The organism is Ruegeria sp. CI8 (genome assembly GCF_056536865.1).
Map to the genome: position 1 here is coordinate 1846697 of NZ_JBQFQL010000001.1, position 227199 is coordinate 2073895.

Consider the following 227199-nt stretch of genomic DNA (forward strand, 5'->3'; position numbering starts at 1 on the left):
CCACAGTCTCATACCCCTGTGGCAAGGTGGCGATCATGTTGTGCACGTCGGCCAGAACTGCAGCATCATGAATTTGCTCATCGGTGGCATCGGCGCGCATTCGGCCGATATTGTCCTTGATCGTGCCCGGAAACAGCTGAACGTCCTGCGGCAGGTACCCGATGCTTTCGCCAAACTGGCGAGGATCCCAGTTTCGAATATCCATCAGATCGAGCCGCACACTGCCCGAGGTCGGCAGAATCGATCCTACAAGCGTTTTGCCCAGCGTGGTCTTGCCCGCGCCCGAGTTGCCGATGATCGCCAGCGTCTCGCCCGGGTTGAGCGAAAAACTGATGCCGTTGAGAACCACGCGTTTGGTACCCCCGGGTACAAACAGAAGGCGTTCAACATCCACTCGTCCCTCGGGGCGGGGCAAGCGCAGCTTCTCATACTGAAGCGCCGAATTGGACAGCAATGCCTTGATGCGGCTGTAGGCACCGCGGGTCAGCAGGAATGTATTCCAGCCCTCGATTGACCCTTCGATTGGCGCAAAAGCCCGCCCAGCGATGATCGAGGCCGCGATCACCATGCCGCCCGTGATTTCGCCTTGCAGGGCCAGATAGGCCCCCCATCCCAGAATGCCGACCTGCGTCAGCAGGCGTACGGTGCGCGAGATCGCCGCGAACACCACGTTTCGGTCCTGCGCCCGGACCTGCCAGGTCAGGGAGTTGGCGGTGTCGCGTCCCCAGATCCGAACCGCCTCGGGGATCATTGCAAGTGCGTTGATGATCTGGCTGTTCCGCGACATCGAATCCAGATGCTGGTTGGCCAGAGATTGGGCCATGTTGGCCTCGGCAAACGGTTTGGCCGTCATCCGCTGGTTGATCAGCGCGATAACCATCAGGATCACGGCCGTCACCACCACGATCATGCCCAACTCTGGGTGAACCAGAAAAATCATAAGGATGAACAACGGCGCAAAAGGAACATCCAAAAAGGAGAGAAGGGTGCTTGAAACGAGAAAGCCGCGGATTTGCTGCAGATCACCCAGCGTCTGATACTCGCGTCCCGTCCCGTGCAACGAGGCATGCGCTGCGGCACTGAGGGTCGGAGCACCCAGTCGCGCCGCCACTTCGACCCCGGTGCGCATCAACATGAAGCGCCGCACCGCATCGAAAGCCGATTGAAAGATGATTGCCCCGGCCACGATCGCGGTCAGCATGATCAGCGTGTCCAGCGAGCGGCTGGTCAGCACCCGGTCACTGATCTGGAACAGGTAGATCGGGATCGCCAGGATCAGCAGATTGGTCGCGCAGGTCAGAACCAGAACAAACGCAAGGTTCCGCCATATCGCTCGCATCGAGGTTCGAAGGGTGCGTTGAAAGTCTTCGGGCGGCGTGCGCTTGTGAAAAGATTGGGGTGGCCCTTTGCCGCCGCCATCGCCTGAACCAGTGCGCAGCAGCGGCTTGTTCGCTTCGGCCTCGATAGTGGTGCCCATGCGATCCGTCCCACCCGACCGGGACGAGGGGGTCATGCGCGCGGTCGGGCTTTCGACGGTTTGCGGTTCCGAGTCCTCGGCATTGGCCACCCCTTCGCCGTCACCCGCACGCCCTTCCACGGCGACGGTCTCCGGCGTTTCGCGCCGTCGGGGAGAAGCGGCGCTGAATGTTGTTTCCAGTGTGTTGTCGTCTGTTGTTTTCTGATCGGTTTCGTCCTGGATCTTCGCTGCCGGAGCCGCAGCATTGCGAGCAACCTCATGCTCTGTCTGCGCCGTCACCTGGCCCTCCTGCGCTGCCTTGTTCTGGCTCTGCTCGGTCGCGGGCACGCGCATCTCCTTGGTCAACCTTAGCCGTGCGGTCAGCCGTTCCGTTGCAAGTGACGAGCCAGACACCATGTCGCTGGGTCGCAAAGTCAGAGGCTGTCCGCTTCCCGACCGGTCCAGCGGGCTGGCATATCGGGTGCGGCGCGACGAAAAAACGATCGACATAAACAAACCTTCCGGTCACTCGTAAAAAAGGGAAAATCAGGTCAGGATGGATTGCATTCCTACATTGGCGTCCAAGTCTTCGGGGGTTAGTGCAGGAGCGGTCGGGCCGCTGGCTGCTTGCCCGACGGTCATTGCCTCCTCCATCAGGATTGCGATGGCTTCGTTGGCAAATTCCGGGCTGATCTCATTCTCGGGCAAATCGATGAGACTGGCCTGGTGCAGCAAAAGCTCGGAATACGCGCCCTGCCCGGCCATGACTACGGAGTCCACGCCCAGCTTGTTGATGTTGGCCGCATTCAGCATCGCGTTGCTGCCGGCCACGACTTCGGTACTGGCCCCATGCGGACCGGACAGGAAAATGTCATCTTGATCGGCAAGCATCGTGACCTGCTCAAGAATATTCACCTGCAGCAGGTTTCCGTCGATCTTCAGAACGCGCATCTGCTCCATGCCCGCGAACATCGGATCGTTCAGCAATGCGTCCTCGAGCGCAGCCATGTTCATTTCATTCAGAGCCATGGCCTCGGCCATGTTCTCCTCAAGCGCCTCCTGCAGGTCCAGGCCGTTGGTCATCACCGAGGCCTGGTTCATCAGCAGGTTTTCGTTCGCACCTCCGGCAGGTCCGGCTAGGCCGCCTGACACCAGGTCGTCATCCATCAGGACAAGCGTCTGGAACAACATGTCGACCGAGATCATGTCGCCGCCGATCATGATCAGGTCATAATAGTTGCCGAGTTGAACAATATCGGCCACGTTGACCATCTGGTTGCCACCCATCGCATACATGGTCGAAGACGCGGAAATCTCGGTCTGGATATGGTCGATATCGGTGGCGTTGATGACCTGCTTGAGGAAGTTGGCAACCACCAGATCGCCATGGATCCAATCGACGGTCAAAAAGGACGGCTGCCCGGCCCCACCAGCGACGGCCGAGGTTCCGGCAAGCCACGGCGCAGGATTCGCCTCTGTTTCAATCTGGGCGGATTGGACGACGTTGGTGCCCGCGCCGCTGCCGGTGTTTCCGACATCAACATCTGATACCAGCGCGACCTGGCTGATCATCGTCAGGCTGATCGCTTGTCCACCCACGGCGATGAAGGGGGCATCCACCCAACCGACGTTCAGCGCGACTTCGTTGATCGCAAGATTGCCGCCGGTGACAACGGTATGACCCTCGTGTGACTCCGGCCCCTCGGACTGGTTCCACTCGGCCGGATAGGACTGTGACACCAGATTTTCCTCAGCCTCCTCGGGCTGGTGGTAGGCCGGCAGAAGATCGCTCCAGACCGGAGCCTCCGACACGTGTTGACCGTTGACGATGATGCCTTCCGCGTCTTCACCTTGGAATTGGTGAACCGTGACACCTTGGACCGATCCGTTCATCGGTGACGTTATCTGTTCGACCAGCGTATCCAGGTATTCTGGCGTCATGTAGTCCGGTACCGCCAGTGAAGGCACCGCCATCGCATGAAGCGACTGCGCCACGTCCAACGCGGCCTCGGCCTGCGCTGTCAGCATCGCCGCATCGCGGAAGTCGCCCGCGCCGACGGTATCATTGTCGCGCAGGACCAATGTCTGGAATGTGTAAGTGACGGCAGACCCTATCAGGTCGCTGACGACCTGCGGCTGCAACATCAAGAATTGCGGCCCGACCGAGATAGGCAATTCGGACTGCGGAACAAATCCGCCCGGCGCCAACGGGTCACCGATCTGGATGCTCGACTCGAGCATCGGGCCGGCTGGTGGCAGCGGCAACTGCGGGTCCGCGGGCGGTTCGGGGAATCGGTAGGGAAGCGGGTCGTAGTCCTTGGGCTTCAGATCCAGATCGGCCTTGACGACAATCCTGATCGGATCCTCCAGGCCTTCAACTTCGGCCAGCCGTCGGAGCGCCGTAAACTCCTCGTATTGCTGCCGCAGGATGGCCTGTTCCATCGTGAGCTGAAAAGTACCGATAAAATGGGCGATCGTTTCCGTAATGCTGTCAAGTGACATCTGGACTATCCCTGTCACCCTTTCCGGCAGAAAATTTCCGGGTCTGGGTTAAGTTGGACCGAGGCCATGAAGCACGGCCCCGGTGTTTTCATCAAAGACCGGAGGCCGAAATCGCGGCCTCCGGGGTCAGGCATTATGCCTCGGTGTCGTCGCTCGCGTAGGTCGAACTCATCGAACCGCCAACCATCGTGGTATCGACCGAGTTGCCAAGCACGTTGGCGCCCATGACGATTGTCTGGTTGAAGGCCGAGGTATCGACCACTGCTGCTGCCGACGCGTAGGATTCACCAGTGACGATACCGTCGCCACCATTGTTGGAACCCCAGGTGCCGCCATTGCCGCCGGCTCCGCCGTCACCCGAATAGGCACCGGCCGCGCTGCCACCGGTGACTGCGCCACCCGTGGTATCGCCGGACATGGCGCTACCCATGGCGTAGCCGCTGGTACCGCCATTGGCCGCAGACGCACCGCCTGCACCACCGGCTCCCGAGCTGGCCGCGCCAGTTGCGCTGCCGGATCCGGTCGAGGTTGCATCGTTGTCGGTGTACGACGCGCCGCCGTATCCCGCGATGGCTTCGGCCAGGCTGTCGGCGGAACCGTTGGTGTCGGCGTCAGCAAAGACTTCTGCCGCACCACCGGTACCTGCCGTGTTGACCGCATCCACAGAACCCGCACCGTTACCGGACGAGGTGGACGTTGGCGTCGTGGTCCCACCGGCTCCGCCAGCGCCTTCTGCACTGGACGAACCCGAACCGGTTCCGTTTGCCGCGCCATTGGCCGCGTTCGAACCGCCGGCTCCGCCGGTTCCGGTCGACGTCTGCGGGTTGCTGGCCGCACCGTTCACGTCACCGGGCGACTGACTGATATTCGGACCGCTTGCTGCCAGATCGCCGACGCCCTGTGCGCCAGAGTTGGCTGCCGAGCTGCCGCCCGTGCCGGCTCCGCCGGACCCTGCGCCACCGGTTCCGGCACCGCCGGTTCCTGCGCCGCCGGTTCCAGCACCACCGGTGCCCGCTCCGCCGGTACCCGGGTTGTTGCCCGTGGTTCCGCCGCCGCCGGTCGCGGCGTCGGTATCAGCCGCATTCAAGGCCGGACCACCATCCGCGATTTCCTGGTTCAGCGCTGCAATGGCTGCTTCGACCATGGCCGAGAATCCGCCGGATCCCTCGCCACCAGAGCCTTCGCCGCCAGCACCTTCACCACCCGAGCCCGAGCCGCCGGAACCCGTGCCACCGGAACCAGGCCCGCCGGTGCCATTCGCGCCACTTTGCGCGCCGCTGCCGGCCATGCCCGCACCCGTGTTGCTTCCGGCCGTCGCTTCATTCGCTTCGGTCGTACCGGTGCTGTTGTTCGATGCAGAACCCGAGTTCGATGACTCGCCGTTGCCGCCATTGGCGCCGTTCGCACCCGACTCGTTTCCGGCCAGTCCAAGGCCCGCGCCGATCGAACCGGTCGCGTTTTCACCACCGTTGGCATTGCCTTCCGAGTTGGCGCCGGACAGTCCCAGACCAAGGCCAAGACCGATCGAGCCGGCATTACCGCCTTCACCGCCAGTTCCCTGACCGTTGGCATTCGAACTGCCGGTGTTGTTGGCGCTGGAGGTGCTGTTGGCGTTGCCGCCATTGCCAGCCGTGCTTTCGCCACTGGCTTCGGCGCCCGACAGACCAAGACCCAGGCTCGTGTTGTTGGCGCCGCCCGAGGCCGCACCGTTACCGCCTTGCGAAGCCGCGCCGGCATTGCCGGTGTGGCCGCCCAGCGCGAATGCGTGGCTGCCATTGGTCTCGCCGCTTGCGGCACCGCCGTAGCTGGTTCCGCCGGAACCCGAGTTACCGCCGCCGGAGGATGAACCGATACCTTCTTCGGCATAGGCCGAACCGCCCGTCGCGCTGCCGTTCTGATAGAACGAGCCGTCATTCGACAGGCTGGGCGAATCCAGCGTGTCATCGTCACTCAGGCTGGCCAACTGGTTGTTGATCGACGACATGTCGTTGCCGTCACCATTCATCGAGATGGACAGGTTCAGATCATCGCCGGGATCATAATTCACGTCGTTTCCGGCCGTGATGACATCACCGATAGATGCCGAGTCACCGATATCCAGATCGACCTGGTCATCGTCGCGCGGGATCCACTCACCTTCACCGAAATCGATGTTGATCGAGTTTGCGATACTGTTGCTGTCATCGCCGCCATTCACGTTCGATTGCTGCTGACCTTGCTGTTGGCCCTGCTGCTGTGCCTGGCCCTGATCCTGACCCTGGGCCTGTTCGTTTGCGACCTCGGTCGCCTGAGCCTGAGCCTGGTTCTGTTCGTCTTCGTTATTTGCAGCGTTTTGAACTTCCTGACCCTGCTGCTGTTGCTGCGCGGTCAGTTCGGCCTCGATATTTGCTTCTTCGACGGGAATTTCCACCGAGATCGGAGCTTCGAGATTTTCAACATTAACTTCGTCAACGGTCGTGACATTGGTATTGTTCACATTGCGTCGCATAACAATCTTCCATTTTTGAAGCGCCAGACCGCCATTCATCTACAAAGCGATATTCGGCGCGGTTGAAAAATATTATTGAGCATCCATTCGCGAAACTGCGCATGTCTGCGGCCTTGTCTTTCGAATGATGTGTTGTCACCCCCCTTTCTCGGCCAAGCCGATTCCGTGACTGCTCAAAATCACGCGAAAATACGCGGGCCGCAGACACGCCAGGTACAAGTACACTTCGCAAATTGAAGCACGACACAGGGTACAGATGCAGTTCCGTCTGCCTAGCTGGCAGAAAGTATTAACATCACTAAAACGCTGATTTGCTTAATGTATTACTTGAACACGCGTTTCAGGGTCGTGTTCGAAGCCAAATTGGCCTGCGACAAAAGCCGGCAAAATTTAGTTATTTGAATCTCGATATTTAAGAGGTCCGACCGTCAAACGACCTTAATCGAAAGTTCTAAAACCCGGCGATTCCCAAAGCCGTGCAGTTGTAGAAAACTGAACTTTCTGGTATGCTCAACACAGATTTTAGATTGCTTTTATTCAGTTTCACCTCGGCCAATAACGGCCAATTCAGGACGTAATCCGGGGTATTTAGGGGGGCACAAGAATGAGCATTTCCGAATTAAGTAACAGTTCGTGCACGATCGACGAAAACGAAGATTTCATGATTGTTTTTATTGGGAAAGAGCTCTTCTACTCCAACCAAACCCTGCGAAGCGTGCAGCACGAATTCGGCGTTGCAGCCCACAGGTTTGAATCCCTCGCGGCATTCTTGTCCGAGGCAAGCAATGCCGTGGGTTCCGGCAAGATTGTTGTCGTGGATCAGATCATGATGGAGGACCTGCTGGCCCGCCCCTCCGATTATGTCCGATCGTCCATGCCGGGATGCCTTGCCTTCGCATACCGCAAAGAGGACGCAGCCCGGTTCGTTTTCGAGCGATGGGACCGATCCCGGTACGGATCAATCGGGTTTCTTCCGATGAACGTCGCTCCGGACGCATGGCGCGCGATCCTGCGGCTGCTGATGCATGAAGAGTTGTACCTGCCGGGATTTGTGGCCAATTGCGTTGCATCGAAGCCGTGCGCGACAGGTGCGACTGCGGCCCGAGAAACTCCGAAATCCCCTGCGGCTGGCCCTCTGTTGTCAAAACTGACCCGGCGCGAGAAGCAGGTTCTGCAACTTGTCTCCGAAGGCAAGAGCAACAAGGCGATCGCTGCCCAGTTGGGTATCACCGAACACACGGTCAAGCTGCACATGCACAACGTGTCGGGCAAGATCGGTGTCAGCAACAGAACGGCAGCGGCGCATTTCTTCTTTGAGGCGGCGGCGCAGGACGCGCACCGAACCTCGATTGACTGACGACTTCGAAGCCAGGTTCGATCGGTTGATCCTTTTGGTCGGCCGCCTGAACTATGTCTGGACGAACACCGAAAGCCTGCTGATTCATCTGATTGCCGGCCTCTCGGGGACCAGCAAAGACGTAGCCGTCATCATTTTCCTGACCCTGAACACAACCCGCGCCCGAATTGATCTGGTCGAGCGTCTGGCAAAGATGGACGGAAGGCCGGCCTCGGTTCGTGATCCGATCCTAGAGCACACGCAGCGGCTCAGCCGTCTGTCTGGCATCCGCAACAAGTTCAACCACTGCATCTATTCCTTCGACCAGGAAACCGGGAACCCCAAAACGATCCTGATGCGCATTGCCGATCGAAAAACGGACATCAAGCTGGGACGCGAAGATACGGTCGACGAACAGGCGATGCAGGACATCGAGGATGTCGTAGCGCAGCTGTCGGCGGCGAACCAAGACATCTGGCGGCTGATCTCCAAGCTGGGTTATCCGGTCTGACGATCGCCCTCGGCCAGGTCGACCATTGTGTTTGGTGCGGGCGGTGGGACTCGAACCCACACGGCGCTAGGGCCTTCGGATTTTAAGTCCGATATGTCTACCATTCCATCACGCCCGCATCCGGCCGGTCTGATGCACCGGCGCCGGATCACGTGCCGAACACTTACACGCACCCATACCGATTGCAAAGACCGCAAGCGGTCAATTCGCCAGCCAGATCAACGCCGTTTGGTTCAGGGCAGGTAGCCACTTTTCCCAGGGAACAGGAAGTGTGCATTTCTCGCATTTCACCCCTATGCCTTGACAGATTGACTGCATTTCTATGACGTCTGCCGGATCGTTGAGGGAGGCCGCGATGAAGTCCGTCACCAACCCGTATCGAGGCGAAGGCAAACTGTTTTCACAGGCCCCCTTCCCTTCAACCAATTCCAGCCGGTTGGCGCAGCTTTTGTCGCTGTGCCCTGCCTCCGGCGTGACACCACTGGCCGAAGCGCAGGGTTTGGCGCCCGTTTCCCGCCTTTGGATCAAAGATGAACGGACGCGGATGAATCTCGGGTCGTTCAAGGCATTGGGCGCGGCCTATGTCATCGCCTACCAAGCGAGCGAAGCCACCGAGACACCCGACAACACATCCCTTGCTGGCCGTACTTATGTAACGGCCAGCGCCGGGAACCACGGCCTAAGCATGGCTGCGGGTGCGCGCGTTTTTGGTGCGAATGCCGTAGTGTTCATTTCTGAAACCGTGCCCGAGAGCTTTGCTCAGCGCCTTTCGGCGCAAGGTGCGCGAGTGGTGCGCGAAGGCGTCGATTACGCCGCAAGCATGAGCGCCGCAAGCCGCGCGGCGAACGACAACGACTGGACGCTTCTGTCAGACAGCTCTTGGGAAGGGTATTATGACCTGCCCCATCTCTTGATGGAGGGGTACGTTCAAATGGCTGTCGAGGCGGTTGATCAGTGTCCCGAACCTCCGACATTGATCCTGCTGCAGGCCGGAGTGGGAGGCATGGCGGGCGCCGTTGCCGCATGTTTCCGAAAGGCTTGGGGAGACGACCCCAGGATCATCGTGGTCGAACCGGCCGCAGCCCCGGCGCTGATGGCCAGCATCCAAGCCGGCGCGCCGGTATTTGCAGACGGTCCGGACAGCATCATGGGACGGCTGGATTGCAAGGAGCCATCGCTGATTGCACTGAATGGGCTGGCGCGGGATGCCGATCAGTTTCTGACGCTGGAGGATGACACCGTGGCCGCTCAGCTTCCAGTCATGGCAGGGGCCGGGTTCGAAACGACTGCGTCAGGCGGCGCCGGACTGGCCGCCGTTCTGGATGCCGATAGCCGCAACTTGCTCAATATCGGACCACAGGACCGCGTTTTGTGCATCGTGACCGAGCAAGCCTCGTGAGAGGGTTCGAACAAGCCGAGTTCGCGGACAGAACTGCGCGTGCACAGGATCTCATGCGAGAGCATGGGCTGGACGCCCTGCTGCTGACGACCGAGCCCGACATCCGGTATTTCAGCGGCTTTCTGACCCGGTTCTGGGAAAGCCCGACGCGCCCCTGGTTCCTTGTCGTTCCCGCGACCGGCAAACCTGTCGCGGTGATCCCGTCGATTGGCGCGGCTTTGATGGCGCAGACCTGGATCGAAGACATCCGCACTTGGACCGCCCCGGATCTGGCAGACGACGGAGTATCGTTGCTGGCCGAAACCCTGCGCGAACTTGTTCCGGACGGCGGTTTGATCGGATGCCCCGACGGGCATGAAACGCACCTGCGGATGCCGCTTGCGGATTTCGGGCGTCTGAAATCCGAAATCGACCGCCGCAGGATCACCGGCGACCTTGGCATTCTGCGCGACCTGCGCATGGTCAAATCTCAAGCCGAAATCAAAAAGATCGAAACCGCCTGCCTGATCGCGGGACAGGCTTTTGAGCGGGTTCCTGAGATTGCATCGGCCGGTGTTCCTCTGGATCAGGTCTTTCGACGGTTCCAGATGTTGTGTCTCGACGCAGGCGCCGATTGGGTACCTTATCTTGCCGGCGCGGCCGACCAAGGCGGATATGGCGACGTGATCTCACCGGCAACCCAACGACCGTTGAAGCCGGGCGACGTGCTTATGTTGGATACCGGGCTGGTCTGGGATGGGTATTTTTGCGATTTCGACCGCAACTGGTCCGTCGGCCCGGCGAGTCCCGCCGTGCGCGCGGCGCACCACGCGCTGATCGATGCGACCGAGGCGGCGTTCGAGCAGGCCAGACCGGGCGCGACGGCCTCGGACCTGTATCACACGATGAGCTCGGTCCTGTCCCGTGGCGGCGGCGGGACCGAAGCCGGGCGCCTGGGCCACGGATTGGGCATGTCATTGACCGAGTGGCCTTCGCTCATCCCAACGGATCACACGGTTCTGAAACCCGGAATGGTGTTGACGCTGGAGCCAGGTATTGAGGTCGGTGGCAAAATACTTGTCCACGAGGAAAATGTGCTGGTCACCGAAAGCGCACCGCGGTTCCTGAGCCCCAAGGCACGACGGGAGATTCCCGAGCTATGACAACACTGCCATTTTCTCTGGACACGGATGACCCGGGTATATCTCCGCTTGGCCTGATCGTTCTGCAGACAGACGAGACGATCGAAGGCGATTTCCGCAGGCTTTTTGCCGGCGACCCTTCACCCATTTATGTCTCGCGCATAACCAGCGACCCGCAGGTCACGACCAAGACGTTGACCCGCATGAAGCATGCGCTTCCAGCGGCGGCAGATTTACTGCCCAAGGCGCGCCCCTTCCGGGCTGTGGGTTACGCCTGCACCTCGGCAAGCTCGGTCATCGGGTCGGAAAAGGTCGAAGAACTGGTAAAGCAGACTTGTGATGTGCAAACGGTGACCAACCCGCTGCGCGCCGCGGTTGCGCAGGCGCGCGAATTGGGTGTGTCACGCTTTGCACTGCTGTCCCCTTATGTGGAGCAGGTCAACACGGCGCTTCGCGCGGCCTTCGCCGATCAAGGGGTCCTGATGGATGTGTTAGGCACCTTTGGGATTTCCGAAGAATCAAAAGTCGTCCGGATTTCAACGCAATCCATCGTTGACGCCGCGGTGAGGCTGGGTTCGGACAGAGCGGTCGAAGCCGTTTTTCTCAGCTGCACCAACCTTCGCACATTGGATGCCATCCCGCAGATCCATGAACAGATCGGCAAACCGGTCCTGTCCAGCAATCAGGCCCTTGCGTGGCACATGCGGCGCCTCAACACTGCGCAAAATCCTTGAATCCCACCCAATGAGGATTGGTTTTTGTCATTGAGTCTTGCCAGCCGGACATTGCTGCGTCTTTAATGTGCTCAGGGATCAATGAAATCCGGACCAACCGGATCAAGAATTGACGCAACAGGGGGTCTTGTGACCGGCACTTCTAGCGACGCCGCGTTTGTCGAATTTCAACGCGTTCAAAAATCGTATGACGGCGAAAGTCTTGTCGTCAAAGACCTTAACCTCGCGATGCCAAAGGGCGAGTTTCTGACAATGTTGGGCCCATCGGGATCTGGCAAGACCACTTGCCTGATGATGCTGGCCGGGTTCGAAACTGCGACGCATGGCGAAATTCTGTTGGATGGGCGACCGATCAACAACATCCCGCCGCACAAGCGTGGCATCGGGATGGTGTTTCAGAACTATGCCCTGTTCCCGCACATGACGGTGGCCGAGAACCTCGCCTTTCCGCTGGAAGTCCGAAAAATCGGCAAATCCGAGCGCGAAGAAAAAGTCCAGCGCGCCCTCGACATGGTGCAGATGGGTGCCTTCGGCAGCCGCCGACCCGCGCAGCTGTCGGGCGGACAACAACAGCGTATCGCCTTGGCCCGCGCGCTGGTCTTCGAACCCGAATTGGTTCTGATGGACGAACCGCTGGGCGCATTGGACAAACAGCTGCGCGAGCACATGCAGTTTGAAATCACGCGTCTGGCCCATGAATTGGGGATCACGACCGTCTATGTGACCCACGACCAGACAGAAGCGCTGACCATGTCGGATCGCGTAGCGGTCTTTGACGATGGCCGGATCCAGCAGCTTGCACCGCCGGACCAGCTTTATGAGGAACCGGAGAACAGTTTCGTTGCGCAGTTCATCGGTGAGAACAACACGCTGGAAGGCGTTCTTAAATCCGTAGATGGCGGGAAATGCGTCGTCACGCTGGACGATGGCTCCGAGATCGACGCGGTTCCGATCAACGTGAGCCAACCGGGGGAACGGACCAAGGTCTCGATCCGACCCGAGCGCGTGGAATTCAACAAGGATCGCCTCAGCCCCGAAGCGCATACGCTCAAGGCTGTGGTCAAGGAATTCATCTACATGGGCGATGTATTCAGGTTCCGCATGTCGGTGGCCGGCAATGATGAATTCATCGTCAAGACCCGGAATGCCCCTGACGCCGTCAGGCTGACACCGGGTCAGGAGATCGAGATCGGATGGCTGGCGCAGGATTGCCGCGCTCTGGACGCCTAGGCGCGCCCAGCTTCGCAATCCGCCCCCAAGCCGAAAGAACCGACCGACGAAAACCCGTGCGTTGGTCGACAAATCATAAAACGGGAAAAACTGGGAGCTACATATGAAACGTACCACCACAATGCTGACAGCTGTTGCTCTGGCAACTGCAGCAGGCGGAGTTTCCGCCGAAGAAATGACGATCGTGTCCTGGGGCGGCGCCTATTCCAAGTCGCAGCTCAAGGCCTATCACGAGCCCTATTCGGAAAAGACCGGCGTCACCATCCTGAACGATGACAGCTCGGCCGAGGCCGTGGCCAAATTGCGCGCCATGAACGAGGCGGGCAACATCACATGGGATGTGGTCGACGTGGTTGCCGCGGACGCGATCCGTCTGTGTGACGAAGGTCTGGCAATGGAAATCGACCCGGACACCCAGCTGGCGCCTGCGCCGGACGGCACCCCGGCTTCGGAAGACTTCGGCGATCTGCTGGTCAGCGAATGCTTCATCCCTCAGATCGTGTATTCGACCACCTTTGGGTATCGGACCGACATGGTCGGGGACAACCCGCCGACCGACATCTGCGCGGTCTTCGACCTGGAGACCTATCCCGGCAAGCGGTCGCTGGAAAAGCGTCCGATCAACAACATGGAATGGGCCCTGCTGTGCGACGGCGTCCCGAAGGACGAAGTGTATGACGTTCTGGCAACCGACGAAGGCCAGGACCGTGCTCTGAAGAAGCTGGACACCATCAAGGACAGCGTCGTCTGGTGGTCCGCCGGCGCCGATACGCCCCAGCTGCTGGCTGACGGCGAAGTCGTCATGGGCTCGACCTACAATGGCCGCCTGTTCAGCGTCATCGAAGAGCAGAAGCAGCCCGTCGCCATGCTGTGGGACGCGCAGGTCTTCGATCTGGACGGCTGGATCATTCCCGCCGGTCTGAGCGAAGAGCGCAAGCAACGCGCGCTGGACTACATCATGTTCGCGACCGACACCCAGCGCCTGGCGGATCAGGCCAAGTACATCTCGTACGGCCCGGCTCGCGCTTCGTCGGCTCCGCTGGTCGGCAAACATGCCGAACTGGGAATCGACATGGCTCCGCACATGCCGACCGATCCGGAAAACGCCAAGAACACGTTCCTCTACAACTACGAGTTCTGGGCTGACTACCGCGATGACATCGACGCCAAATTCCAGGCGTGGTTGGCGCAATAAGCGCTTGAATCTCTGAAGAAACGTCAGGTGGCGGTGCGCCGCCATCTGACCCGGGCACAACCAAGAGGCACTGATGACTGACGCAAGCCAAACCGCAGGACCCATGCTGGCAGCGGACGGAACGCCGCTCAAGCAATCGCTGGCGCGTTCATTGCGACGTCAGAAACTGCGCGCGCTTATGCTGATCGCGCCTTTGCTTCTGTTCGTTCTGTTTTCCTTCCTCGTACCGATTGCATCGATGCTGTTTCGGTCAGTCGAAAACGGAATTGTCTCGGAAACCCTGCCCCTGACGGTCGAAGCGCTGGACAACTGGGATGAAACCAGCGGCGAATTGCCGGGCGAGGACGTCTATGATGCCTTCGTTCGTGACATGGTGGTCGCGATCGAAAACAAGGAACACACCCGGCTTGGCACGCGTCTGAACTACGAAGAAACCGGCATGTCTTCGCTGTTCCGCCAGTCAGGCCGCAAGATCAAACGGTTGGATCCTGAAACCGACGGTCCGTTCAAGGAAAAGCTGATCGAGATCCATGACGGCTGGGGGGATCCGCAGACGTGGCGCGTGATCAAGACCCATGCGGTTCCGATCACCAACGGTTACTTCCTGAACGCAATCGACATGCGGCGCACCCCGGAAGGTGCTCAGGCACAGCCGGAAGACAAACAGATTCTCATCAAACTGTTCGGGCGCACGTTGTTCATGTCGCTGGTAATCACCGGGGCCTGCATCCTGCTGGCCTATCCGGTCAGCTACCTGCTGGCGACCCTGCCAATGCGCGTGTCGAACCTGCTGATGATTCTGGTTCTGCTGCCCTTCTGGACGTCGCTTCTGGTGCGGACATCCGCATGGAAGGTCATGCTGCAGCAGCAGGGCGTTATAAACGACACCCTCGTCTGGCTCGGGCTGGTCGCAGATGACGCCCGGCTGATCATCATCAACAACCAGATCGGCACGATCATTGCCATGACGCATATCCTGCTGCCGTTCATGATCCTGCCGATGTATTCGGTGATGCAGACGATTCCGCCATCCTACACCCGCGCGGCCAAATCCATGGGCGCGACGAACTGGACCACGTTCTGGCGGATCTACTTCCCGCAATCCATCCCGGGCATCGGAGCGGGATCGATCCTCGTGTTCATTCTGGCAATCGGCTACTACATCACGCCCGAAATCGTGGGCGGCACCAAGGGTGTCTTCATCTCGAACCGGATTGCCTATCACATATCGTCGTCGTTGAACTGGGGCCTGGCTGCAGCATTGGGGACGATCCTGCTGGCAGTGGTTCTGATCCTCTACTGGGTCTACGACAAGATCGTGGGCATCGATAACGTGAAGCTGGGGTAACCGACATGGCCGCACTGACACCAATTTCGCGCAAGCCCCTATCCATGGTCCTTCCCAGCGTCGCACTGGCCGGCGCGTTTGCCGGCATGTTTGTCGGCGCCGGAAACGGCTCGGTCCCCCTGGGAATGATCGGCGGCGCGGCGCTGACGGCCCTTTTGGCCTGGATCTACATCTCGGTCCTCAAGAACGAGAGGCTTGCCTACTGGATCAACATCATCGGTTTCGCGTCCGTCGGCTTCGCGGTTTCCGGGCCGATGGGCGGTGTGCTCGGCTTCTTGGGCGGCTGGTTTTTCGCATGGTTCACATTCTGGCTGTACGAGGGCCGATACCGCCGCAAACTGCTGCCTTATCTGACGGCGCAGCAGGTGTTCTATCACTACCTGTTCCGGGTGATCTGCGGCGCGATCTTCGTTTTCCTGATCACGCCAATTCTGGTGGTTCTTCCGCTGTCTTTCAACGCGCAGGACTTCTTTACTTTTACGCCCGAGATGCTGCGGCTGGACCCCGAAGGGTATTCGCTGAAGCATTACCAGGATTTCTTCACCAACAACGAATGGCAGCGCAGCTTCAAGAACTCGCTGATCATCGCGCCCATCGCCACGATCATATCGGTAACGCTGGGAACTCTGGCGGCCATCGGTCTCAGCCAATCGCATGTGCCGGGGCGGCGCGCCATCATGGGGATCCTGATTTCTCCGATGATCGTGCCACTGATCATCTCGGCGACGGGCATGTTCTTTTTCTACAGCGACATCGGCCGCTTCCTTGAAGGCACTTTGGGCATGAACAAGACCTTTGTGGGCTACCTCAAGGTAATCCTGGCCCACGCCGTTCTGGGCATTCCCTTCGTCATCATCACCGTGACCGCCACGCTGGTCGGCTTTGACCGCTCGCTGACGCGGGCTGCTGCGAATATGGGCGCGGGCCCGGTACGGACCTTCTTCAAGATCCAGATGCCCCTGATTCTGCCGGGCGTGATCTCGGGCGGGCTGTTCGCCTTCATCACCTCGTTCGATGAGGTGGTCGTGGTGCTGTTCGTCGGATCGGCCAGCCAGAAGACGCTGCCGTGGCAGATGTTCACCGGCCTGCGCGAGCAGATCAGCCCGACCATCCTGGCCGTGGCCACGATCCTCGTCGTGATCTCGATCGCCCTGCTGACCACGGTCGAGCTGCTGCGCCGGCGGTCGGAACGTCTGCGCGGGCTGACACCGGCTTGACCGGCGGCGTGGCCTGATCTAACGATTTCCTTGTTCGCCCCCTGCTGCGATGGCGTCGCAGCACCTAAGGGGGTGATCGGCTCTCGGACCCCGAGACCGCCTGTCCTGTACGCCGGGACATGTGGCCGGGCTTTGCACGTCCGGCAAAGAAACGAGAGAGCACATGACAGACCTTTCAAATCGCCCCGAATTCTTCACCTGCCACAACGGTGACAAGGCGCCCCTGCCCTTCAGCCGGGCCGAGTACGACCGGCGGCTGGCCAAACTGCGCGCCATCATGGCGCAACGGGACATACCCGTCGTTCTGCTGACCTCAATGCAGAACATCGCCTACTACTCGGGCTTTCTGTACTGCGCCTTCGGACGGCCCTATGGCTGCGTGGTGACTCAGGACAATTGCACCACCGTGTCGGCCAATATCGACGCGGGCCAGCCCTGGCGCCGGTCGGTCGAGGACAACGTGATCTACACCGACTGGAAGCGCGACAACTACTGGCGCGCCGTAGCCAGCCTGATCGGGAATGCCCGCCGGATCGGCATCGAAAGCGACCACATGACGCTGGCCGCGCGCGACACGGCCCTGTCCATGCTGAACCAGCCCGAGCTTGTGGACATCGCCCCCGACACGATGGCCGCGCGGATGGTGAAATCGGCCGAAGAGATCGAGTTGATCAAAGGCGGCGCACGTACGGCGGACGTGGGCGGCGCGGCCATCCATGCCGCGATCCGTGAAGGTGCCACCGAGATCGAGATCGCCATGGCCGGCCGCGATGCGATGGAGATCGAGATCGCCCGCGCCTATCCCGACGCCGAGTACCGCGACACCTGGGTCTGGTTCCAGTCGGGCCTGAACACCGACGGCGCACACAACCCGGTCACCAAGCGGGCCTTGCAGAATGGCAATATCCTGTCACTCAACACATTCCCGATGATCTCGGGCTATTACACCGCGCTGGAACGCACCCTGTTCTTGGGCGAGCCCGACGCCGACAGCCTGCGCCTGTGGCAGGCCAATGTAGCCGCGCACGAGCTGGGGTTGAGCCTGATCAAACCCGGCGCGACCTGTTCCGGCATCACAGCCGAGATCAACCGGTTCTTCGCCGATCAGGGCCTGCTGCAATACCGCTCGTTCGGGTATGGGCACTCCTTCGGCATCCTCAGCCACTACTACGGTCGCGAGGCGGGCCTGGAACTGCGTGAGGACATCGACACGGTGCTCGAACCGGGCATGGTCGTGTCCATCGAGCCGATGCTGTGGATACCCGAAGGTCAACCCGGCGCAGGCGGCTATCGCGAGCACGACATTCTGGTCGTAGGCGAGGATGGGGCCGAGAATATCACCGGCTTTCCGTACGGACCGGAACACAACATCATCAATGCGTGATGCAGAGGGGGCGAGGCATCGGCCTTGCCCCTGTTTCCGCCTGAAACGGGTGTCAGGCCAGGATGGCGTGGATTTTGTCCAGCGTCGCGGCGCTGACACCAACCCCGTCTTGGTTGGCCTGCAGGCGTTTGGTGCGCCGACCATCGCCGGGCAGACGCGCTCCTTCCTGATACCGGATCGCCTCGACAAGTTCCGCGATATTGGCAGCAAACCCCAACCCGGTCGTAGCGCCGGGGTCGATGGCAATGAAGAACTGGCCGGTTTTTGGCGGGCCGCCTACGGTTCCTGAAAAGGGTGAAGCATGGATACCCAAGGTGGCTCCGGTCAATGCGGCGGCCATTACCTCGGTCAGAAGTGCGACGCCCACGCCCTTGTAGCCGCCCGAAGGCGCCATAGAGCCCTTGAGGCCCACGGCGGGGTCAGTTGTCGGGTTGCCATCAGGGTCCAGCGCCCAACCGACCGGAATCGGCTTTGCCTCGCGGGCGTGCTTCATGACCTCGCTTTTTGCGATCGTGCTGGCGCTTTGGTCGATCAAGACGGCAGGTTGCCCATCAGAACCCGGAACGGCCAGCGAAAACGGGTTTGTGCCCACGACGGGCCGTGAACCACCCGACGGTGCAATGGATGCAGGTGCATTGGTGAACCCCAGACCAACAAGGCCCGCCTGAGCCAAGCGATAGGTGTGATACCCCAGCACACCACAATTGTAACTGTTGCGGATGGCCAGCGCGGCTATCCCCTGCTCGCGTGCTGCCGGGATCAACGCATCGAACCCCAAGTCGATCGCCGGGTGAGCGAAACCGGTGGCCGCATCAACCACCACCACGCCCGGTTTTGGGGCGGACATCACCGGCTTTGCTCGCCCGTCCACCTTGCCGCATTGTACATGCTCGCAATAGATCGGGATGTAGGCCAGTCCGTGACTGGCCACCCCATCCGCCTCGGTCGCGGCGGTCGCAACCGCCAATGGCCGGGCATTGTCCTCGGACGTGCCGGCCGCCATCAGAGCGCGCAGCGACAGATCCTCGATTTCGGCAAGGGACAGCGTTCGGGTTTCTGGCATCTCGGCCTCCTCAGTCATTATCGGACAAACCAGCACCGGCACCCAACCGGCGAGACTCCTCGGTTGCGGGGGCATAGGTGCGTTGAGCCAGAGTGTTCAAAAAAGCCAGAGCCGCGGGCGCCGGCAGGGCGCGCGTTTGCTTGGCGCGCAGTTTTTCAGGTGTACCGCCGATCCTTACGATGACCTTTGTGGCGCTTTCCGGCCAAAGATCCGGAGCGTCCACGACCTCCCCATCCGTCGTGGCGCTGAGTTCATCGCAGACGACGGCCACATTGGTCTGCAATCGGTGTGCGGCGTTGCCAGCGAACGGCAAGAGCAACAGTGGAACCGCCACGTCATGCAGAACGATCGGCCCGCAGCCCAAATGTTCCGAACAATCTGACAGCAGCATCCCCGCCCCCAACGGGCACATCTGCCCATGCGCCCGCCAATTCGCCCCGAGGGCCCGTGGCGTGTGCGCATCAAACAGAAGCGCAAAGTCCTGGCGCAGGACCGCCGACAGGGCGGCTGCACCGTCAAAACCATGACGACACAGCCAGCGGGTCGCCTTGGCGGCGTCCTCGGCCGGCCCCCAGTGATGACCCGCCCCACGTGCCGCGCGTTTTGCCAGTCCTTCGACCTCGTTCAGCGACAGGTTCATTCCCGCACCTCCGGATAAATCCAGAAATCGGCATTTTCGGGCGAAAGATCCTCGGGGTACGGCGCGCCTGAATACATGCAGATACGGACCCAACGGTCCGAGCGGGGATCGAAATGTGTCGCGCCGAAAAAGGACAGTTTGGCGCGGAGCATGTCGATCGGCAGAACCGATGCACCAATCGTGTTGTCTCGGATCTCGCTGTAGGGGGCCTTGCGGCTGATCTGCGCCCGGCGGATCGTGTGGCGATGTTCAGGGTGGCGCAGAAGAAATTCCGCGGTGGTCACGGCGGTGTCCCAATCGGCCATTGCCGAATATGCCGCTGCCGCATCCCGCGCCGGGGCAAGCGGTTGTTCGTACTCGGCTACCGGCTCGTCAAAGCGCTCACCCAGTCTGGGTTCCAGCTTTTCTTCCGACACATACCAGACCCGTGCGCAGGCTTCCCGGGCGCCCCAGTCCAGATCCAGGGCCCAACCGAAACCGTCGCGGATCGCCTGCCGCACATCGGCCAGCGGCATGGCACCGTCAATCTCGTACAGATGCGGGCTTGAATCCGCCATGCATCCTGACAAACCGTCCACCAAGTCTGAATAGGGTTCGAGGATCAGGGAAAGAAGCAACTCCTGCCCCTCCTCGCTCAGCACAGTTTCCGACCACTCCGCCAGACGGTTCCACGGTCTTCGGCCCGTAAGATCGTCATGGCGGAGAAAGTCCGCGATCACCCCGAGGTCTGCTTTCAGAGCAGACAGTTTCCGCTCTTGTATCGGATGTTCCGAATGCCATTGGCCAATCGACACTTGGCTGCGAGCAAACACCGACCGGAACACACTGATTTCTTCTTGGGTCGCGGTGTCCAAGGATCGAACCCGGGCGATTGCCTCCTCGCGCGCCATGATCCAGTTGTTCAATAGGACCGGATGATTGATCAGGAACGGCGCCATGCCCAGCCCCGTGGAGTTCCCGATGCCAAGGCGGCGCGCGATATCAGGGGCCATCTTGACGGCCTTGCTTCCCCCTTTGGCGCGCGCCATGTGTTCGACCAGGTCCCGCACGAAGGCGCGGGTGAGGAAGACTGACAGCATCTCGGCCTGAAACGGCCCCTCGGTTTCCGGACGGTTTGCTATGTTTTCCCGGTCCGCGGCCCCGAATTTTCCGGATCCGTACACGGCCGTGGTTCGCATCAGGTAGCCAACCTTTTGGATCTGCTCCAGATCCGGCTGTAGACCGTCGGCCAGGGCTTCGACTACATGCGTCCACAATCGGACCGAGCGATTGGCCCGGGACAGCGACAGTTCGGTTTCGCTGATCCGGCCGGCCTCCTGCAGCGGAACATTGCGGGAAAGCCGGTCAAGGTCGGCTTCGGAAGGGATTCCGTCAAATAGGGTGAAGGTCGCGTCCCAGGCATCCGCGATCACCCGGTCCGACCGTTTTTCTGGTGGAAGATCATGGGCAAAGGCCACCAGAGAATACGCGCGCTCTGGTCCCTGGGCGACATACACGGCCCGTCCGACGCCTGCCTCGTCAATATCGAACACCGGCGTGGAAAACCGCCAGTTGTCGCGTGCCAGGCGGCGAGTCAGAACGCGCATGAAGCTGAGCCTGCACTGGTGCAAAGACCCGAGCCGGCTGAGCCGCATTACGGTTGCCGGATCCCGGCGCGCGATATGCGGCCCCGGTCCGGTCAATTCTGGACCGGTCCGAAGTTGTCCGCAAAGAAGCGGTACCAGTTCTGCCCCATGATCCCGGCGACTTCGTTCGGAGTCATCCCAACTGCGAGGAGGCCGGTCTCGATCTTGTCAAAGTCACGATTGTCCCGGAACCACTTTGGCATCGGCGGAAAACCCGGGTTCGCAGACGATCCTTCGCCGTAATCGATTTCCTTGGTCCAGCGACCCACACGCATCCACTCGACAACGCTGTCGGGTTGGTCCTGGCACAGGTCGGTTCCGATCCCGAGATGCTGTGTTCCGTATTTTTCGGCCGTTCGGGCAATCATGGTGCAAAAGCTTTCCAGCGAGCAGTCGGACTTGTCCTTCAGGTGATGAGGGTAGACCGAAAACCCGAGCATCCCACCTCTTTCCGTCACGGCGCGGATGACGGGGTCACGCTTGTTGCGCAGGGCGGGCGCCCAGTCATGCGGATTGGCGTGGGTGATGGCGATCGGACGCGCGGAAAGGTCGGCTGCCTCGATCGTCGAGCGGTCGGCCGAATGGCTCATGTCGATGACCAATCCCACGCGGTTCATCTCCTTGATCACCTGCCGCCCCATCCGGGTGATACCGGTGTCTTCAGCCTCGTAGCAGCCGGTCGCTAGCAGGGATTGGTTGTTGTAGGTCAACTGCATGAACCGGGCACCAAGGTCGTACAGTATTTCAATCAGCCCAATGTCATCTTCCATGGGTGATGGGTTCTGGAAACCAAAGAAAACGGCCGTACGCCCGGTGTCACGCGCGGTATCGATGTCGTTGGCCGATCGTCCCTTCATGATCAGGTCCGGGAACAACTCGAACCAGCGGTTCCATTTCTCGAGGTTCTGAACCGTTTCACGAAAATTCTCGTGGTAGGCGACGGTGACGTGAATGGCATCCACGCCCCCTTCCCGCAATTGCCGGAAGATCTTCTCCGACCAATTGGCATATTGCAGGCCGTCAATCCGCATCAGATCGGGGTCCCGGCGCTGATATAGGCGGTTTTGACAGTGGTGTAGAACTCGGCGGCCGCTTTGCCCTGTTCGCGCGGTCCATAAGAGCTGTCGCCCCGGCCGCCGAAAGGAACGTGATAATCAGTGCCTGCCGTGGGCAAATTGACGGTCACGACACCGGTTCTTGCATGACGCCGGAAATGCGTCGCGCGCGCAAGATTCTGGGTCACGATGCCCGATGTCAGGCCGAAATTCGTGTCATTCACGATCGCCAAAGCCTCATCATAGCTGTCGACCTTGAGCACGCTGGTCAGCGGGGCAAACATCTCTTCCCTATTGATCCGCATAGTGTTGTTCGTGTTCACGAACACGCCGGGCGACATGTAATACCCGTCATGCTGCAGCTCCAGCCGTTGCCCGCCGCACGCCAGCTCGGCGCCTTCGGATTGGCCAAGTTCGACATAGGCCAGGTTCTCTTGCAGTTGCTGTTCGCTGACAACGGGGCCCATCTGCGTGCCTTCCTCCAAGGCATGCCCGACCTTCAGTACCTTTGAGCCGGCGACAAGCTTCTCGACAAAGGCGTCGTGGATCGCGGCATGGACCACCAACCGCGAAGAGGCGGTGCATTTCTGCCCGGTGCCGCCAAAAGCTCCGCCCAGCGCAAGTGACACCGCCAGATCCAGATCCGCGTCATCCATCACGGCCAACGCGTTTTTGGAACCCATCTCCATCTGCACCTTGGTCAGGTTCTGGATGGCTGCTGCGGCAATGCCCTTGCCGACGGGCACCGACCCGGTGAAAGAGATCGCATCCACCTGAGGGCTCTCAACCAGTCTTTGTCCGATTGCGCCGCCTGACCCCATGACCAAACTGAAAAGACCCTTGGGAATGTCCTGACGCTCAATGATCTCAGTCAACGCCACGGCTGAGGCGGGGGTCAGGTTGGCTGGCTTCCACACTACGGCATTCCCATAACACAAGGCCGGTGCGATCTTCCACGCGGCCGTAGCTGTCGGGAAATTCCAAGGAGAGATTACCGCGACAACCCCGACCGGTTCGCGGCGCACGTCGATTTCGACGCCCTCACGTACGCTGTCCGCGTTTTCGCCGATCTGGCGCAGGCATTCCGCCGCATAATACGTAAAGAACTGCCCCGCGCGGTAAACCTCGCCCTTGCCCTCGGCAAACGGCTTCCCCTCTTCTCGCGACAACAACCGCCCCAACTCTTCGGCGCGGGACATCAACTCGGTCCCGATACTCATCAGAACCGCCTGCTTGCGTTCCAACCCATAAGCCGCCCATTCCAACTGCGCGATACGTGCCCGGTCGAGGGTCGCGGACAGCTGATCGGCGCTTGCCTGGGCGAACAGGCCAATCACATCCGTCAGATCAGAGGGGTTGCGGTTCTCGATCGCGGTGTCGCCGGCCATCCACTCGCCGGCAATCAGGTTCAATTTTGTCACAAGGGGCCTCGGGTCCGGTACGTTTCACGAACAGAATAGACCTCTGCCCGGACATCAGGCAAACTCAAACAAATTTAATGAACTTCAGGAAATCTGAAATTTGTCTTTGAAACTGGAAATGCTCCGCTGCTTTTGCACAGTCGCCCAATCCGGAAATCTGGCCGAAGCCGCAAGCCGTCTGGGTCGCACTCAGTCTGCAGTCTCGATGACCCTGAAACAGTTTGAAGAACATCTCGGCAAACGCTTGTTCCTGGGTGAGCGAAAGAACCAGCTGTCGCCTTTGGGGGCGGAAGTCTTTGCCCTCGCCCAAAATCAGGTCCGCCAATTTGACGACACGGTCCAAAGCATTGAAGCCCTGGCCAAGGCGTCCCAAGGGCTGATCCGGATCGTGTCCGTCCCGTCGGTGGCAGCACTGCTGTTTCCATCGCTGCTTGACCACCTGTCCAGCACCTTTCCCGGCCTGAAGATCGAGCTGAGGGACACCGACACCCGGCAGGTTTTGGACAGCCTCGCCGAGGGGCGGGCGGATGTGGGGATTGCCTCGGGTCATCACCCGTTGAACGGAATACGGGCCGAGCCGCTGTTTCAGGACAGATTCGGGCTTGTGGCCGCCGCCGATCACGCCCTGATCACCGCGCACGAGCCACCAACGCTGAACCAGGTCGCGGCCAAGGAATTCGTGCACAACTCGCTGTGCCAACTCATTGAAAATCCCGGTTTCGAAGACGTAATCGCAGAGTCTGCGATCACGGTGCACAACACTCACTCGTTGATCGCCATGGTCGCAACCGGGCGGTGGGTGACCATACTGCCCGAAACGGTCGCACGGTTTTTGCCGGAAAACACTGCCTTCCGTCCGATCAAGGATTTGTCGGACGTTCGTGATGTCTATCTGTACACCCGCGAGCGAACACAGTTCCCAGAAGTGGCAGAAGAGTGTCGCAGCCATATCCTGAATTGGCCTCGCAATTGAGACCCCAGAGAACAACCCTGCCAAGCGCACCCAAGCGAGCGGGGTAGGTATAATAAATACGATGGATAGAAAACAACGTACCGCACCGCCGGAAAGCCGCTCAGACAAGGACAAGCTTTTTTGCGTTTTCGGAGAAGATGGTGCCCCCACACGGACTCGAACGCGCCCCTACTGTGAAAAACTATCAGTGAAACCAACTATTTACCCTATAATTTTCCGTGCAGGTGGGGGCGAAAGTGTGTCGTGAAGGCCACGTTTTGTGTGTCGTGAAAAGTCGGGTGTGCACTTCGCAATTGGAGGCTGCCCCTAACTTCCAATGCACGTTACTAGCGTCTCATCGTTTGTCTGCCACAGACGCCTTCGAGGTGGCAATTCAAACCATCAAGCGGAGACAGCGACGTCAACACTCCTAGGCGCTTTCACATTTCACCAGTGAATGATAGCGCTCGTTGCCAGTGTCGTGTTCTGTTGGATACAAGGGTTATGTTTCAAGAAGTGAACTTTCGCCGAGTGTGCTTGGCTGTTCTGATCGCATTCAGCGTCTCGGCTTGCACCGACCCATACTACAGCCAGGAATTAGAAGAAATCGGAGCGAAAGCAGATTTGTCTAACGTCTCTTCGGTCGACTTATGTGATGCGGCTTCATACTTCACATACGATGCGCCGTCAGGTGAACGCGAGAAAGCTAAACGTCTTCTGGCAGAGGTTCTAAACAGAGGCGATATCTCACGTAAAGACTACAATAGCGCTTTAACTGGTGACGTTGAACTCGGGATGACCGACTTAGCGGCGACGTGCGCGTGGGGCCTGCCAGATGAGGAAGAAGAATACTACATATCAGGCGGACGGAAATATACCCGTTGGACTTACAGATATGGCGAGTATGGCCTCGATAAAGACACTCTGGAATTCGTCAATGATCGCGTGGTGGCACTAAGCACAGGCGGCTGATTATGGAGGGTCTATTCTCGATAATCTTCGGCCTGATTGCTCTGTTCGTAGTAGTTTGGCTGTATATCCTGCTTCCTGCTGGCATGGCAGAACGAAGGAACCGTAGCCAATTGATCTGGGTGCTAATCAGTCTGGTTAGTTCGCCTGTTCTGGCCTGTTTGCTCTTGTTGGCTCTAGGAGACGCCGAATAACTAAGTCACCGCGGTAAGCCCCACCCAGAAGAACCGAATGGGGCCGGAAGTCTTGCCTGCTATTGATCTTGTTTGAAGGCCGCTTGTTTTGCCAGAGCATCTGCTTCCTCGTTACGAGGGTCTCCAGCGTGACCACGAACCCATTCCCATTGCACCCTCAACCCTTCCGAGACAGCCAGAAGCTTCTCCCAGAGTTCTCGGTTCTTGACTGACTTTCCGCCCGCTGCACGCCATCCTTTGCTCCGCCATTTGGGGAGCCAGTTAGTCATCCCGAGGATGACATATTGGCTGTCCGAAAAGACGGTGATCTTTGCTGGCTCGTTTCTTCTAATTTGGCGCAGCCCCTCAATGGCTGCCATCAACTCCATCTTGTTGTTAGTGGTTTCAGGTGCGTTGTTGCTGACGACCCGTTTCTTTATCTCGGCACCATTCTCGTATCGGCGGACAACTGCGGCGAAGCCTCCTTTGCCGGGATTTCCAAGGCAGCAGCCATCAGTGTGAATAGTTTTTTTGTTGTGGTCATTGTTGAGTTTCCTTGCGAGTTTCTTGGGGGTGTCGGTTTGGCCGAACGGTGAGTATTGGGCGGCCTCGCCGGACAAAACGTCCTCCAGCGCCTGCTTCAGTTTTTCAGGCATAAAAGAAGTGTTCGGTTTGGAGGCGGAGATGGGTTAGGCGGCTGTCTTGAGCCACGCTGTCAGAGTCGAAAAGTCATCTTCATCGTCGATGATCAAGTCGTCGTCGAAATCGACAGGGCACATTTGCTGGGATACTTCACAGCCATCTATGGCAAATTCGATTTCGTCACGACGAAGAGGACCAAAGTGACCTAGACCGTGATAGGGCCCAGTTGGACGAAGTGGGTCAAGAAGCTCACCATATTGGTTTTCGTCTTTGACCCTGATCACCTTCCGAAACACTGGCTCTATGGCCGAAGGAATTGGTCGCTTGGGTGACCATGTTTCATCGTTACCTTCGGTCCAGAGGGTCTCGTCCATCCATTGCAAAAAGGCGTAAGCCTTGATCGCGTTGAACCCTTTCACCTTTCCCTCGGCGAAGCGGTGAACCGCCCGAGGGCTTATGAGGCTGCCCCTATTGCGGCGACCATCGGTGAACCTGAAGGGCGTGTCGGTGATCTTAATGATGTCTGGATGGTCAATGCGAGAGAGGCGACGACTATACCCACCCCCAGCGCCGTCTGGTTGAAAGCCCATAGCCTCCATGACTGATGGACCAGAGAGCCAAAGATTTCCGCTGGTCTCGATTACGTCGATGGATGCTCCGGCAACCTCATAGACTGAATGAGTGAAATCATCGGCAAAAAGGGGTTTGCCGTCGTGATCGACAATGTCGGTCATCGTGCTCTCCTTATCTAACTTAAGGGCATTGCGGGGTAGTTTTTGCGGGGTATTTCTGTCGAGGCAGGCCAACGGTCGCATTTGGTCGGTCGGCAAGGCGATTGTCGCTGCCCGTCCCAATACTCTGTGGCAAGTTCCCCAAGTATTGATCGCACCCCCGCGCTCATTGCCGTCTGAAGAACTCTGGCTGCGGTTCTCCGTGTCTGCGGCATATATCTTGAGGTCTCAGTTGCGAGTTTTTGGTCTGACCAAAGTCGCTAGTGCTATAGTCGGGGTAAATCGGTTCGCAACGTCAGTTTCGGTCTTTACTGCTAAGGGTGCAAAGCGAGTTACCTGCACGATGTTGGGGCTGGTATGAGGGTTATTTGAGACAGCTTCCAAGGTGGCAGCCCGGTTCCCCCTTACTGCTATGCTGTGGGTTTCCTGGGGCATGCGACAAGGACCCCGCGACCGGCGCTTTTTGTCGGTGCCAGAGGGGCTATAGGTCGGGACAATGGGCGTAGCGTTTTACTACTGGACAGCCAGATGATTGCCCAATGCCTTCAACGCGTTCCCGCTAGTCCCAGTATTTGGGTTGGCGTTACATCCCCCATTTCGCCAAAGCAGCCTCTGCCCTTGCAGGGTCTTGGGCAATCCTAATCACAGCGTTCCGGTTGATCCCTGTCGCTTTTGCGATGGCCGAATGCCCCTGACCAGCATTCAGCATCGACTTAACCTGCTCGAAGCTGGCCCTGTCAAAAGTCGGCTTGCGCCCCTTAAACTTCTCCGGGGAGACAGCCTTGTGGTGCTCGATACCGGCCCTCTGGGCTTCCTTGGTGGCTTCTGCCTGTGCCTCTGCCATCGCAGCCATGAAGCCTATCAGCGCGTCTCTGATGGCCTTCTGAGTGGGGTCCTTGGTCGTCCCATCAAAGACCATGCCGTTGATCACGGTCTTGATCGTCACGCCCCTATTGATGAACTCCCTAATGGTGTCCGTCACGTCCTGATAGTTGCGCCCCAAACGGTCTACCCAGCGGACCACCAGCGTGTCACCTTCACGCAGGAGATCGAACAGCCGCTTGCCACCTTCCCGGTCTGCCAGCTTGGTAGTCACCCCAGAGGTGCCGTGATCGGTGACCACTTGGTCAACCTCAAAGCCAGCCTTGCGGGCTTGTTCAAGTTGGTGGTCGCTGGTCTGTTCGGTCATGGAGACGCGGACATAGAGGATGGTCTTGGGCATATGGCAACCTGTTCTCAGAACTTCTGTTCACACACCTGTTGTGTTCACAAATGAAAGTCAACCCTAGTGAACATACTTTCCATGTCCGTTGGCATTGTTCTTTGAGGTATACCCCAGAGAACAGTTCTAGAGAGTGGTTCGCCATAGCCGGCAAGCTCTTGCAGTAGTTTTACCTTCTGTCAGTGTTGATAGGGGCCCAACGAAGAGAGGCGTTTCAAAAACAGTCGCGTGAAGCGTCAAAGGATTGGGCATGGCCACCCACGGGGGGTGACCACGCGCAGCTCTTAATGATTCCACTCAGGCACATTTTTTCAGCAAATAGAAGTGGTTTAGTCTCAATCGTTTATTGTCAGCTTGCATTACGCAACTGTAGCAGTCGCATCATTCCAACGCGGAAAGTGGCGTCGCCGCTTTGGGCCACTTGCAAAGAAGGCAAAAATCAGATCTTGATATGCCCCCCAGCTTCGCTATGCTGAAAAGAAAAGTGGTGAGAAGAATGCGAGCAATCGACTTTTATGCCGGTATTGGGGGTTGGAGCCTTGGATTGCGGCTTGCCGGTATCGAGGTCGTAAATTCGTATGAGTGGTGGCAACCGGCCATTGACACTCATAACGGCAACCATGGCACCGAACTAACGCCCGTAAATATTCGCGACCTTACATTGGACGAACTTCCGCAGGACATCGATGTCGTTGTAGGGAGTCCGCCATGCACGCAATTTTCATACTCCAATCGCGGCGGAAGCGGCGATATTGATGATGGTCTGATAGACCTCCTAAAGTTCTTCGAAGCTGTTCAGTTTTTGAAGCCTCGTTTTTGGGCAATGGAGAACGTCCCCAGAGTAGCCAAGGTTATCGAAGAAGGCTTCTCGAACCCCGAACATCCGCTCTACAGGTTTCATGATCTCAGGCCCAACATAGCTATCATGGACTTCTCGAAGTTTGGCTGTGCTCAAGCCAGGCGACGTTGCATTGCTACGAACTTAGACTTGACCGAGATCAACGCATTTTCAACGAAGTCAGCATCGTCAACCCTCGGCGATGTAGTCAACGCGCTGAACAATCCCTCGAGAATAATAGACCCGGTTTGGGGTATCGAGTTGGCAAAAGAACAACTCACTGAAATGGAGAAAGAAGAGTTTTTCAGCGAAGAAGAACAGCGGATGAACCAAGAGGCAAAGACCTTTCACCCTGTTTACAATAATATGTCCTTCCCAGACAAACTCGATGCACCATCTCGAACAGTCACTGCGACTTGCACGAGGGTCTCGCGTGAGAGCATCGTGGTGCCAGACAATTCAAAGCCGAACAAGTTTCGACGCCTCACTGTTCGAGAACGGGCGACACTCCAGGGTTTCCCAATTACATACCAGTTCTTTGGAAAGTCTTTTTCGGAGAAAATCAAAATGGTAGGGAATGCCATCCCGCCTTCATTCACATACATATTGGGCTTGGTGATGCGCGGGGAGAAGTCAACACACTTCGATGGCCACTCAGGAATTGACAAGTCAAAGCCAGAGTTGACCCTCCCGGAAAAGAACGCGCCCATAACTGCTCCTGACACGGTCGGCCGAACCTACCCCGCCAAGAGGCGGTTTAAGGCGGCAATTCCTAACTTGCGTTTTAAGAGTGGCATGCGGTTTGAGTTTTCCAACCACTTTGAGAATGACTTACCTTTTTGGGACGTCCGCTTCTACTCGGGAAATTCGAAGCAGATTTTTACACATATGCTCGATGACGATTGGTATGCGCGGTTGTCTCGCATACCGATCTTGAGTGATTGCTTCGACGAGATCGAAAGTAGGTTCTCGACACTGGTTGTGGACTTCCAGAATTTTGATCCCGTAGAGCTTCAACGGGTATGGACGCGAAGAACTGAGGGAAAGGGTCCCTATTCATGGGTTGATGATTTGGGTGAATGCGCCGAGCAGGTTTACCGGGAGATAACACAAGACATAGAACAGAAAGAGATTGAAAGACTTACTTTGGAGTTTTTTGACATAGGAAGCGGCAGAGGCCGCGCGATGAACGAGGTAAAGATCACCATTCACGCCGCGCGAATTCTTTCAGGTTTAATTGTTGGTTCATGGGCGAACAAGAGACTTAGCTCAAAGAAAGTGGCAGTAGCGGCTTAAGGACCAACTCCAATCAATATTAGCGGAACTGAAGGCACACCCCGGCCTTGACGAATTAGGTTGTTTAAATCCTTCTCAAAAAATGTAGGTCCGGAAGACATTTCACGCTCCAAAACCTTCGAAGGGAGTATCTCCACCCCAACGTCAATTCGGTCGGTCGCATAAAACGCCAAGTGCTTTACGTATAGATCATGTGCTACAAAGCTATATTTTCCGAATTGCACTTCGACTGCTACGCGATCCTTTACAAAATCCGTTTCATTGCTTGTTGGCAGTGGCTCTAGTCCCGCTTCGAGGATACGCTGCTTTTGGTCGTTTCGATTTAGGTTTTGTATACTTCGGTTCACTCTCTCATCCGAGCAAACGAAGTAGGAGAACTCATCTTTCTTCCAGGGCGGATTGCATGCTGCGAACTCTGCCCTGAAGGCCTTGTTGAGTTCAACTGGAGCATAAAAGGTGTGGCCAGCGGTGCGTTGTTCCCGTGACCTTTTCGTCTTGCACTTTGCCGCGTCAACTCTCCGGATAACGCGTTGAATCTCAATCCAAATATTGGGCTTTCGCGCGAGCAAAAATTCCTCGCCGTTCAAGTGCGAGTATATGTTGCAAATTTTCATATGGCTTCCCACGCTTCATCGCTCGTCCAGGAGTATTGCCTCGTGACATTCTGAGGGTGGACTCGACTCCCAAGATATTTTGCCCCAAAAAAAACCAAACAGTCTATATGGGGAAAACCGTTTGTTCTCTGCTCTGTTAGAAAAAGGGTTCCAGATCAAGTTCTGCTCACATGCAGAGGCTATACTGCAGGTAGACTTCCCTCAGGTGGAGGCGGAACTAACTGAAGTCCTCGCAGCCTTTGAAATCCCAGCTTCGGAGATTGTCTCAGGTGGTGGTGGAGAGGCTAAAGGAACCCAACGATTACGAAACTCTTTGAACGGTCTCAATTGGCCGAAGTATCACTTTATCGTTGAAAGAACGATCAACGGGGTCACGCTTGAAAGCCAATCACACGAAGTAGATCATGTTCGTGAATTTGACGACGGTTCTCGCGTTGCGCTTGAGATTGAGTGGAACAATAAGGACCCTTTTTACGATCGGGACCTTGAAAACTTCAAGAGGTTGCATGCAGACGGAGCTATTTCCGTGGGCGTCATAATCACGCGGGGGACCACCTTACATGAGGGCCTAACGGAGATAGTAGAGAGTTTCCTAGTGAGGCACAACGTATCGAGTTTTGAGGACCTCGAGCCGTGGGGCTACTCACCCACAGCGAGACAACGAAAGGCGATACTAGACCTACAGAAGCGTCTTGGCGGGCCCAATCATTTCTGCGAAGCATTCTCAAAGAAGTTCGTTTCTGACAAATTTGGCGAAGCTACAACGCATTGGCGGAAGTTGGATGACCGCGTTAAAAGAGGCGTCGGAAACCCTTGTCCGTTGCTCTTAATAGGCCTTCCTAGCAGCATCATTATGGAGGACTAAGTGTAATCACGGCGACAGTTTTTTTGTTTTTTACCGGTATTTCGGTCACTCCTTCTCGTCGCCTCTAGGGAGCGTGGCTTACTTCGTTTGTTTAGCCAGGGTCCGGTGATTGGTAATTGTCTCGTAAATGGACGGCAGTCTGGTCGATACTTGGGTAAACGGTTGTGGCGTTTATGTTGATTTGATCAAGCTGCCTTAGGATACGTTCCTTTTCTCTGACTGCGATGCGCGTAACAATGAAGTCATTTAAACCGGCATCAGGTAGCACAGCTTCGTGGCCGAACAACAAAAAGGCACCAGATTGAGACTTGATACGTGAATTAGTGCGCTTTGCCTTCACACAAACGATGGAACCAAGATCGTCAGGGACAATCCGTCCCTCGAAAAAGCCTTTTTCTGATTTAATGTGATGAAGCAACTTGCCAACGACTTCGGTATCATTAAAGGCAGACTGATCAAGGCTAAGGTCGATTTTATCCTTCTGTTCATAGGTCAAATTTGAGAGGTTTGAAAGGCAACTCACCGTATCGGAGTCATAATATTTTACTCGCTCTGACGCGACATGGAAAATGATAACCTCGCCATCCACTTCAGAACTACTTGAACAGGCAAAATACAAAGCCATCAACGGATTACTGGTAATATCAAGGAGTCGTGTAGGCAAACCGTAGTGCTGCATGCGAACAAGCCGATCAAAGCAATATTGATCGGTTTGGAAGTCTTCATAATGCGAAATCAGCAACTCCTTGCACAGGCGGTCTTCACTCGGCATGAACTTCCAATCACCATTTCCCCATTTGCGAAGCAGAGACGGTGTTAGTTCATAGCTGGCATCTTCATGGCCTCGAAAGAAGGTTTCGAAAGGCGCTTCGGCCGGATTGTTATAAAGCAACTGGAGAAATGTCTCGACACTATCAGCTGTCCCTATGACCTTTTTGTCTCGCGGCGGCGGCTGAACTGCCGCGCCCTTTTCAATTGCATGTTCCTTTGGGGTAATGCGGTCGGCAAATTCGGGCTTAGCGGCAACCAGCCGAGCTAATACATCTCGCGCGGTATTCACGCGAACCGCCCAATGCGTCCGATAAAGTTGAAACTTTTCAAGATCGAATATCGCTCTGGCGATCTCGATATCGTCGAAAAACACCTCCCCGAAGTCAATTTCGGTTTTGAACGTGAATAAGACCTGATTACGAGTTGGTTTAATACCACTGACGCTACCATACTTAATTAGCATGGAAACTCCGCGCTCTTCCGCTATTTTCGCTTCGCTACAAAGGAATGTGGGTAACGACTCGAGGAAGGCCAACGATGAAGGGTCTAGACTCTCTAGTCGCTTGGCGATGTCGAGTTTTGTGTATTCGAACATGCGCCCGCGGAGCAGAGTTACATCGCTAACCTCACCTTGGACTTTCTCCCAGTTGCCCATGGCAATGTAATTTAAGCACTCCGCCAATTTTCGCTTTCCTATTAGCCGACGCTTGGTCCAGTTCTGGGCTGCAACTTTAGTCTTTCGGCAAAGTTGACCCGGGTCCAACTACGTATTTCAAATATTAAACTCTTTTTGAACCCTACAAAATTCAACCCTTCTTACATCCGGCGGAACGCGACTATGCCGCAAGGGCTTATAGCTCAGCTTTCTCAGCCCACTTTGCGAACTCGATCAATCGCGCCCTAGGAGAGCCATAAGTGCTCTCAGCGATCGCTGACGACGAGTGCCCCAGGAAGCCATGACGGACCTCTATTGGTGCGCCTGCATCTCTTAGTTTGTCCGACACTCGATGTCTCAGACCGTGCACAGTATGCCGCTTATCTTTGGTCTCTGCACGCACCACCTTCATCAAAGCAGCTGAGGCTGCGTCGGCGCCCCTAGCACGTGCATATCGAATAAAGACAGGTTTCCCTGACGCGACGCCTTCAAAGACTTCCTCAGCAGCCCTGAGGGCATCTCCTAAGAGCGGAACTGAGCGGTTGCTTGACGTGGTTTTGAGGTCACGTATTGCATTTGGGCGAACAAGAATGTGAGGAGTTACTGCGTTAAGGACCATGTCTTCTTGTGAAAGACCCGCGACTTCTCCGAGACGCATTCCCGTGCCTTTCAGCAATCGCCACATCACTGTTAGCTCCCTTGTTCGCCCGTCATTGAGCCGCTTCTCTATGCTCTCGATCAAATCATCTGGCAGGGGTAGCTTCTTGCCCACCTTTAGGCCGGTATCTCTTGGCCATGGGAGACCGATGAAGGGGTTCTTCGCATCGATATCACCTTCGCGGATCGCATGGTTCACCATCGCGGCAATGATCTTGCTCTCCCTGGCGCACGTAGCGATAGACAATGGCTGACCGTTTGACTTGGCAGTCTTGAGCATTACGTCCATATAACGCCTGCCGTGATCTCTACGCAGACCTTCTAGGTTCACCTTTTCGAGCGACCCTACGGCTTCCTCAAGGCGGCGTGTAATCCGGTCAAGGCGGACAATCTCATTGTCAGGTAGTCGCTTGTCCCGAGCATACATCATCTTGGCGTCCCGCAGTGACAGCTTAGGAGCATCAGCTTCCGGGTTCAGCAAGGCCTTCAACAACAGAGGGTCGGCATTGGGCTGCTCAGAGAGGCCTTTGGCAATCTCTCTAGCGGCAAACTCTGGGTCTTCTTCAAGGCCTATGGTCTCAGACACCAACTCTTCGCGCTTGAGGAGTGCTTCATGCCATCTTTCGACTGGTGATCTGGTGTCATTGCCGTTGATACGGCTGCGCACCTCGGAGACCATCCGGTCGAACTCTTGCATGATGGCCTGATATTCTCGGTGAAAGGCTAGGCCTTCGCGATTTTTGATGTGAACCTGCAGGGCTGGCTCGCCAAGCACCTCAACAACATCTTTCGGAAATCGTCTTCTAAACCTCAGAACCCCGTTAGGCCGTTTGTCTACATGTTTGATTTTGGTGCTCAGGGCCATCTTTGTGTCCTCGATGTGTGTCGCCATGTGTGTCGTGATAGACAGACGAGCGCAATATTATCAAGGAAACAAAGGGTTTCTTAGAGTGATATGGTGCCCCCACACGGACTCGAACCGCGGACCTACTGATTACAAATCAGTTGCTCTACCAGCTGAGCTATAGGGGCAAGCATTACGCTTTCAGATACCTTTGCAGGCAAAGGCAAGAACGGGCAACCACTCCCACCTTTTCAACCCTCTGTGATTACATGCCTATCCAAACACATGTAATTTCATTGAGCCGATGGCGCTGTGATTAGGTGAAAGCCTCAATAAAGGCAAGCGGGTTTGCGACGGAATTGTGCAACAACATGCGGAAAATCGGCGCCACATAAAATCGCCTCGATTATCTGCAACACAGACGCCACAGATGGTTACGCGGCAACGACGGTTGCGAAGCAATTCGACCCAGTCGTTTCTGGCGCTGTCCTGTTGACCACAATCAAGTTTCGACATTCTCAGGCAATCTTTATCATGGCGAAAGAATGGCAGGTTTGACTGTCTATCGTTCAACCTGTAACCCCGAAACGTATTCAATCGAAGGGCAAGGACAGCGGTCGGCATGCATGTGGCCATTCACTCCGGTGTGGTTTTTTCAGACGGGGGGCTCCTGCTCAAATCGCTTCAGGCGAATGCCAGTGTATTGCAGGAAAACGGCATTGTGCTGTTTGGTCCGCGTCGGTTCCGGAAGGCATTCAAGACGCCGCTGAATGCGCTGGACGAAGGCAAGCTGACCCCAGATGCCTTCGAGCGTTTGAGAGCCCAAATTCCTGATGATCCGGAAACCGGCCGAGTGGTCATGAGCACTGTGGACTTCATCGGCGAACTGAACAGCGCCATTAAGGACGGCCAATTCTATCCCCATGCAGGTCGTCGGCTGGCCTTGCTGGATCAGGCTTTCGAAGGACACGAGGTCGAATTGTTTATCGGGCTGCAAAATCCGGGCAGCTTCATACCCAAGGTATTGATGGCATTGCCGGACGAAACCCGCGAGAGCATTCTGGCGTCAACGGACCTGAGCTGCCTGAGTTGGCTGACCCTTATCGAGGATATTCACGATCTTGCCCCCGCCGTTTCCATTACGGTCTGGGCCAATGAGGAGTGCCCGCTGATCTGGGGGGACATTATCCGCAGCCTGTGCGGTCTGAGCGCCGACATACCGCTGACCGAGGAGTTCTCGCTGCTATCCTCGCTGGTTGACGCAGACGGCAAGCGGGAGATTGAAGCGATCCAACAGCAAGTCGGGCACACGGACCCGGCCCTCCTGCACGACCGCCTCGCTGCCGTTTTTTCGCAGCACGCCTTGCCGGACAGAATCGAGGAGGAACTGGACTTCCCCGGGTGGAGCGCCGAAATCCACGCGGCGTTTTCCGAGCTTTACACACAGGATCTGGAACGACTCAAGAAGTTGCCGGGAGTGCGGTTTCTGGGTCGCTGACCGAAGCCTCCGAAGGCCCGAGGCTTACATGCCCAGGGCTTCCTTGTACATTTCCAACACCGCTTCTTCTTCGGCGATATCGTCTTTGTCACGCTTGCGCAGCGCGATAACCTTGCGCATCACCTTGGTGTCGTAGCCACGTGCCTTGGCCTCAGCCATCACTTCCTTCTGCTGGTCAGCGATGTCTTTCTTTTCGGCCTCCAGACGTTCGAACCGTTCGATGAACTGGCGCAGCTCGCCTGCGGTCACGCGGTAGTTCGCAGCAGCCTGGTCTTCGGTCATGTCTTCCATATGCGTCTCTCCCAAGTGGAAATCTCTTTAGTCGGGGTCACGGGCAAAATGTCGGATACCGTGCCGGCGGGTCCGCCGCAAGCGAACAATGGGGCTGCTTGCCTTGTGCCGCCGGCAACGATCCGCTAAGCGCATCGGCAGCGAAACAGAACGATGCGGGGCGCAATGTTCGACGTGTTCATCTGGGGAGGCGCCAGCCTGTCATTGGCCGGGCTGGCAGGATTGGTCTGGTGCATTCTGCGCGTGATGAAGGCTCGTCGGTCAGGCTTGACTGACGACGAATTGCGGGCTGCCGTTCAGCGGGTGCTGCCTTGGAACATGGGTGCGCTGTTTCTGTCCGTCATAGGACTGATGCTGGTTATCCTTGGCATATCGTTCGGCTGACCGCCGGTGTCAGATCGGCATATTGTCGAACTGGGCTTCAACCGCATCTTCGATCAAGGCAGCGTCCAGCCGTCGAAAGCGCGATGGTACGCTCATGCCTTGAGCGCGCATGCGTTCAATTACCTTGGTGACGCTGGGCTGCAGTGCCAGCCGGGTCTCGAGATTTGCCCCGTGCAGTTTCCGCTCCAGCCGCTCGGCTTCGAAATAAAGCTCGTTCGTGGTCATGGCCATCCTCCCAAATGCTGCCATCCTGCCTGATATAGGTAACAGGATTGAGACCAACACAGGACCCGCCCAAACCCAGCAAAAAATCGCCCGCGCACTATCCGGCGGCCGGCGCTGGGCCGCGAGTCGATCGAATATTAACCTGATTTCGACCAAACTGCCTTGACAGACATCAATCCGCAAAAGCCGCAGCGGAAGAAACCGCATTGCGCAAGTACGGCCACGCCGTGGAACTGGACAGGGCTGACTCCGCGACCTAAGAAATCGGCATGGAGATTCGACAGATCACGCCCCGCTATTTCGTCTCGCCGCAGATCACGGTCGAGGATGTGCCCGCCATCGTTGCCGCCGGCTTCGTCAAGGTCATCTGCAACCGGCCGAATGTCGAAGTGCCTGCCGCCATGCAATCCGAGGTAATCGGCCAGGCCGTGCGGGATGCGGGTCTCGAGTTTGAGGTGCTTGAACTGACGCACCAAACCATGACGCCCGAGAACGTGGCACGGCAGCGCGACCTTGCCGAGTCCTGCGAAGGCCCGGTTCTTGCCTACTGTGCCTCGGGCACCCGCTGTTCTGTCGTTTGGGCCCTTGGGCAGTGCGACACAATGAGCCCCGATGAAATACTCGAAGCCACGGCAAAGGCGGGCTACGCGCTGGACGGTCTGCGGCCGGCATTGGTGCAGATGCGGGCTGCGAACACCTGATTTCATACGTCAGTCGTTGGGTCGTTCCGCAGGAGCAGGAAGACCCGCCAATTCGGATATTTCGGACGCGAGGCGGTCGGTGCTTGCTTGCGCGAAGTCTTTATCCACTGCGGATTGCGCATGCGATCGGTCTTGGGCAACGGCGTCCTGACGCGACAAATCAACATCTGCTATTTCAGCCGGCGCGTCCCTTCGCCTGTGCTCGACAAAGCTCTGCGCTTCGGGTCGTGTTGGGGCGGGTGGCTGCAGAAACTCGTTGATCCGCACTGCCCGTTGACCGCCACATTGGCCCAGACGTCCCGTAGTGGCCTGGGTCCGATCAATCGCGGCAATGTCGATCCGATCAAGTCGCGCTCCCGCAAGTGGCAGCAGATCCCCGATGCCCAGCTCCGACAGCGTTGTCAGCGGGAGATGCATCCGACAAATCACCGCGTTGAGTTCGGCCCGAACCACGCCTGCGGCTTGCGACAGCGTCTTCAGCGGTTCCAAATCTGCGTGCCCGTCCTGCCCCTCGGCCACCGAAATCTCCGGCAGCAGGATGAGGACCGTTCCCTGCCGTACACCGCCCTCGAGTTCAACCGTGAACTCGAACGCATCATACCCGTCCTCGACCAGTGCCAAAGACAGCGTGCGCCGATCGACCGCCCGTGAGGCGAACTCATATCCGTTCAGGCGGGCCGCATCGCTTTGATCATCGACCAGTTTCCGGGCCCGTTCCAGCATGTCCTCGACCAACGGGACCACCATTGCCGCATCGGTGTCGGTGAGGGCGCGAGGCTGGGGCAGGTCCGGGAATACTTCGCCCATTGTCTGCTTCTGGATGACTGCCGAGACCAAACCGACGTCCAAGACAACACTGGCTACCCTGCCCTCTTTGGTCGCGAACAGCAGAAACAACTGACCGTCTTCCAGCCCGCTCGTGGCGACTTCCTGGCATCTTCTGGCCTGTTTCGCGCCAATGACGGATGCTGATAGCTTGAAACGTTCGACTGCGGCGCGGGCAATCGCAAGGCGCAATGCCCGCAGCAGCGCCCGGGATTTGCTACCCGCCCCCTCTTGTCCTGCCGACAATTTGCGCGCCAAGGCCGCGCTGACAGTCTTTGACATCGCAACGGTCCGCCAGTTTCGATTCTGCTCGCTACTGGTCTAGCCCATTGTTCGTTACGAATACCTTTACTTGCCCGCTACTGAGCGGCCTGCCGGTGAGGCAATGGCAGGCTCACGCGGAACGCTGCGCCGCCCTGCCCGGGCAGATAGGTGATTTCTCCCCCAAGCCGGTGCATGATCTCACGGCAAATAGCCAGTCCAAGGCCCGCACCACCCGCCTTGTCGAATCCGACTCGCGCGAATTTCTCAAAGATCATCGACTGGGCGTCCGGCGGGATGCCGCTGCCATTGTCGACAAAGTCGATCACCGCCTGGCCACCGACATCATGGGCTGAAATCGTCAGGACCGGCTCGGGCGCGTCACAGTATTTCTGTGCGTTCGAAATCAAATTGATGAAGACCTGCCCCAGGCGATCCAGATCGGAATGCAACGCGATGCGCTCGGCAGACAGATTGCGGCGAATGGTCAAAGGGCTGTCTGCTCCGGCCATAGTCGTTGAAACGGCCCGATCCAGAACCGTCCGCAAGCTGGCATCACCCATATTCAAGCTGACCTGACCGTTTTCCAGAACGCTCAGGTCCAGCAGGTCATCCAGCAGCCGCGTCAGTCGCAGCGCTTCGTCATGGATGATCGTCGCATAACGCCGGGAATCCTCAGCGCTCAGCCCGTCAGTGTCCCGCATGATCTCCGAAAAGGCACGAATGGACGTCATCGGAGTGCGCAACTCGTGGCTGACCTGCCCCAGAAAGGCATCTTTCTGACGCGAGATCTGGGTCAGTTTTTCGTTGGCCTCGCGCAGCTTGCGGGCCGTTCGGCTCAGTTCGGCCGACTTCGCCTCAAGCTGGCTGGAGTATTCGAGCAACTGCGCGGATTCATCGGCCACCGCCAACAGATCCTCGACCGAAACGGACGAACCTCCGACGATCTGCCCGATCATGGCATGAGCTGTGGCCGCACCGACCGAGCCGCTCAATTCGCGCTCCAGCCGCTCCAGAAAACCCGGCGTAGGTTCTGGCCAGCGCCCGCGCACGCCCTGCTTTTCCGCCTCGGCCTGAAAGAAATCCTGAGCGGGACCGGCCCCGAGGATCCGTTGGGTCATGATCATCAGGTCTTCACTCTGGGCAACGGACCCCGTCCACCCCCCGGGCGCGACAGAATGATCAAAGACATTGACGAACTGCGCCCCCTGCAACCGTTCAAGCGGGCTGGGAAAGCTCAGAAGTGACGCTAGGCAAAAGGCCAACGTGTTCAGTGACAGCGACCACAGCACCGTGTGGGTCATCGGGTCCAAACCATCAAGACCGAACAACGCTTGCGGACGCAGCCACCCCAGACCGAAAGGACCGTTTTCGATGACCGAGGCGGACATGACACTGCCGCCCATCCCCGGCAGCAACAGCGTGTAGATCCAAAGGAAGAACCCCACGCTCAGCCCAACAAGGGCACCTGTCCGTGTCGCCCCGCGCCAGAACAGGCCGCCGACCAGAGCCGGCAGAATCTGCGACACACCCGCAAATGCCACCAAGCCGATCGAGGCCAGCGCGGCGCCGCCACCGGACATACGATAGTAGAAGAACCCCAAGGCCATGATGGCGGCAATCGAAACCCGGCGCGCCATCAGCACCACGTTTCGCACATCGCCTGACATGGAACTGGCGTTCTCGCGTGTATTCAGCCAGATCGGCATCACGACGTGGTTCGAGACCATGGTCGACAAGGCCATCGCCGTCACGATGACCATCGACGTGGCAGACGAAAAACCGCCGATGAAAGACAGCATCGCCAGCCAGTCATTTCCCTGTGACAGAGGAACCGTCAGCACAAATAGGTCCGGATTTGACCCGGCCGGCAGCAGATCCAGCCCGACGACCGCAATGGGAACCACGAAAAGGCTCATCAAAAGAAGGTAGAGCGGGAACGCCCAGGCCGCCGTTCTCAGGTGACTTTCGTCATCGTTCTCGACGACCATGACCTGAAACATCCGCGGCAAGCAGACAAAAGCAGCCGCCGACAGGAAGGTAATGGCCATCCAACGTCCGGTATCCACGTTCCAACGCCCGATTTCCGACGCGTCGATCCGCTCCATCATAGGCGTGACGCCTCCGGCCACCCCCCAGACGACAAAGATACCCACCGCCAACAGAGCAAACAGTTTGACGACGGATTCCAACGCGATGGCGGTCACCACACCATGGTGCCGTTCATTGGCATCCAGATTCCGGGTGCCGAACAGAATGGCAAACACGGCCAGACCCGCGGCCACCCAGAATACGCTGGCGCCCTCGCGGTAAAGGCCCGAAGGATCGGCCTCGGCGAAAATCGAGAAAGACAGCGTTATCGATTGAAGTTGCAGCGCGATATAGGGTGTGCCCCCCAGCACGGCGAGGATAGTCACACAAATGGCCAAGGTGTTCGACTTGCCATAACGCGATGAGATCAAGTCGGCGACTGATGTCACCCTCTGGCTGCGACCCACACGCACCAGCTTGCGCAGCCCCCACCACCAGCTGATCATCACCAAGGTCGGCCCGAGGTAGATCGTCACGAATTCCAGACCGGACCGGGCCGCATTGCCAACCGCGCCATAGAAGGTCCAGGCGGTGCAGTAGATCGACAAAGACAGCGTGTAGATCAACGGTGACCGCAGCCATTTGCCTCGCCCCGCGGCGGCCATGCGATCGGCTGCGAACGCAACGCCGAACAAAAGCACGACGTAGCCCAGGCAAACAAGGATCAGGACATTCAGCGTGGCCATTGCTCACTCTCTGCCGCGGACCCTTCCGAGGACGACATCCGCCGGGCAGCAAAACCGAACAGAAGGCTGACCACGATCAGGGCGGCCCAGCATGAAAAGATATAAAGAATGGCTGACGACAATGGGATGCCAGAGTTTTCCGGCCCCGGATCCGGCCACAGCAGCGGGATGCAGATCAGGCCCGCGCCGACAAAGGGCAGCATTCGGGCCGCATCGGCCAGCCTTCGGCGGCGGTAACTCTGCCGTTCCAAAAACACCGACGGACGCGGGCCTGTCGGGCGGGCTGGCTCGTTTTCCGGTGTGTTCATGACTGTGACGCCTGCGCGTGCAAATCACGCACAGCCGTCAGCACTTCGGTATTCGAGAACGGTTTCGTCATAAACCGGCTGACGCCTGCTTTTTCCGCCATCTCGCGGTCCCGCGACTGACCGCGAGCGGTCAGCATCAGAACAGGCAGGGCGCGCATCTCCTCGTGCTCGCGCAATTCGCGCAGAACATCCATACCGCTCTTGCCGGGCAGCATCACATCCAGAATGACCAGATCAGGCTGCGCAGACAGTATCGTTTGAACCGCGTTTTCACCTTCGGCATGGGTTTCGACCTGCCACCCTTCGCGGGTCAGCAGAAACCTGATTGCCTCCGTGATGTTCGGTTCATCCTCGATCAACAGAACCTTGCGGCTCATATGTTCACTTCCTCCCCAAGACCGGTCGCACCTCCAGCCACCTGCCAAGTGCAGATTAATCGCTGTGTCAGGAAACTGTCAAAAACCTTCACTCAAAATCGACGGCTCCCGCCGGGAGTCGCACGGCTTTCGGGGGCAGATCCTGCAGCTTGTGCCGACCTGTACCGGCAAGTCGGTGGCCACGCCGGGCTCTTCTACCGGCAGCACCAGCATCGCCGATCTGTACACAGGTTCCTGACCGAAGGCGCTGACGGGCTGAGGCCAGGCGATTGCAAAGCAGTCGAAATCCGCCGGCGTCCGGCCCAACAGGGTCACACGTTTTCGGATCGGTACAAGGGGCCGGTTCAGCGCGCTGAAGACCGGCCACAAAGGACAGGCTTCACCGTGGCGTGGCATCGCGAAACCGGGGACCGGCTTGAACAGCAAAATGCTTCCTGATGAATCGCATATGACCAACCCGGCCGGTCGCGGCATGACATCCTCGGGCAGAAACGCAAGCCGTCGCAGGACCGTCGGCACTTCAACCGAAAACCGCGCGGCAAGACGCAGAGGATCAACACCTTCGACCTCCAGTGACTGCGAAACCGCTTCCAGCGGCATGGCCCGGGCATCCGCCGCATAGGCATCGAGCACCTGACGGGCGACAGATCTTGAGGCAGAAGAGGCCATCTCGGCCTGCGCGAGGGATACCGGGTCCTGTCCAGTCTCAAGTTCCGGCAAATGAAACCCGCGCTTCTCCAGAAATGCCTCGACCTCCTCCATCGGCAACCCGCGCCGTTCGCCGGTGTCTTCGCTTTCGTCCAAAAAGGCAACCAGAGCTTTTGAGCTTTCGGCAAGACGTTCGGCATCCTGGTGCAGGTTTCGGTGGAATCTGTCGCGCCACTCGGCCTCGATCTCGCCCGGTTCGGCCAGGATGGCGGCTGTCGACCGAATCGCTGCTGCGGCGGACAGGACTTCGTGCATGGATGCCGCAAGGTGCGGGTCATGGGTCAGCCGGTCTGACAGGGTTTCCACGGTGCGCTCCAGCGAAACCACCCGACGATGCATCTGTGCCAGTACGGCGGCCCAGCCGGGAAAGCGGCCGGCGAATTCATCCAGCGCCTCAACCTCGGCCTTTTGGCCGACCGCATCCGCCGCCGCCTCACGAAGGGCAGCGATCAGCGTCGCTTCGACCCCCTGTGTCAAAACCGAAGGCTCAACGGACAAAGCCGAAGCGATATCGACCAGCAGTTTGCCCCCGATGCGCCGCCGGTTGTGCTCGATCAAGTTCAGATATGACGCTGAAATGCCGACCTGACGCGCCAACTGGGCCTGACGCAAGCCCGAGATTTGCCGCCTTTCGCGGATACGGCTGCCCGTCAATGAATCACGCATGATGCCCCCGCCGAAACGTGTTCGAGTTGCCCTCGAAACAACCCCGTATTTTCTGAATACTTCATGTATTTATATGATTTACGCCACCCTTTTCAAAGCAGTTTTACAACATTGACAATGTCGTGACTTTCGCCGGGCTCTGATCGCTTTCGGACGCCAAAGCAATCCTGTGCTGCAATGCCCTCTTCAATTCCGGCCGAATTGGCGGCACGATAGGCAAATGAGTGATCCGGCCTTCGAATACGCACCTATCGGGCTTGTCGAGCTTGAAAACCGCATCATCCGGCGGTGCAATTTGCAGTTTGCCCGGACATTCGGGGGCAACGAATCCGACTACCGCAACCTGCCTTTGCTGCACCTGTACCCATCCGTTGCCGATTGGGAGAGAATTGGCGCACGCAGTCTTCAGGTCATGCGGGACACCGGCTACTACACGGACGAGCGGGTCATGCGCCGCCGCAACGGCGACTTGTTCTGGTGTCGCGCGCGCGGCCGGTCGCTGACACCCGATGACCCATTCCGCCATGGAATCTGGAGCTTCTCCGACATTTCCGAGGAACGCCCACTGGTCGAATTGACCAAACGCGAACGTGAAGTCGCGATCCTGTCCTGTCGCGGCCTGTCGGCCAAGGAAATAGGCGTCGAACTGGGGCTCAGCTACCGGACCATCGAAGCCTACCGCGCCCGGCTGCTCGAGAAATTCGGCGCGCGCAAGCTGCCGGAACTGGTCGCCAAACTGTCCGGCACGCCGCTCTGACCGTCGTAGACCCTGCCGATAACGCAGAAACCGGGGCAGGACGGCCCCAGTCGGCGCTTTTCATGGCCGCGCGGTTGCCTTATAACGCAGCGTAATTGACCAGAGCCCGCGCAGACAGACGGGCCAAAGGGGAACCTTCGAGGACACTCATGACAGACAACAGACACGAAGCGGATGTGACGTTCATCAAGGCACTGGCCGAACTCTTGCGCGAAAACGACCTGACTGAGTTGCAGGTGAAACGGGAATATGGCGAAGAAGACAGCCTGAACGTCCGGGTCAGCCGAGTAAGCCCGACCGCCGCGCCTGTGCAAGTTGCCGTCCCGGCACCCGCTGCCGCGCCGGCACCTGTCGCAGCCCCCGCTGCTGCCCCCGCCGAAGCACCCGCCGCCGTCGAGGACCCGGCGAGCCACCCTGGCGCGGTGACCTCGCCCATGGTTGGTACCGTCTATATGCAGCCAGAACCCGGCGCGTCCCCGTTCATTGCCGTCGGCGCATCTGTTTCCGAAGGCGATACGCTGCTGATCGTCGAAGCGATGAAGACCATGAACCACATTCACGCCCCCAAATCCGGGACCGTCAAGCGGATCCTGGTCGGGGATGGCGACGCTGTCGAATTCGGCACTCCTCTGGTCATCATCGAGTAAGGCGGGCCCATGTTCGACAAGATCCTGATTGCCAACCGAGGCGAGATCGCCCTGCGTGTGATCCGCGCCGCGCGCGAGATGGGGATTGCGACGGTTGCCGTGCACTCGACCGCTGACAGTGACGCCATGCACGTGCGCATGGCTGACGAGTCCGTGTGTATCGGACCGGCACCCGGCCCCCAGAGCTATCTCTCGATGCCCGCGATCATCTCGGCCTGTGAAATCACCGGCGCCCAGGCGATCCACCCTGGCTATGGCTTTCTGTCCGAAAATGCCGAGTTCGTTCAGATCGTCGAAGACCACGGCATCACGTTCATCGGCCCCACCGCCGAACACATCCGCATCATGGGCGACAAGATCACCGCCAAAGACACCATGAAAGAGCTGGGCGTTCCCTGCGTACCAGGCTCGGACGGCGGCGTTCCGGATCTTGAGTCGGCCAAGCGCATCGGTGAAGAGATCGGCTACCCGGTTATCATCAAGGCCACCGCCGGTGGCGGTGGACGCGGCATGAAAGTCGCGCAGACCGCCGCCGAAATGGAAAGCGCCTTCATGACCGCGCGGGCCGAGGGCAAAGCCGCGTTCGGCAATGACGAAGTCTATATCGAGAAATACCTGACCACGCCCCGCCACATCGAGATTCAGGTCTTCGGCGACGGCAAGGGCAATGCGGTCCATCTGGGCGAGCGCGACTGTTCGCTGCAGCGCCGTCATCAGAAAGTATTCGAAGAGGCCCCGGGCCCCTGCATCACTCCTGAGGAGCGCGCCCAAATCGGCAAGGTCTGCGCGGATGCGGTCGCCAAGATCAACTATATTGGCGCGGGTACGATCGAGTTCCTGTATGAAAATGGCGAGTTCTATTTCATTGAGATGAACACCCGCCTGCAGGTCGAACATCCTGTAACCGAAGGCATTTTCGGCGTCGACCTTGTTCGCGAGCAGATCCTTGTTGCGGCCGGAGAACCGATGTCGTTCGGCCAGGATGATCTGGAGATCAACGGCCACGCGATCGAAGTTCGGATCAACGCCGAAAAGCTGCCGAACTTCGCGCCCTGCCCCGGCAAGATCACGGCGTATCACGCACCGGGCGGCCTAGGTGTCCGGATGGATTCGGCGCTGTACAACGGGTATTCGATCCCACCCTACTACGACTCGTTGATCGGCAAGCTGATCGTGCACGGGCGCGACCGCCCCGAAGCGCTGGCGCGGTTGAATCGGGCCTTGGGTGAATTGATCGTGGACGGTGTGGACACGACGGTTCCCCTGTTTCATGCACTTCTGCAGGAACCCGACATCCACAGCGGCGATTACAACATCCACTGGCTGGAGCACTGGCTTGCGGAGAACATGGCCTAGTATCGACCAAGCCGCGAGAGCACGCGCTCTCGGGCTTGTCGCCGCGGTGTGAGCCATGGGCCTGACGCCTGATCTGCTGTTGCACGGCTATTCCATCGGAATCTTCCCGATGGCCGAACACAGGAACGACCCGGATCTTTTCTGGGTCGATCCAAAGCTGCGGGGTGTATTCCCGTTGGACGGGTTTCACATCTCCCGCAGCCTTGCGCGACGCATCCGGAACTGCGGGTTCTCCGTGACCATAAACCGGGATTTTGCAGCCGTCGTGGACGGATGCGCGGACCGGGCGGACACCTGGATCAATGACGAACTGCGCAGACTATATGCCCAACTGCACCACTCGGGCCGCGCCCATTCACTTGAGGTTTGGGAGGGCGAGGAGCTTGTCGGTGGCGTCTATGGAGTTGCCTTGGGTGCGGCATTTTTCGGGGAAAGCATGTTTTCGCGCCGTACCGATGCGTCAAAAATTGCGCTCGCCTATCTGGTCGACCGATTGCGCCAGACAGGTTTTCAACTGTTCGACACACAATTTCTGACGGCACATTTGGCTTCGTTGGGGGCGATCGAAATCCCCAGACAGCAATACCGCCAACTTCTGGATCAGGCCACTGCTGCCAGCGCAGATTTCACCGCCGAGGTGTGTCAGACCCCTCAGGGGGTGATACAACGGATTACCCAGACATCGTAGCGCGAGTGATCCAGGGCGTTGAGCGCCGGGGACGTGGCGATCATCCAGCCGTCGAACAGCTGGTCGGCCTTTCCCTTTTCCCAAATCGTAAGATAGGCAAACGCGTCACCGGTCGGGTTTTCAGACGGATACCGGCAATCACCCAAGGCGACATCCAAGCCGAAAACTTCGACCGTATCACCGGTCGGCACCTGCACGTCCACCGTCTGACCGCTGACCTTGTCCAGCCCGCGCAGCATGGCCCCCGGTCCCGAGGAAACCTTCTGCTGCGCGCCGGCCGTCGTCGCGGCCAACAGCAGCGCCATCAGGGCGGCACGCATCATTCGCTGCCATCCCCGGCCACAAACTTGACCAGCAACGAGATCAGGCTGACGGCTCCTTGCGTGTCTTCAATCTGATCGCCCGGCTCAAAATAGAACGGAGAGCCGCCGGGCATGACCTCGACGAAGTTGCCCCCCAGAAGGCCTTCGGACGAGATCACGATCGCGCTGTCATCCGGAATCTGGATGTTTTCGGCAACCGAAATCGTCGTATCGGCACGGTAGGTTTCAGGGTTCAACTCGACATCGGTCACGGTGCCGATCTTTACACCCGCGAGGCGCACATCCGTGCCCACCGCCACACCCTCAAGCGACCGAAAGGACGCCTCAAGGTGATAGCCCCCGTTTTCGCGCGACCAGCCCGTGGACTGGCTGGCATACACGCCAAACGCCAATGCACTGGCCAGCACGACACCGCCGACAAGAACTTCGGTCATGTTGTGGGTCGACATGTGGATCTCGCTTATTCCGGGCTCCAGGCTTCGTAGTCCTTGCGCTCGATCGGATCGGGACGGCGCAGGGACCCCGCTGGCACATAGGCCATCGCGGTGCCCGTCAGATTTTCCTGATGCGGCTTTTCCCACGCCTTGTGTGGCAGTGGCTTGTCGGTCGGAGGCTCATCCCAGGTGCGGTGCAACCAGCCGTGCCATTCCGGGTCGATCCGGCTAGCCTCGGCCTCTCCATTGAAAATTACCCACCGTTTGCTGTCATCGGCGTTGCGATAAAACACGTTGCCCTGATCGTCCTCACCCACCTTGATACCTTTGCGCGCAGTGTAGATCTGCGTGTTCAGAGTGGCCCCGTTCCACCAGGTCACGGCCCGCAAAAGAGTGTTCAGGATTCCCATCGGCTGCCTCCGGCATTTCTGTCCATGCAGATATGGACCAAAGCCGAGCAGAGGTCCAGAGCCACAAAGAGCGCACCCATTACTTGGGCAAGAATGCGGTGACCTCGATTTCGATTCGGTATTTTGGATCAATCAAGCCGCATTCGATCATCGTCGCAACAGGCGGGTTGGCACCGAACGTCTCGGCCAGGACCGGCCAGCACGCTTCAAATTCGCGGCGATCGGGCAGCATATAAGTCACGCGCACCACGTCGGCAAAAGAGGCGCCCGCCTCTGCCAAGGCGTTGCCTATGATCGTCAGCGCCGAGCGGCATTGGTCGACGACGCCTTCGCCCTGCCCGACCGTTCCGGCAACATGGACCCAGCCACCCGCGACAACGGCCCGGCAGTAGCCGACCTTGGCTTCGAACTCACCGCCCGAGGAAATACGTTGGATCGTCATGACACCCTCACATGAAAACGGCGCGGACTTTGCCGCGCCGTATCTGCATTAAATTTCAAACAGTTCAGCCGGCAGATGCCGATTCCGGCGCGGCATCCGCATAGATGATCAGCGGCTGCGCGTCCGACGTTACGGCCTCTTCGTTCACGACCACTTTGGTCACGTTCTTCATGCCCGGCAGCTCGAACATCGTGTCCAATAGAATGTCTTCAAGGATGGAACGCAGGCCACGGGCACCGGTCTTGCGTTCGATCGCCTTTTTGGCAATCGCCGCAAGCGCGTCGTCGGTAAAGTCCAGTTCGACGTTCTCCAACTCGAACAAACGCTGGTATTGCTTGACCAGCGCGTTCTTGGGCTTGGTCAGGATGGTGACAAGCGCGTCCTCATCCAGGTCCTCAAGCGTTGCCAGCACGGGCAGACGTCCAACGAATTCCGGGATCAGACCGAATTTCAGCAGATCCTCGGGCTCGAGATCCTGGAAGATCTCGCCCACACCGCGTTCGTCATTGTCGCGCACATCGGCGCCAAATCCCATAGCCGAGCCCTTGCCGCGCTGCGCGATGATCTTGTCCAGACCTGCAAAAGCGCCGCCACAGATGAACAGGATGTTGGTGGTGTCCACCTGCAGGAATTCCTGCTGCGGGTGCTTGCGCCCGCCCTGCGGCGGAACGCTGGCCACGGTGCCTTCCATCAGCTTCAGCAGGGCCTGCTGCACACCCTCGCCCGACACGTCGCGGGTGATCGAGGGGTTTTCCGACTTGCGGGTGATCTTGTCGACCTCGTCGATATAGACGATGCCGCGCTGGGCGCGCTCGACATTGTATTCGCTGGCCTGCAACAGCTTGAGGATGATGTTCTCGACATCCTCGCCCACGTAACCGGCCTCGGTCAGCGTGGTCGCGTCAGCCATCGTGAACGGCACGTCCAGAATCCGCGCCAGCGTCTGCGCCAGCAGAGTCTTGCCGCACCCGGTGGGACCAATCAACAGAATGTTCGACTTGGCCAACTCGATGTCACCACCGGCCTTCTGCGCGTGGTTCAGACGTTTGTAGTGGTTGTGCACGGCAACCGACAGGACACGCTTGGCCCGAGCCTGGCCGATGACATAGTCGTCCAGCACCTCGCAGATATCTTTGGGGGTGGGCACACCGTCGGAGGACTTCAGCCCGCTGGCTTTGGTTTCCTCGCGGATGATGTCCATGCACAGTTCGACGCATTCATCACAGATGAACACGGTCGGTCCAGCAATAAGCTTGCGCACCTCATGCTGGCTTTTTCCACAGAAGCTGCAGTAGAGCGTGTTCTTGCTGTCGCCGCCTGAATTCGTCGCCATGTTCTACCTTTCGGGCTCCATCCCTGCGGCCCGGATCCGGACCGCGCTTGCCGCCTGTCCGTGCAGCTTAGGCCAGCACCGGGGCAGCTACAATGTCAAAATCGCACCCCGCACCCGTGGGTGCGGGGTTTCCGCATCACGCTTCGGTCGGTTCGGATTTGGAGCGGCTTTCGACAATCTCGTCGATATGGCCCCACTCTTTTGCTTCTTCCGGGCTCATGAAATTGTCACGGTCCAAAGCCTTTTCAATGGCCTTTTTCGACTGTCCGGTATGCTTGGCATAGATATCGTACAAACGATCCTTCAGCTTCTGCGTTTCGGCCGCGTGAATCATGATGTCGCTGGCTTGACCCTGGTAACCGCCGCTGGGCTGGTGCACCATGATGCGGCTGTTCGGCAGCGAGAAGCGCATCCCCTTCTCTCCGCCCGCCAGCAGGACCGACCCCATCGAGGCCGCCTGGCCGATCACCAATGTCGAACATTTTGGCTTGATGTACTGCATTGTGTCGTAGATCGACAGACCGCTGGTCACGACACCGCCGGGCGAGTTGATGTAGATCGAGATTTCCTTGTTGGGATTCTCGGCTTCCAGATGCAGAAGCTGCGCTACGATCAGGTGGCTCATCCCGTCATGGATCGGGCCATTGATGAAGATGATCCGCTCCTTCAGCAGGCGAGAGAAGATGTCATAGGCCCTTTCGCCGCGGCTGGTCTGCTCAACGACCATCGGGACGAGCGTATTCATGTAGGTGTCAACTGGATCGAACATTCGGAACCTGCCTGCTTTGGTGTGAACCGGGACCATACCCGATGAGAAGTTACATGAGTCTTAGTGTTGCCTTCGGGGGCCTGCAAGGGGCAGCGGACACGCGACGCCGATTGGGAAATACGGATCAGTCCGCATCGTCGGGATGCCGTAAAACAGAGCGAACGAACGCGCAGAACGCAAATACCCGGCTGTTTTTTCGCCTCGCCGCCATTCACAGCGCTTTCATCACGCCATTTTGATCCATGCATATGGAAATATCTGATCATTCTATATAGAGACCCAATTCGCTCAGGCGAAACTAACAAAGGGAACACCTGCCCCACACTCACCAAGGGGCCAACAAGGACAAGAAGATGGCACTTCCCCAACTTTCCGAAGACATCTCGCGCGACGACATGGACCGGATGGCCGCTAACGCAACCCGCGCTTCGAATTTTCTGAAAGCGATCAGCCACGAGGGCCGGTTGATGATCCTCTGTCATTTGGTATCCGGCGAAAAATCGGTGACCGAACTCGAGTCACTGCTGTCCGCCCGACAGGCCGCCGTTTCACAGCAACTGTCGCGGCTGCGCCTTGAGGGGCTGGTCACGCCCCGGCGCGAAGGCAAGGCGATCTACTATCGCCTTGCAGACGACCGACCTCGCAAAATGCTGGAAACGGTGTACGAGTTGTTCTGCGACGAGGAATAAGTCAGAACACCCATTGAATGGCGAAGGGCGCAACAGATCGTTGCGCCCTTCTTTGTTCACGAATTGCCGCTGCAGGCCTGGAAACTTGCGGCCATTGCGCGCAACAGGTCCGGATACAGGGTCGGACCCGGCTCGAGCGCAACCCCGATCGGGTCAAGCACGATGATTTGTGCATCCACCCCCTCGGTCGCGGCAGAGATCAGGCGAGTGTCAAATTGCGGCTCGGAAAAAGCGCAATCAATGCCCTCTTCTTCAATCCGGGCCTTGAGCTCGGCCAGACGAGCCGGTCCGGGTGCGGCCGCGTCGCCCAGGCTCACGGTGCCCGACGATGCCAGATCGAACCGGTGTTCGAAATACTGGTAGGCGTCGTGAAAGGTGACAAACCGCGGTTCTGACTGCGCCAGATCCGCCCGGATCTCGGCCTCCAAAGCACTCAGGCCTTCAACTGCCTTGTCCGCATTGGCTTGGTACCGCGCAGCGTTATCCGGGTCCTTCTCTGACAGAGTTTCGGCAATTGCCTGCACCCAGACGCGCGCGTTTTCCGGGTCCAGCCAGGCATGCGGGTCTACACCGTCGTGGTCATGCCCGTGGTCATGGTCATGTGCATCGTGATCGGCGTGCTCTTCATGTTTCTCATGTTCATCGTGATCCGCATGGTCGTCGTGACCTGCATGATCCTCGTGGTCATCGTGGTCCGCATGGTCATCATGGTCCGAATGATCATCGTGATCGTCGTGGTCTGCATGCTCCTCTTCGCCCTCATGATGATTGGCCAAGTCGCGGAAGTCGTGCCGCACGGTCCCCGCTACCTCCAGCAACTCAACCTGCGTCGCTCCCTCGGAAAGGGCGCCGAGTGGTCCCGTCATCCACGGGGTCAGTTCCGGGCCTACCCAAAAAACCACGTCCGCAGATTGCAACGCGCGCGCCTCGGACGGGCGCATGGCGTGGTCATGAGGTGAGGCTCCGGGCGGGATGATCAGGGAAGGCTCGGCAACACCGTCCATGACTTGGGCAACCAACGCGTGAACCGGTGCGATATCGACGGCAACATTGGGCGCATCGGCCGCCGCCTTTCCGGCCAGCACGACGCCGGCCAGCAACAAGAATTTTCGGGACATGTCACCTCCTCGAATGATATGTTATTACATTGCTGGTCGGCTTGATATTGCCCACGTTATAACATATCAAGCCAAAAATTTCGGAGCGCACATGAGCACAGTAGGCTTCAGGCACCACAATCATAACCACTGCATGAAAACCGCGCTGAGCAAGGCCGAGGAAAAATGCGCCAACCAGAAGCTTCAGTTCACGCCGGTGCGCCGCCGCGTGTTGGAGATCTTGTTGGAGCAGCACAAGGCAATGGGAGCTTATGACATTCTGGCTGTTCTATCCGCCGAAGGCATGGGGTCGCAGCCCCCGGTGGCTTATCGTGCGCTGGACTTTCTGGTGCAGCATGGGTTCGTGCACCGTATCGAGCAGATGAACGCCTATGCGGCCTGCGCCCACCCCACGCACGACCACGTGCCTGCGTTTCTGATTTGCCGGGCGTGCAAGGCCGTGGCCGAAACCGAAACCGAGCTGACCCAGGGCCGGCTTGGTGCTGCCGCCGACACATCAGGTTTCACCATTGAAAGGATCGTGGTCGAGGCCGAAGGTCTTTGCCCGGACTGCATTGGAACGCAGCCATGACAACCCCTCTCATTTCCCTAAACAACCTATCCGTTCGCTTGGATGGAAGGCTCATTCTGGACAACGTATCCGCCCAGATCGCCGCTGGTGAAATCGTCACCATTGTCGGCCCGAACGGTTCGGGAAAATCGACGCTGCTGCGCGCCATGATCGGAGCTGTTCCCGCGGCTCAGGGCACTGTTCGGCGCGCTCCGGGTTTGCGGATCGGCTACGTCCCCCAGAAACTCGCGCTGGACGCCGCCCTGCCGATGACCGTGCAACGATTCCTTGGGCTGCCGAAACGGGTTTCGGCCAGCAAGGCCAAAACCGCGCTTGAACTGGCCGGCGTGCCGGACTTGCGTGACAGACAGATGACCCGACTATCCGGCGGTCAGTTTCAACGGGTCCTTCTGGCCCGCGCATTGCTGGAAGAGCCTCAGGTGCTGCTGCTGGACGAAGCAACCCAGGGGCTTGATCAGCCCGGCGCAGCTGCCTTCTATGAACGCATTGAACAGGTTCGCACGGACCTCGGCTGCGCCATAGTCATGGTCAGCCATGACTTGCACGTCGTCATGGCCGCGTCGGATCGGGTTCTGTGCCTGAACGGGCATGTCTGCTGTGAAGGGGCACCCCACATGGTCGCAGACGCGCCGGAATATCGGGCGTTATTCGGCAGTGGAACACGGGGCACGATGGCCTTGTACCAACACAAGCACAGTCATACCCACGATCACAATCACGCGCAGGATACGTCACACTGATGCTGGACGATTTCATGGTTCGCGCCGCCCTGGCAGGTCTCGGTGTTTCGATCGCCGCGGCACCGCTGGGATGTTTTGTCGTCTGGCGGCGCATGGCCTATCTCGGAGAGGCCACCGCACATGCGGCCGTATTGGGTGTAGCGCTGGCGCTCAGCTTTTCTCTGCCGCTGCTGCCCGCAATCATTGCCGCTGCGCTTGCCATGGGCTTGTCGGTCAGCCTGCTGCGCGGTCGCGGTTACGCCATGGACACGCTTCTGGGTGTGATTGCACACACCGCACTGGCCGCCGGCTTGGTAACCGTGGCGTTGCTGTCCGATGTCCGACTGGACCTGAATGCCTTTTTGTTCGGCGATATCCTTGCCGTCACAAAGTCCGATCTGGCCACGATCTGGATCGGTGGCGCCACGATTTTGGCGCTGATGGTCTGGCGCTGGTCAGCCCTTCTGGTTTCGACACTCAACCCGGACTTGGCTCAGGCATCCGGGATCGATCCTAAACGAGAAGAACTATGGCTGACTCTGGCGATGGCACTGGCCGTTGCGGTCGCCATCAAAGTTGTCGGAATTCTTCTGATCGCGGCCCTGCTGGTCATTCCAGCGGCCGGAGCCCGCCCTTTGGCCCGCACCCCAGAAAGTATGGCTTTCACCGCTGCGATCATAGGCTCGACGGCGGCGTTGGGCGGGCTGGGCGGTGCATATTGGGCGGATACACCCGCTGGACCAAGCATCGTTTGCGCGGCCGCGTTGATCTTTGTCGCGACGGCCATCCTTGGTCCCATCTTCCGCAAAGGCTGATCACCCAAAAAGGTTTGTCTGCATTGCCTGAATGGTGCTACCGATTGGTAGTCGACCAACCAAGGAGATATCGATGATCCGCACTATTCTGATCGGGCTGAGCCTTTTGGCCCTGACGGCCTGTGAAACCGCAAAAGGCGCGGGCAAAGACATCGAAAAAGCCGGCGACGCCATCCAGGGCGCGGCGACGGACGTTCAGGAAAGCCTCTGATACCCGTCAGCATCTAGCGGACAGCGGCGCAGCACTACCAACATATGGTTGAAAGTTCCGGGCGACCGGATTATTGTCCCTGCCACAGGTGCATAGACGCGGTAATGCATTACTGACACGACTGCGGGGTTCTTGTGCAATTGCGCAAGAACCCCGTTCCCGTTCTGACGGGCGGTGAGTGGAAGCCTGTACGAAACCGAAATCGGCAAAAGGAAAAGGCGCCAGGTGCGCAGACGCGGTCTTTGCATGTGCCCTTGCGGACACCCCTGACGCCTTGCCGGGTCGACACGCCCGAGGGACGCCCCGATCCAGTTGCTTCAGCCCCCGAGGGGACCTCGCTGCCGCAAAGCACCTGATGGCGCTCTGCCGCCCGCTCTGGCCTTCTGAGAAGCTGACCGCTCAAGCCGGGCTTGCGCCTCTCCTGACTGGTCACCTACCGGTAAGCCCTTGCAACCCGACGAAAATCCTAAGATCTGCCTGCGGTGCCAGGACCCCCTGACCTTTGCGTCCCGCCTTGGATCGTGACGAACCTTGGCGATGTCTGAACGATGGCACTCGCCCTCACATCCGGCAAGAAAATAGCACTGCAGCATGAAAATTAGCCGGGGATAAGATGTTGATATCCGACTGGAAGACGATGTGGATAAGTCGGGAAATGATGAAATCCGGCTGGGTTGCGCTGGGAAAAGCCGAAGGCCGATTTCTCTCCGTTCAATTGGGCGATTTCTGCGGGTGCAAAGGGAAAATCTCGGCCCTCATGGCGGACCTGACCTGACGCATACGGGCATATCGCTCGAATCGACATCGATGAGTCGCCACACGCAACGGTGAACGAACGTGCAGCCCACGAATTGAGAAGCGTTCCGACCCGGACGAGGCAACCTACTACTCTCCGTCTCCCGCAAAATCGGGCAACGGCAACTACCCCCTACAACCGCCTGGGCCGGAAACGCTTCAGTTCACCTGTCGTTCCAGAACCGTGCTGTAGGTGGTTCCAGTCCGCAGGCTACGGAAATCCGCATAGATCTTGCCGTCCTCGTACCGCGCATCGATCAGCGCGTTGACGCCCGAGGTCGGATCAGCAGCGGTTTCGACAATGCCGATCTTGCCCGAGCCATCCTGGCTGATCGAGCCGGTGGCCTCGTACATCGTCCAGTCATCCATGGCATTGCGCCGCCACATGCTGGGCCCCCAGAACACGTTTTCGTGCTGCGCCTGGATCTCGAGCACCCATTCCGAGGTGTTGAACCGCGGCGCGGTGGCGGTGTTGGCGTTCGAAGGCGACACCGTTGTCTGGCTGGCCGTCCACGTGCCGCGCAGGTCGGGCATCGCATCGGCGAGGGCGGCAGAGCCCATGGTCAATGTCGCGGCCACGGCGGCGGCGCTGGCGGTCATGTATCTGGTCATGGGCTCTCTCCCTGTGATCGGCGGGCCTTGCTGGCCTGCTGAACAGATTGGGAGGGCGCGCGACCGTTACAACTTACCTAAGGGAAACTTCATGAAGGGTTCATGCGGCGCTCACCGACGGGCTCAGGCCCAGGCCAGCGCGGTTCCAGCGATGACGAGGGCGATGCCCAGCCCCTCGCGGTAGGAAAAGGACTCGCCGAACAGGAAGAACGAGGCGATGGCGATCAGCACGACCTCGGCCCCCAGAATGCCGGTGTAGATGATGCCCAGCCGTTCGTCGCGCAGCGCGGCGAGTTCCAGCGTGGCGGCGGCCAGCAAGGTGGCGACGATCAGCAGCCCCAGCCCGAGGCCAGGAAGTTTCCACCAAAACTTCATCGAGATCATGGCCACGGAATAGAGACCCGCCGATCCAAGCGCGATGATGGGGATCATGGACATGGGGCCTCCGCCGCTGGTTTCCGTTGGGTCAACCTTAGCAGGTGCGGGTTGGTGGGGCTGTGAAGTGGGTTACTTTACGAGGCGACGCACGTTTTGGAACGGTCCGGTGGACCGTTTCAAGGCCGAACGGGCGGAGTCCCGGGGCGCAAACGCGGGTGCGAATGTTGGTCAACAGAGATGAGGGGCCCGACCGACCCGAGGGGAGGCGCAAACGCGCCGCCCCATGCGGGCGGTTCGGCGCAGCCCGGCTGTGCCGCCGGGCGAGAGGGTCGATCGGGACAAAACCTAGTGATCGTCAAACAAGTCGCTGGGGCTTCCAGCGTCCTCAATCACTTCAAAGACTTTTACTATTTCCTCTGACGAACTAGTCAAATTCCCTTTCGCATCATAGTGATGCTCGACTCTCAGCCGCACCTTAAGAGCGTCCCCTGGCTTAATCGGGAAACTACCTTTCTTGAAATCTGAAAGCCATTCTTCATCTAAAATATTTAATGACAGAGTCTTCTTGCCGTGTTTGAAAGTCCACTTGGCGTTTCCGATGAAATCAGGTTTTCCAATGACAAGGAACAAATCCTGTTCATTAACCAACTCCTTTTCATCACGGGTGTCTTCACTCGTCTCGGACGGCAACCAATCGCTTTCGAGGTTGACCTCGTAGTCCTCTTTTCCAAGGGTAATCGTTAACCCTTCCCCAGATGAAAACTTACGCTTTGTTTCCTGAAACCTATCGAGAGGTTGAGACAACCTTGTTGGATTGGGAGGAGGATAGTCTGGCAGTTGGCGAACCTCAGTCGCTCTTGCTAATTCGGCAATTTTCTCCGTCAAATCTGTGAGCTTTCTGTTCTCGTTTGCCGGTTCATCCAACCACTCAATCGCGGCATATTTAGCCTTAACCAAATAGTTGCCTATCAACTTTTTTATGTCCGCGTCCTTCAAAGCCTCATCAGGGAGGCTTTTGAGCACATTCCGCAGAAATATCTTTAGGCTCGACTTTTGGAGGTCCTCCACAATCAACGCGGTCTCAAGTTCAGCGTCGATCGTCTGAGTAAAAACTCGGTCCATATCCTCTAGCGAATGGATCAAGTCTGCTGCAATTTCAAATGCACGAGCCGCCGAACCAATGTTTGGGTCGTAGTTGATCTTCAGAACAAGATCTGCGTCGGCATTCGGTTCTTCGTCTAAAATTTGTATTCTTCTAACCATGCGTGCACTCTAGCCACAGCCACTCAAAAGTGAATCCCTTAAACAGAAATCAATCAGAGAGCAGTGTTTCGCAGGTGTGGATTGTCTATTCAACTATTCCACCGTGTGGGCACGCAGTTAGCTGCGCCAACCGCTTTCGCCCACCGTCACTTAAAATGGACAGCCTTAGCTGTCCATTTTAAGTGCTGAAATAAACGCCTCCTGCGGGATGTCGACCTTGCCGAACTGGCGCATCTTCTTCTTGCCGGCCTTCTGCTTTTCCAGCAGCTTCCGCTTCCGCGTGGCATCCCCACCATAGCATTTCGCGGTCACGTCCTTGCGTAAGGCGCTCAGGGTCTCGCGGGCGATGACCTTGCCGCCGATAGCCGCCTGGATCGGGATCTTGAACATGTGGCGCGGGATCAGCTCTTTCAGCTTTTCGCACATGGCGCGGCCGCGGGTCTCGGCGCGGTCGCGGTGGACCATGACCGACAGCGCGTCCACCGGCTCGTCATTCACGAGGATCGACATCTTGACCAGGCTGTCCTCGCGGTAGCCGGTCATCTGGTAGTCGAAGCTGGCATAGCCCTTGGTTACCGATTTCAGGCGGTCGTAGAAGTCGAAGACGACCTCGTTCAGCGGCAGGTCATAGACGACCATCGCGCGCTGCCCCGCATAGGTCAGGTCCAGCTGGATGCCGCGGCGGTCCTGACAGAGTTTCAGCACGTCGCCCAGGTATTCATCCGGCACCAGGATGGTGGCCTTGATGCGCGGCTCTTCCAGGTGGTCGACCTTGGACATGTCGGGCATGTCGGCGGGGTTGTGCAGCTCGATCATCTCGCCGTCTTTCATGTAGACGTGATAGATCACCGACGGCGCGGTGGTGATGAGCTCGATATCGTACTCGCGTTCGATGCGGTCGCGGATGACCTCGAGGTGCAGCAGGCCGAGGAAGCCGCAGCGGAAGCCAAAGCCCAGCGCGGCCGAGGTTTCCATCTCGTACGAGAAGCTGGCGTCGTTCAGGGCCAGTTTCTCGATCGCGTCGCGCAGGTCTTCGAACTCGGCGCTGTCCACCGGGAAGAGGCCGCAGAACACCACCGGCTGCGCGGGTTTGAAGCCCGGCAGAGCGGTTTCGGCACCGTTGCGGTCATTGGTGATGGTGTCGCCCACACGGGTGTCGCGCACCTGCTTGATCGAGGCGGTGAGGAAGCCGATCTCACCCGGACCCAGCTGGTCGACCATCTGCATCTCGGGGCGGAACACGCCCACGCGGTCGACATGGTGCAGGGTGCCGTTCGACATGAACTTGACCCGCATGCCCTTTTTCAGAACGCCGTCCATGATACGGACCAGAACGATCACGCCCAGATAGGCGTCGTACCAGCTGTCGACCAGCATCGCTTTGAGCGGCGCGTCGCGCTCGCCCTTGGGCGCGGGCAGATGGTTCACGATCGCCTCGAGCGTTTCGTGGATCCCCTCTCCCGTCTTGGCCGAGACGCGGATAGCGTCGGTGGCGTCGATGCCGATCACGTCCTCGATCTGTTCGGCCACGCGGTCACAGTCGGAGGCCGGCAGGTCGATCTTGTTCAGAACCGGCACGATCTCGTGGTCGGCGTCGATGGCCTGATAGACGTTGGCCAGGGTCTGCGCCTCGACCCCTTGCGTCGAGTCCACTACCAGCAGCGAGCCTTCGACCGCGCGCATGGAGCGCGAGACTTCATAGGCAAAGTCCACGTGGCCGGGAGTGTCGATCAGGTTCAGCACGTACTGTTCGCCATTGTCGGCGGTATAGTCGATGCGGACCGTGTTGGCCTTGATGGTGATGCCGCGTTCGCGCTCGATATCCATGCTGTCGAGCAGCTGTTCCTTCATGTCGCGATCCTGCACCGTTCCGGTCTCTTGGATGAGCCGGTCGGCAAGGGTGGATTTGCCATGGTCGATATGCGCGACGATGGAGAAATTGCGGATATGAGCGAGGTCTGTCATAGCGTCGGGATATGGTTCGAAATCGGGCGCTGGTCAAGGTGAGACAGCACGGCGGACGCCCCATATTTCAGCGCGATGAGGCCATGACGCTGCGGTTGGCGTCGTTCCAAGCCCTCAGCTGCATTCAGGCGACCGTACGTAGACAGAACTCGGCCGTGTTGCACCGTCCAAAACGGGGTTCGCAGGGCATGCCACGGCCGACCTTAGTGCCAACCGCGGCACTTTCGACTCAGGTACGGAGTTTCTGAAAGCAAATTGTTGAACGGCAGGAAAACTTGGACGATACTGCGCCGCAAGCCGAGAGGGACACAAGACTCCTCCGGGCAGGCAAAACGAGGCATGAGCATGAAACAGTTCCTCATTATCGCGCTATGCGCCACGTCGCTGACCACTTTGGCCCCGGCCATGACCGAAGCGGCGCAGATCAAACGTGCATGTTTGGCGTCCGACCGTTCGGCTGCGACACGCGACAGGTGCAAGTGCATCCAGCGGGTGGCAGATCAGGCTTTGACCAACAAAGACCAGAAAACTGTGGCCAAGTGGTTCACCGACCCGCATCAGGCCCAAGAGCTGAAGATGTCGAAATCCGCTCGCGATGACGCGCTGTGGGAGCGGTATCAGAACTTTGGCCGCATGGCTCAGGCGATCTGCAGCTGACGCTGACCGCGATCCTTGACCTGACCCGCCCTGCGCCTCAGTAATGGCGCAGTGAAAGGGAAATCTTATGGTGACGAAAGGGTTGACCCTGCGCGGTCTCGAGGTGTTCGAGGCCTTGGCGCGGACCGGTTCGGTGGCGCAGGCTGCCGAGATTACCGGACTCAGCCAGCCATCGGTCAGCCAGCAGTTGCGCAATCTCGAGAATGCTCTGGGCACGGACCTGGTGGATCACGGGCGCAGACCCATGCGCCTGACCCAAGCCGGGCGCAGCTTTCTGGCGCGGGCCGAATCCGTACTGGCCGAGTTGCAGATGGCCCAAAGCGAGCTGTCTGTCATGGACCTGGGTCATCTGAGCACGCTTTCGATCGGCCTGATCGACGATTTCGACAATGACCTGACCCCGCGCCTTGCCACGTTGCTGGCCGACAGCCTGACACGCTCCAAGTTCAAACTCATAACCCTCCCCAGCCTTGAGATTTTCGAGGCGCTGGCTTCGCAACGTCTGCATCTGGCGGTTTCGGCCCATAGCGGCGAGGTGCTGGAAGGCGTGGTGGAGTACCCTTTGGTACAAGATCCTTTCATTCTGGTCGCGCCGAAGGGCGGTGTGGCCAATGGGGGCGTAGAGGCCGCTTTGCAGACCCTGCCCTTTCTGCGCTATGCGAGGGAACAGTTGATCAGCAGGCAAATCGAAAGCCACCTGGCGCGGCAACAGCTGCAGTTCGAAGAGCGGTTCGAGATCGGGTCGCACTTGGCCCTGATGGCCATGGTGGCGCGCGGCCTTGGCTGGGCAATCACCACGCCGTTGGGATACATGCGGGCAGCCCGCTTCCACGAAGGCATGGATGTCTACCCGGCTCCGTTCGGAGAGTTCTCGCGCACTATTTCCCTGTTCACGCGGTCTGACTGGTCAGATCAGGTTCCGCGCGAAGTCGCGGGCATGACGCGCCGTTTGATGCAAAGCCAGATGATCGAACCAGCCCTTTCCCGCCTGCCCTGGTTGTCCGGTCAGTTGAAGGTGATCGGCGGCTAGCCGTCCAGATATGCCACCAACCCATCCACGGCGGCTTCGATGAGGTCCAGCGCCCCGTCGAAATCACGGGTACAGTAGGGGTCGGGCACATGATCGGCGCCGGTGTGGGGCGCAAAATCGGTCAACAAGCGTACGGGTGTAGGATTGTCGGCCGGGCGCAAAGCCTCGATCTTGGCGATGTTTTCGCTGTCCATACCGATGATCAGGTCAAACCTGTCGAAATCAGACACCGCAAACTGGCGCGCGCGCAGATCGCTCAGCTCCACCCCTCGGTTGCGAGCCGCGTGTTGCATCGGCGCATAGGGTGGATCCCCGACATGCCAGTCGGACGTTCCGGCACTGTCACAGGCATGATGAGGCGCCCTGACACGGAAAACACCTTCGGCAGCAGGGGAACGGCAGATGTTGCCGAGGCAGACAAACAGGATACGCTGTGACATGGCTCGGGTTTAGCGTGTGGAGGGCGAATGGAAAAGATCGTGATTTTGACCGGAGCCGGGATTTCGGCGGAAAGCGGATTGGGCACCTTTCGCGATGAAGGCGGATTGTGGGCACAGCACCGGATCGAAGACGTGGCGACACCCGAAGGTTTTGCCCGAAACCCTGCCCTTGTTCATGACTTCTACAACGCGCGCCGGACGCAGGCGGGTGGTGCCGACCCAAATGCAGCCCACACAGCACTGGCCCGGCTACAGCGCGACTGGCCAGGAGAAGTGGTGATCGTAACGCAGAACGTGGACAGCCTGCACGAAGCCGGAGGTGCGACCGGGGTTATCCACATGCACGGCACCCTGTCAGGCGCGCTGTGCGCCTCTTGCGGGCATCGCTGGATTGCGCCAGCGGAAATGTCCGTGGGCGAACCGTGCCCCGCCTGCCGCGCGGCAACCGCCCGACCCGACATCGTGTGGTTCGGCGAAATGCCTTACCACATGGATCAGATTTACGACCATCTGGCACAGGCCGGGATATTCGCCGCCATCGGAACCTCTGGCCAAGTCTACCCGGCTGCGGCCTTCGTGCACGAAGCCATAGCTGCGGGCGCACGGACGGTCGAATTGAACCTCGAGCCCTCGGTTGGTGCATCCAGCTTCGACCAGACGCTGCTTGGCCCCGCCACCCAGATCGTGCCACGCTGGGTCGATGACTTGCTGGGCCGCAGGTGACACGGATCATTCTGCTGGGCTAAGCTGAAGGAATCTGAACCAGGAGAAACAGATGACCGAGCCTGAAGCCCCCCGCGGCGAAATCGTTGACGACGAAGGCATCGACAGCCGCGAAGCGCTGGGCGACACCCTTGCGGATCTGTGGTGGACGTTCCTGCTGCGCGGATTGCTTGCGGGGGCCGTTGGTATTGCCGCGCTGTTCTGGCCGACCGGCAGCATCGCACTGCTGCTGCAGCTGGTAGGGGTGCTGCTGATCCTCGATGGCGGTCTGACCTTGCTTGGCTTCGGTCGGCGCGGACTGATCGGAGGCGCGGGTATCGGGGCGGTCTTGATTGGGCTGGTCCTTTTGATCTGGCCGGAAGGCACAGCTCGTCTGACGTTCTTCCTGCTGGGCGCTTGGGCGCTGATCATCGGGATCGGCTCGCTGATTTCGCTGGGCCAGATGCATCAGCTGGACCCCGAACGCGCGACCGTTCGGAACTCGGGCATCGTGGCCCTTATCATCGGGCTGGTGCTGATCTTCTGGCCCGGAAGCGGCGTCGTCGCACTGGGCTGGGCAATCGCGGTCTCCGCCTTGGCCTTTGCCGGCGTCATGCTGTTCATGGCCGCACGTTTCAAACGGGCCGGAGAACGGGTTTCGATGCGCGTGGTCAACAAGTGAAGAACAACGCTGATCGGCAGTTGAAACGCGAACAGGCCGGGGCTTGACCCGGCCTGGCGCATGGATGACGGCCGCATCGCGGCCCGAAGACAGGCGTGCTGTCAGTTCGAGTGCTTCATATGCCCGTGGCCGTCTTTCCGTTCCAGGTCCACGGGAATCTCGACAACGACCTCACCGGCCTGCTCAAAAACCAAAGTGACGGGTATGGTTGCGCCCTGCTCAAACGGCTGCTTGAGCCCCATGAACATCACATGGTCCCCGCCCCGCTGCAGCATATGCGCCTCGCCGGCGGGGATCGCAAAACCCTCCTCGACTTCCATCATCTTGGCCACGCCGTTGTCGTCAATCTTGTGCGTATGCAGCTCGACCCGTGCAGCGATATCTGATTTGACAGCGACGAGTTGATCATCGGTGTCGCCTGAATTGCGGATCATCATGAAGGCCGCACCAGCCTTGGCATTGACCCCCGAGGATCGGGCGTAGGCATCCTCAACCGAGATCACACTTTCCGCATGGGCGGCGGTGGACATGATTGCAGCGACGAAAATAGCGGGCAGGAATGATTTGAAGGGCATCTCGCCTCTCCTTTTTAACTGTCTGATTGTGTTGCGAAGGGTCTCAGACAGGGGCCGGCGGCGCGCGCGCCGGTCGCTGCGGGATCGGAGCCGCAACAAGGTTGTCGGAATGCAGCGGAATGTCAGACTGTGCCCGCTCGGGCCCTTTCGGTGCAGGCGACGGGGCATCCAGAACCGCACCCAGCAAGTTGAGCGCATAGTCGGGACAGAAATGAGGTGGTTTGGTGGGCTGGCCGTGCTCGTCCATATAGACAACCACAGGACCGTTCCCGGTGCAAAGCACCATTTGACCGACCGCCGCATTCAATCCCCGTGACGCCGCAAAACTCTGGCCTGTCAGAACCAGCATCAGCGACAGTAGCAACGGCAACACGAGGCGATAGGATCGGGTCATCTTGGCAGACGTTTAGGCCCGATCGGAAACGGACTTCAAGTGCCTTCGTGAACGCTGAGACAGTTTGGCGCGAACCAAGAAAAAGGGCCGGCCTGACTGGCCGGCCCCTGAATTTGTCTTGATCGAGACCTTCAAAGAATTCCGCGATCATCCGGACCGGTGTTGAGACCGGTATGCAGCCGGTTCACCCGCCGCTGCATCCGCGCACAGCTGGAAAATGAGCCAACCAGAAGAGTCGAAAGGAAGGAAATAATAATTGAAGTATTCGCAGACATTACCACACTCCGCCGTAGAATAACCGCATACATAAAACAGATTCAAAACCCTGTATGTGAACAATGTCACGTAGTCGCGTCCTTCTGCCTTCCGCACCGACACTACGTGCGACACCAGTCCAACGGCAAAGTGATCGGGACGGTCTGGTTTGGGCGGAAATTCAGGCGTAGATCGAGGTCATGCCACGCAAAGCGCACACAGAAATCCAGTTCCTCAGGCTGCCGCAGATTGAGCCGGCTGAAATCGCACGGCACATGTCTGATCCCCGCGTCGCTCGGCATCTGCCTTTACTGACGGGGCCCTGGGACATCGCGATGGCGCGGGCCTTCATTGACGCAAAAGAGGCCTGCTGGGAACGCGACGGGCTTGGGCACTGGGCGATAACGTCCGGCGGTTGCTATGTCGGCTGGGGCGGCTTCCAGCGTGAAGGCAGGGAATGGGATTTCGGCCTGGTCCTGACGGCGGATGCCTTCGGTCTGGGCACGCGCATCACCCGCAAGGCCATCGCATTCGCCCGAGCCGATGAACGCATTCCCTATGTCACTTTTCTGCTTCCACCGTCCCGCCGCAATCTCTCTGCGCTACGGCGTATCGGCGCGCATTATGTCGGTCCGGAAACCTATTCCGGCGCGCAGTTCCTGAAATACAGGCTTGAGACTGGTTGAGGATCCAAAGACAAACGAAAAGCCCCTGCACCAACGGGTACAGGGGCCACGAAACAGTCTTTGGGAAAATCAGGCCGAGGCTTGCGCCTTGGCGATTTCCTTTTTCACTTTCAGCGCGTTGGCGGACAGCTCTTCGTCCTTGGCTTTTGCCAGGAACGCGTCCAGACCACCACGGTGATCGACCGAGCGCAGCGCGGCAGCCGAGATGCGCAGCTTGACGCCACGACCCAGGGTTTCCGACTGCAGGGTCACGTCGTTCAGGTTGGGCAGAAAACGACGACGAGTTCTGTTTTTGGCGTGGCTGACATTGTTGCCAGTCATCGGGCCTTTTCCGGTCAGTTCGCAACGGCGCGACATGGTTTCTTCCTTTGTTTCTGGAGGCCGGGCATCAATCCGCAGCCAAATCACAAGGGGCACAACCCGAAGTCGCGCCCGAAAACTGGTTGGATGCGTTTAGTGGGAATCGCCGGAAGGGTCAAGACAGCAGCTGCGAAATCTTTCCTTGCCAATAAATGGCCCTGAAACGGCTCAGGCATCAACAAGCAAAGGCCTGTGATTTTTGAGGTGACGAGCAATCAGACGGGTCTGTTGTTGGCTTATCGGGATCAACCTAGCGGGTTCGGATTCGTGGTTCTCATCAGCCAGTTCCGGAAAAATCGCAAGGATTTCAGTCCTTGCCGCGGGTCCCAGAGATTTCAGCGCCTCAGGGCCGGTATACAGGCTTTCGGTCGGCGCGGATTCGGCAAACAGGATCTCGTGCCGGTCGAACAGCAGATGGAAGTACTCGATGCTGTCGACCGTAGAATCTACGAAGATCCCCGGCAGCGCCGTCAGCTTGATTGCGGGAATCAGAACTTGATACTGACCGAACATGCGTTGCGCGATGCGAGAACCGACCATCATGCGGTGCTGGCGGGAAACCATCAGGTCCCGCGTGGGCAGCCCTGCCCCCAAAGCCCCGGCGCAAATACGAACGGGGCGCAGTTTCGGATTGGCCCTCAGATCAATCGCATCAAACCTGCGCCGACCGATCCAGCGGATGGATTGGTTGCCGCTCTCGGCCGTACAGATCAGGTCACCGGTGCGCAGGTCTTGCACCTGTACCGGGCCGCGGTCAGTCAGAATGCTCGTGCCAGCGGTAAAGCAGGGAACGCCGGATCCGTTTTCAAATGCGGAATAGGTGACTGTGATGCCCGACGGCAGAGTGAAACTGCCGCTGGTCAACGAATAGCTGGTGCCAGCAGACACGGTAAATGTCCCGAACGAGCTGTCATTAACCACAGTTCCTGCGGGCAGGTTCAGCGTGTCGGTACCACTGCCACCGCGCACGTCGCCGGACACGCTGGTGCTGCGGAAGTTCAGAACATCATTCCCACCGCCCAAACGGATATTGCCAATGACCGAGCCTTGCAGCGTGACCGTGTCGTCGTCTGATCCGGCCCTTACCTGACCGCTGATCGTGCTGCCGATCACCGTGATCGTATCGATCCCGGCATTTCCACGGACACTGCCAGAGATGGTACTGTTGGTGACAGTGATGATGTCATTGCCGCCGCGCGCGCGGATATCATCAATCGGCGTACCCCGAGGGGTGCCGTTCAGCGTACCGTTGTCATTGGTGACTTCGATATCGTCGTCGCCGTTTGTCCCAAAGATATCGGGCATGAGAGGCGGGTCCTGTTTCTCCGCTTGGTCACGGCCAGCCAGCTGCGCCCCGGTTTTTCTATGTGCTGGGCGCCACAACCAAGGATTTCACCTGCACTCAGGCTACAGAACTCTTGGGCGTTGCGCCAAGTTTTCCTGTCCGCGCGGGCAATGGTGTTACCCGGATGCAAGAGTCGCCAGAATCCGCTCGGCCGCCACCGATGGGCTGAGTCGCCCAGAACCGACCTCGGCGCCCAGCCGGTCCATCTCGGACCGGGCCAGCGGGGTCTCCAGCTTGGCGAGCAGCGCGTGACGCACTTCCTGGTCGAACCAGTAGCGGGCCTGTTCGGCGCGGTTGGCGTCCCAATGGCCGTTCTGTTTGCGCCAATCGGCTAGGGCCTGCATCTCGGCCCAGACCTGGTCCAGGCCGTGCTCCTCGACCGCTGAAACGGTCATCGCCTTGGGAAAGCCCTCGGGGTCCTGCGGGCGTTTGCGCAGCAGGCGCAGCGCCCCGGCATAGTCGGCGCAGGTGCGGGTGGCCGTCGCTTTCAGGTCGCCGTCGGCCTTGTTCACAAGGATCATGTCGGCCATCTCCATGATGCCGCGCTTGACGCCCTGCAATTCATCCCCGCCGGCCGGGGCCAGCAGCAGCAGGAAAAGGTCGGACATTTCCGACACCACGGTCTCCGACTGGCCCACGCCCACCGTTTCGATCAGCACCACGTCGAACCCGGCCGCCTCGCACAGGGCGATGGCCTCGCGCGTGCGGCGGGCGACGCCGCCCAGATGGCTCTGGCTGGGTGAGGGGCGGATGAAGGCGTTCGGCTCGCGGCTGAGGCGTTCCATCCGGGTCTTGTCGCCCAGGATCGAGCCGCCCGACCGGGCCGAGCTGGGATCGACCGCCAGAACCGCCACCCGCAGCCCCTGCCCGATCAGCATCATGCCGAAGCTTTCAATGAAGGTGGATTTGCCCACCCCCGGCGTTCCCGACAACCCGATGCGCAGCGCCTGCCGCCCGGCACCCGACAGCGCCTCGAGCAGCTGCGCCGTCTGGGCGCGGTGATCGGCGCGGGTGCTTTCGACAAGGGTGATCGCGCGGGCCAGCGCCCGGCGGTCGCCCTTGAGGATCCTGTCGGCAAGCTCGGCTGTAGTCATGGGCGCGGTCCTTCGTCGAAATCTGCCCTAGATGACGGGGATGGGCCGGGTTTGTCCAGTACCGCCGGGCACGGGATTTGACGCAGGCGTTCTGGACCTTGGCCGGGGCTTTGGCGATAAGGCGGCATGACCCGTCTACCGATCGACGATGCCCTGCCCGACCTGATCGCCGCGCTGCGCACACGCGGCCGCGCGGTGCTGCAGGCCCCGCCCGGCGCCGGCAAGACCACGCGCGTGCCTCTGGCGATGCGCGACGCCGGCCTGTGCGACGGGCGGATCGTGATGCTGGAACCGCGGCGGCTGGCCGCCCGCGCCGCTGCCGAACGCATGGCCGAGACACTGGGCGAACGCGCGGGCCAGACCGTCGGCTATCGCGTGCGGGGCGAGACGAAAGTGTCGAATGCCACCCGGATCGAGGTGGTGACCGAAGGCATCCTGACCCGGATGCTGCAGTCCGAGCCCGATCTGCCCGGTGTTGGGGCGGTGATCTTCGACGAATTCCACGAACGATCTTTGAACGCCGATCTGGGGCTGGCCCTGTGCCTCGAGGTCGCCGGTGCGCTGCGCGACGACCTGATCCTGCTGGCGATGTCGGCCACGCTGGATGCCGATCCGGTGGCGCGGTTGATGGACGCGCCGCTGGTGACATCCGAGGGGCGCAGTTTTCCGGTTCAGACCCGCTGGCTGGACCGCCCGCTTGGCCTCCAGACGCGGCGGCTGGATGCGTTGGTCGATCTGGTGGTGCAGGCCGAGCGCGAGACCCGCGCCACCGGCGGCGGTATTCTGGTGTTTCTGCCGGGCGAGGGCGAAATCCGCCGGGCCGAGGCCGCGCTGGCCGGGCGGCTGCCCGGCGATTGTACGATCCGGCCGTTGTTCGGCGCCCTGCCCTTTGCCGCCCAGCGCGCCGCCCTTGCGCCGGTCGAGACCGGACGCAAGGTGGTGCTAGCCACCTCGATCGCCGAGACCTCGCTGACCATTCCGGACATCCGGGTGGTGGTGGACATGGGTCAGGCCCGCCGCGCGCGGTTCGATCCGGGCTCGGGCATGTCGCGCCTAGTGACCGAGCGCGTCACCCGCGCCGAGGCGACCCAACGCGCGGGCCGCGCGGGCCGCGTGGCCGAAGGGCTGTGCTATCGCCTGTGGTCGAAGGGTGAGGAAGGCGCCCTGCCCGCCTTTCCACCCGCCGAGATCGAAGCCGCCGACCTGACAGGCCTTGCGCTGGAACTGGCCCTGTGGGGGGCCGAGCCGCAGGATCTGGCCTTTCTGACACCCCCGCCCGAGGGGGCGCTGGCCGAGGCGCGCGCGCTGCTGCGGATGCTGGGCGCGCTGGACGGCAAGGGCCGGATCACCGAACATGGCCGCGCACTGGCTGGTCTGCCGCTGCATCCGCGGCTGGGGCACATGCTGGTCACGGCCGGCGCGCAGGCCGCTCCGCTTGCCGCCCTGATGGCCGAGCGCGACCCGTTGAAGGGCGCACCGGTGGACCTGTCGCTGCGGCTCGAGGCGCTGCGCGATCCGCGCACTTATCAGCGCAACCGGGTCTGGCCCGCCAATCCCGGCGTTCTGGACCGGATCCGGTCCGAGGCGAAACGGCTGCGCGGCCAGATCAAGACCGAAGGCGACCCGCTGAGCCCGGCGGCGATGGCCGCGCTGGCCTATCCCGACCGGGTCGGCCAGCGGCGCAAGGGCGACGCGCCGCGCTATGTGCTGTCGGGCGGCAAGGGTGTGGTGATGGACCCCGGCGACCCGCTGGCCGCGGCCCCGTGTCTGGTGGCCATCGACACGGACGGCAACCCGCGCGAGGCCCGGCTGCGCCTAGCCGCGCAGATCACCGAGGCCGAGATCCGCGCACTGTTCGCCGACCAGATCGAATGGGTCGAGACCTGCGCCTGGTCGAAACGGGACCGTCGAGTGGTGGCCCGGCGGCAGGAACGGTTCGGGGCGCTGGTGCTGGATGACCGCATCTGGAAGGACGTGCCCGACGAGTCCGTGGCCCGCGCGATGCTGGACGGCGTGCGCGATCTGGGCCTGCGGCTGGAGGGCAAGGCCGCGCGATTGGCCGCGCGGGTCGAGCTGGTGCGGGCGGCGGGCGTCGACCTGCCGGACTTTTCGGAAAACGGGCTGATGGACACGCTTAAGGACTGGCTGCTGTCGATGCTGACCGGCGTGCGCAGTGCCGAGGATTGGAAGCGGTTCGACCTGCTGCCCGCTCTTCAGGCGCGGCTGAGTTGGGACCAGACGCAGGAACTGGACCGCCGCGCGCCCCCGGCCTTCGTCACGCCGCTGGGGCGCAAGGTTCCGATCGACTATGGCAAGGCGGTGCCCGAGATCGCGGTTCGCCTGCAGGAGATGTTCGGGGTCACCCAGCACCCTATTGTGGGCGGCGAGCCGCTGAAGATCACCCTGCTGTCCCCTGCGCAACGCCCGATCCAGATCACCCGCGACTTGCCGGGGTTCTGGGCCGGGTCCTATGCCGATGTGCGCAAGGACATGCGCGCGCAATACCCCAAGCACCCCTGGCCCGAGGACCCGACCCAGGCCGACCCGACCCTGCGGGCCAAACGCAGGGGTGCTTGAATACCGTCTGTCAGATTGATATCTCTCGCCGTCTGGAAGGCAGAACAACAAAAAAACGGCAGGCACCCGCAATGACATGGCTGCACAAATTCTGGGAGGGGGTCCTGAAACCCCTGTTTCAGCGTCCGCGCCACGTGCAGTTCGCGGCGCTGTGCACCCGTGGCGATGGCCCCGATAGGCAGGTGCTGCTGGTCACCAGCCGGGACACCGGGCGGTGGATCATCCCCAAGGGCTGGCCGATTGACGGGCTGAACGGGGCCGAAGCCGCAGCGCAGGAGGCCTGGGAAGAGGCCGGCGTGCGCAACGCCGAGGTCGATCCAGAGCCGGTCGGCAGCTATTGCTACGGCAAGGTCCGAAAAAGCGGCGCGATCGATCCGGTTTGCACCACGGTCTACCGGCTGCGGGTCACCGATCTGGCCGATGAATTTCCCGAAATGCACGAACGCACCCGCGAGTGGGTCTCGCCGCAAGAGGCGTCTGAACGCGTCCATGAACCAGAGCTGAAAAAGCTGCTGTTGCGGATCTAACCACCGGCAGCGCGCAGCCCGGAACGAATCCGATCGGGAGTCAGCGGACCCGTCTCGCCCTGCGTGATCAGCGCTGCCACCCGGTCGCAGATCGGGGTCGGTGTGCCGGTTTCGCGGCCCAGGCGGATGATCTCGCCCTGCAGGCTGTCGATTTCGGTCGGGCGGCCGGCATCCAGATCATAGGCCATCGAGGTGCGCGCGGCGGGGTCGATCGTCAGCATCCGCGCCGCGATGCGCGAAAACAGCGGCGTGGGCAGGCGCAGGATATGCGGCGTCATCGAGGCCGGCAGCGGCGTGGTCGAGGCCACGGGGCGCCCGGAGGCGGCCAGAACCGCCAGCGCCTCGGCCATCTGATCGGCCATCAGACGGCGCCAGTCGCGGTTCAAAAGCTGGTCGCGCAGGGTCAGGCCCGACAGCGCGTTCAGTGCATTGTTGAGGTTGATGACCAGCTTGCCCCATTGCGCCGCCTCGATCCCGTCGGTTTCGGTGACGGGCAGATCGGGCGAGGACAGGCGGCGGGCCAGCGCGCCGGGGCCGGACTGGATCACGATGTCGCCGGATGTCGCGCGATGCCAGGTGGCCGGACCGGCAGGCACCACGTTGAACGGCACCATCCCGGCGCGCACGTCCCGCCCGGGCAGCGCGGTGCGTAGGGTGCGCGCGTTCTCGATCCCGTTCTGCCACGAAATGACCGGGGTCTCGGCCGGGGCGTACGCGGCGATCAGGCGGCCCATCTCGGCGGTGGCGCCGGTTTTCACCGTGACCAGAACCAAATCGGCGTCGGACAGGCAGGCAGGGTCTTCGGTCAGGGTCAGACGGTCGGCGGGGATCGTTTTGCGCATGCCGGAATAGTCGGTGACGGTCAGCCCGTTCTGCCGGATCGGGTCCAGCACCCGTGCCCGGCCCAGCAGCGTGACCTCCTGACCGGCATCGGCCAGTAACCCCCCGCAATAGCATCCGATGCTGCCCGCGCCCGCGATCACCAGTTTCATGCCGTCCCCTTCCCGTTTGCGGCCAAGGATCGCCGGGATCGCGCGGGTGGGCAAGCCGTGCGGGCGCTGACGTCGCGTTCAGCGCGCGCGCCGGGGCTTGGTGCGTTCCAGCTCCGGGGTGATCGGAATGAACTCGTCCTCGTCCCCCGGCGGCAGGTGGAAGGCGCCGTTGGCCCAATCGGCGGATTTCCATTCGCGGATCGCGGTTTCGATCTTGTCCTTCGAAGAGGAGACGAAGTTCCACCAGATATACCGATCCTCATTCATGGTGGCCCCGCCCAGCAGCATCAGCCGCGCCCCCGCCGGCCCGGCGGTCACCGACAGGCGGTCACTCGGGCGGAAGACCATCATGCGGCCTTCCTCGAACCGGTCACCCGCGATCTCGACCGAGCCCTGGGTGACGTAGACGCCGCGATCCTCGTGATCGTCGGGCAGCGGAAAAGCGGCGCCGGGATCCAGTTGCACGTCCAGATAGAAGATTTCAGACAGCATCGTGACCGGGCTGGTTTCCCCATAGGCCGAGCCGAGGATCAGCCGGGCGCTGACACCGGCATCCTGGATATGCGGCAACGCGCCCTGCTTGTGATGTTCGAAATCGGGGGCCATGTCTTCGTGCGCTTCGGGCAGCGCGATCCAGGTCTGGATGCCGAACAGGCTGTGCCGCTTGGCGCGGGTTTCGGCGCTGGTGCGTTCGGAATGGGTGACGCCGCGGCCCGCGACCATCCAGTTGACCTCGCCGGGATAGATCATCTGATGGGTGCCAAGGCTGTCGCGATGTTCAAACTCGCCCTGGTACAGGTAGGTGACCGTGCCCAGCCCGATATGCGGATGCGGGCGTACGTCGATGCCGCCATCGGTGATGAACTCGGCCGGTCCCATCTGATCGAAGAAGATAAAGGGCCCCACCAACTGACGCTTGACCGAGGGCAGCGCGCGGCGCACCTCGAACCCGCCCAGATCGCGGACGCGCGGGATGATCAGGGTCTCCAGCGCCGAACCTTCGCTGACGCATTCGGGGCTGTGGGTGGGGTTCCAGCTCATGTCGGTCTCCAATCCGGTGCGGCAGGATGTTCACCCTTGCCAATCTAGCGCAAAATACCAGCGGACAAAGTGCATCTACGCACAGACAAGCTGCGCCCCGGATCAGTCCTGTGCGCGGGGCCAGAGTTGCGGAAAAAACGGGCCGGCGATCCGGTCGCCCTCGGCATAGCCGGCGGCCTCAAACTGCGCCCGCTCCTCCTTGGCCCAATCGCCGCGATACCGGATCACCCCGTCCGGCCCGGTCATGCGCAGGGTGAAGCGGCGCACGGTTTCCGTGGGCGTGACCGAGGACAGCCCCCCGTGCAGCGTGCGCATGTCGAAATAGATGCAATCGCCCAGATCCAGGTCCCATTGCAGCAGGTCATAAGCGCCGGGATCGGCATTCACGTCCGGTGGCGGGTGATAGGTGCGGCCTGCAACCTGCGTGGGTTCATAGCTGGGGTGCCCGTCGGCGAAACGCACCCGCATGAACAGCTTGTCCCACAGGTGCGAGCCGCGCACGAAGGCGATCCCGTTGTCCTTGCTGACCGGTTCAAGCGGCAGCCACAGCACGCACATCGAGCCTTCGAAATCGAAATAGGACAGGTCCTGATGGAATGGCGGGCGCGAGGTCGATCCGGCCTCGCGCAGGAACCAGTTGTCCATCACCAGATTGATCGGCACGGCGCCCAGCAACTCGGACGCGATTGACGCACAGGGCGAGTTGCGGACGAATTCCTCGAACTGGGGGATCTTGCTCCAGGCCCAGTAATCCTCGAGATAGGCGGGCGCGTCCGGGTCCTTGGTGTGGCGGGTGAAGTTCTCGGTCGGGGTCTGCAGATCGGCGTCGATGCCCGCGCGCAGCAACTCCAGCCAGTCCGCGCTGAATTTCTGGCGCAGCACCACCGCGCCATCGCGGCGGAAGGCGGTGATTTCATCCTTGGTCAGCAGGTTGGCATCTGTCATCGGCTTCCCCCTTGGTGACGCAAGGAAAAGGATCGCACCCGAATGGCGCAGGCGTCAAAGGTTATTGCCGTCTCGGTCCATTCCACGCGCTTTTGTCTGCAGGTCGGCCGGATTTTGCCCGGAACGCTCGGAATGAGTCGTGATCGTGCTATTCTTCCACTGTGGCGGTTGGAACAGCTGCCGGGTCAGCACAGGAGAGGTTTCGATGCCCGGAGATTCACTGAACCGAAGAACCATGCTAGTGGCCGGCACGGCGTTGGTTGCCACGGCCGGCAGCGGGCTGATCCTGCCTGCGCGGGCCAGTGGGTTGGCGCCGACACCGTCGATGCGGGGCGGATCGAACAACTACCGCCCGGGCGCGCCAATCGTCGACCGGATCGGCGGCGGCGGTTTCTGGATGACCGGCACAGTACGGCGGGCCGGCGACGGCGCGCCCCTGCCCGGTCAGCGCATCCAGATCTGGGCGCATACCACAGAAGGCCACGAGCGCGACCCTCAGAGCCACGGTGCCACCCTGACCGATGCGAACGGAGAATTCCGGCTGGAGATGCCGCAGATCGTGCCGGCCTTTGGTCAGCCGCATGGACATCTGGCCTATGACAGCGGCGAATTCGAGACCGTCTTCCTGCGCCCGATCATGTCCAGTGCGCGCGACAAGACTCTCGCCGCGCATTTCGTTCTGCAACCGGTCTGAACCACGTGCCGCACTCGGGCGTCCTTGCGGTCTGGCTGGCGTTGATCGCGGCCGTTGCGGTGCCCGTGGTGGTGGCGGGGTTCAGCCCGTATCTGGCCTGGCGCAGCCCGATCTACATCGCTGCGGGCTTTGCCGGAGTCATCGGGTTGGGATTGCTGCTGGTACAGCCGCTGCTGGCCGCGCGCATGCTGCCGGGGCTGACCGCGATGAACGGCCGAATGGTGCACCGCTGGGTCGGGATCACCCTGATCGCCATGATTGCCCTGCATGTGGGCGGACTGTGGATCACCAGCCCCCCGGACGTGGTGGATGCCCTTCTGTTCCGGTCCCCCACCCCGTTCTCGGCCTGGGGCGTGGCGGCCATGTGGGCAGCGTTCGCTGCCGCGGCGCTGGCCGCGCTGCGCAGCCGGCTGGGATGGCGGTTCCGCCTTTGGCGGTTGGCCCATGCCAGTCTTGCGCTTGTGACCATCCTGGGCACCGTCGTTCATGCCCTGCTGATCGAGGGCGCAATGGAAACCGTCACCAAGGCCACATTGTGCGGACTTGTATTGTTCGCCTGCTTCGGGGCGTTGATCAGACTGCAGGTCTGGGACGTTAAACCGCGAGGTTAGGCGACGAGCGCACGTCAGGTCGCCAGGCGCTTGGCATAGGTGGCGCGGTTCATCTCTACATCCCGCACCGTGATGCTGCCGACCGTTGGCGCAGCGGCGGTCAGAACATCCAGAATGATCGCGTTCAGCTCGGCTCGCGTCCGTTCATCCCGTCCCTGCATCAGCAACAGTGAGGCATGGATGAAGGTCTGCGGCTCAGTCCCGATGAAGGAATACGGGATCGGTATCGCGCGAATTTTCAGCGTTGGTGCGTCAAACTCCTGATGCGTGGCGAGGACCGTATAGAGTTCTTCGCATATGGCTTGAAAATCATGCGATCGCTCAAGCCCAGTTGAAAATTCCAAGACGACGTGCGGCATGGGAGCCTCCGGGATTGAAAGAGAACCAGCGGCTCCCATTGAATGTCTGAGGGAGCTTCAGACGCCCAAACACCAGCGCATCACAGCCTTCTGCGCGTGCAGGCGGTTTTCGGCCTCGTCAAAGATCACCGAGTTCGGCCCGTCCATCACCTCCGAGGTCGCTTCCTCTTCGCGGTGGGCGGGCAGGCAGTGCATGAACAGGGCGTCGGGCTTGGCATGGGCCATCAGCTCGGCGTTGACCTGATAGGGCCGCAACAGGTTATGCCGACGTTCCTTCGCGGATTGGGAATCGTGCATTGAAACCCAAGTGTCGGCCACAACCAGATCGGCGCCTTCGACGGCCTTGTACGGATCGCGCTCGATCACGATCTTCGAGCCCTTCTGGCGGGCGAAGCCCATGAACTCTTCCTCGGGGTCGAACTGGGCCGGGCCAGTAAAGGTCAGGTCAAACCCGAACTGGCCCGCCGCGTGCAGGAACGAGGCGCAGACATTGTTGCCATCACCCGTCCAAACCACCTTTTTCCCGGCGATCGGGCCGCGGTGTTCCTCATAGGTCAGCACGTCGGCCATGATCTGGCAGGGATGGGTGCGGTCGGTCAGGCCGTTGATCACGGGCACGTCCGAGTATTCGGCCATCTCGGTCAGGATGGTTTCGTCGAATGTGCGGATCATGATCATGTCGACATAGCGCGACAGCACGCGGGCGGTGTCGGCGATGGTCTCGCCATGGCCCAGTTGCATGTCCTTGCCCGACAGCACCATGGTCTGACCGCCCATCTGGCGTACGCCCACATCGAAAGAAACGCGGGTCCGGGTCGAAGGTTTTTCGAAGATCAGCGCCACCATGCGGCCGGCTAGCGGCTGTTCGTCGTCGGGCGCGGCCTTGGGACGGCCCAACCGGGCCTTCTTCATCGCGCCGGCCTGGTCGATCATCGACCGCAGCGCGGCGGCGTCGGTTTTGTGGATATCAAGGAAATGGTTCATGTCGGTTCGCTTTTTCACTGTCGGTTGCCGGGGCGCGTCGCCCCCGGCGCATTCGGGAATAGGGGGCGTCAGGCCGAGGCGAGTTAGCCTTGAACCTGCCGGGCGGCTTTCTCGAGGCGGATCTGGGCCTGGGCAACGTCATCCTCGGTCAGGGTCAGCGGCGGCAGCAGGCGGATCACGTTGTCGGCCGCGGGCACGGTGATGACTTCGTTATCATAACCGGCCGCGACCACGTCAGCGTTGGGCGCCCTGCATTTCAAGCCCAGCATCAGGCCGGATCCGCGGACCTCTTCGAACACGTCGGGGTGATCAGCGACAAGGCCCTCGAGCTTTTGGCGCAGCAGACCCGCCTTGCGGTTGACGCCGTCCAGGAAGGCCGGGGTCGCCACATGGTCCAGAACTGCGCAGCCCACCGCGCAGCCCAGCGGGTTGCCACCATAGGTCGACCCATGGGTGCCCGCGGTCATGCCGCTGGCGGCCGCTTCGGTGGCCAGCACCGCACCCAGCGGAAAGCCCCCACCGATACCCTTTGCCACCATCATGATGTCAGGCGTGATGCCCGCCCATTCATGGGCAAAGAGTTTCCCGGTCCGGCCGACGCCGCACTGCACCTCGTCAAGGATCAGCAGCAGCCCGTTGTCGTCGCAGATCTGGCGCAGGGCCTTGAGCTCGACATCGGGGACGGGGCGGATGCCGCCCTCGCCCTGGATCGGCTCGATCATGATCGCGGCGGTCTTGTCACTGATCGCGTTGGTCACGCCGTCCAGATCGCCGAAGGCAACATGCACGAACCCGGGCAGCAGCGGGCCGAACCCCTTGGTCATCTTCTCGGACCCGGCGGCGGCGATGCCCGCCGAAGAGCGCCCGTGGAAAGACCCCTCGAACGTGATGATCTCGACCTTGTCCGGCTGGCCCTGATCGTAGAAGTACTTGCGGGCCATCTTGACCGCCAATTCGCAGGACTCGGTGCCCGAATTGGTGAAGAACACCGTGTCGGCAAAGGTCAGATCCACCAGTTTGTCGGCCAGCGCCTGCTGCTGCGGAATATGGTACAGGTTCGACACGTGCCACAGCGCGTGCGCCTGTTCGGTCAAGGCGCCGACCAGTGCCGGGTGTGCATGGCCCAGCGCATTCACCGCGATCCCCGCGCCCAGGTCAAGGAAACGTCGGCCGTCCGCCTCGGTCAGCCAGGCGCCTTCGCCCTTCACGAAGGTCAGCGGAGCACGATTGTAGGTCGGCAGAACGGACGGGATCATCGGATCATCCTTTTTGGAAAACTTGAACCCAGTGACTGAAACACTGAGACCGGGTTCGTCAACAGATTTGGTGAGAGATGCGCGGATTTGGTTCGTGCGCGCAGGATCAAACGGGCCGGTTACGCAATGATGCGTCGACGTCGGAGCGGCAGGATATGCACGAGTTTGATCATGGGCGCCCGTATAGCGGGGTCAGCCCAGTGTGGAAAGGCAAAATGCAACCGCCCATGGATTTTTTGCTGGCGCGGGTCGGGCGCCTTGCAATTCGGGCTTGTCATTTCTCCTACGCTGGCGCACCGATGGCCCATGTTCTCACCACAAGCCCACAACCCTGCCCTGGCAGCCTTACTTATCTTCTGCGCCAGCGCTTTCATCGCGGGCACGACATTGCTGGCCAAAGCTCTGGGCACCGAGACACTGGGCCCGCCCCTGCACCCGATGCAGATCAGCCATGGCCGGTTCCTGTTCGCATTTGTGGTCATCGTGGTGGCAGTTGGCGTCCTGCGTCCCCAACTACGGCGTCCGCATTGGGGTCTGCATATCGGGCGCACCAGTTTCGGATGGACTGGCATTACTCTGATGTTCGCGTCGGTCGCCTATATCCCCATAGCCGAAGCCACGGCGATATCGTTTCTGAACCCTGTTTTCGCGATGGTTCTGGCCATTCCTCTGCTGAAAGAGACCGTTGGGCCTTGGCGCTGGCTGGCGGCGGCGGTGGCTTTGACGGGGGCGATCATCCTGCTGCGCCCGACCCCCGACAGCTTTCAACCCGCGGCCCTGCTGGCCTTGGCGGCGGCGGCAGTGATCGGGATGGAATTGATCTTCATCAAAAAGCTGTCTGGCCGCGAGAGCCCAATCCAGATCCTGCTCATCAACAATGCCATGGGCTTGACGATTGCCAGCATCGCGGTCGCAACCGTCTGGCAACCACCATCGCCCGCTCAGTGGGCGGCTTTGGCCGGCATTGGTTTTCTGATGGCTTGCGCGCAGGCCTGCTTCGTCAATGGAATGGCCCGCGCAGATGCCTCGTTCGTAGCGCCGATCAGCTATGCAACGCTGATATTCGCCGCGCTTTATGACTTTGCGGTGTTCCGGGTCGTTCCGGATTGGGTCAGTTTGCTGGGTTCAGGGGGCATTCTGACCGGAGCGCTGATCCTTGTCTGGCGCGAGGCCCGAGCCAGACGCCGCTAGAATTTTTTTTCTACGGCCTTGTCCGCAGGCGACCCCGATGTCGCAAACTCTCATGAAACCGACACCGCATGACGCACCCTGAATGCGGTTGGTTAGAGAGATTGCCCGATGCACGAACGCCGAATCCCGGAATGGGTCCGTCATGCGCCCGCGCCCTCCGTTCGCAAGTTCGGCATACTTGCCGGGTTCGAGGCCGTGGTTCGCGGCATCCTGATTTCCGTATTCCCCTTGGTGATGTACCGGGCCATGGGCGACGCCGGGTCCGTCTCGCTCGTTTACTTTCTAGTCGGCCTCGTTTCGTTATTGGCCGGACTGATGGTGCCGTTCCTGATCCGTTATGTCCCGCGGCGATGGGCCTACACAGCCGGCTGCGTTATGTTCATCACCGGCGCTCTGCTGGCCATCGACGGCAGCCCCGAAGCCGTGATCGGGGCGCTTGCGCTGAACACCGTGGCCGCAGTGGTTACTTTCATCTGCTTCAACGCCTACGTTTTGGACTACATCAGCAAGATCGAGCTCGGCCGCTGCGAAACAAGCCGGATGTTCTACAGCGCGCTGGGTTGGACAGCGGGGCCGATGGCAGGTGTAATGTTGATGGAAGTATGGGCCCCGGCCCCTTTCGTCATTAGCGCGGCCGCCGCCATTGGTATGCTGATCATGTTCTGGGCCATGCGCCTGGGGAACGGCAAACTGATTACCAAGGCCAGGAGAGCAACGAAAAATCCGCTGTCTTTTCTACCACGGTTCTTTGCCCAACCACGGCTGGTGGCCGGGTATCTGTTTGCCATGATCCGGTCCTGTGGCTGGTGGATCTATGTGGTCTACCTTCCGATTTTCGCCATCGAAAACGGGTTGGGTGAGCAATTGGGCGGCACGCTTTTATCAGCCACGAACGCCATGCTGTTTGCTGCCCCCCTGATTCTGCGCTGGGTCCAGAACCGGTCTCTGCGCAGCGCCGTACGAACGAGCTTTGCCGCCTGCGCCACATGTTTTCTGTTGGCTGCAATTCTCTCGGGCTGGCCGGTGGCATCGGTCGTCGCACTGGTCATGGGGTCAATCTGGTTGATCGTGCTGGACATTTGTGCCGGTCTGCCATTCCTGATGGCGGTGAAGCCGTCCGAGCGGACAGAGATGTCCGCAATCTATTCCAGCTATCGCGACGTTTCGGGAATTCTGACACCGGGCGTTGCCGCCTTGGTGTTGCTGGCGACACCGGTGGCTGGTGTTTTTGCAGCAGGTGGGTTTGCACTGCTGGGCGCCTGGTCCGTGGCCGCGCGACTGCATCCGCGGCTGGGACGCCCACGCGTGCCTCTACAGCCCGGTTCGTTGTCCGAAGCTGCCTAGGCCTTCAGTCGGTAACCGGTCCGCAGCATTTGCCAGATGACGGCGCAGATCAGCAGGGTGGACAGCAAACAGACGGCCATCCCCAACATCGGGTTGCTGTCCGACACTCCGATCATGCCATATCGCAATCCGTCGATCAGGTAGAAAACGGGGTTCACGTGGCTGATCCTGTTCAGCAACGGCGGCAACGCGTCGACCGAGTAGAAGGTGCCGGACAGAAACGCCAACGGAGTAACGATGAAGTTGGTGATGGCGGCCATCTGATCGAACTTGTTGGCGAAGACCCCTGCCAGTAGGCCCAGCGCGCCCATGAACGCACCCCCAAGAATGACGAAAACCAAGGCCAGCGCGGGATGCTGCGGCATCAGCCCCAAGCCAAGCGCCAGCGCAGCGGCCAGCATCAACGCGATCAGCACACCCCGTGCGATGCCGCCCGCCAGATAGCCCAGCAATATCTCGAGCGGGGACAGCGGCGGCATCAGGGTATCGACGATGTTGCCCTGCACTTTCGAGATCACCATCGAGGACGAAGTGTTGGCAAAGGCGTTCTGAATCACCGTCATCATCATGATCCCGGGCGCCAGGAATGTCAGGAAGGGCACGCCCATGACATCCGGTCGCCCCGGGCCGACGGCAATGTTGAAGATCAGCAGGAACAGCCCCGCTGTGACCAGAGGCGCCAGCAGGGTCTGCGTCCAGACCGCCAGGAAGCGCAGGGTTTCGCGCTGGGCCAGTGTCCACAACCCCATCCAGTTGACCGCTCCGAAACGGCGCATGTCCTGATCCGCGAGATTCTGCATTCCTGCCCCCAATCTGATTCGATGACCGCTTGTAACTCGGCCCGCAGTGATTAGAATAGGGCGCTGAGACGAATTCCGAAGGCGGCCCGTGACCGAGGCCGCTTTCCCGCTTTTGAAAGGCTACCCATGTCCTGGACAGACGAGCGCGTTGAACTGCTCAAGAAAATGTGGGGCGAAGGCCAGTCGGCCAGCCAGATCGCTAAGGAACTGGGCGGGGTCACCCGCAATGCGGTGATCGGCAAGGTCCATCGCTTGGGCCTGTCGAACCGGACCGCCGGCGCCGCACCGGCCAAGGCCGAGCCCAAGGAAAAACCGGCCCCCGCACCCAAGGCCGAGGCCAAGCCCAAACCCGCCCCCAAGACCGAACCGGCCCGCCCTGCAGCAGCCGCGCCGGCCGCCGAGGCAAAGCCGGCCACGCCGCCGCGCCGCCAGATCATTCCGGCCGGCCAGCCGCTGCCACCGCAGCCTTCGGCCAATGAAATCAGCCCCGAGGCACTGGCCAAGGTCAACGAGGTCGAGAAGAAGGCCAAGAAGCTGACCCTGATGGAACTGACCGAAAAGACCTGCAAATGGCCGGTGGGCGATCCGGCCACGGATGATTTCTGGTTCTGCGGTCTGCCGGCCGAGCCGGGCAAACCCTATTGTGAGGCGCATGTGGGCGTCGCCTTCCAACCCATGAGCTCGCGCCGCGACCGGCGGCGCTGAGGCCCATGCGCCAGGATCCGACAGCGATGGAGGATACCTGGCTGGCCCGGGCCAAACGGCTTTTGGCGCTGGCCGAAACCGGCCAGCATTTCACCACCGATCCGTTCGACCGCGAACGCTATGACGAGATCGCCGGAATGGCCCGCGCGATGCTGGCCGATCTGGGTCGGGTGCCTTTGTCACAGATCGAAATGGCGATGCCTGCCCACGCGGGCGGATACGCAACACCCAGCATCGACATCCGCGCCGCCGTAATTCGTAACGGCGGTATACTGCTGGTACGGGAACGCAGCGACGGGTTTTGGGCGATGCCTGGCGGTTTTGCCGATATCGGCAGCTCTCCGTCGGAGAACATCGAACGCGAAGTCTTGGAGGAAGCCGGTCTGCGTGTCGCGGCGCAGACACTCTATGCCGTACGCCACAAGGCACGGCATCCCTACCCGGCAGATCCACGGGATTTCTACAAACTGTTCTTCCTGTGTAGCCCTTTCGATGCCGCCACCCCGATACCGGGCCCCGAAACCAGCGAAGCGGCGTTTTTCGCCCCGGATGCGTTGCCGGACCTGTCCCTGACACGCAATCTGGAAAAAGACATCCACGATGCGTTTCAAGCGAACGGCAAGTCATCCAGCCCGGCGATGTTTGACTGACCGTTACTGCGCCGGGTGCGAATGTGGTCCTGCCGGCAGGTGCACCCATTTGGGCAGTTCGTCGGGCGAAACCGAGACATGCAGGCGTTCGGACGGGTCCTGACCTACGGTGCGATGCTTGCGCAGCAGGAAGATCTTGCCCCACCCCCGCCACGTCCCGACCGACGGTGCATGGGGATCAGTGGGAAAGCGGTTGCGCCAGTCTTCAGGCAGCGGCAGACCATGCAACTCGGCCTTGTCGAGCATCCACACCAGCGAAATGTTGGCCAGCGGTCGCGCGGGCTCGAACCCGCTGAGTTGCCCCCCGACGTCACCATGCGTGCCGCGGAACCAGACCTGTTCGCAGTGGCCGCGGAAATCCGGCGCGGTCGCCCAAAGAACTGGCGTGAAGACCTCTCGCGTTTCATCCAACGCCAGCGCATGATACCCGTGCCGGGTGGACGGCCCGAGGTGGTGGTTGTGAAATGAATGCCGCTCTTCGGCCATGCGCCACAGCAGCGGCAGGCGCAGTCCCAATGCCTTGACCGTGTCCCAGACGCCGATCATCTCAGTTTCGACGCCGTCGTGGCAGAAATTCCGGCGAAAGTCCTGCGCGGCCTGCCCGCCCGGGTTGCACTCATAATGCCGGTAGGCCTGCTTGATGTTGCGCTCGGTCGCATGCTCGGCCTGCAGCAGCCCGATCATATCGATGACGCCGGCAAGGCTGCGCACACCATAGGCGCCGCGGGAATAGCCGATGAAGTAGATCCGATCGCCGGGCTTGTACCGCGAGGCAAGATAGCCGTAGGCCCTGCGGATCTGGCGATTGATCCCCCGCCCCATCATCACGTCCAGCGTGGATTTCCAGCTCTCCCATTGCACGCCCGCTTCATAGAAGACTGAGACCTGATTGCCCATTTCACAGCACAGCCGAAAGGTCTGGCCGGCATGGGTCTCGAAGCCGGGCTCCAAGGTCGACATCGTTCCGTCCAGGATGATGACATGACTGATGGGTTCGCGGTGGCGCGTTTCGGCGGAATGCTCGGACCGCAGGGGGCGGCCGAGCCATCCAAGTATCTTCTTACCGAACCGCGACAGTACCATTCGACAACAATTCCCAAACCTTGACCGGAGTGAACGGCATGTCCGCCTGCCGCACCCCATGATCCCAGAGCGCATCCTGCACCGCATTTGAAACCGCGGCCAATGCGCCAACGGTGCCTGCCTCGCCGCATCCTTTCATTCCCATGGGGTTGGCTGTTGAAGGGACGGGCGCCGAGGTAAACCTAATCATGGGTATGTCAGCGGCGCGCGGCAAGGCGTAATCCATGAACGTTGCCGTGAGCAACTGCCCCTCACCATCATGCACCACGTGCTCGCACAGGGCCTGGCCGATGCCCTGGGCCACCCCGCCATGCACCTGCCCTTCGGCCAGCATGGGGTTGATGAGATTGCCGAAATCATCGACGACCGTATAGCGGTCGACCGTCGTCGTGCCGGTTTCCGGGTCGATCACGATCTCGGCAACATGGGCGCCGTTGGGATAGCTGCGCGCCTCGAGCCGCGTGCGGGCCTCGTGCTGCAGCAGGTCGGTGCGGCCGTCAGCGCGGGCCATCTCGGCCGCTTCGATCAGCGTCGGCGTCAGGTTCGACCCCGGCGCGCGAAAGGTCTCATGGTCGAAGGTCACATCACTTTCCTCGACCCCCATTTTATCCGCCAGATAGGGCGTGAATGCGGCAATCATCTGGTCAATCGTGACCAGCGTCGCCGCGCTTTGCACCGTGACCGAGCGTGACCCGCCGGTGCCGCCGCCCTGCGCCATGCGGTCGCTGTCGCCCTGCACGACCCGGATCCGGTCAACCGGAATCCCCGTCTGATCCGACAGGAACTGGGCATAAACCGTCTCATGGCCCTGTCCATTCGATTGCGTCCCGACATACAGGTTCACGGTTCCGTCTTGACAGAATTCGACTTTTGCGCCTTCGGAAGGGTCACCCAGAATGCTTTCGATATAGTAACAAAGCCCCTGCCCCCGGATCAGACCGCGTTCGGCGTCGGCGGCTTTGCGCGCGACGAAACCGGCGGTCTGTTCGGCGGCGCGGGACAGGACCATGTCAAAATCGCCCACGTCATAGGTTTCACCGGTGGCCGAGACATAGGGAAAGGCGTCGGGCCGGATGAAGTTGCGGCGGCGCAGTTCCCACGGGTCGACGCCCAGTTCCCGCGCGGCGCGGTCCATCGCGCGTTCCAGCACATAGATCGCCTCGGGGCGGCCGGCCCCGCGATAGGCATCGACCTGAGTGGTGTTGGTATAGAACCCCTCGACCCGCAGATAGGTTTTCTGCACGTCATAGACGCCGGGCAGCACGCATTTGAACAGGTTGGTCTGGATCGCCTGACCGAAATGGCTGTTGTAGGCGCCCAGGTTGCAGCGGCTGTGGACCCGGTAGGCGGTGATGCGAAGATCCTCGTCAAAGGCCAGCTCGGCCAGCGAGGTCAGGTCGCGCCCGTGGTGGTCGGACAACATCGCCTCGGTCCGGTCCGACATCCAGTGCACGGGCTGGCCCAGTTGCATCGCCGCCACCGCGACCGAGAAATACTCGGGATATGGCATCGCCTTCATGCCGAACCCGCCGCCGACGTCTCGCGTGGTGACATGGACGGCCTGCGGATCCAGCCGCAGCTTGCCGGCCAGCTGCGCCTTCATCCCCCAGACACCCTGCCCGCCATAGCTGAAATGCAGCCGCCCGTCGGACCAGACCGCATTGCAGCCGCGCGGCTCGATCGAGTTCACGATCACCCGGTTGTCGGCCACCTGCAGCGACACGACATGGGCGGCGGCGTCAAAAGCGGCCTGGGTCGCGGCCTCGTCGCCCACCGCCCAGTCAAAGGCGCGGTTGTCGGGGGCCTCGGGGTGCAGCGGCTCACCGCCCGGCGCAAGGTCCAGCTTGGCGGGGCGGTCGGCGGTATCCATCCAGATCAGCTCGGCCGCGTCGCGGGCCTGCGCGGGGGTCTCGGCGACGACCATCGCCACCGGCTCGCCGACAAAGCGCACCCGGTCGCGGGCCAGCATGTGGCGCGGCGGATTGGCAGCGCGGGTGCCGTCCCGGTTGACAAGGATCGTGGCGCTCAGCACCGGGTCGATTCCGGCGGCGATCATGTCATCGATGGTCAGCACCAGCCGCACACCGGGCGCGGCGCGGGCGGCGTCGAGATCCAGCCCGCTGATGTCGCCATGCGCCACCGGGCTGCGAAAGAACACCGCGTGCAGCGCGCCGGGTGGCACCGTATCGTCCATGTAGCGCCCGTGCCCGGTCAGGAACCGCTGATCCTCGGTCCGGGTGACCGGTTGGCTCTTGCCGAACTTTTTCATGACGCGCCCCTTTCACTGCCTCAGACCGCGACCCTAGCCTTGATGCGGCGGATGTCCAGTGCGCGGGGTGCTTGGCCCTTTCCCTTCCCTCCACCATTCGCTATTGCAGGCGCTGACCCAAGATCGATGACGCAGGACGCACCCGATGGCGATGGACAAGACATTCAACGCGGCCGAGGCCGAGGCCCGGATCTACAAGGCCTGGGAACAGGCCGGAGCCTTTAAGGCAGGCGCGAACAAGTCGCGCGACGAAAGCTTTTGCATCATGATCCCGCCGCCGAACGTGACCGGCGCGCTGCATGTGGGGCATGCGTTCAACAACACCCTGCAGGACATTCTGACCCGCTGGCACCGGATGCGCGGGTTCGACACATTGTGGCAGCCCGGGCAGGACCATGCCGGCATCGCCACGCAGATGCAGGTCGAGAAGATGCTCGCCGCCACGCAACAACCCAGCCGGAACGAACTGGGCCGTGAGAAGTTCCTTGAGAAAGTCTGGGAGTGGAAGGGCGAATACGGCGGCACCATCATCGAGCAGCTGAAACGCCTCGGCTCTTCGTGCGACTGGTCGCGCAACGCCTTCACCATGGCCGGTGCGGCCGGCGACCCGCGCACGGGCCACGAAAACAGCCCCAACTTCCATGACGCGGTCATCAAGGTCTTTGTCGACATGTACGACAAGGGCCTGATCTACCGCGGCAAGCGGCTGGTCAACTGGGACCCGCATTTCGAGACCGCGATCTCGGATCTCGAGGTCGAGAATATCGAGGTCGCCGGCCATATGTGGCACTTCAAGTACCCGCTGGCCGGGGGCGAGACCTACACCTATGTCGAAAAGGACGAGGACGGGAACATCGTGCTCGAGGAAGAGCGCGATTATATCTCGATCGCCACGACCCGCCCCGAAACCATGCTGGGCGACGGCGCGGTTGCCGTGCACCCGTCGGACGAACGCTATGCGCCGATCGTCGGCAAGCTGTGCGAAATCCCGGTGGGCCCGAAAGAGCATCGCCGCCAGATCCCGATCATCACCGACGAATACCCCGACCCGAATTTCGGCTCGGGCGCGGTGAAGATCACCGGCGCGCATGACTTCAACGACTATCAGGTAGCCAAGCGCGGCAAGATCCCGATGTACCGCCTGATGGACACGCGCGGCCACATGCGGGCCGACGGCGCGCCCTACGCGGACGAAGCCGCCAAGGCCCAGGAATATGCCCGCGGGCGCGAATTCACCGAAAACGAGATCGACGCGATCAACCTGGTGCCCGACCATCTGCGCGGCCTGGACCGGTTCGAGGCGCGCGCCAAGGTGGTCGAAGAGATCACCGCCGAAGGCCTGGCCGTGATGACCCGCGCGGACGATCCGCGCCTGGGATCGAGCGCGCTGAAACCCGATGCCGAGGGCGCCGACGCGCTGGTGCCGCTGGTCGAGAGCAAACCGATCATGCAGCCCTTCGGCGACCGCTCGAAGGTGGTGATCGAGCCGATGCTGACCGATCAGTGGTTCGTTGAGACGTCAAAGATCGTGGGCCCCGCGCTGGACGCGGTGCGCGACGGCCGGGTCAAGATCATCCCGGAATCGGGCGAAAAGACCTATTACCACTGGCTGGAAAACATCGAACCCTGGTGCATCAGCCGCCAGTTGTGGTGGGGGCATCAGATTCCGGTCTGGTACGGGCTGGACCTGTCGGCCGAGGATTTCAAGGATGATGAAAACGACGGCGAGTTGGACCTGGTCGAACTGGGCCGGCTGCTGAACGAAGGCGGCATGCTGCACCGTGGCGCGGTCATGGAATGCGCCGCCAGCTTCGAGGACATCACCGGGAAATTCCTCGATGACAATGCCGACATTCCCAGCCCGCTCAGCCACGCCACGGTTATCGAGGTGGCCGACAAGCACGAGGCGGTCCACCGGTTCGCCGAAAGCCTGGCGCAATACGCGATCGACCGCGATCCGACCAAGCTAGTCTATCCGGTCTGGCGCGATCCGGATGTGCTGGACACGTGGTTCTCGTCCGGCTTGTGGCCCATCGGCACGCTGGGCTGGCCCGAACAGACCGAGGAGTTGGAGCGCTACTTCCCCACCGATGTCCTGATCACCGGGTTCGACATCCTGTTCTTCTGGGTCGCCCGGATGATGATGATGCAGCTGGCCGTGGTGAACGAAATTCCGTTCCACACCGTCTATCTGCACCAGCTCGTCCGCGACGAGAAGGGCAAGAAGATGTCCAAGACCACCGGCAACGTCATCGACCCGCTGGAAATCGTGGACGAGTTCGGCGCCGACGCGCTGCGCTTCACCAACGCCTCGATGGCGGCGATCGGCGGCGTGCTGAAACTGTCGCGCGAGCGCATCACCGGCTATCGCAACTTTGGCACCAAGCTGTGGAACGCCGTCCGCTTTGCCGAGATGAACGAGGTCTTTACCGACGCCGTCCCGCAACTGGACGTGGCCGACCTGAAGCCCAAGGCCGCCGTGAACCGCTGGATCATCGGCGAAACCGCCCGCGTGCGGGAAGAGGTCGACGCGGCGCTGGAGAGCTATCGCTTCAACGATGCCGCCAACGGGCTTTATGCCTTCGTCTGGGGCAAGGTCTGTGACTGGTACGTGGAACTGTCCAAACCGCTGCTGCAGGGCGACGATGCCGAGGCCCAGGCCGAGACCCGCGCCACCATGCGCTGGGTTCTGGATCAGTGCCTGGTCCTGCTGCACCCGATCATGCCCTTCATCACCGAAGAGCTGTGGGGCCTGACCGGCACCCGTGCCAAGATGCTGGTGCATGCCGACTGGCCCAGCTATGCCGCCGACGATCTGGTCGACGCCGACGCGGATCGCGAGATGAACTGGGTGATCTCGGTGATCGAGAACACCCGCTCGGCCCGCGCCCAGATGCGCGTCCCGGCGGGCCTGTACGTGCCGATGCTGGTGACCGAGATCGACGCCCACGGCCAGGCCGCCTGGGACCGGAACGAGGCGCTGATCAAACGGCTGGCTCGGATCGACAGCCTGACCAAGGCCGATACGCTGCCCAAGGGCACGATCTCGATCGCCGCGCCCGGCGCGTCCTTTGGTCTGCCGCTGGCCGACATCATCGACATCGGCGCCGAAAAGGAACGGCTGGAAAAAGCCAAGGGCAAACTGGCCAAGGAACTGGGCGGTCTGCGCGGGCGTCTCAACAACCCCAAATTCGTGGCCTCGGCCCCGGAAGAGGTGGTGGAAGAGGCCAAGGCCAACCTTGCCGCCCGCGAAGAGGAAGAGGCCCGCATCAACGAGGCGCTGGCCCGACTGGCCGAGATCGCCTGATCCGTCAGCCCTCCGCAGCTTGACGAAACCCCGCCGCGCGCCCGGCGGGTTTTTTTCCACCCGGCCCTGTTCACCGGGCCAAACGGTTGCTAGCAATCTCGGGACCAATCCACCGAGGCCCCCATGTCCAGACCCTTTCCGCCGATGCAGACCGTTTCAACCGGGCTGGTCGTGGCCGTAGTCGGCTTTTTCAGCTCGTTTCCGATTGTCCTGCAGGGGCTGGACGCCATGGGCGCCTCGGGGCCGCAGGCGGCATCGGGGCTGATGATGGCCGCCCTTGCCATGGGGCTGGCGGCGATTGTGCTCAGCCTGTGGTACCGCCAACCGATCAGCGTGGCCTGGTCCACGCCCGGCGCGGCGCTTCTGGCGGTTTCGGCCGCGCCGGCTGCGGGATTCTCGGGTGCAATCGGCGCGTTCCTGTTTGCGGGTGCGCTGACCGTGCTGGCCGGGATGTGGCGCCCGCTGGGACGGTTGGCGGCGGCGATTCCCACCTCCTTGGCGCAGGCGATGCTGGGCGGGGTGCTGCTGCCGCTGTGCATCATCCCGTTTCAGGCCGCGGTCGAGATCCCCTGGCAGGCCCTGCCGGTGATCCTGACCTGGTTCATCGCCGGACGTGTACACAGACTGCTGGCCGTCCCCGCCGCCGTGCTGGCCGCCGCGCTGGTCGTCGTTCTGTTCTCTGACGGCCCGTCGGTCCGCCCCGACCACCTGCTGGCCGCGCCGGTCTGGACCACTCCCACCTTTTCGGTGCCGTCGATGATCGGCATCGGGGTTCCGCTGTTCGTGGTCACGATGGCCACTCAGAACATCCCCGGCATCGCGGTCATGCGCAGCTTTGGCTATGCCCCGATCGCGGGGCGACTGTTCTCGGCCGTGGGCGGGGCCAGCATCCTGTCGGCCCCCTTCGGCGCGCCGGCGACCTGCCTCGCGGCCATCACCGCCGCCATGTGCTCGAACGAGGACAGCCACCCCAACCGGGATCAGCGCTATTGGTCGGCGGTCATGGCCGGGGTGTTCTATTGCCTGTTCGGGGTATTCGCCGTGGCCATCACCGGGTTTGCCGCCCATGCCGATCCGATGCTGATGGGCACGTTGACCGGCGTCGCACTGATCGGGGTCATGGCCAATGCCACCTTCGCCGCGCTTGAGGTTCCGGCTGAGCGTGAAGCCGCGATCCTGACCTTTGCCATCACCGCCTCGGGCATCACCGTGTTCGGCCTGGGCGCGGCGGTCTGGGGTCTGCTGGCAGGCGGCATCGCCTATGGGGTGACGACCCGCCTGCGGGGCTGAGTCCGATCTGGCCGCGGCCCGCGAGGTTACTTGAACTCGGGCTTGCGACCCTGCATCTGGGCCATTACCACTTCCATCTGGTCGGGTTTGCCGATCAGCTCGACCTGTTCGGCGGATTCGGCCAGCAGAACCTCGGCGCGCGACTTGGTTTCGGCCACCTCGATCAGGCGTTTCGCGGCGCGGATGGCCGAGGGGCTCTTGCCCGCAATATCCTCGGCCAGCGCGATGGCTTCGGTCAGCGGATCATCCGACAGGCTGGTGACCAACCCCCAATCGGCAGCCTGGGCGGCACCGATGGGCCGCGCCGTATAGGTCAGCAGGCGCAGCACGTCGGACCGCACCAGTTTCGGCAACAGGACCATGCCGCCCATGTCGGGGATGATGCCCCATTTCATCTCCATCACGGCCAGCTTGGCATCGGGGTGAGCGATGCGGATATCGGCGCCCAGCGCAATCTGCAGACCACCGCCATAGGCCACGCCCTGAATGGCGCAGATCACCGGCACCGGCACGCGGCGCCAGATCAGCGCCAGTTCCTGCATCTCGTTGGCGTCGTCATGGCTGCGGGTCATCAGCCACTCGGTCGGGTCCTTGTGCGCCATGGCCGCGAAACTGGCCATGTCGAGCCCCGCGCAGAAGCTTTTGCCCTCGCCCGACAGCACCACGGCCCGGGCGTCCGAGGCGGCGACCTCTTGCCCCGCTGCCAGAATCGCCTTGACCATCGCATCATCCAGCGCGTTCATCTTGTCGCCGCGGGTCAGGGTGACATGGGCGATGTGGTTCCTGTATTCGACTGATACGCGCGCCATCTGGGCCTCCGGGTTTGGTGTTCCGGGCAAACCATGCCCCGAAACCCGCAGCCGACGCCAGCCCGACGTGAGGGCAGATCGGCGCGGACGCCCCGACCCCATGCAAGGCTTGCCCCGGCCATGCCCTTGGGATTATCTGCGCCCATGACCGGACCCAGATATACCCCGCTTGCCCAATCCCTGCCCGCAACCGTGCCCTTCGTCGGCCCCGAGACGCAGGAGCGCCAGCGCGGCGCGCCCTTCGTGGCCCGGCTGGGCGCGAACGAGAGCGTGTTCGGCCCCTCGCCCCGCGCGATCGAGGCGATGCGGCAGGCCGCTGACGGCATCTGGATGTATGGCGACCCCGAGAACCACGAATTGCGCCATGCACTGGCCGATCATCACGGGATCAGCCCCGACAACATCGTGGTCGGCGAAGGCATCGACGGGCTGCTGGGCTATCTGGTGCGCCTGATGGTCGGTCCGGGCGACGGGGTCGTGACCTCGGACGGGGCCTATCCCACCTTCAACTACCACGTCGCGGGCTATGGCGGGACGATCCACAAGGTGCCTTATGCCAACGATCACGAGGACCCGGCCGCCTTGTTCGCCAAGGCAGCCGAGGTCGGCGCCAAGCTGGTCTATCTGGCCAACCCGGACAACCCGATGGGCAGCTGGCATCGCGGCGCCGACATCGTTGCGGCGATGGACGCCTTGCCGGACGGCTGTCTGCTGGTGCTGGACGAGGCTTACGTGGAATGCGCGCCCGTCGGCACCGCCGCGCCGGTCGCGGCGGATGATCCGCGCGTGATCCGGATGCGCACCTTTTCCAAGGTCTACGGCATGGCCGGCGCGCGGGTCGGCTATGCGATCGCAGCGCCCGGATTGGTCTCGGCCTTCAACAAGGTGCGCAACCATTTCGGCATGAACCGCATGGCGCAGGCCGGGGCGCTGGCCGCCCTGCACGATCAGGACTGGCTGACGCAGGTACAGGCACGGATCGTCTCGGCCCGCGACCGGATCGGTGCGATTGCGCGTGACAACGGGTTGACCCCGCTGCCCTCGGCCACCAATTTCGTGGCGATCGACTGCGGGCGCGACGGGGCGTTTGCCAAGGCGGTGCTGGATGCGCTGGTGGCGCAGGGGATCTTCGTGCGGATGCCCTTTGCAGCCCCGCAGAACCGCTGCATCCGCGTCAGTAGCGGCACCGAGGCCGACCTGAACGCCTTTGCCGCCGCCCTGCCGCAGGCGATGGCGGCGGCACGCGACGCTTAACCTGCCAGAACCGCCGCAGCAGCCTCGAGCGCGCCGGACCCGCGCGGGATCTCCAACGCAGCCATGGCGGTTTCGATGCCGCCCAGCAGGCCCATGACCATGTGCCCGTTCAGATGGCCCATGTGGCCCAGCCGGAAACACGAGTCCTCGTCCGCCATGCCCAGCCCGATGCCAAGGGTCAGGCCCAGGTGCCGCTCGGTATAGCTGCGCAGGGGCGTGCCGCGACCCTCGGTCAGGCGCAGGGCGGTGACGGCATGGCTGCGATGCGCGCGATCGCCGACGTTCAGGTGCAGCGCCCCTCCCTCGGCCCAGACCTCGCAGGCGGCCCAGACGGCCTGTGCCAGCTGCGCATGGCGGGCCCAGACCTGCTCAATCCCCTCGGCATGGATCAGATCAAGGGCGGCGCGCAGGCCGTACAGGTGGTGCGTCGGCGCGGTGCCGCCGAAATATTGATAGAACCAGTCGGGCTCTGATCGCGGCTGCCAGTCCCAATAGCCCGAAACGCGCGGCATCGCGGCCCGTTTGGCCTTGGCCCGGTCGTTGAAGAACACGAAGGACATGCCCGCCGGGGTCATCAGCCCCTTTTGGCAGGCGGTGACCATGACATCGACGCCCCAGTCATCCATCTCGAACCGATCGCAGCCCAGCGAGGCGATGCAATCCGCCATCAGCAATGCCGGGTGGTTCAGATCGTCCAGCAACGCCCGCAGCGCCGGAATGTCGTTGCGGATCGAGCTGGACGTGTCCACGTGCACCGCAAGAACCGCCTTGATCCGGTGGTCGGCATCAGCCCGCAGGGCCTGCGCGATCCGGTCCATATCCCACGGGTCGGAGGGGCCGAAATCGATCAACTCGACCTTGACGCCCAGACGCTCGGCCATTTCCGCCCAGCCATGGGTGAACCGCCCCGAAGCCGGAGCCAGCACGGTTTCCCCCGGCGCCAGAACGTTGGACAGCGCCGCCTCCCACGCGCCGTGGCCGTTGGCGATGTAGATCGCCACCTCGTGCCGGGTACGGGCCACGCGGCGCAGGTCGGCCGTCAGGTCGGGCATCATCTCGACCAGTTCACCGGCATAGATATTGGGCGACGGGCGGTGCATCGCCTGCAGCACCGCGTCCGGAATCACGGAAGGGCCCGGAATGGCCAGATAATTTCGCCCTTGGGCGAAGGAAATACTGTCTGTCATGTGGATCAACCTGCCTGCAATGGCGCCCACCCTAGCGCCCGGCCCGGCAAGGTCAATCCATCAGGGCGGCCGCCTCACGCGCAAGGGCTTCGATCCCCGCCCAGTCGCCCTGCGCCACCATCTGTTTCGGCGCGACCCAACTGCCGCCCGCGCAGATCACGTTGGGCAGGGACAGGTAGTCGCGCGCGTTGGCGGGCGACACGCCGCCCGTCGGGCAGAAGGTGATCTGCGGCAGCGGCGCGCCGATCGCCTTGAGCGCAGGCGCCCCGCCCGAGGCTTCGGCCGGGAAGAACTTCAGCATGTCATAGCCCTGCTCGAGCAGGCGCATCGCCTCGGTCGCGGTGGCCGCGCCGGGCAGCAGCGGCAGGCCCTCGGCCTCGCAGGCGGCGATCAGGGCATCGGTGGCCCCGGGCGATACGCCGAACTGCGCGCCCGCCTCTTTTGCGGCGCGGACATCGTCGGGCGTGACCAGCGTGCCGGCCCCCACGACCCCGCCGGGCACCTGCACCATGGCGCGGATCGCGTCCAGCGCCGCGGGCGTGCGCAAGGTTACTTCGAGCGCAGGCAGGCCACCGACCACCAGTGCCTCGGCCAGCGGGCGGGCATGGGCGGCGTCATCGACGACCAGAACCGGGACGATGGGCGCCAATGCGCAGATCTCGCGGGTACGTTGGGTTTTTGCGGACATAGGTTCAGGCTCCGAAAATGCTGGCACCGGCATCGGCCGAGCCGACGGCGTTGCGGAACGTGGTGAACAGGTCGCGGCCCACCCCGTATTGATGCGCCGAAAGATCGGCGGTGGCGACGGGGCGCTCCAGCACGCCGGGGGTCAGGATTTCAAGCTGGCCCCGCACCGCATCGACCCGCAGCAGGTCGCCATCGCGCAGCTTGGCGACCGGGCCACCATCCAGCGCCTCGGGGCAGACATGGATCGCCGCGGGCACTTTGCCCGAGGCCCCAGACATGCGGCCATCGGTCACCAGCGCCACCTTCTGCCCGCGCCCCTGCAGGATCGACAGGATCGGGGTCAGCGAGTGCAGTTCGGGCATGCCATTGGCCTTGGGCCCCTGAAAGCGGACCACGACGATGACATCATCGGTGAACTCGCCCGCCTTGAACGCGGCCTTGACCTCGTCCTGGTCGTGGAAGACGCGAACCGGGGCCTCGACCACCTGGTGTTCGGGGGCCACGGCCGAGACCTTCATCACGCCGGTGCCCAGATTTCCGCTCAGGCGCGACAGGCCGCCGGTGGGCTGGAACGGGTCATTGGCCGGGCGCAGGATCTTTTCGTTCAGGCTGTGGCCTGCGCCGTCCTGCCAGACCAGCGCGCCATCGATCAGCTTGGGTTCCTGCGTGTAATGATGCAACCCTTGCCCCGCCACGGTCAGAGTGTCGGGATGCAGCAGCCCTTCGTCCAGCAGCGTGCCGATGGTGTACCCCAGCCCGCCTGCGGCGTGGAAATGGTTCACGTCCGCCAACCCGTTGGGATAGACCCGCGCGACCAGGGGCACGACGCCCGAGATGTCCGAGAAATCCTGCCAGTCCAGCACGATGCCCCCGGCACGGGCCATGGCGATCAGGTGGATCAGCAGGTTGGTCGAGCCACCCGTGGCCATCAGCCCCACGATACCGTTCACGAAGGCGCGTTCGTCGAGGATCTGGCACACTGGCGTGTAATTGTTACCCAGCGCGCTGAGCGACAGGGCACGGCGGGCGCCCTCCTCGGTCAACGCATCGCGCAGCGGCGTGTTGGGGTTGACGAAGCTGGAGCCCGGCAGGTGCAGGCCCATGAACTCCATCAACATCTGGTTGGTGTTGGCGGTGCCGTAGAAGGTGCAGGTGCCCGGCCCATGATAGGCGGCCATCTCGGCGGCCATCAGTTCTTCGCGCGTGGCTTCGCCGGCGGCGAATTTCTGGCGCACCTTGGCCTTTTCGTCGTTGGACAGGCCGCTGGTCATCGGGCCGGCGGGCAGGAACACCGCCGGCAGGTGGCCAAAGCTCTGCGCCGCGATCACCAGCCCCGGCACGATCTTGTCGCAGACCCCCAGAAACACCGCCGCGTCAAAGGTATTGTGGCTGAGCGCCACCGCCGCCGCCAGCGCGATCACGTCGCGCGAGAACAGCGACAGCTCCATCCCGGCCTCGCCTTGCGTGACCCCGTCGCACATGGCCGGAACCCCGCCCGCGACCTGCGCGGTGCCGCCCGCGGCACGAGCCGCGCGGCGGATCAGTTCGGGATAGCGCTCGAACGGCTGATGCGCCGACAGCATGTCGTTATAGGCGGTGACGATGCCGAGATTGCCCACGCTGGTCGTGGCCATCGTCTGCTGATCGGCCCCTGCCCCGGCATAGGCATGGGCCTGTCCGCTGCACGACAAGTGCGCGCGCGCCGGCCCTTCGGACCGGGCCTGCTCCATCCGCTGCAGATAGGTACGGCGGGGATCGGCGCTGCGCTCGATTATCCTTTGGGTGACATCGGTGATGACGTTGTGAACCATCTCAACCTCCGATCTGGCGCCAGCGGCGCCCGTCGCGATGCATCAGCATCAATGCGTCTTCCGGGCCGGAACTGCCCTGATCATAGCGCGAGGGACGGTCGCCGCGCTCTTCCCAGCCCTTGATGATGGGATCGACCCAGGCCCAGGCGGCCTCGACCTCGTCGCCGCGCATGAACAGGGTCTGGTCGCCGCGGATCACGTCCATCACCAGCCGCTCATAGGCGTCCTGCGCGCGCACATCGGCACCCAGCGCCTCGGCAAAGCTCATGTCCAGCGCCACGTCCGTCAGGCGGAAGCCGCCCGGACCGGGATCCTTGATCGTGGTGCGCAGGGTGATGCCTTCGTCGGGCTGCAGGCGGATCACCAGAACGTTGCCGTGCAGCGGGCCGACATTGGGAAAGATCGTGTGCGGCGGGTCGCGGAAAAACACCGCGATTTCGGATTCCCGCGCGCGCAAACGCTTGCCCGTGCGCAGATAGAACGGAACCCCCGCCCAGCGCCAGTTGCCCACGCGCACCTTCAGCGCGATGTAGCTTTCGGTCAGGCTGTCGGGGTTGCCCACATGATCAACATAGCCGTCGCCGCCCTTGTCCGCCCGGTACTGGCCGCGGGCGATATCAGTCGGGGCGACAGGTTCCAGTGCCTCGATCACCTTGACCTTTTCACTGCGCACCGCGTTGGGCGAGAAGGTCGAGGGCGGCTCCATCGCGGTCAGGCACAAAAGCTGCACCAGGTGGTTCTGCACCATGTCCCGCATCGCGCCGGACTGGTCGTAATAGGCGCCACGCCCTTCGACCCCGACGGTTTCGGCTACGGTGATCTGGACATGATCCACATGGGTCGCGTTCCACAGCGGTTCGAACAGCGAGTTGGCAAACCGCAGCGCCATCAGGTTCTGCACCGTTTCCTTGCCCAGGTAATGGTCGATCCGATAGATCTGATGTTCTTCGAAACAGGCGCGCAGACCTTCGTTCAGCCCCTTGGCCGAGGCCAGATCATGGCCAAAGGGTTTCTCGACCACGATGCGGCTGTCGGGCGTGGCAAGCCCGTGATCATGCAGGCGCTGTGCGATGCCGGGAAACAGTTTCGGACCGACCGACAGGTAAAAGGCGCGCACCACGTCGGGGCGCAGTGACTTGGCCAGCTTGTCCCAACCGTTTTCGCCCAGCGCATCGACCGGCACGTATTCGACCCGGGCCAGAAAGCGATCCAGCACGTCCTTTTTGAAGGACGGCGCGAATTCCTTCATCGACTTGCGCACCTGCGCACGGAACCCGTCATCGTCCATATCCGACCGCGCGGTCCCGATGATGCGCGCATCTTCGGGCATCTGCCCCACTTCGAACCGATGGTAGAGGCCCGGCAGGATCTTGCGCTGGGCCAGATCTCCGGTCGCGCCGAACAGGACCAAGTCGAACGGATCTACCGGGATTACGCGTGAAACCATGGCTGGCTCCCTTCTTCGGACAATCCGGCGCGGTCTGCAGCCAGACACCCTGTTACCGCTAACATTCGTGGCTTGGATAGAAAGACCAAGCCCAAAAAGCAAGCCCGGATTTCGGAATCGGGCCTTTTTTCGCGGTCACCCGGGCGTCAGCCGTTGTCGCGCAGATACTCCATGATCGCCGGACGCACCGATTGTTCGCCGCGATGGCGGGCGTCGGCGATGATCTTGCGGACCTCCTGCAGGTTGGACCGCAACAGCAGGCTTTTGACCGGGCCGATCGAGGCCGGGCGCATCGACAGGGTGCGGATGCCCATCGCCGCCAGGCAGAGCGCCTCGATCGGGCGGCCGGCATCCTCGCCGCAGAAACTCAGCGGCGTGTCGGAAATTCCACACCGTTCGACGATGCGCTCGATCAGGCTGAGGAAGCTGACATTCAGGGTATCATAGCGGCGGCGCACCAGCTCGTTCTCTCGGTCGGCGGCGAAGAAGAACTGTTTCAGGTCGTTGCCACCGATCGAAATGAAATCGACCTCGTCAAAGAACTTCTGGGGGGCGAAGGCCAATGACGGTGTTTCCAGCATCGCCCCAACTTCCAGCGTTTCAGGCAGGACATGACCCAGGCGCTTTTCGCGCTCCAGCGTCTTGTTCACTTCCCAACGGGCCTCGCGGTATTCGTCGGCCTGGGCAACAAACGGGAACATGACCGTCAGAGGACGGCCATCCGCCGCGCGCAGCAGGGCCTGCAGCTGCATCCGCATCACGCCGCGCTTGTCCAAGCCCACACGAATGGCGCGCCACCCCAGCGCCGGGTTGGGCTCGGCGACATGCTTCATGTAGGGCAGCACCTTGTCCGACCCGATATCCAGCGTACGGAATACCACGCGCTTGCCATCGGCCGAATCGAGAACGCGTTTGTACTGCGCCACCAACTCGGACCGTTTCGGCATCTGGTTGCGGATCAGGAACTGCAATTCGGTGCGGAACAGGCCAACGCCCTCGGCTCCGGACGTCTTGAGCGACGGCAGGTCGGCCATCAGGCCGGCATTCATCACCAGATTGATCCGCTCGCCATCCTTGGTCACGGTCGGGGTTTCGCGGATCGAGGCATAGCGTTTCTGCGCCTCGGCCTGCATGGCCATCTTGTCGCGGAAGGCGCTGACGACGGTATCCTCGGGGCGCAGATGCACGACGCCCTCATCCCCGTCGACCAGAATATGGTCGCCGTTCAGCGCCTCGGTCGTAATCCGTCCGACATGCACCACCAGCGGGATGGCCAGAGCGCGGGCGACGATGGTGGCATGACTGCCGACCGAGCCCTCCTCGAGCACGACACCTTTCAGCGAACGGCCGTATTCCAACAGATCGCCCGGTCCGATATTGCGCGCCACCAGGATCGGATCGGGCGGCAGCTCTTTACCGTTCGACCCGCCCTGCCCGGTCAGGATGCGCAGCAGACGGTTGGACAAATCGTCCAGATCCGCCAGACGCTCGCGCAGATAAGGGTCGGTGACCTGGCTCATCCGGGCGCGGGCCTGCGACTGTTCTTTTTCAACCGCCGCCTCGGCGCTGAGGCCGCGGGCGATATCCTCCTCCATCCGCCGCATCCAGCCCTTGGAATTGGCGAACATACGGTAGGCTTCCAGAACCTGCAGCTGTTCGGTGTCGCCGCCCCGCGAGATTTCAAGCATCTTGTCGACGCCCACGCGCAGCTCTTCGACCGCCTCGTTCAGCCGCTCCAGCTCGCGATGTGGATCGTCGGCGATCGGGTTGGTGACGACGACACGCGGCTCGTGCAGCCAGACATGCCCCTCGGCCGAGCCCTCTTGTGCCGGGCCACCGCGCAGCAAAATGGATTGCTGATGCAACGGTGAAAGGGCGGCACCTTCGCCCACAAACGCACCCAATTCGGCCATTTCCGCAAGGACCATTGCCACGACTTCAAGCGCATAGACCTCATCCGCAGAAAACTCGCGTTGAGCGCGGGACTGGACCACAAGAACCCCAAGCTTCTGCCCCAGCCGCTGAATGGGCACGCCCAAGAACGACGAAAAACGCTCCTCTCCCGTTTCCGGCATGTACCGGAAACCTTTCTCGGAGGGTGCATCCGCGGCGTTGACGACCTTGCCGAACTTGGCCACCCGGCCAACAAGACCTTCGCCCAGACGCATCCGGGTCTGGTGCACGGCCTCGGGGGCAAGACCTTCGGTGGCACACAGCTCCAGGGTTTCGTCGTCGCGGAACAGGTAAATCGAGCACACCTCGCACCGCATGCTGTCGGCGATCAGGTGGGTGATCCGGTCAAGACGCTCCTGACCGGCAGCCTCGCTTGCCATCTCCTCGCGCAGCCGCCCCAGCAGCTTGCGGGATTCTGTTTCCATTCCGTCTGCCATCGCCCGATCTACTCTGCGGTGTCAGGCGGGACCTTGGCCGAGATGCTCAGGCCGCCTTTTCCAGTTCAAAGGCATCATGCAGCGCCTGAACGGCAAGTTCCATGTATTTCCGGTCGACGAGGACGGAAATTTTGATCTCGGAGGTTGTAATGACCTTGATGTTGATCCCCTCATCCGAGAGTACCTTGAACATCTTGGCCGCCACGCCCGACTGCGAGCGCATGCCGATGCCCACCACCGAAACCTTGGCCACATCGGTGTCGGCGACCAGCTCGGCATAGTTCAACTCGCCACGCTCCTTGACTGCCAACAGCGCCTTTTCGGCGCGCGCCACCTGGTTGGTGGGGCAGGAAAAGGTCATGTCCGTGCGCCCCTCGTCCGAGATGTTCTGCACGATCATGTCGACGTTGATCCCTTCATCGCTGAGCGCGTTGAAGATGATCGCGGCGATGCCGGGGCGGTCGGCGACCGACACGACGGTCATCTTGGCCTCGTCCCGCGAATAGGCCACACCCGAGACTACATTGGATTCCATGATTTCCTCCTCGTCGACGACCAGTGTTCCGGCCTCGTCGGACTGTTCCTCGAAGCTTGAGAGAACACGCAGTTTCACCTTGTACCGCATCGCCAGCTCGACCGAGCGGGTTTGCAGCACCTTGGCCCCCAACGAGGCCAGTTCGAGCATTTCCTCGAACGAGATCTTGTCCAGTTTGCGCGCCTTCTCGCAGATGCGCGGATCGGTGGTATAGACGCCGTCCACATCCGTGTAGATGTCGCAGCGCTCGGCGCCGAAGGCGGCGGCGAAGGCAACGGCGGTGGTGTCCGAACCGCCCCGGCCCAACGTGGTGATCCGTCCTTCGGGGCTGATACCCTGAAAGCCCGCCACCACGGCGACCTTCATGCCCTCACCGAACTTCTGGTTGATGTTGTCGGTCGGAATATCAAGGATCCGCGCCGCCGAATGGGCGCCGTCGGTCAGCAGCGGCACCTGCCAGCCCTGCCAGCTTCGGGCCGGGATGTCCATTTCCTGCAGCGTCAGCGCCATCAGACCGGCGGTGACATTCTCGCCCGAGGATACCACGGCATCATATTCGCGCGCGTCATACAGCGGCGAGATCTCGTCGACCCAGCCCACCAATTCGTTGGTCTTGCCCGACATGGCCGACACGATGACGATGACGTCATAGCCCTTGGCCACTTCGACGCCGATGCGCTTGGCAGCGCGGCGGATGCGGTCGAGGTTGGCGACGGATGTGCCGCCGAATTTCATCACGAGTACGGGCATGGGGGCAAATGTCTCCGCGCCTTGGATTTCCGGTCCCGAGCGTCTTATGCGAGGCAACACACAAGAGCAAGGGCACATAGAACGGCAGGACACTGCAGCGCAACGCTTTACAAGGACCGGCAGCAATGTCAGCGTATCGTCAAGGATTTAAACCATGAGGAATACCATGCTGCGTTTTGTTTTCGCCTGTGCTCTGATGTCCAGCCCGGCTCTGGCCCAGGTGGCTTCACTGTCCGGAACGGACGGCCAGAACGCGTTGGGAACGGTCCCCTGCGCCGCGTTGGCGGGTCAGCCATTGAAAAATTGCCCTGCCGAGTTGCGGCGCAAGGATGATGGCACTGCAACCCTGGCGGTTCAGTTGGATACTGGAGAAGTACGCCGCATCTATTTCACCGATGGAAAGCCGGATTCCAGCAGCTCGACGTCGAAGATCACTTCGGAAACGCGGGGCGAAATTCTGGTGATCTTCATCGATCCCGGTGAAGTCTACGAGATCCCCAAGGCAGCGCTGGCCGCTCAGTAAGGATGTGCCTGCCCGTCCCAGGTTTCAAAGCAGCCGGTGGAGTCCAAACTCAGCGCATCGAAACGCTCGGTCAACCCGGCAACGGCCTGTGACACGGTGATGTCGGCGGCCTGACCGCCCATGTCCGTCTGCACCCATCCCGGGTGATAAATGCCGACGGCGATGCCATCGTCCTTGATATCCACCGCCAGGTTGCGCCCAAGGTTCAGCACAGCCGCCTTGGAGGCCCGATAGATATAGCTGCCCCCGGGCGCCCGCGTGTGCGAGGCCATCTGCGACGAGATGATCGCGATCTTGCCGCGCGCCGCACGCAGATTGGGCAACAAGGACTGAATGGTCAGAAACACCCCGGTGACGTTGGCCGCAAAGGTCTGGCCCCACATCTCGGCCGGGTAGCCGTCGATTGTTTGGCCTTTGTCCAGATAGACACCTGCATTGCAGATCAACAGATCTACGGGCTGGCCATCCAACTTGCGCGCCATCTGCGCCTGTTGCGCCGGGTCGGTAACGTCCAGACGAATATCGGCGGAATCGTCCCGTGCGGTGCCGGTGACAGTATCGCCGCGGCCACGATAGCATTCAGCAAGAGCACGTCCAATGCCGCGATTGGCGCCGGTGATAACAAGATGCACGGTTCAGTTCGTCTTTCGGCTTGGAATGAACGGCAGAGGGGCCACGGGAACCCCATCTTCGATCAGGGCCTTGGCCTCTTCCGGCTTGGCCTCGCCATAGATGGCGCGCTCCGGGGCCTCGCCCAGATGTATCTTGCGGGCCTCGCGCGCAAATTCGCTGCCGACATAATCGGAATTCGCCTCGACCTTGGCGCGCAGGGCGTTGAGAACGCGCTCTATCTCGGCCTTGGTCGGTTGGCGCTGGGCTTCGGGTCGATCACTGTTCTCCGCGCGCGGCATTTCAGCAGATGAGCGCGCAGACTGGACCCGCGGCGTCATGATCGCCTTTTCGACCTGGGTGCTGCCGCAAGTCGCGCAAGAGACCATTCCAGCCTTGGACAGCTTGTCGTAAGCGTCCGCAGACTGGAACCAACTGTCAAACGCGTGACCATTGCAGCATTTCAGTGAATATTGAATCATCTGTCGCCCAAAATGTCGGTGGGCCAATAGATACTGACAGACATGGCAATATCAAGTCTTTACAGAGGCGGTTCAATGAGGATTGAGCGCATTTGACAGCAACAGCCCGGAAAGCCCGCCGATCGAAACCGCTTGTGCTGCTTTTTCCGGCAGCATCCATCTACGCCGCCGCTCGGCGACCTCGGGGAACCGATCCGCCGTCTTGGCAACAAGCAACGGGTAGACATCAACGACGCATGTCACCCGCCCCAGATCCCGGTGGTGTTTGTCGAAAGAGAACTGCCCGATACTGCGCGTCTCACAACGGCCTGTCACACCGGCCTCTTCCCAGGCCTCCTGCGCTGCGGTCTCAGACCCGCTTAGGCCGTCAATCATGCGGCCTTTGGGGATGATCCACCGCCCCGACCCCCGGGTCGTGATCAACAATATCTCAGGCACCCCGCGCCGAAGCCGGTAGCATAGAGCCGCAGACTGCGGCAGAACCGGAAATGCCCCGGTTTCGGACAGAATGTCTGGTGACAGCCCTGCGCTTTTCACGCTGCCCCGCCTCTTGTTTGTTCTTCTTGCCTGTTTTCGGCCACTTATCTTGCGGGCCGATTAGGTGCAGGATACCACATCCTGCGGTTCTGTCCAATTTTGAAACTGTGGGTCAGGCCAACATGCGACGTTGCAGACGCTGCACAAGCTCGTCATGCGGAATATCGGCATCGATCGCCAGACGCCGCAGGCCGAAATGCACACGGGCAATCTGCTGATAGTACCGGGCGTAGAGGTAGTTTGCGCCGCCTCCGGCCAAGGCCCCCAATACCGGAACGGTCTGTGCCGCCAGTTTCTGCCCCAAAACGACCGACAACCTCGGAGCGACAGCAGCAATGATCTTTTGCAGAGCGGGGCCCGTCACGGTCAGTCGGACTGAAAAGAACCCCATGTCTGCGCCGTCGTCATGCGCCAAGGGACCTGCCGCCGACAAAACGCGGATGCAATCGAACTGCACGTTCCTCGCCGAGGGGTCAAAACCTTCACGCGATGCGGCACCCTGTATTGAGCGCAACAACATGGCCGTGGTCGCCGGAAGCTCGATCAACGCCGTCGTCAGGCCGCCAGCCCCACCTGCGGCGCCCATCGTGGTCGATATGGCGGTGTTGACCCACGGCTTCTGGTCGGGAACCGCGCGGCGCGATCCGTCAGCGGCACGAACTGCAAGCCACAAGGCCTGCTCGGTTGCACCGGTAAGCCCATCGCGCACCGAACCAGGCAGCTGTTCCAGCAGCGACTCAGCCGATCCACCCAGACGATTGAGCAACCGGATGCCGCTGCCGCCCGCGCTGCGGTAGTGGCTTGCCAACCGGTCCAACTCAGCGTCGGGGTCGATTTCTCCGACGAGAACGACGTCATTCATTCGGTGTCCTCCTGACCCTGAAACATTGGCATTTCACAACGCCGTTTCAATAGATCAGCGCGTCCAGCGGGTCACCGAACCACTCACTCCGTGCCATGCGCCGGTGGTCAAATCCAGCCCGAGAACCCGATCCGGGTTGGTTGGCGGGGGCATCTTCACACCCTCGAGCCGGGCAAACCCAAAGCGTGAATAATAGGGCGCGTCACCGACCAGCATGACCCGGTCCCACCCTTTGGCCCGCCCGGCTTCGATACCTTCGTGGATCAGAAAACCACCCAAACCTTCCCCCTGGTGGGTCGGGTGGACGGCAACGGGCCCCAACAAAAGCGCGTCGTGTGCGCCAACATGAACCGGCCAGAATCGGATGGCCCCAGCCAAAATGCCCTGCCCGTCACGGGCCACCATCGACAGCCCAGACACTGGCGGAACATCGTCGCGCAAGCGGTAGGACGACAGCGCCTCGCGCCCCGGCGCAAAGCACAGGTCGTAGAGGGCTTCGACTTCCCACCAATCCTCCGGCTCTTCCGGCCTGATCCCGAACTGCTGCACCGCGGCCCTCTTTTCGACTCTGGAAATCGCCCTAGCACTTCGCTAGGCCTTGAGCAAACGCTTGGAGATCAGATGTTCTATCGCCCCGAAGACGGTCACGGATTGCCGCACAACCCGTTCAACGCCATCATCACGCCGCGCCCGATCGGATGGATCTCGACCCGCGGCGCGGATGGGATCAACAACCTGGCGCCCTATTCGTTCTTCAACGGGGTCGCCTATACGCCGCCTCAGGTGATGTTTGCCTCAACCGGCACAAAGCACGACCAGGACCGCGGAAAGGACAGCATCGCCAATATCGAGGCGACCGGCGTCTTTTGCGTCAACGTGGTGGCCCACGCCCATCGGGATGCGATGAACGCAAGCTCGGCCAGCCTTCCGAAAGAGGTGGACGAGTTCGCCCACGCCGGCCTGACACCTGTGGAATGCGAAACCATCCCATGCGCTCGCATCGAAGGCGCCCCCGCCGCGCTGGAATGCAAACTGACCCAGATCGTCACGCTGCCCGGCCAGGCCAACCGGGTGGTTTTCGGAGAAGTCGTCGGCGTGCACCTGCGCGATGACTGCCTGAAGGACGGCAAGTTCGACGTCACCACCTTTCAACCCTTGTCGCGGCTTGGGTATCGCGACTACGCGGTGGTGACGGAGTTGTTTTCCCTCAATCGTCCAGACGATTGAGCCGGGTTTGGGAGCTCAATGGCCGCCCAGAACGCCGGTTCGAACAGAATAGTCGACCGCAAGGCCGTAATCCGGGTCATCGTCGCTGTCGACCATCAGGTGACCTGCTTTCTTGAGCAGCTTGTGGCAATCCCGGCTGAGATGGCGCAGCATGACGCGCTTTCCTGCCGCCTCGTATTTCGCGGCGATGTTTTCGATGGCCTGCAGGGCCGATTGGTCGACCACACGGCTGTCGGCGAAGTCCACGATCACCGTTTCCGGGTCGTTTTGGACATCGAACAGTTCGACAAACCCCTCAGACGAGCCGAAGAACAGCGGCCCCTTGATCTCGTAGACTTTGGCGCCTTTCTCGGTTTCCGAGTCGCGGGTGACCGCGTGGATGCGCTTGGCGTTGTTCCAGGCATAGGCCAGCGCCGAAACGATCACGCCGACCACGACGGCCACGGCGAGGTCTTCCATCACGGTGACGACGGTTACCAGAACGATGACGAAGGCGTCGGTCAGCGGCACCTTGCGCAGGATGTTGAACGAGTTCCAAGCAAAGGTGCCGATCACCACCATGAACATCACGCCAACCAGCGCGGCCAGCGGGATCTGTTCGATCAGGGGTGAGCCGACAAGGATGAACACCAGCAGGAACAGCGCGGCAGCGATCCCCGCGATGCGCGTGCGGCCGCCGGACTTCACGTTGATCATCGACTGACCGATCATCGCACAGCCGCCCATGCCGCCAAAGAACCCGGTGACGACGTTGGCGGTGCCCTGCGCGATGCATTCCTGCGACGCACCACCGCGCTTGCCGGTGATTTCGCCCACCAGGTTCAGCGTAAGCAGAGATTCGATCAGGCCGATGGCGGCCAGGATGACGGCGTAGGGCAGAATGATCTCAAACGTCTCCCAGGTCAGCGGAACCATGGGGATGTGGAATTTCGGCAGGCCGCCCTCGATCGAGGCCAGGTCTCCGACGCGCGGGACATCCAGCCCCATGCCGATCACCAGCGCAGCCACCACGACGATGCCCGCCAGCGGCGCTGGCACAATGCGCGTGATGCGCGGCATCACCCAGATCACCGCCATGGTCAGCGCGACCAGCCCCAGCATCGTATAGAGTTGCATCCCGGACAGCCATTCACCACCGCTCATGCCGTGGCCGGTGTTTTCCATGGTGCCCGGCACCTTGAACTGGCCCAGTTGCGCCAGAAAGATCACGATCGCCAGGCCGTTGACAAAGCCCAGCATCACCGGATGCGGCACCAGGCGGATGAACCGGCCCCAATGCATGGCCCCCGCGATAATCTGCAGGATGCCCATCAAAACCACTGTGGCGAACAGGTATTCGACCCCGTGCTGCGCCACCAGCGCCACCATGACGACCGCCAGCGCACCGGTTGCGCCCGAGATCATACCCGGACGACCCCCGATCAGCGCGGTGATCAGCCCCACGAGGAACGCCGCATACAGGCCTACCAGCGGGTGAACCCCGGCGACGAAAGCAAAGGCCACCGCTTCGGGCACCAGGGCCAGGGCGACGGTCAGGCCCGACAAAAGCTCGATCCGCAGGCGGGCGGGGGTCAGCTTTTCGTCCGGCATCCAGCTCAGATCAGGAATGGCGAGGCGATTGGCAAAGCTTGCCAGCAAGGCTCGGGGCATGAATTGGTCCTGTGGGTCAGAATGTTCGCGCGAAGGCGGTCGTATACCCGCCTTCGGCGCTGTCTGCTAGCCCATCGATGGCAGGCTGTCATGCAAAAACTGCAAGGCGACGCCCCTTGTGGCGCCTGTGCGGCGCAATAACACCGGCAAGCCTTGCCAAATGCCCGACAAGCCCGCAGAAATTCCCTCAGGCAGGTATCGCAGCGGAGAACGAACGTGGCCCAGACAAAAATTGCCGTCATCGGCGGATCGGGAATTTATGACATCGACGGGCTGGAAACGCCGCAATGGGTTACCGTGGAAACGCCTTGGGGCGCGCCGTCCGACCAGATCCTGACCGGGACACTGGACGGCATCGAGATGGCCTTTCTGCCCCGCCACGGGCGCGGGCATGTGCATTCGCCGACCGAGGTGCCCTATCGTGCCAATATCGACGCGCTGAAACGGCTGGGGGTGACCGATGTGATCTCGGTTTCGGCATGCGGCTCCTTCCGCGAACACATGGCGCCGGGCGATTTCGTGGTCGTCGATCAGTTCATCGACCGCACCTTCGCCCGCGAGAAAAGCTTTTTCGGCACCGGCTGCGTCGCCCATGTCAGCGTAGCCCATCCGACCTGCCCGCGCCTGGGCGATGCCTGTGAATCCGCCGCCCGGGCGGCCGGCATCACCCTGCATCGCGGCGGTACCTACCTGGCGATGGAAGGGCCGCAATTCTCGACGCTGGCGGAATCGAAGATGTACCGCGAGCAGTGGGGCTGCGACGTGATCGGCATGACCAACATGCCCGAGGCCAAACTGGCCCGCGAGGCCGAGCTTTGCTATGCCTCGGTGGCGATGGTCACCGACTATGACAGCTGGCACCCTGATCACGGCGAAGTGGACGTGACCGCAATCATCGCGACGCTGACCGGCAACGCCGAGAAGGCGCGCACCTTGGTCAAAGGCCTGCCTGCCCTGCTGGGAGCGGACCGCGCGCCCTGCCCGCATGGCTGCGACCGGGCACTGGACCACGCGATTTTGACGGCCCCGGAAAAGCGCGACCCGCAAGTGCTGGCCAAGCTGGATGCGGTGGCGGGCCGGGTATTGTAGGCGTCCTTGACGGCCTCGTGTTTTCTTAGGCTAGCTGCTGCGGATTTGACGGAGTTGGATGATGGATTTTGAACTTTGGCTGGCCTTTGTCGCAGCCTCGACCGCCCTTCTGCTGATCCCGGGACCGACGGTTCTGCTGGTGCTCAGCTATGCGCTGTCCAAAGGGCGCAGCGTGGCCGTGGCCTCGGCCACGGGGGTTGCGCTGGGGGACCTGATCGCTATGACCGCCTCGTTGCTGGGGCTTGGGGCGCTGGTGCTGGCGTCGGCCACGTTGTTTTCGGTGCTGAAATGGGTGGGCGCCGCCTATCTGGTTTGGCTGGGCATCAAGCTGCTGCGCAGTGCGCCGTCCGGCGGGATGCAGGCAGTTGCCACCGGGCGCGACGTCACCGCGCGCGGCGTGTTCGGCCATGCGGCCGCTGTTACTGCGCTGAACCCGAAATCCATCGCCTTCTTCATCGCCTTCGTGCCGCAATTTCTGCGCCCGGCCGAGCCGCTGGGCCCGCAGTTCGCGATCCTGATTGCGACTTTCGTGGGATTGGCCGGGCTGAACGCGCTGGCCTATGCGCTGCTGGCCGACCGGCTGCGCCGCGTAATCGGCCGCCCCAGCATCATCACCGGCATGACCCGTTTCGGAGGGTTGACCCTGATCGGAATGGGCGTGGCCACGGCGGTACTGCGTCGCCCGGCCTGAAGGCAGTCAGGTCCCGGCGTTCTCAGCCATGAATGCGCGAATGAACTTGCGGATCTCGCGCGCGGCCGAGGTGTCGAGATCGCGGCACAGCGCAACGAACGCGTCGCGTTCGTCCTTGTCCAGGCGCAGAACCAGCTGGCTGTTCTTTTTGGTGGATCCCTTGAGGTCGGCCTTGGCCACGGCTGTCATCCTTGTTCTGGGCCTGCATCAGCGCGTGGCACCTTGTATAGACAAAGCGCATCGCTTGTCGATACCCGCAGCCCCCAAGGGCGGGTGGTCCGGGCGCATCTGTTCCGCAGCAAATACGCGCAGGAAGGCAGCCGTGGCTTGCATGACTGGCCGTGATACGCCAAACACCGCCGTGTTTTGACGCAAGAAGGGTTGCCCCATGTCCAGAAGCAAAACGGTCAAGGATTACATTCGGACCATCGTCGATTTTCCCCACGAAGGGATCATGTTCCGCGACGTGACGACCCTGTTCGCCGATCCCCGCGGGTTTCGCATGGCCATCGACCAGATGCTGCACCCCTATGCCGGCGAGCGCATCGACAAGGTCGTGGGGCTCGAGGCGCGCGGCTTCATCCTGGGCGGCGCGATCGCTCACCAGCTGAGCGTGGGCTTCGTTCCGATCCGCAAGAAGGGCAAGCTGCCGGGCACCACGATCAGCGAGGAGTACAAGCTGGAATACGGCGAAGCCATCGTCGAGATCCACGATGACGCGATCCAGCCCGGTGAAAAGGTTCTGGTCGTCGATGACCTGCTGGCCACCGGCGGCACTGCCGCGGCAGGCATCAAGCTGATCGAACGTCTGGGCGGCGAGAATGTCAGCTGCGCCTTCATCATCGACCTGCCCGAGCTGGGTGGCCGGAAGGTGCTGGAGGAGATGGGCATGGACGTCCATGTCCTGTGCGAATTCGAAGGGCTGTGAACAGACAATGGTCACGATTTCGTGACTTGCCGCTGGAAATGCCGCGCGCTTAGCGCGGCGTTGTTCGTTTTCCAGTCGGTTTTTTGCCCCCGACGCATGATCTCCTTCCGGCATGTCACCGTATCGCCCCTGATGTCGCCGATGACATCCTCAACAAGGGAAGTAGATCATGTTTCGCAAATTCGCTGTTGCCGGTGTTGCCAGTATCCTGTTTTCGACCGCTGCCATGGCCGACGGCCACGGCAAGGACATTGTGGACACCGCTGTCGGAGCCGGAAGCTTCAACACTCTGGTCGCAGCCGTGCAGGCTGCCGAGTTGGTTGACACGCTGAAGGGCGAAGGCCCATTCACCGTTTTCGCGCCCACGGATGAAGCCTTTGCCGCGCTGCCCGAAGGCACCGTGGAAACGCTGCTGAAGCCCGAGAACAAGGATCAGCTTGTGGCGGTCCTCACCTATCACGTGGTTCCGGGCAAGGTGATGTCGGGTGATCTGTCCGACGACATGACCGCCGCCACCGTGCAGGGTGGAGAGATCACGATCGATCTCGACAACGGTGTCATGGTCAATGACGCAAATGTCGTTCAGGCAGATATCGAAACCAGCAATGGCGTGATCCACGTCATCGACAAGGTTATCCTGCCGGCGTCGTAAACGACGCGCAGCTGCGGCCCGGAGCGTTCGGGCCGCACTCACACAGCTGACAGGACGGCGCCGGGGTTCATGATCCCGAGCGGGTCCAAGGCGGCCTTTATGGCGCGCATGGCCGTCAGTTTGGCCGGATCGCCGTAGCGTTCAAGATCACCGGTCTTGAGACGGCCCACCCCATGCTCGGCACTGACCGATCCTTCAAATTCATGTACCAGATCATGAACCGCGCGCTTGATCGCGGCGCGCCGGTCATCGAACTCACCCCGGTTGTGGCCTCTGGGCGGGAAGACGTTGTAGTGCAGGTTTCCGTCCCCCAGATGACCAAAGCAGTTCACCCGGAACGGTCCGAGGGCCGCAATCGCCTCGCCGCCTTGCCGGATGAAATCGGGGATGCGCGAAATCGGAACCGAGATATCGTGGCTGGACACCGAACCGATCAGCCGGTTCGCCTCGGGGATGCGTTCGCGCACTGACCACAGCGCGTCGCGCTGCGCGGCGCTTTGGGCGATGACGCCGTCCGACACCAGACCACGGGCTTCGGCAGCGACGAACAAGGACTCCAGCGCCGCCTCGGACTCGTGCCCGGTCGGCAATCCCAGTTCGATCAGAACCGACCATTCCGGCGGTGTGTCAAAGGGTTGCCGCACGTCCGGCAAGACCTCGGCCAGAAAATCCAGCCCCTGTCTGTGGATCAGTTCGAACGCGCTGACGGTTTCGCCCAGATGGTCGCGGGCCAGGGACAGCAGGTCGATCGCCGCTTCGGGGCTGGCCACCTGAAAGATCGCCGTGCCCAGCCCGGCAGGACGCGGGAACAGCTTGAGCGAGGCGGCGGTGATGACCCCCAGCGTGCCCTCAGACCCAATCAGCAGGTTGCGCAGATCATAGCCGGTGTTGTCCTTGCGTAAACGCCCCAGCCCGTGCCAGATGTCCCCGTTGGGCAGAACCGCCTCGAGCCCCAGGCACAGATCCCGTGCATTGCCATAACGCAGGACGTTCACGCCCCCGGCATTGGTGGCGAGGTTCCCCCCGATCCGGCAGGATCCCTGCGCCGCCAGCGACAGCGGAAACAGCCGGTTGGCCGCTTCGGCCGCGGCCTGAATGTCGGCCAGAACCGCACCAGCCTCGGCGATCAGGATGTTTTCGGTCGGATCGACGGCCCGGATCGCGCGCATCCGCTCGAGCGACAGGATCAGGGGCGCGGGGCCATCCGCCATGACCTGCCCGCCCACAAGACCGGTGCCGCCGCCGTATGGCACCACCGGCACGCGGGCCTCGGACGCCAAACGCACCAAGGCTGCGACCTGCTCAACCGTGCGGGGCAAGGCCAGCAGACCCGCCTGCCCGGCGAAGCGGCGGCGCGGCTCTTCCAGATAGCGCGGCTCGACCGGGCGCAGAACATCGTCACCCAGGCGGGCGCGGATGGTTTCGGCAAAGGTTTCGTCGGCAGGGTTCAAATGCATGCCCTCTGCATGCCCAAGCCGGAGGCGCACGGCAAGGCTTATTCCAATTCCATAAGGTATCGCGGCTCGAGCACCACCACCGTCGGGCGGTCCGGCAGGGTCCGCAGCGATACTTCGATTTCCGAAACCCCGTCCCGGCGCACCGGGAAATCGGATCGGATATCGGCCAGGAACCGGTCCAGCGAATATCCCGAGAACCAGTGCATCGGAATGATTACCGAGCTTTTCAGCCGCTGCAGGACCGAGATCATCTCGGGCAAGGGCATGGTCGTGCCCCCGTCCACCGCCGCCATGACCACGTCCAGCCGCCCAAGGGCCGCGAATTGTTCGTCGGACGGCACATGGTGCAGATGCCCCAGATGGCCGATGCACAGGCCTTCGACCTCGAACACGAAGATCGAGTTCCCGCGCTCTTCCACCCCGCCATAAGCGGACCGGATATCAGTCGAAACGTTGCGCACCAGCAATTCGCCCAGATCGAGGTGGTGTTCGATGCCCTGCCCGAACTCGCCCCACCCCGGCAGCACATGCGGGATGGCCGGATCGGGATAGGCGGTCCAATGGGTGTCATGGGCGTGGTTCATCGTCACGATGTCGGGAATCAGATCCGCGCCGCCGATGAAGCCGGTATAGTCGGTCACGGCATTCAGCCCGCCGGATGTCTGGATCAGAAAGGACGCATGCGCGACATAGCTGATCCGGACCGAGAATTCGGGCACCGGATCCTGCCACGCCGCCTTGTGCAGATACTGGATTCCAGGGGTGTTCTGGGCGATGGCGATGCAATGGCTCGGCCGACGCTCCTGCGCCGCCGCCGTCCCTGCCAGCAAGATCAGACCCGCCAAAACACTCCGCATGATCGGAAGTCTAGCGCATCGGCGCCTCGAGTCACGTCACTGAGCCCAAATTTCGGAAACAGTCCCGCCCACATCAGGTCCGAACGGGCGCCCTAGCCCGCGTCCGTCCGCCCGCGCCGGTCCGAGCGCAGCGACGCATAGAGCACATGCGTCCGCCACCGCCCGTTGATCTGCAGATAGGATTGCGCCACGCCCTCGTATTTGAACCCCGAGCTTTCCAACAGCCCGCGAGAGGCGGCGTTTTCCGGCAGGCAGGCGGCCTCGATCCGGCTCAGGTCCAGTCGGGTAAAGGCGTAATGCACCACGGCGCCGATGGCCTCGCGCATGTAACCCTGCCGGGCAAAGGCCTGCCCGGTCCAATAGCCCAGCGTTCCGGCCTGCGCCGGCCCCCGGCGGATGTTGTCCAGCGTAATGGCGCCCACCAGCATGTCATCCGTTCTGCGGAAGAGGAACAGCGGAACCGCCGTGCCATTGGCCACCGAGCGTTGCGCCCAGTAGACACGGTTGGTGAACGATTTGCGGGTCAGATGATCCTTGGCCCAGATCGGCTCCCACGGGGTCAGATACTCGCGCGAGGCCAGCCGCAGCGCGGCCCAGTCGTTGAAGTCGGAATGCACGGGCGGGCGCAAGCTCAACCGCTCGGTCTCGAGTTTCAGCCTGCGTCTGCCCAACAGCATCACGCCGCGCGCCTCTCCTGCAGCCTCTCCAGTGTCGGCGCACCACCCACAGGTCCGTAGAGCGCCAGTGCTGCCGGGGCCTGAACCGCCATCTTTTCGGCAAAGGCCCGGACGTCGGCGGTGCTGACCGCGTCGATCTTGGCCACGGTTTCCTCGAGCGGCGGAACACGGCCCCATATTTGCACCAGCCGGGCCAGACGTTCGGCCCGGTTCGAGGGGCTTTCCAGCCCCATCAGCATCCCGGCCTTCATCTGTGCGCGGGCGCGGGCAACCTCCTCGGGGCTCATGTCCTCGGCGGCGCGCTTCATCTCGTCGATGGTGATGGTAGCCAGCTCGCCCACCTGATCGGCCGAGGTGCCGGCATAGATCGTGGTCGTTCCCGTGTCGGCATAGGCGCCGGTCTGGGCAAAGATCGTATAGCACAGCCCGCGGGTCTCACGCACTTCCTGGAACAGGCGCGAGGACATGCCGCCGCCCAGCGCGGTCGAATAGATCTGCGCGGTATAGATCTCGTCATTGCGATAGCCCGGGCTTTCCAGCGCCAGCGCGAAATGTGCCTGCTCCAGCGCCTTGTCCCGCCGCGCCTCGCCGCCGGTGAACCGCGCGGGTTCCGGCAGCAGCCCCTTGCGGGGTTGCAGATGGCCGAACATCTCTTCGGCCAGTTTCATCAACTGGTCATGATCGACCGCGCCTGCCGCCGACAGGATCATCTGGTCGGGCGCATAATGCTCGGCCACGAAGGCCGACAGGTCGTCGCGAGAAAAGGCGCTGACCCGTTCGGTCGGCCCCAGAATGGTGCGGCCCAGCGGCTGATCGCGATAGCTCTGTTCCTGCAGCCAGTCAAAGATCACGTCGTCGGGCGTGTCATGCGCCTGGCCGATCTCCTGCAGGATCACGCCGCGCTCAACCTCGATCTCGCGCGGGTCGAAGACGGGGTTCAGGACGATGTCGCCGATCACGTCCATCGCCAGCGCCACGTCATCCTTCAGCACCCGGGCGTAATAGGCCGTCACCTCACGCGAGGTATAGGCGTTGATATAGCCGCCCACATCCTCGATCGCCTCGGCGATCTGCAGGGCCGAGCGCCGCTGGGTGCCCTTGAAGGCCATATGCTCGAGGAAATGCGCGATGCCGTTCTGTTCGATCCGCTCATGCCGCCCGCCAGCGGTCACCCAGATGCCGATGGCTGCCGATTGCAGCCCCGGCATCTGTTCGCTGACGATCCGAAAGCCGTTTGTTAGTTGGTCCAGTCTGACAGTCACTCAGCAATATGCCTTTTGATATGATCCTCGATGGCGCCCAGATCGTTGGCGATGCGGGTCACCCGTTCCGGACGTTCATACAGATCGGACATGCGCGAGGGAAGAGGCGGATGCACACCGCTGGCCCGCTCGACCGCGGCGGGGAATTTCGCCGGGTGCGCGGTGGCCAGCGTGACCATCGGCACATCGGCGGCGCGGGTGTCTTCGGCCACCTTGATGCCCACGGCAGTGTGCGGGCAGACCAGCTCGGCGCTGTGTTCCAGCGTGGATTTGATCGTGGCGAGCGTTTCCTCTTCGGACACACGACCCGAGTCGAAGCTTTCTCGCAGGGCCTCCATCGCGCCCTGACTGACGTGAAAGCCGCCCTGTTTCAGCTCGTCCATCAACTGCGCCACGGCCCGCCCGTCCTCGCCATAGGCATAGTACAGCGCGCGCTCAAAGTTCGAGCTGACCTGAATGTCCATCGACGGGCTGATCGAGGGGATGGTGTCGCCCTTGAAATAGCCCTGCCCCGACAGGCAGCGATGCAGGATGTCGTTCTGGTTGGTCGCCACCACCAGACGGTCGATGGGCAGACCCATCCGCTTGGCGATATAGCCGGCAAAGATGTCGCCGAAATTGCCGGTGGGCACCGTGAAGCTGACCTTGCGATGCGGCGCGCCCAGGCTGGTCGCGGCCGAGAAATAATAAACCACCTGCGCCAGCACGCGAGCAAAGTTGATCGAGTTCACCCCCGCCAGCTTGACCCCGTCGCGGAAGTCGAAATCGTTGAACATATCCTTCACGGCGGCCTGACAGTCGTCGAAATCGCCGTCGACGGCCAGTGCGTGCACGTTGCTGTCGGCGGGGGTGGTCATCTGGCGGCGCTGCACCCCGGAGACGCGGCCATGCGGGAACAGGATGAACACATCGACCGCGTCCAGCCCCCGGAATGCCTCGATCGCGGCCGATCCGGTATCGCCGCTGGTGGCGCCCACGATGGTGACACGCTCGCCCCGCCGCTTCAGCGCCACCTGGAACAGCTGGCCGATCAGCTGCATGGCGAAATCCTTGAAGGCCAGCGTAGGCCCGTGGAACAGCTCCAGCAGAAAGTGGTTCTCGTTCAGCTGCTTCAAAGGCGCGCGGGCATCATGGCCGAACCCGGCATAGGCGCGGGCGATGATCTCTTTGAACTCATCCCCGGCGAATGAACCGCTGACATAGGGCCACATGACGCGGAACGCGATCTCTTCATAGGGCAGCCCGGCCAGCGCGGCGACCTCGTCCCGGCTCAGAACCGGGATCTCGGCAGGCAGGTACAGGCCACCGTCGCGGGCCAGACCGGTCAGCATCGCCTCTTCGAAGCTCAGTTCGGGCGCCTGCCCGCGGGTCGAGATATATTTCATTGCGCGTCACTTTCTGATGGGGCGCGGCCGCGCCACAGGAAATATCCGGTCATTGCGGCCCAGACCAGCGCCAAGCCGAACCATGTCACCGCGTATTGCAGATGGTCATTGGGAATACCCGCCGTATTCACCGGCAGCGGCGTGATGGCGGGATCGGTCTGGCTGCGGGCAACCAGTAGGATCGGTTCGGCCCCAAGCGCATCGGCCAGCGCGGGCACGTCGCGGGCAAACCAGATGTTGCCCGCCGGGTCCGGATCGGGGGTATAGCTGTCGATCTCATCGGGCCAATGCAGATTTCCGACAACTTGCATGGGGCCGATCTGGCGTTCGGCCTGCTTGGCCGTAGTGGGCACAAAGCCCCGATCCACCAGGATCGTGCGATCACCGGTTCGGAAGGGCGCGATGATCCGATAGCCCGGCCCGACCTGTTTGACCGAAACCAGTACATGGATTTCGCCGGGCAGCATCTCGCCCGATACTTCGACGGGCAGATAACGGTCGGCTTCAGGGTCGACCGCCTCGGGCAGCGGCACTGGATCGGCGGCGATCCGGGCTTCGATGTCGGCCAGAATGCCCTCTTTCCAGGCCAGACGCTGAACCTGCCAAGTGCCCAGAGACACAAGAACCGCCAGCCCGGCGAGTCCAAAAATCAGCAGAAACAGGATGCGGCGCATGTCTGGCCCTTGTTGCGTATTATAGCGGCTCGGGGTCAAGCCGGCGTCTTGTTACGGTCTGTGCGCAAGGAAATGCAACCTTGCAATTGTACGGGGCGCAATCCCTTGCGCCCCTGATCGAGAAAAAGCCGCCCCGAGGGACGGCTTTTGCAATTCGACAGCCTCGCGGGGCGTTACATCAGCGGTGCCTGACCCCAGATGTAGACTGCGAAGAACAGGAACAGCCAGACAACGTCGACAAAGTGCCAGTACCATGCGGCCGCCTCGAACCCGACGTGTTTCTCCGGGGTAAAGTCGCCACGAAGCGCGCGGATCAGACAGACAGTCAGGAAGATGGTGCCGATGATCACATGTGCGCCGTGGAAGCCGGTTGCCATGAAGAAGTTCGAGTAGAACTGATCGCCGCCGAACTCCCAGCCTTCGTGGGCCAACAGTTCATAGTATTCGAAGGCCTGCAGGAAGGTGAAGGCGATGCCTAGGACGATACCGATCGCGAGACCCTGAATCAGCGCCTTGCGGTCGTTGTCGTGAACCAGCGCGTGGTGCGCCCAAGTGATCGCACAGCCCGACAGCAACAGAACCAGAGTGTTGATCAGCGGCAGGTGGAACGGGTCCACCGCGTGGATGTCAGGCTGGATGTATTCGGTGCCGGCATAGTCGTACATCGGATACATGCGATGTTTGAAGAACGACCAGAACCAGGCGAAGAAGAACATCACCTCGGACATGACGAACAGGATGAACCCGTAGCGCAGCCCGATCCGGACGACCGGGGTGTGATCACCCGCGCGGCTTTCGGCCACGACCTCGGACCACCAGGCAAACATCGTGTAGAGAACCGCCACAAGACCACCCCAGAACACGAAGGAGGTCATGCCGTGCATCCACAAGACGGCTCCGAACAGCATGACGAAGCCACCGATCGCGCCGATCAGCGGCCAGATCGAAGGTGCCAGAATGTGGTAATCGTGGTTTTTTGCGTGTGCCATCAGCGTCCCTCACCTACAGGCGTTAGTTCGTGTTTGTTTCTGCCTGCGCATCCAGGGCGGCATAGCCCTCGGGCAGGTCTATTTCATAGAATGTATACGACAGCGTGATCGTATGAACATACTGTGCTTCGGGGTCTTCCACCATTTCGGGGTCGACGAAGAAAGTTACGGGCATCTCGACGCGTTCGCCGGGCTCCAGAACCTGCTCTTCAAAGCAGAAACAGGCGATCTTCTGGAAGTATCCACCGGCGGAATAGGGCGTCACGTTGTACGATGCCTGTCCCGCAACCGGCTTGTCCGTCGGGTTGTATGCTTCGTAGAAGGCCAGACCGGTCTCACCGATGCGCACCTTCATCTCGCGCTCGACGGGTTTGAATTCCCACGGCATGTCTTTGGCCTTGGACGCGTCGAAGCGAACGGTCACCACCCGGTCGAGGATATCGTCGGGCGTGGCCTCGGCAACGCCCGTGGTGCCCCCGAACCCGGTGACCCGGCAGAACCAGTCGTAGAACGGCACGGCCGCCCAGGCCAGGCTGCCCATCAGAACAACCAGACCAACGGTCTGTGCAACGGTCTTCTGCGGTCCGCTCAAAGCCATCAGTTCTGAACCTCCTCGCTGGGCACGCCGAAATCGCTGCCCGAGACCTTTACGATGGTCAGGCCGAAGATGATCACGATGAACGCCGCCAACGTCAGCCCAACACCCAGGTTGCGGCCGAAACGACGCTGGTGCAGCTCATGGCTTTTGCGCAGGCTCATGACCAGCCTCCCAACCCGTAGGGTTTCAGCAGCGCCTCGGCGAGGATCGCGCCGAAATGCAGGAACAGGTACAGAAGCGACAGCTTGAAAAAGCTGCGCTCAACCTTGAAATTGTCCGCCTCGGCATCGTCTTCGGTGCGGCGCGAGATGGCCCATGCCCCCCGCAGAAACAGAGCGTTCAACACTACGGCCACAGCCAGGTAAATCGGCCCACCGATACCCGAGAACGCGGTGCCCACGGCCAGCAGAGCCAGCAATGCGGTATAGACCAGGATATGGGTCCGCGTGGCGCGGCGTCCATGCGTCACGGTCAGCATCGGCACGCCCGCGTCGTCATAATCCGAGCGCATGAACAGCGCCAGCGCCCAGAAATGCGGCGGGGTCCACATGAAGGTCAGGGCAAACATCAGCCACGGCTCGAGCGTCATCGAACCCGTCGCGGCAACCCAGCCGATTACCGGCGGGAAAGCGCCCGCGGCGCCTCCGATCACGATGTTCTGCGGCGTCAGGCGCTTGAGCCACATCGTGTAGATCACGACATAGAAAAAGATGGTAAAGGCCAGAAACGCGCCCGCGAACCAGTTGGTCGCCAAGCCCAGCATGATCACCGACAGACCCGACAGGGCCAGGCCCAGCGCCATCGCCTCGCCGGGCTCAACCTTGCCCGACGGGATCGGACGGCCCTTGGTGCGCTTCATAACCTTGTCGATATCCGCGTCCCACCACATGTTCAGCGCGCCCGAGGCGCCGCCACCGATGGCAATGAACAGGATGGCGCAAAAGCCGACGAACGGATGTACCGGCACAGGGGCGGCCAGCAGACCCACCAACGCGGTGAATACGACAAGCGACATCACCCGCGGCTTGAGCAGGGCGAAATAGTCGCCAAAGCCGGCCTCGTCCGCACGGGATTGTGCGGCAAGTGTGCTGGCATTGATGCTCGCGTCGGTCATGTCAGGTCCTTGTGGTGCGAAAGCTGCGCGAAACCCGCGCAGCCTGTCCTTGGTTTCGAACGGGCCTCAGGCCCCGGGATCGTCAGTTCGAGGCGATCTGGAACGATGCCGGCTGGCCGGCGTATTCGTCCAACGCGCCCTGCAGCCATTCCTGATAGGCTTCTTCGCTGACGACTTTGACGGTGATTGGCATGTAGGCGTGGTCCTTGCCGCACAGCTCGGAGCACTGGCCGAAGTAGATGCCTTCCTTGTCGGCCTGGAACCACAGCTCGGCCAGGCGGCCCGGAACGCCGTCCTGTTTGACGCCAAACGCCGGGATCGTCCATGAGTGGATCACGTCGGCCGCCGTGACCTGCATCACAACCACCTTGTTGACGGGAACCACGACTGCGGTGTCGGTGGCCAGCAGCCACTCATCCTCGCTGTAGCCGGCATCGGCCAGCTTGGCACGCATCGCATCGTCCAGAACGAACGGGGTTACATCCGCATCGGCGGGGCGTGCACCTTCGTCCAGAGTGGCCGGGTGACCCAGCAGGTAGCTGTCGAACGCAAAGTCGTGATCGACATATTCATAGGTCCAGTACCACTGGTTGCCGGTCACCTTGATGACGACATCACCCTCGGGGATTTCCTGCTGCTTGAACAGCACCGGCAACGAGAACGCACCGATGAAGACCAGGATCAGGATCGGGCCGATGGTCCAGGCGATCTCGACCGGAGTGTAGTGCGAGAACCGCGCCGGGGTCGGGTTTACACGCTGGTTGTAGCGCACGATGCAGTATACCAGCAGGCCTGCGACCAGCAGACAGATCGCGGTGATGATAACCAGAATCATACCGTCAAGGCGGTGAATCCCTTCGGCCAGGCTGGTGGCCGCCGGCTGGAAGCCCATGCCGCCGTCGACCGGCTTGCCGATGATCTCAAGATCCTGAGCCATGGCGGGAAGGCTGGAGAGGGCTGCGAACACCCCCGAAAGCATCAAAGCATTCTTCATTTTCTGTCCTGATCGTTTGATCTTTGCGTCTCTGGCGAACAGGTGTGAATCGGTCACACCTCTCCCGTTGTCTTTGGCCGCGTTAAAAACCATATTCCGGGAGGTAGATAAAGCAAAATGCTTGCGTCAAACAGACGCTATTTTTGATCTGGATCAAACGCGAAAGGCCGCAACCCATGACTCAAGCCCCGTTTCGCCCGTTCGAGACCGCATTGCCGCATGACGAGGCACTGGCCGTACTGCGCTCGGCCACCGCCGGGGCCGAAGACGGCGAGCTGTTTGTAGAGCGTCGGAAATCCGAAACACTTGCCTTTGACGATGGGCGCCTGCGCACCGCATCCTACGATGCATCCGAGGGATTCGGGCTGCGTGCCGTGCAGGGTGATGTGGCCGGTTATGCCCACTCGACCGATGTATCAATGCCCTCGCTGAAACGTGCTGCGGAAACCGCCCGGCTGGCGGTTGGTGACGGTGGAGGCACTTTGGCCGACGCGCCAAGGCGCACAAACAAGCAGCTTTATACGGATGCGGACCCGATCGAATCCGCCAGCTTCCCGGTCAAGGTCGAGACTCTGCGCGAAATCGACGGATTTGCGCGCGATCTGGACCCCAGGGTGGTTCAAGTCAGCGCCGTAATCGCCGCGTCCGTGCAAGAGGTCGAGATCCTCCGCCCCGATGGCACCATGGTACGCGACGTTCGTCCGATGACCCGCCTGAACGTGTCGGTCATCGTCGAACAGAACGGCCGGCGCGAAAGCGGATCGGCCGGAGGTGGTGGCCGCGTTGGTCTGGACGGCCTGATTGACCCGTCCGATTGGCAGGACAAGGTCCGAGAGGCGCTGCGCATTGCTTTGGTCAACCTTGACGCCGTTGCCGCTCCGGCCGGCGTGATGGAAGTCGCATTGGGCCCCGGCTGGCCCGGCATCCTGCTGCACGAGGCCATCGGGCATGGGTTGGAAGGAGACTTTAACCGCAAGGGGAGTTCGGCCTTTGCCGGGCTGATGGGGCAGCGGATCGCCTCCAAGGGCGTGACCGTGGTGGATGACGGGACGATCCCGGATCGTCGCGGATCGATCACCGTGGATGACGAGGGGACACCGAGCTCGCGCACCGTGCTGATCGAAGACGGCATCCTGACTGGCTACATGCAGGACCGGCAGAATGCGCGCCTGATGGGCGTGTCCCCCACCGGCAACGGGCGCCGGCAAAGCTATGCGCACAAACCGATGCCACGCATGACCAACACGATCATGCTGGGCGGCGATGCCAACCCGGCGGATCTGGTGGCCGAGATCAAGGACGGCATCTGGGCCGTGGGTTTCGGCGGCGGCCAGGTCGACATCACCAACGGCAAATTCGTGTTCAGCTGTACCGAGGCCTACCGGGTCGTGAACGGCAAAATCGGCGCGCCGGTCAAGGGCGCAACGCTGATCGGCGACGGTCCTTCAGCGTTGAAACGTATCCGGGGTCTGGGCAACGACATGGCCCTGGATCCCGGCATGGGAACCTGCGGCAAGGACGGTCAGTGGGTGCCCGTGGGTGTGGGTCAACCCACAGTGCTGATGGAGGGGCTGACGGTCGGAGGATCGGCCGCCTGATGCGAATCGCGCGCCTTCGGCCGGCACCATGGTTAATCCGTGCTGCCGGCCACAAAAGGAATGAACCGTAGCGCATCGAAATAGGCGGCCTGAGAAAAGTTATTACTTTCAAATATTTGCGCGCCCATTCCGCGAAACCCACACTGGAACACGCTAAAATTTTCTGCGATTCACAAGCTGTTAACCCGTCACGCCGTAAACCAGTTCTGCAATCAGGCGGAGCGACGGATGACCGAAGAGCAGCTTTCTTCCAATCACCCCCCACTCCCACCCACCACGGAAGAGGACCGGTTTTCCTGGCTTCGCCTGTTGCGCTCGCGCAAAGTTGGCCCGGCAACGTTCCGGCGCCTGATGCACGAACATGGCTCGGCGCAGAATGCGCTGGCCGCATTGCCGGAATTGGCACGCGCTGCCGGAATTGAAGGGTATGAAATATGCCCGCCCGGCGTCATCGAGGCGGAACTCAAGGCCGCAAAAGCCGCCAAAGCGCGGCTTTTGTGCCTTGGGGCCGCCGACTATCCTATGGCACTGACCGATCTGAACGATGCCCCTCCTCTGCTTTGGGCAATAGGCGACGTTTCGGTGCTTCAGCGCCCGATGATCTCGCTTGTCGGCGCCCGCAACTGTTCGTCCTTGGGAACCAGGATGGCGCGGGCTCTGGCAGGTGGTCTGGGTGAGAGTGGCTATGTAGTCGTCTCCGGACTGGCCCGCGGCGTCGACACCGCCGCGCATCTGGCCACGCTGCAAACGGGAACCGTTGCGGTCATGGCAGGTGGCGTCGACATCATCTATCCGGCGGAAAACAAGGAACTGGCGCGCGACGTCGCAACCAGAGGGCTGCGCATCTCCGAACAACCAATGGGCGTGACCCCGCAGGCCCGCCACTTTCCTCGCCGCAACCGGATCATATCAGGGCTGTCTCAGGCCGTCGTCGTCGTCGAGGCTGCCGCCAAGTCCGGCAGCCTCATCACGGCGCGCGACGCACTGGACCAGGGACGCGAGGTTCTTGCCGTGCCCGGCCATCCGTTCGACGCCCGCGCCGCCGGCTGTAATCTTCTGATCCGCGAAGGCGCCACACTTGTGCGCTGCGTGCAGGATGTAATCGACGCCCTGCCCCCGCAGCCGCGCAGAGCGCCCGAACCTGTCCCCGACACGGCGCCCGTCGCGCAGACAATCACTCCTCCCGAGGCGCTCCACGCCCGAATCCTGGAACGGTTGGGGCCTTCGCCTTTGGCCGAGGACCAGTTAATCCGGGATGTCGATGCGCCCGCCAGCGTGATCGGCCCCGCTTTGACCGATCTGGAGCTGGATGGTTTGATCCGTCGCCAACCGGGCGGGTTGCTGAGCCTCGCCGTCTAATCTGCCGAGGTGGTTCCAACCCGGGCCGCTGGTCTCAATTAGGCCGGATTTCGGGCCTTTCAGACTGTGCATTGACAAATCCATCTTGCCCTACACATTTTGCACGGCCATAGAAGGCGCCCAATCCGTCGAGCGAGGTTTTTAACTAAATGCCTGTAGTTGTTGTAGAATCCCCGGCCAAAGCAAAAACAATCAATAAATACCTTGGCCCCGACTACACGGTCCTGGCCTCTTACGGACATGTTCGCGACCTTCCTCCGAAGGATGGATCGGTGGATCCCGACCACGAGTTTTCGATGACTTGGGAGGTCGGCACGGACAGCCGCAAACACGTCAAGGCCATCGCCGACGCGCTCAAGGACGACAACGCGCTGATCCTGGCAACCGACCCCGACCGCGAGGGCGAGGCGATCAGTTGGCACCTGCAGGAGGCGCTGACCAAACGCCGCTCGATCAAGAAGGATACGGCCGTCAGCCGCGTGACGTTCAACGCCATCACCAAGGATGCGGTGACCAAGGCCATGCAGAACCCGCGCGAGGTGGACATGCCGCTGGTCGAGGCGTATCTGGCCCGGCGCGCATTGGATTACCTGGTCGGCTTCAACCTGTCGCCGGTTCTGTGGCGCAAGCTGCCCGGCGCGAAATCGGCCGGACGCGTGCAATCGGTCTGCCTGCGCCTGATCGTCGAGCGCGAGATGGAGATCGAGGCCTTCAAGCCCGTGGAATACTGGTCGGTCAAGGCGCTGTTCGAAACGCCGCGCGGCCAGACCTTTGAGGCGCGGCTGGTCACGCTGGCCGGCAAGAAGCTGGACAAGCATGACATCGCCAACGCCACCCAGGCCGAACTGGCGGTGCAGGCCATCACCAGCCGCGCACTGAGCGTGACCTCGGTCGAAGCGAAGCCAGCCGCGCGCAATCCCAGCGCCCCGTTCATGACCTCGACCCTGCAGCAGGAAGCCAGCCGCAAATTCGGCATGGGCGCCCGCCACGCGATGCAGGTGGCGCAGCGTTTGTATGAGGCCGGGCACATAACATACATGCGAACCGACGGCATCGACATGGCGCCCGAGGCCGTCGCCGCCACGCGGGACGCGATCAAGGACCGGTTCGGTACCGAATACGTGCCGGACAGCCCGCGCATGTACAAGAACAAGGCCAAGAATGCGCAGGAAGCGCACGAATGCATCCGGCCCACGGACATGACCAAGGATGCGGCCGCCCTGAAACTGTCGGATGACGATCAGCGCAAGCTGTACGATCTGATCTGGAAACGTACGATCGCCTGCCAGATGGCCGCTGCGCGGCTGGAACGCACGACCGTCGAAATCGGCAGCGATGACGGTCAGGTGGGGCTGCGCGCCACCGGTCAGGTCGTGCTGTTCGACGGATTCATGCGCGTCTACGAGGAAGGCCGCGACGATGTCGAGGACGAAGATGACAAGCGCCTGCCCCAGATCATGCAGGGTGATCCGGCGCGCTTTGCCAAGACCACGCTGAAGGATCAGTTTGACAAGGCCACCGCCGACGGCGCGGACAAGAAGGCCATCCTGTCGGAAAACCAGGCGGTTCTGGCGCTGCAACACCACACCCAGCCGCCGCCGCGCTATACCGAGGCGACCCTGGTCAAACGGATGGAGGAGTTGGGCATCGGGCGACCCTCGACCTATGCCTCGATCGTCACCACGATTCAGGACCGCGGTTACGTCCGCAAGGACAAGAACCGCCTGATCCCCGAGGAAAAGGGCCGGATCGTCACGATCTTCTTGCTGAATTTCTTCCGCCAGTATGTGGGATACGAATTCACTGCCAACCTCGAAGAGCAGCTGGACGAGGTGAGCGCCGGCGCCCGCGACTACAAGGACCTGCTTTCCAAGTTCTGGCGCGATTTCTCGGCCGCGATCGCCGAGACGTCAGAGCTGCGGATTTCGGAAGTGCTCGACAAACTGGACGAGGCACTGGCCCCGCAGTTGTACCCCCTGCGCGAGGATGGCTCGGATCCGCGCATCTGCCCCAAATGCGGGGTCGGACGGCTGCACCTGAAAACCTCGCGGACCGGCGGATTCGTGGGCTGCGGGAACTATCCCGAATGCACCTATACCCGCCCCATCGCCGGTGAAGGCGCCGAGGGCGAGGAACGCATGCTGGGCATGGATGGCGAGGATGAGATCTGGCTGAAATCCGGACGCTTCGGCCCCTATGTCCAGCGCGGCGAAGCTACGCCCGAGAACAAGAAACCGCCGCGCGCCTCTTTGCCCAAGGGTTGGAGCAAGGATGACATGGACCTTGAGAAGGCGCTGACCCTTCTGAGTCTGCCGCGCGAGATTGGCGAACACCCCGAGGGCGGTATGATCAGCGCCAATTTCGGGCGCTTCGGTCCCTATATCATGCATCAGCTGCCGGATGAGGCAAAGCCGGTCTATGCCAACCTCAAGGATCCCAACGACGTGTTCGAGATCGGCATGAACCGCGCCGTCGAACTGTTGGCGGAAAAACGCGCCAATCCCGGGCGGCGCGGACGGGCTGCGGCCAAACCGCTGAAGGAACTGGGCGAGCATCCCGACGGCGGCGCGATCCAGGTTCTGGACGGGCGCTATGGGCCTTATGTGAAGTGGGAAAAGATCAACGCGACCCTGCCCAAGGACATCAAGCCCGAGGACGTGACGCCCGAAATGGCGGTGGAACTTGTCAATGAGAAGGCGGCCAAGAAAGGCACCCGCAAAAAGGCCGCGCCCAAGAAGAAAGCCACCAAGAAGAAAGCCGGCTGATCCCGGCCCCCGCGGGCGGTTAGGTAGAAATACCACCCGCCCGCAGGTTTCATTGACTTCCCAATGACGTGGCGGCACAACCTGCCCATCACCATGTCATTGGGGGAGTTTTCCATGAAGAAAGTCTATGCCAATGCCACCGAGGCCCTCGATGGGATACTTCGGGATGGCATGCTGATCGCGGCCGGCGGGTTCGGCCTGTGCGGCATTCCCGAATTGCTGCTGCGGGCGATCAAGGAATCTGGCGTGAAGGATCTGACCTTTGCCTCGAACAACGCAGGCGTCGACGACTTCGGCATCGGCATCCTGCTGCAGACGCGGCAGGTCAAGAAGATGATCAGCTCGTATGTCGGCGAGAACGCCGAGTTCATGCGTCAGTACCTGTCGGGCGAGCTTGAGCTGGAATTCACCCCGCAAGGCACCCTGGCCGAGCGCATGCGCGCCGGCGGCGCGGGCATCCCGGGCTTCTACACCAAGACCGGCGTCGGCACCGTGATCGCCGAGGGCAAGGAGCACAAGGAGTTCAACGGCGAGACCTACATCCTCGAGGAAGGGATCTTTGCCGATCTGGCCATCGTCAAGGCATGGAAGGCCGACGACACCGGCAACCTGGTGTTCCGCAAGACCGCCCGCAACTTCAACGTGCCGGCCGCGACCTGCGGTAAGATCTGTGTGGCCGAGGTCGAAGAGATCGTGCCGCGCGGTTCGCTGGACCCCGACTGCATCCACCTGCCCGGCATCTATGTGCACCGGGTCATTCAAGGTCAGCACGAGAAGCGCATCGAACAGCGCACCACCCGCAAGAAGGAGGAAGCGTAATGCCCTGGGACCGCAATCAGATGGCCGCGCGTGCGGCCGAGGAACTGGAAGACGGCATGTATGTGAACCTCGGCATCGGGATTCCGACGCTGGTGGCGAACTATGTGGGCGACAAGGACATCACCCTGCAATCGGAAAACGGCATGCTGGGCATGGGCCCCTTCCCCTATGAGGGCGAAGAGGACCCCGACCTGATCAACGCCGGCAAGCAGACCATCACCGAACTGCCCCGCACCGCCTATTTCGACAGCGCCACGTCCTTTGCCATGATCCGCGGCGGCAAGATCGCGGCGGCGATCCTTGGCGCGATGGAGGTCGACGAGAAAGGCGATCTGGCCAACTGGATGATTCCGGGCAAGCTGGTCAAGGGCATGGGCGGCGCGATGGACCTGGTGGCCGGCGTCGGACGGGTCATCGTGGTGATGGACCACACCAACAAGCACGGCGACAGCAAGGTGCTGAAGGAATGCACCCTGCCGCTGACCGGCAAGGGCGTGGTTGACCGCATCATCACCAACCTGGGCGTGCTGGACGTGGTCGAAGGCGGCCTGAAGATCGTCGAACTGGCCGATGGCGTCAGCGAAGAAGAGATGCGCGCGGCGACCGAGGCGACCATCGTCAGCTGATTTCTGAGCAAACAGAGAAACCGAAAGGCCCGCCAATCGGCGGGCCTTTTTCAATTCATGGACTGAAAGACGCACCCGTCGGAAATCAGCATCGGAGGAGTGGCACACAACGCTCGGGCCACCTGGAAGGCGGCTAGAACTTTGGGGACATAGTCGCGCGTTTCAGCATAAGGCGGGACGCCATTGTGCTTTCGCACCGCGCCTTCACCGGCGTTGTATCCCGCCAGGACGAGAATCGGGTCGTCGTTGAACTCACCCATCAGCCAATCGAGGTACTTCACGCCGCCGGCGATATTCTGTTCCGGCAACATGCTGTCGGTCACGCCGAACCGCTTGGCTGTGGCAGGCATCAGTTGCATCAAACCCTGTGCTCCGGCGGAGCTGACGGCAGTGGGGCGACCGCCTGATTCAACGGACATGACCGCAAGGACCAGCGCTGGCGACACTTTTGTTCCTACGGTCGTACGGAGAATATCGACCCCGCGCTGCTCGACGATCTTCTGAAGGTTCTGCAGCCGCGGAGATGAAATCTGGGTCGCCGCCAAAGCCTGCAGGGCTTCGTCAAGGCGGCCGGGGCCGGCTCGGGTCATATCCGGCGATACCTTTTCCCAGAACGCCTTGTACGCGCCCTCAGGGGTCTTTTTCTTCATTATGTCCGGAAAGGCCGCCGGAGGGACTTTGGTCCGGGCTATGATATCGGGCACGACCAAATCGGGGCCCGTGCTGGGCGCTGAAGGTGCTGATGCGTGTTCTTGCGGACTGATCTGAACCGTCACTCGCGGGCGTTCCCCCGCTTTGGGAGCCTTGATCCGTTTGTAAACGCCGCGTGGCTCGATATCCGCAGCAGGTGCCGGAGCCGCCACGGCAACCAGCAACGCCAAAACGCCGGCGCATGTCAGTGCGTCCCGGAAAATCATTTCTGCCTGCCTCATCTGTTCTTTTGAGTTGATTTGATACGCGAATCTTCCCGCAAGGCCAGAAAAACAAAGCGAATTGGGGCGGTTTTGCCTCATTTGGCGCAATTTTGCACCGCCGAAACAGCACAGCGGGTTGGTGTGGGAAATTTTTTATTATTTATTTCAATAGATTACCAGATTAGTGACCAAAAAGTTAAGCCTGAGGCAAAAAATTCGTTGTTTGGCCCAATTCCTGCCACGCACGAGGGGCAAACATAGTGCCATACCGAGACGGTCATGAGCCGACTGAGAGATGAAGCTCTGAAAGACCCCGAGGTTTTATTGACTTTTTGATCCTTTAGGAGGGACGTAACATGATCAAGTTCATCAAGAACTTCCGCAAAGACGAAGACGGCGCCGTAACTGTTGACTGGGTCGTTCTGACCGCAGCCGTTGTTGGCCTGGCAGCCGTTGCTTACCAGCAGATCGAAGGCGGCGCGACCGGCCTGGCAACCGACGTTTCCAGCGCCCTGACCAGCGCAACGATCAGCACCGGTTCGAACTCGGCAGCTGGTGGTATCACCACCGCCGGCAGCAACTAAGCTGACTTCATCCCAATCGGGATACAAGGCCGCGCCTGAGGGCGCGGCCTTTTCCTTTGAAGCAAGACAGACGCTGCGCATCGGATTTCGGGCGCCGGGCCAAGCATGGCCCACGTTTGGCCTAAATTCCGCCACGGCGACGCGTTTAAGTCTTTGATAATTAGTTTTTAGGTGCCCGCGAGAATTCTGGTCGCCATCAGAAACCGGAACTGGGCGGAATCACTCTGTCAGGAGGGACGCGAAATGATCAAGTTCATCAGGAACTTCAAAAAAGATGATAGCGGTGCGATCACCGTCGACTGGGTGGTACTGACCGCAGCCGTCACCGGCCTGGCAGCGATTGCCTACGCTTTGATCCAAGGCGGGACCGAGGGCTTGGCCGACGATGTTGAGGCGGCCCTTTCCGACTCGGCGATCAGCATCAGCACCGGCGACAGCAACACGGCCGTTGGCGGGATCATCACCGGTGGATCGAACGGATCCGGCGGCAACTGATTTTCGGGAACTTGGCCAACCGGCCACATGACAACCGCGCCAGCCGGGCGCGGTTGTTCGCGTTTGCCCCCTGCCTTCTCCGCACCGCACAACCCATGCTGGGATACAGCAGACGCCACGTCACGAGATGCTCGTTCGCAACGTTCTGTGCCAATAAAACAACGAAAAATATCCATTTGTCCCACATTTCGACACAATTCCGATTTAGGAAATATGCTGTTTCAATGTCCTGCCCGGACCGATACAGGTCCGGCCAGAGCAATAAAGAGGTATACGCATGCGAGCTGTATTTGGTCTTGTCCTGATCGTCGGGGTCGCCTTGGCTGGCGGTGCGGTCTATATGGCCCGCAACTATATTGCCGAGTATCAGAACGCCCTGGCGCGTGAACGGCAGATGGCCGAAGAGGCCCTTGCCAACGCCAAGGTCGACGTCGTTCCGACCGTCGGCGTGATCGTCTCTGAGCGTCCTCTGAAATACGGTGAGCGTTTGACCCAGGAAGATGTGCGCGTCGTGGAATGGCCTGAGAATGCTGTTCCGGAGGGGTCGTTCACCGATATGACGGCCCTGTTCCCGGAAACCGGCAACAATGAACGCTTTGTTCTGCGCACCATGGAAAAGGACGAGGCCATCATGGAGGTCAAGATCACCCGTCCGGGTGAGCTGGCCGGCCTGACCTCGCGCCTCGAAAAAGGTATGCGCGCGTTCGCCATCAGTGTTGATGTTGCCTCGGGCGTTTCGGGCTTTCTTCGCCCCGGCGACGTTGTTGATGTGTACTGGACCGGATCGCTGCGCAGCGCGGTCGAAGGGGCAAACGGGGAAATCACCCGCTTGATCCAGACCAATATCGAGTTGATCGCCGTCGATCAGACGGCGGGATCGGATGTCACCGGCACAACCATTGCCCGGACCGTCACCGTCGCCGCCACCCCGGAACAGATCGCGGCCCTGGCGCAGGCGCAAAACACCGGACGCCTGTCTCTGGCGTTGGTCGGGGTTCAGGATGAAACCGTCGCAAGTGCGATCGAGGTTGACCAACGCAAACTGTTGGGAATCGAAGAAGCAGCCCCCGCGCCGAAGAAAGAGGCCGAGAAGGTCTGCACCATCCGGACTCGCCGCGGCGACCAGATCGTCGAGACCCCGATCCCCTGCACAAACTGACGCCCATTCAGAGCGTTACCATGCCCGAGCCGCGCATAATGCGCGGCTCGTTTCGTTTGGGTTGTTGCGCATTGTCCACATAAGGAAAATTCCAGAAACCCTTGATTATTGCAATAAATCCGGAATTCGCGCAGAGTTCGTCACCATAGGGCATAAGACCCAAAAAAATAGAGTGGTGATCGGAGAGGCAGGTCACATGACAATACGTTCCTTGATTGGTTCGACCCTTTTGGGGTTGGCCCTAGTTCTGAGCCCGGTCGGCGATTCCGCCTGGGCCCAAAATCTTCGCGTGGTCAAAAAGGGTACGGCGGAAACGCTGGATGTGCCCATGAACCGCGCCATCGTGGTTGAAAGCGAACAGCCGTTTGCAGAGCTCAGCATCGCGAATGCAGGCATTGCGGACATCTCGTCGCTTTCGGACCGCACAATCTACGTCTTGGGCAAGGCACCAGGCATGACGACGCTGACACTGTTTGACGGCGCCGGAAACCTGATCACGAACGTCCGCGTTCGCGTTGCGCCCGATGTGACCGAATTCAAAGAGCGCCTGCGCCAGATTCTGCCAAATGAGCGAATCGAAGTGCGTACCGCCAATGACGGCATCGTTCTCTCGGGCACGGTCTCCAGCGCAGCTAAACTGGCACGTGCTCTGGAACTGGCCGAGCGCTATGCGCCCGAGCGTGTGTCGAACCTGATGAATGTCGGCGGCGTACAGCAGGTCATGCTGAAGGTCCGCTTTGCCGAGATGAACCGGTCGGTCGCCAAGAACCTGTCCGCCTCGCTTGGTTTTTCCGGCGGTGACGCGACCGGTGGTATCAACACGCTGAACAACCAGTTGTCCCTGAGCAACGCGTTGGCCAACAACATCCCGGCGGTTCAGTCGAATACTGGCGCGATTCTGTTCGGCTTTGGGGCAGGCTCCACCCAGGTCCGGCTGCTGCTGGAAGCGCTGGAAGCTAAGGGCCTGGCCCGTAGCCTGGCCGAGCCCAACTTGTCGGCACTGTCCGGGCAGGAGGCAACCTTCCTCGCCGGTGGTGAAGTGCCGATTCCGGTTCCTCAGGATGACGGTGTGGTTGCCATTGAATACAAGGCTTTCGGTGTCGAAATCGACTTCGTTCCGCGCGTCGTCGACGGTGACCTGATCAACCTTGAGATGGCGGCAGCGGTGTCCAGCATCGACACCAGCTCGAACTTCACCATCAACGGTGACACGGTCCCCAGCTTCATTACGCGCCAGACCAGCACAACGGTCGAACTGCGAGATGGTGAGAGCTTTGCGATCGCCGGCCTGATTCAGGACGACTTTACCGACCTGAGCAACCAAATCCCGTGGTTGGGTGACGTACCTGTTCTGGGTGCACTGTTTCGCAGCGCGGAGTACCAGCGCGAGCAGAGCGAACTGGTGATCATCATCACCGCGCATCTGGTTTCCCCGACCCGTGGCGAAGCCCTGGCGCTGCCGACCGACCGCGTGAAGCCGCCCAGCGAATTCGACCTGTTCATGAACGGCAGAACTGCCCGGACGGAACGGGTTGGCAATGGAGCCGCATCGGAAGTCGCCAAGCAGGACTTTGGCAACTCCTACGGCTACGTCCTGGATTGATAGGGAGGACAGACCAATGCAGAAGTGGATCATCACACTGGGTCTTACAGTCGCTGTCGCCAGCTGTACCCGTGAGGCCGGCTATGAAGTGGACCAGGGCGCATTCGGCAACGCAACGCTGAACAATATCCAGGTCATGAACGGCGAGTTGACCTATGGCCAGATCCTAGCGCAGCGATTCGCTGCCGAGGTTCCGACCCAGATCAACTTTGCGTTCGACAGTGCGCAGCTGGATTCGGCAGCACGCCAGATTCTGCTGTATCAGGCGAACTGGATCAAACAGTTCCCCGAAGCACGTTTCCGCGTGTACGGCCACACCGACGCCGTCGGATCCCAGTCCTACAACAACAGTCTGGGTCTTCGCCGCGCGCAAGCGGTCGTCAACTTCTTCGCGCAACAGGGTATTTCCCGCTCGCGTCTGGAAGCCGTTGTTTCCTATGGCAAAACGCAGCCACTGGTGGCCACACCCAATCGGGATCGCCGCAACCGCCGCACCGTTACCGAGGTGTCGGGTCTGGTCGATCGCCATCCCAACATCCTGGATGGCAAGTATGCTGACTTCGTTTATCGCGAGTACATCGAAAGCGCGACATTCAAGAGCCAGCTGCGCCGCGAAACGGCCATCGGCGACACCAGCGAACAATAATCAGAAATTGGGCGGCATCGTCGCCCAATTCCCTACAATTGGTTTTTTTGCGCCCAATTCTTGCCCCACTTCCACGCAACATTGTGAACAATTGGGTGACCTGCGGCCAGAATTGACCGCTTAGGGCGACAGCAAGCTGAAACACGGACTGGTATTGTATCGACGTTTGCTGCGCTCTCACGACGAGGATTGTGTTAATGACGAGCGCAACGCCGCAAAACGACGACACCGGCATTCTGGCCTGTACCATCAGCCGAGATGTCCAGAACTTCGACCTGTTGATCGAGGACATGGAAGCCGCTTTGGGCGAGCGCTGGGGTGACCTTGGCTTTGCCGAGGCTCTGGCCTTTTTCAGCCAGCCCGAAGCTGAGTCACTTCAATTCGTGGCCCTCGCGATCGACGGTGAGGACGAGGACAACCTGACCTTGATGGGTGAGATCATCACCCAGGCCAAGGAAAAGAAGATCAAAGTCGTCCTGATTGCCGAGGACGTGACCCCCGCCGCTCTTCATCAGTTGCTGCGCAAGGGTGCCGATGAATTCGTCCCCTACCCTCTTCCCGAGAACGAACTGCAGGAAGCGATCGACCGCATGAATGCGCCCGAACCTGTCGTGACTCCGCAACAGGTTTCCGTCCCGCTGGCCTCAGGAGCTTCGAAAGAAGGCGCTTTGTTTGTAGTTCAGGGCTTGGCCGGTGGTGTCGGTGCAACGACTCTGGCCGTGAACCTGGCCTGGGAATTGGCAACCGTATCGCAAAAGGATGCACCCAAGGTCTGCCTGATCGACCTGGATCTGCAATACGGAACCATCTCGACCTATCTGGACCTGCCCCGCCGTGAAACCGTGTTCGAAATGCTGTCGGACACCGTGGCCATGGATGACGAAGTGTTTGGGCAGGCACTGCAGACATTCGACGAAAAGCTGGATGTTCTGACGGCCCCGACCGACATGGTGCCTCTGGATATTCTCACGCACGAAGACATCCAGCGGGTGATCGACATGGCCCGCAAGCACTACGACTATGTCGTGGTCGACATGCCGAAGACGCTGGTGCACTGGTCCGAGACCGTTTTGCAGGCCGCGCATGTCTATTTTGCTCTGATCGAACTGGATATGCGGTCCGCTCAGAACGCGTTGCGTCTGAAACGTGCCCTTCAAGCCGAGGAATTGCCGTTCAACAAGCTTCGCTTTGCCTTGAACCGCGCACCCAAGTTCACGGACCTGAGCGGCAAAAGTCGCGTCAAGCGCATGGGTGAAAGCCTGGGAATCTCAATCGACCTGCAACTGCCGGATGGCGGCAAGCCGGTCATGCAAAGCGGCGACCATGGTCTGCCTTTGGCCAGCTCGGCCGGCAAGAACCCTCTTCGCCGCGAAATCGCAAAGCTGGCGCAATCCTTGCACAGCCTCGGCAGCAACAGCGCTGAAGCGGCATAACAAAGGCTATTAGGGGGAGAAACCGCCGTGTTCTCACGTTACAAGAAACCATCAGGTGCGCAGCCGGTTACGACCCCTGCACAAGCCCCCAAGGCCGCCGAAGCCCCGGCTGCTCCGGCAGCTGCCCCCTCGCCGTCCACCGCGATTGCCCGCAAACCGGTGGCCAAAACCGCCGCGGAAGCCAAGGGCAACGACCGCGAACGCAAGCGCAAGGAACGGCTGAGTGAAATCAAGATCGAGCTGCATCGGGAACTTCTGGAAAACCTGAACCTGGCGGCTCTGGAAAACGCAGCCGAAGCCGAACTGCGCACCGAAATCAGCGCGATCGCGAGCGAGGTTCTGGAAGCCAAGAACATCGTTCTCAATCGCGAAGACCGGACCCAGTTGAACAAGGAATTGTACGACGAAGTCACCGGTCTGGGTCCACTGGAAACACTGCTTCAAGACGACTCGGTCAGCGACATTCTGGTCAACGGCCCGCATCAGATCTTTGTTGAGCGCTTCGGCAAGCTCGAACTGAGCGACGTATCGTTCAAAGACGAAAAGCACCTGATGCGGATCATCGACAAGATCGTGTCCGCCGTTGGTCGCCGGGTCGATGAATCCAACCCCTATGTTGACGCCCGTCTGCGCGACGGGTCTCGTTTCAACGCCATGGTTCCGCCGATCGCGGTGGACGGGTCCCTGGTTTCCATCCGGAAGTTCAAGAAAGACAAGCTTGGCATCGACGACCTGGTCAATTTCGGCGCATTTACCGAAGAAATGGCAGCTTATCTTCAGGCCGCCGTCTCCACTCGTCTGAACATCATCGTGTCTGGTGGTACGGGTTCGGGTAAGACGACCACGCTCAACGCGCTGTCCAGCTTCATCGATGACGCAGAACGCATTCTGACCATCGAGGACACGGCGGAACTGCAGCTGCAGCAGACCCATGTTGGTCGGATGGAAAGCCGCCCGCCCAACGTGGAAGGCAAAGGCGAAGTCAGCCCGCGCGACTGTCTGAAGAACGCTCTGCGGATGCGCCCTGACCGCATCATCGTGGGCGAAACGCGCGGCGCCGAGGTGATCGACATGCTGCAGGCCATGAACACTGGCCATGACGGCTCGATGACCACGATCCACGCCAACTCGGCCCGTGACGGTATCTCGCGTCTTGAAAACATGATCGCGATGGCCGGGATCGAAATGCCGATCAAGGCCGTACGCAGCCAGATCGCAAGCGCTGTGAACCTGATCGTCCAGGCCAGCCGTCTGCAGGATGGTTCTCGCCGTATGACCTCGATCACCGAGATCACGGGCATGGAAGGTGACGTAATCTCGATGCAGGAAATCTTTAAATTCCAACGAGTTGGCCTGACGCCCGACAACAAGATCATTGGTCATTTCACGGCCACCGGCGTTCGCAGCCACTATTCCGAACGGTTCCGTCTGTGGGGGTATGACCTGCCCGCATCGATTTACGAACCGACGACAATGTAGGAGATCAGGGCATGCAACTGCCAACCGAGGCGCTCATCTATGTCGCGATCTTCGTCGGGGTTCTGGCGCTGGTCGAAGGTATCTACCTGGTGGCTTTCGGCAAATCCATCAGCCTGAACAGCCGCGTCAATCGTCGTCTGGACATGATCGACAAAGGCGTCGGACGCGAACAGGTTCTGGAGCAGCTGCGCAAGGAAATGCAGCAGCACATGAAGTCGCAGAGCATTCCACTCTACTCGCTGTTGGCCGACAAGGCCCAGAAGGCAGCGATTGCCTTCAGCCCGCGGCAACTGGTCATGATCATGGCGCTGGTGTCCGTGGTCGCGTTCATGGGCCTGAGCATCGGCACCAGAACCGACACCATCCTGCGGGCAGCTCTGTCGATCGCAATCGGTGTCGGCGCTGTCTATGCCTGGGTCAATCACAAAGCCAAGAAGCGTATGGGCATGCTTGAGGAGCAGTTGCCCGATGCCGTGGAACTGATGGTGCGCTCACTTCGGGTCGGCAACCCTTTCGTTTCGACGATCCAGATCGTCGCGAACGAGGTGCAGGATCCGCTTGCGACCGAATTCGGCGTGATTGCCGACGAATGCGCCTATGGCCGTGACGTGGGCGAGGCGTTGAAGGACATGGCCGAACGTCTGGACATGCAGGATTTGCGCTTTCTCGCGGTCGCCGTTGGCATCCAGCAGCAGTCGGGCGGCAATTTGGCCGAGATCCTTGACGGGCTTGCCAAGGTGATCCGTGCACGGTTCCGTCTGTTCCGCAGGGTCAAGGCGATCACGGCCGAGGCGCAGTGGTCGGGCAAGTTCCTTTCGGGGTTCCCACTGTTTTGCCTGGTTTTCATTCTGGTCAAGGACCCCGGGTACTATGACTCGGTTCTGGACCACAAATGGTTCATTCCCGCCTGTTTTGTCGTGGGGATCATGCTGACGCTGAACCTGATCGTCATGCGCATTCTCACCAACATCAAGGTCTGAGGGCACGACCATGGAATTTCTGACCCAAATCAACGACATGCTGACGGATCAATTGGGCGAGTTCGGCCCGCTGATCGTCGTCGGCGTGCTGGGATTGTTCATGGTTCTGGTGACCATTCCGATCCTTTTGAACCAGCCCGAAGATCCCTTGAAAAAACTGCAGCGTGCAAATGCTGCGCCCAAAAAGGAAAAACGCGGCAAGAAGGATCAGTTGCGCAACTCGGGCCGGAACGAACAGCTTGAAAAGTTCGCGACCTTCCTCGAGCCGAAAGATGAAGAAGAATACTCGGCCATGGAGCTCAAGCTGCGCCAGGCCGGTTACCGCTCGAAAGACTCCGTTCGGTTCTTCCACTTTGCGCAATTTGCGTTGGGGATCACCGGGATCGTATTGGGTGTTCTCCTGGTGACCGTGTTTTCAAACGGGCAGGAATTTACCGGTCAGCAAATGATGATCCGCGTTCTGGTACCGGGTGCCATTGGATACTACATCCCCAAATACTGGATCACGCGCCGGATCGAAGAGCGCAAAGAGAACATTACCGCGGGCTTTCCCGACACGCTTGACCTGATGCTGGTCTGTGTGGAAGCCGGTCAGTCTCTGGACCAGGCGATCGTGCGTGTGGCCGGCGAGATGAAAGCCTCCTACCCCGATATTGCCCAGGAATTCGAGATCGTCGCCTATGAGATGAAGGCCGGCAAAGAGAAGGATCAAGTTCTGCGCGATTTCGGGACGCGCTGCGGTGTCCAGGATGTAAGCTCTTTCGTGACGGTGATGATCCAATCGGCCACATTCGGTACGTCGATTGCCGACGCCCTGCGGGTTTATGCCGGCGAGATGCGCGACAAACGCGTCATGCGCGCCGAAGAAGCCGCGAACAAGTTGCCAACGAAAATGACCCTTGCCACAATGATGCTGACGGTGCCGCCGCTGCTGATCATTCTGGTCGGTCCCTCGGCAAAAGGCATCATGGAGTTCGGTAACAGAGGCCAATAAGCCCATGCCCTCATGCAACCGGTGCGCCCGCTTCGGGCTCCACCGCCTGATGATAGCCACCGCGGTTCTTGCCGTGGTGGCTTCGTGTACGGACCCAAGTCTTTCGAACGGGCCTTTTGCCCCCGGCGTCGACCCCAAAGGTGGGCCGATTGACGAAATTGCTGTCGGGAACCGATTGATGGCAGCCGGAGAATACGAACTGGCCATGGAATCGTTCACCCGCGCGGCCCTGACGGAAGGAATGACCCCGGAAATCCTGACCTCGATCGGAACTGCCAATCTCGGCCTCAGGCGGCTGGGACAAGCCGAACCCCTGTTGCGACAAGCGGTCGAAGAAGACCCGGATTGGTCGGTTGCGTGGAACAATCTCGGCGTTCTGCTGATGGAAAAAGGTGAGTATGCCGAGGCCGCGCAGGTCTTCCAAAGGGCCTATGCGCTGGACAATGGCGAAAGTGACGCAATCCGCGACAATCTTCGCTTAGCGCTCGCAAAAATGGAAAATCCTGTTAATAATACACCACAAGAACAAGAATATACGCTGGAGCAGCAAGGGAACGGAGCTTTCCTGCTGCGGAAGAACCAGTAACAGAGGCAAGAGCAGTAAGGGACGCAAAAATGCGCCAACAATTCCTGATTCCGACAGTCGTCGTGTGCGGGCTGATCCTGTCTGCATGCGCAAAAGAAACCGAAGAGGAAAAGGTCGAACGTACGTTCCAGGAAGTGAACGTCATTGACGAGACGAACCTCAACGACGTGATGCTCAATGCGGCTGACCCGAACGAGGCAGTGACCTATTTCCGTGGAGCCGCCGGCAAGAATCCAGATCGGATCGATTTGCAGCGCGGCCTTGCCATTTCGCTGACCCGCGCCAAGCGCAGCACCGAAGCATCGGCCGCCTGGAAGCGCGTGACCGCGATGTCCGGTGCAACGAACGCGGATCGCGTCGATTATGCTGACTCGTTGGTCCGCAGTGGTGATTGGAAGGCGGCAAAGGCAGCGCTGGACCAGATCCCCCCGACCTACGAGACGTTCAAACGCTATCGGCTTGAAGCCTTGGTGGCAGACGCCAGCAAGGATTGGAAGCGTGCGGACCAGTTCTATGAAACCGCGATCGGGCTGACCACACGGCCGGCCGGCGTGATGAACAACTGGGGGTATTCCAAGTTGACCCGCGGCCAATATTCCGAGGCCGAGCGCCTGTTCACCGAAGCCATCCGACAGGACAGTTCACTGTTCACGGCAAAGAACAATCTGGTTCTTGCCCGCTCGGCCCAGGGGAATTATTCCATGCCGGTGATCCCGATGTCCCAGACCGAACGTGCGGAACTCTTGAACACGATGGGCATCTCGGCCGTGAAGCGCGGTGACATCAACACTGCCAAGAACCTGTTCCGGGAAGCCATCGCCACCCATCCGCAGCATTTCGACGAAGCGGTTCGGTCGCTCCGCGCGCTCGAGGAAGCATAAGGCATGGCAATTCCTGCAGTGGCAGCCCTGTGGTTTCTACCATTTGTGCTGCCCATCTGTTTCTATGTCGCGTTCACCGACATGCGGGAAATGAAGATCAAGAACCATGCGGTCACAGCTCTGGCGCTGGTTTTTGTGGTGGTCGGGCTGATTGTGCTGCCACCTTGGTCGGGCGAATGGGTTGGGGCCAGCATCGGGCCTTTGCAGTTTTCTCTGCCGGTCTATGCTTGGCAGCTGTTCCATCTCGTGGTCGTGCTGTTTTTTGGCATTCTTCTCAATGCCGCAGGCGCCATGGGTGCGGGCGACGCCAAGTTCTGCGCGGCTGCGGCTCCGTTCGTATGGGTTGGTGATTTCTTGCTGGTGATGGTGATTCTGATGGTCACGACGCTGGCCGCGTTTGCCACCCATCGGCTGGCCAAATACTCCCGCCTGCGCCAGATCGCTCCGAACTGGGAAAGCTGGGATCAGGGCAAGAAATTCCCCATGGGGCTGGCCTTGGGTGCGAGTCTTGGCATCTATTTGATTTTGGGCGCAATTAACGGCTCGTAAACCATCATGTCTGCGCCTTGCCCGCGCCTTGGTCCTGCCACAAAGCTGCGCCAGATTTTCCGCAAGTGGTCCCTTTCGGGACACAAGGATTGACAACTGGATAGACGAGCCGCGCTCATGAACATGCAGACCTCATCCGTTATGGCTCCTCCTGCCCCGAAGGGTCTGGGGGAAATGCAGCTTCCGCTTGTTATGATGCGGGACATCCTTCTGAAGACCGTTTTCCGCAAGAATGTGGACACGGTGAGCGAGATCGCCGCCTCGATCTGTCTGCCGAGTTCGGTGACGCAGGAATTGGTCGACATCGCCCGCGAACAGAAGCTGCTTGAGGCGACGGGGACATTGAACGCCAACAGCGGCAACGAAATGGGCTATCAGCTGACCGACGCCGGCAAGGCACGGGCGCTGGACGCGCTGAGCCAATCCGAATACTTTGGCGCCATGCCCGTTCCGCTGGAGGTCTACCGCGAGCAGGTCAAACGACAGTCGATCCGGAACATCCAAGTCACGCGCGATCAGTTGACCGGCGCCATGGGGCACCTTGTTCTGCCGGACAGCCTGCTTGACCACCTGGGCCCTGCGGTCAGCGCCGGTCGCTCGATCCTGATGTACGGCCCGCCGGGCAACGGTAAGTCTTCGATTTCCAACGGAATTCGGGATGCGTTGGGTGACAACGTCTTTGTTCCGTATGCCATCGAATATGCCGGTCAGGTGATCACCGTGTACGACCCGATCGTGCACACAGCGATCGAGCAAGAGGCTGACGACCCGAACAGCCTGCGCCGCCGCAAGCGGTTCGACACGCGGTACGTCCAGTGTGAACGCCCCACTGTGGTCACGGGTGGTGAACTGTCGCTGAGCATGCTGGACCTTGTCTACAACCCCACGGCGCGCACCTATCAGGCGCCGCTGCAGCTGAAATCGACCGGCGGCATCTTCATCGTGGACGACCTTGGCCGCCAGGCCGAGCCGCCGCAGGCCCTGATCAACCGGTGGATTGTTCCGCTGGAAGAGGGCAAGGACATTCTGGGCCTTCAGTCGGGTGAAAAGTTCGAAGTTCCCTTCGACACGCTGGTCATCTTCTCGACCAACTTCCACCCGAACGAGATCTTCGACCAGGCCGCGCTTCGCCGGATCTTCTTCAAGATCAAGATCGACGGCCCGAACCAGGAAAACTTCCTGAAGATCTTCGCCATGGTGGCCCGCAAGCGCGGCATTCCGTTGGACGAAGCCGCACTGGTACATCTGTTGAAGGTCAAATACCCGACCATCAACAATGTCTATGCGAACTATCAGCCGATCTTCCTGATCGATCAGATGATCTCGATCTGCGAATTCGAGGGCATCCCCTATCAAATGAGCCCGGAATTGATCGACCGCGCCTGGGCGAACATGTTCGTCAAGGACGAGGAAATCGTTAAGTAAGACGGGCCCAAACCGCATTCCGCTTTGTCACCGGGCGGGCTAGTCTGCGCATATGACGCAGATTCCCGCCCGGATTGACACCTGGTTTACCGCCAGAGGTTGGTCCATCCACCCGCATCAACAGGCCATGATCGACCGGGCGCGGGCCCCGGCGACGCTGTTGATCGCGCCCACGGGCGGCGGCAAGACGATGGCCGGGTTCCTGCCCTCGCTGATCGAACTGGCCGAGGGGCGGCACGCGGGGCTGCATACGATCTATGTCTCGCCGCTCAAAGCGCTGGCCGCCGACATCAAGCGCAACCTGCGCGGCCCGGCCGACGAGATGGGCTTGCCGATCCGGATCGAGGATCGCACCGGCGACACCACCCCCACACAGAAGAAACGCCAGCGCGTGGACCCGCCGCATATCCTGCTGACGACTCCGGAAAGCCTGGCGCTGCTGACGTCCTACGAAGATGCACCACGCATGTTTCACGGCGTCCAACGCGTGATCGTGGACGAGATACACGCGCTGGCCGAAAGCAAGCGGGGCGACCAGTTGATGCTGGCCCTTGCGCGCCTGCAGACCCTGTGCCTCGATCTGCGGCGCGTGGGCCTGTCGGCGACGGTCGAGGACCCGGACGCAATCGCGCGCTTTCTGGCCCGCCACCCCGACCCTTGCGACATCGTTCTGGCCGACCCCGGCCCCGACCCCGATATCGCCATGTTGCAAACGGCCGAAATGCCGCCCTGGGCCGGGGGCGGCGCGGCCTATGCCATTCCGGCGGTGCTGAAGCAGGTCCGGCAGCACAAGACGACGCTGATCTTCCACAACACCCGCGCCCAGGCCGAGATCTTCTTTCACAACCTGTGGCTGGCTAATGACGAAGGCCTGCCCATCGGCATCCACCACGGCAGCCTCGACCGGCAACAGCGCGAACGGGTCGAGGCGGCGATGGTCCGTGGAGACCTGCGCGCCATCGTCTGCACCGGCAGCCTTGATCTGGGAATCGATTGGGGCGACGTGGACCTTGTGATCCAGATCGGCGCCCCCAAAAACGTCAAGCGCCTGGTCCAGCGGATCGGGCGGGCCAACCACCGCTACAACGCGCCGTCCAAGGCCCTGCTGGTGCCTGCCAACAGGTTCGAGGTGGTCGAATGCGTCGCCGCGCTGGAGGCCGCGCGCGCGCACGATCTGGACGGCGAGCCGCGCGGCCCCGGCCCGCGTGACGTTTTGTGCCAACACATCCTGATCGCGGCCTGCGCCGGACCGTTCGATGCCGATGCCCTTTATGCCGAGGTCACCTCGGCCGGTCCCTATGCCGATCTGTCCCGCGCGGCCTTCGATGCCTGTCTGGAGTTCTGCGCAACCGGTGGCTATGCGCTGCGGGCCTATGACCGCTGGCAGCGCCTGCAACAGCGCCCCGACGGGTTGTGGCAGCTGCGTGACCCGCGCGCGGCGCAACGCATCCGCATGAACCTGGGCACGATCCAGGACAGCGATACCCTGAAGGTCCGGCTGAAACGCAACCGGGGCGGCAAACCCCTGGGCGAGGTCGAAGAGGCCTTTGCCGCATCGCTGACCCCCGGCGACACCTTCCTGATCGGCGGTCAGATCGTGCGCTATGAAGGGCTGCGCGAAACGGTTGTCGAGGTCACGCGCCGTGCGGACAAAAAGCCCAAGATCGCCACCTTCTCGGGCACCAAGTTCGCCACTTCGACCCAGCTGAGCGACCGCATCCTGCGGATGTTCGCACAGCCCGGCTGGCCGCAACTGCCCGAACATACGGGTGAATGGCTGGACCTGCAGCGCCGGATGTCGCGGCTGCCCGGGCGTGACCGGCTGTTGATCGAGAGCTTTCCCAATGACGGCCGCGAAAACCTGTGCGTCTACGGCTTTGCCGGACGCAACGCACAACAGACGCTGGGTCTGCTGCTGACCAAACGGATGGAGGAAACCGGGCTGGCCCCGCTGGGCTTTGTCGCGACCGACTATGCCACGCTGATCTGGGGACTGGACGCGGTCACCGATCCCAGCCCCCTGTTCCAGATCGAGGCCCTGCGCGACGGGTTGGACAACTGGCTGGCGGGCAACGCGGTGATGAAACGGACCTTCCGCGCTTCGGCCACCATCGCCGGGCTGATCGAGCGCAACACAGGTGGCCAACGCAAAAGCGGGCGGCAGGCGACCTTTTCGTCGGACATCCTGTACGACACGCTGCAGAAATACGACCCCGACCACCTGCTGATGCAGATCACCCGCGAAGAAGCCATGCGCGGGCTGGTCGATTTCGGACGGATCGAGGCTATGATCGCGCGCATCGGCGACCGGATCGACCTGATCCGGCTGGACCGGGTGTCACCACTGGCGGCGCCCTTGCTGCTCGAGGTGGGAAAGGTTCCGGTCAAGGGCGCGGCCGAAGAGCGGCTGCTGGCGGAAGAAAGCGCCCGTCTGTTGCGCGACGCTGGCCTGGAACCCGCCTGAAGAAACGACTTGCAAATCACGGCCCGACAGGCAAAGAACGGACCATGAACAGCCTTGAATTTTCGTTTGCGGGTGCCCGGCTGCACGCCATGGGATCGGGCGCGCTTTGGTGGCCGGCGCACGATCTTCTTTGTGTTTCGGACCTGCACTTGGGCAAGTCATCTCGGATCGTTCGGCGGGGCGGACCGGCCCTTCCCCCTTATGACAACCGAGAGACACTGTCCCGGCTGGCCGCCGATCTGGACACGACCGGCGCCAAGACGGTGGTATGCTTGGGGGACAGTTTCGATGATCTCGAAGCCTCGGAAACGCTGAGCGATGCAGATCGGCTCGAGATTTCTGCGCTGCAGGCCGGGCGGCTGTGGATCTGGATAGAGGGCAACCATGATCCGGGTCCCGTCGCGCTGAGCGGCACCCATCTGGCCGAGTGGAGCCAAGACGTGCTGGTCTTCCGCCATATAGCGGAACCCGACGCGCAAGGCGAAGTTTCAGGGCATTTTCACCCCAAGGTCCGGCTCAATGCGCCGGGCCGCATGATCTCGCGCCCGGCATTTTTGTTTGACCGGTGTCGGGTGATCATGCCGGCTTATGGGACATATACCGGAGGGCTGCGCAGCTCGGATACCGCGTTGTCTCAGTTGATGCAGCCGGACGCCCGTGCCATTCTGACGGGCCCGCAGCCACAGCTGACGGTGATGCCGCGTTAGCCGACAGCTGGTTCAGATCACACCGTCTTCTTCCAGTTTGGGTTTGTATTTGCGGCTGACGGGAACCAGATCATCGTTCCGAAGGCGCAGGTAGGTTTTGCCGTTGTTTTTTTGAATTTCCAGAATGGCCGCGTCCGTAACCCAATGGGATCTGTGGGTACAATGGCCGGAAATCGGCTCCATCTCAGCAATCGCGTCAGTAAAGCGCGACCGGATCGTAAAGGTTCCGCTGGTGGTCACCACATCAACGTAGTGATCCCGGACCGCAAGCCGCAGGATATCACCACGAAAACCGTCCGGCAGGCGGCTCACCAAACGGGGTTGGGGTGCTTCGATGACTTCGTCATTTTCAGGCGGGGCTTCGCCTTTGCTGACCAGAACCAGACCTGTGCTAAACAGCGCACCGTAGGTGCCAACCGCCAGCAAACCGGGGGCATCGTGGCCGCTGGCAGCGCACAGGATCCACGTCAGGATCCACAACGCAGGCGTGAACAATACAAGGATCACCAAGGCAAACGCCACGTCTCGGACCGTCAGTCCGACATGGTCCAGACGATCCTTCACCAACTGCCGAGACCCCCACGTTGCCACAACCGCCAGAATCATCACTCCTGCCCAGAACGCCAGACGTACGGAGAAGGGTAGATCCATTTCTCGGAACGGTGGAAAAGTATAGGCGAGCAACGGGACGAACAGAATACCGGCGACCACCCTCTGAGGCGTGCATTCTGCAATGAATGGGCTCAGTTTTGACAACATATCAAAATCAATGAGCAGCCTTTCGGGACCCAGCCCTTGTCCCTCAGACGCCCACTTATTCACTTCGTAACCGGCTGGAAACTCAAGCTTATCACGAAATGTCAGACAATCAAACACGTTTGCGGCGTGCTAGTGGGGGTCGTTTCATCCCCACGTTGGCCCCGGGGCGGACGCTCCGCCCCAGGGCCGCCAGTGGTCAGGCCGTCAGGCCTTCGGGCTCGGGCAGGCCGTTCGACCGGCAACAGGCCGTCAGAGTGTTGGCCAACAGGCAGGCGATGGTCATCGGGCCAACACCACCGGGAACCGGTGTAATAGCGCCTGCGCGCTCGGCCGCGCTTGCATAGTCCACGTCGCCGACCAGCTTGGTTTTTCCATCACGCTCGATCCGGTTGATGCCAACGTCGATGACGGAGGCACCCTCCTTGATCCAGTCGCCAGGTACCATCTCGGGGCGGCCCACCGCGGCCACGACGATATCGGCGCGACGGACGACATCGGGCAAGTCTTTGGTACGGCTGTGCGCGATGGTCACGGTGCAGCTGTCGCCCAGCAGCAATTGCGCCATCGGCTTGCCCACGATGTTCGACCGGCCGATTACCACCGCATCCATCCCGGACAACGATCCATGATGATCGCGCAGCATCATCAGGCAGCCCAACGGCGTGCAGGGGACCATGGATTTCTGACCGGTGCCCAACAGACCAACGTTCGAGATGTGGAACCCGTCGACATCCTTGGCCGGGTCGATCGAGTTGATCACCAGGTCCTCATTCAGATGTTTGGGCAGCGGAAGCTGGACCAGAATGCCATGCACCGCGGGGTCGTTGTTCAGCTTCTCGATCAAGGCCAGCAGATCTGCCTCGGACGTGTCGGCATCCAGCTTGTGCTCGTATGAGTTCATGCCCACTTCGACAGTCATCTTGCCCTTGGAGCGGACATAGACCTGGCTGGCCGGATCTTCGCCGACCAGGACCACTGCCAGACCGGGGGTGATTCCGTTTTCTTCCTTGAGTTTTGCAACCTGATCGGCGACTTGCGCGCGGACCTTGGCCGCAAAGGCCTTGCCGTCGATGACTTGAGCTACCATCCTTTGATCCCTTCTTTCAAAAAGCGGATCGGGCGCGAAGGGCGCCCGGTCATTCAGTCAGGGCCGAGCACGTTCTCCTCGCGCGCAATCGACCAATCAATCAAGATGCGCCAAAGCCTTTCGGCCAGATCGGGGTCCATGCCCACCTCAACCGAGTTTGAACGCACCTTTTGCACCACATCCTCGACACGCTCGGGAATTCGGGCCGGCAGGCCCTCGCCCGGTTTCAATTCGGACGCGCGATCGATGTAGGTTGCGCGCGTCGCCAACAGTTCGATCAGTTGGCGGTCCAGCTTGTCGATCTGAACCCGCAATTCCTGCATGGAATGACAGTCCTGCGGCAGTGTCAGAGTGGGCATCGCAATCTCCTCATGGCCCGGGGATTCCCCGGACCACGAGATGTCTTATTCAGCGGCTTAGAACAAGCCCTCGATCTGCCCTTCGTCGTTGAGGCGGATTGTCTCAGCCGCCGGTTTGCGGGGCAGACCGGGCATGGTCATGATCTCGCCGCAGACCACCACGACAAAGCCGGCACCCGCTGACAGGCGCACCTCGCGCACCGGAACCGAATGGCCGGTAGGCGCGCCGCGCAGCGACGGATCGGTCGAGAAGGAATACTGGGTCTTAGCCATGCAGACCGGCAGGTTGCCGTATCCGGCGGCTTCCCATTCCTTCAGCTGGTTGCGGATCTTGGCATCGGCCAACACCTCGTCAGCGCGATAGATGCGCTTGGCGATGGTCTCGATCTTCTCGAACAGGGACATTTCGTCAGGGTAGATCGGCGCAAAATTCGCGGTACCGGCATCAGCCAGTTCAACGACTTTTTTTGCCAGGGCTGCAGATCCTTCCGAGCCCAGTTCCCAATGCCGCGACAACACCGCCTCAACCCCATGCTCGGCGCAATAGTCCTTGACCGCCTGAACCTCGGCATCGGTATCGGTGACGAAGTGGTTGATCGCGACGACGACCGGCACGCCGAACGATTTCACGTTTTCGATGTGGCGGCCCAGGTTGGCACAGCCCGACTTTACCGCGTCGACGTTTTCCGCGCCCAGATCGGCCTTGGCCACGCCGCCATTCATCTTCATCGCGCGAACCGTTGCAACCAGCACCACGGCCGACGGCGCAATGCCTGCCTTGCGGCATTTGATGTTCATGAACTTCTCGGCGCCAAGATCGGCCCCAAAACCGGCCTCGGTCACGACATAGTCGGCCACCTTCAGAGCGGTCTTGGTCGCAATGACCGAGTTGCAGCCATGCGCGATGTTGGCAAACGGGCCGCCATGCACGAAGGCCGGGTTGTTTTCCAGCGTCTGCACCAGGTTGGGCTGCATCGCGTCTTTCAGAAGAACGGTCATCGCGCCTTCGGCCTTGATGTCGCGGCAATAAACCGGGGTCTTGTCACGGCGGTAGGCCACGATGATGTCGCCCAGGCGCTTTTCAAGATCCTTCAGGTCGTTGGCCAGGCACAGGATCGCCATGACCTCGGACGCAACGGTAATGTCGAAACCTGCTTCACGCGGGAAACCGTTCGACACGCCCCCCAAAGAGGCCGTGATCTGGCGCAGGGCGCGGTCGTTCATGTCGACGACCCGGCGCCAAACGACGCGGCGGGTATCGATTTCCAGCTCGTTGCCCCAATAGATGTGGTTGTCGATCATCGCCGACAGCAGCGAGTGGGCCGAGGTGATGGCGTGGAAGTCACCGGTGAAGTGCAGGTTCATCTCTTCCATCGGAACGACCTGCGCATAGCCACCGCCCGCGGCCCCCCCCTTCATGCCGAAGTTCGGACCAAGCGAGGCCTCGCGGATACAGATCATCGCATTCTTGCCGATCCGGTTCAGGCCATCACCCAAACCGACGGTTGTGGTGGTCTTGCCCTCGCCCGCGGGCGTCGGGTTGATTGCAGTCACAAGGATCAGCTTGCCATCTTCGCGGTCCTGGACCGAGTTGATGAAATTCTGGCTTACCTTGGCCTTGTCATGGCCGTATGGCAGCAGGTCGTCGCTCGAGATGCCGATTTTTGCACCAATCTCCTGGATTGGCTTCTTGTTCGCCTCGCGAGCGATTTCAATGTCGGATTTGTAGCTCATTGGGCAAGATCCCTGATTGAATTCCGTGCAAAACCGACGCCGCGCGTCGGTGCTGTCAAATCCATACCGTTGTGTACGGTTTGAATGGATGTGGATTCCGACATTTTCAGGCCGCGAAACGGCGTAGGACTTGTTCGGACGTATCTAATCGGAAACCGCCGTCTGTTTTGGGTTCCATGCGCGCTGATCGGGGACGAACAGGGTCAGACTGTCTCCGAGCCTCAGAAGCCCCGGCCGTTCGATCCAAGCGGTCACCCCGCGCCGGCCCTGTGCGGCCGGTTTGAAGCGGGCGCCGTGCCCCGGGGACTCTGCTTCGATTTCACGTCCGGGCAGGACACAAGGGCGGTTCTCCATATCGACGGTCAGGGTCAATCCCGTATCCGCCTGCAGCCGAGACGAGGGCGGAACATGCGTGAAATCCGGAATGCCCTCGACAACGATACTTGCACCCAAAAGGGCCGGATCCAGCCGGTCCACGCCCATGTCAGAAGCAATGGCCGCCATTTCCTCGGCAGCCAGGATCGTCAGCTGTCGCACGTTGCGGATTTCGGTGCCTTCCGGGTACAGGTTCTTGACCCGCACGCAGGATGGTCGATTGAGCCCTTCATGTCGCGCGCCAATGTCGCCCGGGAACCCAAGGTCGAGCTGCGGCACCGGCTGAGCCCGCAGGGAGTGCCCGGCGGGAACGTGGCCCAACCAGACGACCCGGGCCTTGAATTCGGTTTCACGCAGGACAGGCATGCCATTTCCTTTCGACAGCGGATCAAAGTTCGCTGCAGCCTAACGCTCGCTGCCCTGATGGAAAGGCCGAAAAGAAAAGACCCGGCTCTGGGGCCGGGTCTGTTGTATCATGCCGAAGGTTCAGGCTCCATCCCGCCCTCGGGCGGGGTCTTCTTGACCTTGGTCTTGGGAATCGCCGTCACGCTCGCGGCATTGCCGTGATCGGACTTGTCGCTTTCGTCGTCACTCTCATTCGGCGGTTCGCCATTCATGACGCGCTTGATTTCGTCACCCGTCAGAGTTTCGTATTCAAGCAGACCCTGAGCCAGACGCTCCCATTCTTCCTTGTGTTCGGTCAGGATCTGATGGGCGCGGTCATATCCCTGCTGGATCAGCCGTTTGACCTCTTCCTCGATCAGTTCCTTGGTATGGGCCGAAACCGAGAACCCGGCCGTGTTGCCCTGATAGCCCTCATGCGCCTCGGCATAGTCGATGTTGCCGACCTTGTCGGACATGCCCCAACGCATCACCATGGCCCGCGCCAATTGGCTGGCCTGCATGATGTCGCCGGCCGGGCCGTTCGAGACGTGGTCTTCACCGTATTTGATGACCTCGGCCGCCTTGCCCGCCATGGTCATGGCCAGCTTCTGCTCACATTCGTCCCTGTGATAGTTCAGCTGGTCCATTTCAGGCAGGCTTACCACCATGCCCAGCGCGCCGCCGCGCGGGATGATCGTGGCCTTGTAGACCGGATCGCACAACGGCAGGGTCATGCCGACCACGGCATGGCCGGCCTCGTGATAGGCGGTCTTTTCCTTCTGGTCCTGGGTCAGCACCATCGAGCGGCGCTCGGCCCCCATCATCACCTTGTCCTTGGCGTTCTCGAAGTCTTCCATGGTGACAAAGCGCCGACCGACACGTGCGGCCATCAGCGCGGCTTCGTTAACAAGGTTGGCAAGGTCAGCCCCCGAGAAGCCGGGTGTGCCGCGCGCGATGATGCGCAGATCGACATCCGGACCCAAAGGCGTCTTGCGGGCGTGAACGCCAAGAATCTTTTCGCGACCTTTGATGTCCGGGTTGCCGACGGTCACCTGACGGTCAAAGCGGCCCGGGCGCAGCAGCGCCGGGTCGAGCACGTCCTTGCGGTTGGTTGCAGCCAGGATGATGACGCCCTCGTTTGCCTCGAACCCGTCCATCTCGACCAGAAGCTGGTTCAGGGTCTGTTCGCGTTCGTCGTTGCCCCCGCCATATCCGGCGCCACGATGGCGGCCAACGGCGTCGATCTCGTCGATGAACACGATGCAGGGCGCGTTCTTCTTGGCCTGTTCGAACATGTCGCGCACGCGGGACGCGCCCACACCCACGAACATTTCCACGAAGTCCGAACCGGAAATGGTGAAGAACGGAACGCCGGCCTCGCCTGCAATCGCACGGGCCAGCAGCGTCTTGCCGGTGCCCGGAGGGCCAACCAGCAGCGCACCTTTCGGGATCTTGCCGCCAAGGCGCGAGAATTTCTGCGGGTTGCGCAGGAATTCGACGATCTCTTCCAACTCTTCCTTGGCCTCGTCGATGCCCGCCACGTCGTCAAAGGTCACGCGGCCGTGCTTTTCGGTCAGCATCTTGGCCTTGGACTTGCCAAAGCCCATGGCACCGCCTTTGCCACCGCCCTGCATCCGGTTCATGAAATAGACCCAGACACCGATCAGCAGCAGGAACGGCAGCAGCGTGATCAGGAAAGACTGGAAACCCGATTGCTGTTGCTTTTCCGCCCGCACGGGGATGTCTTTCTCGATCAGCAGCTTGGTGACTTCGGCATCACCGGGCTTGATCGTGACGAAATTCCCGCCGGAACTGGTTGTGTAACGGATCTGCTCACCATCCAGCGTCACGCCTTTTACGTCGCCTGCTTCGACGGCGCTTACGAAATCCGAATAGGTTTTTTCATTGCTCTGGAGGGTTCCTCCCGGTCCGCTGAACAGATTGAACAGTGCAAGGATCAACAGGAAGAGAACGACCCAGAAGGCTATATTGCGAGCGTTGCCCAAGAAAATTCTCCCAAAAGACATCGGCAGATGAGGCGCTGCCGGGTTGCCTCTTAAAATAGAGATGATTGAAGCAGGTTCAATGCGATAAAAAAGAAGCCGAAAGCTCGGGGAATTTCGGGTCCATTTCAAACGTCCATCCGTTCAAAAAACCGGCAAATGGCGCGGACACGATTTGGTCGCCCAGCCAAACGGCGGGCGTGACCATCAGCACCATGCGTGGCACCCCTGTCGCGCGCCAGTCGGGTACTTGTGGCAACCCGGTCTCGCCAAGCGCACGGATCTGTGCTCCGGGCGTGTCCGGTCCTGTCGCGATCCAACGCCCGTCCCAGAGTTCATCCGGTCGGATCACGCATGTCGAAACGGCGGTCAGCTCTCTGCAAAACCACGAACTATTCCCGTCCGTCAGGATTTGACAACCGCTCAGCGTCGACGAACGTCCCGCAATAACGGCCTGTACGACCTGCTCGACTTTGCTTTGCCGCGGCGGGTATCCCGGACCCGAGATCCGCTGGAGGATACCGACTACAAGCCGACGCTGTATTTCCTCAGGTAGCGCGGCAAAACCGGCGCGATCCACACGCACCGCACAGGCTATCTCCTTCGCAAATCGGCGGGCGGATTCCTGCGCAAAATGCTCAAGCGCCCGGTTCGCACGCCCGAGGTTCGCGGCAACGCGGGACAAAGTTTCAGCCGTAATCCCCAAGCCGGACAGATGGCCCAACGCCTCGCGGACCTTGATCCGGTCAAAGCGCAGGTCCTGATTCGAAGGGTCTTCGATCCATCGCACCCCTTCAGCCCGCAAGTAGTCCCGCAAGGCGGTGCGCGTTTCGCCCAGCAAAGGTCGCCAAAGCATGACCCCGTCCAGATCGCGCGCAAAAGACATGGCCGACAATCCGCGCACGCCAGCGGCGCGCCCAAGACGCATCAACACGGTTTCCGCCTGATCATCTGCGGTGTGGCCCAGAGCGACCACGGGAATGTCCTGCGACACCGCCCAGTCCCGCAGCAGGCCGTAGCGCGCCTGCCGTGCCTGATCCTGCAGGTTTCCCGACCGGTCCCATCCCGTCCATTTCAGAGTGACATGGGACACGCCCAAATGTGCACATGTCTCGGAAACAATGGCGGCCTCGGCGGCCGCATCCGGCCTCAGGCCGTGATCGACAGTGGCCGCAAACAGCCGAACATCTTCATCCCGGGCGATCCGGACCAAAAGATGCAGCAATGCAAGCGAGTCGCTTCCACCGGACACGGCCACGCCCAGTCGCGACGGAAGCGTTTCGGGCAACAGCGCCCTGACGCGCTCCGGAAGGGTGTCGGCTGGTGAGTTCAAGAACAGCTCAGCGACGCCATTTCCTCGGTTGCCGTGGCCACAAAGGCCGACGACGGGAACCGGACGCCGACTTCTCCAAGCGTGATACAAGCCTGCTCAACCTGGCCCAACCGACCCAATGCTGCCCCAAGTTCGTACAACGCCTCGGGGGCCACCGGCCCTTCGGAATCGCCAGTAAAGCTGGCAAGGAAGGCCCGGGCCGCTTCGCGGGTATCACCCAGCCCTTCCAGGGCCTGCCCTCGCCTCAGGTTGGCTTCGGGGGCCAGCGGGCTGCCGGGATACGCGCTGTCAAATTTCGCAAAAAGATCGGCCGCCGTCGGGAAATCTCCGTCCGCAAGGGCTTGCGACGCGGCATCAAAATCGGCTTGTTCACCTACGGCCAGTTCGACCTGGTCGCCGTCGGCGGCATCGCCGGGCGTCGTCACCGGAGCGGTGATGGCCGCTGTGTCGCTATCTCCACCCAATGTCGGTGTGTCTTCGCCGGTGAACTCGCAACCGGGTTCCAGCTCGCAGAGACGGAACTCCAGATCTCCGATCCGGTTGGTTCCGTCCGTCACGACATTCTGAACACGCTGATTCAGCTGCTCGGTCTGCCGAGTCAGCCTCTGCAACTCGGCCTCGATGGCGTCAACGCGTTCCAGTATCGAACTGCCGGACAGGTTCGGCGCGGGCGAGCCTGTCGTAGAAAACTCGCGCTTGAGCCGTTGGATTTCGACATGCAGCACCGTCAGTTCCTGGCGAATATCGGCCAGAGTCTGCTGATCCTGCGCTTGCGCGCCGCTGGCAAGGGTCAAAGCCGCCGCCAGAACCAATCCCGCAATTCTCATCCTGTTACCCCGTTGTGGATCCGGTCAGCACGGTGACCGCGCGGCGGTTCTTGGAATAGCATTCCTCGGTGCTACAGATTTCGATCGGGCGCTCCTTGCCATAGCTGATCGTCTGCAGACGGTTTCCGGCCACACCGCGGGAAATCAGGTATTCCCGCGCGGCATTTGCCCGGCGGGCGCCCAGCGCAAGGTTGTATTCCCGCGTGCCCTGTTCATCCGCGTGACCTTCGATCGTGGCGACGTAGTCGGTATTGGCCAACAGCCACTGGGCCTGCCCCTGAAGGATCGTCTGCGCCTCGGGCGAGAGCGTGGACTGATCCACGGCAAACAGGACCCGGTCACCGATCGCCTGCTGGAAATAGGCGGGCGAACGTGGGTCGCTGGGAGAACCCGGGACGATTGCGCCGTTGCCGCCGGCGCCACCGCCCAAAGCCGAGGGATCGTTGTTGGTACATGCGGCCACCAGCGCCAGCGCGCCCAGAGCCGCAAACTTGCTCAATACGTTCATTTCTGTTGCCTCTTGTCCCGTTTGTTTATTGACGTCTGTCTATCACAGCCAGCCTGCCTTGTGAACTTCGGCGCGACCGGCGGTCTCTTAATTCAACAGTGGCCCCCAGGACGGGTCACTGCCACCGTCCGGGGTGCGTACGGGGCGCAGGTTTCGGCCCGAAATGTCGACCGAGTACAGGGTCGAACGCCCGCTGGCGCCCTGGGTTTCCCGCGCAAACATTATGACCCGGCCATTGGGCGACCATGTGGGCCCCTCGTCCAGGAACGAGGCGGTCAACAGCCGCTCCTCGCTACCGTCCAGTCGCATCACGCCGATATGGAACCGGCCCTTGTTCTGCTTGGTAAAGGCCACCAGATCTCCGCGTGGTGACCAGACGGGCGTCCCATAGCGCCCTTGGCCAAAGCTGATGCGGGTCGCCTCACCGCCATTTGCCGGCATGATATACAACTGAGGGCTGCCTGACCGGTCGCTCTCGAAGACGATCCGCGATCCGTCAGGCGAATAGCTGGGCGCGGTTTCAATTGCGGGCGTGTTGGTCAGGCGCACGCTTTGGCCGGATGCCAGATCCATTTTCCACAGATCCGTATTGCCGCCCTGCGTCAGCGAATAGACGATCGAGCGGCCATCCGGCGAAAAGCGCGGCGAGAAACTCATCGTACCTTCCTGAGTCTGCAATTCCTGCCGCTTGACCCGGCCAACATCCAGAACGTAGATCCGCGGGCGGCCGCTTTCATAGCTGGTGTAGAGCAACCGGTCGCCCGTTGGCGAAAAGCGCGGGGCCAGAACGATCGCGGCACTGTCGGTCAGGTACTGAACATTCGCCCCGTCATAATCCATGATGGCCAGCCGCTTGCGGCGCTGATCCTTTGGGCCGGTTTCCGAGACAAAAGCCACTCGGCTGTCGAAATAGCCTCCCTCACCAGTAATGCGGCTGTAGACCTGATCAGCCACCTTGTGCGCCATTCGACGCCAGCCCTCGGTTGTACCGGCAAATTGCAGGCCGTTGCCCAATTCCTGACCCGAGAATACATCCCAGACCCGGAACCGGACGGACAGGGTATTGCCTGAGACATTCACCGCGCCGGTGACCAGCGCATCGGCATTGATCGCCTTCCAATCCGCAAATTGGACCGGCGCTTCGAAACTGCTGACACGGCTGATGAATGCATCCGGCGAAATCTCACGGAACAGGCCGGTTCCAGTCAGGTCCTCGGCGATGACGCGGCTGATGTCAGCCGCAAACTGGCTGGCCGCCGGACTGTCCGGTACAAAGCTGGGCACCGCAAATGGCAAAGGTTCGATGATGCCTTCATCCAATTCCAGCCGAAGTGGGCCGGTTTGCGCAGACACGGGGGCCGACAGAAGGGTCAGGCCAACGAAGAGGCTGGTCAGAAGTTTCATCATTTGATCCGCATCCTCTCGGGATTGAAGGTGATCTCAATATCCTTCCAATGCTCGTATTTGTCAGCAGGAAGGTCATATCCTTTTGCTCCACAGCGCAAAATCGCACGCCGGGCGGCCTCGTATGCCTGTTTTGCGGCCCCGTCCGAGCCACCGGAGCTGTCCAGAAGCTGCAGACTGCCGGGAACGATCGAGCCGTCGCGGTTCAGCGAGAAACCGACCACCACAACGGTCTTGAGCGCATCGGTCGACAACGAGCCCACGTTCCAGCACCGCGAAACAGCCAGACGCATCGCATCCTTTTCACCGCCGGTGAGAGGCGGACCGGACGGCTCGGACGCCCCGCCCAAGGCCTCGGCCAACGCGTCATTGATCGCGGCCTCGTCGGGTTCCGCAGCCTGTTCGACAGGCTCGGCGGTCGCGGTCTGTTCGGTTTCCGCAGGCTTGGGCCGATTGGGCCGAACCCGGGGACGCGGCGAGCTTTGTGGCGACAGGTCCTTGGCCTCTTCCGCCTCGGTCACGATCTGGTCCGTGGCTTCCTCGGGCGCGGTCTGGTCTTGCTGCTCCTGCTGGATCTCAGCCCCTTCATCCAGCGAAACCGCCGGTGTTTCGATATCGTCCGGCTTTGCATCCAGTGGCGGCGGAGCGATGGGTTCGGGGGCCACCTTGTCCGCCGGGCGGGGCTGGGACTCGGGCAGCGCCGGCAAAACCGCAACCTCGGGTTCCGGTTCATCCAGTACCGGAGGCTGCTCGATCACGTCGGGTTCGGGTGGAGTCACAACTGCCTCGGGTTGCGGCTCGGGCTCCGGTTCAGGTGGCGTGACCGGCTCGGGGCGCGGCTGTTCTTCGACCGACTGCTCCGGCACTTCGGGTGCCGGGGGTTGCACGATCGGATCTTCCAATGCGTTGGGGGGCGTCGGAACTTCGGGCGCATCGCTTTGCGCCGTCAGGGCAGCGAATTGCTCAGCCGAAACCACCGACACCTCCTGCACTGCAAAAGGCAGCGGCTCGGATCGGAACGTGCCGCCGAACAGGGCCCATCCGATCAATGTCACATGGGCAATCGCCGAAATCTTGGTGCCGGTATCCACCGCGCAGCCTCACTCTCCGCCCGCGTCCAGCGCCGGCCCGCCAGTATCGGTGACAAGGCCCACATTCGAAAACCCGCCGGCATTCAACGCACCCATGACCTGCATGACCTGCGCATAAGGAATGGCGCCATCGGCCCGCAGGTAGACGCGGTCGCTGCTGCGCTCGGCAGCAATGGCGCGCAGCTTACCGATCAACTCGTCGCGGGACACCTCGGTGGTCTGGATCTGAACCCGCCCGTCGGCTGTCAGCGTGACGGTCAACGGTTCCTCGTTGTCGCCGGGCAGAGCGCTGGCGGCGGTTTTGGGTAGATCAACCTCGACCCCCACGGTCATCAGCGGCGCCGCGACCATGAAGATGATCAGCAGCACCAGCATCACGTCGACAAAGGGTGTGACGTTGATTTCACCCATCGGCTGCGCACGCCCGCGCCGCCGTCCTCGGCGTCGTCCGTTGCCGCCAGACGATTGCTGGATCGCCGCACCCATGTCAGCTGTCCAACTGGCGGGACAGAATGGTTGCGAATTCGTCGGCAAAAGCCTCGTATCCGCCAACGATGCGATCGCTGTCCGCGCTAAGTTTGTTGTAGAAGATTACGGCCGGAATTGCGGCCAGCAGGCCAAGACCGGTCGCCAGCAAAGCTTCGGCGATGCCCGGTGCCACGACGGCCAGGTTTGTGTTCTGCTGTTCGGCGATTTCGATGAAGGCGTTCATGATGCCCCAAACCGTACCGAACAGGCCGATGAACGGCGCAGTCGAACCCACGGTCGCAAGGATCGAAAGACCCTTTTGCAAACCCTCGGCCTCTTTTGCGATAGCCACATCCATCGAACGATCGATCCGGGCCTGTGCGCCGGCTATGAGCCCACCGTCGGCGCGGTGCGAGCGGCGCCACTCGATCATGCCGGCTGCGAAGATCTTTTCGGAACTGCCATCCGGCTGCGTTCCGATCTGTTCGAACAGCTCGTCCAGCGGGTTGCCCGACCAGAACGCCTCGTCGAACACCTGCGCTTCGCGTCGCGCGCTGCGATAGGTGATGAGCTTTTGAATGATGATCGACCATGACCAGAAGGATGCGACCACAAGGATCAGCATCACCACTTTCACGATGAATGTCGCACGGGCGAACAGCCCCCACATGGAGAAATCGATCTCCTGCGCCAGCGCCAGCGTTTCAGCTTCCATGAACCTGCTCTTTGTTTTGCCTGACAGCCGTTGATTGGCCTTGTTTTGCCAAACGCTAGCGTAGTTAGGGGCAAATTGCCAACAGAACCACAGGGGCTGAGCAAATTGTTACAGCAATGCGCGAATCTCTGCCGGGAGCCGGATCGGCCGGCCATCCTGATTGACGCAAACGGCCGTCACGGTCGCGCGGAAGACTTCGGTCTCGCCGCGTCGGATGAGTTGAGCCATGGTCAGTCGCACGCCGGAAATCGCGACGACCTCGGTTTCGACCAGCAGCTCGTCATCGAACCGCGCAGACGCCAGATAGTCGGCCTCGACCCTTCGCACGACCCAGATGATACCAGCCTCGCGCATTGCGTTCTGGTCATTGCCCAGGTTGCGCACCCAATCCGACCGGGCGCGCTCGATATAGCGCAAATAGTTGGCGTGATAGACCACGCCCCCCATGTCGGTGTCCTCGTAGTAGACGCGGACGGGAAAGACATGCTTCATTGCATCGGCTCCATGCGTGCGAACAGCCGCAGCGCATAGGACGGGTCCCGCGCCACCGCCGGCAAAACCGGATCATAAGTGGCGCGGATCAGCGCGGCAATGTCGGGCCGCAGGATCGTCGTGTCGCCCGCCACGGCCAGCGGTGAGCGCGCTCGGAAGGCTGTATCCGACCACAAAAGAATTGTCTGAACGACCTGCGACAACGCCAGCGTTTCGGCCGACACTTTCGATAGCTCACTGTCCATCCTCACAAAGACAAACGCAGCACGGATCGCGCCGCCCGGATCGAACCTGAATGCTCGATACTGGTTGGCTCCGCCAGCATCGAGCCGTTCGACCAGTGGCGCGAGGTCCGGGATCAGCCGGTCAAGGTCAGGCACCTCGAGCAACTCGGCCCAATCGCGAAAAAAGAACACCATGCAGTTGGCCCCCAACTCGGGGTCGGTCTCGGCCATTTTATGGCCGGCCAGTGCAACGACCGCCTCGAACGCGCCCTTGACCGTTGCTAGCGTCTTGTCTTCGACACCAAATACGATCGGCACGATGGGCCGTCCCCAACGTGCAAACAGGAACGCGCCATCGGCTCGAGTAAACAGCGCCTGGATCTCTTCGGGTGTCACGCCCTGCCCTTCGTCTTTCGAAAATTCTCTCGCCCCAGCCTTAAGGTCTGAGGCCGGCGGCTTCAACCAAACAGGTCGCTCTGTCCCTTGGGCGCGGTCATGCCGAGATGCGCCCAGGCCTTCTGCGCCAGCATCCGGCCGCGCGGCGTGCGTTGGATCAGGCCTTGTTGCAGCAGATAGGGCTCGATCACTTCCTCCAGCGAGTCGCGGCTTTCGGACAGGGCGGCCGACAGGGTCTCGATCCCCACCGGGCCTCCGCCATAATTCTCGGCGATCAGTTTCAGATAGCGGCGGTCGGCCCCGTCCAGACCCAGATTGTCAACGCCCAACCGTGTCAGCGCGCCATCGGCCAGCTCGCGCGTGATGCGGCCGTCGCCCTCGACGATGGCGAAATCCACGACCCGCCGCAGCAACCGCCCGGCGATACGGGGGGTGCCCCTCGACCGGCGCGCGATCTCGCGCGCCCCGTCGTCATCGGCCGGCGCGCCCAGCTTGCGGGCGTTGCGGGTGACGATCTCGTGCAATTCTTCCACGGTGTAGAATTGCAGCCGGGTGGGAATGCCGAACCGGTCGCGCAGCGGCGTGGTCAGCAGGCCCATCCGCGTGGTCGCCCCGACCAGGGTAAAGGGCTGCAGCTCGATCCGCACGGTGCGGGCCGCGGGCCCCTCGCCGATCACCAGATCCAGCTCGAAATCCTCCATCGCAGGGTACAGAACCTCTTCCACCGCCGGGTTCAGGCGGTGGATTTCGTCGATGAACAGCACGTCGCGCTCTTCGAGATTGGTCAGGATCGCCGCAAGATCCCCGGCCTTGGCCAGAACCGGCCCCGAGGTCATGCGGAAGTTCACCCCAAGCTCGCGCGCCATGATCTGCGCCAGCGTCGTCTTGCCCAAGCCCGGAGGGCCGTGGAACAGCGTGTGGTCCATCGCCTCGTTCCGCTGGCGGGCCGACTGGATGAAGATGCGCAGATTGGCCCGCGCCTCGGCCTGGCCGATGAATTCGTCCAGCCCCTGCGGGCGCAAGGCGCGGTCGTTGTCCTCGGGCAGAGGCTGCGGGCGCAGGGTCGGGTCGGCATCAACCATTCATTCAGCCTTTCGGAGCCAGCAGTTTCAACGCCGCGCGGATCAATTCGGCCTCACCGGCATCGGGAAGGTTGGCGGCGGCCTCGGCCACGGCAGAGGCGGCCTCGGACGGGCCATAGCCCAGGTTCGACAGCGCCGACAAAGCCCCCGCCGACGCCGCACCCGCGCCGGGTTTCGGGGCCCGCACCGGGACCGGCGCCGGGTCTGCGGGTTCAACCACCTCGGCCACGGGGCCGTCCATCGCCTCGGTCACCGTGCCGCCCATCGCCATGACGCCGGGCGCCTTGTCTTTCAGGTCCAGCACGATGCGCTGCGCGGTCTTGGGCCCGACACCCTTGGCCGCCTTCACCGCGCCCCAATCGCCCAGCGCGATGGCCCGGCTGACCCCGTCCGGCCCCAGCGCGCCGAGAATGGCCAGCGACACCTTGGCCCCCACCCCTTGAACCGAGCAGAGCAGCCGATGCCATTCTTTCTCGACCAGCGACAGAAAGCCATAAAGCTGCATCAGGTCCTCGCGCACAACCAGATCGGTGTACAGCGAGACCGCCTCGCCCACCCCGGGCAGGGCCGCCATGGTCCGGTCCGAGCAATAGACGATGTAGCCGACCCCGCGCACGTCGATCAGAAGATGATCCGCCGCGCGATAGTCGATGCGTCCGGTCAGCTTGCCGATCATGTGGCCACCTGTTTGATGCGGGCCTGCGGCGTCGCCCCGTAGAACGCATGGCAAATCGCGATCGCCAGCGCATCCGCGGCGTCGGCCCCCTTGGGCTGGCATCCCGGCAGTTGAAGTTTGACCATATGCAGAATCTGTTCCTTCTCGGCGTGCCCCACGCCCACTACGGTTTTCTTGACCCGGTTGGGCGCGTATTCGCCCACCGGCAACCCAGCCTGCGCCAAGGTCAGCAACGCCACTCCGCGCGCCTGACCCAGCTTCAGCGTCCCGGCGCCGTCCTTGTTGACGAAGGTCTGTTCGATGGCTGCTTGGTCGGGCTGATGTTCGGCGATCACCTCGACGATCTGGTTGTGCAGCGACAAAAGCCGCTCGCCCAGATCATCCCCGTCGGATTTGCACAGGCCGTTGGCAACATGGCTCAGTCGGCTGCCATGTGATTCGATGACGCCCCATCCCAGGGTGCGCAGCCCCGGATCAATGCCCAGAATTCGCATGTTGTGCCTCGGCCTGCTCGGGTTTTCATTGTCTTTTCTCTCGATTAGCACGAAGCGTGAACATTTTCCAATAAAATTGATCCGACGCCCAAATGCGACACGCCTGTCCCGTCCGCGACAGTTCGGACGCATTGCGACCCCAAAAAGTCTGAAACCGACACATTCCCAAAGCAGTTTTCACCAATAATTTAAGGGACTTTCATCATTTTCGAAGCATTGCAAAAACTGCATAGGACACATGCAGTTTCAGCACTTGCAAGGTCAATCCGACATCACTAACTGGCCCGAGAATTCGACATTCAAACGTCAACACTGAACAGAAGGAAGCAGGATATGGCTGCAATTGACACAACCCGCGCCTCGATTGGCTCGTTTGGCCTCGTCGGCCGTATCGGCGCCTTTCTGGCATCCGTCGTGAACGCCGTTGTCGCCTGGAACGACGCACGCGTGACGCGCAATGCATTGATCGGTCTGAGCAACCGTGAACTGGAAGATATCGGCCTGTGCCGCGGTGACATCGACGAAGTCGCTGCTGGCCGCCGCCGTCTGTACTGAAACCACCCGCTCTCGCCCCTATCCTCCCTCGGGGCAGCACAGAAACACCGCGGACCGAAAGGTACGCGGTGTTTTTGTCTTTTGAAGGCTCTTTAGGAGAGAGAGTTCAGTAGAGAATCTTGTTCAGCTGTGTCGAAAGGGCCTGCGACAATGGATCGATCTGCATGATCCACGCGCCCGCCTGTTCAACCGATGTACCTTCGTTCAGGGCATCCACCCGATACTGGTATCCGGTCGGACCGAGATTGGATAGCAGGAACGCTTTGAAAGCAAAAAAACCGCACAGGCACAGCAACAGAACCTTGGCCGGAACCGCCGAGCGTACCCGCTGGGGTTTCATGACGACCAGACCATCTTTGCGCATGGTCGCGCGATAGCCACGGCTCATCTTGTTGTGTTTCTTTGTCAGCCGATGAACGCGCTGATCGAATTCAAGTTGTTTTCCTGTCATGGCAGCCTCCAAAAACCGCCCCCCAAATTCATTGGATGACGGTAGAAAGAGAATGCGTCAAAACCGTGGCAAAAATCCACAAAACTCCTGCAAATGGTCTAATTTGCGCCCTGTTTGGTTAAGACTAGCGTCGTCCATTCACCAATCATTGACCGATCCATCGTATTGAACCCGTTTCGTGAATAAACTGATTCCACTTCGTCGGCCTGCTCGTTGAGGATTCCCGACAGGATCGCATGTCCGCCTCCGCGCAGATTCTGCGCGATTTCCGGGGCAAGGGCCACCAGCGGTCCCTTCAGAATGTTGGCGAAAATCAGATCGTAAGGCGCCGCCGCATGGAGGTCAGGATGGTCAAATCCGGCAGCCTCGACACAACGGACGGCCCCGGCCATGCCGTTGGCCTTCAGGTTGGCCTCGGCTACGTCGACGGCGACCTGATCAATGTCGCTGGCCAGAATGTCACCGTCCCAGACCCGCGCCGCCGCCATCGCCAACACCGCCGTACCGCAGCCGATATCGGCGACCTTGCTGGCCTCGAACCCAGTCTCAATCAGCTTGTCCAGCGCCCGCAGACACCCCAGCGTCGTTCCGTGGTGCCCAGTGCCAAAGGCCATCGCCGCCTCGATCAGCAGCGGAATACGCCCCTCGGGCAGCTTGTCGGCATCGTGGCTGCCATAGACGAAAAACCGCCCGGCCTCGACCGGAGCCAGCTCGCGCCGGACATGGGCAACCCAATCGGTTTCCGGCAACTCCGACACCACGAAGGGCTTGGCCTCGAAGGCCGCCGCCAGCAGGGCCAGGGCGGCCTCGTCGGGGCTTTCGGTGAAATAGCCGCCGACCTCCCACAGGCCCGAGCCGTCCTCGACCTCGAAAACACCCACGCCGGTGGGTTCGGGCTCCAGACGCTCCATCGCTTCGCCCAGGCTGTCGGCTGCGGCTTTGCCTTTCAGGGTGGTCAGGGCGGTGAATGTGGGCATGGGAACCTCCTGCAGAAACCGCCTTTGCGCCTAGGGCCGTCAGCCGCCGAGGTCAAGCGTCGCGCGTGTCATTCGGCCGGTGCGGGCGCGTATTTCGAAAAGATGGTCTCGTTCCCCGGTTCGGGGTGGCGCGGGATCAGCAGCGACAGCGCCAGAGAGATCAGCGCCATACCCGCCGCCAGGCCGAACACCGCCCCCGGCGACACGACCCACAACAGGCCAAGCAGTGCCGGCAGGAACACCGCCGCAATATGGTTGATGGTAAAGGCCACCGCCGCGGTGGGGGCAATATCGGCCGGATCGGCGATTTTCTGGAAATAGGTCTTGAGCGCCAGAGCCAGCGCGAACAGCACGTGGTCGATGACGTAGAGAATGGCCGCCAGCAGCACACCCCAGCCGAACCAGTAGATGCCACCATAGGCCGCAAATACGATGGCAAGGCCCAAATATTCGAAGATCAGCGTACGCCGCTCGCCAAACACCGCGACGGCCTTGCCCAGTAGAGGGGCGGCGGCCATGTTGATGATCAGGTTGATGAGGTACAGGCTGGTCAAGTGATGCACTTCGAAGCCGAAGCGCTCGACCATCATGAACCCGGCGAACACGACAAAGATCTGCCGCCGCGCGCCCGCCATGAACTGCAGCGCGTAATACAGCCAGTAGCGGCGGCGCAGCACGATCTTCTTGGTTTGCGGTGTCGGCGCATCGAATTGCGGATAGGCGATCAGGCAGAACAGTGCGAGTACCGCGGTCAGCCCACCAGCCGCCATGAAGACCGTGTTGTAGGACAGATCGAACCGATCCCACGTCAGCACGATCAGCCCGTAGACCACCAGCGTCGAGGCCGACCCCATCGCCACCAGCCAGCCCAGCACCTGCGGGGCGCGGTCCTTGGGCAGCCATTGCAGCTGAAGCGACTGGTTCACCGTCTCATAGTAGTGAAACCCGATCGAGCTGAACAGGGTCACGAACAGCAGCCCGCCGAGGCTGGGAAACCAGGCCGTCACTGCCGTGGCTACGCCCAACAGCATCAGCGAAATCATGGCCAGAACCTGTTCGCGCACGAAAATTATCACCGCGATCACGCCCACGGCCAGAAAGCCCGGGATTTCACGCACCGTGTGCAGCAGGCCGATGTCTGCCCCGTCGAAATCCGCGACTTCGATCACGAAGTTGTTCAGCAGTGCGCTCCACGCGTTGAAGGCGATCGGCATGGTCAGCGCCATCACGAACAGCAACGTTACGGGGCGGCGCCAGAACGGCAGGCTCTGGGCCTCGGACAGGGGCATCGGTTTCAGCATGAGAGTTCTCTACGCCCAATCCGCCCGGCTGGCGAGAGGAAATCCCCCGCGCACATCCAATCTGCGCTGATGCAGAGTCAGTAGAAGCTCTGCGGGTCGATATCGACGGTCAGGCGGATGTCACCCTTCAAGCGCAGCGGTGCGATCCAGCGGGCGATGGCGTCCTGGATCGGTGCCCCCTTGGGCGCCTTGACCAGCAGCCTCACCCGGTGCCGCCCGCGGATACGGGCAATCGGCGCCGGGGCTGGCCCAAAGACCTGCGCCCCGATCTTCCGCAGCGGCGCATCATTGCGCGCCAATACGTTTCCGATGTCAAAAACGGGCCCGACCTCGGGGCCGGACAGCACGATCCCAGCCATCCGGCCATAGGGTGGCACCCCGGCCGCTTGCCGCCCGGCGGCCTCGGCCCGCCAGAACCCTTCCTCGTCCCCCGACAGGATCGCGCGGATCACCGGGTGTTCGGGCTGAAAGGTCTGCAGCAGCGCCGTCCCCGGCTTGTCGGCCCGCCCGGCCCGGCCCGCCACCTGCCGCATCAGTTGAAAGGTCCGCTCGGCAGCGCGCAGGTCGGACCCGTGCAGGCCCAGATCCGAGTCGATCACCCCGACCAGCGTCAGGTTCGGGAAATTGTGCCCCTTGGCCACCAGCTGCGTGCCGATGACGATATCTGCGTCACCCTCGGCAATCTCTTCGATCTTGGCCTTCAGCGCCCGGGCCGAGCCGAACAGGTCGGAACTGAGCATGGCGATACGGGCGTCGGGAAAGGTCGCCTCGGCCTCTTCGGCCAGACGTTCGATGCCGGGACCGACCGGGGCCAGCTTGCCCTCGACCCCGCAGGCGGGGCAAGCCTCGGGCATGGGCTTGGTCTCGCCGCACTGGTGGCACATCAAGCGCTTGAGGAACCGGTGCTCGACCATGCGCGCATCGCAGTGGTCGCAGGCGATCTGTTCGCCGCAGGCCCGGCACAGCGTCACCGGCGCATATCCCCGGCGGTTGATGAACAGCAGCGACTGTTCGCCCTTTTCGATGCGCGCCTGCACCGCCTGGCGCAGGCTGGGGGAAATCCAGGTGCCCGGCTGCATCTTTTCGGCGCGCATGTCGATGGTCTTCATGTCCGGCAGCACCGCCGCCCCAAAGCGCGAGGTTAGGTCCAGCCGGTCGTACTTGCCGGCCTCGGCATTGGCCCAGCTTTCCAGCGACGGCGTGGCACTGGCCAAGATCACGCGCGACCCGCAGATCGCCGCCCGCAGCACTGCCATGTCGCGCGCGTTGTAATGCACGCCGTCTTCCTGCTTGTACGAGGTGTCGTGTTCCTCATCCACCACGATCAGGCCCAGATCGCGGAACGGCAGAAACAGCGCCGACCGCGCGCCCACCACCATCTGTGCATCGCCCTGCCCGACCATGCGCCAGACCCGCCGGCGTTCAGTCATCGTGGCACCGGAATGCCATTCGGCCGGGCGCGCACCGAACCGCTCCTCGACCCGCGTCAGAAACTCGGCGGTCAGGGCAATCTCGGGCAGCAGCACCAGCGCCTGCCGGCCCATGCGCAGCGCTTCGGCCACCGCTTCAAGGTAGACCTCGGTCTTGCCCGACCCGGTCACGCCCTTCAGCAGCGTAGTGCCGTAGGTGCCGATGCGCAGTGCTGCGCGCAACGTGTCGGCAGCAGCGGTTTGATCGGGGGTCAGCGCCTTGCCGGGCCGGTCCGGGTCCAGCGTCGGATAAGGCAGGTCGCGGGGACTGTCCTCCTCTCGCACGGCGCCCTGCTTGACCAACCCTTTGACGACCGACGAGGTGACCCCGGCCATCTCGGCCAGTTCCTTTAGGGTAAAGGCCAGCCCGCCATAGTCACGCAGCACCTCCAGCACCCGGCCCCGGGCATCGGTCATGCGGTCGGGCGTGCCGCTGCCCAGCCGATAGATCTTGCGCATCGACAGCGGGTCGCCCAGACCGGGCGCGCGGGTGGCCAGCCGCAGCATGGCCGGCATCGGCGTCAGCGTGTAGTCGGCCGCACGCTGCAGGAACAGGCGCATCTCTTCGCGCATGGGCGCCACGTCCAGCACCCGGATGACCGAGCGGATCTTGCTGCGGTCGAAATCGCCGCGCCCCGCGCCCCAGACCACGCCCAGAACCTTGCGCGGGCCCAGCGGCACCTCGACGAAGGCCCCCAGGAAACACCCCCCCTCGGGCGCCTTGTAATCCAACGTCCGGTCCAGCGGCTGGGTCGTCAGAACCGCCACCAGCTCACCTTGGTCGAAATGCACCGGGTCGCTCAATGCGCGCCTTTCTTCAGCAGGGGTTTCAGCACGGGTCTCTTTGAGGTAAAGGCATCCGCGAGCAAGGCCAACCCATCAAAGGACTGCCCCGATGAAATTCTTCGTAGACACAGCCGAAATCGACGCCATCGCCGAATTGAACGACCTGGGCATGGTGGACGGTGTCACCACCAACCCCTCGCTGATCCTGAAATCCGGTCGCGACATTCTGGAAGTGACCAAGGAAATCTGCGACTTGGTCGATGGCCCGGTTTCCGCCGAAGTCGTCGCCACCGAGGCCGAGGACATGATCGCCGAAGGCCGCAAGCTGGCGCAGATCGCACCGAACATCGCCGTCAAGGTGCCGCTGACCTGGGCCGGCCTGAAAACCTGCAAGGCGCTCAGCGACGAAGGCCAGATGGTCAACGTCACCCTGTGCTTCTCGGTCAATCAGGCGCTTCTGGCGGCCAAGGCGGGCGCGACCTTCATTTCGCCCTTCATCGGACGGCTGGACGACATCAACCTCGACGGTATGGACCTGATCGCCGACATCCGTCAGGTCTATGACAACTACGGGTTCGAAACCGAAATCCTCGCCGCCTCGATCCGCAGCGTAAACCATGTGGCCGACAGCGCCCGCATCGGCGCCGACGTGATCACCGCCCCGCCTGCCGTGATCAAGAAGCTGGCTGATCACCCGCTGACCGACAAAGGGCTCGAGGCCTTCCTGTCGGATTGGGCCAAGACCGGTCAGAAGATTCTGTGATCCATTGATCCCATGTACAACCGCGCGGCCCCGACTGGGGCCGCGCCTGGCCCAACTTCAGTGGGCCTGATCTTTGATCAGACGCCTGCAGGCGGGAGCCACGCCCCCACACACGGCGCCTAATCCACCTAAACGTGCATTTTTCCCAAGGTATTTCCGGGCACCCGTGCTATAACGCCCCCAACAAAAAAAGACCGGACAGGATATGAGCAGCAATCCCAAACTCGAGGACAACCTCCGCGCCGCGATTCTGGCCGAGCCGGACGCCGTACTGGACGACAAGGATCTGATGCAGGCGCTGGTCGCCGCGAACGAACGCGCCCGCGGAGACAACATAATCGACCTGCGCGGAATCGCCATGCAACGGCTTGAGGCACGGCTGGACCGGCTGGAGGACACTCACCGCTCGGTCATCGCCGCCGCCTACGAGAACCTCGCCGGAACCAACCAGGTTCACCGAGCCATCCTGCGCCTTCTTGAGCCGACGGAATTCGAGGACTTCCTGCGCGTGCTGGGTACGGAAGTTGCCGAAATCCTCCGCGTCGACCGCATCACGCTGGTCCTGGAAACAACGTTGGTCCAACAGGACCCAAGCATCGACCGGCTGGACGGTGTTTTGGCCGTGGCGGAACCGGGTTTCGTACAATCCTACATGGACAACGCTCCGAACCACCCCGCGCGCGAGGTTGTCCTGCGCGAAATTCGCCAACCCAACCGCAGAGTGCACGGGGATCAGCTGGACCAGCTGCAATCTGAGGCATGTATGCAGCTGGATCTCGGCAAAGGGCGTCTGCCGGGCATGATAGTCATGGGCGCGCGCGACCCAAGGCACTTCTCGCCTCAATTGGGCACTGATCTGCTGGCCTTTTTTGCAGGCGTATTCGAACGGTCGATGCGCCACTGGCTGTCGTGAGCCTGATCTCTCCAGCCTGCCGCGATGCGTTGCAGTTGTGGCTGAAGGGGTTGACCGCTTTGGCGGGCCGTTCGGAAAACACCATCAATGCCTATCGCGGGGATGTCTCGGATTTCCTGTCTTTCATGACTTTGCATCACAGCGAACGGCAGGGGCTGGCGGCGCTCGAGCGCATCACCGTTTCGGACATGCGGGCCTGGATGGCACATCAACGCGAATCCGGTGTCGGGGCGCGGTCACTGGCGCGAAAACTGTCCGCCGTCAAAAGCTTCTATCGCTGGCTGGCTGAACGCGAGGGGTTCGAGCCCACCGCCGTCCTGTCCACCCGCGCCCCGAAATACACCAAGAAACTGCCGCGCCCGCTGGCCGAAGACGCCGCCCGCGCCATGATCGAGACGGTCGAGCTGCAATCCGGATCAGATTGGGTTGCCGCCCGCGACGTTGCAGTCGTGACCCTGCTGTATGGCTGCGGCCTTCGCATATCCGAAGCCCTGTCTCTGACCGGCGCGGATGCCCCGCTGCCCAACACGCTGAGAATTGTCGGCAAGGGTGACAAGGAAAGGATCGTTCCGGTCATCCCCGCCGCGCGCCAGGCGGTCGACCGATACCTTGAGTTGTGCCCACATCCCCAAAGCCCAACAGCCCCATTGTTCCGCGGCGTACGCGGCAAAGCCCTGAGTCCGAGGGCAATTCAGGGCGTCATGGCCAAAGCGCGTATGCAACTGGGTCTTCCGGCAACGGCCACTCCACACGCGATGCGGCACAGCTTTGCCACCCATCTTCTGTCGGCCGGCGGAGACCTCCGGGCCATTCAGGAACTGCTGGGTCACGCGTCCCTTTCGACCACACAGGCCTATACCGCCGTCGACACCGCGCGCCTCATGGAGGTGTACAACCGCGCGCACCCCAAAGCCTGAGACGCGGCGGAATTGCAGCAACCGCATTTCGGCGCCGATACCGGGGGCTTTTTGCTTTGCATCTCGGGCGCGCATCGTACATGACACGGGTCATGACACTCAGATTCAAAGCCTTAGCCGTTCACCTGTTCACCGCGACCGGAGCCGTATTTGCGATGCTGGCCATGCTGGCCGCGGTCGAGGAAAAGTGGAGCCTGATGTTTCTGTGGCTGGTCGTTTCGTTCATCGTCGACGGAATCGACGGCCCCTTGGCCCGGCACTATCACGTCAAAAAGAACGCCCCCGAGTTCGACGGTGTTCTGCTGGATCTGATCATCGACTATCTGACCTACGTCTTCATTCCGGCCTATGCGCTGTTCAAATCCGGTCTGATGGACGGCTGGACCGGCTGGTTCGCGATCATCGTCATCACATTCGCCAGCGCGATGTATTTCGCTGACACGCGGATGAAGACCAAGGACAATTCCTTTTCCGGTTTTCCGGGCTGCTGGAACATGGTCGTGGTGGTGATCTTTGCGCTGAAGCCCGACTTCTGGTTCAGCCTCGTCCTTGTGGCGTTGCTGGCCGTTGCAATGTTTCTGCCCCTGAAATTCATTCACCCCGTGCGCACCGAACGCTGGCGCAACCTGTCCCTGCCCATGGCCTTCGCCTGGACTTTTTTTGCTGGATGGGCCGCTTGGGTGGATTTTCACCCGCAAAGCTGGGCGCATTGGGGTCTGGTGGTGACCAGCCTGTATCTGGTCTCGGCGGGGATCGCCCAGCAAATCATGCCGCCGAGCCGCGATTGAGACGCGGCCCGAACGGGCGAAAATCACAGATCAGAGAATTTCCCGGATCTCGAACTCGGTGCCATTATGGGTGAAGACGTCGCCCTTGCGCATTCCGGCCATGGCCAGATAGATCGGGCTTTGGGTTGAAATCCCCATATATGTTTCACCATCCACGTCGAACTTGGTGGTCGACACGCAGACGACGAAATGCCGATCGCCCAGCCAGACTACGGCGCCCGGCTGCACTGTATCCGTCAGGCTGAAATCGGTGTTTTCGATCACGTCAATCTTGGCATGATGCGCATGCACCGGCCCGTCAAACGCGGCGGCCAGATCTGCGCTTTCGCGCGATGCCGCGATATCATCCTTGTCGTGGCCTTCCCGGTCATCCAATTGGGACTCTTTCTGAAAGGCATCGTGGTGCGCCTGCGCCGTCGCCAACTCCTGTGCCTCCAACGCCATCAATTGGTCAATGATGGCCTTCTTCCGGGCGGCGGGGTCAATTTTCGCAGTCATGAATTGCAGTCCTTCGGGTTCGAAAACTGTCTCAGGTTGGGACGCTTTGCGAAAGATTGCAACCGGATTCCGGCGGTCAGATCAGCAGACTGGCAGCCCCCTCGTGACGCAACAGGGCAACCTTGCCCTCAACCCCGCCCTGCCCCGAGAACCCGCCAAGGCCGCTTGCCGCCAGAACGCGGTGACAAGGAATGATCACCGGAATCGGGTTGGCACCACAGGCCTGCCCGACAGCTTGCGCCGGACACCCAAGATCCTGCGCGATATCACCGTAAGTCCGCGTGTAACCGAAAGGAATCGCGGACATCAAGTCGCAGACCTGTTTCTGGAATTCGGACCCAACGACACGCAGTGGCAAGTCGAACTTTTGCAACCGGCCCTCGGCATAGGCCCTGATCTGTGATGCCGCTTCGATCAGCAGCGGGGTCGTCTCACCCGTTGTGTGACCGTCCCACACCAGACTGGTGATGGCACCGTCCTCTTCTTCGACCCCGAGGCATCCGAACTGGGTTTCCACTGCAATCATCGGCATGGGCGCAGAGTTTCAGATCGGCGGCTGCGTCGCAAGCCGCAAGAAAACCCCCGCGAGATGGCGGGGGTTTCAGGGATCATTTTCAGCTCAGCGCCGTATCGCATCGGCCACAGACGCCGGGGTGGGCGTGGCGTCCCACATCCGGCAGGATCTTCCAGCAGCGCTGGCACTTGGCCCCTTCGGCCTTTTCGAACACGACACCGACGCCCTCGATCTCGGGCAGGCGGAACGCCTCGGCCGGGGCGGGGTCGGCGGTGACGGTCAGGCCCGAGGTGATGCACAGGTCATCTACGTCGAAGGTCGCCAGCAGGTCGCGGGTTTCCGCATCCTCGACATGCACGATCGGCGCGGCTTCGAGGCTGGAGCCGATGACCTTGTCGCGGCGCTGCACTTCCAGCGCGGCGGTCACCGCACGGCGTACACGGCGGATCTTGGCCATGTTCGCCTCGAGCCCGGTGTCGCGCCAATCGGCAGGCGTGTCGGGGAAGTCGACCAGATGCACCGAGCCGTCCTCGCCCGGGAACCGCTCGAGCCAGACCTCTTCCATCGTGAAGACCAGAATCGGCGCCAGCCAGGTAGTCAGACGGTGGAACAGGATGTCCAGCACCGTGCGCGCGGCCCGGCGGCGCGGGGTGTCCCCGTCGCAATACAGCGCATCCTTGCGCACGTCGAAATAGAAGGCCGACAGGTCGACCGTGGCAAAGTTGAACACCGCGCTGAACACGCCCTGGAAGTCGAACGCGGCATAGCCCTTGCGGACCTGCTCGTCCAACTCGGCCAGGCGGCTGAGCACCCAGCGTTCCAGACGCGGCATCTCGGCCGGGTCGATCCGGTCGGCCTCGGTGAAGTCGGCCAGCGAACCCAGCATGAAGCGCATCGTATTGCGCAGCCGGCGATAGCTGTCGGCGACACCTTTCAGGATTTCCGGCCCGATCCGCTGGTCGGCGGTATAGTCGGTCTGAGCCACCCAAAGGCGCAGGATGTCGGCACCGTATTGCTTGACGACCTCTTCCGGTACGATGGTATTGCCGAGCGATTTGGACATCTTGTTGCCCTTCTCGTCCAGCGTGAACCCGTGCGTGACCACGTTGCGATACGGCGCGCGGCCGATCGTGCCGCAGGCCTGCAACATCGAGGAATGGAACCATCCACGGTGCTGGTCGGTGCCCTCCATGTAGACATCGGCAATGCCGTCGACGGTGCCATCTTCACGGTCGCGCAGAACGAACGCATGGGTCGAGCCCGAGTCGAACCACACGTCCAGAACGTCGAACACCTGGTCATAATCGTCGGGGTTCACGATGCCATCCAGCACCTGCTGTCTGAAGCCGTCGGTGTACCAGACATCGGCGCCGTATTCTTCGAACGCGGCCTTGATGCGGGTGTTCACGTCCGGGTTGCGCAGCAGATAGTCCTGGTCGGTGGGCAGAGCGCCCTTCTTGGTGAAGCACGTGAGTGGCACACCCCAGGCACGCTGGCGCGACAGAACCCAGTCGGGGCGCGCCTCGATCATCGAATACAGGCGGTTGCGGCCCGAGGGCGGCGTCCATTTTACCAACTCGTCGATCGAGCGCAGGGCGCGTTCGCGGATAGTGCCGCCCATTTCGTCCATGCCATCGTCCAGCTTGCGGTCGACGGACACGAACCATTGCGGTGTGTTGCGATAGATGATCGGCGCCTTGGACCGCCAAGAATGCGGATAGCTGTGCTTGATCTTGCCACGCGCCAGCAGCCCGCCGACCTCGGCCAGCTTGTCGATCACAGCCTTGTTCGCATCGCCCTCGCCGCCCTTGCGCGACAGGATGTACTTGCCGCCGAAGAACGGCATGTCAGCGCGGAAGCTGCCGTCGTCCATCACGTTGTAGGTGATGACCTGCTCGAGCATGCCCAGATCGCGGTACAGCTCGAATTCCTCCATCCCGTGCGAGGGCGCGCAATGAACGAAGCCGGTGCCTTCGGTATCGGTCACGAAATCGGCCGCGCGGAAATCGCGGATGTCATCCCATTCACCGTTGGACCCTTCGGCCCCTGCCAGCGGGTGCTGCAGCTGGATCTTGGCCAGATCGTCCTGCATGACGTCGCACAGGCGGCGGTACATGGTGTCGTCCAGCCGCGCCCGCGCAAACACGTCGGCGGCCAGATTGTCGGCCAGCAGGTACCGGTCACCGATCCGGGCCCAGCAATCCTCGGGGCGGCCGGTCACTTCGTACAGCCCGTACGAGATGTCCTTGCCGTATACCACGGCCTTGTTCGACGGCATGGTCCAGGGCGTCGTGGTCCAGATCACCACGTAGGCGTTGTCCAGCGTGGTGTTGCCGGTGTTCACCACCTTGAACTTCACCCAGATGGTGAAGCTTTCCTTATCGTGATACTCGACTTCGGCCTCGGCCAGGGCGGTCTTTTCGATCGGCGACCACATCACCGGTTTCGAGCCCTGATACAGCGTGCCGTTCATCAGGAACTTCATGAACTCGTCCGCGATCACCGCCTCGGCGTGATAGTCCATGGTGACGTAGGGATCGGCCCAGTTGCCGGTGATGCCCAGACGCTTGAACTCCTCGCGCTGGATGTCGATCCAGCCGTCGGCGAACTTGCGGCACTCCTGGCGGAAGTCGATAACCGGAACCTCGTCCTTGTTCTTGCCCTTCTTGCGGTACTGTTCCTCGATCTTCCATTCGATCGGCAGGCCGTGACAGTCCCAGCCGGGCACATAGCGCGCGTCAAAGCCCATCATCTGGTGGCTGCGCACAATCATGTCCTTGATCGTCTTGTTCAGCGCGTGGCCGATATGCAGGTGCCCGTTGGCATAGGGCGGGCCGTCATGCAGGATGAACGGCTTGCGCCCCGGCTTTTCGCGCAGGCGGTCATAGACGCCGATCTTCTCCCAGCGGTCCAGCCATGCGGGCTCGCGCTTGGGCAGGCCGGCGCGCATGGGGAATTCGGTTCGGGGCAGGTTCAGCGTGTCTTTGTAGTCGGGTGTCTGGGTCGTGTCGGCGCACATGGAGAGGCGTCCCTTGGATGATCTTGGCGTGTTTGGATCGAAGCGGTCGGTGCGATGAACTCAAGCACCTTTGCCCGGCGTCTCGGAAACTCAGAGCGCCGGGGATATAATTCGAATGATAATGGCCAGAACGTCTTGCATGGCCGGGCTTATAGGCCGGTTGCGCCTATTGGTCCAGAGCTTCCGGCCCCTGCGGCGAATGGCGCAGCTTGGCCCAACGGTTCAGCCATGCCAGACCCGCCAGCGCCAGCCCCAAGGCCAACAACGAAAACACACGGATCAGACCGCCCAGCCCCGAGATGTCGATCAGGAACACCTTGGCCACCGCCAACCCGATCACCGCCAGCCCGGCCTTGCGCATCAGGTCCGACCGACGGGCCAGCGACTGATAAAACAGCGCCGCGCCGATCACCAGCAGGGCGAGCGTATAGGTATAAAGCTCGGGCTGGGATACGCCGTTTCCTTCATACATGCCTGCCGCGCCCTGCCAGAAATGCCGGATTGTCAGGCCCAGCCACAAGGCACCCAGCGCAACGGACACCCCCTGACAGGCCAGCCGCAACTGCGCCGGCATCTTGGGGATCCGCCACGCGGACAGGCCGATGACGAGGGCCGGCAGCAGATAGGCAATGGCAAGCGTGTTCAAGACCGGAGGCCCCAGAACAGGATCTGCCCCAAAACGCAAAACAGGGTTGGCCACTGTCGCAGCCAGCGCCAGCCACAACAGGCCATGCGCGGCGAAGAATACGCCCAATGCGACCCGCACCCAGTTCAGTCGCCCGCCCAGCGCAAAGCGCTGCACCTGCGCAAAGGCCAGCAGCAGCCAAATGGCCGACAGCAGGCCCAGCCCCCAATGGCTGTCGTCGGCACCGCCTTCGCCGAGCCCTTCCAACCAGCGCAACAGCAGCAGAGACACCAGAACGCCGCCCGTCGCCCACGCTGCGCTGTCCAGCATGACATTGGCGACCGGGCGGTCCAACGGGCGCAGCATCCACCATGCGGCAAGATAGCCTGCAACCGCAGCTCCATAGACCAGAGACATTTCCGGAACCGGCGCGTGCAGCGCCCAGTCCAGACCCGGGTTCAGGATCAGCCGGAACGTGACGGTGACGACTCCGGCCCAGATGAACCAGCTCATCGGTGGCAGGTTGAACCGCCGGTCCAGCGCCGCCGCCGCGATGATCGTGACCACGAAAGCGATGGTCAGCGCCGCCGAGCTGAGCACGATCACGCAGCCGAAGGTCAGGCAGGACAAGGCCGACAGCGTGGCCAAAGCCGGACGCATCCGGGCCTCGCTATCCACGCGCGCAAAGCGCTCGGCCAGTACCACCATCAGCGCCGCAAGCGCGACCGCATGCAGGGCCCAGGGGTAGGCTCCGATCACGCTGGCCGGGCGCCAGCCAAGCTCAAGCGCGATGGCCAGCGCCGGGGCGTACAGCGCGGCGGCACCGGCCCAGACCAGCGGGTACCGCCCACCCCGGAACGACCGCCATGCCGCCAGAAGTGAGATCACCGCGCCCAGCGCAACCAGCCAGGTCACGGCCAACGGAAAATCGGCCTCGGGCGTTTCGGAATAGGTCTGCCAGAACCCACGCGCCACCGCGCCGTCATCAAATCCATGCGTGAATACGAAACCACCCAGCCCCAAGGCAGGCAGCGCGGTCATGTCCTGCAGGGCCGGCGCGTCCTTTGCCCAGATCAGCAGGGCGAAAGTCAGCCCCGCCAGTAGGATCACAGCCAGCCAGAACTCACCGCTCGTATCGGCCCATTGCAGCGCCAGAATGGCCGAGCTTGCCAGCACCGCCCCAAAGGCCAGGCGCGTCGGAAATTCGGGCCACGGACCACTGGTTTTTCTGACTAGGAGTTCGCTGAACATCGCGCCGTCGTGATCGGGCCAGATCCGGCGCACGGGAGTGGCAATGGCGATCACGGCAATGGCGGCCACGTAGACGAGGAAAGCCGGTTCCGTGATCGGCGAACCCGTCACCAGCAAAAGGCCCGCTAAATAGGCGCCCACCAGCGACAGCACCGACACCCAGGCCCAGCGCCGCACCGTGTCGATCCCAAGCCCCAGCCCGGTGATCACGAAGAAATATCCGTACAGCCAAGACGGGTCAGCCGAATCGCCACCCACGACGAAAGGTGCAGCAAAGGCTCCGATCAACCCGATCGCCGCCAGCAGCGGGCCGTGGAACCAGCCCAGAACCAGCCCGACAAGAGCGATGGCGATCATGCCCGCCAAGGCCGCCTCGGGGCCGATCAGGTCATAGAGCTGGCGCGCCGCCAGAACGCCGCCAAACAGCGTGACCAGCCCCGCGCCGGAAAACACCGAAGGCAGATAGGCAGTCGCCGAGGACTCGTCATCGCCGTATCGGCGCCGGACGACCTCTCCGGCCACGATCAGCAGCGCGCCGAAGCCCAGGGCCGCCAACACGCGCGCGGTGGGCGGCAGCAACCCGTTTTCGACCCCGTATTGCACCAAGAAAATCCCCGCCAGCGCCAGCGATAGGGCGGATACGGCATAGAACCAGTTCTCGCGCAGCCACGCGCTCAGATCGTCAAACCGCTCGGCGCGGAACACCACTGCGGCCGGAGGCGATGCACTCTCAGTGACAGTTGCCGATTCTTCCGGGTCAGGCCGTTGGTCCGGCGTCGGTGGGCTTTCCTGTTTCGGCGGGCCCCAAGGGGCCGGTCGCGGTTCAGGCGTCGGTGCTTCGATTGGCGCGGACTGCGTCTGTGGTGGCCGCTCCGCGTCCGGTTGCGGCCCGGCACCCAACCGACTCTCCAACTGCTCGACCCGCCGCCGCAGACGGGCATGGCCGACCAGCAAGACGACAATAGATACCGGCATCGCCAAAACGACCAAGCCAACAAGAACAAGCAGAGATTCCAAACCGCACCTCCGGGCAACTCTGCATTACAGGCTATCCTGTGCAGGCGCGGTAAGACAGTCGGGAAATCCCGAATGGTTTCAGCCTGTTGCGATCTGACGCCAGTGATCTAGGGATGGAACATGGACCCGACGAGATAGGCAATTGCCGCCGCCGCACCACCGATCGCCAGCGTCTCAAGCCCCGAGCGCCACCAGGGCGCCAGCGACCACCGGCTTTTCATCGCGCCGATGGCAAAGAACACGCCCAGTGTCATCAGGACCGAGGCTGCAAACGCGCCCTCGACACCCAACAAGAACGGCACGAGCGGAACCATGCCGGCCACGACAAAGGCCGCGAAGGTGGCCGCAGCAGCCTTGAGCGGATGCGGATCGACGCTGCCCAGCCCGTATTCGCCCTCGATCATCAGGTTGATCCAGGTGTCACGATCGGCAGTGATCGCATCGGTTGCCTGCTCCAGCACCCGGCCCGACAAGCCCTTGCGGGACAGGATCTCCAGCACCTCGCCGCGCTCGCCGTCAGGGTAGAGGCGGATGTGGCGCTCTTCGATGGCGCGGATCCGGCGGATATTGTCCAACTCGGCCTTGGTCCCCGAGTAGTTGCCCGCAGCCATCGAGAATCCGTCGGCCAGCACGTTGGCCAGGCCCAAGGCCACGATGACAAAGGGCGAAAGCCCGGCCCCGGCCACGCCTGCCACGATGGCCAGCGTGGTCACCGAACCGTCGATCCCGCCATAGACCACGTCACGCAGGAACCCGCGCCCGGGTGGGGCGTCGATCCGGTCTGCGATTTCCTGTTGGCTGTGGCCGTGATCCGCCATGGCTGGTCTCCCTTCCCGGGAGATTGTGCCCTGCGCAGCGGCCCGTTGGCTTTGCGGCAGATCAACCCTTGGAAAACAGCCCGCTCAGCGCGCGCGAGATCATGCCGCGGGTCGACGGCCTGTGGCGGTCCGAGAAGGGCAGCGGTCGGCAGACCTCCATCGCGGCCACGCCGACGCGGGCGCTGAGGGCGCCGTTGACCAGCCCCTCGCCAAAGCGGCGCGACAGCTTGCTGAGGACCGACCCGCCCAGAACCGGTTCGAGCAGGTCGTCACCCACGGCCACCGCGCCCGTGGCCACTAGGTGAACGAACACTGCTCGGGTCAATCGCCAGCCCCCCAGGAATCCGGCCCGCCCGCCATAGATTTCGGCAATCCGGCGGATCATCCGCAACGAGGCCAGCAGCGCCGTCGCCACATCGGCCAGCGCCAGCGGCACCAGCGCCGTCACCGTCGCGACCTGGCGCGCGGCGGCCTCGACCTCGCGGCTGGCGGCGGCGTCCAGCGGGGCCAGCAATTCGTCCTCGACCAGTCCCAGCAGGCCCGAGGCGTCGAACTGTTCCTCGATCCGTTCGGCCAGACGGTCGCGGCCCCAGCGCGTATCCTCGCGCCCGCGATAGAACGCGATCAGGCGCTGCGTCACGGCCCGGGCCTGCGCCAGATCGGCATCGGCCAGCGCGGCATCGGCGGCGCGGCGCATCCCGTCCACCCGCGACAGCCGGCCCAGCGCCGCCAGTTCTCGCAGCGCGATCAGCAGGGCCACCAGCACCAGCGCGCAGATCAGGCCGGTCACGATCCAGCCCAGCACCGGAACGCTGGCGATCAACGAGGTGGCGAAATCCCACGCGGCGACAGAGACCGCCGCCCCCACCACCGCCAGCGCCAACCCCCAGAACCACCGGCCCAGAACCGATGGCTTGCGCGCGGCCAGCCGGGCCGCGGCCTGCATCGCCTGCCCCTGGGGTGGCGCGATATCCGGTACCGGCGTGGCCTTCGCCACGTCGGCGGCCGGGGCATCCTCGTCAAGCTCGATCAGAACCGGACCCTTGGCCATGCGTCACTCCTTTTTCCGCCATACGAACCGAATGTCCGGCAGTTGTTCATCATTGTCGGCCCCGTCGCTGCGGGCCACTTCTATAAAGCCGTGCCGTTCGTAGAACCGGCACGCGCCCGTGTTGGCCTGAAACGCATACAGCGCCAGTTCTCGGCGACCTGCCTTGGCGCTGTCCAGCAGTTCTGTGCCGATCCCCTGATTCCGCGCAGGGGGACTCAGGTACAGGCAATGAACCTCGGTTCCGTCCATGGCCAAAAAGCCTGCGACCTTGCCGCCCTGTTCGGCAACCGTGACCCATCCTTTGTCGATCATCTGCCCACAAAAAGCGATGGCTTCAGCCCCCGAATGCAGCTCGGGCATCCAGTCGTTTTCGCGTGCAAAGCCGTGCAGGATCTCTCCGACCGCCCCAGCGTCGAGGCTGCGCGCGGGCCTGAGGGTGACGGTCACAGCCGGTCTCCGATCAGAAACTGCGCGGCGCGGTCCAGCCGGATATGCGGCGGGCCGTCACCGGGGCGCAGCGAAAGATGCGCCGGGGCAAAGGTCATGAACCCGTACTCCTCGCCCAGCCAGGTGTCGGCCCCCTTACGCGCAGGATTAAGCAGATGGGCGGGGTCTTCGGGCAGCTCTCCGGGGTAGAAGGCCGCCTGTTTTCCATTCTCCAAACTACCGCGCACGCAGGGCAGTTCGACGCCGTTGTGACTGCGGATCTCTTCGGTCGTCACGCGCAGCGCGGCGATGGACATGGCGGCGGTTTCGGCCCCGGCGAACCTGGCGCGGTCGCGCGCCTCGCGGGTCAGGGCCTCCATGATCGCGGTCAGGCGCGGGTGCTGCAGGTGGTGCAGGTGATCGGCCTTGGTGGCCGCGAACAGGATGCGTTCGACCCGCTTGCCCAGCAACATCTGGCTGAGCCACGCATTGCGGCCGGGCCGGAAGGCCGACAGGATGTCGCCCATGGCGCGGCGCATGTCCTCGACCGCCTGCGGACCCTTGTGGATCGCGCCCAGCGCATCCACCAGCACCACCTGCCGGTCGATCCGGGCGAAATGATCCCGGAAAAAGGGCTTCACGACCTGCGATTTGTAGGCCTCGAACCGGCGCTCCATCTCGCGGTGCAGGCTGCGGCGGCGCGCGGCGCTCTCGACCGGCAACGGCGCAAAGGTCAGCACCGGCGACCCGGCCAGATCGCCCGGCAGCAGGAACCGGCCCGGCGTGCAGTCATAAAACCCCGCATCCCGCGCGGCAGTCAGATAGTCGGCAAAGCCCCGCGACAGGGCCTGCGCGGTGGGTTCATCATGGGGGTCGGCCGGATCAACGGATTTGACCTGGGTCAGGAAATCGGCGGCTGCCGGACGCTGCGCGATCCGCTCCAACGTTTCGCGCGACCAGTCGTCATAGGTTTTTTCGAGCAGTGTCAGATCCAGCAGCCATTCGCCGGGATAGTCGACGATGTCCAGATGCACGGTGCGTGGCCCCTGCAGGCCAGCCAGCAGCCCGGCAGGGCGGACCTTGAACGACAGGCGCAGCTCGGACACGGCGCGGGTGCTGTCGGGCCAATGGGGCTGAGGCCCGGTCAGTGCCGACAGGTGCGATTCATAATCGAACCGGGGCACTGTGTCGTCGGGCTGCGGCTGCAGGTAGGCGGCGTTGATGCGCCCCTCCTGTTGGGCGACCAGGCCGGGCATCCTCCCCCGGTCCAGCAGGTTGGCCACCAGCGACGTGATGAACACCGTCTTGCCCGACCGCGCAAGACCGGTGACGCCCAGCCGCACGACCGGTTCGAAAAACGTCTCGGACACGCGGTCGCCGACGGATTCGACGCCGCGCACAAGACTGTCTGCCAGTGATGAGATGACCAAACCGCCGCCCCGCATTTCTTGTTTGTCCCAAGATAGGTAGCCGCTGCCCCGGTTGCCAGCGCTTTTGCCGCCTGCCCTTGCCCGGGCGCGCCCGGCAGGGTACCAGCAGCCCATGCCCAGATACGCGTTGAAAGTCGAATACCAAGGTGAACGGTTTGCCGGATGGCAGCGGCAGAAAGAGCTGCCCTCGGTCCAGGGCGCCATCGAGGCAGCCCTATCGAAACTGCTGACCGGGTCACACACGATCGCGGCCGCGGGGCGCACGGATGCGGGCGTTCACGCGCTGGGGCAAGTGGCCCATTGCGACCTTGAAAAAGATTGGGACCCGTTCCGCCTGTCCGAGGCGCTGAACTATCACCTCAAGCCGTTGCCGGTGGCGATTCTCAAGGCCGCGCGGGTGGCGGATGACTGGCATGCGCGGTTCTCGGCCATCGAGCGGCAATACCTGTTCCGCATCCTGGTCCGCCGTGCGCCCGCGACCCATGACAAGGGCCAGGTCTGGCAGATCGGGCATCCGCTGGATGTCGCCGCGATGCAGGAAGGGGCCGACATGCTGATCGGGCGGCACGATTTCACCACCTTCCGGTCCTCGATCTGCCAGGCGGCCAGCCCGGTCAAGACGCTGGATGAACTGCGCGTCGAACAGGTTCAGGGCTTTTCCGGCCCCGAGGTGCATTTCCACGTCCGCGCCCGGTCCTTCCTGCACAACCAGGTGCGCAGCTTCGTCGGCACGCTGGAACGGGTCGGCGCGGGTGCCTGGACACCGCAGGACGTGCGCGATGCGCTCGAGGCTGCCGACCGCGCGGCCTGCGGGCCGGTGTGTCCGCCGCAAGGTTTGTACCTGGCGCGGGTGGGCTACCCCGATCCCGTTTTCGACTGACGTCAGAGCGCGCGCAGCAGCAATCCGCCCGCGATCACCGCGATCAGCAGCCCGGCCACCAGTTCGATCGTGGGTGCCAACACGGCCGCAAACCGCGTGGCCGAGGCCGAGGCCAGCAACCCACCCCGCAACCCGAACGACGTCCAGCCAACCAGGGTGGTGACGGTCGCGGTGCCCAGCGCCATGGCAAAAGCCCCGGCGATACCGACCATCGCGATACCCATCTGCCAGGTCAGGATCAGCACGAACAAAGCTCCGGTACAGGGTCGCGCGGCGATACCGGCGATCAGAATCAGCGCCTCGCGCAGGCTGCCGACCTGGGCCACCTCTTCGGCGGTGGGGCCATGACGATGCCCGCAATCGGAACAGACCTCACCGTCGTGGTGGTGATGCCCGTGATCATGATGATGGTGATGGTCATGCGGGGCACTGTCCGCACGACCGCGCCGGGCGAAACTGCGCAGCGACCGCAGAACCAGCCACAGCCCGATGGCCGCGATCGCGCCATAGCTGACCGGGGCCATGATCTGCTCGGTGGCGCCGACCAGGCTTTGCCGCGACATCTGGAACACCAGAACGCCTGCATAAACCAGAACGATGGCCGTCACGGCCTGCCCCAGCGAGGACAGCACGCTGATCGCCGACAGGCGCAGAAATGCGACATTGCGGCCCAGCCCGTACCCTCCGATCAGCACCTTACCATGCCCCGGCCCCACCGCATGGAAGAACCCATAGGCAAAACAGACGGCCAGCAGCGTGGCCACGGCCTCGGGCTGTTCGGCCCGCGCGGCCCGAAGGGCTCGGGCGATCTGGTTCTGAAATTCCCGCTGCTCGCCCGCGGCCCAGGACGCGAGGCTGTCAAAGCCTCCGCTGCCCCAGAACCACAGCAGCAGCGCTATTGCCAGGCCGACCGGCAGGATCAGGTAGCGGGACATGAAACGCGGATCTCGGTGGCAAAGCGTTCACCGACCAGGGGGATGTCGTTCTCCTCGAGGTCATAGTCGGCGTCCAGGGTCAGCAGAAAGGCCTGCATCTGGGCCAGTTCGCCGTCGATATCCGGCTCGAACCTGTCGATCCGGCAGGATTCAGGCCCGGAAACGGTGACCGGACGCGTCACTTCGTAGGCGGTATAGAATGTCTCGTCATAGGGTTTGGCCGATAGGCTTTGGGCAACCACCGGGTCGCCCTCGACCTTGCGCAGATGGGTGGTCACGATGCGGCCATCCTCGGTCGTGGCGCGTGGCTCCAGCGGGCCGGACAAGGCAACCGGCTGATCGGCAGCCAGGATGACCAGATCGCCGTTGTATCCTTCGACCCATTGCGCGTCGAAACCGGCGAGGCGCTGCTCCTCCGCCTCGGACAGTACGCCGTCGCCGTCCTGATCCAACCTCATGTCTTCGAGCACAAGCAGCGAGTAGAACTCGTCATAGGCCCAGGTGACGCGGACATGGGTCAGGTTGCCCGACTCGTCCACGATGAATTCCAGCCCGGTGTCGATGAAGACATGCGGGTGCGCCACCGCGGTAAACGGCAGGCAACAGGCGAACAAGGTGGGTATCCAGCGCATGAACGCGAAGATAGGGTGCCCGACCGGCGCTGGCAACGCGGTTCGGCGGTAAGCACGGATTTTGCCGCTCATTTCGGCGGAAACAGGACCAGCGTCTGCAGCGCCGTGCCGATCGGGCCTTGAGTATCGTACAGAACCGACTGCGACATCCCGATGCCGCTGGGCTGCCAGTGCGACACGGAGTCCGAGGCGAGCCAGTCGGAGGTCGGCTCGCGGTGGATCTGCACCGTCAGGTCGGTGTTCATGAACCCCATTTCCGAGGTCGGCGCATTCCACGAAATTCCGTTGCCGCAATCGGCCAGCGGGCACAGCGACTGGATCGGAGAGGGGGTTTCACCCTCGAGCAGAGGCGGGGTGCGCATCCAGATGGTTTTCGGCCCCGCCCCCTGGTTGCCGCCTTTGGGATAGGCCACTTCGGAATGATGGGCAAAGCCGGGCAGGTCATGCCGCATTTCGCCGATGGGAAACGGGCCGTCTTCGATCTGCGACAGGTCGGGGCCTTGGATCGCCACATTCGGCACCGGCCCCAGATCCCGGCGCGCCAGATGCATCGTGGTGGCGGTCGCGCACAGCGTATCGTCCAGATCATGCACCGTGACGCGCGTGGTGGCCAGCGTCTTGGTGTGGCGCACGGTCTCGGCGGCCACGCGAAGACCGGACAGAGGCAGCGGGCGCAGCAGATCGACGGTCAGGCGGGTCAGCATCTTGTCGGGGCCGACCTCGATCTCGGCCGCGCGCACGATCAGGCCAGCAACCGGGCCGGCATGACAGTGGTCAGCCGACCACGGCCCACGCGCCGGGTCATTGCCGACAAAGGCCCCATCGGGCGCGACCCGGAAATAAGCGGTCTCGCCCACCACTGGCTGCATCGCCGCGCCCTGCATTTCAGATCTTTTCCTGGGTATGCTTTTTCAGTTCGGCCCGCGCAACCTGACGGCGATGCACCGCATCCGGGCCATCGGCCAGCCGTAGCGTGCGCACATGCGTCCAGGCGGTGGCCAGCCGCGTATCCTGGCTGACGCCCTGCCCACCGAACATCTGCACTGCCTCGTCGATCACCTTCAGCGCAACGCGCGGTGCCACGACCTTGATCTGGCTGATCCACGGGGCCGCCGCGCGCGCATCGCCCTGATCCATGTACCACGCGGCCTTCAAGCACAGCAGGCGGGCCATCTCGATCTCCATCCGGCACTCGGCGATGATGTCGAAATTGGCACCCAGCTGCGCCAGCTTCTTGCCGAAGGCTTCGCGCTGCAGGGCGCGTTTGCACATCTGCTCCAGCGCCATCTCGGCCTGGCCGATCGCGCGCATGCAGTGATGGATACGACCGGGCCCGAGGCGCCCCTGCGCGATTTCGAACCCGCGGCCCTCGCCCAGCAGGATATTCTCGGCCGGCACCCGGACATCGGTGAACCGGATATGCATGTGCCCGTGCGGCGCGTCGTCATGGCCGTACACTTCCATCGGGCGCAGGATCTCGATCCCGGGCGTGTCGGCGGACACCACGATCATCGACTGGCGCTTGTGTTTGGGCAGGTCGTCGCCGCCGGTCTTGACCATCACGATGTAGACCTTGCAGCGCGGATCGCCCGCGCCGGACGACCACCATTTCTCGCCATTCAGAACATAGTCATCCCCGTCCCGCACGCAGGACATCGAGATATTCGTGGCATCCGACGAGGCCACGTCGGGCTCGGTCATCAGATAGGCCGAGCGGATCTCGCCCTCGAGCAGCGGCTTGAGCCATTGTTCTTTCATCCTATCGGTGCCGTAACGCTCGAACACCTCCATGTTGCCGGTGTCGGGAGCGGAACAGTTGAACACCTCGGCGCCCAGCGGGGTCTTGCCCATCTCTTCGGCGAAATAGGCGTATTCGACTGTAGTCAAGCCAAAGCCCTTGTCGCTGTCGGTCAGCCAAAAATTCCACAGACCGGCCGCTTTGGCCTTGGCCTTCAAGCCTTCCAGGATCTCGGCCTGGCGGTCGGTGTACTGCCAGCGGTCGCCCTTGTTGATCTCGGCCTGGTATTCTTCTTCCAGGGGCATGATCTCGTTGCGGATCATGTCGCGGACCCGCTCAAGCAGCGCCCGGTTCTCCTCGCGCAAGACGAATGACATGTTCATGAAGAATCCTCCGTAGATCCCGGAACCGGGCTTTACCTTTGCGCCGAGGATGGCTTAGCTGCGGCAACTGTGTCCAGCCGCGTGACGGCACGTCACTTGCAATCAATTTGAAACGGAAGAGGGGCGCAGATGGCGTTGTTGATCGATACCGGGCTGTCCGACTGGATGAGCGATGCCGAGATTGCCGAAGAAGTACGGCGACATGCACCAACGGCCGATGTGCGCACGCCAAGCACCATTGGTGACCCGGCCGAGGTCACCATGGTGTCGGTTGTCGGCCTGCGGGACGATCACGCGAGCCGCCTGCCCAATCTGCAGCTGGTGCAAAAGTTGGGCGCCGGGGTCGAGACAATCGTGTCGAACCCCGCCCTGCCCGCGCATGTCCGCGTGGCCCGCCTGAAACCGGACGCCCCGGCGCAAGGCATCGCAGAGTGGTTTCTGGCCTATATCCTGTACGCTCACCGGAACATGGGCTTTCACGCGGACGCTCAGCGGCGGGCCGAGTGGCGGCCGAAAGCGCCGGTGCTGACATCTGACACCGTAGTCGGAGTTCTGGGGCTGGGCCATATCGGCAGCCGTACCGCCCGCATGCTGCGTGATGTCGGGTTTCAGGTCATCGGCTGGAGCCGGTCGCCCAAGCAAATCGAAGATGTCACCTGTCTGCACGGGCAGGATGCTTTGCCGGGAATGCTGGGCGGTTGCGACCATGTCTGCGCGATTCTGCCCTCGACCCCCGAAACCATCGGCTTGTTTGACGCAGAAATGCTCGGCGCGATGAAGGACGGCAGCCAGTTGTTGAATGCGGGACGCGGCGACCTGATCGACGAAGAAGCCTTGATCGAGGCACTTGACCGGGGTCGTCCGGGGCACGCGGTTCTCGATGTGACCGCACAAGAGCCGTTGCCCAAAGACAGCCCATTATGGCGACACCCGTCGATCACGATCACACCGCATGTGTCGGGATGGCATCTGGGTGATGCGTTGGCGGATGTTGCCCAGAACTTTCTGCGGTTGAGTGCAGGTCAGCCCCTGCTGCACGAGGTTGATCGCAGCCGCGGTTACTGATCCGCGATTACGGCGTCAGAATCCAATTGCCGCTGGCATCCTTGCACTGACGGGTGCGGATTTCCGGGTTGGGCGCCGCCCCGGACGGCTGCACAAAGTGCTGGAAGTGAACGCAGTTGTCCTTCACGTCCCGTATCCTGACCGTGCCTTTGGTGCCCGTTTTCTCGTTGACCCAGTTGCGCTCCTGCCCGACGCTTGGGGTCCCGCCTGCCAGCATCGAAGACGTCGTCGCGTCCAGAACCTGATAGTCGTCCGGGCTCAGCCCCATTTCAGCGATGATCCGGGACAGAGGCTTGGCATCGACCGCCCCCACGACACCCGACAAAAACAGCGCAAACAGGGCAGCAGGCAACCGGACAGTCATGCGAAACTCGCTTTCGTGAAAATTGATCTGCACCAAGAATATACATCCATGCAATCAGGGCCAAGCCCCCGCGGCCGGACCTTCAAATAATGACGAACAAACCTATCGGACTGCCGGCGCTATCGGCCCGCCGCTGATGCGACCATAGTAACCGGAAACCAAGCTTGAGGCACAGGAATGGCTCATCAAAACTACTACGCGCCCACCGGCGGGCTTCCGGACCAGACTCAGCTGCTGACCGACCGCGCCATGTTCACTGACGCCTATGCCGTCATCCCGAAAGGCACGATGCGCGACATCGTGACCAGCTTTCTGCCGTTTTGGGAACAGACCCGACTGTGGGTCCTTTCGCGCCCCCTCAGCGGGTTTGCCGAGACGTTTTCGCAATACATTATGGAGGTCCAGCCGGGCGGCGGCAGCGATACGCCCGAGACGGACCCGGAGGCTCAAGGCGTGGTCTTCGTCGTCGAAGGGTCGGTTACCCTGACCCTTGCGGGGCAGGTCCACGAGCTGGACACAGGGGGCTATGCCTACATTCCGCCCGGGTCCGATTGGACCTTGCACAACCGCTCTGACGCCGTGGCCCGGTTCCATTGGGTGCGCAAGGCCTATGAGGCCGTACCCGGATTGCCGGCCCCCGATCCGATCATCACCAACGAACGCGACGTCGCCCCAACCCCAATGCCCGGCACCGAAGGTCGGTGGGCCACCACGCGCTTCGCGGACCCGAATGACCTGCGCCATGACATGCATGTGAACATTGTCACGTTTGAACCGGGCGGGGTCATCCCCTTTGCCGAAACGCATGTCATGGAGCACGGGCTTTATGTGCTTGAGGGAAAGGCCGTCTATCGACTGAACCAGGATTGGGTCGAGGTCGAGGCCGGTGATTACATGTGGTTGCGCGCGTTCTGTCCTCAAGCCTGCTACGCGGGCGGGCCGGGGCGATTCCGGTATCTGCTCTACAAGGACGTCAATCGGCACATGCCGTTGAAACTGTCGACACGATGACCAGCAAAAGGTCCTGAAAACGGGCTTTTGCGTCGGCAGGGGTTCACAGGGACGGCGGAATTTGCTGAAATCAGAGGTGATTTCGTTTTGTTCATTCGTGGAGATTGGTCGATGAAACTGCGCGCCCCTCTGACTGCACTGGCCATGATCGGCCTGATGGTCGCCGTCGACACTGCCCCGGTCGTGGCGAAGGAAGCGACCAAAACCGTATCCGTCATGAGCCGCACATGGGCTGTGACGCAGGTTGCGGACGCCCCTGTCGTGTATCGTGCAACCCGCGACAACAACAACCTCAACCCGTTCGGCCCGCCGCCGCGCCTGCGCACGGTTCAGGCCATTGCGGCCATCCAGCAGGCAACCGGGTGCAAGGTGATCCGGTCAAGCATGTACCAGAATATTTCGGGCCAGTTCTTCTCGCAGGTCAGCTGCGGATAACGGAGACTCCATAGGGGCATTGAGGTCGGTCAGACGGCCTGCCATAGCTTGCGCATGAAACTCGCAATCAACGGATTCGGCCGCATCGGCCGCACGATCCTGCGGCAGGTCATGGCCCTGCCAGCGGGTTCGGATGTTCAAGTGGTGCTGATCAACGACATCGCACCGCTGGAGACCTGTGCCTATCTGTTCAAGTACGACAGCACGTTCGGCCCCTATGGCGGTTCGGTGGAAACCAGCGCCGGGGCCCTGCAAGTGGATGGACAATCGATTCCACTGAGCCACAGCGACGACCTTGCCGATGTCGATCTGTCCGGCGTGGACGTGATGCTGGATTGCACGGGTATCGCGCGCAGTTCGGACGTGGCGATCCGGGGCCTCCAGGCAGGGGCTGGCAAAGTGCTGATTTCCGGCCCGTCCCCGGCCGCCGAGACAACGATCGTTCTGGGTGCCAACGAAGACACGCTGGGCAATGCCCGGATCGTATCGAACGCGTCCTGCACCACCAACGCGCTGGCGCCGCTGGTCAAACTTCTGGACGGGATCGGTGGGGTCGCATCTGGGCACATGACCACGATTCACTGCTACACCAACAGCCAGCCGATGGTGGACGCTCCGCGCGGCGACCTAGCGCGATCGCGGGCTGGGGCCTTGTCGATGGTGCCCACAACGTCAAGCGCGACCCATCTGATCGACGTGATTCTGCCGCATCTGGCCGGGAGAATTTCCGGTGCGGCGGTGCGGGTGCCCACTGCCAGCGTCTCGGCCATCGATCTGGTTGTGACCCTGCAAAAAGGAATGGAACCCGAGCTGTTCTCGGCCGAATTGCGCCGCGCCGTCGAGGCATCAAAGGTGCTCGGCTGGACCGACTTGCCGCTGGTCTCGTCCGATCTGCGTGCGCGACCGGAATCGCTGGTGATTGCCGGACCGGAAACACGTGTCGTCGGGCAAAATCAGGTCCGGGTTTTCGGATGGTATGACAATGAGTGGGGTTTTTCGGCCCGTATGCTCGATGTCGCCGGGATGATGGCTCAGACGGAATAGCCCGCAGCGCGCTTGGCGCTGCAGGGCTGAGTTACAGGTTTCAGTCGTGCGGCAAACTGCCAGCACCGTGACCGGCCATACCGCCCGAGACCTCCTCCGTTGATTCTTCGGCCAGTTCATGCGGCAGAATGAGGTTCAGCACGATGGCGATCAGCGCTGCGGGCAGCAGTCCGCTTGTCATCAGGATGCGGATTGTGTCCGGCAAGTGCTGAACCGCGCCGGGTTCCAATTGCAAGCCAAGCCCGATCGACAGCGAGATGGCGAAGATCACCATGTTGCGGCGGTTCCAGTCCACGTCGGACAACATCGAAATGCCGGCAGCCACCACCATGCCGAACATGACGATCACTCCGCCCCCCAGAACTTCGATCGGAACAGTGCGTATGATGGCGCCGACCTTGGGAACAAGTCCGCATAGGATCAGGAACAGCGCACCAATCGTGACGACATGGCGGCTCATGACTCCGGTCATCGCGATCAGACCAACGTTCTGACTGAACGAGGTATTCGGCAAACCGCCAAAGATACCGGCGACAGCCGTGCCAACACCATCTGCGTAGGTCGCTCCCGCGATCTCTTTGTCCGTGGCCTCGCGACCCGCGCCACCTTTGGTAATGCCCGAAACGTCACCGACGGTTTCGACCGCTGACACGAAAGCCATGAGGCAGAACCCGATCACCGCCGCCAGCGAGAATTCGAACCCATATTTGAAGGGCACCGGCAGCGCGAAACCAGCGGCCCGCGACCAGCTTGTTCCAATGGCTTCGAACGTCACCATTCCGACCATCAGGGCGTAGACATAGCCGACAGCCAATCCGACCAGAACCGCAGACACCGACAGCATTCCGCGGGCAAAGAACTTGAGGCCCAGCGTGACGATCACGACGACAAGTGCCGCAGACCAGTTGAGCAGCGATCCGTATTCCGGCGTACCGATCGCAGGGACACCACCCGCCGCATATTGGATGCCGACCTTGACAAGTGCCAATCCGATCATCGTCACAACAAGGCCCGTGACCAATGGCGGCAGAGCGAAGCGGATCTTGCCAATGAACATCCCAAGGCAGGCGTGAAAGATGCCGCCGATCAGAACGCCTCCGAACAGCGCGGCAAGGGCCTCAACGCCCTTGCCAGCCACCAATGGGATCATGATGGGCAGGAACGCAAAGCTTGTTCCCTGAACGATGGGCAATGCCGCACCAACCGGGCCCAGCGTGATGGTCTGCAACAAGGTCGCCAACCCTGCAAACAGCATCGACATCTGGATCAGATACAGCAGCTCGGGAAAATCGGGCGAGTTCGACCCGAAGCCAAACCCGGCCGCACCGGCCACGATGATGGCGGGGGTCACGTTTGACACAAACATTGCCAGAACGTGCTGAATCCCAAGTGGTATCGCCTTGTGCAGCGCAGGCGTGTAATTCGGATCCCGAAGCTGATCGGGTGTTCCTATCGAAGTTTCGGCCATGATCTCAACTGTCTCCCTGTTTTCTCATGGGGGTCTTGCCGCTTCTCCGACGGCTTCAAAATTGGCTTAGCGTTCAACCACCTCGTAAGGGGTGTCGAACCAGTGCTCCTCGAGGTTTGCCCCTGAACCGATAAGGTCGACTACCGCGAAAAGGCCTGGCGCGTGCAGCGGCGTCAGCACGCCGTGCCACGTGCCGCGATGATAGTTTACCCCCTGCCCCGGTTGCGTCACAAAGGCCAGCGGCCGGCCGGGAACGCCATCCTCATCCGGCGCGACGATCACCAGGAACGGCTGGTGGGACATGGGAATGAAGGCCTGGCTGCCAAGAGGGTGACGTTCGACCATGTCCAGTTGATAGGGCAATGTCCGTGGGTTGGCGTCGAACAGGCTGATCCCCGCGCGCCCGTCCGCAAAGTCCAGAACCGCCCGGTCGTGATACCGCCCGCACTGACCCTGGTTGATGATCTTGTCCGGTGCGCCCGAAACCTCGAGCACGTCGCCGAACGGCGCAAAGGCTTGGGCCGTCAGCGGCGCGATAGGAATGTTCCGAGTCATGAGGGCAGCACGTCGCGCAGCCGGAACTCGGCGATGCGCTCGACCTGACAGCAGGCTTCGGCGAGCTCGGTCTCGCGGTCATTCTCGATGCGCCGCTGGAACGCATGCAGGATCGAGGCCTTGTCGTGGTCGCGCACCGCGATGATGAAGGGAAAGCCGAATTTTTCGGTGTAACGCGTGTTCAAATCAGTGAAGGCGTCGCGCTCGGCGTCGGTCAGGGCGTCCAACCCGGCCGAGGCCTGTTCCGAGGTGCTTTCGGCCGTCAGGCGTTTGGCCTGCGCCAGCTTGCCCGCCAGATCCGGGTGTGCAGTCAGAACGCCCAGGCGTTCCTCGGACGAGGCCGAACGGAACACCCGCGCCAGCGCGTTGTGCAGCCCGCCCGCCGTATCGTGAGCGGGGCCCAATTCCAGCGCCCAGGCGCGCTCGGCGATCCAGGGTGAATGTTCGAAGATGCCGCCATAGGCCGCCACGAAGGCGTCGCGGTCCATCTGCGAGGGGCGTGGGCGATCCTGCGGCGGATGATGCGCCGCCCAATGTTCGGCAATTTGCAACCGGGTCGCGAACCATACATCGGAGAAGCCGCGCGCATAGCCCAGGAACCGCTTCAGCGCCATCACCCGGCCCGGTCGGCCGATCAGGCGGCAATGCAGACCGATCGACAACATCTTGGGCGCGCCCGCCTTCCCCTCGGCATAGAGCGCATCGAAACTGTCGCGGAGATAGGCGAAGAACTGATCGCCCGAGTTGAACCCCTGCGGCGTGGCAAAGCGCATGTCATTGCAGTCCAACGTATAGGGCACAATCAGCTGGTCGCGCCCACCGGTATGCATCCAATAAGGCAGATCGTCGGCGTAGGTGTCGGCCACATAGGCAAACCCGCCTTCCTCGGCCACCAGCCGCACGGTGTTGTCCGAACATCGCCCCGTGTACCAGCCGCGCGGACGGTCTCCGACCACCTCGGTATGCAGGCGGATCGCCTCGGCGATCTGGGCGCGCTCTTCGTCTTCGGGCATGTCCTTGTGTTCGACCCATTTCAGGCCGTGGCTGGCGATCTCCCACCCGGCGGATTTCATCGCCGCCACCTGATCGGGCGAGCGCGCCAGCGCGGTGGCCACGCCATAGACGGTCACCGGCAGGTCGGCCATCAGGCGATGCAGCCGCCAGAACCCGGCGCGGGCGCCGTATTCATATATGGATTCCATGTTCCAATGACGCTGGCCGGGCCAAGGCGCGGCACCCACGATTTCGGACAGAAATGCCTCGGACGCAGCGTCGCCATGCAATACGCAGTTTTCGCCGCCCTCTTCGTAGTTCAGCACGATCTGCACTGCCAGCTTGGCCCCGCCCGGCCACTGGGCTTTTGGCGGGTTGGCTCCATATCCAATCATGTCGCGGGGGTATCGGGGGGGCTGCATTCTGCTTTCCGTCTTCAATTTCAGGCTTCCATTCGGTTTATCCCATAAAACCGTGATGGATTATCAAATCAATCCGAACGCTGTTTCCGGTTGTTTCGGCGTTCCCTGCGCCATGGCCTTTGCCGCAAGGTGGGCAATGCAAACCGGATTGCCTAAAATGGCATCCGAAGACGAAACGTGCAGACAACAGCAGGAGCAACTCGTGGCAGGCTATCTGACGACCCATGTTCTGGACACGGCGCGGGGATGTCCGGCCGAGGGCCTGAAAATCGCGTTGTACCGGGTGTCCGGCAATTCGCACCGGAAATTGGTTGAGATGGAAACCAATGCGGACGGGCGCACCGACAGTCCCATCCTGCCGGAAAAGACTTTCAAGACCGGTATCTACGAGTTGATCTTCTTTGCGGGGGACTACCTGCGGGCCTCCGGGCAAGCCGTTGAAGACCCTCTTTTCCTTGATCAAATACCGATCCGGTTCGGCATGTCCGACCCCGAGGCGCATTACCATGTGCCGCTTTTGCTGTCGCCATTCGGGTATTCGACCTACCGGGGCAGCTGACCCCTCAGACCTGCGACATCCGCACCACGTCGCCGATCCGCGAGATCATGAAATCCATGAACAGGCGCGCCTTGGGGTCCTGATGTCGCCGATGCGTGTAGAGACACGCCATCTGGACCGAAACCGGTGGCGTGTCGACGGCGACGGGCACCAATCGCCCGGCCTTGAGATGCTCGGCCACTTCAAAAACGGGTTTCATAGCGATCCCCTGCCCAGCCAGCGCCCAATCAGTCAGAACATCGCCATCGTCGCACTCGAACCGCCCGGACACTGCAAACCGTTTGGGTCCTTCGGCTGTCTGCAGCAGCCATTGGAACTCGGTCGCCCCGGGGAATCGCAGGTTCAGACATTCGTGCCGGTCCGAGATCAGCTCCGCCCCGGTCCGGGGCATGCCTCGGCGCGCGACATAGTCTGGCGCCGCACACAAGACACGCTGGCAATCCGCGATTTTGCGGATCCGCAAAGTGCTGTCTTCGGGTTGACCGATGAAGAACGCCAGATCCAGCCCTTCGGTCGTGAGATCAACAGACCTGTCCGTCAGGCGCAACCGCACGTCAATCTCGGGGTAGTCGGCAAGAAATTCAGGGACTTGAGGCGCCAACAGCCGTCGCCCGACCCCCAGTGGGGCCGCTACGAAAAGCGATCCCCGGGGCGCTTCGGTCAGGTGCACGACCTGCGCCTCGGCCTCGTTCACGGCATCCAGAACCGCAACCGCACCGGGGTAGAACGCCCGGCCCTGCTCGGTCGGGCTGAGGTTTCGGGTCGTACGCTGGAACAATCGCACACCCAAATGATCTTCGAGTTGGGAAATCCGCGCCGAAGTCACCGCTGGCGAGATTCGCAGATCGCGTCCGGCCGCGGACATGCTGCCAAGATCATAGACCCGGACAAAGGTACGGATATTGTCGAGATAGGACATCTTTTCGTTTTTTTTGATACAGTTTGACAATATACGGGAATACCGAAGAAAACCCCGTTTGCCTAGTGTGTCGGCAAGCAATCGGAGAGCTTTGCATGTATGAATTCGCCGTGTTCTGGGACTGGATGGCATTTGCGGTGCGGTGGCTGCATGTCATCACGGCAATCGCCTGGATCGGATCGTCGTTCTATTTCATCGCGCTGGACCTCGGCCTGAACCGCGACATCCCCGGTCCTGCGGATGGCGAGGAATGGCAGGTGCATGGCGGCGGGTTCTATCACATCCAGAAATACCTTGTGGCGCCCGAGCGGATGCCGGACCACCTGACCTGGTTCAAATGGGAAAGCTATGCAACCTGGCTCAGCGGTGCGGCCCTGTTGATGATCGTCTATTGGGTGGGCGGCGAGCTGTATCTGATCGACGCACAGAAGGCCGATCTGGCGCTGTGGCAGGGCATCCTGATCTCGGCGGCGTCGCTGACCGTGGGCTGGCTGATCTATGATTTCCTGTGCAAATCGGGGCTGGGCGAGCGTCCGACCCTGCTGATGCTGTTGCTGTTCGTTCTGCTGGTGGCGATGGGCTGGGGCTACAATCAGATATTCACCGGCCGCGCGATGATGCTGCATCTGGGTGCCTTCACCGCCACGATCATGACGGCCAATGTGTTTTTCATCATCATGCCCAACCAACGGATCGTTGTGGACGACCTGAAAAACGGCCGCACCCCGGACCCGAAATACGGCAAGATCGCCAAGCTGCGCTCGACCCACAACAACTATCTGACTTTGCCGGTGGTCTTCCTGATGCTGTCGAACCACTATCCCTTGGCTTTTGCGACCGAATACAACTGGATCATCGCGGCGCTGGTCTTCCTGATGGGTGTCACCATCCGGCACTACTTCAATACCCGCCACGCCCGGGCCGGCAACCCGACCTGGACCTGGCTTGTGACGGCCCTGCTGTTCATCGCCATCATGTGGCTGTCCACTGCGCCGATGTACAAACCGCTGGAAGAGGCCGAGGCGCAGCCTCTGACCCCGTTCGAGGAGCGCTTTGTGCAGGCCAGCGGCTTTGAAGAAGCCCATGACGTAGTCTTGGGGCGCTGTTCCATGTGCCACGCGCGCGAGCCCGTCTGGGACGGAATCCTCTGGGCACCCAAGGGTGTTTTTCTGGAAACCGAAGGTGACATCGCGCGCAATGCCGAGCAAATCTATCTGCAGGCTGGCGTCAGCCACGCGATGCCGCCGGCCAACGTCACCTATATGGAACCCGAGGACCGCGAGGCCATTATCCGCTGGTTCCGAAACGCGGGCCTGTAGCGGCAGCTTTTCCACAACTTCGCATGGGAACTGGGAGAACCGCGTTTATTTCTTTGCCTGAGCGGTTTGAGATGGTCTAACTGTTTCCCAAGGGACCGCGGCGCCGCGACAAGCAGCGCAAATCAATGCGGCCCGGGACAGGTGGAGCCATTTGATGCAGGCGAGCAGACGTAGGGGCGGTCTGAAGAACTGGTGTGCGGGTGTGTTTTTTGCCCTCGCCCCGACCTGTGCGATGGCACTGGAAACATCGCTTGCAGCGCCAGGTTTGTCGGACGACTTGAAAAAGCAGATTGAGGAAACGTCCTCGGTCATGACTGCCGACAACCGGGGGCTGGACACTCCGCTTGAAGTCCTGTCAGCCGCGTTGTCGGATTACCGAACGATCGTGCAAATTCTCTATGATGCCGGATATTTCGGCCCGTCGGTCAGCATCAAGCTGGACGGGAAGGAAGCGGCAGATCTCAGCTCGCTGAGCGTTCCTGCGCAGATCAATCGGGCAACGATCACCATTCGCCCCGGCAAAGCGTACAATTTCGGAACGGCAGTCGTTCAGCCTTTGGCCCCCGATACCGAATTGCCCGAAGAGTTTGCCCCCGGCAAGCTGGCCACGACCGGCGCCATTCAACAGGCGACTTCGGCCGGGATTCAGGCCTGGAAGGACGCGGGCCACGCCAAAGCGAAACTGCGCGATCAACAGATCATCGCCCGGCACGCACAGGCCCAGCTGGACGCCCGGATCGACCTGGATCAGGGGCCGCGGCTGAAGTTCGGCAAGATGTATATCGAAGGCGGCACCGATGTCCGCCACAGTTCGATCGAGAAAATCGCCGGTTTCCCGTCGGGCGAGGTCTACTCGCCCGAAAAGCTGCAAAAGGTCGGCACACGGCTGCGGCGGACCGGTACGTTCAGCACCGTCTCGATCCAGGAACGGGACACGCCGAACCCGGACGGCACGCTGGATTTCGACGCCACCTTCGAGGACTTGCCCAAACGCCGCTTGACGTTTGGGGTCGAACTGGCCTCGCGCGATGGCTTGGACGTGACCGCGACCTGGACCCACCGCAACGTGTTCCGCCGCGCTCAACGGCTGCGCTTTGAGGCCGCCATCCGAAACATCGGCGGGTCTGAGGATATCGACGGGCGGTTGGGTCTGCGTCTGGATCAGCCCGACCGACTGGGCCCGGACGACAACACCTTCTGGAGCGCGCTGCTCGAGCGCCGAAACACCGACAATTACAGCGTGTCGGTTGCCTCGCTGACCTATGGTGCGCGGCGGACGTTCTCGGACGAGTTGTATGCCGAGGCGGCTGTGGGCTTTTCCATCTCGAACGCTGACGACGCCTATGGTGACGGCCGCAAGTTCAGATATTTCATCATTCCGTTCCGGTCCGAGTGGGACAAACGCGACAGCAAGGTCAGCGCCACCCGCGGGTATTACCTGGACAGCCAGTTCATGCCCTTTGTCGGCATCTCGGGCACGGATACCGGGCTGCGCCTGTTTTTCGACGGTCGCGCCTATACCAGCCTGGGCACTGGCGGCCGGATCGTGCTGGCCGGTCGGGTGCAACTTGGATCGATTCTCGGCCCCCCGGCGGATGGTGTCACACCGGATTTCCTGTTCTTCTCCGGCGGCGCGGGCACGGTTCGCGGTCAGCCCTATGAAAGCCTTGGTGTCCCCGTCGGCACGGGCATTGCCGGCGGCAAGTCCTTTCTTGGCCTGTCGGGCGAGGTGCGCGGCAAGGTCACTGAAAAGCTGTCTCTTGTAGGGTTTTACGACTACGGTATCGTAGACACGTCCTCGTTCATCGGCAGTGGCGCCGAGTACCACGCCGGCGCGGGCCTTGGCGTTCGGTACGATCTGGGCGGCTTTGGCCCGCTGAGGCTAGACCTGGCGGTGCCTGTGCAAGGTGACACGGGCAACGGGCTGCAGTTCTATATCGGGATCGGGCAAGCATTTTGAGGCGTTACCTTTCATATCCTCTGGCGGTCGGGGCAACCGCCTTTGCCCTGTCCGGCCCCGTGGCCGCGCAAGAGGAAGAGAGCGGTGGTCTGCTGACCGATTTCCTGCAGAACACGTTATCCGGGGACAACCGCAATATCCGGGTCATCGGCTTGGAGGGCGCGCTGAGCTCTCGCGCACGCATCCAGGAGATCACGGTGGCCGACGACGAAGGGGTCTGGCTGACCATCAAGAACGCCGAGCTGGATTGGAACCGGCTGGCCCTGATCCGCGGCCGGTTTTCCGTGAACGCCCTGACCGCCGAAGAAATCGACATCGCACGCGCACCCGGCAAGACCACCACGGACGAACCGGCCGCCACCGCCGAGACCGAACCCTTTCAACTGCCAGAACTGCCCGTGGCGATTGAGATCGGTGAACTGCGCGTCGACGAGTTGTCCCTGGGCGAACCGCTGATCGGCGTTGCAGCAGACCTTTCAGTGGACGGAAACCTGAATCTTGCCGATGGCGCGCTGGACACCAAGCTGGATATCAATCGGTTGGACCGGGCCGGCGATCAGATAAATCTTGTGGCCGGTTTCCAGAACGAAAGCCGGCAAATCGACCTGGACCTGACCGTCTCCGAGGCGTCAGGTGGGCTGATTTCGACCGCATTGAATATACCGGACAGCCCACCCATCGGCCTGACGGCCAAAGGGTCCGGTCCGATCACCGACTTCACGGCGGATATCGGGCTGAGCAGTGACAATGTCGACCGTGTCTCGGGCCAGGTGCGTCTGCGCGGGATCGAGAAGACCGAAGGGGCGGCAGACGAAGGCATTGCCTTTACCGCCGACCTGGGCGGCGACCTGACCCCATTTTTGGCCGCCAACATGGATACCTTCTTCGGTACGGATACACGTCTGTATGTCGATGGCCGTACCGGAGCCGAAGGTGCGCTGGAGATTACCGAGGCGGACATCACGTCCGAAGCTTTGAAACTGGAAGCGCAGCTCAGCCTTGGAACAGGCGGGGCGCTGCAACTGGTAGCCGTCCAGGCAAGGATCTCGCCGCCGGCCGGGGACGACGTGGTCCTGCCATTCGGTGGAGGAGACACATCTGTCAAGGCCGCACAGCTCTCTGCGCTTTTCGACCACGAAAACGGCAATCATTGGGACCTGAGCCTGACGACCGAGAATGTTGTCACACCCCAAGTCCAGATTGCGCACACGCGGTTGACCGCACAGGGCACCCTGACTCAGATCGGCGGTCTGGACCTGACCGGAGACCTTCAAGCCTCTCTGGACGGTTTGGACTTGGCTGATCCTGCTCTGAACACAGCGGTGGGCGATCGCGTCACCCTTGATGGCCTGTTCGAATACGGACGGGACAAGTCGCTCCGACTCTCGGGTTTCGAACTTGGGGGAACCGACTATTCAGCGACCGCCGATGCTGTCGTCAGCGGGCTTGAAAGCGGTCTGAAGATTGACGGATCGGCAACGATGCAGGCGTCCGATCTGTCTCGTTTCTCTGAGGTCGCCAAATTGGATCTGGGCGGCCGAGCATCGGTCCGGGTCGAGGGGGCGGGCTCGCCGTTGGAGGGCAGTTTTGACGGCAAGCTGGCCGTTTCCGGACAAAACCTGTCCACTGGTCGGGACGATATCGACCCCATCATCGCGGGCGAGACGGACATCACGCTGGACGCCAAGAGGGATGCAAACGGCATCCTGATCCGCGCTCTCACCATCGACGGCGAAACCCTGAACGCACAGGCGGATGGCGCGGTCACCACTCCGAACGGCAATTTCACCATCGACGGCCAGGCCCGGGTGAATGCCTCTGACCTTTCGGTATTCTCCGGCCTCGCCAAGCGCGACCTTGCGGGGACCGTTCAGGCCCAGGTGGATGGCAAGGGCACCGTGCAGACCCTTGAGTTTGATGGCACTGCGCAGGTGACGACTACAGACCTGCAAACCGGGCTGGATCAGGTGGATCCGCTTGTGACCGGGCGCGTCGTCCTGAACTTCGACGGCGCGCGCACCGGTGACCGGATCGAAATCCGCAAGGCAACCGTTGACGCAGCCGCGCTGAATGCCCAAGTCGCGGCAACCATCGACGATCCGACCGGAAACCTGGCCTTTGACGGTCAAGCACAGGTCGATGCCCCCGATCTGTCCGTCTTTTCCGGACTGGCAGGCCGTACGTTGGCGGGCGCGGTCACGGCGGATGTGACCGGTCGAGGGGCCCGTGGCAGCAAAGTCTTCGACGTGCAGGGCAAAATCAATGCAGAGGACATCTTGACCGGAATCGAAGCGGTGGATGCGCTGATCCCCGGACAGACGACGCTGACAGTCGACGCATCGAACGGCGAGGAAGGGTTGAACCTCCGCAACTTCCGGCTTGCAGGGACGGCCTTGTCCGCCAACGCATCCGGCATCTTGAGCCGCGAAAGCGGCGGGTTGAGCTTCTCCGCCGGGTTGGACGACCTCGCCCGGGTTTCACAGACCCTGACGGGACCGCTGAAGGTGAACGGGAATGTGGCTCCCACATCCAGCGGAGTTGAGGGCACGGTCAGAGTGACCGGCCCGGAGACGTCCTATGCCAATCTGGTAGGCAGCGTAAATACGGATGGCTCTGCCGACCTGGACTTTGACGCCAAGTTCGATCGGGTCGAACGTTTTGCGCCCGAGTTTCCGGGCAGCTTGACGGCGAAAGGCAATGCAACGCGCCAGAACGGCGTGTGGACCATTGATGCCAATGCCGCCGGACCGGCCGAGATCAGCAGTGCGGTCAAAGGAACCTACGACGAAGCCTCGGGCAATGCCGACATTTCCGCACAGGGCGGCGTCAATTTGGGCATTGCAAACATCTTCATCACGCCCAACAAGATCGACGGATCGGCCCGGTTCGACCTGGCGTTGAAGGGTAAGCCGGCGCTGGAGTCGCTGAGTGGTCAGGTCACCACCTCAGGGACGTCGATGGCAATCCCCAGCGTTGGACAGACCATCACCGATATCGGCGGAACTGTAGACCTTGCCAACAGCCGCGCAACGATTTCGATGCGCGGCGGCATGCGCGCCGGAGGCGGATTTACGGTCAGTGGCCCGGTCGACCTTACACCGCCGTTCAACGCGCAGATCACAACTGCAATCAACAATCTCGTCCTGACCGACAATCTTTTGTACGAGACCACGTTGAACGGCCAGATCGCTATGACGGGCGCCTTGGCAGGGAACAGTTCGCTGGCCGGGCAGATCACGTTTGGCGAGACCAATATCAACCTGGCCGCGGCATCTGGCGCGGTGGGGGCCGCGCCGATCCCCAAGATCGAACACGTGAACGAAAGCAATGCCAGCTACGTCACTCGGGAACGGGCGCAGCTGGTAGAAAAGGAGAAAACGTCGCAATCGGACTCTCGCATCTCTCTCGACATCAGCCTGTTGGCCCCCAAGGCGGTTTTCGTGCGAGGTCGCGGTGTGAATGCTGAATTGGGCGGTGCGATCTTCATCAAGGGCACCACCAAATCCGTCATCCCATCGGGCCAGATCGAACTGATCCGCGGTAATCTGGACATCCTTGGCCGGAGGCTGGCGCTGACCAAAGGCGTCGTCAGCCTGCAGGGCGACCTGACGCCGTATATCGAGTTCGAATCCTCGGCCAGCACTTCGGATGGAACCGCAACGTTGGAAATCGCGGGCCCGTTGGATTCTCCGACAGTCGATGTGTTCTCGGACCCCGAACGCCCCGCCGAAGAGGCGCTGGCAATGCTGTTGTTCGGCAACCGCTTTTCCGAACTGTCCCCGTTTGTCATCGCCCAGATGGCCGCGTCGCTGGCCCAGCTGAGCGGTGCCGGTGGCGATGCCACCAAGGGCGTTCGGGACGCCACGGGCGTAGATACCGTCGACGTCGGCGCGACCGAGGGCGGCGGCGGGCGTCTGGGCGCCGGCGCTTATCTGAGCGACAACCTGTACACCGATTTCACCGTGAACACCGAAGGCGACACCGAGGTGAACCTGAACCTGGACGTCAGCGACAGCGTGACGGTGCGCGGCACCGTAGATGGGCGCGGCGATACCGGCATCGGGATTTTCTTCGAGCGTGACTACTAGGGTTGGGCGGGACCGCCACCCTAGACCTCTTCGACGGACAAGACCCCATCCAGTGATTTGATGGCACCCTTGATCTGGGGATTGATCGGGAACTCCTGCCCCAGATCCATTTCGACTTCTCCCGGCAAGCCCGGATCGAGCAGACACAAATGGATCGGCCCTTTCGAGGCGTTTTTGGCCGCCACCGCAGCATTCGCGAGAACGCTGGCGACCGTCGACAGCGCCTGTGATTGGTCCAAAAAGATACGAAGCCCGGTCGCGCCGGCCTCGGCCACGACTGAATCCGCCGGCCCGACCGAGCGCGCCAGCAGCTTCAGCTGGTCGGCCTCCATCGTGGCCTCGGCCGTCAGCACGACCTGCGCGCCGGTTTCCAGATATTCGCGTGATTTCTCGAGCGTTTCCGAGAACAGCGTCACCTCGTACGCCCCTGTCGGGTCGGACAGCTGGGCAAAGGCGAACCGGTTGCCCTTGGCCGATTTCCGTTCCTGCCGCCCGGCGACCACACCGGCCATCTTGGCGATCAACGGACCCGAGCGTGCCTTTTCGGTAACCTCGTCCAGTGTCATCACCTGCTTGCGTTTCAGCGCGGGCATATAGTCGTCCAGCGGGTGCCCGGACAGGTAGAAGCCGATCGCCTTGAATTCCTCGCTCAGCCGTTCGGCAGGCAGCCAGTCGGGTGATTTCGACAGGCGCGGTTCGGGCAGGTCGTCGCCGGCCTCGCCAAACAGCGACACCTGGTTCGAATTCTTCTGTTCGTGGATCGCGGCGGAATACTGCACCAGCTGTTCGAGGCTTTCGAAGACCCGGCGGCGGTTCTTGTCCAGTTCGTCAAAGGCCCCCGCGCGCGCCAGCATCTCCAGCGGCCGTTTTCCAACCTTCTTCAGATCGACCCGGCGGGCAAAGTCAAAGAGGTTGACGAACGGCTTGTCGCCCCTGCCCTGCACCACGAGGTTCATCGCCTCGACGCCCACGTTCTTGAGCGCGCCCAGCGCATAGACCAGCTTGCCATCCACCACATCAAACGTTGCCTGCGACCGGTTTATGCAAGGCGGCACGTAGGGCAGTTCCAAACCCTTGCGGACCTCTTCGAAATAGATCGCCAGCTTGTCGGTCAGATGGATATCGCAGTTCATGACACCGGCCATGAATTCGACCGGGTGGTTCGCCTTCAGCCAGCCGGTCTGATAGCTGACCACCGCGTAGGCCGCCGCGTGAGATTTGTTGAAGCCGTAGTTGGCGAATTTCTCCAGCAGGTCGAACACCTCGGACGCCTTCTTGGCATCTACCCCGTTCGCGGCTGCCCCGGCCTCGAATTTCGGGCGCTCGGCGTCCATCGCCTCTTTGATTTTTTTACCCATCGCGCGGCGCAGCAGGTCGGCGCCGCCGAGGCTGTAGCCCGCCATGACCTGCGCGATCTGCATCACCTGCTCCTGGTAGACGATGATGCCTTGCGTTTCTTCCAGAATGTGGTCGATCAGCGGGTGGACCGAGGTGATCTTGCGCTGGCCATTCTTGACCTCGCAATAGGTCGGGATGTTCTCCATCGGGCCGGGGCGGTAGAGCGCGACAAGCGCCACGATGTCCTCGATGCAGGTTGGTTTCATGCGCTTGAGCGCATCCATCATACCCGAGCTTTCAACCTGGAACACCGCCACGGTCTTGGCCGCGGAATAAAGCTTGTAAGTGGCCGGGTCATCCAGCGGAATGGCATTGATCTGGTTTTCGGCCCCCTCGGCCGGCTCGTACAGCTGCCGACCGTCGGCCGCCACGTGCAATGGCCGGCCGGATTTGAAGATCAGGTCCATGGCGTTCTGGATGACCGTCAGAGTCTTGAGGCCCAGAAAGTCGAATTTCACCAGGCCGGCCTGTTCGACCCACTTCATATTGAACTGGGTGGCAGGCATGTCCGAGCGGGGGTCCTGATAGAGCGGCACCAGCTCGTCCAGCGGCCGGTCGCCGATCACCACGCCAGCGGCGTGGGTCGAAGCGTTGCGCAGCAGCCCCTCGACCTGCTGGCCATAAGTCAGAAGGCGGTCGACCACCTCTTCGTTGCGGGCTTCTTCGCGCAGACGCGGTTCGTCTTTCAGGGCCTTCTCGATCGACACCGGCTTGACGCCTTCGACCGGGATCATCTTGGACAGGCGATCCACCTGGCCGTAAGGCATCTGCAGCACCCGCCCGATGTCGCGCACCGCGGCCTTGGACAAGAGCGCGCCGAAGGTGATGATCTGGCCAACCTTGTCGCGGCCGTATTTCTGCTGAACATACCGGATCACCTCTTCGCGGCGGTCCATGCAGAAGTCGATGTCAAAGTCGGGCATCGACACCCGTTCGGGGTTCAGGAAGCGTTCGAACAGCAGGCTGTAACGCAACGGGTCAAGGTCGGTAATCGTCAGCGCATAGGCCACCAGCGAACCCGCGCCCGAGCCACGGCCCGGACCGACGGGGATGTCATGATCCTTGGCCCATTTGATGAAGTCCGCAACGATCAGGAAGTAACCGGGGAACCCCATGCCCTCGATGATGTCCAATTCGAAATCCAGACGCTTCTGGTATTCCTCAGGTGGGACAGCGTGCGGGATCACCGCCAGTCGGGCCTGCAGACCCTCGTTGGCCTGGCGGCGTAGCTCCTCGACCTCGTCATCGGCGAATTTCGGCAGAATCGGATCCCGTTTGTAGGCCATGAAGGCGCAACGTTTGGCAATCTCGACCGTGTTTGCGATCGCCTCGGGCAGATCGGCAAAGAGCGTGGCCATTTCCTGCGGAGATTTGAAGTAATGCTGCGCGGTCAGGCGGCGACGACCTTCCTGCTGGTCGACATAGGCACCCTCGGCAATGCAGATCAGCGCATCATGCGCCTCATACATATCCGAGGTCGGGAAATAGACGTCATTCGTGGCCACCAGAGGCAGGTTCTTGGCATAGGCCATTTCCACATGGCCGCGCTCGGTCAGGCGCTCGGCCTCGGGCTGGCCATCCTCGCCGGGATGACGTTGCAGTTCGATATAAAGCCGATCGGGGAACATCGCGGCCAACCGATCTACCAGCACCTCGGCCGCCGGACGCTGGCCCTGCTGCAACAGGCGGCCAACGGGGCCGTCCGGTCCGCCGGTCAAGCAGATCAGCCCATCGGAATGCGCAGCCAACTCCTCAAGCGTGACCTGCGGCAACTGCCCGCCCTTGTCCACATACAGGCACGAGCTGAGCTTCATCAGATGCTCGTACCCCGTCTCAGACTGTGCCAGCAGTACAATCGGCGCGGGGGGCTTGGGTTTTTCCCCCGGCTGCGCCTGAACATACGCCAGATCAACCTGGCAGCCCATGATCGGCTGCACACCCGCACCGCTTGCGGTGACCGAGAATTCCAGCGCCGCGAACATGTTGTTGGTGTCCGTCACCGCAACGGCGGGCATGTCCATCTGCTCGCACAGCGTTGGCAGTTTCTTCAGGCGCACCGCCCCCTCGAGAAGGGAGTATTCGGTGTGAACTCGGAGGTGGATGAATCGAGGAGTACTGCTCATACGAGGCAGGCTATCGCACTCGCGACCCGGGAAAAAGCCGGAACAGTTAGGGCCGATTGCTGAAAAAATAGCCGCGCATTATTCGGAGATTCCAGAAGGTGCTTCAGCCGACGCCACCTGGGTTACACCAAAATCTCTTTCAATTCATATGCCTAGATAATAATGACGTGGTGCATATCAAGGCATGGGATCGGGAATGGTACATTCGGCAGGCAGTTTTTCTTGCCAGCGCGCACAGGCTGTTTCTAACATCTTCATGCAAGCTACAAGCCCGCTTCTTTCTCTACGTCGCATCGAGACAGGAGCACCCATGGGCGCAACCGGGTAAGGCGACGGGTTTCAAGAATGAATATCACGTTTCTTCTGAACGGAGAGACAGTGGAGCTGGCGGATGTCGATCCGACGGCCACATTGCTGGATTGGCTGCGCGAGGATCGCGGTCTGACCGGCACGAAGGAAGGCTGCAACGAGGGCGATTGCGGAGCCTGCACCGTCATGGTGACGGATGAGGCCGGCGCCAAGGCGCTGAATTCCTGCATTCTTTTTCTGCCACAACTGCACGGCAAAGCAGTGCGCACGGTCGAGGGGGCGAGCGGTTCCGACGGCGAGCCGCATCCCGTGCAGCAGGCGATGGTCGACCTTCATGGCTCGCAATGTGGATTCTGCACGCCCGGTTTCGTGATGTCGATGGTGGCCAGCCACGCCAACGGCGCGACAGATCATGACACGCAACTGGCCGGCAACCTGTGCCGCTGCACCGGCTATGCGCCGATCATCCGCGCGGCAAAGGCCGTCGAAGACCAGCCGGTGCCGGTCTGGGTTAAGGACAAGCCGGTCGCGGCCAAGCCGGCCTCACCCCTTCTGCCGAAGTCATCCGACGAACTCGCCAAAGTCTTTGCCGCCCATCCCGGTGCAACTTTGATCGCGGGCGCCACCGATGTCGGCCTTTGGGTCACCAAGCAGCTGCGGAACCTGGACCCGGTGATCTTTCTGGGCGGCTGCGACGATCTGAAGGAGATCTCGATCACCGAAGACGAGGTGCACATCGGCGCGATGGTGGACATGAACCGCATGGGCGCGGCGATGGCCGATCTGCATCCGTCCTATGCCGAGATGATCCGGCGCTATGCCAGCGTGCAGGTGCGCCACGCGGCTACGGTGGGCGGCAATATCGCGAACGGCTCGCCCATCGGGGACAACCCGCCCGCGCTGATCGCGCTGGGGGCCACGCTGCACCTGCGCAAGGGCGACGAGCGCCGGTCGATCCCTATCGAAGATTTCTTCATTGACTATGGTAAGCAGGATCGCGCGCCCGGCGAGTTCGTGGAAGCGGTCAGCTTTCTGCGCCAACCCGACCGGCTGAAATGCTACAAGCTGAGCAAACGGTTCGATCAGGATATCTCGGCCGTATGCGGCTGTTTCAACATTATCGTTTCGGACGGCGCCGTCTCGCAAGCCCGGATCGCCTTTGGCGGAATGGCCGGTGTGCCGAAACGCGCGACACGGGTTGAGGCCGCGCTGACCGGTCGCCCGTGGACGGCGGAAACCGTTCAAAGCGCTTTGCCGGCCTTTGCCCAGGACTATTCCCCGATGAGCGACATGCGTGCCTCGGCCCGCTACCGGCTGGAGACCGCAAAGGCCATGCTCGAACGCTATTTCCTAGACGATCAGGGCGAGCTGACCAATGTGCTGGAGGTGTCGGCATGAGCGTGACCAAGCCGCTGCCCCATGACGCCGCACCCCTGCATGTGTCGGGAACCGCCCGCTATGTTGACGACATTCCGACCCCCAAGGGCACGCTGCATCTGGCGTTTGGCCTGAGCCCGATCGCCAAGGGCCGGATCACGGCGATGGACCTGTCGGACGTCCGCGCGGCCCCGGGGGTCGTGATGGTGATGACCGCTGAGGACCTGCCCTTTGCCAATGACGTCTCGCCCTCGATCCATGACGAACCGCTGCTGTCCGACGGCACCGTTCATTACGTGGGCCAGCCCGTGTTTCTGGTTGTCGCCACCAGCCATCTGGCCGCCCGCAAGGCGGCACGGCTGGGCAAGGTCGATTATTCCGAGGAAACGCCGATCCTGACGATCGAAGAGGCTCTGGCCGCAGACAGCCGGTTCGAGGACGGCCCCCGCATCTATGCCAAGGGTGATGCGGATGCCGCCATCGCGCAGGCGTCGCATGTGATCGAAGGCACGTTCGAGATCGGCGGGCAGGAGCATTTCTACCTGGAAGGTCAGGCGGCGCTGGCGGTGCCGAACGAAGGCAGCGACATGCTGGTGCATTCCTCGACCCAGCACCCGACCGAGATTCAACACAAGGTGGCCGACGCTTTGGGCGTTCCCATGCACGCGGTACGGGTCGAAACCCGGCGGATGGGCGGCGGGTTCGGTGGCAAGGAAAGCCAGGGTAACGCGCTGGCCGTAGCCTGCGCAGTTGCGGCACGGGCAACCGGTCGAGCCTGCAAAATGCGCTATGACCGGGATGATGACATGACCATCACCGGCAAGCGCCACGCCTTCCGCATCAGCTACAAGGCCGGCTTTGACGAAAACGGCCACATTCAGGGTGTTTCCTTCCTGCACTACGCCATCTGCGGTTGGGCGCAGGACCTGTCGCTGCCGGTCGCCGACCGCGCGATGCTGCATTCCGACAATGCGTACCTGCTGCCCAATGCGCGGATCGAGAGCCATCGGCTGAAGACCAACACACAGTCCGCAACCGCCTATCGCGGCTTTGGTGGACCGCAAGGCATGGTTGGCATCGAACGGGTGATGGATCACGCCGCGCATGTGCTGGGTCTGGACCCGGTCGAACTGCGGCGGCGGAACTACTATGAACCGGCGCATACAGGCGTTGAAGAACCGGTGCGGGACAAGCCGCTGGGCCACCCGGATCCGCACGAGGATCTGACCAGCCGCGGCGCGGTTGACACCGGCCGTTCGGTGATGCGCCCCGTCCCCGCGGGTGGCAACACCACCCCCTATGGCATGGAAGTCACCGATTTCGAGCTGCATCCCATGACCGAAGCCCTGCTGGAGTCCTGCGATTACGCAGCCCGCAAGGCGGCAATCGAGAAGTGGAATGCCGAAAACCGCGTGATCAAGAAGGGCATCGCCTTTTCGCCGGTCAAGTTCGGGATTTCCTTCACGCTCACCCACCTGAACCAGGCCGGGGCGCTGGTGCACGTCTATCAGGACGGCTCGGTGCATCTGAACCATGGCGGCACCGAGATGGGCCAAGGCCTGTTTCAGAAAGTGGCGCAGGTGGCGGCCGCGCGGTTCGGCATTCCGCTGGAGATGGTGAAGATCACCGCGACCGATACCGCCAAAGTGCCGAACACCTCGGCCACGGCGGCCTCGTCGGGCAGCGACCTGAACGGGATGGCGGTCAAGGCCGCCTGCGACACGATCCGCGACCGGATGGCCGCCTATCTGGCCGAGCGGCATCAGACCGATCCATCGGCGGTCGTCTTTGCCGATGGCCGGGTCAGCGTGGGCGAGGAAAGCTATAGCTTTGCCGAGGCGGCGGCGCTGGCCTATCAGGGGCGTGTCAGCCTGTCGGCAACCGGGTTCTACAAGACCCCCAAGATCGAGTGGGACCGGATCGCCGGACGCGGGCGCCCGTTCTTCTATTTCGCCTATGGAGCTTCGGTGACCGAAGTCGCCGTGGACACTCTGACCGGCGAGAACCGCATCCTTCGGACGGATATCCTGCATGATGCGGGTGCTTCGCTGAACCCTGCGCTGGATATCGGGCAGGTCGAGGGCGGCTATGTGCAAGGTGCGGGCTGGCTGACGACCGAGGAACTGGTCTGGGACGACAAAGGCCGGCTGCGCACCCATGCGCCATCGACCTACAAGATCCCCGCCTGTTCGGACCGACCGGGTGTGTTCAACGTTGCGCTTTGGGATGGTCAGAACCGCGAAGACACCATCTATCGCTCAAAAGCAGTGGGCGAGCCGCCTTTCATGCTGGGCATCTCGGCCTGGCTGGCGTTGTCGAACGCGGTTGCGGCCTGCGGCGACGGGTATCCTGCGATCAATGCCCCGGCCACCGCCGAAGAGGTCTGGACCGCCATTCAACGCATGCGTGGAGGTACCTGATGGGATTTGACCGGGAGACTTTGAGGGAGGCGGTCAAGACGCATGGCAAGGTGACCCGCGTGGTCATTGCCGCAATCCGAGGCTCGTCCCCGCGCGAGGTCGGCGCCGCGATGCTGGTCTGGAAGGGCGGGCAATCCGGCACGATCGGGGGCGGCACGCTGGAGTATCAGGCGACTGAGGCCGCCCGGGTCCAGCAAAGCCCAACCTGCCTGTCCCGCCATGCGCTGGGTCCCGACCTCGGGCAATGCTGTGGCGGTGCCGTAACGCTGCTGAGCGAGGTCTATGACCTGAAATCCATCGAGGCCCTGGACGATACCGTCATCGCACGCCCGACTGCCGGTGGTGACATGCCATTGTCGGTCAAGCGGCTGCTGGCAACCGCACGCGCACAGGGTATCGCGCCTGACCCACAATTGCTTGACGGCTGGATGATCGAGCCGGTGCACACACCGACCCGCCAATTGTGGATCTGGGGGGCCGGTCATGTCGGACGGGCGCTTGTGGATGTGCTGTCGCCTCTCCCCGATCTTGCCATCACCTGGGTGGACACCGCCGCCGACCGGTTTCCGGCTGACATCCCAGCAGGTGTAACCGTGGTTCCGGCAGCGAACCCGGCCGACCTCGTACACCACGCACCGGTTCAAGCCGAGCACTTGGTGCTCACTTATTCACACAATCTGGATCTGGAACTGTGCAACCGGCTATTGACGCACGGTTTTCGCTTTGCCGGGCTGATCGGCTCGGCTACGAAATGGGCGCGATTCCGCTCGCGCCTGGCTGCGCTGGGTCACTCACCGGCTCAGATCGCCCGGATCACCTGCCCGATCGGTGACCCATCGTTGGGCAAGCACCCGCAGATGATCGCAGTTGGTGTGGCAGCGCAAATTCTGCGCCCCGCCCGACAGAACGACTTGAAGAAGGACCAGAGCGCGTGACCACTCCACTACTGAGCTTGCAGGGGCTGACCAAGGCCTATCCCGGCGTCGTGGCCAACGACCACGTGTCCTTTGACATCGGTGAGGGCGAAGTTCACGCCCTCCTGGGCGAAAACGGCGCGGGAAAATCCACGCTGGTGAAGATGATCTACGGGCTGGTCAAGCCGGACAGCGGCACGATGCTGTTGCGCGGCCAACCCTATGCGCCGGCCGAGCCGCGTGCGGCCCGTGCCGACGGCATCGCCATGGTGTTCCAGCATTTTTCGCTGTTCGACGCGCTCAACGTGGCCGAAAATATCGCCCTGGGCATGGAAAGCCCGCCGCCGATGGGTGATCTGGCATCGCGTATTCGCGAGGTCTCGGAGACCTATGGCCTGCCGCTGGATCCGTATCGTCGGGTTGGTGACCTGTCCGCCGGTGAACGCCAGCGAGTTGAGATCATCCGCTGCCTGCTGCAGGACCCAAAGCTGCTGATCATGGACGAACCGACCTCGGTCCTGACCCCGCAGGAGGTAGATATCCTTTTCGAAACACTGAAAAAACTGCGGTCGGAAGGAACTTCGATCCTGTACATCTCGCACAAACTGGAGGAAATCCGCACGCTGTGCGACCACGCCACCATTCTGCGGCTGGGAAAGAACGTGGGTGAATGCACACCCAGCGAAACATCCGCCCGCGACATGGCAGAAATGATGGTGGGATCAGCCCTTCAGACTCCTGAACGGTCCGGGCGCGAGTTCGGACCCGTCGCGCTGGATGTTTCCGGGCTTTCGGTTCCGTCCCCTTCCGAATTCGGGACCGCGCTGAAGAACGTGCACCTGACCGTCCGCAAGGGCGAAGTCCTTGGCATCGGCGGCGTGGCCGGCAACGGTCAGGACGAACTGCTGGGCGTTCTGTCCGGTGAAATCCTGACGGACGCGGATGCGATCCGCTTCAACGGCCAGCCGATCGGCAAACTGGGCCCGACGGCCCGGCGCAGACTGGGTGTGCTGACGGCCCCAGAAGAGCGGTTGGGACATGCCGCGGCGCCGGACATGAGCCTGACGGAAAACGCTCTGCTGACCGGCTCGGTGCGCGAGTCTCTGGAGAAGAACGGTTTTTTGAAATGGGCCGACACCCGCGTGTTTGCGGAGAAGATCATTCAGGCATTCGACGTGCGGACCCCGGGGCCGGAAAACGCCGCGCGGTCGCTGTCGGGCGGCAACCTGCAGAAATTCGTCATCGGCCGGGAAGTCCTGCAAAACCCCGAAGTGCTGGTCGTGAACCAGCCGACCTGGGGCGTCGACGCCGCCGCAGCCGCTGCGATCCGTCAGGCCATTCTGGACCTTGCGGCCAAGGGAACGGCGGTGGTCTGCATCAGCCAGGATCTGGATGAACTGATGGAGATTTCCGACAGTTTCGCCGCCTTGAACGAAGGGCGCCTCAGCGCTCCGCGACCCACAACTGGCCTGACCGTCGAAGAGATCGGTCTGATGATGGGCGGCGCGCATGGGATGGAGGTGGCCCATGTGTAGCCTACGGTGCCGCCTCTGGCGCAATAATCCAAAAAAGACGAAGACTTTGGGGGGATGAGCAAATGATAGTGTTGGAGAAACGGCCACAGCCGTCCAAGGCGTGGTCTTATGCCACCCCTCTGGTCGCAGTGCTGGCGACCATGGTTTTCGGCGGGTTGCTGTTTGCAATTCTGGGCAAAAACCCGGTGGAAGCGATCGGAACCATCTTCTGGGAACCCCTGTTCGGAGAATTCTCATTCTACTACCGACCGCAACTGCTGGTGAAGGGCGCACCGTTGGTTCTGATCGCCATCGGTCTGTCGCTGGGTTTCCGCGCCGGTATCTGGAATATCGGCGCCGAGGGCCAGTACATCATGGGCGCCATCTTCGGCGCCGCGGCCGGCCTGGCCTTCTACCCTCTGGATGCGTGGTACGTCTTTCCAATCATGGTGATCGCCGGCGCGTTCGGCGGCTGGATCTGGGCGATGATCCCTGCCCTGCTCAAGGTTCGGTTTGGAACCAACGAGATTCTCGTTTCCCTGATGTTGGTTTACGTGGCCGAGCAGTTTCTGGCCTCGATGTCGCTGGGTCTGCTGAAAAACCCTGAGGGGTTCGGGTTTCCCGGCTCGCGCAACCTGCAGTCCTATGAAAGTGCCCACAATGCCGAACTGTTTGCCGGAACCGGCATGCACTGGGGCGTCGTCGCGGCCTTTATCGCGGTGATCTTTGCCTATGTCCTGCTGAACCGGCACATGCTGGGATTTCACATCCGCCTTACAGGCGAAGCTCCGCGCGCGGCACGATTTGCCGGCGTGAATCCCCCGCGGCTGATACTGTTTTGCCTGGGGCTGTCGGGCGCGTTGGCCGGTCTTGCCGGTATGTTCGAGGTCTCGGGCCCGTCCGGCGTGGTCAGCATCGACTTCAACGTGGGTTACGGCTTTACCGCGATCATCGTGGCGTTTCTGGGCCGTCTGCACCCGGTGGGCATCCTGCTGGCCGGCGGCCTGATGGCGCTGACCTATATCGGTGGCGAAATCGCACAATCGCAGCTGGGGCTGCCGGCTGCGGCCATCCAGGTGTTCCAGGGAATGCTTCTGTTCTTCCTGCTGGCCTTCGATCTTTTGACCAACTACCGCATCCGTGCGGCCCGTAGCGAGGTGGCGTGACCATGGACCTTGGAGAAATTAATCCTGTTCTTTTGCTGGCCTCATTGATGGTTGCCGCAACCCCGCTTCTGCTTGCGGCAATCGGAGAGCTTGTCGTCGAAAAGGCCGGCGTTCTGAACCTCGGCGTCGAAGGCATGATGATCGTGGGCGCAATCAGCGGATTTGCGATCTCGGTCGAGACAGGCTCGCCATGGTTGGGTTTTGTCGCGGCGGCCGTTGGCGGTGCGCTGTTGTCGCTGCTGTTCGTTCTGCTGACCCAGTTCGCGCTGGCGAACCAGGTGGCCAGCGGTCTTGCGCTGACGCTGTTTGGCTTGGGCTTCAGTGCCCTTCTGGGCCAAAGCTATGTGGGCATCAAACCGCCCAGCATGGGGGACATCCATATCCCGCTGCTCAGCGATATTCCGGTTATCGGTCCGATCCTGTTCCAACATGATCCGATCCTCTATCTCGGGATCGCGTTGACGGCAGCGGTATGGGCCACTCTGAAATACACCCGCGTCGGGCTTATCCTTCGTGCGGTGGGTGAGAACCATGATGCAGCGCATGCTCTCGGCTACAAGGTCATCAAGATCCGCATTATGGCGATCCTGTTCGGCGGGGCCTGTGCGGGGCTTGGCGGTGCATATATCAGCCTGATCCGGGTCCCTCAATGGACCGAAGGCATGACCGCCGGAGTCGGCTGGATCGCTCTGGCTCTGGTGGTGTTTGCCAGCTGGAAACCGTGGCGTGCCTTGCTGGGTGCCTATTTGTTTGGCGGAATCACGGTCTTGCAGCTTAATCTGCAGGCAGCGGGCGTTGCCATACCTGTCGAGTATCTGGCAATGTCGCCCTACATCATCACGATCCTTGTGCTTGTGATCCTTTCGGCCGACAAGAGCAGCGCACCTGCCTCACTGGGCCGGACCTTCCACGCCTCGCACTAGGGGCCAACTGTACCAACTTGGGGAGTAACTAAATGAAATTCACTTCACTTCTGGCAAGCGCCGCCATGGCACTTGGCCTTGCCACGGGCGCCGTGGCCGAGGACAAGACAAAGGTCGGTTTCGTCTATGTCGGCCCGGTGGGCGATGGCGGCTGGACCTATGAACACGACAAGGGCCGTCAGGCCGTCGAAAAGCACTTTGGCGACAAGGTCGAAACCGTGTACGTGGAATCGGTGCCCGAAGGCCCGGATGCCGAGCGCGTCATGACCCAGATGGCGCTGGAAGGCGCTGACCTGATCTTCACCACCTCGTTCGGCTACATGGACCCGACCATCAACGTGGCCAAGAAATTCCCGGACGTGAAATTTGAACACGCCACGGGCTACAAGACCGCCGACAACGTGTCGGTCTACTCGGCGCGTTTCTATGAGGGTCGCGCTGTCCAAGGTCATATCGCCGGAAAGATGACCAAGTCGAACATCATCGGCTACATCGGTTCGTACCCGATCCCCGAAGTGATCCGCGGCATCAACTCGGCCTTCATCCACGCCAAGAAGGTGAACCCGGATGTCGAGTTCAAGATCGTCTGGGCCTACACCTGGTTCGATCCGGCGAAAGAGGCCGATGCGGCGAAGGTTCTGATCGAACAGGGCGCAGACGTGATCCTGCAGCACACGGACTCGACCGCACCGCAGGCGGCCGCACAAGAAGCCGGCAACGTGATCACTTTCGGCCAGGCCTCGGACATGAGCGAATATGCTCCGATGCCGCGCGTCAGCTCGATCATCGACAACTGGGCGCCTTACTACATCGCACGCACCCAGGCCGTGATGGACGGCACCTGGGAGTCGGTGAACACCTGGGACGGCATCAAGGAAGGCATGGTTGAAATCGGCGAGATTTCCGACGCCGTTCCGGCCGACGTCAAAGAAGAGGCGCTGGCCCTGAAAGCCGCGATTGCAGATGGCAGCTATCACCCGTTCACCGGGCCGCTGAACAAGCAAGACGGCAGCGCCTGGCTGGCCGAGGGTGAAGTGGCCGATGATGGCACTCTGGCCGGCATGAACTTCTATGTCGAAGGGCTGGAAGGCGACATCCCGCAATAAGCGGGACATGTACTGTCAACAAACCCAAAGCCCGCCGGAAACGGCGGGCTTTTTCAGTTCCCGGAACGGTTGCCGAAACTGCGCGCTGCCAACACGATCCGGGATATGGCGGTCAGGAAACACAAGCTGCCGAATATCCACGCCAAAGCGGCAAACGCATCTGGCACCAGACACAAAAGAACAAGGAAACCGATCGTTTCTGCCCCCTCCAGCAAACCACCGGAAAAATACAGGGCCTTCTGCCCTCTGGCGTCGGTCTTCAATCCGTGCCGGTCGGCCAGCAGCGAAAAGCCCAGAAAACTGGTGCCGTTGAAATAGAAGGACAGCAAAAGGAAAGCACCGGCCACGCCATTGGCAGCCGGGTCAGCCAGAATAAATGCGAAGGGGATCGCGCCGTAGAACAGAAAGTCGCAGGTGATATCCAGATAACCACCGAAATCGGTGCCACCCCGGGCGCGCGCAACGGCACCGTCCAGGCCATCCGCGAGGCGCGACAGCAGTAACGGCACCAGGGCCCAGTACGTCGCGCCGGCCACGATCAGGCCCGCTGCGACCAAACCAAGTGCCAGCCCAATCAGCGTCACCTGGTTTGCCGTAAAGCCCAACCGCGCGAGAAAACGGCCCTGAGCGTTCAGGGCCGGGTCGATAATCGGGCGGATTTGCGCATCAAACATGTGCGGCAGTTAACCGGGGACAGGCACCATTTCCAGACACAATAGCGCGAGAACACTCACGTTCCCGCCATCAGTGGCCGCTTAGAACCAGCGTGTTCACCGGCATCAGGATCAGACGCAATCGCAAGCCTGCCGCATGAACCACACCGATCGTGTCCACGACATGCAGGAATGCCCTTTCCCAGAACCCCAGATCTTCGTGTTCAAGCCTGTCGTGATTGTCGGTGTAGACATTGGCAAGACAGTTGCTGCCCGGGGGAACCTTGTCTGCCAGCCCTTCATAAAGCGGCTCGAGGTACACGAGGATTGATCCGGGGGTTGTGTTCTGTTGAACGTCGCGCAATTCGTCAGTGGGCCGGATCTGCCCCGAAGGGATCACATCCTGCACCTGGACCACAACGACCGGAATCACCGTGAATGGCCGCGTCATACAGCCCAGCTCTCCGATCATTCCCGGTTTGATCACCTGCGCAGACATCTGGTTGAAAGCCGCCTGAAACCGGTCGCGGCCGGAATCCGTCGGAACCAGAATCCCCGCCGGGCGCATCAGCGGGCTGACAAAATCGCCGACCCGTAGCCCGAACTGCTCGACCCGGCCCGTCACACCGGCGCTGATTGTCGTCTTGTCCAATTCGGCCAGAGCGGCATCCAGCTGCGCTTCGGCGCTGGCCAACTGGGCAGGGATCAGTTCTTCGATCTTCTGAACAACGGCCGCCTTTTGGGATTGCGCGGCCAGAACCTTGGCCTCGCGCTCGGCGACAAGGTTCTCCAGTCGCTCGATCTCGGTCAGGCGGACTGCGCTGGATCCCTGATCGCGCAGGGTGGTGTTGCGCTCCAAATCCTCAAGCGCCTGCGCCAGCGCCGCCTGCGCGCCTGCAATGCCGGCTTCGGCCTCGGCCAGATCCGTTTGCGCGACCTTCAGCGAGGCCTGTATCTGAGCAATCTGGGCATGTGCGGCTTCGACCTGCGCGCGCTGGGTGAAATCCTCGATACGAAAGATCGGCTGGCCCGCGGTGACCATCTGGTTGTTGGTGACATAGACCTCGGACACCCGCCCACCCAGTTGCGGAAGAATCGTCACGGTCCGGAAATAGGACGCCGCCGTTTTGCTTGCCGGATGGAAGTAGAACAGCGTGGTAATCACCGTCAGTGCAAGGATTGCGCAGGCGGTCAGCCCCCAGCGCAGTTCGTACCACATGGTGAACAGCGTGATTTCGTGGCCAATCCGTTTTCCCTGAACGAAGCGTCGGAACAGAAAGTCGGGCAGAACGGTGACCAGTGCGCACAGAAATGTTTCGATCATGCGTCAGTGCTCCTGCGGAGCGGCGGGCTCAGGGTCAGGCTCAGCGGGCGGAGGAGACGCCCCGGGGGCCAGTGACCGAATTGCATCTGCAATCGCGCGCAGGGGCGCTGCAAAGTCAGGAAACTGAAAACCAGCAACCAGGATGGCGGCAACCCAGAACAAACCGTTGTGCGTAAACAGGGCCAACAACGCCAGGATACCAACCAACTGAAACTGCGGGTGGTTGTTCTCATGGGCCATCTTCTCGGGGATCGAGTGCAACGTAAAATACGCGACACCGATCAGCAGGATCAGACCAACCGTGAAGATCACCATGAAATTGAAGAGAAAATCGCTGCCATCCGCCTGGGTCACATATGACGGAATGTGCCCTGTGGCCATTGGGTGTAGGTCTGCGCTGGTCACCCTGCCCTCCTGCGTTTTTGGTTGTGAATGTTTGGAAGGGTTGATGCGCAAATTCAACCCTGATTAAAACTTGGGGCGACAATTGATCAAAGACCCCCGTTTGTCGGGCTCATTTCAGGCACTCTCATGACACTCAGGCTTTCCAATCCCGACGGCACTGACATTGGCCGTTTCACTTTTGGCACGATGCAGTTCGGGGGCCGCGCCGATGCCGAACAAAGCCGGGCCATGTTCGACGCCTGTCGCGCGGCCGGCATCACGCATTTCGATACGGCTTTTGTCTATACCGACGGTGCGTCGGAAACGTTGCTGGGCCAGATGATCGCGTCTCAGCGCGAGCAACTGACGATCGCCACCAAAGCGGGCTACACAGGCGGCGCCGGCGCGGCCAACATCCGTGCGCAGTTCGACATGTCCCGCAAACGTCTGGGTCAGGACATGGTCGACCTGCTGTACCTGCACCGGTTCGATCCGGACACCGATCTTGCCGAAACGATGGAGTGTTTTGCCCAGCTCAAAGACGCGGGCAAGATCCGCTATGTCGGCTTGTCCAACTTTGCAGCCTGGCAAGTGATGAAAGCCGTGCGCGTCGCCGCAGATTTCGGCATGACCATCGACGCGCTGCAACCGATGTACAATTTGGTCAAGCGACAGGCCGAGGTCGAGATCCTGCCAATGTGTGCGGATCAAGGCATCTCGGTTTTTGCCTACTCGCCGCTGGGTGGCGGATTGCTGACCGGAAAGTATTCCCGTGGCGGTGCAGCCGGCCGGCTGTCCGAAGATGACCGATATGCCAGCCGCTATGGAGCTGAGTGGATGGCCGAAACAGCTGCCGAGCTGGCCCGCTTGGGACATCAGGCTGGCGTGGATCCGGCGACGCTTGCCGTCGCTTGGGTTGCCGCCAGCCCGTTTGCCCCGTCGCCGATCATATCGGCCATATCTGCCGAACAGCTGGCGCCGTCGCTGGCTGCTCTGACGTTCGACCTATCGGCCGAGCTCTATGCCCGCATCACGGCGCTCAGCCAGACACCGCCACCGGCGACGGACCGGCTGGAGGAGGTCCAGTGATTGATTTTCTGATCATCGGCGGCGGCATTGCCGGCCTAAGCGCCGGCGCGCGTCTGTCCGAGCATGGGACGGTAACCGTACTCGAGGCCGAGGACGCGCTGGGCTATCACGCCTCGGGGCGATCGGCGGCATTGTTCGAAGAAGGTTATGGCCCGCCTTCGGTCGTGGCTCTGAACAAGGCCAGCGCCGAGTTCTTTTTTTCGAACGACTATCTGACCCCGCGCGGGCTGATGCTGCTGGCCAAAAGTGATCAGGCCGACCAGTTCCGCAAAGACCTGAGCGAGCTGGGAATGGCCGAAATTTCGGTCGCCGATGCGTTGGTGCGTGTTCCGGTCCTGAACCCGGAATCCGTTGCATACGCAGCGCTGAGTGAGGGCGCTTACGACATCGACACCGACCGCATGCTGCAGGATTTCGCCCGCACCATTCGCGCCAATGCGGGATCGGTACTGACCCGCCAAAAAGTGACGCGGATCCGCAAGGACGGCAATTGGCTGGTGGAAGCGGCCGAGGTCTTTCAGGCGCGCACCATCGTCAATGCCGCTGGTGCGTGGGCGGACGAGGTCGCAAGGATGGCCGGGATCGCACCGATCGGAATCACGCCGCGCCGCCGTTCCATGGCCCGGCTGCCGGCACCCGGGGGCCATGATGTGAAAAATTGGCCGATGATGCTGGGCACGGGTGAGACCTGGTACGCCAAACCGGATGCCGGCAAGCTGTTGGTGTCACCGTCCGAGGCCGACCCGGTCGAACCGCATGACGCCTATGCCGACGATATGGTGCTGGCCGAGGGCCTGGCCCGGTACGAAGAAATGGTGACCAGCCCGGTCACCCGTGTCGAGACCAATTGGGCCGGGCTGCGCAGCTTTGCCCCGGATGGCACGCTTGTTCTGGGTCCCGACCCGTCGGATGAAAGCTTTGTCTGGTCTGCCGGTCAGGGAGGGTACGGGTTTCAAACCGCACCGGCCGCATCGCGATTGGTTGCTGATCTTGCGCTGGGCCGCGCGCCCGAGTTGGATGCCGCGATGGTCTCCGCGCTTTCCGTGCCCCGGTTACGCTGATGGGGGGGCGGAAACTGCCTCCGACGGCAAGCGTCGCCTCTCAGGGTGACGGCGCGAAGATGATCGCTCCTGCGGCCAGCCGAAATACGGACGCCTTGTGCGCGTTGCTGGCCGAGATGCCCATCGCAACTGGAAACGCATTGGAACTGGCCAGCGGTACGGGCCAACACGTCGCCGCATTTGCCCGTATCTTTCCCGACCTCACTTGGCAGCCGAGCGAGATCGATCCCGCCCGCCGGGCCAGCATCGACGCCTATGCGGAGGGCCTGCCAAACATCCTTCCCGCCGTCGAGCTGGACGCAACCCTGCCCGGGTGGCACCAAAACTTTGGCAACCAGGACCTTATCATTCTGATCAACCTGCTGCATCTGATCAGCTGGAAAGAAGCCCGGAATATCCTTTCCGAGGCCGCATTGGCCCTTGGCCCCGGGGGGCGGTTCGTTCTCTACGGACCGTTCATGCGCCAGGGCAAGCTGATCAGCGACGGCGACCGACGCTTTCATGCCGACCTGACCCGGCAAGATCCCGAGATAGGCTACAAAGACGACAGCCAGATCAGCAACTATCTGGAAAGCACAGGGCTGCGGGTTGTCGGAGTGGTTCCAATGCCTGCGAACAATCTGGCTTTTGTCGCAGAAAAGCCCTCGATCTGATCAAGATCAAAGCCGTTCCGAGGCCGCTGATACATATGCAAGATGCAATATGTAAATGAGGCACAAGACATGACCTGGTCAGACAAGCTTGTTGAAACGCGCAGCGGATTGCGCAACCTGAACGGAGCCATACCGGATACCGCCCGCGCTTTCGGCGCGCTCGGGAAATCGGTCAAGGAAGGCGGAACACTGGACTTCAAGACCAAGGAGTTCATCGCCTTGGGCATGTCCATCGCAGTACGGTGCGAACCCTGCATTTCGTTGCACACCGAAACACTGGTCAAGGCGGGCGCTTCGCGTGAGGAATTCTCGGACGTTCTGGCCATGGCGATCCAAATGGGTGGCGGTCCGTCGATGATGTACGCAGCCAAGGCGCTGGAGTGCTTCGACGAACTCAGCGCATAGCCAAAAAAAGGCCCCGGAGTTGTCCGGGGCCTCTGTCCGATCAACCGTCCTTGCGGATGGTCTCGTTCTTTGGGTCATAGGGACTGTCGCACGTCACGACCGCATCCCACAGCTGGTCCAGCATTTTGACCTTCAGTTTGGTACCTTCCACGGCCAGATCGGGCTTTACATAGCCCATGCCGATGGATTTCTCGAAAGCCACCGAATACCCGCCCGAGGTCAGACGCCCCACGCGCTCACCTTCGGGCGTATACAGCGCCTCACGGCCCCAGGGGTCGGCATCCTCGGGCCCGTCGATCAGCAGGGTACAGCATTTCACCCGTACGCCGGTTTCGATCAGCTTGTCCTTGCCGTGGAACTCCTTGTCCAGATCGACGAAACGCGGCAGGTCGGCCTCGAGCGGGGTGGCGTCGCGGCCCAGTTCGGTGCCGAAGGCGCGATAGGATTTCTCCTGCCGCAGCCAGTTCTGGGCGCGGGCGCCGACCAGCTTCATGCCGTGCTTCTCGCCGGCCTGTTCCAGAAGGTCGAACAGGTAGTTCTGCATCTCGATCGGGTGATGCAGTTCCCAGCCCAGCTCGCCGGTGTAGGCCACGCGGATCGCGTTGACCGGGCACATGCCCAGTTCGATCTGACGTGCCGACAGCCACGGGAAGCGCTTGTTCGACAGGGCGGTTTCCGGCTCGGCGTCCTTGATGACCTCTTTCAGCACGTCGCGCGATTCCGGCCCGGCGATGGCGAAAACGCCCCACTGGGTGGTCACGTCCTGGATCTCGATGTAGCCGAACTCGTCCATCTTGTCCTCGGCCGCCTTGCGCAGGAAGTCGGCGTCATACTCGGTCCAGGCACCGGCCGAAACGAGGTAGTACTCGTTCTCTTTCAGGCGAACTATGGTGTACTCGGTACGCGTGGTGCCATGCGCCGTAAGCGCATAGGTCAGATTGATGCGGCCGACCTTGGGCAGCTTGTTGCAGGTGAACCAGTCCAGAAACTGCGTGGCGCCGGGGCCCTTGACGACATGCTTGGTGAAGGCTGACGCGTCGATCAGACCAACGCCGTTGCGGATCGCCTTCGCTTCTTCGACGGCAAACTGCCACCATCCACCACGGCGGAAGCTGCGGCTTTCCTTGTCGAAGTTGTCGGGGGCATCGACCGGGCCAAAGTAGTTGGGGCGTTCCCAACCGTTGACCCACCCAAACTGCGCGCCACGGGCTTTCTGACGATCATAGGCCGGAACGGTGCGCAGCGGACGGCAGGCCTCGCGCTCTTCGTCCGGGTGATGCAGAATGTAGACGTGCTCGTAGCATTCCTCGTTCTTGCGCGCGGCGAATTCGGTGGTCAACCAGTTGGACGAATAGCGTTTGGGGTCCAGCGAGGCCATGTCGATCTCGGCTTCGCCATCGACCATCATCTGCGCCAGATAATAGCCGGTGCCGCCGGCGGCGGTGATGCCAAAGCTGAACCCTTCGGCCAGCCACATATTTCGCAGACCCGGCGCCGGGCCGACCAGCGGGTTGCCATCAGGCGTATAGCAGATGGGACCGTTGAAATCGTCCTTGAGGCCGGACTCGGCACAGGACGGGACACGCTCGGCCATAGCCATGTACTGATCGGCGATCCGGTCGAGATTCAGAGGGAACAGGTCAGCGCGGAAACTGTCGGGCACACCGTATTCGAAACGTGCCGGGGCACCGTGCTCGTAGATGCCGAGGATCCAGCCGCCGCGCTCTTCGCGTGCGTAGGATTCGTTGTCGGCGTCGCGCACGACCGGGTGTTCCGGATTGCCGGCTTCACGCCACTTCACCAGTTCCGGGTCCTTGTCCATGACAATGAAAGTATGCTCGACCGGGATCGCGGGCATCTTGATGCCAAGCAGCTTGGCGGTACGCTGGGCATGGTTTCCCGAAGCGGTCACCACGTGCTCGGCGGTGATGACCACCTGCTCGTCGCTGGGGACAAGGTTGCCACCCTTTTCGACCATCTTGGTGCAGGTGACTTCCCAACGGGTTCCGTTCCAATGGAAGGCATCGGCCTGCATCTTGCGCACGATCTCGACACCGCGCTGACGGGCACCCTTGGCCATCGCCTGGGTCACGTCGGCCGGATTGATGTAACCGTCCTCGGTATGGTAAAGCGCGCCCTTCAGATCCGAAGTTTCGATCAGCGGCCAGCGCTCCTTGATCTGCTCGGGCGTCAACCATTCATATTTGACGTCGCAGGTCTCGGCAGTCGAGGCATAGAGCATGAACTCATCCATGCGGTCCTGCGTCTGCGCCATGCGCAGGTTTCCGACCACCGCAAACCCCGCATTCAGGCCGGTTTCCTCTTCCAGCGTCTTGTAGAAATCCACCGAGTATTTGTGGATATGGGTTGTCGCGTAGGACATATTGAACAGCGGAAGCAGACCCGCAGCGTGCCAGGTCGAACCGGAGGTCAACTCGTCCCTCTCGATCAGCATGACATCATCCCAGCCCGCCTTGGCCAGGTGATAGGCTATCGAGGTCCCAACGGCGCCGCCGCCAACGACCAGTGCTTTGACTTGGGTTTTCATACGCCCGCTCTCCGGATTGAGTCTGTTTGGCAAGGTTTATGCCGAACGAGACCAATCAGCGCCAAGTCCATCCGACGCAAAACGGTGCAAAACCGACCTGCCGTACACGTTGGGACGCGAATCCGGGAACAGGCACGCACCAACAGCCGTTGGTTGCGTGCGCCTTCCCGGCCTGGTCAGACGATCTTGCCGGGGTTCATGATGTTGTCAGGATCCAGGGCAGCCTTGATCGCCGCCATGTACCGGGTTGCATCCCCAAGTTCCCGGACCAGATACGGTTTCTTGCCCTGCCCGATTCCATGCTCACCCGTGCAGGTCCCGTCCATCGAGATCGCCAGATCGTTGAGCCATCCGACAAACTGACTGGCCCGCGCCACTTCGTCGGCATCGTCCATGTCGATCAGCACCAACGTATGGAAGTTTCCGTCGCCGACATGACCGACGACCGGGGCCAGCAGGTCTAACTCGGCTGCCTTGTCCTGAGCCTTGGTGACGCATTCGGCCAAGCGCGAGATCGGGACGCAGACATCCGTCGAGATTCCACGCGCTCCGGGCCGAAGCTGGAGGGACGCCCAATACATGTCGTGCCGCGCCTGCCAGAGCTTGGACCTTTCTTCCGTGCTGGCCGTAGCGACAAAGCCGGTGCCGCCAAAATCCTCGGCGATTTCGCCAAAGGTTTCGGCCTGCTCCGCTGCGCCGGCCTCCGAGCCATGAAACTCGAGCAGAAGCAACGGCGTTTCCGGCAGCTTCAGCCCGGAATACGCGTTGGCCGCCTTGACCGACATCGCGTCCAGCAGTTCGATCCGGGCAACCGGAACGCCGAATTGAATGGTCGTCATCACGGCCTGACAGGCCGCATCCACCGTCGGGAAAGAACACCGGGCCGAGGTAATCGCCTCGGGGATGCCGTGCAGTTTCAGAGTCAGTTCGGTAATGATGCCCAGCGTGCCCTCGGCACCGACAAACAAGCGGGTGAGATCGTAGCCGGCCGAAGATTTTTTGGCCCGGTGACCGGTACGGATAATTTTGCCATCGGGCATAACCGCCTCGAGGCTCAGGACATTGTCCTTCATCGTTCCATAGCGAACCGCATTGGTACCCGACGCTCGGGTCGCCGCCATCCCGCCCAATGAGGCATTGGCTCCGGGATCAATCGGAAAGAACAGCCCCTTGTCGCGCAGATGGGTATTCAAATCCTCGCGGGTGACCCCGGGCTGCACGACGCAATCCAGATCACCTTCGTTCACGGCCAAGACCCGGTTCATCTGGCCAAGATCGATGCAAACGCCGCCGGCCGGCGCGTTCACGTGGCCTTCCAGCGACGTTCCGGTGCCGAAAGGGATCACGGGAACCTTGTGCGCCGCACAGGTCTTGACGATGTCCGAGACCTCTTCGGTCGAATTGGGAAAGACCACCGCGTCCGGGCTTTGGTTTTCAATCCAGGTCGTGGTGTGCCCGTGCTGCTCGCGGATCGAGGCGCCGGTCTGCAACCGGTCCCCGAACCGCTGTTTCAGAATGCTGATGGCGGTGTCGATCCCCGCCGCATTGCGGAACAATGCTGTCGCTTCAACCATGGCAACCCTCCCTTGATGCAGTGGCGCAGGCCCAGACAATGACTAGAAGGCCGACGCCACAGGGGCAATACCCATCGCTGCGACGTGATCACTCGCCCAGTGCGATGCCCTCTCGACGTGGATCAGCTCCGCCGTGCAGACCGTCGCGGATTTCGATGGCATGAAGGCCCGAGGTCAGATCCCGCGCGTTCACTTCAAAACCCAGTTCGCCCAACATGTCCGCAAAGCCTTCGGCGCTTGTGCCGACCTCGACATCATAGGTCCCGAAACGGTTCACCAGATGAGGAAGGGCAACCGCCTGCTGGACGTCCATACCCCAGTCCGCCCAGGCAATGATTGATTTTGCAACATAACCGATGATCCGGCTGCCACCCGGAGACCCGATCGCCAGAACCGGAGACCCGTCCTGCATGACAATCGTCGGACTCATTGAGGAACGCGGGCGTTTGCCTGGTTCGATCCGGTTGGCAATCGGAACCCCGTCCCTGTGGGTCCGGAAGGAAAAGTCGGTCAGTTCGTTGTTCAGCAGAAAGCCGTTGGTCATCAGACGCGAACCAAAACCGTTCTCGATTGTTGTGGTCATCGAAAGCACGTTTCCATAGGCGTCCACGATCGAAATATGGGACGTCGACGGCAGTTCGATCGAAGCATCGTCGGCCCAGTTCAGCGCATGGTCAAACTCAGGATTTCCCGGCGCAACCTCGGTCAACGCCCCAGCGTCATTCAGCAACGCGGCACGCTCGGCCAGATAGGCCGGATCGATCAGGCCCTGCGTCGGCATCGGAATGAAATCACTGTCGGCCATGTAGCGACCGCGATCCGCGAAGGCCAGGCGCGAGGCATCGCCGATCAGCCGCCACGCTTCGGCGCTTTCGGGACCCATCCCCGCCAAATCGTAATTGTCGAGAATGCCAAGGATCTGCCCAACCGTCAGCGCGCCCGAGGACGGCGGACCCATCCCGCAGACCTCATAGCTGCGATAGGTGGCACAGATCGGCTCGCGCTCTATCACCTGATACAACGCCAGATCAACTCCGGACAGAACCCCCGGGTTACCCGGAGCGTTTCGGACAGTCCGCACGATGTCAGCCGCGATCTCTCCTCCATAAAAGCCCGCAGCCCCTTCGGACGCCAGAACGCGCAGGGTTTCGGCATAGTCTGGGTTGGTGAGGCGCTGACCCTGGGCCAGCGGCTCGCCGCCCGGCAGGAAGTAGTTGGCCGTGTCCGAGAAGCGTGCCAGACGTTCAGCGTCGGCCTGAATCAAGCCCGCCAGCCGGGGTGAAACGACAAACCCCTCGTCGGCCAATCGGATACCATCCTCGAACAGACCGGGCCAGGGGCTACGCCCCCAGCGCCGATGGGCTTCCTCCAACAATGCAGGCGTGCCGGGTGTCCCGACCGAAAGCCCGCCAACAACCGCGTCGAAGAATTTGAGCGGCTCGCCGTTTTCGTCTTGAAACAGGGTCGGGCTTGCCTCTCTCGGCGCGGTTTCTCGCCCATCCAAGGTGGTCAGGCGTCCGCTGGCCGCGTCGTACCAAGCCAGAAAGGCACCCCCGCCCAAACCCGAGGACTGCGGTTCGACCAGGCCCAAGACAACCTGAACGGCGACCATTGCATCCGCTGCCGTTCCACCGGCAGCCAGAATCTTGGCACCCGCCTCGACGGCAAGCGGGTTGGCCGCCGCAACCATCCAGGTTTTAGCTTTGACGGGCACACCGTCGGCCTTGGCCTTCAGCGCGGCGATCACCTCGTCGGTCAAGGCCTGAACCTGGCCGTCGGATGCACCCTCGGGCGCGACCTCATCGGCGGTTTGCTGGGCAAACACTGGGCTCGCCAGGGTCAGCGCGCAGGCCACAACAGTAGGGAACCAATTGGAGCACATAATAAACCTCCTTATCCAAATACTGATTCTGACAGTGCACGGCACCGTACTGCCCCGCAACCATGTGCGGGGACGACCGCCAAAGACGGCAAAGCTCTGCCTTGCAAACAGCAGGAGCCCGTATGCCTTGGCGTGTTCTTACAGCATCGCGGGAACGACCTGATCAGGCGGCCGGTGCCCGTCTTCAAACGTCTTGATATTGATGATGACCTTTTCGCCCATCTCGATGCGACCCTCGAGCGTCGCCGACCCCATATGCGGCAGCAGCACGACATTCGGCAGCTGCCGAAGTCGGGGATTCACGTCGGTTCCGTGCTC

213 protein-coding genes and 2 tRNA genes (2 of these 215 only partly in view) are annotated in these 227199 nt (G+C 61.6%); 93 read left to right on the forward strand and 122 right to left on the reverse strand.

Annotation, left to right across the window (positions count from 1 at the left end; translation table 11 throughout):
• The 3 genes from ACR0DA_RS09155 to ACR0DA_RS09165 form a co-directional block, all read right to left on the reverse strand.
• A protein-coding gene (locus tag ACR0DA_RS09155; RefSeq protein ID WP_170522848.1) for a type I secretion system permease/ATPase crosses the window boundary here: on the reverse strand, positions 1–1966 show its 5' portion. Its footprint begins 326 nt before the window's first position; only the first 1966 of its 2292 coding nucleotides appear in the window; it begins with the start codon at positions 1964–1966; its stop codon lies beyond the left edge, outside the window.
• A gap of 36 nt (positions 1967–2002) precedes the next feature.
• Positions 2003–3958 (reverse strand): type I secretion protein, encoded by a 1956-nt coding sequence (locus ACR0DA_RS09160; RefSeq protein WP_480753690.1) that lies wholly within the window; start codon positions 3956–3958, stop codon positions 2003–2005.
• A gap of 133 nt (positions 3959–4091) precedes the next feature.
• Entirely contained in the window at positions 4092–6446 is a 2355-nt protein-coding gene (locus ACR0DA_RS09165) for a hypothetical protein (protein WP_480753691.1), read from the reverse strand.
• Between the two features lie 661 nt (positions 6447–7107).
• Between ACR0DA_RS09165 and ACR0DA_RS09170 the strand changes: the two genes are divergently transcribed.
• The gene (locus ACR0DA_RS09170; protein WP_480753692.1) at positions 7108–7803 is read left to right on the forward strand and encodes a helix-turn-helix transcriptional regulator; all 696 of its coding nucleotides are present in this window, start codon (positions 7108–7110) and stop codon (positions 7801–7803) included.
• Complete coding sequence (locus tag ACR0DA_RS09175; RefSeq protein ID WP_170449299.1) at positions 7796–8293, forward strand: hypothetical protein; 498 nt, start codon at positions 7796–7798, stop codon at positions 8291–8293. The genes ACR0DA_RS09170 and ACR0DA_RS09175 overlap by 8 nt, the downstream gene beginning before the upstream one ends.
• A 32-nt stretch (positions 8294–8325) precedes the next feature.
• Here ACR0DA_RS09175 and ACR0DA_RS09180 read toward each other — a convergent pair.
• Positions 8326–8411: transfer RNA gene (locus tag ACR0DA_RS09180), tRNA-Leu, on the reverse strand.
• A 237-nt stretch (positions 8412–8648) separates the two neighbouring features.
• Between ACR0DA_RS09180 and ACR0DA_RS09185 the strand changes: the two genes are divergently transcribed.
• The 8 genes from ACR0DA_RS09185 (at position 8649) to ACR0DA_RS09220 (ending at position 17921) form a co-directional block, all read left to right on the forward strand.
• A complete protein-coding gene (locus tag ACR0DA_RS09185; protein WP_480753693.1) occupies positions 8649–9692 on the forward strand; it encodes a pyridoxal-phosphate dependent enzyme in 1044 nt (347 codons plus the stop codon).
• A complete protein-coding gene (locus ACR0DA_RS09190) occupies positions 9689–10834 on the forward strand; it encodes a M24 family metallopeptidase (protein ID WP_170599263.1) in 1146 nt (381 codons plus the stop codon). The genes ACR0DA_RS09185 and ACR0DA_RS09190 overlap by 4 nt, the downstream gene beginning before the upstream one ends.
• Positions 10831–11547, forward strand: coding sequence for a maleate cis-trans isomerase family protein (locus ACR0DA_RS09195; RefSeq protein WP_480753695.1), 717 nt, complete (start codon positions 10831–10833; stop codon positions 11545–11547). The genes ACR0DA_RS09190 and ACR0DA_RS09195 overlap by 4 nt, the downstream gene beginning before the upstream one ends.
• 81 nt (positions 11548–11628) lie before the next feature.
• Entirely contained in the window at positions 11629–12777 is a 1149-nt protein-coding gene (locus tag ACR0DA_RS09200) for an ABC transporter ATP-binding protein (RefSeq protein WP_480753696.1), read from the forward strand.
• A gap of 103 nt (positions 12778–12880) precedes the next feature.
• Positions 12881–13972, forward strand: a complete 1092-nt coding sequence (locus tag ACR0DA_RS09205) for an extracellular solute-binding protein (protein ID WP_093962659.1) — start codon at positions 12881–12883, stop codon at positions 13970–13972.
• Positions 13973–14045: 73 nt separating this feature from the next.
• Positions 14046–15320, forward strand: a complete 1275-nt coding sequence (locus ACR0DA_RS09210; RefSeq protein ID WP_170337618.1) for an ABC transporter permease — start codon at positions 14046–14048, stop codon at positions 15318–15320.
• Between the two features lie 5 nt (positions 15321–15325).
• Positions 15326–16537 carry an ABC transporter permease gene (locus ACR0DA_RS09215; RefSeq protein ID WP_170338070.1) on the forward strand — a complete coding sequence of 404 codons (1212 nt, stop codon included), beginning with the start codon at positions 15326–15328 and terminating at the stop codon, positions 16535–16537.
• 163 nt (positions 16538–16700) lie between these two features.
• On the forward strand, positions 16701–17921 hold the full coding sequence (locus ACR0DA_RS09220; protein WP_480753697.1) for an aminopeptidase P family protein: 1221 nt from the start codon (positions 16701–16703) through the stop codon (positions 17919–17921).
• A gap of 52 nt (positions 17922–17973) precedes the next feature.
• Here the strand turns inward: ACR0DA_RS09220 and ACR0DA_RS09225 are convergent, their stop codons facing one another.
• The 5 genes from ACR0DA_RS09225 to ACR0DA_RS09245 are packed head-to-tail and all read right to left on the reverse strand — an operon-like array spanning position 17974 to position 23692.
• Complete coding sequence (locus ACR0DA_RS09225) at positions 17974–18984, reverse strand: Ldh family oxidoreductase (protein ID WP_480753699.1); 1011 nt, start codon at positions 18982–18984, stop codon at positions 17974–17976.
• 10 nt (positions 18985–18994) lie between these two features.
• Positions 18995–19624 (reverse strand): DUF3726 domain-containing protein, encoded by a 630-nt coding sequence (locus ACR0DA_RS09230; RefSeq protein ID WP_480753700.1) that lies wholly within the window; start codon positions 19622–19624, stop codon positions 18995–18997.
• Positions 19621–21258 carry a hypothetical protein gene (locus ACR0DA_RS09235; RefSeq protein ID WP_480753927.1) on the reverse strand — a complete coding sequence of 546 codons (1638 nt, stop codon included), beginning with the start codon at positions 21256–21258 and terminating at the stop codon, positions 19621–19623. The genes ACR0DA_RS09230 and ACR0DA_RS09235 overlap by 4 nt, the downstream gene beginning before the upstream one ends.
• 44 nt (positions 21259–21302) lie before the next feature.
• On the reverse strand, positions 21303–22280 hold the full coding sequence (locus ACR0DA_RS09240) for a membrane dipeptidase (RefSeq protein ID WP_170449268.1): 978 nt from the start codon (positions 22278–22280) through the stop codon (positions 21303–21305).
• Entirely contained in the window at positions 22280–23692 is a 1413-nt protein-coding gene (locus tag ACR0DA_RS09245) for an aldehyde dehydrogenase family protein (RefSeq protein WP_480753929.1), read from the reverse strand. The genes ACR0DA_RS09240 and ACR0DA_RS09245 overlap by 1 nt, the downstream gene beginning before the upstream one ends.
• A 151-nt stretch (positions 23693–23843) precedes the next feature.
• Here ACR0DA_RS09245 and ACR0DA_RS09250 point away from each other — a divergent pair, with 151 nt between their 5' ends.
• Positions 23844–24698, forward strand: coding sequence for a LysR family transcriptional regulator (locus tag ACR0DA_RS09250; RefSeq protein ID WP_480753702.1), 855 nt, complete (start codon positions 23844–23846; stop codon positions 24696–24698).
• A gap of 516 nt (positions 24699–25214) precedes the next feature.
• The gene (locus ACR0DA_RS09255) at positions 25215–25649 is read left to right on the forward strand and encodes a hypothetical protein (RefSeq protein ID WP_480753703.1); all 435 of its coding nucleotides are present in this window, start codon (positions 25215–25217) and stop codon (positions 25647–25649) included.
• A 250-nt stretch (positions 25650–25899) separates the two neighbouring features.
• Here ACR0DA_RS09255 and rnhA read toward each other — a convergent pair whose 3' ends face one another.
• The 3 genes from rnhA to ACR0DA_RS09270 form a co-directional block, all read right to left on the reverse strand.
• On the reverse strand, positions 25900–26475 hold the full coding sequence (gene rnhA / locus ACR0DA_RS09260) for a ribonuclease HI (RefSeq protein ID WP_480753704.1): 576 nt from the start codon (positions 26473–26475) through the stop codon (positions 25900–25902).
• A 33-nt stretch (positions 26476–26508) separates the two neighbouring features.
• Entirely contained in the window at positions 26509–27195 is a 687-nt protein-coding gene (locus ACR0DA_RS09265) for a hypothetical protein (RefSeq protein WP_480753705.1), read from the reverse strand.
• Positions 27196–27775: 580 nt separating this feature from the next.
• Positions 27776–28414, reverse strand: coding sequence for a recombinase family protein (locus ACR0DA_RS09270; RefSeq protein WP_480753706.1), 639 nt, complete (start codon positions 28412–28414; stop codon positions 27776–27778).
• A 496-nt stretch (positions 28415–28910) separates the two neighbouring features.
• On the opposite strand from ACR0DA_RS09270, the gene ACR0DA_RS09275 reads away from it, so the two are divergent.
• Positions 28911–30548, forward strand: coding sequence for a DNA cytosine methyltransferase (locus ACR0DA_RS09275; protein WP_480753708.1), 1638 nt, complete (start codon positions 28911–28913; stop codon positions 30546–30548).
• Here the strand turns inward: ACR0DA_RS09275 and ACR0DA_RS09280 are convergent.
• A complete protein-coding gene (locus tag ACR0DA_RS09280) occupies positions 30545–31162 on the reverse strand; it encodes a BglII/BstYI family type II restriction endonuclease (protein WP_480753710.1) in 618 nt (205 codons plus the stop codon). The two genes, ACR0DA_RS09275 and ACR0DA_RS09280, sit on opposite strands and share 4 nt — an antisense overlap.
• Before the next feature lie 121 nt (positions 31163–31283).
• Here ACR0DA_RS09280 and ACR0DA_RS09285 point away from each other — a divergent pair, with 121 nt between their 5' ends.
• Positions 31284–32027 carry a BglII/BstYI family type II restriction endonuclease gene (locus tag ACR0DA_RS09285; RefSeq protein ID WP_480753711.1) on the forward strand — a complete coding sequence of 248 codons (744 nt, stop codon included), beginning with the start codon at positions 31284–31286 and terminating at the stop codon, positions 32025–32027.
• A 91-nt stretch (positions 32028–32118) separates the two neighbouring features.
• Here the strand turns inward: ACR0DA_RS09285 and ACR0DA_RS09290 are convergent, their stop codons facing one another.
• The 3 genes from ACR0DA_RS09290 to ACR0DA_RS09300 form a co-directional block, all read right to left on the reverse strand.
• A complete protein-coding gene (locus ACR0DA_RS09290) occupies positions 32119–33453 on the reverse strand; it encodes an FRG domain-containing protein (protein WP_480753713.1) in 1335 nt (444 codons plus the stop codon).
• Between the two features lie 196 nt (positions 33454–33649).
• A complete protein-coding gene (locus ACR0DA_RS09295) occupies positions 33650–34975 on the reverse strand; it encodes a tyrosine-type recombinase/integrase (RefSeq protein ID WP_480753714.1) in 1326 nt (441 codons plus the stop codon).
• A gap of 91 nt (positions 34976–35066) precedes the next feature.
• Positions 35067–35142 (reverse strand) — tRNA-Thr (locus ACR0DA_RS09300).
• Between the two features lie 434 nt (positions 35143–35576).
• On the opposite strand from ACR0DA_RS09300, the gene ACR0DA_RS09305 reads away from it, so the two are divergent.
• Positions 35577–36452: a hypothetical protein gene (locus ACR0DA_RS09305; protein WP_170458407.1), complete on the forward strand. Its 876-nt coding sequence runs from the start codon at positions 35577–35579 to the stop codon at positions 36450–36452.
• Between the two features lie 24 nt (positions 36453–36476).
• Here ACR0DA_RS09305 and ACR0DA_RS09310 read toward each other — a convergent pair whose 3' ends face one another.
• Entirely contained in the window at positions 36477–36743 is a 267-nt protein-coding gene (locus tag ACR0DA_RS09310; RefSeq protein WP_093962669.1) for a DUF2312 domain-containing protein, read from the reverse strand.
• Between the two features lie 165 nt (positions 36744–36908).
• Here ACR0DA_RS09310 and ACR0DA_RS09315 point away from each other — a divergent pair, with 165 nt between their 5' ends.
• Positions 36909–37127 carry a hypothetical protein gene (locus ACR0DA_RS09315; RefSeq protein WP_170339991.1) on the forward strand — a complete coding sequence of 73 codons (219 nt, stop codon included), beginning with the start codon at positions 36909–36911 and terminating at the stop codon, positions 37125–37127.
• Positions 37128–37136: 9 nt separating this feature from the next.
• Here the strand turns inward: ACR0DA_RS09315 and ACR0DA_RS09320 are convergent, their stop codons facing one another.
• Positions 37137–37352 carry a hypothetical protein gene (locus ACR0DA_RS09320; RefSeq protein WP_170337604.1) on the reverse strand — a complete coding sequence of 72 codons (216 nt, stop codon included), beginning with the start codon at positions 37350–37352 and terminating at the stop codon, positions 37137–37139.
• A gap of 269 nt (positions 37353–37621) precedes the next feature.
• Between ACR0DA_RS09320 and ACR0DA_RS09325 the strand changes: the two genes are divergently transcribed.
• The gene (locus tag ACR0DA_RS09325; RefSeq protein WP_093962671.1) at positions 37622–38053 is read left to right on the forward strand and encodes a protein tyrosine phosphatase family protein; all 432 of its coding nucleotides are present in this window, start codon (positions 37622–37624) and stop codon (positions 38051–38053) included.
• A 9-nt stretch (positions 38054–38062) separates the two neighbouring features.
• Here the strand turns inward: ACR0DA_RS09325 and ACR0DA_RS09330 are convergent, their stop codons facing one another.
• The 5 genes from ACR0DA_RS09330 to ACR0DA_RS09350 form a co-directional block, all read right to left on the reverse strand.
• Positions 38063–39160: a FliM/FliN family flagellar motor C-terminal domain-containing protein gene (locus tag ACR0DA_RS09330; protein WP_480753716.1), complete on the reverse strand. Its 1098-nt coding sequence runs from the start codon at positions 39158–39160 to the stop codon at positions 38063–38065.
• Positions 39161–39237: 77 nt separating this feature from the next.
• On the reverse strand, positions 39238–41916 hold the full coding sequence (locus ACR0DA_RS09335; protein ID WP_170538983.1) for a sensor histidine kinase: 2679 nt from the start codon (positions 41914–41916) through the stop codon (positions 39238–39240).
• Complete coding sequence (locus tag ACR0DA_RS09340) at positions 41904–42224, reverse strand: hypothetical protein (RefSeq protein WP_480728660.1); 321 nt, start codon at positions 42222–42224, stop codon at positions 41904–41906. Before ACR0DA_RS09340 ends, ACR0DA_RS09335 begins: the two co-directional genes overlap by 13 nt.
• On the reverse strand, positions 42221–42601 hold the full coding sequence (locus ACR0DA_RS09345) for a response regulator transcription factor (protein ID WP_093962675.1): 381 nt from the start codon (positions 42599–42601) through the stop codon (positions 42221–42223). Before ACR0DA_RS09345 ends, ACR0DA_RS09340 begins: the two co-directional genes overlap by 4 nt.
• 78 nt (positions 42602–42679) lie before the next feature.
• A complete protein-coding gene (locus ACR0DA_RS09350) occupies positions 42680–43975 on the reverse strand; it encodes a helix-turn-helix domain-containing protein (protein ID WP_480753718.1) in 1296 nt (431 codons plus the stop codon).
• 220 nt (positions 43976–44195) lie between these two features.
• Here ACR0DA_RS09350 and ACR0DA_RS09355 point away from each other — a divergent pair, with 220 nt between their 5' ends.
• The 4 genes from ACR0DA_RS09355 (at position 44196) to aat (ending at position 47423) form a co-directional block, all read left to right on the forward strand.
• Positions 44196–44732, forward strand: a complete 537-nt coding sequence (locus tag ACR0DA_RS09355; protein ID WP_093962677.1) for a LuxR C-terminal-related transcriptional regulator — start codon at positions 44196–44198, stop codon at positions 44730–44732.
• Positions 44733–44881: 149 nt separating this feature from the next.
• A complete protein-coding gene (accB, locus tag ACR0DA_RS09360; RefSeq protein WP_170337596.1) occupies positions 44882–45379 on the forward strand; it encodes an acetyl-CoA carboxylase biotin carboxyl carrier protein in 498 nt (165 codons plus the stop codon).
• Between the two features lie 9 nt (positions 45380–45388).
• Positions 45389–46735, forward strand: coding sequence for an acetyl-CoA carboxylase biotin carboxylase subunit (accC, locus tag ACR0DA_RS09365; protein ID WP_170338045.1), 1347 nt, complete (start codon positions 45389–45391; stop codon positions 46733–46735).
• Positions 46736–46790: 55 nt separating this feature from the next.
• A complete protein-coding gene (gene aat, locus ACR0DA_RS09370) occupies positions 46791–47423 on the forward strand; it encodes a leucyl/phenylalanyl-tRNA--protein transferase (RefSeq protein WP_170358310.1) in 633 nt (210 codons plus the stop codon).
• On the opposite strand, the gene ACR0DA_RS09375 is transcribed toward aat, so the two are convergent.
• The 6 genes from ACR0DA_RS09375 to ACR0DA_RS09400 all read right to left on the reverse strand — a co-directional run bounded on the left by ACR0DA_RS09375 (position 47387) and on the right by ACR0DA_RS09400 (position 51134).
• A complete protein-coding gene (locus ACR0DA_RS09375) occupies positions 47387–47746 on the reverse strand; it encodes a DUF2155 domain-containing protein (protein ID WP_170358308.1) in 360 nt (119 codons plus the stop codon). The genes aat and ACR0DA_RS09375 overlap by 37 nt on opposite strands.
• Positions 47743–48195: an outer membrane lipid asymmetry maintenance protein MlaD gene (gene mlaD, locus ACR0DA_RS09380; RefSeq protein ID WP_093962682.1), complete on the reverse strand. Its 453-nt coding sequence runs from the start codon at positions 48193–48195 to the stop codon at positions 47743–47745. The genes ACR0DA_RS09375 and mlaD overlap by 4 nt, the downstream gene beginning before the upstream one ends.
• An 11-nt stretch (positions 48196–48206) precedes the next feature.
• A complete protein-coding gene (locus ACR0DA_RS09385; protein WP_093962683.1) occupies positions 48207–48590 on the reverse strand; it encodes an NADH:ubiquinone oxidoreductase subunit NDUFA12 in 384 nt (127 codons plus the stop codon).
• Positions 48591–48669: 79 nt separating this feature from the next.
• Positions 48670–49032, reverse strand: a complete 363-nt coding sequence (locus ACR0DA_RS09390; protein ID WP_170338037.1) for a RidA family protein — start codon at positions 49030–49032, stop codon at positions 48670–48672.
• Positions 49033–49096: 64 nt separating this feature from the next.
• On the reverse strand, positions 49097–50365 hold the full coding sequence (gene clpX, locus ACR0DA_RS09395) for an ATP-dependent Clp protease ATP-binding subunit ClpX (protein WP_170337591.1): 1269 nt from the start codon (positions 50363–50365) through the stop codon (positions 49097–49099).
• Positions 50366–50501: 136 nt separating this feature from the next.
• Positions 50502–51134, reverse strand: a complete 633-nt coding sequence (locus ACR0DA_RS09400) for an ATP-dependent Clp protease proteolytic subunit (protein ID WP_093962686.1) — start codon at positions 51132–51134, stop codon at positions 50502–50504.
• A gap of 353 nt (positions 51135–51487) precedes the next feature.
• Between ACR0DA_RS09400 and ACR0DA_RS09405 the strand changes: the two genes are divergently transcribed.
• Positions 51488–51823 (forward strand): ArsR/SmtB family transcription factor, encoded by a 336-nt coding sequence (locus ACR0DA_RS09405; protein ID WP_093962687.1) that lies wholly within the window; start codon positions 51488–51490, stop codon positions 51821–51823.
• A 56-nt stretch (positions 51824–51879) separates the two neighbouring features.
• On the opposite strand, the gene ACR0DA_RS09410 is transcribed toward ACR0DA_RS09405, so the two are convergent.
• Entirely contained in the window at positions 51880–52941 is a 1062-nt protein-coding gene (locus ACR0DA_RS09410; protein WP_170366612.1) for a zinc ABC transporter substrate-binding protein, read from the reverse strand.
• A gap of 91 nt (positions 52942–53032) precedes the next feature.
• On the opposite strand from ACR0DA_RS09410, the gene ACR0DA_RS09415 reads away from it, so the two are divergent.
• From ACR0DA_RS09415 to ACR0DA_RS09430, 4 genes are all read left to right on the forward strand, one after another.
• Complete coding sequence (locus ACR0DA_RS09415; RefSeq protein WP_170337589.1) at positions 53033–53512, forward strand: Fur family transcriptional regulator; 480 nt, start codon at positions 53033–53035, stop codon at positions 53510–53512.
• On the forward strand, positions 53509–54252 hold the full coding sequence (locus tag ACR0DA_RS09420) for a metal ABC transporter ATP-binding protein (protein WP_480753721.1): 744 nt from the start codon (positions 53509–53511) through the stop codon (positions 54250–54252). Before ACR0DA_RS09415 ends, ACR0DA_RS09420 begins: the two co-directional genes overlap by 4 nt.
• The gene (locus ACR0DA_RS09425; RefSeq protein WP_170337587.1) at positions 54252–55046 is read left to right on the forward strand and encodes an iron chelate uptake ABC transporter family permease subunit; all 795 of its coding nucleotides are present in this window, start codon (positions 54252–54254) and stop codon (positions 55044–55046) included. Before ACR0DA_RS09420 ends, ACR0DA_RS09425 begins: the two co-directional genes overlap by 1 nt.
• Before the next feature lie 73 nt (positions 55047–55119).
• Complete coding sequence (locus ACR0DA_RS09430; RefSeq protein ID WP_093962692.1) at positions 55120–55257, forward strand: entericidin A/B family lipoprotein; 138 nt, start codon at positions 55120–55122, stop codon at positions 55255–55257.
• 954 nt (positions 55258–56211) lie between these two features.
• On the opposite strand, the gene ACR0DA_RS09435 is transcribed toward ACR0DA_RS09430, so the two are convergent.
• The 4 genes from ACR0DA_RS09435 to lepA form a co-directional block, all read right to left on the reverse strand.
• A complete protein-coding gene (locus ACR0DA_RS09435) occupies positions 56212–56664 on the reverse strand; it encodes a hypothetical protein (RefSeq protein WP_170358302.1) in 453 nt (150 codons plus the stop codon).
• A gap of 123 nt (positions 56665–56787) precedes the next feature.
• The gene (locus ACR0DA_RS09440; protein ID WP_110644555.1) at positions 56788–57102 is read right to left on the reverse strand and encodes a hypothetical protein; all 315 of its coding nucleotides are present in this window, start codon (positions 57100–57102) and stop codon (positions 56788–56790) included.
• 285 nt (positions 57103–57387) lie between these two features.
• Positions 57388–58305 carry an LAPAL motif-containing putative phage structural protein gene (locus ACR0DA_RS09445; RefSeq protein ID WP_480753722.1) on the reverse strand — a complete coding sequence of 306 codons (918 nt, stop codon included), beginning with the start codon at positions 58303–58305 and terminating at the stop codon, positions 57388–57390.
• Between the two features lie 165 nt (positions 58306–58470).
• Complete coding sequence (gene lepA, locus ACR0DA_RS09450) at positions 58471–60270, reverse strand: translation elongation factor 4 (protein ID WP_480753724.1); 1800 nt, start codon at positions 60268–60270, stop codon at positions 58471–58473.
• A gap of 345 nt (positions 60271–60615) precedes the next feature.
• Here lepA and ACR0DA_RS09455 point away from each other — a divergent pair, with 345 nt between their 5' ends.
• Positions 60616–60927, forward strand: coding sequence for a hypothetical protein (locus tag ACR0DA_RS09455; protein ID WP_093962696.1), 312 nt, complete (start codon positions 60616–60618; stop codon positions 60925–60927).
• A 67-nt stretch (positions 60928–60994) separates the two neighbouring features.
• On the forward strand, positions 60995–61957 hold the full coding sequence (locus tag ACR0DA_RS09460) for a LysR family transcriptional regulator (protein ID WP_170338025.1): 963 nt from the start codon (positions 60995–60997) through the stop codon (positions 61955–61957).
• Here ACR0DA_RS09460 and ACR0DA_RS09465 read toward each other — a convergent pair.
• Entirely contained in the window at positions 61954–62397 is a 444-nt protein-coding gene (locus tag ACR0DA_RS09465) for a low molecular weight protein-tyrosine-phosphatase (RefSeq protein WP_480753725.1), read from the reverse strand. The two genes, ACR0DA_RS09460 and ACR0DA_RS09465, sit on opposite strands and share 4 nt — an antisense overlap.
• Before the next feature lie 27 nt (positions 62398–62424).
• Here ACR0DA_RS09465 and ACR0DA_RS09470 point away from each other — a divergent pair, with 27 nt between their 5' ends.
• A complete protein-coding gene (locus ACR0DA_RS09470; protein ID WP_480753726.1) occupies positions 62425–63120 on the forward strand; it encodes an NAD-dependent deacylase in 696 nt (231 codons plus the stop codon).
• 52 nt (positions 63121–63172) lie between these two features.
• Positions 63173–63781: an HdeD family acid-resistance protein gene (locus ACR0DA_RS09475; RefSeq protein ID WP_480728677.1), complete on the forward strand. Its 609-nt coding sequence runs from the start codon at positions 63173–63175 to the stop codon at positions 63779–63781.
• 101 nt (positions 63782–63882) lie between these two features.
• On the opposite strand, the gene ACR0DA_RS09480 is transcribed toward ACR0DA_RS09475, so the two are convergent.
• Both ACR0DA_RS09480 and ACR0DA_RS09485 read right to left on the reverse strand, forming a co-directional pair.
• On the reverse strand, positions 63883–64356 hold the full coding sequence (locus ACR0DA_RS09480) for a copper chaperone PCu(A)C (RefSeq protein WP_170446851.1): 474 nt from the start codon (positions 64354–64356) through the stop codon (positions 63883–63885).
• Between the two features lie 43 nt (positions 64357–64399).
• Entirely contained in the window at positions 64400–64750 is a 351-nt protein-coding gene (locus tag ACR0DA_RS09485) for a hypothetical protein (protein ID WP_170338018.1), read from the reverse strand.
• A 455-nt stretch (positions 64751–65205) separates the two neighbouring features.
• Between ACR0DA_RS09485 and ACR0DA_RS09490 the strand changes: the two genes are divergently transcribed.
• The gene (locus ACR0DA_RS09490; protein ID WP_480753728.1) at positions 65206–65691 is read left to right on the forward strand and encodes a GNAT family N-acetyltransferase; all 486 of its coding nucleotides are present in this window, start codon (positions 65206–65208) and stop codon (positions 65689–65691) included.
• 69 nt (positions 65692–65760) lie between these two features.
• On the opposite strand, the gene rpmB is transcribed toward ACR0DA_RS09490, so the two are convergent.
• The 3 genes from rpmB to meaB form a co-directional block, all read right to left on the reverse strand.
• Positions 65761–66048 carry a 50S ribosomal protein L28 gene (gene rpmB, locus ACR0DA_RS09495; protein WP_039532366.1) on the reverse strand — a complete coding sequence of 96 codons (288 nt, stop codon included), beginning with the start codon at positions 66046–66048 and terminating at the stop codon, positions 65761–65763.
• A gap of 171 nt (positions 66049–66219) precedes the next feature.
• Complete coding sequence (locus tag ACR0DA_RS09500) at positions 66220–67356, reverse strand: Hint domain-containing protein (protein ID WP_480753730.1); 1137 nt, start codon at positions 67354–67356, stop codon at positions 66220–66222.
• 156 nt (positions 67357–67512) lie between these two features.
• A complete protein-coding gene (meaB, locus tag ACR0DA_RS09505; RefSeq protein WP_480753731.1) occupies positions 67513–68490 on the reverse strand; it encodes a methylmalonyl Co-A mutase-associated GTPase MeaB in 978 nt (325 codons plus the stop codon).
• 126 nt (positions 68491–68616) lie between these two features.
• On the opposite strand from meaB, the gene hrpB reads away from it, so the two are divergent.
• Together hrpB and ACR0DA_RS09515 are read left to right on the forward strand one after the other, a co-directional pair.
• Positions 68617–71067 carry an ATP-dependent helicase HrpB gene (gene hrpB, locus ACR0DA_RS09510; protein ID WP_480753732.1) on the forward strand — a complete coding sequence of 817 codons (2451 nt, stop codon included), beginning with the start codon at positions 68617–68619 and terminating at the stop codon, positions 71065–71067.
• Positions 71068–71138: 71 nt separating this feature from the next.
• The gene (locus tag ACR0DA_RS09515) at positions 71139–71594 is read left to right on the forward strand and encodes an NUDIX hydrolase (RefSeq protein WP_480753733.1); all 456 of its coding nucleotides are present in this window, start codon (positions 71139–71141) and stop codon (positions 71592–71594) included.
• On the opposite strand, the gene ACR0DA_RS09520 is transcribed toward ACR0DA_RS09515, so the two are convergent.
• The 3 genes from ACR0DA_RS09520 to ACR0DA_RS09530 form a co-directional block, all read right to left on the reverse strand.
• Positions 71591–72586 (reverse strand): 2-dehydropantoate 2-reductase, encoded by a 996-nt coding sequence (locus tag ACR0DA_RS09520; protein ID WP_480753735.1) that lies wholly within the window; start codon positions 72584–72586, stop codon positions 71591–71593. The two genes, ACR0DA_RS09515 and ACR0DA_RS09520, sit on opposite strands and share 4 nt — an antisense overlap.
• A 78-nt stretch (positions 72587–72664) precedes the next feature.
• The gene (locus ACR0DA_RS09525) at positions 72665–73627 is read right to left on the reverse strand and encodes a pirin family protein (protein WP_480753736.1); all 963 of its coding nucleotides are present in this window, start codon (positions 73625–73627) and stop codon (positions 72665–72667) included.
• A gap of 102 nt (positions 73628–73729) precedes the next feature.
• Positions 73730–74572, reverse strand: coding sequence for a phytanoyl-CoA dioxygenase family protein (locus ACR0DA_RS09530; RefSeq protein WP_170358271.1), 843 nt, complete (start codon positions 74570–74572; stop codon positions 73730–73732).
• A 205-nt stretch (positions 74573–74777) separates the two neighbouring features.
• Between ACR0DA_RS09530 and ACR0DA_RS09535 the strand changes: the two genes are divergently transcribed.
• Positions 74778–75266 (forward strand): peptidase associated/transthyretin-like domain-containing protein, encoded by a 489-nt coding sequence (locus tag ACR0DA_RS09535; protein WP_222457027.1) that lies wholly within the window; start codon positions 74778–74780, stop codon positions 75264–75266.
• Positions 75267–75271: 5 nt separating this feature from the next.
• Positions 75272–75877 carry a ferric reductase-like transmembrane domain-containing protein gene (locus ACR0DA_RS09540; protein ID WP_480753737.1) on the forward strand — a complete coding sequence of 202 codons (606 nt, stop codon included), beginning with the start codon at positions 75272–75274 and terminating at the stop codon, positions 75875–75877.
• A 14-nt stretch (positions 75878–75891) separates the two neighbouring features.
• On the opposite strand, the gene ACR0DA_RS09545 is transcribed toward ACR0DA_RS09540, so the two are convergent.
• The 3 genes from ACR0DA_RS09545 to ACR0DA_RS09555 form a co-directional block, all read right to left on the reverse strand.
• Entirely contained in the window at positions 75892–76236 is a 345-nt protein-coding gene (locus ACR0DA_RS09545; RefSeq protein ID WP_170368803.1) for a 5-carboxymethyl-2-hydroxymuconate Delta-isomerase, read from the reverse strand.
• Positions 76237–76293: 57 nt separating this feature from the next.
• Positions 76294–77220: an ornithine carbamoyltransferase gene (argF, locus tag ACR0DA_RS09550; protein WP_480753739.1), complete on the reverse strand. Its 927-nt coding sequence runs from the start codon at positions 77218–77220 to the stop codon at positions 76294–76296.
• A gap of 83 nt (positions 77221–77303) precedes the next feature.
• The gene (locus ACR0DA_RS09555) at positions 77304–78476 is read right to left on the reverse strand and encodes an acetylornithine transaminase (RefSeq protein WP_480753741.1); all 1173 of its coding nucleotides are present in this window, start codon (positions 78474–78476) and stop codon (positions 77304–77306) included.
• A 306-nt stretch (positions 78477–78782) separates the two neighbouring features.
• Here ACR0DA_RS09555 and ACR0DA_RS09560 point away from each other — a divergent pair, with 306 nt between their 5' ends.
• Together ACR0DA_RS09560 and ACR0DA_RS09565 are read left to right on the forward strand one after the other, a co-directional pair.
• Positions 78783–79667, forward strand: a complete 885-nt coding sequence (locus tag ACR0DA_RS09560; RefSeq protein WP_480753742.1) for a DMT family transporter — start codon at positions 78783–78785, stop codon at positions 79665–79667.
• A gap of 108 nt (positions 79668–79775) precedes the next feature.
• Entirely contained in the window at positions 79776–81011 is a 1236-nt protein-coding gene (locus ACR0DA_RS09565; RefSeq protein ID WP_480753744.1) for an MFS transporter, read from the forward strand.
• Here ACR0DA_RS09565 and ACR0DA_RS09570 read toward each other — a convergent pair.
• A complete protein-coding gene (locus tag ACR0DA_RS09570; RefSeq protein WP_093962716.1) occupies positions 81008–81811 on the reverse strand; it encodes an ABC transporter permease in 804 nt (267 codons plus the stop codon). The genes ACR0DA_RS09565 and ACR0DA_RS09570 overlap by 4 nt on opposite strands.
• A gap of 126 nt (positions 81812–81937) precedes the next feature.
• Here ACR0DA_RS09570 and ACR0DA_RS09575 point away from each other — a divergent pair, with 126 nt between their 5' ends.
• Together ACR0DA_RS09575 and ACR0DA_RS09580 are read left to right on the forward strand one after the other, a co-directional pair.
• Positions 81938–82516 carry a GcrA family cell cycle regulator gene (locus ACR0DA_RS09575; RefSeq protein ID WP_005977688.1) on the forward strand — a complete coding sequence of 193 codons (579 nt, stop codon included), beginning with the start codon at positions 81938–81940 and terminating at the stop codon, positions 82514–82516.
• Positions 82517–82521: 5 nt separating this feature from the next.
• Positions 82522–83166, forward strand: a complete 645-nt coding sequence (locus tag ACR0DA_RS09580; RefSeq protein ID WP_480753746.1) for an NUDIX hydrolase — start codon at positions 82522–82524, stop codon at positions 83164–83166.
• A 3-nt stretch (positions 83167–83169) separates the two neighbouring features.
• Here ACR0DA_RS09580 and ACR0DA_RS09585 read toward each other — a convergent pair whose 3' ends face one another.
• Positions 83170–84249 (reverse strand): DUF2235 domain-containing protein, encoded by a 1080-nt coding sequence (locus ACR0DA_RS09585; protein ID WP_480753747.1) that lies wholly within the window; start codon positions 84247–84249, stop codon positions 83170–83172.
• A complete protein-coding gene (locus ACR0DA_RS09590; RefSeq protein WP_480753748.1) occupies positions 84227–86518 on the reverse strand; it encodes a xanthine dehydrogenase family protein molybdopterin-binding subunit in 2292 nt (763 codons plus the stop codon). The genes ACR0DA_RS09585 and ACR0DA_RS09590 overlap by 23 nt, the downstream gene beginning before the upstream one ends.
• 145 nt (positions 86519–86663) lie before the next feature.
• Here ACR0DA_RS09590 and ACR0DA_RS09595 point away from each other — a divergent pair, with 145 nt between their 5' ends.
• Both ACR0DA_RS09595 and ACR0DA_RS09600 read left to right on the forward strand, forming a co-directional pair.
• Positions 86664–89825 (forward strand): valine--tRNA ligase, encoded by a 3162-nt coding sequence (locus ACR0DA_RS09595; RefSeq protein WP_480753750.1) that lies wholly within the window; start codon positions 86664–86666, stop codon positions 89823–89825.
• A gap of 123 nt (positions 89826–89948) precedes the next feature.
• Positions 89949–91115: a benzoate/H(+) symporter BenE family transporter gene (locus ACR0DA_RS09600; RefSeq protein ID WP_480753752.1), complete on the forward strand. Its 1167-nt coding sequence runs from the start codon at positions 89949–89951 to the stop codon at positions 91113–91115.
• Between the two features lie 26 nt (positions 91116–91141).
• Here ACR0DA_RS09600 and ACR0DA_RS09605 read toward each other — a convergent pair whose 3' ends face one another.
• On the reverse strand, positions 91142–91924 hold the full coding sequence (locus ACR0DA_RS09605; protein ID WP_005977704.1) for a crotonase/enoyl-CoA hydratase family protein: 783 nt from the start codon (positions 91922–91924) through the stop codon (positions 91142–91144).
• A gap of 144 nt (positions 91925–92068) precedes the next feature.
• On the opposite strand from ACR0DA_RS09605, the gene ACR0DA_RS09610 reads away from it, so the two are divergent.
• Entirely contained in the window at positions 92069–93178 is a 1110-nt protein-coding gene (locus ACR0DA_RS09610) for a pyridoxal phosphate-dependent aminotransferase (protein WP_170599188.1), read from the forward strand.
• On the opposite strand, the gene ACR0DA_RS09615 is transcribed toward ACR0DA_RS09610, so the two are convergent.
• The 6 genes from ACR0DA_RS09615 to ACR0DA_RS09640 all read right to left on the reverse strand — a co-directional run bounded on the left by ACR0DA_RS09615 (position 93175) and on the right by ACR0DA_RS09640 (position 101985).
• Complete coding sequence (locus ACR0DA_RS09615; RefSeq protein ID WP_480753754.1) at positions 93175–94365, reverse strand: pyridoxal-phosphate-dependent aminotransferase family protein; 1191 nt, start codon at positions 94363–94365, stop codon at positions 93175–93177. The two genes, ACR0DA_RS09610 and ACR0DA_RS09615, sit on opposite strands and share 4 nt — an antisense overlap.
• Before the next feature lie 52 nt (positions 94366–94417).
• The gene (gene eda, locus ACR0DA_RS09620; protein ID WP_170372068.1) at positions 94418–95053 is read right to left on the reverse strand and encodes a bifunctional 4-hydroxy-2-oxoglutarate aldolase/2-dehydro-3-deoxy-phosphogluconate aldolase; all 636 of its coding nucleotides are present in this window, start codon (positions 95051–95053) and stop codon (positions 94418–94420) included.
• A 4-nt stretch (positions 95054–95057) separates the two neighbouring features.
• Entirely contained in the window at positions 95058–96863 is a 1806-nt protein-coding gene (gene edd / locus ACR0DA_RS09625) for a phosphogluconate dehydratase (RefSeq protein WP_480753756.1), read from the reverse strand.
• 1 nt (position 96864) lies between these two features.
• Positions 96865–98310: a glucose-6-phosphate dehydrogenase gene (gene zwf / locus ACR0DA_RS09630; RefSeq protein WP_480753757.1), complete on the reverse strand. Its 1446-nt coding sequence runs from the start codon at positions 98308–98310 to the stop codon at positions 96865–96867.
• Positions 98311–98456: 146 nt separating this feature from the next.
• On the reverse strand, positions 98457–100700 hold the full coding sequence (gene ptsP / locus ACR0DA_RS09635) for a phosphoenolpyruvate--protein phosphotransferase (protein ID WP_475144690.1): 2244 nt from the start codon (positions 100698–100700) through the stop codon (positions 98457–98459).
• Between the two features lie 46 nt (positions 100701–100746).
• Positions 100747–101985, reverse strand: coding sequence for an aspartate kinase (locus ACR0DA_RS09640; protein WP_170372062.1), 1239 nt, complete (start codon positions 101983–101985; stop codon positions 100747–100749).
• A gap of 166 nt (positions 101986–102151) precedes the next feature.
• Here ACR0DA_RS09640 and ACR0DA_RS09645 point away from each other — a divergent pair, with 166 nt between their 5' ends.
• The gene (locus ACR0DA_RS09645) at positions 102152–102508 is read left to right on the forward strand and encodes a hypothetical protein (RefSeq protein ID WP_170337960.1); all 357 of its coding nucleotides are present in this window, start codon (positions 102152–102154) and stop codon (positions 102506–102508) included.
• Here ACR0DA_RS09645 and ACR0DA_RS09650 read toward each other — a convergent pair.
• From ACR0DA_RS09650 to ACR0DA_RS09670, 5 genes are all read right to left on the reverse strand, one after another.
• Positions 102502–103140, reverse strand: coding sequence for an SDR family oxidoreductase (locus tag ACR0DA_RS09650; protein ID WP_170337552.1), 639 nt, complete (start codon positions 103138–103140; stop codon positions 102502–102504). The genes ACR0DA_RS09645 and ACR0DA_RS09650 overlap by 7 nt on opposite strands.
• Positions 103141–103143: 3 nt before the next feature.
• Positions 103144–103599: a DUF1178 family protein gene (locus tag ACR0DA_RS09655; protein ID WP_480753758.1), complete on the reverse strand. Its 456-nt coding sequence runs from the start codon at positions 103597–103599 to the stop codon at positions 103144–103146.
• A 72-nt stretch (positions 103600–103671) separates the two neighbouring features.
• Positions 103672–104136, reverse strand: a complete 465-nt coding sequence (locus tag ACR0DA_RS09660; RefSeq protein WP_170358225.1) for an NUDIX hydrolase — start codon at positions 104134–104136, stop codon at positions 103672–103674.
• Between the two features lie 112 nt (positions 104137–104248).
• Complete coding sequence (locus tag ACR0DA_RS09665; RefSeq protein ID WP_170337952.1) at positions 104249–104998, reverse strand: EcsC family protein; 750 nt, start codon at positions 104996–104998, stop codon at positions 104249–104251.
• A gap of 54 nt (positions 104999–105052) precedes the next feature.
• Positions 105053–105547 carry a GNAT family N-acetyltransferase gene (locus ACR0DA_RS09670; protein ID WP_170370873.1) on the reverse strand — a complete coding sequence of 165 codons (495 nt, stop codon included), beginning with the start codon at positions 105545–105547 and terminating at the stop codon, positions 105053–105055.
• Positions 105548–105619: 72 nt separating this feature from the next.
• On the opposite strand from ACR0DA_RS09670, the gene ACR0DA_RS09675 reads away from it, so the two are divergent.
• Entirely contained in the window at positions 105620–106225 is a 606-nt protein-coding gene (locus ACR0DA_RS09675; RefSeq protein WP_480753760.1) for a flavin reductase family protein, read from the forward strand.
• Positions 106226–106240: 15 nt separating this feature from the next.
• On the opposite strand, the gene ACR0DA_RS09680 is transcribed toward ACR0DA_RS09675, so the two are convergent.
• Complete coding sequence (locus ACR0DA_RS09680; protein ID WP_170358217.1) at positions 106241–107875, reverse strand: SulP family inorganic anion transporter; 1635 nt, start codon at positions 107873–107875, stop codon at positions 106241–106243.
• Positions 107876–108091: 216 nt separating this feature from the next.
• Between ACR0DA_RS09680 and ACR0DA_RS09685 the strand changes: the two genes are divergently transcribed.
• Together ACR0DA_RS09685 and ACR0DA_RS09690 are read left to right on the forward strand one after the other, a co-directional pair.
• Positions 108092–108964, forward strand: a complete 873-nt coding sequence (locus ACR0DA_RS09685) for an S-methyl-5'-thioadenosine phosphorylase (protein ID WP_480753762.1) — start codon at positions 108092–108094, stop codon at positions 108962–108964.
• Between the two features lie 61 nt (positions 108965–109025).
• A complete protein-coding gene (locus ACR0DA_RS09690; protein ID WP_480753764.1) occupies positions 109026–109655 on the forward strand; it encodes a LysE family translocator in 630 nt (209 codons plus the stop codon).
• 6 nt (positions 109656–109661) lie between these two features.
• Here ACR0DA_RS09690 and ACR0DA_RS09695 read toward each other — a convergent pair whose 3' ends face one another.
• Positions 109662–109835 (reverse strand): hypothetical protein, encoded by a 174-nt coding sequence (locus tag ACR0DA_RS09695; RefSeq protein WP_222457049.1) that lies wholly within the window; start codon positions 109833–109835, stop codon positions 109662–109664.
• A 208-nt stretch (positions 109836–110043) separates the two neighbouring features.
• Between ACR0DA_RS09695 and ACR0DA_RS09700 the strand changes: the two genes are divergently transcribed.
• Positions 110044–110583: an adenine phosphoribosyltransferase gene (locus tag ACR0DA_RS09700; protein WP_480753766.1), complete on the forward strand. Its 540-nt coding sequence runs from the start codon at positions 110044–110046 to the stop codon at positions 110581–110583.
• Positions 110584–110752: 169 nt separating this feature from the next.
• Complete coding sequence (locus ACR0DA_RS09705; RefSeq protein ID WP_480753768.1) at positions 110753–111235, forward strand: fasciclin domain-containing protein; 483 nt, start codon at positions 110753–110755, stop codon at positions 111233–111235.
• 38 nt (positions 111236–111273) lie between these two features.
• Here ACR0DA_RS09705 and ACR0DA_RS09710 read toward each other — a convergent pair whose 3' ends face one another.
• The 11 genes from ACR0DA_RS09710 to coxB all read right to left on the reverse strand — a co-directional run bounded on the left by ACR0DA_RS09710 (position 111274) and on the right by coxB (position 121242).
• Entirely contained in the window at positions 111274–112692 is a 1419-nt protein-coding gene (locus tag ACR0DA_RS09710) for an FAD-binding oxidoreductase (protein ID WP_480753770.1), read from the reverse strand.
• Positions 112693–112730: 38 nt separating this feature from the next.
• Positions 112731–113549, reverse strand: a complete 819-nt coding sequence (locus ACR0DA_RS09715; RefSeq protein WP_480753772.1) for an MBL fold metallo-hydrolase — start codon at positions 113547–113549, stop codon at positions 112731–112733.
• Between the two features lie 92 nt (positions 113550–113641).
• A complete protein-coding gene (locus ACR0DA_RS09720; RefSeq protein ID WP_093962743.1) occupies positions 113642–114226 on the reverse strand; it encodes a GNAT family N-acetyltransferase in 585 nt (194 codons plus the stop codon).
• Positions 114226–115488 carry a M16 family metallopeptidase gene (locus ACR0DA_RS09725; RefSeq protein WP_480753774.1) on the reverse strand — a complete coding sequence of 421 codons (1263 nt, stop codon included), beginning with the start codon at positions 115486–115488 and terminating at the stop codon, positions 114226–114228. The genes ACR0DA_RS09720 and ACR0DA_RS09725 overlap by 1 nt, the downstream gene beginning before the upstream one ends.
• Positions 115485–116873: a threonine synthase gene (gene thrC / locus ACR0DA_RS09730; protein WP_480753775.1), complete on the reverse strand. Its 1389-nt coding sequence runs from the start codon at positions 116871–116873 to the stop codon at positions 115485–115487. Before thrC ends, ACR0DA_RS09725 begins: the two co-directional genes overlap by 4 nt.
• Positions 116870–117547, reverse strand: a complete 678-nt coding sequence (locus tag ACR0DA_RS09735; protein ID WP_170599164.1) for an SURF1 family protein — start codon at positions 117545–117547, stop codon at positions 116870–116872. Before ACR0DA_RS09735 ends, thrC begins: the two co-directional genes overlap by 4 nt.
• 173 nt (positions 117548–117720) lie before the next feature.
• The gene (locus ACR0DA_RS09740; RefSeq protein ID WP_093962747.1) at positions 117721–118536 is read right to left on the reverse strand and encodes a cytochrome c oxidase subunit 3; all 816 of its coding nucleotides are present in this window, start codon (positions 118534–118536) and stop codon (positions 117721–117723) included.
• A 22-nt stretch (positions 118537–118558) separates the two neighbouring features.
• Entirely contained in the window at positions 118559–119134 is a 576-nt protein-coding gene (locus tag ACR0DA_RS09745) for a cytochrome c oxidase assembly protein (protein WP_093962748.1), read from the reverse strand.
• Positions 119134–119295 (reverse strand): hypothetical protein, encoded by a 162-nt coding sequence (locus ACR0DA_RS09750; RefSeq protein WP_170337538.1) that lies wholly within the window; start codon positions 119293–119295, stop codon positions 119134–119136. The genes ACR0DA_RS09745 and ACR0DA_RS09750 overlap by 1 nt, the downstream gene beginning before the upstream one ends.
• Positions 119292–120248, reverse strand: coding sequence for a heme o synthase (gene cyoE, locus ACR0DA_RS09755; RefSeq protein ID WP_093962749.1), 957 nt, complete (start codon positions 120246–120248; stop codon positions 119292–119294). The genes ACR0DA_RS09750 and cyoE overlap by 4 nt, the downstream gene beginning before the upstream one ends.
• 82 nt (positions 120249–120330) lie before the next feature.
• The gene (gene coxB / locus ACR0DA_RS09760) at positions 120331–121242 is read right to left on the reverse strand and encodes a cytochrome c oxidase subunit II (protein ID WP_170337536.1); all 912 of its coding nucleotides are present in this window, start codon (positions 121240–121242) and stop codon (positions 120331–120333) included.
• Positions 121243–121418: 176 nt separating this feature from the next.
• Between coxB and tldD the strand changes: the two genes are divergently transcribed.
• From tldD to ACR0DA_RS09785, 5 genes are all read left to right on the forward strand, one after another.
• On the forward strand, positions 121419–122840 hold the full coding sequence (gene tldD, locus ACR0DA_RS09765) for a metalloprotease TldD (protein WP_170358198.1): 1422 nt from the start codon (positions 121419–121421) through the stop codon (positions 122838–122840).
• Positions 122841–123068: 228 nt separating this feature from the next.
• The gene (dprA, locus tag ACR0DA_RS09770) at positions 123069–124199 is read left to right on the forward strand and encodes a DNA-processing protein DprA (protein ID WP_170370879.1); all 1131 of its coding nucleotides are present in this window, start codon (positions 123069–123071) and stop codon (positions 124197–124199) included.
• A gap of 149 nt (positions 124200–124348) precedes the next feature.
• Positions 124349–126964 carry a type I DNA topoisomerase gene (gene topA / locus ACR0DA_RS09775; RefSeq protein WP_480753777.1) on the forward strand — a complete coding sequence of 872 codons (2616 nt, stop codon included), beginning with the start codon at positions 124349–124351 and terminating at the stop codon, positions 126962–126964.
• 114 nt (positions 126965–127078) lie between these two features.
• Positions 127079–127783, forward strand: coding sequence for a CoA transferase subunit A (locus tag ACR0DA_RS09780; RefSeq protein ID WP_170368825.1), 705 nt, complete (start codon positions 127079–127081; stop codon positions 127781–127783).
• Positions 127783–128409, forward strand: coding sequence for a CoA transferase subunit B (locus ACR0DA_RS09785; protein ID WP_170337532.1), 627 nt, complete (start codon positions 127783–127785; stop codon positions 128407–128409). The genes ACR0DA_RS09780 and ACR0DA_RS09785 overlap by 1 nt, the downstream gene beginning before the upstream one ends.
• Positions 128410–128459: 50 nt before the next feature.
• Here the strand turns inward: ACR0DA_RS09785 and ACR0DA_RS09790 are convergent, their stop codons facing one another.
• Entirely contained in the window at positions 128460–129341 is an 882-nt protein-coding gene (locus tag ACR0DA_RS09790) for a lytic transglycosylase domain-containing protein (protein ID WP_254430689.1), read from the reverse strand.
• 338 nt (positions 129342–129679) lie between these two features.
• Here ACR0DA_RS09790 and ACR0DA_RS09795 point away from each other — a divergent pair, with 338 nt between their 5' ends.
• The 15 genes from ACR0DA_RS09795 to pdeM all read left to right on the forward strand — a co-directional run bounded on the left by ACR0DA_RS09795 (position 129680) and on the right by pdeM (position 145308).
• Complete coding sequence (locus tag ACR0DA_RS09795) at positions 129680–129907, forward strand: Flp family type IVb pilin (RefSeq protein ID WP_093962753.1); 228 nt, start codon at positions 129680–129682, stop codon at positions 129905–129907.
• A 243-nt stretch (positions 129908–130150) separates the two neighbouring features.
• A complete protein-coding gene (locus ACR0DA_RS09800; protein ID WP_170337531.1) occupies positions 130151–130402 on the forward strand; it encodes a hypothetical protein in 252 nt (83 codons plus the stop codon).
• 277 nt (positions 130403–130679) lie between these two features.
• The gene (gene cpaB, locus ACR0DA_RS09805; RefSeq protein ID WP_093962755.1) at positions 130680–131561 is read left to right on the forward strand and encodes a Flp pilus assembly protein CpaB; all 882 of its coding nucleotides are present in this window, start codon (positions 130680–130682) and stop codon (positions 131559–131561) included.
• Between the two features lie 196 nt (positions 131562–131757).
• Positions 131758–133164 (forward strand): type II and III secretion system protein family protein, encoded by a 1407-nt coding sequence (locus ACR0DA_RS09810; RefSeq protein WP_093963039.1) that lies wholly within the window; start codon positions 131758–131760, stop codon positions 133162–133164.
• 16 nt (positions 133165–133180) lie between these two features.
• Positions 133181–133810 (forward strand): OmpA family protein, encoded by a 630-nt coding sequence (locus tag ACR0DA_RS09815; protein ID WP_093962756.1) that lies wholly within the window; start codon positions 133181–133183, stop codon positions 133808–133810.
• A gap of 197 nt (positions 133811–134007) precedes the next feature.
• The gene (locus tag ACR0DA_RS09820; protein ID WP_093962757.1) at positions 134008–135243 is read left to right on the forward strand and encodes a CpaE/TadZ family protein; all 1236 of its coding nucleotides are present in this window, start codon (positions 134008–134010) and stop codon (positions 135241–135243) included.
• A gap of 27 nt (positions 135244–135270) precedes the next feature.
• Positions 135271–136722, forward strand: coding sequence for a TadA family conjugal transfer-associated ATPase (locus ACR0DA_RS09825; RefSeq protein ID WP_170337913.1), 1452 nt, complete (start codon positions 135271–135273; stop codon positions 136720–136722).
• A gap of 11 nt (positions 136723–136733) precedes the next feature.
• Positions 136734–137702 (forward strand): type II secretion system F family protein, encoded by a 969-nt coding sequence (locus ACR0DA_RS09830; protein WP_170337910.1) that lies wholly within the window; start codon positions 136734–136736, stop codon positions 137700–137702.
• A 10-nt stretch (positions 137703–137712) separates the two neighbouring features.
• A complete protein-coding gene (locus ACR0DA_RS09835; protein WP_170337908.1) occupies positions 137713–138696 on the forward strand; it encodes a type II secretion system F family protein in 984 nt (327 codons plus the stop codon).
• 49 nt (positions 138697–138745) lie between these two features.
• The gene (locus tag ACR0DA_RS09840; RefSeq protein WP_244952369.1) at positions 138746–139282 is read left to right on the forward strand and encodes a tetratricopeptide repeat protein; all 537 of its coding nucleotides are present in this window, start codon (positions 138746–138748) and stop codon (positions 139280–139282) included.
• A 29-nt stretch (positions 139283–139311) separates the two neighbouring features.
• A complete protein-coding gene (locus tag ACR0DA_RS09845) occupies positions 139312–140163 on the forward strand; it encodes a tetratricopeptide repeat protein (protein ID WP_170358176.1) in 852 nt (283 codons plus the stop codon).
• Between the two features lie 3 nt (positions 140164–140166).
• On the forward strand, positions 140167–140712 hold the full coding sequence (locus tag ACR0DA_RS09850; protein WP_170368829.1) for a prepilin peptidase: 546 nt from the start codon (positions 140167–140169) through the stop codon (positions 140710–140712).
• A 117-nt stretch (positions 140713–140829) separates the two neighbouring features.
• Positions 140830–142137, forward strand: coding sequence for a P-loop NTPase family protein (locus ACR0DA_RS09855; protein ID WP_093962764.1), 1308 nt, complete (start codon positions 140830–140832; stop codon positions 142135–142137).
• A 52-nt stretch (positions 142138–142189) separates the two neighbouring features.
• Complete coding sequence (locus ACR0DA_RS09860; RefSeq protein ID WP_480753780.1) at positions 142190–144601, forward strand: ligase-associated DNA damage response DEXH box helicase; 2412 nt, start codon at positions 142190–142192, stop codon at positions 144599–144601.
• 44 nt (positions 144602–144645) lie between these two features.
• Complete coding sequence (gene pdeM / locus ACR0DA_RS09865) at positions 144646–145308, forward strand: ligase-associated DNA damage response endonuclease PdeM (RefSeq protein WP_170435313.1); 663 nt, start codon at positions 144646–144648, stop codon at positions 145306–145308.
• 12 nt (positions 145309–145320) lie between these two features.
• On the opposite strand, the gene ACR0DA_RS09870 is transcribed toward pdeM, so the two are convergent.
• The 18 genes from ACR0DA_RS09870 to ruvC form a co-directional block, all read right to left on the reverse strand.
• Positions 145321–146184: a LytTR family DNA-binding domain-containing protein gene (locus tag ACR0DA_RS09870; protein WP_480695134.1), complete on the reverse strand. Its 864-nt coding sequence runs from the start codon at positions 146182–146184 to the stop codon at positions 145321–145323.
• 79 nt (positions 146185–146263) lie between these two features.
• The gene (gene folD, locus ACR0DA_RS09875; protein ID WP_480753781.1) at positions 146264–147154 is read right to left on the reverse strand and encodes a bifunctional methylenetetrahydrofolate dehydrogenase/methenyltetrahydrofolate cyclohydrolase FolD; all 891 of its coding nucleotides are present in this window, start codon (positions 147152–147154) and stop codon (positions 146264–146266) included.
• Positions 147155–147207: 53 nt separating this feature from the next.
• The gene (locus tag ACR0DA_RS09880; protein WP_170435317.1) at positions 147208–147513 is read right to left on the reverse strand and encodes a chorismate mutase; all 306 of its coding nucleotides are present in this window, start codon (positions 147511–147513) and stop codon (positions 147208–147210) included.
• Between the two features lie 57 nt (positions 147514–147570).
• Positions 147571–149247 (reverse strand): formate--tetrahydrofolate ligase, encoded by a 1677-nt coding sequence (locus tag ACR0DA_RS09885; protein ID WP_480753783.1) that lies wholly within the window; start codon positions 149245–149247, stop codon positions 147571–147573.
• Positions 149248–149391: 144 nt separating this feature from the next.
• The gene (locus ACR0DA_RS09890; RefSeq protein ID WP_480753784.1) at positions 149392–149988 is read right to left on the reverse strand and encodes an MOSC domain-containing protein; all 597 of its coding nucleotides are present in this window, start codon (positions 149986–149988) and stop codon (positions 149392–149394) included.
• Positions 149989–150095: 107 nt separating this feature from the next.
• A complete protein-coding gene (gene ftsH / locus ACR0DA_RS09895) occupies positions 150096–152012 on the reverse strand; it encodes an ATP-dependent zinc metalloprotease FtsH (protein WP_093962771.1) in 1917 nt (638 codons plus the stop codon).
• Positions 152013–152088: 76 nt separating this feature from the next.
• Positions 152089–153342 (reverse strand): tRNA lysidine(34) synthetase TilS, encoded by a 1254-nt coding sequence (gene tilS, locus ACR0DA_RS09900; protein WP_480753786.1) that lies wholly within the window; start codon positions 153340–153342, stop codon positions 152089–152091.
• Positions 153339–154169, reverse strand: a complete 831-nt coding sequence (ybgF, locus tag ACR0DA_RS09905) for a tol-pal system protein YbgF (RefSeq protein ID WP_170599142.1) — start codon at positions 154167–154169, stop codon at positions 153339–153341. The genes tilS and ybgF overlap by 4 nt, the downstream gene beginning before the upstream one ends.
• A 4-nt stretch (positions 154170–154173) precedes the next feature.
• Positions 154174–154677, reverse strand: a complete 504-nt coding sequence (pal, locus tag ACR0DA_RS09910; RefSeq protein ID WP_093962774.1) for a peptidoglycan-associated lipoprotein Pal — start codon at positions 154675–154677, stop codon at positions 154174–154176.
• Between the two features lie 87 nt (positions 154678–154764).
• A complete protein-coding gene (gene tolB / locus ACR0DA_RS09915; RefSeq protein ID WP_093962775.1) occupies positions 154765–156084 on the reverse strand; it encodes a Tol-Pal system beta propeller repeat protein TolB in 1320 nt (439 codons plus the stop codon).
• Complete coding sequence (locus ACR0DA_RS09920) at positions 156081–157172, reverse strand: energy transducer TonB (protein WP_480753788.1); 1092 nt, start codon at positions 157170–157172, stop codon at positions 156081–156083. Before ACR0DA_RS09920 ends, tolB begins: the two co-directional genes overlap by 4 nt.
• A 9-nt stretch (positions 157173–157181) precedes the next feature.
• Entirely contained in the window at positions 157182–157658 is a 477-nt protein-coding gene (gene tolR, locus ACR0DA_RS09925) for a protein TolR (RefSeq protein WP_170362911.1), read from the reverse strand.
• 1 nt (position 157659) lies between these two features.
• Positions 157660–158355: a protein TolQ gene (tolQ, locus tag ACR0DA_RS09930; protein ID WP_093962778.1), complete on the reverse strand. Its 696-nt coding sequence runs from the start codon at positions 158353–158355 to the stop codon at positions 157660–157662.
• A gap of 108 nt (positions 158356–158463) precedes the next feature.
• A complete protein-coding gene (gene ybgC, locus ACR0DA_RS09935; protein ID WP_093962779.1) occupies positions 158464–158847 on the reverse strand; it encodes a tol-pal system-associated acyl-CoA thioesterase in 384 nt (127 codons plus the stop codon).
• Entirely contained in the window at positions 158844–159467 is a 624-nt protein-coding gene (locus tag ACR0DA_RS09940; protein ID WP_480753790.1) for a hypothetical protein, read from the reverse strand. Before ACR0DA_RS09940 ends, ybgC begins: the two co-directional genes overlap by 4 nt.
• Before the next feature lie 62 nt (positions 159468–159529).
• Positions 159530–160549, reverse strand: coding sequence for a Holliday junction branch migration DNA helicase RuvB (ruvB, locus tag ACR0DA_RS09945; protein ID WP_170599136.1), 1020 nt, complete (start codon positions 160547–160549; stop codon positions 159530–159532).
• Positions 160550–160553: 4 nt separating this feature from the next.
• Positions 160554–161225, reverse strand: coding sequence for a Holliday junction branch migration protein RuvA (ruvA, locus tag ACR0DA_RS09950; RefSeq protein WP_170372025.1), 672 nt, complete (start codon positions 161223–161225; stop codon positions 160554–160556).
• Complete coding sequence (gene ruvC / locus ACR0DA_RS09955) at positions 161222–161719, reverse strand: crossover junction endodeoxyribonuclease RuvC (RefSeq protein ID WP_149775764.1); 498 nt, start codon at positions 161717–161719, stop codon at positions 161222–161224. The genes ruvA and ruvC overlap by 4 nt, the downstream gene beginning before the upstream one ends.
• Positions 161720–162052: 333 nt before the next feature.
• On the opposite strand from ruvC, the gene ACR0DA_RS09960 reads away from it, so the two are divergent.
• Positions 162053–162274: a DUF1127 domain-containing protein gene (locus tag ACR0DA_RS09960; RefSeq protein ID WP_480642906.1), complete on the forward strand. Its 222-nt coding sequence runs from the start codon at positions 162053–162055 to the stop codon at positions 162272–162274.
• A 106-nt stretch (positions 162275–162380) separates the two neighbouring features.
• Here ACR0DA_RS09960 and ACR0DA_RS09965 read toward each other — a convergent pair whose 3' ends face one another.
• The 4 genes from ACR0DA_RS09965 to ACR0DA_RS09980 all read right to left on the reverse strand — a co-directional run bounded on the left by ACR0DA_RS09965 (position 162381) and on the right by ACR0DA_RS09980 (position 167276).
• Positions 162381–162725, reverse strand: a complete 345-nt coding sequence (locus ACR0DA_RS09965; RefSeq protein ID WP_093962787.1) for a hypothetical protein — start codon at positions 162723–162725, stop codon at positions 162381–162383.
• A 98-nt stretch (positions 162726–162823) separates the two neighbouring features.
• On the reverse strand, positions 162824–163702 hold the full coding sequence (locus ACR0DA_RS09970; protein WP_170372021.1) for a 50S ribosomal protein L11 methyltransferase: 879 nt from the start codon (positions 163700–163702) through the stop codon (positions 162824–162826).
• 68 nt (positions 163703–163770) lie between these two features.
• Positions 163771–165003, reverse strand: coding sequence for an MFS transporter (locus ACR0DA_RS09975; protein ID WP_480753793.1), 1233 nt, complete (start codon positions 165001–165003; stop codon positions 163771–163773).
• Between the two features lie 77 nt (positions 165004–165080).
• Positions 165081–167276, reverse strand: coding sequence for a primosomal protein N' (locus tag ACR0DA_RS09980; protein WP_480753794.1), 2196 nt, complete (start codon positions 167274–167276; stop codon positions 165081–165083).
• Positions 167277–167367: 91 nt separating this feature from the next.
• On the opposite strand from ACR0DA_RS09980, the gene fsa reads away from it, so the two are divergent.
• The 4 genes from fsa (at position 167368) to ACR0DA_RS10000 (ending at position 170639) form a co-directional block, all read left to right on the forward strand.
• Positions 167368–168021: a fructose-6-phosphate aldolase gene (fsa, locus tag ACR0DA_RS09985; RefSeq protein ID WP_170337862.1), complete on the forward strand. Its 654-nt coding sequence runs from the start codon at positions 167368–167370 to the stop codon at positions 168019–168021.
• A 205-nt stretch (positions 168022–168226) separates the two neighbouring features.
• On the forward strand, positions 168227–168934 hold the full coding sequence (locus tag ACR0DA_RS09990) for a DUF484 family protein (RefSeq protein WP_170337506.1): 708 nt from the start codon (positions 168227–168229) through the stop codon (positions 168932–168934).
• Positions 168931–169851: a tyrosine recombinase XerC gene (locus ACR0DA_RS09995; RefSeq protein ID WP_480753796.1), complete on the forward strand. Its 921-nt coding sequence runs from the start codon at positions 168931–168933 to the stop codon at positions 169849–169851. The genes ACR0DA_RS09990 and ACR0DA_RS09995 overlap by 4 nt, the downstream gene beginning before the upstream one ends.
• Positions 169852–169943: 92 nt before the next feature.
• Positions 169944–170639, forward strand: coding sequence for a CDP-alcohol phosphatidyltransferase family protein (locus ACR0DA_RS10000; protein WP_093962794.1), 696 nt, complete (start codon positions 169944–169946; stop codon positions 170637–170639).
• 30 nt (positions 170640–170669) lie between these two features.
• Here the strand turns inward: ACR0DA_RS10000 and ACR0DA_RS10005 are convergent, their stop codons facing one another.
• The 8 genes from ACR0DA_RS10005 to ACR0DA_RS10040 form a co-directional block, all read right to left on the reverse strand.
• The gene (locus ACR0DA_RS10005) at positions 170670–171137 is read right to left on the reverse strand and encodes a hypothetical protein (RefSeq protein ID WP_170337856.1); all 468 of its coding nucleotides are present in this window, start codon (positions 171135–171137) and stop codon (positions 170670–170672) included.
• 76 nt (positions 171138–171213) lie between these two features.
• A complete protein-coding gene (locus ACR0DA_RS10010; protein ID WP_170337853.1) occupies positions 171214–171669 on the reverse strand; it encodes a methylated-DNA--[protein]-cysteine S-methyltransferase in 456 nt (151 codons plus the stop codon).
• 82 nt (positions 171670–171751) lie between these two features.
• On the reverse strand, positions 171752–174670 hold the full coding sequence (gene ileS, locus ACR0DA_RS10015; protein ID WP_480753799.1) for an isoleucine--tRNA ligase: 2919 nt from the start codon (positions 174668–174670) through the stop codon (positions 171752–171754).
• A gap of 166 nt (positions 174671–174836) precedes the next feature.
• Entirely contained in the window at positions 174837–177563 is a 2727-nt protein-coding gene (locus tag ACR0DA_RS10020; protein ID WP_480753800.1) for a DUF2339 domain-containing protein, read from the reverse strand.
• A 107-nt stretch (positions 177564–177670) separates the two neighbouring features.
• A complete protein-coding gene (locus tag ACR0DA_RS10025; RefSeq protein ID WP_170456185.1) occupies positions 177671–178381 on the reverse strand; it encodes a VIT1/CCC1 transporter family protein in 711 nt (236 codons plus the stop codon).
• Between the two features lie 61 nt (positions 178382–178442).
• Positions 178443–179432 (reverse strand): YcjF family protein, encoded by a 990-nt coding sequence (locus ACR0DA_RS10030; RefSeq protein ID WP_480753801.1) that lies wholly within the window; start codon positions 179430–179432, stop codon positions 178443–178445.
• Positions 179433–179435: 3 nt separating this feature from the next.
• Complete coding sequence (locus ACR0DA_RS10035; RefSeq protein ID WP_170358134.1) at positions 179436–179879, reverse strand: GNAT family N-acetyltransferase; 444 nt, start codon at positions 179877–179879, stop codon at positions 179436–179438.
• Entirely contained in the window at positions 179876–181288 is a 1413-nt protein-coding gene (locus ACR0DA_RS10040) for a YcjX family GTP-binding protein (protein WP_480753803.1), read from the reverse strand. Before ACR0DA_RS10040 ends, ACR0DA_RS10035 begins: the two co-directional genes overlap by 4 nt.
• 112 nt (positions 181289–181400) lie before the next feature.
• Here ACR0DA_RS10040 and truA point away from each other — a divergent pair, with 112 nt between their 5' ends.
• The gene (gene truA, locus ACR0DA_RS10045) at positions 181401–182168 is read left to right on the forward strand and encodes a tRNA pseudouridine(38-40) synthase TruA (protein WP_480753805.1); all 768 of its coding nucleotides are present in this window, start codon (positions 181401–181403) and stop codon (positions 182166–182168) included.
• A gap of 2 nt (positions 182169–182170) precedes the next feature.
• Here the strand turns inward: truA and ACR0DA_RS10050 are convergent, their stop codons facing one another.
• From ACR0DA_RS10050 to ACR0DA_RS10065, 4 genes are all read right to left on the reverse strand, one after another.
• The gene (locus tag ACR0DA_RS10050; protein ID WP_170366681.1) at positions 182171–183103 is read right to left on the reverse strand and encodes a nickel/cobalt transporter; all 933 of its coding nucleotides are present in this window, start codon (positions 183101–183103) and stop codon (positions 182171–182173) included.
• Positions 183088–183717, reverse strand: a complete 630-nt coding sequence (locus tag ACR0DA_RS10055; RefSeq protein WP_367647381.1) for a DUF1007 family protein — start codon at positions 183715–183717, stop codon at positions 183088–183090. Before ACR0DA_RS10055 ends, ACR0DA_RS10050 begins: the two co-directional genes overlap by 16 nt.
• An 86-nt stretch (positions 183718–183803) precedes the next feature.
• Positions 183804–184619: a thioesterase family protein gene (locus tag ACR0DA_RS10060; protein WP_480753806.1), complete on the reverse strand. Its 816-nt coding sequence runs from the start codon at positions 184617–184619 to the stop codon at positions 183804–183806.
• A 1-nt stretch (position 184620) separates the two neighbouring features.
• Positions 184621–185856, reverse strand: coding sequence for an acyl-CoA dehydrogenase family protein (locus tag ACR0DA_RS10065; protein ID WP_480753807.1), 1236 nt, complete (start codon positions 185854–185856; stop codon positions 184621–184623).
• Positions 185857–185985: 129 nt separating this feature from the next.
• On the opposite strand from ACR0DA_RS10065, the gene ACR0DA_RS10070 reads away from it, so the two are divergent.
• Complete coding sequence (locus ACR0DA_RS10070) at positions 185986–186921, forward strand: 2-hydroxyacid dehydrogenase (protein WP_480753808.1); 936 nt, start codon at positions 185986–185988, stop codon at positions 186919–186921.
• Between the two features lie 7 nt (positions 186922–186928).
• On the opposite strand, the gene ACR0DA_RS10075 is transcribed toward ACR0DA_RS10070, so the two are convergent.
• A complete protein-coding gene (locus tag ACR0DA_RS10075) occupies positions 186929–187285 on the reverse strand; it encodes a hypothetical protein (RefSeq protein ID WP_170337492.1) in 357 nt (118 codons plus the stop codon).
• A 177-nt stretch (positions 187286–187462) separates the two neighbouring features.
• Between ACR0DA_RS10075 and ACR0DA_RS10080 the strand changes: the two genes are divergently transcribed.
• The 3 genes from ACR0DA_RS10080 (at position 187463) to ACR0DA_RS10090 (ending at position 189775) form a co-directional block, all read left to right on the forward strand.
• Entirely contained in the window at positions 187463–188296 is an 834-nt protein-coding gene (locus ACR0DA_RS10080; protein WP_170337491.1) for a bifunctional allantoicase/(S)-ureidoglycine aminohydrolase, read from the forward strand.
• A 111-nt stretch (positions 188297–188407) separates the two neighbouring features.
• Entirely contained in the window at positions 188408–188731 is a 324-nt protein-coding gene (locus tag ACR0DA_RS10085) for a hypothetical protein (protein ID WP_170337821.1), read from the forward strand.
• Positions 188732–188785: 54 nt separating this feature from the next.
• Entirely contained in the window at positions 188786–189775 is a 990-nt protein-coding gene (locus ACR0DA_RS10090; protein ID WP_480753809.1) for a type I glyceraldehyde-3-phosphate dehydrogenase, read from the forward strand.
• 40 nt (positions 189776–189815) lie between these two features.
• Here the strand turns inward: ACR0DA_RS10090 and ACR0DA_RS10095 are convergent, their stop codons facing one another.
• The 3 genes from ACR0DA_RS10095 to puuE form a co-directional block, all read right to left on the reverse strand.
• The gene (locus tag ACR0DA_RS10095; RefSeq protein WP_093962810.1) at positions 189816–191243 is read right to left on the reverse strand and encodes a uracil-xanthine permease family protein; all 1428 of its coding nucleotides are present in this window, start codon (positions 191241–191243) and stop codon (positions 189816–189818) included.
• A 66-nt stretch (positions 191244–191309) separates the two neighbouring features.
• A complete protein-coding gene (locus ACR0DA_RS10100) occupies positions 191310–191798 on the reverse strand; it encodes an ureidoglycolate lyase (protein ID WP_480753810.1) in 489 nt (162 codons plus the stop codon).
• Positions 191795–193213 carry an allantoinase PuuE gene (gene puuE, locus ACR0DA_RS10105; protein ID WP_480753811.1) on the reverse strand — a complete coding sequence of 473 codons (1419 nt, stop codon included), beginning with the start codon at positions 193211–193213 and terminating at the stop codon, positions 191795–191797. The genes ACR0DA_RS10100 and puuE overlap by 4 nt, the downstream gene beginning before the upstream one ends.
• Before the next feature lie 202 nt (positions 193214–193415).
• Here puuE and uraH point away from each other — a divergent pair, with 202 nt between their 5' ends.
• A complete protein-coding gene (uraH, locus tag ACR0DA_RS10110) occupies positions 193416–193772 on the forward strand; it encodes a hydroxyisourate hydrolase (RefSeq protein ID WP_093963044.1) in 357 nt (118 codons plus the stop codon).
• Between the two features lie 4 nt (positions 193773–193776).
• On the opposite strand, the gene ACR0DA_RS10115 is transcribed toward uraH, so the two are convergent.
• Positions 193777–194691, reverse strand: a complete 915-nt coding sequence (locus ACR0DA_RS10115; RefSeq protein WP_170337811.1) for a LysR family transcriptional regulator — start codon at positions 194689–194691, stop codon at positions 193777–193779.
• 95 nt (positions 194692–194786) lie between these two features.
• On the opposite strand from ACR0DA_RS10115, the gene ACR0DA_RS10120 reads away from it, so the two are divergent.
• The 3 genes from ACR0DA_RS10120 to ACR0DA_RS10130 all read left to right on the forward strand — a co-directional run bounded on the left by ACR0DA_RS10120 (position 194787) and on the right by ACR0DA_RS10130 (position 202058).
• Positions 194787–196010 (forward strand): urate hydroxylase PuuD, encoded by a 1224-nt coding sequence (locus ACR0DA_RS10120; RefSeq protein WP_170438308.1) that lies wholly within the window; start codon positions 194787–194789, stop codon positions 196008–196010.
• A 232-nt stretch (positions 196011–196242) separates the two neighbouring features.
• Entirely contained in the window at positions 196243–197970 is a 1728-nt protein-coding gene (locus ACR0DA_RS10125; protein WP_254444928.1) for an autotransporter assembly complex protein TamA, read from the forward strand.
• Positions 197967–202058 (forward strand): translocation/assembly module TamB domain-containing protein, encoded by a 4092-nt coding sequence (locus tag ACR0DA_RS10130; protein WP_480753812.1) that lies wholly within the window; start codon positions 197967–197969, stop codon positions 202056–202058. The genes ACR0DA_RS10125 and ACR0DA_RS10130 overlap by 4 nt, the downstream gene beginning before the upstream one ends.
• 20 nt (positions 202059–202078) lie before the next feature.
• Here ACR0DA_RS10130 and dnaE read toward each other — a convergent pair whose 3' ends face one another.
• Positions 202079–205579, reverse strand: coding sequence for a DNA polymerase III subunit alpha (dnaE, locus tag ACR0DA_RS10135; RefSeq protein ID WP_480753813.1), 3501 nt, complete (start codon positions 205577–205579; stop codon positions 202079–202081).
• Between the two features lie 345 nt (positions 205580–205924).
• On the opposite strand from dnaE, the gene xdhA reads away from it, so the two are divergent.
• From xdhA to ACR0DA_RS10170, 7 genes are all read left to right on the forward strand, one after another.
• Positions 205925–207286 carry a xanthine dehydrogenase small subunit gene (gene xdhA, locus ACR0DA_RS10140; protein WP_480753815.1) on the forward strand — a complete coding sequence of 454 codons (1362 nt, stop codon included), beginning with the start codon at positions 205925–205927 and terminating at the stop codon, positions 207284–207286.
• Positions 207283–209685 (forward strand): xanthine dehydrogenase molybdopterin binding subunit, encoded by a 2403-nt coding sequence (gene xdhB / locus ACR0DA_RS10145; protein WP_480753816.1) that lies wholly within the window; start codon positions 207283–207285, stop codon positions 209683–209685. Before xdhA ends, xdhB begins: the two co-directional genes overlap by 4 nt.
• Positions 209685–210620 carry a xanthine dehydrogenase accessory protein XdhC gene (xdhC, locus tag ACR0DA_RS10150; RefSeq protein WP_480753818.1) on the forward strand — a complete coding sequence of 312 codons (936 nt, stop codon included), beginning with the start codon at positions 209685–209687 and terminating at the stop codon, positions 210618–210620. Before xdhB ends, xdhC begins: the two co-directional genes overlap by 1 nt.
• Entirely contained in the window at positions 210617–212134 is a 1518-nt protein-coding gene (locus ACR0DA_RS10155) for an ABC transporter ATP-binding protein (protein WP_170370916.1), read from the forward strand. The genes xdhC and ACR0DA_RS10155 overlap by 4 nt, the downstream gene beginning before the upstream one ends.
• Before the next feature lie 62 nt (positions 212135–212196).
• Positions 212197–213279 (forward strand): ABC transporter permease, encoded by a 1083-nt coding sequence (locus tag ACR0DA_RS10160; RefSeq protein ID WP_170337792.1) that lies wholly within the window; start codon positions 212197–212199, stop codon positions 213277–213279.
• A 2-nt stretch (positions 213280–213281) separates the two neighbouring features.
• Entirely contained in the window at positions 213282–214202 is a 921-nt protein-coding gene (locus ACR0DA_RS10165) for an ABC transporter permease (RefSeq protein ID WP_260063432.1), read from the forward strand.
• A 32-nt stretch (positions 214203–214234) separates the two neighbouring features.
• On the forward strand, positions 214235–215308 hold the full coding sequence (locus ACR0DA_RS10170; protein ID WP_170337473.1) for a BMP family ABC transporter substrate-binding protein: 1074 nt from the start codon (positions 214235–214237) through the stop codon (positions 215306–215308).
• Between the two features lie 53 nt (positions 215309–215361).
• Here the strand turns inward: ACR0DA_RS10170 and ACR0DA_RS10175 are convergent, their stop codons facing one another.
• The 3 genes from ACR0DA_RS10175 to ACR0DA_RS10185 form a co-directional block, all read right to left on the reverse strand.
• The gene (locus ACR0DA_RS10175) at positions 215362–215982 is read right to left on the reverse strand and encodes a CDP-alcohol phosphatidyltransferase family protein (RefSeq protein ID WP_170401604.1); all 621 of its coding nucleotides are present in this window, start codon (positions 215980–215982) and stop codon (positions 215362–215364) included.
• Positions 215983–216052: 70 nt separating this feature from the next.
• Positions 216053–217285, reverse strand: a complete 1233-nt coding sequence (locus ACR0DA_RS10180; RefSeq protein WP_170337786.1) for an HlyD family secretion protein — start codon at positions 217283–217285, stop codon at positions 216053–216055.
• Positions 217286–217288: 3 nt separating this feature from the next.
• A complete protein-coding gene (locus ACR0DA_RS10185; RefSeq protein ID WP_170366785.1) occupies positions 217289–217666 on the reverse strand; it encodes a hypothetical protein in 378 nt (125 codons plus the stop codon).
• Between the two features lie 150 nt (positions 217667–217816).
• On the opposite strand from ACR0DA_RS10185, the gene ACR0DA_RS10190 reads away from it, so the two are divergent.
• From ACR0DA_RS10190 to ACR0DA_RS10205, 4 genes are all read left to right on the forward strand, one after another.
• Positions 217817–218758: an aldo/keto reductase gene (locus ACR0DA_RS10190; RefSeq protein WP_480753821.1), complete on the forward strand. Its 942-nt coding sequence runs from the start codon at positions 217817–217819 to the stop codon at positions 218756–218758.
• Complete coding sequence (locus tag ACR0DA_RS10195) at positions 218755–219819, forward strand: NAD(P)/FAD-dependent oxidoreductase (protein WP_170599095.1); 1065 nt, start codon at positions 218755–218757, stop codon at positions 219817–219819. The genes ACR0DA_RS10190 and ACR0DA_RS10195 overlap by 4 nt, the downstream gene beginning before the upstream one ends.
• Positions 219819–220472, forward strand: coding sequence for a DUF938 domain-containing protein (locus ACR0DA_RS10200; RefSeq protein WP_475144787.1), 654 nt, complete (start codon positions 219819–219821; stop codon positions 220470–220472). Before ACR0DA_RS10195 ends, ACR0DA_RS10200 begins: the two co-directional genes overlap by 1 nt.
• Before the next feature lie 69 nt (positions 220473–220541).
• Entirely contained in the window at positions 220542–220877 is a 336-nt protein-coding gene (locus ACR0DA_RS10205) for a carboxymuconolactone decarboxylase family protein (protein ID WP_170370923.1), read from the forward strand.
• A gap of 40 nt (positions 220878–220917) precedes the next feature.
• Here ACR0DA_RS10205 and ACR0DA_RS10210 read toward each other — a convergent pair whose 3' ends face one another.
• From ACR0DA_RS10210 to ACR0DA_RS10225, 4 genes are all read right to left on the reverse strand, one after another.
• Positions 220918–223425: a GcvT family protein gene (locus tag ACR0DA_RS10210; protein ID WP_480753823.1), complete on the reverse strand. Its 2508-nt coding sequence runs from the start codon at positions 223423–223425 to the stop codon at positions 220918–220920.
• Between the two features lie 176 nt (positions 223426–223601).
• The gene (locus tag ACR0DA_RS10215) at positions 223602–224999 is read right to left on the reverse strand and encodes an FAD-binding oxidoreductase (protein WP_480753825.1); all 1398 of its coding nucleotides are present in this window, start codon (positions 224997–224999) and stop codon (positions 223602–223604) included.
• Positions 225000–225087: 88 nt separating this feature from the next.
• Entirely contained in the window at positions 225088–226881 is a 1794-nt protein-coding gene (ggt, locus tag ACR0DA_RS10220) for a gamma-glutamyltransferase (protein WP_480753827.1), read from the reverse strand.
• A 138-nt stretch (positions 226882–227019) separates the two neighbouring features.
• Positions 227020–227199: the 3' portion of a 2-hydroxyacid dehydrogenase gene (locus ACR0DA_RS10225; protein WP_170337463.1), read on the reverse strand. Its footprint extends 807 nt past the window's final position; the window shows 180 of its 987 coding nt (coding positions 808–987); its start codon lies off the right edge, out of view; its stop codon occupies positions 227020–227022.

Excerpts from the sequence above, each read along its gene's own strand:
- ACR0DA_RS09160 (WP_480753690.1), bottom strand. The coding sequence starts at position 3,958 with ATGTCACTTGACAGCATTACGGAAACGATCGCCCATTTTATCGGTACT.
- ACR0DA_RS09165 (WP_480753691.1), bottom strand. The coding sequence starts at position 6,446 with ATGCGACGCAATGTGAACAATACCAATGTCACGACCGTTGACGAAGTT.
- ACR0DA_RS09170 (WP_480753692.1), top strand. The coding sequence starts at position 7,108 with ATGATTGTTTTTATTGGGAAAGAGCTCTTCTACTCCAACCAAACCCTG.
- ACR0DA_RS09185 (WP_480753693.1), top strand. The coding sequence starts at position 8,649 with ATGAAGTCCGTCACCAACCCGTATCGAGGCGAAGGCAAACTGTTTTCA.
- ACR0DA_RS09195 (WP_480753695.1), top strand. The coding sequence starts at position 10,831 with ATGACAACACTGCCATTTTCTCTGGACACGGATGACCCGGGTATATCT.
- ACR0DA_RS09200 (WP_480753696.1), top strand. The coding sequence starts at position 11,629 with ATGAAATCCGGACCAACCGGATCAAGAATTGACGCAACAGGGGGTCTT.
- ACR0DA_RS09205 (WP_093962659.1), top strand. The coding sequence starts at position 12,881 with ATGAAACGTACCACCACAATGCTGACAGCTGTTGCTCTGGCAACTGCA.
- ACR0DA_RS09210 (WP_170337618.1), top strand. The coding sequence starts at position 14,046 with ATGACTGACGCAAGCCAAACCGCAGGACCCATGCTGGCAGCGGACGGA.
- ACR0DA_RS09215 (WP_170338070.1), top strand. The coding sequence starts at position 15,326 with ATGGCCGCACTGACACCAATTTCGCGCAAGCCCCTATCCATGGTCCTT.
- ACR0DA_RS09220 (WP_480753697.1), top strand. The coding sequence starts at position 16,701 with ATGACAGACCTTTCAAATCGCCCCGAATTCTTCACCTGCCACAACGGT.
- ACR0DA_RS09225 (WP_480753699.1), bottom strand. The coding sequence starts at position 18,984 with ATGCCAGAAACCCGAACGCTGTCCCTTGCCGAAATCGAGGATCTGTCG.
- ACR0DA_RS09230 (WP_480753700.1), bottom strand. The coding sequence starts at position 19,624 with ATGAACCTGTCGCTGAACGAGGTCGAAGGACTGGCAAAACGCGCGGCA.
- ACR0DA_RS09235 (WP_480753927.1), bottom strand. The coding sequence starts at position 21,258 with ATGCGGCTCAGCCGGCTCGGGTCTTTGCACCAGTGCAGGCTCAGCTTC.
- ACR0DA_RS09240 (WP_170449268.1), bottom strand. The coding sequence starts at position 22,280 with ATGCGGATTGACGGCCTGCAATATGCCAATTGGTCGGAGAAGATCTTC.
- ACR0DA_RS09245 (WP_480753929.1), bottom strand. The coding sequence starts at position 23,692 with ATGGCCGGCGACACCGCGATCGAGAACCGCAACCCCTCTGATCTGACG.
- ACR0DA_RS09250 (WP_480753702.1), top strand. The coding sequence starts at position 23,844 with ATGCTCCGCTGCTTTTGCACAGTCGCCCAATCCGGAAATCTGGCCGAA.
- rnhA (WP_480753704.1), bottom strand. The coding sequence starts at position 26,475 with ATGCCTGAAAAACTGAAGCAGGCGCTGGAGGACGTTTTGTCCGGCGAG.
- ACR0DA_RS09265 (WP_480753705.1), bottom strand. The coding sequence starts at position 27,195 with ATGACCGACATTGTCGATCACGACGGCAAACCCCTTTTTGCCGATGAT.
- ACR0DA_RS09270 (WP_480753706.1), bottom strand. The coding sequence starts at position 28,414 with ATGCCCAAGACCATCCTCTATGTCCGCGTCTCCATGACCGAACAGACC.
- ACR0DA_RS09275 (WP_480753708.1), top strand. The coding sequence starts at position 28,911 with ATGCGAGCAATCGACTTTTATGCCGGTATTGGGGGTTGGAGCCTTGGA.
- ACR0DA_RS09280 (WP_480753710.1), bottom strand. The coding sequence starts at position 31,162 with ATGAAAATTTGCAACATATACTCGCACTTGAACGGCGAGGAATTTTTG.
- ACR0DA_RS09290 (WP_480753713.1), bottom strand. The coding sequence starts at position 33,453 with ATGGGCAACTGGGAGAAAGTCCAAGGTGAGGTTAGCGATGTAACTCTG.
- ACR0DA_RS09295 (WP_480753714.1), bottom strand. The coding sequence starts at position 34,975 with ATGGCCCTGAGCACCAAAATCAAACATGTAGACAAACGGCCTAACGGG.
- ACR0DA_RS09305 (WP_170458407.1), top strand. The coding sequence starts at position 35,577 with ATGCATGTGGCCATTCACTCCGGTGTGGTTTTTTCAGACGGGGGGCTC.
- ACR0DA_RS09310 (WP_093962669.1), bottom strand. The coding sequence starts at position 36,743 with ATGGAAGACATGACCGAAGACCAGGCTGCTGCGAACTACCGCGTGACC.
- ACR0DA_RS09315 (WP_170339991.1), top strand. The coding sequence starts at position 36,909 with ATGTTCGACGTGTTCATCTGGGGAGGCGCCAGCCTGTCATTGGCCGGG.
- ACR0DA_RS09320 (WP_170337604.1), bottom strand. The coding sequence starts at position 37,352 with ATGACCACGAACGAGCTTTATTTCGAAGCCGAGCGGCTGGAGCGGAAA.
- ACR0DA_RS09325 (WP_093962671.1), top strand. The coding sequence starts at position 37,622 with ATGGAGATTCGACAGATCACGCCCCGCTATTTCGTCTCGCCGCAGATC.
- ACR0DA_RS09330 (WP_480753716.1), bottom strand. The coding sequence starts at position 39,160 with ATGTCAAAGACTGTCAGCGCGGCCTTGGCGCGCAAATTGTCGGCAGGA.
- ACR0DA_RS09335 (WP_170538983.1), bottom strand. The coding sequence starts at position 41,916 with ATGGCCACGCTGAATGTCCTGATCCTTGTTTGCCTGGGCTACGTCGTG.
- ACR0DA_RS09340 (WP_480728660.1), bottom strand. The coding sequence starts at position 42,224 with ATGAACACACCGGAAAACGAGCCAGCCCGCCCGACAGGCCCGCGTCCG.
- ACR0DA_RS09345 (WP_093962675.1), bottom strand. The coding sequence starts at position 42,601 with ATGAGCCGCAAGGTTCTGTTGATCGAGGATGAACCGAACATCACGGAG.
- ACR0DA_RS09350 (WP_480753718.1), bottom strand. The coding sequence starts at position 43,975 with ATGCGTGATTCATTGACGGGCAGCCGTATCCGCGAAAGGCGGCAAATC.
- ACR0DA_RS09355 (WP_093962677.1), top strand. The coding sequence starts at position 44,196 with ATGAGTGATCCGGCCTTCGAATACGCACCTATCGGGCTTGTCGAGCTT.
- accB (WP_170337596.1), top strand. The coding sequence starts at position 44,882 with ATGACAGACAACAGACACGAAGCGGATGTGACGTTCATCAAGGCACTG.
- accC (WP_170338045.1), top strand. The coding sequence starts at position 45,389 with ATGTTCGACAAGATCCTGATTGCCAACCGAGGCGAGATCGCCCTGCGT.
- aat (WP_170358310.1), top strand. The coding sequence starts at position 46,791 with ATGGGCCTGACGCCTGATCTGCTGTTGCACGGCTATTCCATCGGAATC.
- ACR0DA_RS09375 (WP_170358308.1), bottom strand. The coding sequence starts at position 47,746 with ATGATGCGTGCCGCCCTGATGGCGCTGCTGTTGGCCGCGACGACGGCC.
- mlaD (WP_093962682.1), bottom strand. The coding sequence starts at position 48,195 with ATGTCGACCCACAACATGACCGAAGTTCTTGTCGGCGGTGTCGTGCTG.
- ACR0DA_RS09385 (WP_093962683.1), bottom strand. The coding sequence starts at position 48,590 with ATGGGAATCCTGAACACTCTTTTGCGGGCCGTGACCTGGTGGAACGGG.
- ACR0DA_RS09390 (WP_170338037.1), bottom strand. The coding sequence starts at position 49,032 with ATGACGATCCAACGTATTTCCTCGGGCGGTGAGTTCGAAGCCAAGGTC.
- clpX (WP_170337591.1), bottom strand. The coding sequence starts at position 50,365 with ATGGCGACGAATTCAGGCGGCGACAGCAAGAACACGCTCTACTGCAGC.
- ACR0DA_RS09400 (WP_093962686.1), bottom strand. The coding sequence starts at position 51,134 with ATGTTCGATCCAGTTGACACCTACATGAATACGCTCGTCCCGATGGTC.
- ACR0DA_RS09405 (WP_093962687.1), top strand. The coding sequence starts at position 51,488 with ATGGCACTTCCCCAACTTTCCGAAGACATCTCGCGCGACGACATGGAC.
- ACR0DA_RS09410 (WP_170366612.1), bottom strand. The coding sequence starts at position 52,941 with ATGTCCCGAAAATTCTTGTTGCTGGCCGGCGTCGTGCTGGCCGGAAAG.
- ACR0DA_RS09415 (WP_170337589.1), top strand. The coding sequence starts at position 53,033 with ATGAGCACAGTAGGCTTCAGGCACCACAATCATAACCACTGCATGAAA.
- ACR0DA_RS09420 (WP_480753721.1), top strand. The coding sequence starts at position 53,509 with ATGACAACCCCTCTCATTTCCCTAAACAACCTATCCGTTCGCTTGGAT.
- ACR0DA_RS09425 (WP_170337587.1), top strand. The coding sequence starts at position 54,252 with ATGCTGGACGATTTCATGGTTCGCGCCGCCCTGGCAGGTCTCGGTGTT.
- ACR0DA_RS09430 (WP_093962692.1), top strand. The coding sequence starts at position 55,120 with ATGATCCGCACTATTCTGATCGGGCTGAGCCTTTTGGCCCTGACGGCC.
- ACR0DA_RS09435 (WP_170358302.1), bottom strand. The coding sequence starts at position 56,664 with ATGACCAGATACATGACCGCCAGCGCCGCCGCCGTGGCCGCGACATTG.
- ACR0DA_RS09440 (WP_110644555.1), bottom strand. The coding sequence starts at position 57,102 with ATGTCCATGATCCCCATCATCGCGCTTGGATCGGCGGGTCTCTATTCC.
- ACR0DA_RS09445 (WP_480753722.1), bottom strand. The coding sequence starts at position 58,305 with ATGGTTAGAAGAATACAAATTTTAGACGAAGAACCGAATGCCGACGCA.
- lepA (WP_480753724.1), bottom strand. The coding sequence starts at position 60,270 with ATGACAGACCTCGCTCATATCCGCAATTTCTCCATCGTCGCGCATATC.
- ACR0DA_RS09455 (WP_093962696.1), top strand. The coding sequence starts at position 60,616 with ATGAAACAGTTCCTCATTATCGCGCTATGCGCCACGTCGCTGACCACT.
- ACR0DA_RS09460 (WP_170338025.1), top strand. The coding sequence starts at position 60,995 with ATGGTGACGAAAGGGTTGACCCTGCGCGGTCTCGAGGTGTTCGAGGCC.
- ACR0DA_RS09465 (WP_480753725.1), bottom strand. The coding sequence starts at position 62,397 with ATGTCACAGCGTATCCTGTTTGTCTGCCTCGGCAACATCTGCCGTTCC.
- ACR0DA_RS09470 (WP_480753726.1), top strand. The coding sequence starts at position 62,425 with ATGGAAAAGATCGTGATTTTGACCGGAGCCGGGATTTCGGCGGAAAGC.
- ACR0DA_RS09475 (WP_480728677.1), top strand. The coding sequence starts at position 63,173 with ATGACCGAGCCTGAAGCCCCCCGCGGCGAAATCGTTGACGACGAAGGC.
- ACR0DA_RS09480 (WP_170446851.1), bottom strand. The coding sequence starts at position 64,356 with ATGCCCTTCAAATCATTCCTGCCCGCTATTTTCGTCGCTGCAATCATG.
- ACR0DA_RS09485 (WP_170338018.1), bottom strand. The coding sequence starts at position 64,750 with ATGACCCGATCCTATCGCCTCGTGTTGCCGTTGCTACTGTCGCTGATG.
- ACR0DA_RS09490 (WP_480753728.1), top strand. The coding sequence starts at position 65,206 with ATGCCACGCAAAGCGCACACAGAAATCCAGTTCCTCAGGCTGCCGCAG.
- rpmB (WP_039532366.1), bottom strand. The coding sequence starts at position 66,048 with ATGTCGCGCCGTTGCGAACTGACCGGAAAAGGCCCGATGACTGGCAAC.
- ACR0DA_RS09500 (WP_480753730.1), bottom strand. The coding sequence starts at position 67,356 with ATGCCCGATATCTTTGGGACAAACGGCGACGACGATATCGAAGTCACC.
- meaB (WP_480753731.1), bottom strand. The coding sequence starts at position 68,490 with ATGACTACAGCCGAGCTTGCCGACAGGATCCTCAAGGGCGACCGCCGG.
- hrpB (WP_480753732.1), top strand. The coding sequence starts at position 68,617 with ATGACCCGTCTACCGATCGACGATGCCCTGCCCGACCTGATCGCCGCG.
- ACR0DA_RS09515 (WP_480753733.1), top strand. The coding sequence starts at position 71,139 with ATGACATGGCTGCACAAATTCTGGGAGGGGGTCCTGAAACCCCTGTTT.
- ACR0DA_RS09520 (WP_480753735.1), bottom strand. The coding sequence starts at position 72,586 with ATGAAACTGGTGATCGCGGGCGCGGGCAGCATCGGATGCTATTGCGGG.
- ACR0DA_RS09525 (WP_480753736.1), bottom strand. The coding sequence starts at position 73,627 with ATGAGCTGGAACCCCACCCACAGCCCCGAATGCGTCAGCGAAGGTTCG.
- ACR0DA_RS09530 (WP_170358271.1), bottom strand. The coding sequence starts at position 74,572 with ATGACAGATGCCAACCTGCTGACCAAGGATGAAATCACCGCCTTCCGC.
- ACR0DA_RS09535 (WP_222457027.1), top strand. The coding sequence starts at position 74,778 with ATGCCCGGAGATTCACTGAACCGAAGAACCATGCTAGTGGCCGGCACG.
- ACR0DA_RS09545 (WP_170368803.1), bottom strand. The coding sequence starts at position 76,236 with ATGCCGCACGTCGTCTTGGAATTTTCAACTGGGCTTGAGCGATCGCAT.
- argF (WP_480753739.1), bottom strand. The coding sequence starts at position 77,220 with ATGAACCATTTCCTTGATATCCACAAAACCGACGCCGCCGCGCTGCGG.
- ACR0DA_RS09555 (WP_480753741.1), bottom strand. The coding sequence starts at position 78,476 with ATGATCCCGTCCGTTCTGCCGACCTACAATCGTGCTCCGCTGACCTTC.
- ACR0DA_RS09560 (WP_480753742.1), top strand. The coding sequence starts at position 78,783 with ATGTTCTCACCACAAGCCCACAACCCTGCCCTGGCAGCCTTACTTATC.
- ACR0DA_RS09565 (WP_480753744.1), top strand. The coding sequence starts at position 79,776 with ATGCACGAACGCCGAATCCCGGAATGGGTCCGTCATGCGCCCGCGCCC.
- ACR0DA_RS09570 (WP_093962716.1), bottom strand. The coding sequence starts at position 81,811 with ATGCAGAATCTCGCGGATCAGGACATGCGCCGTTTCGGAGCGGTCAAC.
- ACR0DA_RS09575 (WP_005977688.1), top strand. The coding sequence starts at position 81,938 with ATGTCCTGGACAGACGAGCGCGTTGAACTGCTCAAGAAAATGTGGGGC.
- ACR0DA_RS09580 (WP_480753746.1), top strand. The coding sequence starts at position 82,522 with ATGCGCCAGGATCCGACAGCGATGGAGGATACCTGGCTGGCCCGGGCC.
- ACR0DA_RS09585 (WP_480753747.1), bottom strand. The coding sequence starts at position 84,249 with ATGGTACTGTCGCGGTTCGGTAAGAAGATACTTGGATGGCTCGGCCGC.
- ACR0DA_RS09590 (WP_480753748.1), bottom strand. The coding sequence starts at position 86,518 with ATGAAAAAGTTCGGCAAGAGCCAACCGGTCACCCGGACCGAGGATCAG.
- ACR0DA_RS09595 (WP_480753750.1), top strand. The coding sequence starts at position 86,664 with ATGGCGATGGACAAGACATTCAACGCGGCCGAGGCCGAGGCCCGGATC.
- ACR0DA_RS09600 (WP_480753752.1), top strand. The coding sequence starts at position 89,949 with ATGTCCAGACCCTTTCCGCCGATGCAGACCGTTTCAACCGGGCTGGTC.
- ACR0DA_RS09605 (WP_005977704.1), bottom strand. The coding sequence starts at position 91,924 with ATGGCGCGCGTATCAGTCGAATACAGGAACCACATCGCCCATGTCACC.
- ACR0DA_RS09610 (WP_170599188.1), top strand. The coding sequence starts at position 92,069 with ATGACCGGACCCAGATATACCCCGCTTGCCCAATCCCTGCCCGCAACC.
- ACR0DA_RS09615 (WP_480753754.1), bottom strand. The coding sequence starts at position 94,365 with ATGACAGACAGTATTTCCTTCGCCCAAGGGCGAAATTATCTGGCCATT.
- eda (WP_170372068.1), bottom strand. The coding sequence starts at position 95,053 with ATGTCCGCAAAAACCCAACGTACCCGCGAGATCTGCGCATTGGCGCCC.
- edd (WP_480753756.1), bottom strand. The coding sequence starts at position 96,863 with ATGGTTCACAACGTCATCACCGATGTCACCCAAAGGATAATCGAGCGC.
- zwf (WP_480753757.1), bottom strand. The coding sequence starts at position 98,310 with ATGGTTTCACGCGTAATCCCGGTAGATCCGTTCGACTTGGTCCTGTTC.
- ptsP (WP_475144690.1), bottom strand. The coding sequence starts at position 100,700 with ATGGCAGACGGAATGGAAACAGAATCCCGCAAGCTGCTGGGGCGGCTG.
- ACR0DA_RS09640 (WP_170372062.1), bottom strand. The coding sequence starts at position 101,985 with ATGCCCGTACTCGTGATGAAATTCGGCGGCACATCCGTCGCCAACCTC.
- ACR0DA_RS09645 (WP_170337960.1), top strand. The coding sequence starts at position 102,152 with ATGCTGCGTTTTGTTTTCGCCTGTGCTCTGATGTCCAGCCCGGCTCTG.
- ACR0DA_RS09655 (WP_480753758.1), bottom strand. The coding sequence starts at position 103,599 with ATGATTCAATATTCACTGAAATGCTGCAATGGTCACGCGTTTGACAGT.
- ACR0DA_RS09665 (WP_170337952.1), bottom strand. The coding sequence starts at position 104,998 with ATGAATGACGTCGTTCTCGTCGGAGAAATCGACCCCGACGCTGAGTTG.
- ACR0DA_RS09675 (WP_480753760.1), top strand. The coding sequence starts at position 105,620 with ATGTTCTATCGCCCCGAAGACGGTCACGGATTGCCGCACAACCCGTTC.
- ACR0DA_RS09680 (WP_170358217.1), bottom strand. The coding sequence starts at position 107,875 with ATGCCCCGAGCCTTGCTGGCAAGCTTTGCCAATCGCCTCGCCATTCCT.
- ACR0DA_RS09690 (WP_480753764.1), top strand. The coding sequence starts at position 109,026 with ATGGATTTTGAACTTTGGCTGGCCTTTGTCGCAGCCTCGACCGCCCTT.
- ACR0DA_RS09700 (WP_480753766.1), top strand. The coding sequence starts at position 110,044 with ATGTCCAGAAGCAAAACGGTCAAGGATTACATTCGGACCATCGTCGAT.
- ACR0DA_RS09705 (WP_480753768.1), top strand. The coding sequence starts at position 110,753 with ATGTTTCGCAAATTCGCTGTTGCCGGTGTTGCCAGTATCCTGTTTTCG.
- ACR0DA_RS09710 (WP_480753770.1), bottom strand. The coding sequence starts at position 112,692 with ATGCATTTGAACCCTGCCGACGAAACCTTTGCCGAAACCATCCGCGCC.
- ACR0DA_RS09715 (WP_480753772.1), bottom strand. The coding sequence starts at position 113,549 with ATGCGGAGTGTTTTGGCGGGTCTGATCTTGCTGGCAGGGACGGCGGCG.
- ACR0DA_RS09720 (WP_093962743.1), bottom strand. The coding sequence starts at position 114,226 with ATGCTGTTGGGCAGACGCAGGCTGAAACTCGAGACCGAGCGGTTGAGC.
- thrC (WP_480753775.1), bottom strand. The coding sequence starts at position 116,873 with ATGAAATATATCTCGACCCGCGGGCAGGCGCCCGAACTGAGCTTCGAA.
- ACR0DA_RS09735 (WP_170599164.1), bottom strand. The coding sequence starts at position 117,547 with ATGCGCCGCATCCTGTTTCTGCTGATTTTTGGACTCGCCGGGCTGGCG.
- ACR0DA_RS09740 (WP_093962747.1), bottom strand. The coding sequence starts at position 118,536 with ATGGCACACGCAAAAAACCACGATTACCACATTCTGGCACCTTCGATC.
- ACR0DA_RS09745 (WP_093962748.1), bottom strand. The coding sequence starts at position 119,134 with ATGGCTTTGAGCGGACCGCAGAAGACCGTTGCACAGACCGTTGGTCTG.
- ACR0DA_RS09750 (WP_170337538.1), bottom strand. The coding sequence starts at position 119,295 with ATGAGCCTGCGCAAAAGCCATGAGCTGCACCAGCGTCGTTTCGGCCGC.
- cyoE (WP_093962749.1), bottom strand. The coding sequence starts at position 120,248 with ATGACCGACGCGAGCATCAATGCCAGCACACTTGCCGCACAATCCCGT.
- coxB (WP_170337536.1), bottom strand. The coding sequence starts at position 121,242 with ATGAAGAATGCTTTGATGCTTTCGGGGGTGTTCGCAGCCCTCTCCAGC.
- tldD (WP_170358198.1), top strand. The coding sequence starts at position 121,419 with ATGACTCAAGCCCCGTTTCGCCCGTTCGAGACCGCATTGCCGCATGAC.
- dprA (WP_170370879.1), top strand. The coding sequence starts at position 123,069 with ATGACCGAAGAGCAGCTTTCTTCCAATCACCCCCCACTCCCACCCACC.
- topA (WP_480753777.1), top strand. The coding sequence starts at position 124,349 with ATGCCTGTAGTTGTTGTAGAATCCCCGGCCAAAGCAAAAACAATCAAT.
- ACR0DA_RS09780 (WP_170368825.1), top strand. The coding sequence starts at position 127,079 with ATGAAGAAAGTCTATGCCAATGCCACCGAGGCCCTCGATGGGATACTT.
- ACR0DA_RS09785 (WP_170337532.1), top strand. The coding sequence starts at position 127,783 with ATGCCCTGGGACCGCAATCAGATGGCCGCGCGTGCGGCCGAGGAACTG.
- ACR0DA_RS09790 (WP_254430689.1), bottom strand. The coding sequence starts at position 129,341 with ATGAGGCAGGCAGAAATGATTTTCCGGGACGCACTGACATGCGCCGGC.
- ACR0DA_RS09795 (WP_093962753.1), top strand. The coding sequence starts at position 129,680 with ATGATCAAGTTCATCAAGAACTTCCGCAAAGACGAAGACGGCGCCGTA.
- ACR0DA_RS09800 (WP_170337531.1), top strand. The coding sequence starts at position 130,151 with ATGATCAAGTTCATCAGGAACTTCAAAAAAGATGATAGCGGTGCGATC.
- cpaB (WP_093962755.1), top strand. The coding sequence starts at position 130,680 with ATGCGAGCTGTATTTGGTCTTGTCCTGATCGTCGGGGTCGCCTTGGCT.
- ACR0DA_RS09810 (WP_093963039.1), top strand. The coding sequence starts at position 131,758 with ATGACAATACGTTCCTTGATTGGTTCGACCCTTTTGGGGTTGGCCCTA.
- ACR0DA_RS09815 (WP_093962756.1), top strand. The coding sequence starts at position 133,181 with ATGCAGAAGTGGATCATCACACTGGGTCTTACAGTCGCTGTCGCCAGC.
- ACR0DA_RS09820 (WP_093962757.1), top strand. The coding sequence starts at position 134,008 with ATGACGAGCGCAACGCCGCAAAACGACGACACCGGCATTCTGGCCTGT.
- ACR0DA_RS09830 (WP_170337910.1), top strand. The coding sequence starts at position 136,734 with ATGCAACTGCCAACCGAGGCGCTCATCTATGTCGCGATCTTCGTCGGG.
- ACR0DA_RS09835 (WP_170337908.1), top strand. The coding sequence starts at position 137,713 with ATGGAATTTCTGACCCAAATCAACGACATGCTGACGGATCAATTGGGC.
- ACR0DA_RS09840 (WP_244952369.1), top strand. The coding sequence starts at position 138,746 with ATGATAGCCACCGCGGTTCTTGCCGTGGTGGCTTCGTGTACGGACCCA.
- ACR0DA_RS09845 (WP_170358176.1), top strand. The coding sequence starts at position 139,312 with ATGCGCCAACAATTCCTGATTCCGACAGTCGTCGTGTGCGGGCTGATC.
- ACR0DA_RS09850 (WP_170368829.1), top strand. The coding sequence starts at position 140,167 with ATGGCAATTCCTGCAGTGGCAGCCCTGTGGTTTCTACCATTTGTGCTG.
- ACR0DA_RS09855 (WP_093962764.1), top strand. The coding sequence starts at position 140,830 with ATGAACATGCAGACCTCATCCGTTATGGCTCCTCCTGCCCCGAAGGGT.
- ACR0DA_RS09860 (WP_480753780.1), top strand. The coding sequence starts at position 142,190 with ATGACGCAGATTCCCGCCCGGATTGACACCTGGTTTACCGCCAGAGGT.
- pdeM (WP_170435313.1), top strand. The coding sequence starts at position 144,646 with ATGAACAGCCTTGAATTTTCGTTTGCGGGTGCCCGGCTGCACGCCATG.
- folD (WP_480753781.1), bottom strand. The coding sequence starts at position 147,154 with ATGGTAGCTCAAGTCATCGACGGCAAGGCCTTTGCGGCCAAGGTCCGC.
- ACR0DA_RS09880 (WP_170435317.1), bottom strand. The coding sequence starts at position 147,513 with ATGCCCACTCTGACACTGCCGCAGGACTGTCATTCCATGCAGGAATTG.
- ACR0DA_RS09885 (WP_480753783.1), bottom strand. The coding sequence starts at position 149,247 with ATGAGCTACAAATCCGACATTGAAATCGCTCGCGAGGCGAACAAGAAG.
- ACR0DA_RS09890 (WP_480753784.1), bottom strand. The coding sequence starts at position 149,988 with ATGCCTGTCCTGCGTGAAACCGAATTCAAGGCCCGGGTCGTCTGGTTG.
- ybgF (WP_170599142.1), bottom strand. The coding sequence starts at position 154,169 with ATGAGAATTGCGGGATTGGTTCTGGCGGCGGCTTTGACCCTTGCCAGC.
- pal (WP_093962774.1), bottom strand. The coding sequence starts at position 154,677 with ATGAACGTATTGAGCAAGTTTGCGGCTCTGGGCGCGCTGGCGCTGGTG.
- tolB (WP_093962775.1), bottom strand. The coding sequence starts at position 156,084 with ATGATGAAACTTCTGACCAGCCTCTTCGTTGGCCTGACCCTTCTGTCG.
- tolR (WP_170362911.1), bottom strand. The coding sequence starts at position 157,658 with ATGGGTGCGGCGATCCAGCAATCGTCTGGCGGCAACGGACGACGCCGA.
- tolQ (WP_093962778.1), bottom strand. The coding sequence starts at position 158,355 with ATGGAAGCTGAAACGCTGGCGCTGGCGCAGGAGATCGATTTCTCCATG.
- ybgC (WP_093962779.1), bottom strand. The coding sequence starts at position 158,847 with ATGAAGCATGTCTTTCCCGTCCGCGTCTACTACGAGGACACCGACATG.
- ruvB (WP_170599136.1), bottom strand. The coding sequence starts at position 160,549 with ATGGTTGATGCCGACCCGACCCTGCGCCCGCAGCCTCTGCCCGAGGAC.
- ruvA (WP_170372025.1), bottom strand. The coding sequence starts at position 161,225 with ATGATCGGCAAGCTGACCGGACGCATCGACTATCGCGCGGCGGATCAT.
- ruvC (WP_149775764.1), bottom strand. The coding sequence starts at position 161,719 with ATGCGAATTCTGGGCATTGATCCGGGGCTGCGCACCCTGGGATGGGGC.
- ACR0DA_RS09960 (WP_480642906.1), top strand. The coding sequence starts at position 162,053 with ATGGCTGCAATTGACACAACCCGCGCCTCGATTGGCTCGTTTGGCCTC.
- ACR0DA_RS09965 (WP_093962787.1), bottom strand. The coding sequence starts at position 162,725 with ATGACAGGAAAACAACTTGAATTCGATCAGCGCGTTCATCGGCTGACA.
- ACR0DA_RS09970 (WP_170372021.1), bottom strand. The coding sequence starts at position 163,702 with ATGCCCACATTCACCGCCCTGACCACCCTGAAAGGCAAAGCCGCAGCC.
- ACR0DA_RS09975 (WP_480753793.1), bottom strand. The coding sequence starts at position 165,003 with ATGCTGAAACCGATGCCCCTGTCCGAGGCCCAGAGCCTGCCGTTCTGG.
- fsa (WP_170337862.1), top strand. The coding sequence starts at position 167,368 with ATGAAATTCTTCGTAGACACAGCCGAAATCGACGCCATCGCCGAATTG.
- ACR0DA_RS09990 (WP_170337506.1), top strand. The coding sequence starts at position 168,227 with ATGAGCAGCAATCCCAAACTCGAGGACAACCTCCGCGCCGCGATTCTG.
- ACR0DA_RS10000 (WP_093962794.1), top strand. The coding sequence starts at position 169,944 with ATGACACTCAGATTCAAAGCCTTAGCCGTTCACCTGTTCACCGCGACC.
- ACR0DA_RS10005 (WP_170337856.1), bottom strand. The coding sequence starts at position 171,137 with ATGACTGCGAAAATTGACCCCGCCGCCCGGAAGAAGGCCATCATTGAC.
- ACR0DA_RS10010 (WP_170337853.1), bottom strand. The coding sequence starts at position 171,669 with ATGCCGATGATTGCAGTGGAAACCCAGTTCGGATGCCTCGGGGTCGAA.
- ileS (WP_480753799.1), bottom strand. The coding sequence starts at position 174,670 with ATGTGCGCCGACACGACCCAGACACCCGACTACAAAGACACGCTGAAC.
- ACR0DA_RS10025 (WP_170456185.1), bottom strand. The coding sequence starts at position 178,381 with ATGGCGGATCACGGCCACAGCCAACAGGAAATCGCAGACCGGATCGAC.
- ACR0DA_RS10030 (WP_480753801.1), bottom strand. The coding sequence starts at position 179,432 with ATGGCCAAGGGTCCGGTTCTGATCGAGCTTGACGAGGATGCCCCGGCC.
- truA (WP_480753805.1), top strand. The coding sequence starts at position 181,401 with ATGCCCAGATACGCGTTGAAAGTCGAATACCAAGGTGAACGGTTTGCC.
- ACR0DA_RS10050 (WP_170366681.1), bottom strand. The coding sequence starts at position 183,103 with ATGTCCCGCTACCTGATCCTGCCGGTCGGCCTGGCAATAGCGCTGCTG.
- ACR0DA_RS10060 (WP_480753806.1), bottom strand. The coding sequence starts at position 184,619 with ATGCAGGGCGCGGCGATGCAGCCAGTGGTGGGCGAGACCGCTTATTTC.
- ACR0DA_RS10065 (WP_480753807.1), bottom strand. The coding sequence starts at position 185,856 with ATGAACATGTCATTCGTCTTGCGCGAGGAGAACCGGGCGCTGCTTGAG.
- ACR0DA_RS10070 (WP_480753808.1), top strand. The coding sequence starts at position 185,986 with ATGGCGTTGTTGATCGATACCGGGCTGTCCGACTGGATGAGCGATGCC.
- ACR0DA_RS10075 (WP_170337492.1), bottom strand. The coding sequence starts at position 187,285 with ATGACTGTCCGGTTGCCTGCTGCCCTGTTTGCGCTGTTTTTGTCGGGT.
- ACR0DA_RS10080 (WP_170337491.1), top strand. The coding sequence starts at position 187,463 with ATGGCTCATCAAAACTACTACGCGCCCACCGGCGGGCTTCCGGACCAG.
- ACR0DA_RS10085 (WP_170337821.1), top strand. The coding sequence starts at position 188,408 with ATGAAACTGCGCGCCCCTCTGACTGCACTGGCCATGATCGGCCTGATG.
- ACR0DA_RS10090 (WP_480753809.1), top strand. The coding sequence starts at position 188,786 with ATGAAACTCGCAATCAACGGATTCGGCCGCATCGGCCGCACGATCCTG.
- ACR0DA_RS10095 (WP_093962810.1), bottom strand. The coding sequence starts at position 191,243 with ATGGCCGAAACTTCGATAGGAACACCCGATCAGCTTCGGGATCCGAAT.
- ACR0DA_RS10100 (WP_480753810.1), bottom strand. The coding sequence starts at position 191,798 with ATGACTCGGAACATTCCTATCGCGCCGCTGACGGCCCAAGCCTTTGCG.
- puuE (WP_480753811.1), bottom strand. The coding sequence starts at position 193,213 with ATGCAGCCCCCCCGATACCCCCGCGACATGATTGGATATGGAGCCAAC.
- ACR0DA_RS10115 (WP_170337811.1), bottom strand. The coding sequence starts at position 194,691 with ATGTCCTATCTCGACAATATCCGTACCTTTGTCCGGGTCTATGATCTT.
- ACR0DA_RS10120 (WP_170438308.1), top strand. The coding sequence starts at position 194,787 with ATGTATGAATTCGCCGTGTTCTGGGACTGGATGGCATTTGCGGTGCGG.
- ACR0DA_RS10125 (WP_254444928.1), top strand. The coding sequence starts at position 196,243 with ATGGCACTGGAAACATCGCTTGCAGCGCCAGGTTTGTCGGACGACTTG.
- dnaE (WP_480753813.1), bottom strand. The coding sequence starts at position 205,579 with ATGAGCAGTACTCCTCGATTCATCCACCTCCGAGTTCACACCGAATAC.
- xdhA (WP_480753815.1), top strand. The coding sequence starts at position 205,925 with ATGAATATCACGTTTCTTCTGAACGGAGAGACAGTGGAGCTGGCGGAT.
- xdhB (WP_480753816.1), top strand. The coding sequence starts at position 207,283 with ATGAGCGTGACCAAGCCGCTGCCCCATGACGCCGCACCCCTGCATGTG.
- xdhC (WP_480753818.1), top strand. The coding sequence starts at position 209,685 with ATGGGATTTGACCGGGAGACTTTGAGGGAGGCGGTCAAGACGCATGGC.
- ACR0DA_RS10160 (WP_170337792.1), top strand. The coding sequence starts at position 212,197 with ATGATAGTGTTGGAGAAACGGCCACAGCCGTCCAAGGCGTGGTCTTAT.
- ACR0DA_RS10165 (WP_260063432.1), top strand. The coding sequence starts at position 213,282 with ATGGACCTTGGAGAAATTAATCCTGTTCTTTTGCTGGCCTCATTGATG.
- ACR0DA_RS10170 (WP_170337473.1), top strand. The coding sequence starts at position 214,235 with ATGAAATTCACTTCACTTCTGGCAAGCGCCGCCATGGCACTTGGCCTT.
- ACR0DA_RS10175 (WP_170401604.1), bottom strand. The coding sequence starts at position 215,982 with ATGTTTGATGCGCAAATCCGCCCGATTATCGACCCGGCCCTGAACGCT.
- ACR0DA_RS10180 (WP_170337786.1), bottom strand. The coding sequence starts at position 217,285 with ATGATCGAAACATTTCTGTGCGCACTGGTCACCGTTCTGCCCGACTTT.
- ACR0DA_RS10185 (WP_170366785.1), bottom strand. The coding sequence starts at position 217,666 with ATGGCCACAGGGCACATTCCGTCATATGTGACCCAGGCGGATGGCAGC.
- ACR0DA_RS10190 (WP_480753821.1), top strand. The coding sequence starts at position 217,817 with ATGACACTCAGGCTTTCCAATCCCGACGGCACTGACATTGGCCGTTTC.
- ACR0DA_RS10200 (WP_475144787.1), top strand. The coding sequence starts at position 219,819 with ATGGGGGGGCGGAAACTGCCTCCGACGGCAAGCGTCGCCTCTCAGGGT.
- ACR0DA_RS10205 (WP_170370923.1), top strand. The coding sequence starts at position 220,542 with ATGACCTGGTCAGACAAGCTTGTTGAAACGCGCAGCGGATTGCGCAAC.
- ACR0DA_RS10210 (WP_480753823.1), bottom strand. The coding sequence starts at position 223,425 with ATGAAAACCCAAGTCAAAGCACTGGTCGTTGGCGGCGGCGCCGTTGGG.
- ACR0DA_RS10215 (WP_480753825.1), bottom strand. The coding sequence starts at position 224,999 with ATGGTTGAAGCGACAGCATTGTTCCGCAATGCGGCGGGGATCGACACC.
- ggt (WP_480753827.1), bottom strand. The coding sequence starts at position 226,881 with ATGTGCTCCAATTGGTTCCCTACTGTTGTGGCCTGCGCGCTGACCCTG.